Consider the following 222,224-nt stretch of genomic DNA (forward strand, 5'->3'; position numbering starts at 1 on the left):
TGGGCTGCGACTGCGCCAGCACCGGTGAGGCCAGCAGCGCCGCGCCGGCGGCCAGAAGGCCGCGTCGCATCATGGTCATGGTTTCCTCCGGTCTTGTTCTTGTCAGGCCAGGCCGAGCGCGCGCGCCGGCGCGAAGACCTCCTCCACCGCCACCGGCCGGGGCAGCAGCCCCTGCGCGAGGCAGGTCCGGATGATGTGCGCGATGGGCGCCTGCATCGCCTCCTCGCCCATCGGCAGCATGTCCGGCAGCGCCTCCGGCTTCGCCGCGCGCAGCGCCGCCATCAGCGCGGCGACTTCCCCGGTCCGCGTCTCCGCCACATCCTGCCGCACGACGAGGATGTGGTTCACGGGCACGATGCCATGCCGTGCGAACCAGGCCTGCGCCGCCTGCTCCGGCGCCGTGATCACCGGCGCGAAGATGGGATCATCCGGCAGGTCGTTGCCGAGGATCGCGGCATCGAGCTCCCCGTTCCGCAGCAGCTCCGGCAGGCTGCCCTCCGGCAGGTGCTCGACGAAATCAGGGTCCGCGTATTCCGCGACATGCGCGCCTTCCTGCGTCGCCCAGCGCATCGCCTGGGTCGGCAGCCCGGATTCCTCGGCCAGGATGGCGCGCACCCACATGCCCGTGGTCTGGGTATAGGCCCGCACGCCGACCCGCTTGCCGGCCAGCCCCGCCGGCGTGAGGTCCGGCCGGCTCGCCAGCCGGATGATGCAGCGATGCTGGAAGCGCGCGGCCAGCGTCACCGGCAGCAGCACGATGGGCTTGCCATAGGCCAGCGCCTGTAGCGCGGTGACGATCGCCATCTCGCTGGCGTCGTAGCGGCCTTCCCGCGCCATGGGGGCAAAGGCGCGGTGGATGGGCTTCACCGCCTCGAAGGCCAGGGGCGTGCCATCCGGCAGCGCGCTTGCCGCCTTCAACCCCGTGGTCAGCCTGCTATCGGCGATGGCGAGGCGGAGCGGCGTGCTCATCTCACGCCCCCTTCAGCGCGGGATAGACGCGCTGCGCGGTGCCGCCCAGGATCCGGTCGCGGTCGGCCTCCGACAGGCTCTCCAGCGCCGCCAGGCTGCGTTCCAGCAGATGCGGCAGCCCCCCCGCATGGGCCGGGAAGTTCGACCCCCACATGATCCGCCCGGCCCCGAAGCGGGCCAGCAATTCCGCCAGCAGCGCGGCGGGGGTGGAGGCGCCCTCCCCCGCCAGGTCCAGCGCCCGCGTGGTCAGCTTGAGCACGACCTGCGGATAGGCCGCCAGGTCGAACAGCGCCGCCGCCTTCGCATAGGGCGGGCCATCGGCGAGTTCCGGCCGCGCCAGGTGGTCCAGCAGCACCGTCACGCCGGGGAAGCGGTCCATCATGGCGCGCAGCGCGGGGATGCCCTTGGCCGTCATCTGCATGGCGATGGGCAGGCCCAGCCTCTCCGCCGCCGCCCAGCCGGCATGGCCGCGCGGATCGTCGATCCACCCCGCCTGGCCCGGCATGGTGGTGCCCGTCGTGAACAGCCGGAGCCCCGAGAATCCCAGCCCGTGCCAGTGATGGATGCGCTCCACCGCGTCCGGGGCGAGGATGTCCACGGAAAACACCCCCGCCAGCCGCCCGCGATGCGGCGCGATGGAATCGGCGACGCAGGAATTGTCGTGCCCATAGGCGGTGGAGGCCTGCACCACCACGGCCTTGGCGATGCCCGCCGCCTCCATGGCGGCGAGCAACCCCGCCACCTCCACCGGCCGCTCGGCCGACCAGTCGGACTGCTTGCCCCCCAGCGGCGCCGTCGGGTTAGCGCACCCGGTCGGTGGAGATGACGTGCGTGTGGGTGTCGATGATCAGGCCTGGCATGCGTTTCCCCTTTCCCCCAGCCTGCCCGCCGGCCCCCGCCCCCGCTACGCAAGATCGTCGGCCGAGGTCATAAGCTCAGGGCTATGCCCACCACCCCGCCCCGGCTCCGCGACATCGAGGCCCTGCTCGCGGCGGCCGAGGATGGCAGCCTCGGCGCCGCCGCCCGCCGCCTCGGCCTTTCCCAGCCCGCCCTCAGCCAGGCCATCACCCGGCTGGAAGCCGCGGTCGGCCAGCCTTTGCTGCTGCGCGGCCCGCGCGGCAGCTTCGCCTCGGAGGCCGGCGCGCGCTTCCTCGCGCGCTGCCGGCGCATGATGGGGCAGCTCCAGGCCGGCCTCGCCGCCTGCCGCAGCGCGGCGCGGGTCGGGCTGCTGACCGACACGGCGGCCGAGACCCATCGCGCCATCGTGCGCGCCGGCAGCTTCTCCGCCGCGGCCCGGCTGCGCGGCGTCTCCCTGCCCACGCTGGCGCGCACCGCGCGGGGGCTGGAAGGCGCGCTCGGCGTGCCGCTCTATCGCCGCGCCGCCGGCGGCATGGTGCCGCTGCCCGGCGGGGTGGAGCTCGGCCGCCGCCTCGCCCTGGCGGCGGAGGAGCTGGACCAGGGCCTGGCGGAACTCGCGGCCAGCGGCCGGGTGGAGTGGTTCCGCCTCGGCACCCTGCCCATGCTGCCGCAGGACGAACTCGCCCGCGCCATCGCCGGACTCGGCGTGGGGCCTGACGCCGGACTCGGCGTGGGGCCGGACGCCGGACTCGGCGTGGGGGCGGACGCCGGGCTCGGCGTGGGGCCGGACGCCGGGCTCGGCGTGGGGCCTGACGCCGCGCTCGGCGCCGGCCCGCGGGTGACGCTGCGCGACGGCACCCATGCCGCGCTGCTGGACCAGCTCCGCCACGGCGCGATCGACGCCATCCTGGGCGCGCTGCGGAACCCCGCCCCGGCCGATGACGTGGTGGAGGAGATGCTGTCCCCCGACCCCTTCGTCATCGCCGCCGCCGCCGGCCATCCGCTGGCCCATGGCGGCCCCGTCGCCGCCGCCGCGCTGGCCGCGCAGGACTGGGTGGTGCCGGAACCCGGCCTGCCCCGCCGCGCGACGGCCGAGGCCCTCTTCGCCACCCTGCCCCGGCACCCGCGCCTGGCGATGGAGACCAATTCCCCCCACGCCACCATCGCGCTGCTGCGCCGCACCCGGGCGTTGGCGCTGCTGTCCCGCCGCCAGGTCGCCGCGGCGCCCGGGCTGGTGGCGCTGCCGGTGCCGCCGCTCGGCCCGCCGCGTGCCATCGGCCTGACCACGCGGCGGGACTGGCTGCCCACCCCCGGCCAGCGCGCGGTGCTGGAGGCGCTGCGCCAGGCCTTCGCCGCGGTCAGCCCTGGCGCCGAAGGCTCCGCGTGAAGCGCGCGCCGGCCTCCGTGAACCCGGTCGCGGCGCAGAAGCCGCGCATCGCCTCCCCGGCCTCGGCCAGCGCCATCTCCAGCGCCCCGCAGCCGGCGCTGCGCGCGGCCTGGGACGCCGCCTTCACCAGCAGCCGCCCGAGGCCCCGCCGCCGGCTGTCCCGCCCCACCAGCAGCAGCGTCACCTGCGCCACCGGCCGGTCTTCCAGCAGGGAGGCATACCAATGCACGGCGATGACGCCGCTCGGCGGCCCCCATTCCTGCGCGATCAGCACCGCGCCCGGGCCCTGGCGCAGCGCCTCCAGCCGCGCGGCGACGACGCGGCCCGCGGCCTCCGCCCCGCCCTCCGCCAGCAATTCCGCCAGCCCCGCCGCATCGGCCGCCGTCGCGGCGCGGATCTCCAGCCCGTGGCGGGATGTCACGCGGCGCCACCCCGCCAGGCGTTGACGGCATCGCGCCCGCCATGCCACGGACTTGGGCTTGTCACAGTGAAGGCCTCCGCCGATGCGCCGCCCGTTGATGATGGCCTGCATCCTGCTCTCCGCCACCCCCGGGCTGGCGGCGGAACTCACGGTAAGCGTGACCAACATCCGCTCCGCGGAGGGCCGGATCGGCTGCCTGCTCTTCAACGCGGAGCGCGGCTTCCCCGGCGACCCCACCGCCGCCCTGCTGCTGCGCTCCCAGCCCGCCGCCACCGCCGGCGTGCGCTGCCGGTTCGAAGGCATCGCCCCCGGCACCTATGCCGTCGCCGTCTCCCACGACGCCAACGGCAATGGCCGCACGGACACCAACATGTTCGGCATCCCGACCGAGGATTGGGGCGTCTCCAACAACATCCGCCCCACCATGCGCGCCCCCCGCTTCGAGGAATCGGCCGTGACGGTGGCGGAGGGCCCGCCCCGCGGGATCGAGATCCGGCTCGGCCGCTGACCCGCCGCCCGCCATGACCGCCGCGCCACCCCTCATCCGCACCGGCGGCGACAGCGCGCCCCCCTATTCCGTCCAGGCCTCCCCGGGCTTCGCCGCCTGGCTGCACGCGGCCGGGGCCACCCTCGCCCTCACCACCTACCAGATCGGCAAGGTCTTCCTGATCGGGGCGGAGGGCGAGGCCGCGCTCTCGGTCAGCGAACGCACCTTCGAACGCTGCCTCGGCATCGCCTCGGACGGCAGCTCCGGCTTCGTCCTGGCCGGGCTCAACGCCATCTGGCGCTTCGGCAACGTCGTCCCCCCGGGGCGGGAGCTGGAGGGGCATGACGCCGTCTATGTGCCCCAGGCCGCCTGGTTCACCGGCGACGTCTTCGCCCATGATGTCGGCGTGGCGCCGGATGGCCGGCCGGTCTTCGTCAACACGCTCTTCTCCTGCATCGCCGCGGTGGACGAACGGTCGAGCTTCCGCCCGGTCTGGACGCCGCCCTTCATCTCCGCCCTCGCGCCCCAGGATCGCTGCCACCTCAACGGCCTCGCCATGGATGCCGCCGCCATGCCCCGCTACGCGACCGCGGCCGGGGAGACGGATGGCCCGCGCGGCTGGCGGGAGAACCGCGTGGGCCGCGGCGTGGTGCTGGATATCGCCACCGGCGCCGTGGTCTGCCGCGGCCTGACCATGCCCCATTCGCCACGGCTGCATGATGGCCGCCTCTACGTGCTGAATGCCGGCACGGGCGAACTCGGCCTGGTCGATGTCGCGGCGGGGCGCTTCCACCCGCTGGCCTTCCTGCCCGGCTTCACCCGCGGGCTCGTCCTGCATGGCGGCCACGCGCTGGTCGGCCTGTCCCTGCCGCGCGCGAACGAGGTCTTCGCCGGCCTGCCGCTGGATGACCGGCTGAAGGCGGAAGGCTTCCAGCCGCAATGCGCGCTGGTCGTGGTGGAGCTGTCATCCGGCAAGGCGCTGCACTGGCTGCGCCTCGGCGGGGTGGTGCGGGAACTCTACGACGTCGCGCTGCTGCCCCGCGCCCGCCGGCCCATGCTGGTCGGCATGCAGCAGGCGGGCCCGATCAACCGCCTGGTCCTGCGCGGGCCCGACCTGGCGCTGGACGCGCTGCGCCGCCCGTCCTGAGGTTCAGCCCGGCGCCGCCATCGCGCTGTCATGCGCGATCTCGCCGCGCTCGATCACATAGGTCGAATCGACCAGCGGCGTCAGCAGCGACGGGTTGCTCTCCGTCACCAGCAGCGCGACATCGGGGAAGGAGGCATGCAGCCCGCGCAGCGCCTCCGCGTAGCGCAGCGCCAGGGCGGGTGCCAGGCCCTGGAAGGGCTCGTCCAGCAGCACGGCGCGGGTGCCGACCATCAGCGCGCGGCCCAGCGCCACCATCTTGCCCTGCCCGCCCGAAAGCCCCGCGGCGCGCCGATCCGCCAAGGTCGCGAGTTCGGGCAGGAAGGTGAAGACGGCATCCAGCCGCCGCGTGATCTCCGCCTTCGGCAGGCGCAGCACCTCCGCCGGCAGCAGCAGGTTCTGCCGCACGCTGAACAGCCCGAAGAGGCGCCGTTCCTCCGGCGCATAGCCGATGCCGAGCCGCGTGCGGTGATGCGCGGGCAGCGCCGTCGCGTCCTCCCCGCCGATCATCACGCGCCCGCCGCGCAGCGGCAGCAGGCCCATCAGGGCGCGCAGCGTCGTCGTCTTGCCCGCGCCGTTGCGCCCGATCAGCGCCACGCGGCCGCCGGGCGGCAGGACGAGCGAGACGCCGCGCAGCACCGGCGCGCCGGCGATGTCGGCCACCACGGATTGCAGCTCAAGCATGGGCGCCCCCCGCGGCCGGCCGTTCGATCCCGATCACGTCGCGCTGCACGGCGGGGTCGGAGAGGATCTGCGCCGGCGGGCCCAGCGCGGCGATCCTGCCCTGCGACCAGACCGCGACGCGATCCGCGAAGCGCTCCACCACATCCATGTCGTGCTCGACGAAGACCGCCGTGACGCGGGCATCGCGCAGCACGCGCACCAGCGTCTCCACGATCCCCATCTTCTCCGCCGCCGCCACGCCGCTGGTGGGCTCGTCCATCAGCAGCAGGCGCGGCTTCAGCGCGACGGCCATGGCGATGTCGGCGAGCTTGCGCGTGCCCTCGTTCAGCGCATCCGCGCGCTGCGCCGCCACCGGCAGCAGGCCGAAGCGGTCGAGCAATCCCCGCGCCTCCTGCCGCCAGGCGGGGCGCAGCAGCGGCGCGAAGGGAGACCAGATCCCCTCCCGCGACGCGATGGCCAGCGCGGCGTTCTCCTCCACCGTGTGCTCGGAGAAGAGCTGCGGCAGCTGGAAGGACCGCGCGACGCCGCGGCGCACGATGTCGCGGGGGCGGCGGCCGGTGATCTCCGCGCCGTCATAGGTGATGGTCCCGCCCTGCGGCTTCAGGTAGCCCGTGGTCATGTTGATGAAGGTGGTCTTGCCCGCGCCGTTCGGGCCGATGATGGCGAGGAACTCGCCCTCCATCACATCCAGGTCGATGCCATCCGCGGCCTTCACGCCGCCGAAGGCGAGCTTCAGCCCGCGGGCTTCGAGCAGCGCCTTCATGCCACGCGCCCCCGCTGCAGCCGGCTCGACACCATTCCCCAGATGCCGCCCCGCGCGAACAGGATCACCAGCAGCAGCACCGCGCCCAGGATCATCTGCCACATGTCGGCGACCGTCGCCGCCGCATAGACCCGCACCAGCTCATAGGCCGCGGCGCCGAGGAAGGGCCCCAGCACGCCGCCCGCCCCGCCCAGGATGGCGATGAAGACCAGCTCCCCCGACGCCGTCCAATAGGCCAGCAGCGGCGTGACGTGGCGGGACGTCATCGCGATCAGCGCCCCCGCGCAGCCCGCCATCAGCGCGGAGAGCACATAGGCGGAGAGCAGCACGCTGCGCGACGAGACGCCCATGAAATCCAGCCGCGTCTCCCGCGTCTTGATCGCCGACAGCGCCTGCCCCATGGGAGAGGCCAGATAGACCCGCGCGAAGACCCCGAAGCCCAGCGCCAGCGCCAGCGCCAGGCCGAAGATCGTCCATTCGTAGGAGACGCGATCCAGCGGCACGCCCGCGACGGTCAGCGACGGCACGCGGATGCCATCCGTGCCGCGGGTGTAGTGGTAGAACTTCTCCAGCATGGAATGGAACACCATGCTCAGCGCCAGGTTGAGCATGCCGAAGAAGATCTCCCGGTAGCGGGAGACGAAGAGGCCGATCAACAGTCCGGCAACGGTGGTGCCGAGTGCCGCCGCCACCAGCAGCAGCACCGCATCCGGCATGGCGGGCGCGAGGAAGGCCACCGTATAGGCGCCGAGCGCCACATACAGCGCATGGCCGAAGCTCACCTGGCCTGCCCGCAGCAGCAGCATGATGCCGAGCACCGCGATGCCCTTGGCGAGCGCGATGGTGAGGACGAATTTCAGCCAGGGCGTCGCCATCGCCGCCAGCACCATCGCGGCCGCGCCCAGCAGCGCCAGCAGGAGTTCGATGCGGGGAAGGGTCATACGCGCCTCGTCTCCACCACGCCGAACAGCCCCTGCGGGCGCACCAGCAGCACGGCCACCATGATGAGGTAGGGCACCACCACCTCCAGCTCCGGCTGGAAGGTGACCGCGATGGACCGCCCGATGCCGATCATCAGCGCGGTCAGCGCCGCGCCCTCGATCTGCCCGAGCCCCGCCGTCGCCACCACGGCGAAGGACAGCACGATGGTGGAAGCGCCGATGCCCGGCACGAGGGAGGCCGTGGGCGTGGACAGCGCGCCCCCCAGCGCCGCCAGCATGGCGCCGAAGGTGAAGGTCAGCAGATAGACCTTGCGCGCGTCGATCCCCATGGCCGTCGCGGCTTCCCGGTCCGTCGTCACCGCCAGGATCACGCGCCCCGTCAGCGTCCGCCGCAGGAACAGCGCCAGGCCCAGCAGCGTCACGGCGGCCACCGCGGGCAGCAGGATCACCTGGTAGGTATTGTAGGGAATGACATCCAGGCCGAAGGGCACATCGACCGTGCCCATCAGCGATACCGGCGCGCTGAAGGAGACGGGCTGCACGCCCCAGACCAGCTTCTGCGCATCCTCCAGGATCATGAACAGCGCGAAGGTGACCAGCAGCTGCAGCACCGGCTCCTCGCTGTAGATGCGCCGCAGCAGCAGCCGCTCGATCAGCGGGCCCAGCACCAGGCCCACGATCATCGCCGCCAGCAGCAGCGCCGGCAGGGACGCCCAGGCGGGCAGCCCTGCCGAGGTGAAGAAGAGGCCGATCGAGGCCGCCGCATAGGCGCCGATCGCGAACAGGCTGCCATGCGCCACGTTCAGCACGCGCAGCACGCCGAAGACCAGGTTGAGGCCCACGGCCACCATGAAGATCAGCGCGGCGCTCGCGATGCCATCCAGCAGCGCGAGGCCGAGCAGCGCTCCGTTCTGTTCGAACCAGTCACCCATGCGATGCGGCCCTTCGCGTCAGCCGAGGCGGATCGGGTCAGGCACGCGGTTGACCATGTCGGCCGTCAGCGTCTTCAGCCAGTTGACGCTGTTCTGCCCCGCTGGCGTGGTCACCATGTCGGCCGGGAAGATCACCATGTTGTCCATCACCGCGAAGGGGAAGCGGTCGGAATGGGCGGTGGTGCCGATCAGCTGCGGCTCCAGCCCCTGGCCATCCTCGCGGATGCGCATGCGCGATGTCGGGCTTTCGAACTCCAGCCCCGGGAAGGCGGCGGCCAGCTGCGCGTCGGACGGCCAGTTGCCGCCATTCGTCGCGATCGCCTTGGCATAGGCCGCGCGCAGCGCGCTGAAGGCCTGCGCCATGTGGTAGGTCGGGTAGATCGGGTAGGCGTTGTAGCGCCGGCGGTAATTCTCCACGAAGCGCTGCAGCGCCTGCGGGTTGGCGGGGCGCGGGTGCTGGTGCCAATGGTCGCCGCGGCTGCCCACGATGTGGCCCGCCGGCAGGCTGCGGCCCACGCGCTCCAGCGAGGATTCGGCCAGCGGCAGCACGAAGGTGGAGCGTTCGAACAGCCGCCGCTCCGCCGCCTGGCGGATGAAAGTATCCAGCTCCCCGCCCCAGGAGGTGGAAAGGATCACATCCGGCCGCAGCGCCAGCAGCCGCGTGACCTCCGCCGAGAAATCCGTCGCGCCGAAGCGCGGGAACAGCTCCGCCACCACGCGCACGCCGGGCTTCAGCGCATCCATCGCGGTCTTCCAGATCTCCCAGCTGTCGCGGCCCCAGGCATAGTCCTGGTTCAGCACCGCGATGGTGCGGAAATCCGGCTTGGTCTTCAGCAGGTAGAGCAGCGGCGCCAGGATCTCCGGCGTCGCATTCGCCTGGGTGCGGAAGGCATAGCGGTAGTTCCGTTCCTCGAAGATGCGCTGCGTGCCGCAATCCCAGAGCAGCGTCACCTTGCGCAGCTCCTCGCCCAGCGGCGTGCAGGCGAGGCAGGAGCCCGACGAGATGGAGGCCAGCATCACGTCCACGCGCTCATTCTGCACCAGGCGGCGGAACTCGCCGACCAGGTGGTCGATGCCCGGCGCCTCGTCCACGAAGAACAGGCGCACCGGCACGCCGTTGATGCCGCCGGACTGGTTGATCTCCTCCGCCAGCATCTCCGCCGCGTTGCGGCCGGGCACGCCGAAGACGGAGGGCGCGCCGGAGAGGAAGGTGGTGACGCCGATCTTGATCTCGGTGGGCCGCTGCGCCGGCGCCTGGGCCGAGAGCGCGGAGGGCAGCAGGACGGAGCCGAAGCCGGCGGCCAGCGCCTGGCGCCGCGTGGGCTGGAAGGATGACGGCATGAACGATCTCCCTTGGTGTCGGCCGGCCTTTCGCGACCGGCCTTGGTGAAGGATCAGGCGGCAGCGTCCCCCGCCTGGAACTCGGCGCGGATGGCGGCGCCATGGGCATCGACCACGGGCACGGGCCGCAGCGCCACCTGCTCGCCCACGATCTCCATGGCGGGCGCGATCACTTCCACGATGCCCTCCGGCGTGTCGTAGGAAACCTTGCGGAGCTGCGGATGCGCGATCAGCCCATCGACGTCGTTGAGCCGCCCGAAGGCGACCTCCGCGCCCTTCAGCCGCGAAGCGGCCTCGGCCAGCGTCATCTGCGCGAAGCAGGCGGCGATGCGGCCATCGAGGTCCGCGCGGTTGCGCACCCGCGTCGGCCCGTCGCGGAACAGCGGGTCCGCGGCCAGCGCGGCATCGCCCATCACCTCCGCGCAGAAGCGCGCCCATTCGCGCTCATTCTGGATGGAGATCAGCACCTGCCCGTCCCGCACGCGGAAGACGCCATAGGGCGCGATGGAGGGGTGCGCGAGCCCCGGCCGCGGCGGGATCTCGCCCCCGTAGCGGCGCTGGAGGAAGGGCACGTTCATCCATTCCGCCATGCCGGAGAAGAGCGAGACCTTGATCGCCCGCCCCTCCCCCGTCCGTTCCCGCGCATAGAGCGCCTGCAGGATCGCCGCATGCGCGTTCATCCCCGCCGCGATGTCGCAGACCGAGACGCCGACGCGCGCGGGCCCGCTGGCATCGCCGGTGACGGAACAGAGCCCGCTTTCCGCCTGCACCAGCAGGTCATAGGCCTTGAGGTCGCTGAAGGGCCCGGCCTCCCCATAGCCGGAGATGTCGCAGGTGATGAGGCGCTTGTGCCGCGCCCGCAGCGTCGCGCTGTCCAACCCGAGCCGCCCCAGCGCCCCCGGCGCCAGGTTCTGGATGAACACATCCGCGCGCGCCACGATGCGCGCCAGCAGATCCCGGTCCCCCGGCGCCTTCAGGTCGAGCGCCAGCGATTCCTTGCCCCGGTTCAGCCAGACGAAATAGGTGCTCTGCCCCTGCACATGCCGGTCATAGCCGCGCGCGAAATCGCCTTCCCGCCGCTCGATCTTGATGACGCGCGCACCCGCATCCGCCAGCCGGCAGCTGCACCACGGCGCCGCCACCGCCTGTTCGACCGCCACGACCAGCAGGCCGCTGAGATCCGCCATTGGACTGTTCCTTCCCGACGCGACGCTGCCACGGGCGCGATGCGCGGCGGAAGGGGCAGAGACGCTAGCCCCCCATAGGCGCAGCCTATAGAACAGGGGAAGGATGGACCTCCGGCAGCTCGAATACCTCCAGGCGATCGCGGAACAGGGCAGCTTCTCCCGCGCCGCCCGCGCGCTCGGCCTCTCCCAGCCCTCCCTCAGCCAGCGGATGCGGGAGCTGGAGGCGGAGCTGGGCGGGGAGCTGTTCCTGCGCGGCAGCTTCGGCGTGCGGCTGACGGACCTCGGCACGCAGGTCGTGGCCCAGGGCAGCGCGGTGCTCCGCCAGGTCGAGCAGATCAGAACCGAGGCCCGGTCCCGCACCGGCGATCCGGCCGGCGATGTCGCGATCGGCCTGCCGACCTCCGTCGCGCTGCACCTGACGGTGCCCATCGTGCGGGAGGTGACCCGCCGCTTCCCCGGCATCCGGCTCCGCGTGATCGAGAGCATGAGCGGCTATCTCCAGGAATGGCTCGCCTCCGGCCGGCTCGACCTCGCGCTGCTCTACAAGGTCGATGGCGCGCCGGGGCTGCGCATCACGCCGATCCTGACGGAGGACCTCTACCTCATCGCGGCGCGGGCCGGGCATGAGGAGGATCGCGCCTCCATCCCCATGGCGGAGATCGTCCCGCTGCCGCTGGTGCTGCCGAGCCGCGAGCACGGGCTGCGCCAGAACATCGAGGCCGCGGCCACCCGCGCCGGCATGGCGCTGCATGTCGGCGTGGAGGTCGAATCCCTCGTGCACATGAAGGAACTCGTGCGGGATGGCGACCGCTTCACCATCCTGCCCTTCGCCGCGGTGCGGGAGGAGGTGCGCGCCGGCCTCCTCATCGCCCGCCGCATCGTGGACCCCGTGGTGCGCCGCCCCGTCGCGCTGGCCGTCTCCGCGGAACGTCCCCTGAGCCAGGGCGCACGGCGCGTCGCCGAAGTCGTCGAACACGCCGTGCAGCGCGCCCTCAGCGGGCGCGCAGACTCCTGACTCAGCCGAGGTTGGTGACGTTCATCGGCGAGGCGATCCAGTCATAGCCCTCGCCGGCCTTCCGCACATGGCCGAGGCCCGGCCAGGGGAAGTGGTAGGACAGCACCGCATGCCGGTCCGTCGCCAGCCGGTCCAGCATGCGCGAGCGCGTCTGCGCGGACTGCTTCGGGTCCGTGTCGAAGGAGAATTCCATCATGGGGTGCCGCAGCAGCAGCACCTGGTGATGCGCCAGGTCGCCCGTATTCACCATGGTCCGGCCGCGCGACGTGATGGCATAGCAGGTGTGCCCGACCGTGTGCCCCGGCGTGAAGATCGCGGTGACGCCCGGCACCACCTCCTGCTCGTTCCGCACCATCACCAGGCGGTCGCGATAGGCGTTGAGGTTCTTCTTCGCGCCCTCGATGAAGGCGTTCATGAAGGCCGGGCCGCGCTTGTTCCCGTCATCCGTCCAGAAGCGCACATCGGCCTCGTTGATCGCGACCTGGGCATTGGGGAAGACGCGCTGGCCGCGCGCATCCACCAGGCCCCAGACATGGTCGCAATGGGCGTGGGTCGCGACGACCAGGTCGATCTGCTCGGGCTGGATGCCGGCGGCGCGGAGGTTGGCCAGCATGCGGCCGGTGGTCGGGCCGAACATCTGGGAATCGGCCCCCATGCTCTCCCCCATGCCGGTGTCGAACAGCAGCAGCTGGCGGCCGGTGTTCAGCACCAGGATGTTCTGTTCCAGCGTCGCGGCCTCGGGGTCCAGGAACTCGGCGGCCAGCATGCCGGGGATCTGCCCGGCGCCCGGGCCCACGAAGCTGTCCTGCGGCTTGCCCAGCGGCAGGCTGCCGTCGGAGATGACGGTCGCCTCGAACTCCCCCCATTTGAAGCGGTGCCAGGCCGGCGGCAGCTCGTTGCGCATCGGCGCGGCGGCTTGCGCCCCGCCGCCCGGCAGCACCGCCGCCGCCCCCGCCGCCGCCGCAAGGCCGAACACGCCCCGCCGGGTCAGACCATTCGTCATGATTGCGCCTCCCCTAATGCCTTCTTGTTCGACGCGCTGCCCGGTGGGGGGGCGTCGCCCGGCATCCAGGGCAGGCCATGGGCGGCCCGGGTCCGCGGCGTGGCGATCCGGGCGCGGCCATGCTGCGGCTGGGCGCCTGCTCCGGCCCCGCGGCATCGCGTGTGCGAAGCCTAGGTCCACTCGCCGCGGGGTTGCAAGCGCCGATCAGGCGGCGGGCGCGGGCCGCCGGTCGCGACACGCCCCCCGCCGTATCAGACGTCCAGATTCGCGACCTTCAGCGCATTGCCCACGATGAACTCGCGCCGCGGCTCCACCACGTCGCCCATCAGGGTGGAGAAGACCTGCTCCGCATCCTCCACATCCTCCACGCGCACGCGCAGCAGCGTCCGCGCGGCGGGGTCGAGGGTGGTCTTCCAGAGCTGGTCGGGGTTCATCTCCCCCAGCCCCTTGAAGCGCTGGATGGTCAGGCCGCGGCGCCCCTGCGCGAAGATGCGCTCGAAGGCCAGCAGCGGGCCGTGCTGCGCGGTCTCCGGCCCCTCGAAGGACACCATGGCGGGCCCGGCGGCATAGTCCCGCGCGAAGACCTCGCGCCGCTCATCCAGCCAGCGCGCCTCCGCGCTGCGCAGCGCCGTCGCGTCCAGCACATGGCGCTCCGTCACGCCGCGCACCACGCGGTACAGCGAAAGCCCGTTCTCCACCGTCGCCTTCCAGCCCCGCTCATTCTCCGGCGCCAGCGCATCCAGCCGCTGCGCCAGCAGCGCGGCACCCGCCAGCGCCCGGTCGGCATCCACCGTCAGCGCGCCGGCCACCGCCGCCTGCTCCACGATGCCCGCCGGCACCTGCGTCGCGAGCCTGCGGATGCGCGCCGCCACCTGGCGCAGCCGCTCCACCTCCTCCGCCAGCTCCTCGCCCCGCAGCTCCCGCCCATCCGCGAAGCGGATCTTCGCCCCGCCCAGCGCCTTCTCCAGCAGGAAATCCTCCAGCGCCCGGTCATCCTTCAGGTAGCGCTCGTCATTGCCGCGCTTGGCGCGGTAGAGCGGCGGCTGCGCGATGTAGAGGTGCCCGCGCTCGATCAGCGACGGCATCTGCCGGAAGAAGAAGGTCAGCAGCAGCGTGCGGATATGGCTGCCGTCCACGTCGGCGTCGGTCATGATGACGATGCGGTGGTAGCGCAGCTTGTCGGCGGAGAAGCCGCCCTTCTCCTCCGGCCCCGGCCCGATCCCGGTGCCGAGCGCCGTGATCAGCGTGCCGATCTCCGCGCTGGACAGCATCTTGTCCATCCGCGCGCGCTCGACATTCAGGATCTTGCCCTTCAGCGGCAGGATCGCCTGGAAGCGCCGGTCGCGCCCCTGCTTGGCGGAGCCACCCGCGCTGTCACCCTCGACGATGAAGATTTCCGATTTTGCCGGGTCCTTCTCCTGGCAGTCGGCCAGCTTGCCGGGCAGCGTGGAGATATCCAGCGCGTTCTTGCGCCCCACCTTGTCCCGCGCCAGCTGCGCCGCCTTCCGCGCGGCGGCGGAAAGCACCACCTGCTCGATGACGAGCTTGGCTTCCTTCGGATGCGTCTCGAACCAGTGGGACAGCGCATCGGCCACCGCCATGTGCACCACCGGCTGCACCTCGGACGACACCAGCTTGTCCTTGGTCTGGGAGCTGAACTTGGGGTCCGGCACCTTCACGGAGATGACCGCGGTCAGGCCCTCCCGCATGTCGTCGCCGATCAGCTCCACCTTCTCCTTCTTCGCGAGGTCCTCGGCATACTTCATCACCACGCGCGTCAGCGCCTGGCGGAAGCCCGCCTGGTGCGTGCCGCCGTCGCGCTGCGGGATGTTGTTGGTGTAGCAGAGCGCGACTTCGTGCGGCGACGTGTTCCACCACATCGCCAGCTCGACGCGGATGCCCTCCGTCGCCTTGCTGATCAGGCTGACCGGCGGCTTGAAGATCGGCTCCTTGCTGCGGTCCAGCCATTCGACGAAGGCGACGAGCCCGCCCTTGAACTCGAAGGCCACTTCCTGCGCCGGCACATGCCGGTCGTCCTTCAGCGTGATCTTCAGGCCGGAATTGAGGAAGGCCAGCTCCCGCAGCCGCCGCTCCAGGATGGCGAAGTCGTATTCCGTCTTGGTGAAGGTCCCGGCGGAGGGCTTGAACGTCACCTCCGTGCCATGCTGGTGGTCGGAGGGGCCGACGATGCGCAGCGGCTGCACCGTGTCGCCATGCTCGAAGCGGATGAAGTGTTCTTTTCCGTCGCGCCAGATGCGGACTTCCATCCACTCCGACAGCGCGTTCACCACCGCCGCGCCCACGCCATGCAGGCCGCCCGAGACCTTGTAGCTGTTCTGGTTGAACTTGCCCCCGGCATGGAGGCGCGTCAGCACCACCTCGGCGGCGGAAACGCCCTCCTCCGGGTGGATGTCCACCGGGATGCCGCGCCCGTCATCCGTGACGGTGACGCTGCCATCCCCGTTCAGCACCACATGGCAGCTGGTGGCGAAGCCGGCCTGCGCCTCGTCCACCGCATTGTCGATGATCTCGAAGGCCATGTGGTGCAGGCCGGAGCCGTCATCGGTATCGCCGATATACATGCCCGGCCGCTTGCGCACGGCCTCCAGCCCGCGCAGCACGGTGATCGAGGCACTGTCATAGGCGTCCGCCCCCGGATTGGACCCGCCATTGGCGTTGCCGCCGGGGGTGTTCGGGTCGTTGGCGCGCGCATCGGCGTCGGACATGCCGGCGGAGGCTCCTGGAAATCGGCTTGGAAACCCGCCCAGTATAGGCTTTCAGGCGGGATTCGGCACGGGGTGATTCGGACCCGCAATCATGGGTCCCGCAGCCCTTCGGGCGTCGCCCGGAACGTCTCGGCGATGCCCTGGAGCGGGGCGAAGATATCCGGCTCCGTCCCGGTCAGGAAGACCTGGGCCGGCAGCCCGGCCAGGGCAGCGTAGAGCGCCTCCCGGCGCCCCAGGTCCAGATGGGCGGCCACCTCGTCCAGCAGCAGCAGCGGCGCGAAGCCCCGCGCCGCGCCGATCAGCGCCGCATGGGCCAGGACGGTGGAGACCAGCAGCGCCTTCTGCTCCCCGGTGGAGCACAGCTCCGCCGGCTGGCCCTTGGGCAGGTGCACCAGGGTCATGTCCGTGCGGTGCGCGCCCTGCTGCGCCCCCCCGGCGGCGGCATCCCGGCCCCGGCCGGCGGCCAGCTCGGCCCGCAGCCGGTCCTCCACCGCCAGCGCCGGCGCCGCCTCCAGCGCGGCCGCGATCGGGCAGGCCAGCTCGATCCGGGCCGCGGGGAAGGCCCCCGTCGCGGTGCCGGCTTCCAGCAGCGCGTTCAGCCGCAGGGCCAGCGCCCGCCGCGCCGCCACCGCCGCGACGGCGTGGCGGGCCATCGCATCCTCCAGCGCCGCCAGCCAGGCGGCATCCCGCCGCCCCTCCGCCAGCAGCCGGTTCCGCCCGCTCATCGCCGTGTCATGCGCCGCCACTTCCCGCGCATGGCCGGGCTCCAGCGCCCAGACCAGCCGGTCCAGGAAGCGCCGGCGGCCGGAGGCCCCATCCTGGAACAGCCGGTCCATCTGCGGCGTCAGCCACACCGCGCCCGCGCGCCGCGCCAGCTCCGCCTGGCTTTTCGCGGGCTCCCCATCCAGCGTGTATTTGCGCCGCGCCGCGTCGCCACCCTCCGCCGTGGTCCCGGTGCCGATCTCGGCGGGCCCGTCCGGCCCGTCGAAGGCGCCCCAGGCCACCCAGGGCAGCGCCGCCCCGCCCGGCGGGCGGCGCCCGATCTCGCCGGCCCGCGCGCCGCGCAGCCCGCGCCCGGGGCCGAGCAGGCTGATCGCCTCCAGCAGGTTGGTCTTGCCCACCCCGTTCGGGCCCGCGATGGCCACGATCCGCCCGCCGAAGCGCGCCTCGAAGGCCGGGTAGGACCGGAAATCGGTCAGCCGCAGCCGCAGCAGGCGCAGCGGCGGCGTCTCGAGCGGCGCGGGGCCCGGCGCGGGGCCAGGCGGGGCCGTGTCTGGCGGGGCTGCGTCTGGCTGGGCTGCGTCTGGGGGGGCGGCCAGGGGCCTGTTCCGGTGCTGGGGCGCGATCCCCGCGATTAGGGCGAACGAAGACGGAACGTCAAGAAGCGCCCCCGGGGCGTGGCGCCTGGCCCGGTTCCTGCGCCGCCGGCGGTTCGGCCGCCAGCGGGATGGCGATGTCGCATTCCAGCCCGGTGGGCGCCCAGCGCTTCTCCAGCCGCCCGCCCAGCTGGAAGCGGATGGTCTGCTCGATCACGCGGGACCCGAACCCCTTGCGCGCCGGCTCCGCCGTCACCGCCGGGCCGCCGGCCTCCCGCCAGGCCAGGTACAGCCAGGCCGCGTCCGGGCACCAGCTGATGTGCAGCCGCCCGCCCGGGCTGGACAGCGCGCCATACTTCACCGCGTTGGTCGCCAGCTCATGTACCGCCATGGCCAGCGCCTGCACGGCGCGGACGGGCAGGGAGACGGGCGGGCCGGACAGCCTGACCGCCGGCTCCCCCTCCGCCACCGGGCCGCCGCCCGGGGTGGCGGGCTGGAAGGCGCGCAGCTCCGCCTCCAGCAGCGCGCGCAGGTCGCCCTCACGCCACTGGCTTTCCGCCAGCATGCTCTGCGCCCGGGCCAGGGCGGCGACGCGGCCTTCCACGGCGCGGACATAGCTTTCGTAGTCCGGCGCCTTGGTCAGCCGCAGCGCCGCCTGCACCACGGCCAGGGTGTTCTTGGCGCGGTGCGTCACCTCGAAGGCCAGCAGCGCCGTCCGCTCCTCCGATTCCCGCCGCTGCGTGACATCCATCGCCACGCCGGACACGCGGCCGGGCAGCGCCAGGCCGGCGGGCGGCGCCGGCCCGTAGCCGGGCGAGGCCTCCCCCCGCAGCATCACCCAGCGCTGGCCGCCATCGGGCAGGCGCACCCGGTATTCCGCCGCCAGCCGCCCGCCATCCCGCGCCAGGCGCCGCCATTCCGCCCGCGCCGCCTCCTGGTCATCCGGGTGCAGGCTGGCGACCAGCGCGGCCTGGTCCAGCGCCGCGCCGGGCGGCAGGCCGAACAGCGCCCGGAGCCCGCCGGCATCCGCCACCGTGCCATCCGCCGCCATGTCGAAGGACAGCACGCCGGCCGCGTCCTGCGCCCGCTTCAGATTGCCCTCGCTGGCGCGCAGCGCCTCCGCCAGCGCCGCATTGGCATCCCCCAGCGCCTGGTTGGCCGCTTCCAGCCGGCGCTGCTGCTGCCGCTCCCGCAGGCTCAGCAGCAGCAGGGCCAGGGTGGCGGGCACGCCGAACAGCATGTGGTTGGCCATGGTGGCGCGCCATTCCGCCGCGACCGAGGCGATCGGCCGGCTCGCCACCGCCACCACCGGGAAGCCTTCGAGCTTCTGCGCCGCCAGGACCAGCCCCGCCTCATGCCGCAGCGCCTGGCCGCCGGGCGCCGCGCCCGCGGCCAGCGCGGCCAGGGCTTCGGGGCTGGCGGCGGCGGTGCTGGCCAGGGGCTGCCCATCCTCCCGCACCAGGGCCAGGCCATCGCCATCCCGCCGCAGCAGGCGCCGCATCGCGGGCTGCAGCCGGTGCGGATAGACCGAGAGGTTGACGGCGCCATCGAACTCATCCGGCGCCAGCCCGTTCGCCGTGCCGCTGCGCCGGCGGCTGACCGCGAAGAAGGGCACGCCATCGAAGCGGGAGACATAGACCTGGCTGACATGGAAGCGCGGCGGGCTGTCCGCGCGCAGCGCCAGGAAGAAGTCCCGGTCCGCCGCCGTCGGCCGGTCCCGCGGCACGGGGTAGAGATTGGCCGCCAGCAGCGCCGTGCCGGTGCGGTCGATCACATAGGCCGCCTCCGCCTCCGGCACATCCGGGATCAGCTCCGCCAGTTGGCGGTGCAGCGCCTCCTCCCGCGCCGTGATCTCGGCATCGGAAAGGCCCCGCGTCAGGTCGTTCACCCGCCCGGCGCTGACGACATAGCCCGCCAGCACGCGGGTGCCGAATTCCGCGCCGGTATCGGCGCTCTGGCGCAGGGCGGCCTCGGCCTCCGCCAGGGTGTTGCGCCAGGCCAGCAGCCCGCCGCCCAGCAGCAGCGCCAGGGGCAGCAGCAGGGCTGCCGCCGGCAGCGCCCAGCCGGAGGCCGCCCGCCCCCTCCCGGCCACCCTGCCTCCCTCGGCGCTGCCCAAGCGCTGCCCGCCCCTGCCACCCATGGTTGCGGCCAGAGCCTCGCCGCGCCGCGCCGAAGCCGCAACCACTCCCGGGCCGTGTCACGCGAGCGTGACGGCGGGCGGCGGTCAGGCGGCGGAACCCGGCCCCCGCCGCTGGACGATCCGCAGCGCCTCGGCCAGCACCTCCTCGGTGAAGCCGTGCTTGCCATAGGCGGCCCGCGCCTCCTCCATCGTCAGCCCGATGGCGGGGCGGAGCATGAGGCCGCCCTTGACGGGCTCCACCTCGACATGGGAACATGGTCCTAACGCCGCCCGCAGATCCTTCCGCAGGGTGATCTGGTTCTGCGGCGACAGCTTCAACAGCACGCGCATCCTTCAGCCCTCCGCCACCCGGCGCCCCGCGCGGAATGCGACTAAAGGCGCATAAATGGCCTAATCGGCTTAAAGGATAATATTCCTAAAATCAAGCGGAATCAACGCCCGGCCACGGCGCGCGCCGCCGGGCCGCCGCCCTCGGCGATCAGCGCCGCGACCATGCGGGCATAATCCTCCCGGCTGAGCGGCCCCTGTTCCCGGTGCCAGAGGTGGTGCCAGTTCAGCATGGCGAAGAAGCTCATGGTCAGCGGCTTCAGCAGCCGCCGGTCCTCCGCCAGTGCGGGATGGAGGTCGGCGATGATCGCGGCCGCTTCCGCCACCAGCGCGCGTTCCAGCGCGCGCAGCGCCTCCTGCTGCGGGGGGGCCAGAAGCGTCAGGCAGGTGATCTGCACGCGGTGCACCGCATCCGCGTCGCGATAGGCATCCAGCAGCAGGAAGGCCAGCGTCTCCAGCCGCGCGCGCGGCGTCGGGCCGCCGGCGCCGCGCGCGATCTCCACCAGCTGCTGCAGGTGCTGCGCCAGCACGTCGAACAGCAGCGCCGCCTTGTCCGGCCAGTAGTGATAGACCAGGGTCTTGGAGACCTTGCCCGCCGTGGCGAGCATGGCGAGCGAGGCGCGGTCATAGCCATGCGCGGCGAAAAGCTCCGCCGCCTGGCGCAGGATGGCCTGGCGCTTCTCCTCATGGTCCGCGGCGCGGGGGCGTGCCATCTCAGCGGGGCCTCCGGTCCAGCACGCGCTTCGCCTTGCCGAGGCTGCGCTCGATCGCGCCGGCGTCGCGCACCTCGATCGCGGCGGTGACGCCGATGATCGCCTTGACGTAATGCGCCAGCGTCCTGGCGGCGCGGTCGCGCTCCTCCGCCGTCGCGCCGGGCTCCGCCTCCACCGCGATGGTCATGGCGTCCAGCGGTCCCTCCCGCGTCAGGATCAGCTGGTAATGCGGCGCCAGGTCGGGCACGCGGAGGATCTGTTCCTCCACCTGGGACGGGAACAGGTTCACGCCGCGCAGGATGATCATGTCGTCGCTGCGGCCGGTGATCTTCTGCATGCGCCGGAAGGCCGGGCGCGCCGTGCCGGGCAGCAGCCGCGTCAGGTCCCGCGTGCGGTAGCGGATGATGGGCATGGCCTGCTTGGTGAGCGAGGTGAAGACCAGCTCGCCCGGCTCCCCTTCCGGCACCGGCGCGCCGGTATCGGGGTCCACCACCTCGGGGTAGAAATGATCCTCCCAGATATGGGGCCCGTCCTTCGTCTCCACGCATTCATTGGCCACGCCGGGGCCGATCACCTCCGACAGCCCGTAGATGTCCACGGCCTGGATGCCGAAGGCATCCTCGATCTGCGCGCGCATCGCCTCCGTCCAGGGTTCCGCGCCGAAGATGCCGATCCTGAGGCTGGTGCCCCGCGGATCCTTCCCCTGCCGCCGGAACTCATCCAGCAGCGCCAGCATGTAGGAGGGCGTGACCATGATGATATCCGGCTGGAAATCCTCGATGAGCTGGACCTGGCGTTCCGTCATGCCGCCGGACATGGGCACCACGGCGCAGCCCAGCGCCTCCGCCCCGTAATGCGCGCCGAGGCCCCCGGTGAACAACCCGTAGCCATAGGCGATATGCACCATCATGCCGGGCCGCCCGCCGCTGGCGCGGATGGATCGCGCCATCACCCCCGCCCACATGGCGACGTCGTCGGCGGTGTAGCCGACCACGGTCGGCTTGCCCGTGGTGCCCGATGACGCGTGGATGCGCGCCAGCTTTTCCCGCGGCACGGCGAACATGCCGAAGGGGTAGTTGTCCCGCAGATCGGCCTTGGTGGTGAAGGGGAAGCGCCGCAGATCCTCCAGCCTGCGCAGGTCATCCGGCGTCACGCCCGCGGCTTCGAAGGCGCGGCGGTAATGCGGGACCTTGTCATAGGCGAGGCGCAGCGTCGCCCGCAGCCGTTCCAGCTGCAGCGCGCGCAGGTCGCCGATCGACAGGCGCTCGCCCTCATCGAGCAGATCGTCATGCGCCATGATTCGTTTCCTCCACGAGATGGCCGTCGATGACGCGGGAGAGGCCGCGGAAGACGGCGACGGCGCGGCCCTGCTGGTCCGTCACCGTGACATCGGTGATGCCGCTGCGCCCCGCCGCCTGCACCTGCACGGCATGGGCCGTCAGCACGTCGTCGAGCTTCGCGGGGCGGAGATAGGTGATGGTGTTGGATTGCGCGACGGCGCGGCGGTTGAAGCTGTTGCAGGCGAAGGCGAAGGCGCTGTCGGCGAGGGCGAAGATGAAGCCGCCATGCGCGATGCCATGCCCGTTCACCATGCGGGGCTCGATGCGCATGGTCAGCGTGGCCTCCCCGGGGGCGATGCGCGTGATCGCCATGCCGAGCCCGGCCGAGGCCTGGTCCTCCGCCCACATGGCGCGGGCGCAGGCTTCCGCGACCTGCTGCGGCGTCATTCCGGCGCACCCTGGAAGCGGGCGGGGCGCTTCTGCTGGAAGGCGGCCACGCCCTCCGCGTAATCCGCGCTGCGGCCGAGGCCGCGCTGCACCTCGGCCTCCAGCGCCAACTGCTGTTCGAGCGTATTGCCCTCCGCCGCATCGAGCACACGCTTGGTGGCGGCCAGTGCCTCCGCCGGCAGGCGCGCGAGCCTGGCGCAGACCGATTCCGCTTCCGCCATCAGCGACGAAGCCGGCACGGCGCGATGGACGAGGCCCATCGAAGCCGCCTCCGCCCCGCTGATCGTGTCGCCCAGCATCGCCAGCGCCCGCGCCCGCGCGGGGCCGACGAGCCGCGGCAGCATCCAGGTGGCGCCACTGTCCGGGATCAGGCCGATGCGGATGAAAGCCTGGGAGAATTTCGCATCCTCCGCCGCCAGCGTGATGTCGCAGGCCAGCGCGATGGAGGCGCCCGCCCCCGCCGCCACGCCCTGCACCGCGCAGACCACGGGCTTCGGCAGCCCGCGCAGCGCCGCCACCAGCGCGTTCCAGCCGCGATCCAGCACCGCGCCGAGATCGACATCCGCGTCCGTCAGCCCCGGCTCCGCCAGATCCTGCCCCGCGCAGAAGCCGCGCCCCGCGCCGGCCAGCAGCACGACGCGGCAGGCGGGGTCGTCGCCCGCCGCGGCCAGCGCCTGGCGCAGCGCCACCTGCAGCGCCGCATCGAAGGCATTGAGCCGCTGCGGCCGGTTCAAGGTGAGCCTGCGCACCCCGTCCCGCTGCTCCACCAGCAGCACCGGCGCCGTCTCGGACATGCAGCCCTCCCCATTTCTTGCTTGACGGGAGGTCCGAAATAGGCTTATATGCCTATAGTCGCCTCCCTATTGACTGAACGCGCGTTCAGCTTATTCTCGCCGCAACGACCAAGTCAAACGGGGAGGCTCCAGCGTCATGGTGGAGTTCGCGGCGCGTCATCAGGCCCTGCTGGACCAGGCGATCGCCGCCGCGCGGAGCCGCGCGCATTTCTCCGCCTATCCGGAGGCGCCCTCCGGCAAGCTCTATGGGGAGAGCGCCAAGGCGGATGCCGAGGCCGCCTTCGCCGCGCTGCTCGGCAAGGCCTTCGAAACGGGTGAGACGCAGGTCGGCGACGAACGCTCCCCCTTCGGCCCCGCCCTCGGCATCACCTACCCCGCCGCCCCGCCCGCCACGCTGGTCGCGCGCGCCGAGGCCGCCTCGCCCGCCTGGGCCGCGGCCGACCCCGCCGCCCGCGCCGGCGTGCTGCTGGAGATCCTGCACCGGCTGAACCGCGACAGCTTCCTGATGGCGAATGCGGTGATGCACACCACCGGCCAGGCCTTCGTCATGGCCTTCCAGGCCGGCGGCCCGCATGCGCAGGATCGCGGCCTGGAAGCCGTGGCCTATGCGATGCAGGAACTGTCCCGCGTTCCCACCACCGCATCCTGGCACAAGCCCGCCGGTCGTGACGTGCTGCGCATGGACAAGCGCTTCGCCGCCGTGCCGCGCGGCATCGGCCTCGTCATCGGCTGCGCCACCTTCCCGACCTGGAACGGCTATCCCGGCCTCTTCGCCAGCCTCGCCACCGGCAATGCCGTCATCGTCAAGCCGCATCCCGCCGCCATCCTGCCCCTCGCGCTGACGGTCCGCACCGCCCGCGCCGTGATGGCGGAGGCCGGTTTGCCCGCCGACATCGTGCAGCTCGCCCCCGACACGCCGGAGGCGCCGATCGCCGAGCAGCTCGCGACCCATCCCGCCATCGGCATCGTCGATTTCACCGGCGGCCCCGCCTTCGGCGCCCGCCTCCGCGGGCTGATCGCGGGCACCAAGCCCCTGCACACGGAGGAAGCCGGCATCAACCCCGTGGTGCTGCACTCCACCGCCGATTTCGCCGGCCTCTGCCGCAACCTCGCCTTCTCTCTCGCCCTCTACAGCGGCCAGATGTGCACCGCGCCCCAGAATATTTTCGTCAGTGCCGGCGGGATGGAGACCGACCGGGGCCACAAATCCTTCGACGAGGTCGGCGCCGCCATCGTCGCCGCGCTGGACGAACTCCTCTCCGACCCCGCCCGCGCCGCCGGCGTGCTCGGCGCCATCCAGAATCCCGCGACGCTGGCACGCATCGCCGCCGCGCGCCGCCTCGGCCGCGTGCTGCGCGACAGCGCGCCGCTGCCCGGCGAGGCCCGCACCGCGACACCCCTGCTGGTCGAAGTGCTGGCCGATGCCGAGGAAGCCTGGGGCGAGGAACGCTTCGGCCCCATCGCCTTCCTCATCCGCTGCCCGGATGCGGAGACCGCGCTGCGCCTGGCCGCCGCCTCCACCAAGGCCCGCGGCGCCATCACGGCGCTGGTCCACAGCACGGACGACGCCTTCCTCGCCCGCGCGGAGGCCGCCTTCGCCAAGGCCGGCGTCGCGCTCTCCGAAAACCTGACCGGCGGCGTCTTCGTCAACCAATCCGCCGCCTTCAGCGACTACCACGTCTCCGGCGCCAACCCCGCCGGGACCTCCTGCCTCACCGACGCCGCCTTCGTCGCCAACCGTTTCCACATCGCGATGGTGCGTCGCCCCGCCGCTGCCTGACCAACGAACAACAAATTTCAAGGGAGTGTCCGCATGTCACTGGGAACGCTGCTGCGCCGGGGCGTGATCGCCGCCGGCGCGTTGCTGGTCATCGCGCCCGCCTTCGCGCAGCGCGCGCCGGAGCCGATCCGCATCGGCGCCGTGCTCTCCGTCACCGGCCCCGCCAGCTTCCTGGGCGATCCCGAGGACAAGACGCTCCGCCTCTACGTCAATCGCATCAACCAGGCCGGCGGCGTCAATGGCCGCCCGCTGCAGCTGATCATCTATGACGATGCCGGCGACGCCAACCGCGCCCGCACCTTCGCGACCCGCCTGGTGGAGGATGACCGCGTCGTCGCCATGGTCGGCGGCACCACCACCGGCACGACGCTCGCCATGCGCCCGGTCTTCGAGGATGCGCGCATCCCCTTCATCTCCCTCGCGGGGGGCATCGAGATCATCGATCCCGTCCAGCCCTACACCTTCAAGACCCCCCACACCGACCGCATGGCCTGCGAGAAGATTTTTTCGGATATTCGCGCCCGGGGGTTATCCCGGGTTGGCATGATCTCCGGCACCGATGGCTTCGGGCAGTCCATGCGCGGCCAATGCGTGCGCGTCGCGGGTGCCGCCGGCATCACCATCGTGGCGGAGGAAAGCTACGGCCCCCGCGACAGCGACATGACGCCGCAGCTCACGCGTCTGCGCAACGCGCAGGGCATCGAGGCCGTGGTGAACCCCGGCTTCGGCCAGGGCCCGGCCATCGTGACGCGCGGCTACCACCAGCTCGGCATCCGCCTGCCGCTCTACCAGTCCCACGGCGTGGCCAGCCGGGAATTCATCAACCTCGCGACCCCCGCCGCGGCCGAGGGCGTGCGCCTGCCCGCCGCGGCCCTGCTGATTGCGGAGCAGCTGCCCGCCGCCGATCCGCAGCGCCAGGTGGTGCTGGACTACAAGACGGCCTTCGAGCGGGAGTTCAACCAACCCGTCTCCACCTTCGGAGGCCATGCCTATGACGGCCTCATGATCCTGGTGGAGGCGATGCGCCGCGCCAACAGCACGGATGGCACGCGCCTGCGCGACGCCATCCGCGCCACCCGCGGCTTCGTCGGCACCGGCGGCATCGTCAACATGAGCGCCACCGACCATATGGGCCTCGACCTCTCCGCCTTCCGCATGGTCGAAATCAGGAACGGCGACTGGGTGCTGTTGGGGAATTGATCATGCCCTCAGACGCGTCGTGCCGCAGGCACGCCAGTGGCGTGACGCGCGCGCTCCGCGCGCTTGGCTTCGCCGCATAGGCGGCGGGCCGCATTCGCGGCCTCGGCATGCGAGAAGTATCGCATGCCGCCTTGTGGGAGCACCGGAGACGATGCCCGAACTGCTGCAATTCCTCGTCTCCGGCCTCACCGTCGGCGCGGTCTATGCGCTGGTGGCGCTGGGCTTCACGCTGATCCACAACGCCTCCGATGTCGTGAACTTCGCGCAGGGCGAATTCGTCATGCTGGGCGGCATGGTCACGGTCTTCGCCGCCGCCGCGGGCCTCGCCTTGCCGCTGGCGGCCCTCCTCGCCATCGCGGTCGCCGTGCTGGTCGGGCTCGCGCTGCACCGGCTCGCCATCGAGCCCGCGCGCGGCGCCTCCGCCGTCACCCTCATCATCATCACCATCGGCGCCAGCATCTTCCTGCGCGGCGTCGCGCAGATCATCTTCGACAAGCGTTTTCATCAATTGCCCGGCTTCTCCGGCAATGATCCGATCATGGTGCTCGGCGCCGCCATCCTGCCGCAGAGCTTCTGGGTGCTGGGCGGCGCGCTGCTGGTCTTCGCGGGGCTCTTCCTGTTCCTGGAGCGCACGCTGATGGGCAAGGCGGTGCTGGCCACCGCCGCCAACCGCCTGGCGGCGCGGCTCGTCGGCGTCGATACCAGCTTCGTGCTGGCGCTCTCCTTCGGCCTCTCGGCCGCCATCGGCGCCTTCGCGGGCATCCTCATCACCCCCATCACGCTGACCTCCTTCGATGTCGGCACGCTGCTGGCGCTGAAGGGCTTCGCGGCCGCCATGCTGGGCGGCATGGGCAGCCCACTCGGCGCCGTGGTCGGCGGCCTGCTGCTCGGGCTGCTGGAGGCGCTGGGCGCAGGCTACGTCTCCTCCGCCTACAAGGATGCCGTCGCCTTCCTGGTGATCCTCGCCGTGCTCTTCGCCATGCCCCAGGGCCTCTTCGGCCATCGCGGCGTGGAGCGCGTGTGATGAACCCACGCTGGGCGACCTTGCTGATCCTGGCGGCGGTCATCGCCGTCATCCCCTGGTTCTTCCCCTCCGGCTACTACTTCCGCGTGGCGGCCCTGGTCTGGGTCACGGCGCTGGGTGCGGTGGGGTTGCAGGTGCTGATGGGCCAGGCGGGGCAGGTGAGCCTCGGCCATGCCGGCTTCGTCGGCATCGGCGCCTATGCCATGGCACTCGGCCCGAAATATCTCGGCCTGCCCGTGCTGGCCTGCCTGCCGCTGGGCGCCGCCCTCGCCGGCCTCATCGCCTTCGTGGTGGGGCGGCCGATCCTGCGCCTCAAGGGCCATTACCTTGCCGTGGCCACGCTCGGCTTCAGCATCCTCGTCGCCATGGTGCTGGTCAGCGAGATCGCGGTGACCGGCGGCCCCGACGGCATCCGCATCCCCCGCCCCGAGATCTTCGGCTGGCGCCCGCGCGGCGGCGAGGCCTGGTACTGGATCAATGGCGCCGCGCTGCTCATCGGCGTCTGGCTGGCGCTCAACCTCCAGCACAGCCCCTCCGGCCGGGCGCTGGCCGCGCTGCATGACAGCGAGGTCGCGGCGCGCACCATCGGCATCGACGTCGCCCGCCACAAGCTGCGCGCCTTCGTCATCGCCGCCGTCTATGGCGCGGTGGCGGGCGGGCTGATGGCGATGATGAACGGCTTCGTCACCCCCGATGCCGCGGGCTTTCTCCAGTCCGTCGAATACGTGACGATGGTCGTCATCGGCGGCCTCGCCTCCGTCCCCGGCGCCGTCGTCGGCGCCGCGCTGCTGGTGCTGCTGCCGCAGGCGCTGACCGTCTTCCATGACTACGAACACGCCGTGCTCGGCCTGCTCATCATGCTGTTCATGATCTTTCTCCGGGTCGGCATCGTCCCCGGCCTCGCCGCCCTGCTGCGCCGGCGGCCCGCATGAGCGACATCCTGCTGTCGGCGGAAAACATCGGAATCGGCTTCGGCGGCCTGCGCGCGCTGGATGGCGTGGGGTTCCAAGCCCGGGCCGGCGAGGTGCTGGCCATCATCGGCCCGAATGGCGCGGGCAAGACCACGCTGTTCAACATCGTCTCCGGCCTCTACCGCGCCGATGCCGGCCGCGTGGTGCTGGCGGGGCAGGAGGTGACGCAGGCGCCGCCGCATCGCCTGGCCGCGCTCGGCCTCTCCCGCACCTTCCAGAACCTGCAGATCTTCTTCCGCATGACGGCGGCGGAGAACGTCATGGCCGGGCGGCATCTGCGGGAGAAATCCTCGCTTCTGTCCGACCTGCTGCGCCTGCCCGCCGCCCGCCGCGCCAACCGCGCCTCCCGCGACGCCGCCCTCGCCCTGCTGGCCGAGGTCGGCCTGGCCGATCACGCGGACCGCCCCGCGGGATCGCTGCCCTATGGCGCGCTGAAGCGCCTCGAGATCGCGCGCGCGCTCGCCACCGAACCGCGCGTGCTGCTGCTGGACGAACCCGCCGCCGGCTGCAACCCGGTGGAGACCGCGGAGATCGACCACCTCATCGCCGCCATCGCCGCGCGCGGCGTCGCGGTGGTGCTGATCGAGCACGACATGAAGATGGTCATGCGAATCAGCCGCCAGGTGGTGGTGCTGAACCAGGGAAGGCTGTTGGCCGCCGGCACGCCGGCGGAGGTGCGCAACAACCCAGAGGTCATCGCCGCCTATCTCGGCCTGCATGGCGCGAAGGAGGCCGCGCTTGCTTGACGTCGCCGACCTCCATTCCGCCTATGGCCGCATCCTGGCGCTGAAGGGCATCACGCTCCGCGTCGAGACCGGCGAGATCACCGCGCTGGTCGGCGGCAATGGCGCGGGCAAGACGACGCTGCTGCGCTGCCTGTCGGGCGTGCAGCCCGTGAAGTCCGGCCGAATCAAGTTCCATGGGGACGACATCACCGCCTGGTCCGCCCATGCCCGCGTCGCCGCCGGCATCGCGCAATCGCCGGAGGGCCGCCAGGTCTTCGGCCCGCTGACCGTGGAGGACAATCTCCGCCTCGGCGCCTTCCGCCGCGGCCGTGCGGAGACCGAGGCCGGGCTCGACCGCGTCTATGGCATGTTCGACATCCTGAAGCAGAAGCGCCACCTCCAGGCCGCCGGCCTCTCGGGCGGGCAGCAGCAGATGCTGGCGATCGGCCGCGCGCTGATGTCGCAACCGCGCCTGCTGCTGCTGGACGAGCCCTCCATGGGCCTGGCGCCGCTGCTGGTCGACCAGATCCTGGCCGCCGTGGTGGCGCTGAAGGCGCAGGGCGTCACGGTGCTGCTGGTCGAACAGAATGCCGCGGCCGCGCTGTCCATCGCCGATCGCGGCTATGTCATCGAGACAGGGCGCATCGCCCATGCGGGAACGGGGCTGGCGCTGCTGCATGATCCCGCCGTAAGGGAAGCCTATCTCGGCGTGTGACCGCGCCTTCCCCGGCACAGGATGACACTCATGGCAAAGCACTACCGCTGGCGGGATGCCGCCGGCGAGGGCGTGCAGCACCTCGTGCTGGATCGCAGCCCGGGGCAGATAGCCGCGGAGGGGATGATCGTCGCGGGTGGCGAAGCCCCCTTCGCCGCGCGTTTCCGCCTGCTGATGGACAGCCGCTGGCGCACGCGGCGGCTTTCCGTCGCGGTGCTGGGCAACCCCGCGGTGCTGGTGCTGCTGGCCGATGGCAAGGGCGGCTGGACGGATGCGGAGGGCGCCGACCTCCCGGACCTCGCCGGCGTGCAGGATGTGGACCTCAGCGCCACGCCCTTCACCAACACGCTGCCGATCCGCCGGCTGCGCACCGCGGTGGGCAAATCCGTCGACATCGACACGGCCTATGTGGACCTGCCGTCGATGACCGTGGCGCGCGACCCGCAGCGCTACACGCGGCTGGAGGAGCGTCTGTGGCGCTACGAATCCCGCGACAGCGATTTCGTTCGTGACATCACCGTCGATGAGGACGGGTTGGTGCTGAGCTATCCGGGCCTGTTCGAGCGCCTCTGAGGCCAGCGCCAAAGCCTCGCGGTCCAGGGGCCCGAGGCCCCTGGCATGGGGGTGCGGGGGAACGGCGTTCCCCCGCGCTCACCGCACCATCGCGACCAGCCCCGACTGTTCCCGCACCGCGTCGAAGCGGAGCTCGGGATACTCCTCCTCCGCCCGCTTGCGCCGCCAGTCCGATCCGAACAGGGCGACGTATTCGCCATCATGGTCTTCCGCCGTGTCGCTGCGGTTGCGCGTCGCCCAGCGCTCGATCGCCGCGCGGTCGCCGGATGGCGAGGAGATCCACCGCATGGTGGACCAGCGCGTGGCGTCGAAGCCCGCGGGCACGGTGTATTCGACCTTGAGGCGGCTCTGCAGCACATCGAGCTGCAGCTCCCCCACCACGCCGACGATCGGGGCGGAGCCGTCGAGGGGGCGGAAGATCTGCACCACCCCTTCCTCCGCCAGCTGGTCCAGCGCCGTGCGCAGCTTCTTGGCCATCATCGGGTCATCGAGCCGCACATGCCGCAGGATTTCCGGCGCGAAGCTCGGGACACCGCGGAAATTGATGTCCTCGCCCTCCGTCAGCGTGTCGCCGATGCGGAGCGTGCCGTGGTTGGCGATGCCGACCACGTCGCCCGGCCAGGCTTCCTCCGCCACCTGCCGTTCCTTCGCGAAGAAGAAGAGCGGCGCGTTCACCGGCACCTGCTTGCCCGTGCGCACCTGGCGCAGCCGCATGCCCTTGGTCAGCCGCCCGCTGCACAGCCGCACGAAGGCGACCCGGTCCCGGTGGTTCGGGTCCATATTGGCCTGCACCTTGAAGACGAAGCCGGTCAGCTTGCCTTCCTCCGGCTCCACCGGCCGGACGTCGGCGGCGCGGGCACCGGGCGGCGGCGCGTAGCGGGACATGCCGTCCAGCAGGTGGCCGACGCCGAAATCGCGCAGCGCCGAGCCGAAATAGACCGGCGTCAGCGTGCCCTGGCGGAAGGCTTCCAGGTCGAAGGGCTTCAGGCCGGCTTCCGCCAGCAGGATGTCCTCCGCCAGCTGGTTGGCCCGCTCCTCGCCGACCAGCTCCGCGATGCGCGGGTCATCGGCGCCGGAGACGGCGATGCCCTCCTCCTCCGTCGCATCCACCGGCATCAGGCGCTTCGCCAATATGTCGTAGGTGCCCCAGAAGGTGCTGGCGCGGCCGATCGGCCAGGCGACGGGGGCGGCGTCCAGCGCCAGGGTCTGCTCGATCTCGTCGATCAGCTCGAAGGGGTCGCGCGCCTCCCGGTCCATCTTGTTGACGAAGGTCACGATGGGGATGTCGCGCAGGCGGCAGACCTCGAACAGCTTGCGGGTCTGGCTCTCGATGCCCTTGGCGGCGTCGAGCACCATCACGGCGGCGTCCACGGCCGTCAGCGTCCGGTAGGTGTCCTCGCTGAAGTCTTCGTGGCCCGGCGTGTCGAGCAGGTTGAAGATGACGCCGCCGCGTTCGAAGGTCATGACGGAGGTCGCGACGGAGATGCCGCGATCCTGCTCGATCTTCATCCAGTCGGACCGCGTGCGCCGCGCATTGCCCTTGGCGCGCACCGCGCCGGCCAGCTGGATGGCGCCGCCCTTCAGCAGCAGCTTCTCCGTCAGCGTGGTCTTGCCGGCGTCGGGGTGGGCGATGATCGCGAAGGTGCGGCGGCGCGCGGCTTCGCGCGCGACCGCCTCGAGGGCCAGGGTGTCGCTCATGGGGGGGCCTATAGCCCCTTACGGGGCGGGGATCACCACCGGATCGGCGAGGGCCAGCGCCGCGATCCGCGCGGGGTCCGGCGCCAGGCCGATCCCCTGCCCCGCCGGCCCGGTCAGCCGGCCGTCCCTCACGGTCAGCACCCCCGGCGCCACGATATCCTCGGCCAGCGAGGTCACGCCGCAATCCATGGGGTGATGGGCATCGAGGCCGAGCGCCTGCGCCATCTGCCAATTGGCCGCCGTCGCCACCGCCGTCTCGTAGAAGGAGTGGAGCGACGGCGTCAGGCCGAGCCGGGCGGCCACGGCGGAGGCGTCCCGCAGCCCCGCGATGCCGCCCCAATAGAAGATGTCCCCTAGCACCACCAGGTCCGTCAGCCCCAGGCGATGGGCGGCCACCAAATCCGGCGGCTCGATCAGGCACATGTTGGAGGCCAGCCGCCCCGCCCCCGCTTCCCGCAGCCGCGCGAATCCCTCCAGCGCGTCGGTCGGGTCCTCATGGAATTCGAGGTCCAGCGCCGCGGTACCGGCCACCAGGCGCCGCGCCTCCTCCGGGCTGTAGGCGCCGTTGGGGTCGCAGCGCAGCCGGGTGCCGGGGGGCAGCGTCGCCCGCAGCGCCGTCAGCGCGGCGATGTCCCAGTCGATGCCGGTGGCGGCGGATTTGTACTTGAAGGCGCGGATGCCGTGCGCCGCCGCGATCCCCGCCGCCAGCTCCGCCACGCGCGGCGCCAGGGACAGATCGGCCATGTGCGCCGTGATCTCCGCCCGGTCCATCGCCCGGCCGGGCACAGCGGCGGGCAGCGGGCAGGCGACCTCGACGGGCCGCAGCGGCCCCGCCTGCCCGAGCAGCGCGGCCAGGGTCACGCCGAGATGCTTCGCGGCAGCGTCCCAGGCCGCGAGGTCGAGGCCCGCATAGGCCGCCAGCCCGTTCCGCCCGTGGCGGTTGTCGAAGCTGATCCGCGCGAAGCTCCGCCGCAGCGCCGCGCGGTCCCGCAGCGCATCCCGGCCCACCCAGCCCCTGGCGATCGCCACCACCCGCGCCGCGCAATCCGGCGTGCCGTTGGTCTCCCCCCAGCCTTCCGTGCCATCGGCGAGCCGGATGCAGACCAGCGTCCGGTCCTGCTTCGGCGTGCAGTACATGGAGCTGACATAGAGGTGCCGCAGCGGCAGGGCGATGCGCTGCACCGTGATGCGCTCGATCCGCGTGGCCGCGTCGCGCGGCGCGGCAGGCAGCGCGGGCAGGGGCCCCTCCGCCGCCACCGCCGCATCCAGCGCGCCGGCCAGCGCCACGGCGCGGGGCAGCCCGCCCGCCCCGGACTTTTCCCCCTGGGGCCTCACCGCCAGCGTCACGCCGAGGGCCCGGGCCAGCGCCGCCAGGTCCCGCAGCCCGGCCAGGCCGCCGGCACTCTCCGCATCCGCCACCACCAGCGTGGTGCCCCGCGCCAGGCAGGCGGCGAAGGGGTCCGGCGTCAGCCCCGCCGCCCCGATCGCGCGCGGCGCGGCGGCGATGCCGCCGAGCCAGGTGGCCTCCTCCAGGCCCAGCAGGCTCTCGGTCATCCCAGGCATGTCTCCGGATCGGGCAGGGCGATGTTCGTCCCCTCCACCACCAGGCGGAGGTCATGGCGCCGCGCCGCGCCCTCCGGCAGGCGGAGGCGGAAGGCGCAATGGCCATCGGCGAGGCCCGCCGCGGCCAGGTCCGGCCGCAGCATCTGGGCCCGGGTCGCGGCGAGCACCGCCTCCCCGGCCTTCAGCGCGACGGTGACGGGCTGCGGCGCCAGCAGGTCCAGCGCCCAGCCATGCACCACCCCATCCTCCACCCGGTCCACCCGCCCCATGATGTTGCGCGGCGCCGCGGCGGGCACGGGCGGGGCGGCGAGGAAGGCGGCCACCGCCGCATGGTCCGCGCTGACCCGGATGGCGTCCACGAAGGGGGGCAGCACGTCGTCGCCCTGGAACTCGTAGCGGTCGAAGACCTTGTCGCCCGCCCCCGCCGCCAGCGCCTGCTGGCAGCGGGCGAAGGCGGCGAAGGCGGCCTCGAAGGCCGGGCCCTCCGCCGCCACATCGGCCTCGAACCGCGCCCGCGCGGCCTCATGCAGCGCGATGTCGGTGGCGAAGAGGTCGCGCAGCGCGGCGGCCTCCGCCCGCGCCCGGTCGCGCGCCGCCGCCTGGTCCGGCGACAGGCGCGTGACGTTGCGCGCGATGTAGAGCGGCGGCGCCCAGCCCAGCCGCCGCGCCATCAGCAGCAGGGACCGGTCGAATTCCTCCGCCACCCCCGCCACCAGCACCGCATCGGCCAGGTTGGCCAGCGCCGCTTCCAGCACCGGCCGCGTGGTGCGGCCCGCGATCTGGCGCGCCTGCGCGTCGCCCCTGCCCTGGCCCGTCAGGTAGCCGATCGGCGACAGCGCGCCGCTGGTGATGGCCTCGCGCTGCGCATGGTGGGGGTAGGTGAAGGCGTAGAAGTATTCGGACAGCGCCCGTTCCACGGGATCCCGCAGCAGGGTGAAGTAGTGGCAGGGCTCCCGCAGCGCCTGGTGCAGGCCGAGGAACTGGTGCCCCGTCACCAGGCGGATGTCCCGCCCCGCCATCCCCGCCCGCACGGCCTTCGCGACCTCCGGCATCGGGCGGGGATCGCCGCTGCCGAGGTCGAAATACAGCACATGCCGCGCGCCATATTGCCGGGACAGCACGGTGCGGAGCGAGGAGCCCGCGGTCTTCGGCACATGCAGGAAGACATGGTGCGGCATCTTGCGAGACGGGCTGCCCTGATCGGTGAGATTCCCTCTGCCGCAATCGGCCGGGCGCGGCAACACTGCCACGGAACAGTTGAAAGGCCCCGAAGGCATGCCATCCCGCCGCGCGCTGCTCGCCCTGCCATTCGGCCTGGCCGCCCCGGTGGCCCACGCGCAGGGCGCCTGGCCGCAGCGGCCGGTGCGCCTGGTGGTGCCCTTCCCGCCCGGCGGCACCACGGATGTGCTGGCCCGCGCCATCGCGCAGAAATGGCAGGAAGGCTGGGGCCAGCAGGTGGTGGTGGACAACCGCGGCGGCGGCGGCGGCGTGATCGGGACGGAAGCCGTGTTCCGCGCGCCGCCCGATGGGCTGACCCTCGTGCTCGGCAACAACCAGACGCATGGCACCAATGGCGCGCTGATCCCGGGCCTGCCCTATGACCCCGCCGGCTTCGCCGCCATCACGCTGGTGGCGAAGGCGCCGCATGCGCTGGTGGTGCCGGCCTCCTCCCCCGCCCGCAGCGTGGCGGAGCTGGTGGCGCTGGGGCGGCAATCGCCGCGCGGGCTGTCCTACGCCTCCTCCTCCGCCGGATCGGCCTCCCACCTCATGAGCGAGACCTTCGCCCGGCGCAGCGGCCTGAACGCGACGCATGTGCCGTACAGGGGCGCCGCCCCGGCGGCGATGGATCTGGTGGCGGGCACCGTGGACTTCATGATGGCGACCTGGGCCAGCGTCTCCGCCCTGGCCGCCGATGGGCGGCTGCGCGTGCTGGGGGTGGGCGGCGATGCGCGCTTCCCCGACCTGCCCGCGGTGCCGACGCTCCGCGAACAGGGGTACGACTACCTCAGCGGCGACAGCTGGTTCGGCCTCTTCGCCCCCCTGAACACGCCACCGGCCGTGCTGGAGGCGGTGAACGCGGCGACCGTGGCCGCCCTGGCGGATGCCACGGTGCGCGGGCGGCTGGAGGCGGCGGGCTTCCGGGTGGAGACGATGACCGTCCCCGACTTCGCCCGCTTCCACCAGGCGGAGGTCGGCCGCTGGGCGGCGCTGGTGCGGGAAAGCGGGGTGACGCTGACGCAGTAGCGCGCCCGCATCCCCCTGTTTTCCCTGGATTTTAGGACATTCAGCCGATTTAGCCGTTTATGCCGATTATGCGCCTTTAGTCGCTGAATCGCGGCCTCAGGGACACGGCGCAAGGGGACCGGGGCGGAGAGAACATAGCCGGAACACGCCGGTTCCGCCAGCAATTTCCACCCCGGCCCCGCGGCCAGGTCAGGCGCCGAAGCCGCCATCGATGGTGTGCATGGCGCCCGTCACGAAGCCGGCCTCCGGCCCCGCCAGCCAGGCCACCATCCCCGCCACCTCCTCCGGCCGCCCATGCCGCTTGAAGGCCATGGCGGGATGGACGAGGTCCTTGAAGGGCCCCTCCGCCGGGTTCATGTCGGTGTCGATCGGCCCGGGCTGCACGACATTCACCGTGATCCCGCGCGGCCCGAAATCCCGCGCCAGCCCCCGCGCCATGCCCTGCAGCGCCGATTTGCTCATCGCATAGGCCGCGACCCCGGGGAAGGAAACGCGGTCGCCGTTGACGGAGCCGATGACGATGATCCGCCCGCCCGCCGGCATCCGCCGCGCCGCCTCCACCGCCGCGTGGTAGGGCGCCGTCACGTTGATCCGGACCAGCCGGTCCACCGCATCCGGATCCATCTCCAGCGGATCGCCATAGACGACCACCCCCGCATTCACCACCAGCACGTCGAGAGGCCCGGCATCCCGCACCCGCGCGATCACGGCGTCCCGGTCCGCGCTGTCCGTCAGCGCCGCCACGGCGCCGGTCTCCGCCGCCAGGCGCTCCGCCGCCTCCCGCGACCCGGCATAGGTGAAGGTCACCGCCGCGCCATCCGCCGCGAAGCGCCGCACGATCGCCGCCCCGATGCCGCGGCTGCCGCCCAGCACGAGCACGGATTGTCCCTGGAAACCGGCCATGGAGGCCCTCCTTGATGAGCAACGTAGTGATCGCTACATAAATCCATGGACAGCCCCGTCAAGGTATTCTGTAGCGATGAATACAAATAATCCCCCGGAAGGCGCGCGGCCGCGCGGCCGGCCCCGCCGCTTCGATGCGGACCAGGCCGTCGCCACCGCCCAGCGACTGTTCCATGCGCGCGGCTATGACGCCGTCAGCATCGCCGACCTGACGGAGGCGCTGGGCATCAACCCGCCCAGCTTCTACGCGGCCTTCGGCAGCAAGGCCGGGCTCTACGGGCGCATCCTCGGCCGCTACAGCGCGGCCGGCGCCCTGCCGCTGCAGGAGATTTTGCGCCCCGGCCGCCCGGTGGCGGAGGCGCTGGCCGCGCTGCTGGAGGACGCCGCCCGCCGCTACGCCGCCGACCCCGCGGCCGCCGGCTGCCTGGTGATCGAGGGCGCGCGCTGCAACGACCCGGAGGCGCGGCAGGCCGCCCGCGCCATCGCCGCCGCCGCCGCGGAGGCCATCCGCGATTTCGTCGCGCGGACCCACCCGCAGGCCGCCGGCCGCCTGGCCGACTACGTCATGACGGTGACCACCGGCCTCTCCGCCATGGCGCGGGACGGCCATGGCCTGGACCGGCTGCTCGCCACCGCCCGCCTGGCCGGGCTGGCGGTGGAACGGTCCCTGGCGGGCTGAGGCGCCCCGCCCCGGCTCAGCCGATCAGCGTCTGGCCATCGAGGTAGCTGAAGGTCACCACCACCGGCGCCGCATCGTTGCCGGCGGCATCCTCCGCCGTCAGCACCAGGCTGTGGGTGCCTTCCGCCACCGGGCCGAACAGCGCCTCCAGGTCCAGGGTGAAGCGGCCCTTGGCGTCGATCGCCACCTGCCGCGTGGCGCCGCCATCCAGCCGGGCCAGCACGACATCCAGCCCATCCCGGTTGTCGAAGGCGAGCCCCTCCAGCACCGGCGGGCCGGCCGCCTGCATGCCGGCCTTGGCGCCCAGCAGCACCACGGGGGCGAAGGTATCGGCTTCCGCCGACAGCCGCGCCACGCCGAATTCCGCCACCTTCCGGCCCGTCTCGATGCCGTCCACATTGGCGAAGTCGAAATGGATGCCGCCATAGATGCGGCTCTTGCCCGCTTCCAGCGCCGCATCGACGAAGTTGTCGAAATGCCGCGTCACCCCCGGCAGGCCGATGCTTTCGTTGGAGAAGGCGATCTCCCCCAGCATCATCGTCAGCGCATAGGCCGAGGCCGCGGAGCAGGTGGCGTGGCCGGAGAGGTAGTCCGGGTGGTTCGGCGTGGTCAGCAGCGAATTCCAGTTGGGGTCCGCGTCGGTCAGCGGGTTGCCATCCGTATCCGCCAGCCGGATCGCGGTGACGGGGCGCCAGGACCCGTAGGTGTATTTCGCGTCCCAGGCGGCGATGGCGCCATCGGCCTGGATGAAGTTGAGCACGCCCATCACCCAGGCATTGGTCGCGGTGGAGTAGCCGCCATCGGCCAGCACCTCCTCCGCGATCTGCGCCCAGCGGCCGGCGGGGGTGTAGGTGCCGGCCTGGTCGCGCCAGTAGAAGGCGATCTCCGTCTGCTCCGCCGTGCGGGCGGTGGAGTTGCGTTCGCCCAGCGTCTTCACCTCGTTGAAGGCGGCGGCGTATTCGGCGCTGTCCAGCGCGGGCGGGCCATCGGGGCGGAACTGGTCGCCGCGTTCCAGCGCCCAGGGCGTCACCTGCGGCCATTGCGGCTGGTGCGCGGGCAGGAAGCCGGGCGGCGTCGGGCGCCATTCGCCGGGATCGGTGCCGCCTTCATAGGTGACGACGCGGTCCGATCCATCGACGGCGCGGATCGCCAGCACCGCATCGGCGACGCTGCGGCCGAAATCGATGGCCTGTTCCTTGGCGGGGCCATCCGGCACCAGCGCCAGGTCGGCGGCCAGCTTGGCGTCGAAGGTCGCGGCCTGCGACGGGTAGAGGGAGGACAGCACCCGATGCGCGGCGGAGACGACGGCCGCGTAGCTCGAGATGCCCTCCGGCGCGTCGAGGTTCACCATCAGCGTCCGGGTGCCGTCGATGGCGGCCAGCGTGTCCAGCACCGCAGCACTTTCCATCCCCAGCACGCGCGTCGCGACGGCGGTGACGGACCCCGCGGCCTTGATGGCTTCCAGCGCCGCATGGTTCCAGGACAGCACCGGGTCCGCGATCGTCGTCGCGTCGCGCGTCACCTCGATGGTCTGGGCGGTGCTGTTGCCCGCGGCATCGGTGATGGTGAGGGCGAAGCTGTTCAGCCCGGCATCGAGCGCGACATCCGCCAGCGTGAAGCGCCCATCGGCGCCGACATCGATGCTGCGTCCCTCGAACAGGATCACGGCGCCGGCTTCCGCCGTGCCGGTCAGCGTGACGAAGGCGAAGCCCGTGGCGCCATCGCCCAGCGCGCCGGTGTCGGAGGAATTGGCAAGGCCGACCGTCGCCTCCGCCGGCGCCGTCGTGTCCACCGTCACCGCATAATCGGCGGAAGGCGCGCTTTCCTGGCCCGACCGGCCGATGGCGACGGCGGAATAGGTATGATCGCCATCGCCGGGGCCGCCGCCGCGGCGGTCCTCCAGGCTCCACTTGCCATCCTCGTCGGCGCGGGTCCTGCCGATGCTGACGCCGTCGCGGAACACCTCCACCCGCACGCCGGCCGCGGCGGTGCCGGTGAGGCGGGGCGTGGCATCCGCCGTGATGCCATCCCCCGCCACGCCGGTATCGGTGACGAGGCCGGTGATGAGGGGCGGCGGCGGCGCGCCGGCGACGACGGTGCCATCCGCGAAGGCCAGCCTTTCCACGTCCCGCAGCAGGTCCGTGCCCTCCGCCAGGCCGGCGCCGCCGATGCCGCGGACGATGAAGGTGCCGCCGCCGAGGTCGATGACCTGGTAGTCCGCCGCATTGCCGAGGTAGCGGGCGGTGTCGATCCCGCCGCCGCCCACCAGCAGGTCGTCGCCCCGGCCGCCGGCCAGCACATCGTCGCCCCCGCCGCCGAACAGGCTGTCATGCCCGCTGCCGCCGACCAGGCTGTCCCGCCCCTGCACGCCGAGGAGGAAGTCGTCCCCGGCACCGCCATCCAGGGTGTCATTCTCCCGGGCGCCGATGATGGTGTCGTCGCCCGCGAGGCCCAGCACCTCCACCGGCGAGCGCCCCCGGCGCTGATCCACGACGATGCGGTCGCCCCTTGCCGTCCCGACCACCAGCGCAGACGTCATGGTGCCCTCCCCTCCCGGCTTGCGCCGCCATCCTGCCCTGGTGGGGCGGGGCGGCCTGGTCTCCGATCACGCCACAGGCCGCGTGCCCGCGCCGCCCGCGGCGGAGGCACGCCCTGGTTGCAATCTGGGGTCATTAACGATGGCGGTTCAACCCTTGTTAGCAATGACCCGCGCCGTTTCCCCGGCCAAGGGGGCCGGCGCCTTCCCCGCAGCCCCCCCGCCGGCGCTATAAGCCTTCCGCCATGGCCCGAATCCCCCCCATTCCCGATGATGCGCTGGAGGAGCGGTTCCTGCGCGCCTCCGGCCCTGGCGGGCAGAACGTCAACAAGGTGGAGACGGCGGTCGAGCTGCGCCTCGACCTGACGCGGATGGACCTGCCGGAGGGGATGGCGCGGCGGCTGCGGACCCTGGCCGGCCGGCGCATCACCGGGGAGGGCGTGCTGGTCATCCAGGCGCAGCGCCACCGCACCCAGGACCGCAACCGGACGGAGGCGCGGGAGCGGCTGGAGGAGCTGCTGGCCAAGGCCGCCGAGCCCCCGCCCCCGCCCCGCCGCGCCACCCGGCCGACGCTGGCCTCCAAGACAAGGCGGCTGGAGGGCAAGAGCCGGCGCGGCGAGATCAAGCGGGATCGCGGGCGGCCGCGGGACGAGTAGCCCGGGTTGTGACGGGTGGGCGCGCGGGCGATGCTGCGCGCCGCATCACGGGGGCGGCGCATGGCGGGCAGCATCACCACGGTCCTGGGGCCCATCGCGCCGCAGGCGCTCGGCACCACGCTGATGCATGAACACCTGCTCTGCGACATCACGCCCCCCGCGCTGCGCGGCAGGCCGGAGCTGGCCGTGCCGATCACGCCGCGGAACCGCTACGACATCGATTACGGCCGCCGCCCGAACACCGAGAAGACGAAGCTGCTGGACCGGGAGCTGGCGGTGGCGGAGGTCGAGGCCTTCCGGGAGGATGGCGGCCAGGCGATCGTCGAACTCACCATCGGCGGCCTGGCGCCGGATCCGCTCGGGCTGGTGGAGGTCTCCCGCCGCACCGGCGTGCATGTGGTGATGGGCTGCGGCCACTACGTCCATGCCTATCACGCGCCCGGGAATGCGACGCGGAGCGTGGACGATTTCGCGCGGGAAATGGTCGCGGCGGTGCGGCAGGGCGCCTGGGGCACGGAGGTGCGCGCCGGCATCATCGGGGAGATCGGCTGCACGGAGGAGTGGACCGAGCAGGAGAAGCGCGTGATGGCCGGCGCCGTCATCGCGCAGCGGGAGACGGGCGCCGCGCTGACCATCCATCCCGGCGCCGTGCCCGATCAGCCCATGGAAATCATCGATTTCCTGAAGGCGCGGGGCGGCGACATCGGCCGCACCATCATCGACCATATCGACCGCACCATCTTCGACCATGAGAGGCGGTTCCGCCTGGCCGATACCGGCTGCGTGCTGGAATTCGACCTTTTCGGCTACGAACACGCCTACTGGTCCTTCGCGCCGATCACCATGCCGAATGACGGCGTGCGTATCGACATGATCCGCGCGCTAGTGGATCGCGGACACCTCCACCAGATCGCGATCTCCCAGGACATCTGCCGGCTGACGCGGCTGCTGGCCTATGGCGGCCACGGCTATGGCCACATCCTGCGCAACGTCGTGCCCTTCATGCGGGAGAAGGGATTCTCGCAGGCCGAGATCGACACGATCCTGGTGGAGACGCCGCGAAGGCTGCTGACGATCAGCGATTGAGCCTGTGCTGGTCGAAGAAGTCGATCATGGCGCGGGAGGCATCGGGCCCGCGCGAGTCCGTGTAGCTGCCCGCCGCATCGCCGCCGGACCAGGCATGGCCGCCGCCATGCACCAACCATTGCTCCAGCACCGCGCGGCCTGACGCATCGCATTGCCGGCGGCGCGTGAAGGCGTGGCCGCCAGGCACCTGGCCGCGTTCCTCCGACAGGCGAAGCCCCGTGGCGGCCGCTTCCTGCTGCGCCAGCACGGCATCGCCGTTGCGGGGATGCACGGTCGCGTCCTTGTCCGCATGGAAGACGATGGTCGGCACCAGGCGCTTCGCGGCGGGGGCCGCCCCGCCCTGGCGCATCGCGGCGAAGGCGGAGGGGATGTCCCGCGCCGCCCCCACCGGCAGGCCGGAATGCACGCCGACGGCCGCGACGATGTCGGGATAGGCCTGGCCCAGGATCGCCGCCGCGGCGCCGCCCGCCGAGAGCCCCGCGACGAAGACGCGCCGGGGATCGACGCTGTGGTCGCGCATCACCTGCCGCGCGATGGCGGCGAGGATCGAGGCCTCTGTCCCCTCGCGCCGCTGCTGGCCCGCATCGAACCAGTTCCAGCATTTCTGCGGATTGGCGGATGGGGGCTGCGCGGGCCAGGCGACGAGGAAGCCGCGTTCCTCCGCCAGCGCGTTCATCCGCGTGCCGGCGGCGAAATCCTCCGGCGATTGCGTGCAGCCATGCAGCATGAGGAGCAGCGACGCCGGCCCCGGCGGCGCCCGGGCGGGGATGTACAGGCGGTAGTCGCGCGCCCCGGCGGCGATGCGGCAGGTCTGCGACAGGAAGCGCCCGGGCTGCGGGATCGGGTCGCCCGTGCCGGGATCGACATCGACGATGAGGGGCTTGCGGGCGGTGAAGGATGCGGGCCCAGGGGCGGGTCGATGCGCGGGCGCAGGCGCCGCAGCGCCGGACATGGCGCGGCGCAGCAGGGCGGTGGCCTCCGCCAGGCGGCCGGCACGGGTCAGGCGGGTGGCTTCCTCGATGTCAGACATCATGGTCATCGGTACTTTCAGGATAGGGCAGAGTTGTTATCGGGAAGCGATCAGCGGATGCGGTCGGCCAGCGCCGCGCGGACCGCGGCACTGGCCTGCAGCGCGCCCATCACGGTGATCTCCGCGATGGCGGCGCTGGCGAGTTCGGGCGTGACATCGGGGGCAATGCTGGCCAGGCCGAGGACGCGGATCTCGATCATCCGGCCCGCTTCCACCACCGCCTCCAGCTCCGCCCGCGTGACATGGCGAAGGCCGAGGTCGAGGCCGCGCCGCATGATGGAATGCCGCGCGGCATCGGCATGGCGGTCGGCCAGGTTGCGGATGGCGGTGCGGATGAAGTCGGTGCGGTTGGCGTAGAAGCCGTCCCGCACCAGCAGGTCGATATGGCCGAGGTCCACATGGCCGAGGTTGATCGTGATCTTCTCGGTCTCCGCCACGCCCTTGGGTCGCTGTTCCATCCGCCTGCCATCCATGCACCATCCCTGTGGATGGTGAACGGGGCGGGTCGCGGGGGGTTCCGGATCGCGACGCGGAACATCCGGTTGCGGCCGCGCCGGATCGTTGGATATCCTACGATCCAACGGGGGGACCAGGGCGGTGCGGGCACCGGAAGGGCTGGAGGGGCAGGTCGGATTCCTGCTGCGCCTGGCGCAGGAGGCGAGCTTCGCCGCCTTCGCCCGCCGCACCGGGGAAGCCGCGCTGCGGCCCGGCCGCTACGCCATCCTGAGCCTGGTCGGCGCGCATCCCGGCATCTCCCAGACCGCGCTCGGCCAGGCGGCGGGGCGGGACAAATCGACGCTGACGCCGGCGCTGAGGGACCTCGAGAAGCGCGGCCTGCTGCGGCGGGACCGGGTGGCGGGGGACCGGCGCAGCTACGCACTGCGGCTGACGCCGGCGGGCCGCGCCATGCTGACGCGCCTCGCCGCCCATGCGGCGGCGCATGACCGGGAGCTGGATGCGCTGGTGGGGGAGGAGGCGCGGGACGCCGTCCTCGCCGCGCTGCGCCGCATCGCGGGCGGATGGGGGGAACAGGGATGAGCGGCAGGACCACGGTGCGGCAGGCGGTCTTCGACCTGCTGCGGGATCGCGGCATCGACACGGTCTTCGGCAATCCGGGTTCGACGGAGCTGCCCTTCCTCGACCGCTGGCCGGGCGACTTCCGCTACGTGCTGGGGCTGCAGGAAGCCAGCGTGATCGGCATGGCGGATGGCTATGCGCGGGCCGCCGGGCGCTGCGCCTTCGTGAATCTGCACTCCGCGGCCGGCGTCGGCCATGCGCTGGGCAATGTCTTCACGGCGTACAAGAACCAGGCGCCGATGGTGATCACGGCGGGCCAGCAGGCGCGCTCCCTGCTGCCGAACCTGCCCTTCCTGGGCGCGACCGAGGCCGCGCAGTTTCCACGCCCCTACGTCAAGTTCAGCATCGAGCCAGCGCGGGCCGAGGATGTGCCCGCCGCCATCGCGCAGGCGCACCGCATCGCACTGAGGAAACCCTGGGGGCCGACCTTCGTCTCCATCCCCTCCGATGACTGGGCCGCGCCCTGCTGGCCCGTGCCGATGCGGGAGATGGCTGAGGACTCGGCGCCCGACCCTGCCTTGCTCGACCGCGCCGCGTCGCAGATCGCGGACGCGCGCAATCCGGTGCTGGTGGTGGGGCCGGAGGTCGATCAGGAAGGCGCGGGCCCCGCGCTGGTGGCACTCGCGGAACACATCGGCGCGCGCGTGCTGACCAGCCCCTTCGCCAGCCGCATCGCCTTCCCCGAGGATCACCCCCTCTTCGGCGGCTTCCTCGCCGCCGCCCCCCAGGCGGTGTCGGAGGCGCTGGCCCCGCATGACCTGGTGCTGGTGCTGGGCGCGCCGGTCTTCACCTTCCATGTCGTGGGCGACGCCGCCATCTTCCGCGACGGCCCGCCCATCATCCACCTCACCACCGATGCGGAAGCCGCGGCATCCGCCCCCGCCGGGCTCTCCGTGCTGGGCAGCCTCCGCCTCGCCATCCCCGCGCTGCTCGCTTTGCTGCCGAAGGCCGACCGCGCGCCGCCCGCGCCGCGCATCCGCCCCGCGCCGCCGCCGCCCGCCGACCCCATCCCCGCCGCCTGGCTGCTCTCCCGCCTCCACGCCGCCATGCCGCCGGGCACGGTGCTGGTGGAGGAAGCCCCCTCCCACCGCCCCGCCATGCATGCCCAGATGCCGATGCGCGACTGGGGCGGCTTCTTCACCATGGCGAGCGGCGGGCTCGGCTACGGGCTGCCGGGCGCGGTCGGCGTCGCGCTGGCGCGGCCGGGCACGCGCGTGGCGTGCCTGATCGGCGACGGATCGATGATGTATTCGCCCCAGGCCCTCTGGACCGCGGTGCAGGAGAAGCTGCCCCTCGCCGTCATCGTCATCGACAATGCCGGCTACGGCGCCATGCGCTCCTTCAGCCAGGTGCTGCAGGTCCGCGACGTGCCGGGGATCGACCTGCCGGGGCTCGATTTCGTCTCCCTCGCCCGCGGCATGGGCTGCCCCGGCGTGCTGGTGACGAAGCACGCGGAGTTGGACGCCGCGCTGGCCACCGCGATGGCACATGAAGGCCCGATGCTCGTGCAGGTCGTTGTCGATGCGGCGGTGCCGACGCTCTATCATCGCCACTGAAGGAAGGGCCATCAGAGCCCGCAGGGAGGACCATCATGATCCGCGTGAACCGCCGTGCCTTGCTCGCCGCGCCCGCGCTGCTGGCCTTGCCGGCCCATGCCCAGACCTGGCCATCGCGCCCCATCCGCATCATCGTCCCCTTCCCGCCCGGCGGGCTGGTGGATGTGCTGGCGCGCTCCATCGCGCAGCCCCTCTCCGCGCAGCTCGGACAGCCCGTGGTGGTGGAGAACCGCGTCGGCGCCGGCGGCAATATCGGCGCCGATGTCGCGGCCAAGTCACCGCCGGATGGCCATGTCCTGCTCGCCACCTCCATGGGCCCGGTCGCGGTGAACCAGTTCATCTACCGCACCATGCCCTACGACACGCAGACCGCCTTCGCCCCCATCACCCTGCTGGCCAGCACGCCCAAGGTGATGTGCGTGACGAATGGCCGGCCCTGGCGCAGCGTGCAGGACGTGGTGGCCGCGGCGAAGGCGGAACCGGGCCGGCTGACGGCGGGATCCGCCGGCGCGGGCACCAGCCTCCACCTCGCGCTCGAACTCTTCAAGCAGGCGACGGGCACGGATATCCAGCACGTGCCCTATCGCGGCGCGGGACCGGCGCTGACGGATCTGGTCGCGGGGCAGATCGACCTGGTCATCGACAACCTGCCCAACATCCTCGGCCAGATCACCGGCAACCAGGTGCGGCCCCTGGCGGTCGCGACGCCGCAGCGCCTGCCGCAACTGCCGCAGGTTCCGACGATGGCGGAAGCGGGCATCGACTTCGTCTTCGGGACCGCCTTCGGACTCGTGGCCCCCGCCGGCACGCCGGAAGCGATCATCACCCGCGTCGCGGGCCTGGTGCGGGATGCGCTGCGGGAGCCGATGATCGGGGGGCGGCTGAGCGAGCAGGGCGCCATCGTGGGCGGTGGGGGGCCGGCGGAATTCGCGGCGCTGATTGCGCGGGAGAAGGCGCAGCTGGAACCCGTGATCAGGGCGGCCAACATTCGGGCGGAGTAGTGGTGGGGGAACGCTGTTCCCCCACACCCCCTTGCCAGGGGCGAACCGCCCCTGGACCGTCCTCGGTTACAGGCTCTGCCAGACTTCCTGGGCCACCTCGACGCAGCGGGACAGCTTGGCCCACTGCTCCTCCACCGTCAGCGTGTTGCCCTCCTCGGTGGAGGCGAAGCCGCATTGCGGGCTGATCGCCAACTGGTCGAGCGGCGCATACTTCGCCGCCTCGTCCAGCCGGCGCTTCAGCAGCTCCTTCGTCTCCAGCTCGCCGCGCTTCGACGTCACCAGGCCCAGCACCACCGTCTTGCCCTTCGGCAGGAAGCGCAGCGGCGCGAAGCTGCCCGACCGCTCGTCGTCATACTCCATGAAATAGGCATCCACATTGATGCCGTTGAACAGCACCTCCGCCACCGGGTCATAGCCGCCCGAGGCGATGTGCATGGACCGGAAATTGCCGCGGCAGAGATGCATGGACACCACCATGTCCTTCGGCCTTGCATCGATGGCGCGGTTGATCAGCGTGGCATACTTGCCGAGCAGGCCCTCCGTCTCCTCGCCCCGCGCCTTGAGGCCCGCGATCTGCTCGGGATCGCAGAGATAGGCGATGTTCACCTCATCGAGCTGGAGGTAGCGGCAGCCCACGCCGGCGAAATCCGCGACGGCGGCGGCATAGGCCTCGCCCAGATCGGCGAAGAAGCCATCCATCTCCGGATAGGTGTGGCTGTCCACCGCGCGGCGGCCACCACGGAAATGCAGCACGGAGGGCGACGGGATGGTGATCTTCGGCACCGCGCCCTGCGCATTCGCGGCCAGGAAGGCGAAATCCTGCACGAAGGGATGCGGCTTGTAGCTGATGCGGTCCGTGACCTTCAGGCCATAGGCCTTGGTCTGCCCGCCCTTGAACTGGATGCCCTGGTCGGATTCGTACATGTCCACGCCGCCGAGCTTGGCGAGGAAGTCGAAATGCCAGAAGGCGCGGCGGAACTCGCCATCCGTCACGGCCTTCAGGCCGATCGCCTTCTGCTGCGCCACCACATCGATGATGCAGCGATCCTCGATGGCGCGCAGCGCCTCCGCCGTCATCGTGCCGGCGGCACGCGCCGCGCGGGCCTCCCTCAGCTCCATCGGGCGCAGCAGGCTGCCGACATGGTCGGCGCGGAAAGGGGGAAGGGTGCCAGGCATGGCGTTTCCTTTCTGGGTCAGTGGAGAGCGAGGCCGAGGTGCCGTTCCAGCAGCGCGGAATCCGCGAGCATCTGCGGGGAGGCGCCTTCGGCGACGACGCGGCCGTGATCCAGGATCACGGCGCGATCGGTGATGGGCAGGATCTGCGTGGCATGCTGCTCGATGAGGATCGCGGCCATCCCCTCATCCCGCACCAGGCGCTGGATGGCGGCGAGCAGGCCCTGCACGATGACGGGGGCGAGCCCTTCCAGCGGCTCGTCCAGCAGCAGCAGGCGCGGATTCAGCATCAGCGCGCGGCCGATGGCGAGCATCTGCTGCTCGCCCCCCGACAACTGGCTGCCGAGGTTGCGGCGGCGTTCCGCGAGGCGCGGGAACAGCGCATAGACCGCCTTCTCATCCCACCGCCCGGGCCGCGCCACCGCGGTCAGGTTCTCCGCCACGGTCAGTGACCGGAACACCGCGCGTTCCTGCGGCACCCAGCCCAGGCCGAGCGCCGCGCGGCGTTCCGGCGCCAGGCGGTCCAGCACCGTGCCGCCCAGGCGCATGGCGCCGCCGCGCTGCCGCGCGATGCCCATCAGCGCGTTGATCAGCGTGGTCTTGCCCGCGCCGTTGCGGCCGAGGAGCGCCAGCGCCTCGCCTTCCCCGACGCGCAGCGAGACGCCTTCCAGCACCAGCCCCTCGCCCCATCCGGCGCTGAGGTTTTCGACGCTGAGCAGCGGTTCAGCCATGGGGCGTCTCCGCCGTGCCCAGATAGGCCTCCCGCACGCGGGGATCCTTCGCGATGGCCTCCGGCGCGCCCTCCGCCAGCACGGCGCCGAAGGCCAGCACGGTGATGCGCTCCGCGAAGCGGAAAACCAGGTCCATGTCGTGCTCGATCAGCAGCACGGCGACCTCGCGCGGCAGGGCGGCGATGGCCTGCATGACCTCCCGGCTCTCGGCGGGCGGCACGCCGGCGGCGGGTTCGTCCAGCAGCAGCACGCGGGGCTTCAGCGCCAGGGCAAGCGCGATCTCCAGCAGCCGCTGCCGGCCATAGGGAAGCTCCGCCGTCACGCGGCCGCGGTCGGCCTCGGGGAAATGGAGGTCATCCAGCAGCCGCGCGGCCTCCGCCCCATGCCGCGCGCCGCGCCACCAGGTGGTGCCCTGGCCTTCGCGTTCGCCGATCGCCAGCGTCACGGATTCCAGCGGCGTGAACTGGGGAAAGAGCTGGTTGACCTGGAAGGTGCGCGCCAGGCCGGCGCGCACGCGCGCGTGCTGCGGCAGCTGCGTGATGTCCTGCCCGAACAGCATCACCCGGCCCTCGGAGGGCGGCAGCGCGCCGGACAGCAGGTTCACGAAGGTGGTCTTCCCCGCGCCGTTCGGGCCGATCAGCGCGTGGCGCGCGCCGGGCATCAGCGTGAAGCTGACGGCGTCCACCGCCGTGAAGCCGCCGAAGCGCCGCGTCAGGTGGCAGGTGCCGAGCGCGGTCATCGCCGCACCAGCCGGCGCAGCGCGCCCATCAGCCCGCCGCGCCCCAGCAAGGCCAGCGCCACCAGCGCGATGCCGAGCCAGAACTGCCAGAATTGCGGGCTGGCCTCCGACAGCGCGTGATGCGCCACCGTGAAGGCCGCCGCGCCGATCAGCGCGCCATGCAGCGTGCCGAGCCCGCCGAGGACCAGCATCAGCAGCCCCTCCGCCGATCGCTGGAAGGACAGCGCATCGAGCGAGGCGAATTGCGTGGTCTGCGCCAGCAGCGCCCCCGCCACCCCCGCATAGCCCGCCGCGATCACATAGGCCGCGGCGAGGCGCCGCTTCACCGGGATGCCGATCGCCGCCGCGCGCTTCGGGTTCTCACGAATGGCGCGCAGCGACAGCCCGAAGGGCGAGCGGACGAGAAGCTGCGCCAGCAGGAACAGCAGGAACAGCACGGCCAGGCTGTAGAGATAGGCGGTGCGCCCCCACAGATCGAAGCGCCAGAGGCCGAAGACCGGCCAGATCTCCACCCCCTGCAGCCCATCCGCGCCGCCGGTCAGGAAGGCCGCCTTGTTCGCGGCCTCATACAGCATCAGGCCGAGGCCGAGCGTCACCATCAGCCCCGCCAATTCGCCGGCCCGCAGCACCAGCGGCGCCGTCACCAGCCCCAGCAGCGCCGCCACCGCCGCCGCGATCAGCAAGCCGCTGATGGGCTCCCCCCACCCCTGCTGGCCGAGGATGCCGGCGACATAGGCGCCGAGCCCGAAGAAGGCCGCATGCCCCAGCGTGACGAAGCCCGCATAGCCCACCAGCAGGTCGAGCGAGAGGGCGAAGAGCGCCGCGATGGCGATGGCCGAGAGCAGCGGCAGCTGTTCCGCAAGGGCGAAATAGGCGCCGATGGCCACGATCCACGGCAGGGCGTGCAGCGCGATCCTCATGAATCGGCCCGCTTCAGCAACCCGTGCGGGCGCGCCAGCAGCAGCACGACCATGGCGGTGTAGATGATGAAGGCCCCGACCTCCGGCACATAGTACTTGCCGAGCACATCGACGATGCCGAGCAGCAGCGCCGCGATGAAGGGCCCGATGACGGTGTTGGTGCCGCCGACGGCGACGACGATGAGGAAATAGACCATGTATTTCAGCGGGAAGGTCGGATCGAGGCCCAGTACCTCCACCCCCAGCGCACCGCCGAGGCCCGCCAGCGCGGAGCCCAGCGTGAAGGTGAGCGCGAACAGCCGCGGCACCGGCAGCCCCATGCCGCGCGCCACCACGCCGTCATCGACGGCCGCGCGCAGCTGCGCGCCGAAGCGCGTCCGCACCAGGCCGAGGTGGAGTGCCGCCACCAGCGCCCCGCAGACCGCGATCAGGAAGATGCGGTAGCGGCCGAGGCCGATGCCCCAGAACTCCACGCGGCCGGACAGCCAGGCGGGCAGCTGGATCAGCTGCTGCCGCGCCCCCATGAACCAATCGACCGCCGCCCCGAGCACGAAGACCAGGCCGATGGAAAACAGCACCTGCTCCAGATGGTCGCGGCGATAGAGCCGCGCATAGAGCGTGCGTTCCAGCACCAGCCCCAGCAGCCCCGCCGCCACCGTCGCGCCCAGCAACGCCAGCGGGAACGGCACGCCCATCCGGTTGAGCAGCACCACGCAGACATAGCCGCCGACCATGCCGAAGGCGCCATGCGCCAGGTTCACCACATTCATCAGGCCGAGCGTGACCGAAAGCCCCACCGCCAGGACGAAGAGCAGCATCCCGCTGGCGACGCCATCGAGCAGGACGGAGAGGAAGGCCGTCATCCCTCGTCGCGGACCTGCGGGATGCGGTCGAACTCGATGTTCCAGATCTGCCCGTCGCGCCGTTCCGCGCGGCGGATATAGATGTCCTGCACGATGTCGCGGCTATTGGCGTCGATCGTCACCGGCCCGCGCGGGCTGGTCCAGGACAGGCCCTTGGCGGCGGCGACCAGGCGTTCGCCGTCATCATTGCCGCTGGTGCGCTTCAGCGCCTCCGCGATCAGGTGCATGCCGTCGAAGCCGCCGACCGCCATGAAGTTCGGGCGGACATTCGGCAGCACCTGCGCGTAGCTTTCCAGGAAGGCGCGGTTCTCCGCGCTGTCATGCGCGGCGGAGTAGTGGTGGCTGGTGATGGCGCCCAGCGTGACCTCGCCCATCTCGTTCAGGATGTCGTCATCCAGCACGTCGCCCGTGCCGATGACGCGGATGCCCGCCTGCGCCAGCCCGCGCTCCGCGAACTGCTTCATCAGCGCCGCGCCCTCGCCGGAGGGCACGAAGATGAAGAGGGCTTCCGGCGCGGCATCGCGGACGCGCTGCAGGAAGGGGGCGTAGTCGGGGTTGCGCAGCGGCGTCCGCAGCTCCAGCGCCACGCGCCCGCCGGCGGCGGTGAAGCGGTTCTTGAAGGCGCGCTCGGCATCCAGGCCCGGGGCGAAATCCGTCACCAGCGTCGCGACGTTGCGGATGCCGTTCGCCGCCGCCCATTGCGCCATCGGCGCGGTGGCCTGCGGCAGGGTGAAGGAGGTGCGCAGGATGAAGGGCGATCGCTGCACGATCACGCTCGTCGCCGCGGCCATCACCACCATCGGCACCTTGGCTTCCGTCGCGATGGGCGCGGCCGCCAGGGCCAGCGGCGTCAGCCCGAAGCCCGCCAGCGCCTTCACCCTTTCGCGCACCACCAGTTCCTGCGCCAGGCGGCGCGTCACGTCGGGCTGGGTGCCGGTATCGTCGCGCAGCAGGATCTCCACCCGGCGGCCGGCGACGCTCTCCCCGTTCCGGCGCAGCCAGGCCTTGATGCCGGCTTCCACCTGGCGGCCGGTGCTGGCGAAGGGGCCGGTCATCGGCAGGATCAGGCCGATGCGGAAATTGCCGGACTGCGCGGCGGCCAGGCCTGGCGCGGCGAGCGTGGCGGTGGCGGCAAGCGCCAGGGTGCGGCGGGTGATCATTGTCGTTGTCCTCCCTTGCATGCAGGTCAGGCGGGAACGTCGTTCAAGGCGATCAGGGCGGCGAGGCCCTCGGCCTCCCCCGAATCGAGGATCAGGCGCAGGTTCCGCCGCGCATTGTCGGCATGCTCGCGCGCCAGCGCCTCCGCCCGCGTACCCTGCCCCGCCTCCAGCGCCTCCACCAGCAGGTGGTGCTGCTGGTGGGCGAAGGTCAGCAGGCGGTGGCGCTGCGGCGCGCTGCCGGGGCTGGGGACGAGGGCGGAGGCGCTGGCGAAGGGCAGCGCCTCCACCGCCGCGATGGCGCGCGACAGGGGCGCATTGCCCGCGGCCTCCGCGATCGCGGCATGCAGCGCGGTGTTCATGGCGCCATAGGCGTCGAGCGCCTCCTCATCCAGCACGCCGCGGGCCAGCGCGGCATCGCCCTGGTCCAGCGCCTCATGCAGCCGCCGCGACAGGCCGCGGGAGACGCCGTGCTCCGCCACCAGCCGCGCGGCCATGCCCTCCAGCTGCCCGCGCAGCGCGACGGCGTCGTCCACCTCCCGCACCGTGAAGGCGCGCACCGCGAAGCCGCCGCCGGGTGCCGGCACGGCGAGGCCCTCCGATTGCAGGGCCGAGAGCGCCAGGCGGATGGGGGTGCGGGACATGCCCAGCGCCTCCGCCAGCGGGATCTCCGCCAGGCGGTCCCCGGCGCGGAGCCGGCCGGTGAAGATGCGGGCGCGCAGCTCGGTCAGGGCGCGCGCGGCCTGTCCTGTCAGGGGCATGGGGCTCGTTCCGGGACGGGCTTCGGATACCACCCTCCCCGCATTGCATGCAATGGCGGCCCTGCCGCATGCAATTCCCGCCGCCGCCGCGGCAGCCTAGGCTCCGCCACCCAGCAGCCGGAGCCGCGCCATGCCCTTCACCGCACCCCCCCGCCGCCGCGGCGTGCTCACCCGCCCGGATTGCCGCATCGCCTATGAGGTGACGGGCAGCGGGCCGGCGCTGGTCTTCGCCCATGGCCTGGGCGGCGGGCTGCTCTCCTGGTGGCAGCAGGTCGCGCATTTCGCGCCGCGCTACACCTGCCTGGCGTTCAGCCATCGCGGCTTCTTCCCCTCCACCGCCCCGGAAGGCGGGCCGGACCCGAAGGATTACGCGGGCGACCTCGCGGCGCTGGTCGATGAACTCGGCCTCGGCGATATCCGCCTGGTCTGCCAGTCCATGGGCGGCTGGACCGGCGTGGAATACGCGCTGCTGCGCCCGGGCCGCGTGAAGGCCCTGGTGCTCGCCGCCACCACCGGCTCGCTCGATGCCCGCCAGGTGGATGAGGCGACGCGCGCGAAGCTGGAGGCCTGGAACGCGGAGCACGCGACGACGCGCGCCGAACTGGCATCCCGCAACATCCTGGCCGCCGGCGGCGCGGCGATGGCGGAACGGCAGCCCGCGCTGCACCACCTCTATGCCCAGATCGATGCGCTGAGCGCGGGGCTGGACAAGGAAGCGGTGCGCAAGCGGCTCTATGACCAGCGGAAGCGCCATCCGGCCGACCTGGCCGCGGCGGGCTGCCCCGTGCTGTTCCTGCCCGGCGGCGACGATGTGGTGCTGCCGCCCTTCGCCGGCGCCGCCATGGCGCCGCTGATCCCGGGCGCGCGCGTCGCCAGCATCCCCGTCGCCGGCCACTCCGCCTATTTCGAGCACGCGGCCGCCTTCAACGCCGTGGTGGAGGCCTTCCTGGCGGAGGTCGGGTAGCGCCTACAGCAGCCGCAGCCCCACGCGCAGCGCGATCGCCATCAGGCAGAGCGCGAAGACCAGCCGCAGCCGCGCCACCGGCAGCCGCGTGGCGAGCCGCGCGAAGCCCGGCGCCGCTGCCATGGCGGGCAGCGCCAGCAGCGCGGTCGCGATCCCGTCCACCTGCCCCGCGGCGGCGAAGCCCAGCGCCGCGGGCAGCGCGACCGCCAGGTTGAACACCGCCCCCGCCCCCACCGCGCGGCTGAGCGGCAGGCCGAGCAGCCCCAGCACCGGCCCGCTCAGCGTGCCCGCGCCGACGCCGAGCGCGGCGGAGAGCAGCCCGATGGCGGATGGCGGCAGCAGCCCGCGCGGCACCGCATCGCCGCGGCCCTCCGGCGGGCCGCGCAGCAGGCTCACGGCCAGCGCCAGCGCGATGGCCGCGAAGACCGAGAGCGACAGCGCCGCCGGCAGGAAGGGCGCCAGCGCCAGCCCCGCCAGCCCGCCCAGCGCCACCGCCGGCAGCCAGGCGCGCAGCAGCGCGGGATCGATGCCCCCGGCGCGGTGATGCGCCAGCGCGGCGGAGACGGAGGAGAGCAGGATCACCGCCTGCGCCGTGCCGATGGCCAGCGGCGCCGCCGCCGCCGGCGCCATCCCCCGCGCCGCCAGCACCTCCAGCAGCACGGGCACCGCGATCACCCCGCCGCCGATGCCGAGCAGCCCGCCCACCGCCCCGATCGCCGCCCCCGCCGCGAGCAGGAGCAGCGCCTCGGCGCCCGTCACGCGGCCTCCCGCCCCAGCAGCGCCAGCCCCTCCGCCACCGAGACGAATTCGCCGCCCGTGACCAGCTTCCCTTCCCCGAAGCGGTCCGCGAAAAGCCGCCGCACCGCCGGCACCAGCGATGTGCCGCCCGTCAGGAAGACGCGGTCCACCGCGCCCGGCGCCACCTTCGCATCCGCCAGCGCGGCATCCACGCTGGCCGCGATGCGCGCCAGCTCCGGCGCGATCCAGCCCTCGAAATCCGCGCGGCGGATCGGCGCGGCGATGTCGAGATCCTCATGCGCGAAGCGCAGCACCACCTCCTCCGCCGCCGAAAGCGCGGCCTTGGCGGCGGAGACGGCGCGGTACAGCGCGTAGCCGGCCTCGTCCTTCACCAGCCGCACCAGCTGTGCCAGCCGCTCCGGCTCCTCCGCCGTGCGCATCACCTGCTCGATGTCGCGCATCGTCTTCGGCGCGCGCATCAGGGACAGGAGGTGCCAGCGCGCGAAGCTGCTGAACCAGGCCGGCGGGATGGGCAGCGGCTTGCCCATCACGCGATAGGTCCCGCCCTTGCCCAGGAGGGGCGAGATGACGTTGTCGATGATGCGGTAGTCGAAGGTATCGCCCGCCACGCCGACGCCGGCATGGCCCAGCGCGGTCACGCGCTTCGGCGGGCCGGGATCGAATCGCAGCAGGGAGAAGTCGCTGGTGCCGCCGCCGAAATCCGCGACCAGCACCGTCGCGGGATGGTCGAGCCCGGCCGCGAAGCGCTGCCCCGCCGCCGCCGGTTCCAGCGCCACCTGCACCTCCGGCAGCCCGGCGGCGGCGAAGGCGGCGCGCAGCCGCTGCTCCCCCAGCGCGTCATCCGCGCTGTCGCCTACGAAGCGCACGGGCCGGCCGACCACGATGCGCGCCCCGGCCAGTTCGCGCCCGAAGGGCTCCAGCAGGTCGCGCAGGAACAGCGCGACGATGCCCTCCAGCCCATAGGCGCGGCCGAAGATGCGCGTCTCCTGGAAGCTCCTCTGCGCCAGGTAGCTCTTCATCGACATGATGAGGCGGCTGTCGAGCGGATCCTCCAGATAGGCCTCGATCCCCCGCGGCCCGGCGGCATGGCGCGTGACGCCGGCGCCATCCGACCAGAAGCAGAGGACGGAGCGGAACACGTCATCCGTCGCATGGCGCAGCACCGTGGCGCTGCCATCCGCCCGCAGCGCGGTGACGACGCTGTTGGTCGTGCCGAAGTCGATACCGATGACGGGTTGCATGCTGCGCCGCGAAATAGGTCAGCGGCGGGTTGAACAGCCTGGGGGCGGCGCTGGCAAGGCCGGGACTCGAAACCGCGCGCGGGGGCGCGCATCATCGCTGCGCGAGCGGCCGCCAAGGCCCGCCGCATGGAGGAACGCCATGACCCGATCGATGCTGCCGGCCGCCGCCGGCCTTGCCCTGCTGGCAATCGGCGGAGCCGCGCCCGCGCAGACCCCGCCCGCCCTGGACCCGGCCGGCATGGGCTTCTTCGTCACCAGCACCGGCATCGGCGGCGCGGCCGATCTCGGCGGGCTGGCCGGCGCGGATGCGCATTGCCAGTCCCTCGCCCAGGCCGCCGGCGCGGGTGCCAGGACCTGGCGCGCCTATCTCAGCACCAGCGCCACCGCGACCGCGCCGGCGGTGAATGCGCGGGACCGCATCGGCCAGGGCCCCTGGCGCAACGCGCAGGGCGTGGTGGTGGCGCGGAGCGTCGCCGAGCTGCATGGCGAGGCGAACAACCTGACCAAGCAGACCTCCGTCGATGAGCGCGGGCGCGTGGTGAACGGGCGCGGCGACAGCCCCAACACGCATGACGTGCTGACGGGATCGCGCCCCGATGGCACCGCCTTCCCCGGCAATCCCGACATGACCTGCCGCAACTGGACCTATGCCGGCGCGGAGGGCGCGGCCATGGTCGGCCACCATGACCGCATCGGCCTGCGGGACGACACGGAAAGCAGGTCCTGGAACACCTCCCACCCCTCCCGCGGCTGCGGGGCGGAGGCGCTGCGCAGCAGCGGCGGCGCGGGGCTGTTCTACTGTTTCGCGACCAACTAGCCGCGCGGCGGGAAGATCGATTCATCCTCCAGGATGACGCGGGCGGTGGCGGTGTAGTGCTGCGTCAGCAGCGCCACCGCCCCATCCGCATCCCGCGCCAGCACCGCCGCCTGGATGGCGCGGTGCTCGGCCTCCACGTCCCGCATCGGGAAGGCGCGGATGGCGGCCAGCTTGCGGTAGCGCTGGTGGCGGTCCGTCAGCTGGTCGCAGAAGCCGACCAGCCAGCGCGACCCGCAATTCCCCACCAGCGTGCGGTGGAAGTCGCGGTGCCGCGCCTCCCAGGTCGGGTCATCCGGCTCCCGCGGCGTGCGCAGCAGCCGATGGCCGGCCAGCAGCACCGCCTCCTCCCAGGCGGGGGTGGCATTGGCCATGGATTCGCGCAGGGCGCGTTCCTCCAGCCAGCAGCGCGTGCGGGTCAGTTCCAGCAATTCCTCCGCGCTGATGCCAGGCACGGTGAAGCCGCGCTGGTCCTCCGCCGCCACCAGGCCATCCGCGGCCAGGCGGTTCAGCGCCTCCCGCAAGGGCGTCTGGCCGATCTCGTAGCTCTCCATCATCGCCTTGATGGCCAGGCGCCGCCCGGGCAGCAGCCGCCCGCCGAGGATATCGGCGCGGATGCGTTCATAAACGCTGGTGGCGTGGGTCACGCCGCGCGCGGCGCTCACCGCCGCCGCTCCTGCTGGGGTGGCATATAAAGGGCTCCGTTCTGGCAAAATATATACATTGGGGTTTACATCCGGCGCAATATGCATCATCCATCCCGCAAGAAGGGTGGAAACCGGGCGCCGCAGCGCCCGGCGGATGGAGCGGCCGATGAGTGGATTCCCGGTGACGGCGCTGCGCAGCGTGGACCTGCTGGTGCCCGACCTGTCGGTGGCGGAGCGCTTCTACACCGCCACCTGGGGCCTGAAGGTCGCCGCGCGCGGCGACGGATCCCTCTGGCTGCACGCCACGGGCGACGACCACCATGTGCTGGCCCTGCATGCGGGCGAGAAGGCCGCCATCCGCTCCGTCACCTTCCGCGCGGCGGATGAGGCGGCGCTGCACCGCCTGGCCGGCATGGCGCAGGCGGCGGGCGCCACGCTGCTGGCCGCGCCCGCACCGCTGGCGGAGCCCGGCGGCGGCCTGGCCTGCACGCTGCGCGACCCCGCGGGCTCCGTCTTCCGCCTCGTCGCCGGCGATGATCGCCGCGCGCCCGATGCGCCGTCCCGCGACACGCCGGATCGCCTGGCGCATGTGAACCTGAACTGCCGCGACGTGGACGCGACGGCGCGCTTCTTCGAAGCCGGGCTCGGCTTCCGGCTGGCGGACCGATCGAAGCTGATGGCCTTCGAACGCTGCAACAGCGACCACCACGCGGTGGTGCTGGCGGAGGCGCCGGTCGATGGCCTCAACCACGTCGCCTTCAACATGCCGGGCTGGGAATGCGTCATGCGCGGGTCGGGCCGCATGATCGATGCGGGCTTCCCCATCGCCTGGGGCGTCGGGCGCCACGGGCCGGGCGACAATGTCTTCGCCTATTTCATCGACCCCTTCGGCATCGTCATCGAATACACGGCGGAGGTGGAGCAGGTGGCGGACGACCATGTCGCCCGCGGCCCCGACCATTGGACCTGGCCGCCCGGCCGCACGGACCAATGGGGCATCGCGCCGCCCAAGCCGGAGGCGACGAAGAAGGCCCAGCTCGCCATCCGCTTCGCATGAGCCGCGCCATGCATCACGAGGTCGCCGTCATCGGCTTCGGCCCTTCCGGCGCCGTCGCCACCGCGCTGCTCGGGAAGCACGGCTTCCGGACGCTCGCCATCGATCGCGCGACGGCGGTCTATGACAAGCCCCGCGCCATCGCGATCGACCATGAGATCATGCGGCTGCTGGACAATCTCGGCGTGGCCGAGGCCGTCCTGCCGCACACCGCGCCCTTCCCGGCCAGCGAGCATTTCGGCGCCGAGGGCCAGTTGATCCGCCGCATCGACATGGTGCCCGCGCCCTATCCCATGGGCTTCACCCCCACCATGGTCTTCACCCAGCCCCCGGTGGAGGCGCTGCTGCGCGACCATGCCGCGGCGCTGCCGGGCGTGACGGTGGAACTCGGCACGGAACTCGTCGCCATCACGCAGGATGCGGATCGCGTCACGCTGCGGCTGCGCGGCGCGGATGGCGATCGCGTGGTCACGGCGGACACCGTCATCGCCTGCGACGGCGCCTCCAGCTTCACGCGCAACGCGCTCGGCATCCGCTTCGAGGACCTGGTCTTCGACGAGCCCTGGCTGGTGGTGGACCTGCTGGTGGAGGAGAGCGGCCTGACGAAGCTGCCGGCGAATGCCGCGCAGTTCTGCGACCCCGCGCGCCCCATCACCTACATCGTCGGCCCCGGCCGGCACCGCCGCTTCGAGATCATGCTGAATGCCGGGGAGGACCCCAAGGCGATGCAGGAGCCGGAGGCCGTCCGCGCGCTGCTCTCCCGCTGGCTCGCCCCCGGCGACGCCACGCTGTGGCGCGCGGCGAGCTACCGCTTCCACGCGCTGGTCGCGGCGGAATGGCGGCAGGGGCGTGTGTTTCTCGCCGGCGATGCGGCGCACCAGCAGCCGCCCTTCATCGGCCAGGGCATGTGCCAGGGGCTGCGCGACGTCTCCAACCTGGTGTGGAAGCTGGCGGCGGTGCGCGATGGCGCGGCGCCGTCGCTGCTCGACAGCTACGCGGCGGAGCGCGCGCAGCATGTCCGCACCCTGACCGCGCGCATCAAGAAGATCGGCCAGCAGATCTGCGAACGCGATCCCGCCGCCGCCGCGGCGCGCGACGCGGGGCTGATCGCGCAGGGCGGCGGGCGCCCGCCCGTGGTGACGCGGCAGGAGATCGTGCCCCCGCTGGAGACCGGCTTCCTGGCCGATCCGCCGCACCCCGCCCAGGGCACGCTCTTCCCGCAGCCCTTCGTCCGATACCAGGGCGAGTGGGTGCTGATGGATCGCGTGCTCGGCCATGGCTGGCGCGTCATCTCGATCGACGAAGGGCCCGGCGCCACGCGCATCAAGGCGCCGGGCGCGGAGGGCCCGGGGCTGGAGGAGCGGGACGGCATCGTCGCCGCCTGGTTCGCGCGGCATGGCGTGCGCGCCGCCCTCATCCGCCCCGACCACTATGTCCATGGCGTCGCCGCCGATGCGGCGGCGCTGCAATCCCTGCGGGCCGCGCTGGCGGCCGTGCTGCATCCCGTGAAGGAACTCGCATGAAGCTCGCCACCTTCCGCCACCAGGGCCGCACCAGCTGGGGCGTCGTCGGCGACGGCGTCATCCATGATGTCGGCGCCGTCCTGGCGCAGTTGCCCGACCTGAGGTCGGCGATCGCCGCCGGTGCGCTGGATGCGGCGCGCGATGCGGCCGCCGGCGCGCCGCGGATCGCGCTCGATGCCATCGAATGGCTGCCCGTCATCCCGAACCCGGAGAAGATCCTCTGCATCGGGCTGAACTACGAGGAGCACCGGAAGGAGACGGGGCGCAGCGTCGTCGGCAACCCCACCATCTTCACCCGCTTCGCCAACAGCCAGGTGGGCCACCAGGCGCCGCTGGTGCGGCCGAAGGTCTCCTCGGATTTCGACTATGAGGGCGAACTCGCCGTCATCATCGGCACCTCCTGCCGCCATGTGTCGAAGGCCGACGCCTTCGCGCAGGTCGCGGGCTATGCCTGCTACAATGATGGCAGCGTGCGCGACTGGCAGCGCCACACCCACCAGTTCACCCCCGGCAAGAATTTTGTTGGCACCGGCCCCTTCGGGCCGTGGATGGTGACGCCGGACGAGGTCGGCGAGATCGGCCCGCAGCGCCTCCAGACGTGCGTGAACGGCCAGGTCGTCCAGGACGCGAAGCTGGAGGAAATGCTGTTCGATATCCCGACGCAGATCGCCTACTGCTCCACGTTCACGCGGCTCGAGCCCGGCGACGTGATCGCGACGGGCACGCCCGGCGGCGTCGGCGCCAAGCGCAACCCCCCGCTCTGGCTGAAGCCCGGCGACGTGGTGGATGTGGAGATCGACGGCGTCGGCCTGCTGACCAACACCGTCGCCGACGAAAGCTGAACCCGCCAAAGCCCAGGGAGGACCATCCAATGACGCGAAACCGCGCCACCTTCACCCGCCGCGCCCTGCTGGCGGGCCTCGCCACGCTGCCCGCGCTGCCGGCGCTGGCGCAATCCGACTGGCCGCGCCGGCCGATGCGCATCATCGTGCCGCAGCCCCCGGGCGGCAACCTCGACATCCTGGTCCGCGCCATCGCGGAAGGGCTGCGGGGCGAACTCGGCCAGCCCGTGGTGGTGGAGAACCGCGCCGGCGGCAACAGCGTCATCGGCCTCGAGGCCTGCGCCCAGGCGGCGCCGGACGGCACCACCTTCTGCGCCGTGAACATCGAGGTGATGACGACGATGCCGCATGCGGAGCCGGAGCTCTTCGCCCGCTTCGCCTCCATCGTGCCGGTCACGCAGCTCGCCACCGCGCCCTCCGTCCTCGTCTCCTCCCCCGGCGTGCCGCCGGGCACGCTGCGCGATGCCGTGGCCTGGACGCGCGGGCGGCGGGACGTGAACTACGGCTCCTCCGGCGTCGGCTCCGCGCAGCAGCTGCTCTACGAATGGCTGAAGGCGAAGGAGGGCATCCAGATGGAGCACGTGCCCTTCCGCGGCATCGGCGACGCGATCCGGGAGACGGTCGCGGACCGCGTGCAGTTCAGCTACTCCGCCCTCGCCCTCGCCATGCCGCAGATCCGCGCGGGGCGGCTGCGGCCGCTGGCCATGCTGGGCGGCGAGCGGCACCCGGAGCTGCCGGACACGCCCTCCATGCGCGAACTCGGCTACGACTACCCCTATGGCGGCGCCTGGTGGGGCCTCTCCGGCCCGCCGAACCTGCCGGCGGCGATCCAGGACGGCATGGCCCGCGCGGTGCGCAGCGTGGTGACCAACGAGGATTTCCGCGCCCGCATCCTGGCGCCCAACTTCTTCAACGGCATCGGCAACACCCCGGCCGAATTCGCGGAGATCATCACCCGCGAACGCGCCGCGGGGGTGGAGCTGGTGCGCCTGTCCGGGATCGGGCCGGAGCGCCGCTGAGCGCGGCCTGCGGGGGCTGTTGCCCCCGCGACTCGCGGTGTTTGCGAACGAATCAAGAACATGCTATGGCTTGCGCAAACCCGCAGGACAGACCCCATGGCAGCCCGCAAAGCCCGCGCGCCGCGTCCGATCGACGCGGCCCTTCAACGCCTTCTGGCCCTGGCCGGCCGCGGCGTCGCGCCCGGCCGCATGGCGCGGGAGGTGGATGCGATCATCGCCGAATGGCGCGCGCTGGCGGAGGCGGATGAGAAGTTCGACCTCGCCGCCTCCCTCGAATCGCTGCGCGAACAGCTGGATGCCGGCGTCGGCGCGGCGGAGGAGCAGGTGGCCGATGTGGATGCCAGCGAACCGGCGGCGGTGAAGCAGGCCAATGCCATGCTCTCCGCCCTGGTCGCGACCCGGGATGCGGCGCTGGCGGCCTGATTCGGGCCCTCAGTCGCCGGGCGCGCGCTCCGCGCGCTTGGCTCGCCGCATCAGCGGCGGGCGCCATTCGGCGCCTCGGACCGCGTCGCGGTCCGCCTGACTCTCGCCCCCAGTCGCCGGGCGCACGCTCCGCGCGCTTGGCTCGCCGCATCAGCGGCGGGCGCCCTTCGGCGCCCCGGACCGCCTTGCGGTCCGTGGGGGCCCGCCCCCTGCACACCCCGCGCCCGGAAGCAAGACCGTGCAATTGGAGGCACTTCCGGTGTAGAGTTGTGTCCTGGGTTCAGGACATGTCGTTGATGCCGCGCACCGCCACACCTCCGGCCGTGGGCGACCGGATCGCCGCCGCCGGCCGCCGCTTCGCCTCCCCCGCCGTCAAGGCCGTCATCCGGCGCCGGCTGGCGGAGCTGCTCGGCCTGGCGCTGGTCGTCACCGGGCTGGTCACGGGCCTGGCGCTCGGCACCTATGACCCGGCCGATCCCTCCTTCTCCACCGCCACCAGCCGGCCGGTCGGCAACCTGATGGGCGCGCCCGGCGCGCATGTCGCGGATATCCTGCTGCAGGGCTTCGGCTATGCCGCCTTCCTGCCGGTGGCCTGCATGATGACCTGGGCCTGGCGGCTCGCGGTCCATAAGGGCCTGGCGCCCTTCGCCCTGCGGCTGGCCTGCCTGCTGGCCGCCCTGCCCCTGCTGGCCGCCACGCTGACCCTGCTGCCCCTGCCGGATGGCGCGCCCGTCCATGCCGGGCCGGGCGGCGCGGCGGGGCCGGTGGTGGCGGATGGGGTGCTCGGCCTGCTGGGGGACCTGCTCGGCCCCGTCGGCGCCGGCATCGCCCATCTGGTGCTGGCGGGCTTCACCGGCCTCTTCACCTTCATCGCCCTCGCGCTGACGCTGGGCGAATGGCGCCGCGCGGGCTCCGCGGCGGGCAGCGTGGCCGCCACCGCCGCGGCCGGCGCCGGCCAGGCGACGCTCGGCGCCGCCCGCACCGCCGCCGCGGGCGCGCGCAAGGTCGGCGAACAGGTGCCGCCGGGCCTCGTCACGCGTACCCTCACCTGGCCCTTCCGCGCCATCGGCGGCGCCATCCGCCGGCGGCGGGAACGGGAGACGCCGCTGGCGGAAATGCTGCGCAAGGCGGATGAGGCCGCGGAACAGGGCGTCGCCCCCGGCACCACCATCCGCCGCCGCGAACCCGTGCTGGACACGGCGCCGCGCGCCCGCGGCTTCGAAGCGCCGGAGGCGCAGATGCTGCGCGCGCCGGAGGCCCATGCGCCCCCCGCCCCCGTGCCGCCCCCGGTGGAGCCGCCGCGCCCCAAGGCCGTGGTGCCGAAGGTCGCCGAACGCGCCCCCGCGCCCAAGCCCGCGCCGAGCGCGCTGCAGGGCAGCCTCGACCTGCCCACCGGCACCTGGCGCTTCCCGCCGCTCTCCCTGCTCGCCGCCCCGCCGACCCGCCGCGCCACCGGCCCGTCCGAGGAAGCGCTGCAGGGCAATGCCCGGATGCTGGAGACGGTGCTGGAGGATTACGGCGTCCGCGGCCAGATCAACCAGATCCGCCCCGGCCCGGTCGTCACCCTCTACGAACTCGAACCCGCCCCCGGCACCAAATCCGCCCGCGTCATCGGCCTCGCCGACGACATCGCGCGGTCCATGTCCGTCACCGCCGTGCGCATCGCGACCGTGCCCGGCCGCAACGTCATCGGCATCGAGATGCCGAACGCGAAGCGGGAGACGGTGCTGCTCTCCGAACTGCTGGGCGCGGAGGATTGGGCGCGCAACACCGGCAAGCTGAACCTGGCGCTGGGCAAGGATATCGGCGGCGCGCCGGTGATCGCCGACCTCGCCCGCATGCCGCATCTGCTGATCGCGGGCACCACCGGCTCGGGCAAGTCCGTCGCCGTCAACACCATGATCCTGTCGCTGCTCTACCGGCACAGCCCGGATGAGTGCCGCTTCATCATGATCGACCCGAAGATGCTGGAACTGTCGGTCTATGACCGCATCCCGCACCTGCTGGCCCCCGTCGTCACCGAACCGCCAAAGGCGATCGGCGCGCTCAAGTGGACGGTGCGGGAGATGGAGCGCCGCTACCGCGCCATGTCGCAGCTCGGCGTCCGCAACATCGCCGGCTACAACGAGAAGGCGCAGGCCGCCCGCGCGCGGGGCGAGGTGCTGACCCGCCGCGTGCAGGTCGGCTTCGACCCGGAGACCAACAAGCCGCTCTTCGAGGACCAGCCCCTGGCCCTCGAGCCCCTGCCCATGATCGTCGTCATCATCGACGAGGTCGCGGACCTCATGATGGTCGCGGGCAAGGATATCGAGGCCGCGGTCCAGCGCCTGGCGCAGATGGCGCGCGCGGCGGGCATCCACGTCATCATGGCGACGCAGCGGCCTTCGGTGGACGTCATCACCGGCACCATCAAGGCCAATTTCCCGACGCGCATCAGCTTCCAGGTCACGTCGAAGATCGACAGCCGCACCATCCTGGGCGAGATGGGCGCCGAACAGCTGCTGGGCCAGGGCGACATGCTCTACATGGCCGGCGGCGGCCGCATCAGCCGCGTCCACGGCCCCTTCGTCTCCGACCAGGAGGTGGAGGATGTGGTGGCCTTCCTGCGCGACCAGGGCGAGCCCTCCTACATCGACGAGGTGACGGAGGTGGAGGAGGATGGCGATGGCGATGGCCCGCCGGGGCTGCTCGGCGGCAATACCGATGCCGAGGGCTCGCTCTACGACCAGGCCGTGGCCCTGGTGACGCGGGAAGGCAAGGCCAGCACCAGCTTCGTCCAGCGCCACCTCAACATCGGCTACAACCGCGCCGCCAAGCTGATCGAGCAGATGGAGAAGCAGGGCGTGGTCGGCGCCGCCAACCATGTCGGCAAGCGGGAAGTGCTGGCGCCCGGCCCCAGGGACTAGGCCCCAGGGATTAGGCCCCAGGCATCAGGCCCTTCCCGAACGGGGGCGCGCCGCCATCTCCCCGGCGCCATGCCCTTGCGCCGCGCCCTGCCGCTCCTCCTCCTGCTGCTTCCCGCCCTGCCCGCCCGGGCGGAGGAAGCGGCCTGGCAGGCGCTGCGGGACGGCGCGATGGTGCTGTTCCGCCACGCCAATGCCCCGGGCGGCGGGGACCCGCCCGGCTTCCGCCCCGGCGATTGCGCCACGCAGCGCAACCTGGACGAGGCCGGCCGCGCGCAGGCCCGGCGCATCGGCGCCGCCTTCCGGGCGGAGGGCGTCCCCATGGGCGCGGTGCTCGCCTCCGCCTGGTGCCGCACCACGGAGACGGCCGAACTCGCCTTCCCCGGCCAGGCCCGGGTCGAGCCCGCCTTCAACTCCTTCTTCGCCGATCGCGGCAGCGCCCCCGCGCAGACCGCCGCGGCGCGGGCCATCCTGCTGGCCTGGCAGGGCCCCGGCGCGCTCTTCGTCAGCACGCACCAGGTCAACATCACCGCCCTGACCGGCATCGTGCCCGCGCCCGGGGAAGGCGTGGTGATGCGCCGCCAGGGCGATGCCGTGGTCGTGATCGGCCGCCTGCGCCCCTGACCGGCCGCGCGCCCCGCCCGTTACCGGTCCGGAAACCTTCCCGCCCCAGGACTCCGGGCCATGACCCAAGCCACCGCCCGCCCCTGGACCGACCTCGATGATGCCGCCCTCGCCGCCGTCACCGGCGGCAGCGGGACCAGCGCCCCCGCCCAGGCCGGCGGCGAGGAGGAGGAAGGCGAGCATGGCGTCACCCTCTCCGGCCCGCGCCTGGCCGGGGGCAGCGTCTCCGCCGGCAACCAGGTCTCCACCAGCCTGGTCGTCCATGGCGTGACCCTGCAGGCGGGCGCCGGCTGGGGCGCGGCGGCGGGGTTCGAGGTGACGGGGACCGGCGCCAGCGCCGGGGCCGCCGCCGGCGCCGGCATCGCCGCCAGCGGCAGCGTGACGGAAGGCCAGGTCACCACGACCGTGACGCTCGTCGCCGCCGCCGGCGCGCAGGTGGCGGCGGAGGCCGGGCCCCAGGGGATCGGCTACGGCACCGTGGCCGGCATCGGCGGCACGGTCGCGGTGCGGGTCGAGACGGCGCATGACCTCGGCCACGGGACCACCGCCACCACCACGGAGGTCGGCGTCCGGGCGATGGCGGAGGCCGGGGCATCGCTCGGCGTGAACGGCGCGCAGGCGGGGGCGGACCTCTCCGTCGGCGCCTATGCCTCCGTCACCGTGGCGGCCTCGATCGGCGGGCAGCAGGGCTCCGGCACCGTCAGCGCGGGCTATGTCGATCCGGGCTCGGCGGGCGCCGGCGCGCAGGCCGTGGCGGGCTACCAGGACGGGGCGGTGACACTCGGCGTGAATGCCGAGCTCGCGCTGGGCATCGGCGGCGTCAATCTCGGCGTCAGCGGCACGGTGGACGGGCATGCGGTGGCCGAGGCGGCGTCCGACGCCGCCATCATGGCCCAGGCCCGCGCCCTGATCGCGGCGGAGGCTGCGGTGGCGGAGGCACGGGAAGGCGTCGCCGCGGCCGAGGCCGGCCTGCGGGAGGCACGCTCCGCCGCCGCCGGGGCGAGCCGCCTGGTCGATGTGCTGGAGGACCGGCTGGAGGCGCTTCCCCGCCAGCCCGGCGGGATGGGCCGCGCCATGGCCGCCTCCCTCCGCAACGAGCTGGAACGCGCCGAGGCCGTGGCCGAACGGACGCAGGACGCGCTGGCGACGGCCGAGGCCGGCTACCGGGCCGGCCAGGCCACGCTGCGGGAGGCCGAGGCGCTGCAGCAGGGGCTGCTGCGCGGCGCCTCCGAGGCGGTGACGCAGGCGGTGCAGACGATCATCCAGGCCGAGCGCGCCGCGGCCGCCGCGGCGGCCGAGGCCGAACGCATGGCGGCCGCCGCGGCGGCCGAGGCCGAGCGCGTGGCGGCCGCCGCGGCGGCGGAGGCCGAGCGTGTGGCCGCGGCCGCGGCGGCGGAGGCCGAGCGCGTGGCGGCGGCCGCGGCGGCGGAAGCCCAGCGCGTGGCGGCCGCCGCCAGCAATGCCGCCAGCAGCGCCGCCAGCACCGTCGGCAATGCCGCGCAGGGCGCCGCGAACACGGTCGCCAATACCGCGTCCAAGGTCGGGTCCAGCATCAGCCGGGCCTTCCGGTTCTGACGCGCCCGCCGGCCGGCGGCGCGGGGTCCGCGGCGATGGTGGCGGCCAGGCGCCTTGGCGCCACCAGGCTGAAGCTGCGCCGCACCAGCGCCGCCACCTCCGCCCAATCCGCCGCGCCGCCCAGCCGCACGCCGACCCAGCCCTTGTGGCCGAGATAGGGCGGGCGGAAGAAGCGGTCCGGCGCGGCTTCCAGCAGGATCTCCTGGCTGCCCTTCGGCGCCTTCAGCCAGACGCCGTCATCCTGCACCAGGGCGAAGATCCGGCCGCGGATGCGGAAGGTCGGCGTCTCCCAGGTCTCGATCTCCTGCGCCTCGGGCAGCGCCAGGCAGATGCGTCGCAGGCGCGTGATCGGGGATGGGGCCATGGCGCGATGCTACCGCCGGCGTGGCGCCGCGCGAAACAGCCTGAAACGCCCCGCGCTTGACCCGCTGCCCCCCGGGGCCGACCGTGCCGGCCATCCGCACCGGGGAAGATGCCATGCGCCGCACGCTGATCGCCGCCCTGCTGGGCCTCGCCGCGTTGCCCGCGGGGGCGCAGGACCGGCCCGCGCTGTTCCCGACGCGCGATGTCGCCGTCACCTATCGCGTCAATGGCGTGCCGGCGCAGGGCGGCGGCATGCAGTCCCTGACCATCGCCTGGCTGGCCGCCGCGCAGACCATGCGCATGGATATGGGCCCCGCCGGCTACATGGTGGCGGACCACCACGCCCAGCGCGGCTTCATGGTGATGCGGGAGGCGCGGATGATCATGGACGTGCCGATGCAGCAGGCCATGCAGCAATACGGCCCGACCGGGAACGCCACCTATCGCCGCACCGGCACGGACACGGTGGCGGGCCTGGCCTGCACGGTCTGGAGCTTCGAGGATCGCGGCAACAGCGGCACGGCCTGCATCACCGCCGATGGCGTGATGCTGCGCGCCGCCGGCACCGGCCAGGGCCAGTCCGGCGGGATGGAGGCGACGCAGGTCGCCTATGGCCCGCAGGACCCGTCCCGCTTCCAGCGCCCGCAGGGCTACCAGAGCATGCAGATGCCCGGCGCCGCCGGTGGGCAGATGCCCGGCGCAGCCGGTGGGCAGATGCCGGGTGGCCGCCCGCCCGCCGGCGCGGTGACGAAGTAGCCATGCGGGGCCTCCTCCTCGCCGCGCTGCTCTGCGCCGGCCCCGCGCTGGCGCAGCAGGCGCCGCTGACGCTGCCAACGCGCGATGTCGCCATCACCTATCGCGGCACGGGTGGCGGCGATGCGGTGACCATCGTCATGGCCTGGTCGGCCGCGCGGCAGGCCGTGCGGATGGAGATGCCGGGCATGGGCTGGTCCGTCGCCAACCATGGCGCGACGCCGCCCAGCGGCTTCATCGTGATGGAGGAGGCGCGGCGCGTGATGGACATGCCCGCGCAGGTGTTGAACCGCCAGATCGGCGCGCCGCGCGATGCGCGCTTCGTGCGCGAGGGTTCGGACCGCGTCGCCGGCCAGGCCTGCACCATCTGGCGCTACCAGTCCGGCGGGGATGAGGGGCGTGTCTGCATGACCGCCGATGGCGTGATGCTGCGCAGCCAGGGCAGTTTCGCCGGCCAATCCGGCGGCATGGAGGCCACGCAGGTGACCTATGCCCCGCAGGACCCTTCCCGCTTCGAACCCCCGGCCGGCTACCAGCGCATGCCGTCGCGCCGGTAGAGGCGGGGTCCGGGGGGCGCCACGCCCCCCGGCGGAGCACGAGGCGGAGCCTCGTGTTTTTTCATGCCCTCAGGCGCGTCGTGCCGAAGGCACGCCTGCGGCGTGACGCGCGGCCTCCGGCCGCTTGGCTCGCCGGACTGCCGGCGGCGCCCATTCGGGCGCTCGGCCGACTGCGTCGGCCGCCGGTAGCGTCCCGCGGCCGCTGCGGTCAGACCTTCGCGCGGCTGTCGTGCTGCGCCAGGCGCCCGAGCAGGTATTCCACCTCCGCCACCGCCTTCGCGCTCAGCATGCCGCCCGGCTTGCGCTGCGCGTCGCTGGCGATGATGCCGCGGCGCTTCATCACGTATTTCCGCACCGCCAGGCCGAGGCCGAATTGCTGCTCGTAGCGGATCAGCGGCAGATGCGCGTCGAACAGATCATGCGCCGCGTCGCGCTGCCCGGCCTGCAGCTTGCCCACCACCTCCACCAGCATGTCGGGAAAGGCGTAGCCCGTCATGGCGCCATCGGCGCCGCGCTCGACCTCGAAATCGATGAAGAGCCCGCCATTGCCGCAGAGGATGGAGATCGGCCGCAGCGATCCCTCCGCCTGCCAGGCGCGGAGCGTCGAGATTTTTTCCAGTCCCGGCCAATCCTCGGCCTTGAGCATGACGCAGGAGGGATTGTCCGTCACGATCCGCTTGATGACGCCCGGCGTCATCTGCACCTGGAACAACAAGGGATAATCCTGCAGCACGAAGGGCACATCCGGGCCGATCGCCTCCACCGCCTGGCGGTAATAGGTGACGATCTGGTCGTCGGTGCGCAGCGTGTTGGGCGGCGCGATCATCACGCCCGCCGCGCCCGCCTCCATCGATCCCCGCGCCAGCGCGCGCATGGCGGCGAAGCCGGGGGCGGAGACGCCGACGACGATGGGGATGGAGGCGCGCCTGATCATCCGCGTCGCGATCGCCAGCGCCTCCGCCTGGTCGAGCTTCGGCGCCTCTCCCATCACGCCGAGCACGGTGATGCCGGTGGCGCCGGCTTCCATGAAGAAGTCCGTCATCCGGTCCGTGCTGGCCTCATCCACGCGGCCGTCATCGTGGAAGGGGGTGGGGGCGATGACGTAGACGCCGCTGGCGGTGTGGTCGAGGGCCATGGGGTGGGGTCGCTCCGTGGGTGTCAGGACAGGGCTTGTGGCACCGGGACGCCGAGCTTGCCAGCCGGGCCCTCCAGCGCGGCCAGGATATGGGGGGCGAGGCGAAGGCCCCGCGCCACGGCCTCCCGCCGATGCGCCAGACCGGATTCGCCGGGCAGGCGGACTTTCTCCACGCCCGGCCGCGGCGTCGCGGCACGGCAGGCGGCCGCCGTGTGCCTGGTCTGCCGCGTGAAGGCGTCGATCCCCGCAAAGGCATTGGGGTCGATCAGTTGCAGCAGCACGCTGGCCGTCTGGCCCTTCGGGGCGTCGGCGCGGCCGTAGCCCGACAGACCCTGGGTCAGCGCCTCGTTCATCAGCGCCCAGGCATAGCCCTTCTGGCCGTGGTCGAAGCCGCCCGCGGGCAGCAGGCTGCCGCCGGCGGACAGCACGGCGGGATCGTCGGAGGGATTGCCCTCCGCATCCTGCAGCCAGTTCGCGGGGTAGCGCTTCCCCTGGCGCGAGAGCGTGTTCGCCATGTTGATGGTGGTGATGGAGGCGCTGACATCGAGCATCACCGGATCGCCGCCGGTCGGGAACCCCGCCGCGACCGGATCGGGCGACAGCACCGCCTGCCGCGCCCCATGCGGCGCCACCGCCTTCGCGCCTGGCGCGGAGGAATGCAGCACCAGCATGCAGCCCGCATCGGTCGCGCGGGTCAGATAGGCGGCGAGGCAGCCGATATGGTGGCTGTCGCCGATCGCGATGGTGACGGTGCCGTGGCTGCGCACCCGCTCCAGCGCCAGGTCCAGCGCCTTGTGCACCAGCCAGGCGCCGGGCAGGCGGCGGCCATTCCAGGTGACGCAGGCGCCGAGGTCCCGCACCACCTCCGGCCCGCCCTCCTTCCGCATCGTCCCGGCCTCGAGGTCATCGAGATACTTGGGCAGCAGCGCGAGCCCATGCGTGACGTGGCCGAGCAGGTCCGATTCCACCAGCGTCCGCGCGACGGCACCGGCCTTGTCGTCATCGAGCCCCGCCGCGGTGCAGAGCGCGGCCGCGAAGGCGATCAGGCTGGCGGGGTCGTGGCGGGGAGAGTCGAGCATGGGCGGACAGGTTCCTCGGTCTTGTCCGCCCTCACTACCACCCGTTGTCAGAACCCGAACAGCCGCGCCGGATTCTCCACCAGGATCTTCCGCCGCGCGTCCTCCCCCGCCCAATCGCCCAGCAGGTTGAACAGCTGCACCGATCCCACGAGATGCGCGAAGGAGAGATGCGGGTAGTCGCTGCCCCAGATGATCCTGTCCGGCACCGCCTCCACCAGCGCGCGCGCCATCGGCGCCGCATCGGCGTAGTCCGGCGGCGTCGCCATGCGATAGGTGCCGGTGAACTTGGCGTAGCCCCGCACCTCGTCGCGCTTCAGCACCTCGATGAACGCGCGGAAGCCCGGCTGATCCGGGCCGTCCTTCGCGAGGAACATGCCCATATGCGCGACGCTGAAGGGCACCTTCAGGCTGGCGAGGGTCGGCAGCAGCTCCGCCGTCAGCCAGCCTGGGCCGAGGAAATCGAGGTGCCAGCCCAGCTCATGGCACCGCGCCTCCAGCCGCCGGATGCGCGGCAGCATCTGGCGGGAGAAGCCATCGATACGCGGCTTCACCGGAGAATAGTTGATCCGCACGCCGCGTACGCCCAGCGCGTCCATCTCCGCCAGCACGGCATCCGGCACATCCTCATCCACATCGACGATGCCGCGGCAGCGCGCGATGCCCACCTCCCGCATCGCGTCCAGCATGCAGGCATTGTCGCGGCCATAGGCGCTGGGCTGGACGAAGACGAAACGCTCGATGCCGAGATGCGAAGCGAGGTCGAGATAATCCGCCAGCGGCGCGTGCGGCGGCCTGTAGCGCAGCGGTTCCTCCGACGCGTAGGGGTACCGACCCTCCGCACCGAACACGTGAAAATGCGCGTCGCAGGCAAGCGGCGGCGCGCGGAAGGCCGGCGGGCCTTCCGCCTGGTGGTCGAGCGTCATGATGTTCCTATTCGGGCCTTACATTCGCGCGGGTGATCACGTCCTTCCACAGCGGCACCTCCCGCGCCAGGTGCGCCTGCATCTGCTCCGGCGTCGAATGCACCGGCGTGGCGCCGGCGGCGGCGAAGGCTTCCACCAGGCGCGGCCGGCGCAACGCCGTCGCGATCTCCGCATTCAGCCGCACGACGATCTCGGGCGGCGTGCCCTTGGGTGCGGCGATGCCCCACCAGTAGCTCATGTCGTAGCGGGGCACGCCCGCCTCGATGAAGGTCGGCACCTCCGGCAGCGCGGCGGAGCGCTGCGCGCCACTCACGCCGAGGCCGAGCAGCGTGCCCTGCCGCACATGCGCCACACCGGAGGCGAGGCTCGCGATCGCCATGTCCACGCGCCCGCCGATCACCTCCGCGATCGCGGCCGCGACGCCGCGATAGGGCACATGCAGCATCCGCGTGCCCGTCACGTTCAGCAGCAATTCCATGGCGAGATGCGCGGAGGACCCCTGCCCGCCGGAGCCGAAGGACAGCTCCCCCGGCCGCGCCCGCGCCATGGCCACCACCTCCGCCACCGTCTTCGCGCCGAGCGAGGGCTTCACCAGCAGGATGGAGGGGCTGTCCGCGATGCGGCTGACCTGCACCAGGTCCGTCAGCGGATCGTAAGGCAGGGCGGGGTAGAGGCCGACCGACATGGCCAGCGAATTATCCGTCAGCAGCAGGGTCAGCCCATCGGGGGCGGATCGCGCCGCCGCGGTGGCGCCCAGCGTCCCGCCCGCGCCGCCCCGGTTCTCCACCACCACCTGCTGGCCCAGCTGCTCCGTCAGCTCCTGCCCCAGCAGCCGGGCGGAGGCATCGGTGAAGGACCCCGGCGCGAAGGGCACGATGATGCGGATGGGGCGCCCCGGCCAGCCGGATTGCGCCCCGGATTGGGCCCGGGCGCCCCGCGGCAGGAAGGGCACCGCGAGAAGCGGCAGCAGGGTGCGGCGGTTCATGCGGTTGTTCCTCCCGGTTGGCGCCCGACGGCGTCCCGCCAGCGTGCCAGCAAGGCGGCGCGTCGGGCAGGGTCCAGCAGGCGCGGAAAATCCTCGTCCAGCGCGATCGGCGCGATCGGGCGCGGCGGCGGCTGCGTGACGGGCCAGAACCCCCCCTCCGCCAGCGCCGCCTGGCCTTCCGGGGATACGAGATGCGCCAGGAAGGCACTCGCCGCCGCCGGATTCGCCGCGCGCTTCGGGATGAAGGCCAGCCGCGCCACCGCCGGCGCCGGGGCGGCGGAGGGGGCGATCACGGGATTCCCGCCCCCTTGGCCCGCCGCCTCCGCCCGCAGCGCATAGGCGCCGAGCACATGCACCGCCAGCTGCCCGCCATGGTTCACCAGGGATGGCGCGGAGCCGCCCAGGAAGGGGGTGCAGGCCGCCAGCGCATCCAGCCCCGCCTCGAACCCCGGATCGCGCAGGGAGGCATCCAGCAGCGCCAGGAAGCCCAGCCCATTCGCCTCGATATCCGGCATGGCCACCCGGCCCGCGAAGCGTGCGGGATCGGCGCCGATCAGCGCCGCGATCTCCCCGAAGCTTCCGGCAGGGGCGACCGGCCCGCGCAGCAGGGTGAAGACGGGCTCCCGCGTCGTCGCCAGCGCCAGGCCGCGCCAGTCGCAGCCCGGGGGCAGGGCATGCGCCACGCCATGGGGCTCGGCATGCCCCTCCAGCACCAGGCCCATCAGCTGGTCCATGGCGCTGGACCAGTAGAGGTCCGGCATGGCGCCGCCGGCCGCATGCGCCGCCAGGTAGCGCTGGTGCAGGGCGGTCGAGATGCCGAAGACGAAATCGACCTCCACCCCCGGATGCCGGGCGGCGAAGCCCGCCAGCAGCGCGGCGCAATAGGGCCGTTCCGCCGCCGAGAGGATGGTCAGGCGGCCGGCCGTCATGCGGCGGAACCCCGCCCCTGCGCGGATGGGCACAGCCGCGCTATACACGCTGCGGAAATGGTCGCTTTCTCCCCCATACGAGCCGACGCTATCCAGGCCCTTTCGGATTGTCCAGCATGACGGGATTTCCTTCGGAAGACGCGCGCAGCGCCAGCAGCCTCGAGAAGATGCTGGGCCTGCTCGACGTCTTCACCACCGCCGCCCCCGCCTGGTCCACGGAGGCGCTGATCCGCCATTCCGGCACCTCGCGCTCCACCTGCTACCGCTACATCAAGGCGCTGCAGGCGGCGGGGCTGCTGACGCCGGTGGCGGGCGGGGCCTGGATGCTGGGGCCGCGGATCATCGAACTCGACCGCACCATGCGCTTCTGCGACCCCGTCACGGCCGGCGGCACCCCCGCCATGCAGCGCCTGGCGGCGGAGACGGGGCATACCGGCCTGCTCTGCCTGCTGTTCAGCGACACGGTGATGTGCGTGGGCGATGCCCCCGCCCCCGGCGCGCCGGAGGGGCTGTTCAGCCGCGGCATGCGCCGTCCGCTCTTCGCCGGCGCGGCCAGCAAGGTGATCCTGGCCCACCTGCCGCCGCACCAGCTGCGCGCCCTGTTCGGCCGCCACCGCAGCACCATCGGCGCCGCCGGGCTGGGCGCGGATTGGGAGAGTTTCCGCGCCACGCTGCGCGCCATCCGCGATGCCGGGCATTGCGTGACGCAGTCCGAATTCATGCCGGGCATCATCGGCATCGCCGCGCCGCTGTTCAACGCGGATCGCGGCGTGCTGGGCAGCATCGGCATCGCCGCCCCCATCGGCAATGCCCCCGCCACCACCCGCCCGCTGCTGGCCGAACGCGTGATGCAGGCGGCGCGGGAAGCCTGCGACGCCATCGCGGAACAGCAGACCGTGGCCGCCCTGCCCGCCCGCGCCGTCGGGTGAAGCACGATCCGGTCGAGCCGACGCAGCTTGACCGGATGTCGTGCGGAGCAGACGACGAGGCCTACACCGCCACCGGCGCGGTGATCACCAGGAACACCAGGTTGCCGAGGCCGGTGTTGTGCAGGGCATGCGGCACGGTCGGCGGGATGAAGACGTAGCTGTTCTTCCGCACCACCACCTTGCGCTCCCCGATGGTCAGCAGGCCCTCGCCCTCGATGAAGTGGTAGATCTGCTCCTTGGCCTCATGGGCGTGCAGCGCGACATGCGCGCGCGGTTCGTAGGAGGAGATGCGGTAGTCGATCACCCGCGACCCGCCCTCCCCGGCCGCGACCAGGATCTTCGAGAGTGCCCCGCCATGGTGGCCGGGGCTTTCCTCCCACAGCACTTCCGCGAGTTCGCGCAGCACCGCGTCCTTCGCCACGCTCATTCCGCCACCTCGAAGCGCACATGCCGGGCGAGGTCAGCCCAGCGGTTCAACTCGCCCTCCAGATAGGCGCGCATCTGCTCCGGCGTGCCGCCCTGCGCCTCCACCCCGATGCCGCGGAACCGCTCCGCGATGGCGGGGTCGCGCAGCGCGGCCGCGACGCCCTGCTGGATCTGGTTCACGATGGCGGGCGGCATCCCCGCGGGGCCCATCAGGCCCAGCCATTCATACAGCGCGAAGCCCGGGATCGCGGCCTCCGCGATGGTCGGCACCTGGGGCAGCGCGCCGCTGCGCGTGGCGCCCGTGACGCCGAGCGCCCGCAACTGCCCCGCCGTGATGAAGGGATGCGCCGTCGGCAGCACGGCAAACACGTAGGAAAGCCGCCCCGCGACGAGGTCCGTCATCACCTGCCCGCCGCCGCGATAGGGCACATGCACGGCCTGGATGCCGGCGGCATGGTTGAACATCTCCGACGACAGGTGATTGCCGCTGCCATTGCCGGCGGAGCCGTAGTTCATCTGCCCCTGCTGCGCCCGCGCCAGGCTGATGAACTCCGCCACGCTGCGCGCGGGCGATGACGGGTGCACCACCAGCACGGTCGGCACCAGCCCCACCAGGCTGACCGGCGTGAAATCCGTGCGCGCGTCATAGGGGATGCTGCGAAACAGCACGGGATTCGCGGCCAGCGCCGTGGTGCCCAGCACCAGCGTATGCCCATCCGGCGCGCTGCGGGCGGCGAAGCCGAAGCCGATCATCGCGGCGCCGCCCGGCCGGTTGTCCACCACCACCTGCTGGCCGAGCTCATCGCCCAGCTTCGGCGCCAGGATGCGCGCCGCGATGTCGGTGATGCCGCCGGGGCCATAGGGCACGACCAGCCGGATCGGCCGGTCCGGGAAGGCCCCCGCCGGTGAGATCATCGCCGGCACGGACAATCCCATCGCCAGCAGCGCGCCGAGAACGAGACGCCGCATCCTTCGCTTCCTCCGCCCGGCTATTGCCGGTTGGCGATGATTGGTCCCACGATACGGGAGAAAATCAAGGGGGAAGCGCGTGATCGACGAGCTGCGGATCTACACGCTGCGCCCGGGCGCCATGCCGCGCTACCTGGACCTGGCGGCCAAGGTCGCCGTGCCCATCCGCGGCGATCGCCACGGCACGCTGCTGGGCTTCTGGTCCAACGAGGCCGGCGCCGCCAACAGCGTGGTGAATCTCTGGCGGCACCGGAGCCTGGAGTCCCGGCAGGCCGTGCGGCGCACGCTGGAGGCCTTGCCCGCATGGCGGGAGCAGTACCTCGCCGGCGTGCGCCCGCTGATGCTGCGCCAAATCGTGCGCTTCCTGGACCCCGTGCTGCCGCTGGCGGCACCGACGACGCCCGGCCCACACCTCTACGAACAGCGCCTGTTCCGCGCCCGGGCCGGGGAGGCCGCGCGCCTGGCGGAGGCGCTGGCGCGGGACGGGGAGCCCGGCCAGATCGCGCTCTGGACCAGCTTCGCCGGCCCGATCAATGAGGTCGTGCAGCTGCTGGCCCATGCGGACCCCGCCGCGCGCTTCACGCGCAGCCTCTGCGGCCCGGACGGCGCGATGGTCCGCCACGCCGCGCTGGTCGAGGAGGTGGAGACCAGCCTGATGCTGCCCGCCCCCCACTCCCCGCTGCGCTAAGCCATGACCCGCTGCGCATCCCAGGCCGTGGCCTGGATGGAGGAGAGCGCCGGGCGGTGGAACTTCGCGGCCAGCCCCTCCAGCACCGCATGCGTCGGCAGCTGGGAGCAGCCGATGAAGAGGGCGTCGCAATCCCGCCCCATCGTCGTCTCCGCCAGGCCCCGCACCTGCTCCGCCGTGATGCGGCCGAGCGCGTTCACATCCGGCGCGCGGAAACTCGCCAACCGCTCCACCGCGATCCCGCCATCGGCCAGGAAATGCGTGAGCTGTTCGTTCACCGCATCCTGGTAGGGCGTGACCACCGCGATGCGCCTGGCCCCGGCGGCCTGCAGCGCCACCACCATGGCGCGCGCCGTCGTCACCACCGGCAGCCCCGTCACCCGCGCCAGCTCCGCCTGCAGCGCCGCATCCCCCTTCGGCCCGCTGATGAACCCCGCCGCGGTGCAGCCATAGGCGAGGATGTCGTGCGTGGTCCTCGAGAAATGCTGGGCGGCCAGCGCCACGGCGGCATCGCGATAGGCGGGCATCGTCTCCCGCGTCAGCAGCCCCGCGCCGCGGGGAATGCCCACGCGCGTCACCGTGGAGCCCGGCGGCAGCCAGGCCGCGAGTTCGCCCTCCATCGTCGTGTTGTTGATCGGCACCATCAGCCCGACACGAAGCGCGCGCATCATAGCGCCCCCCTCACAGCACAGGCAGCGGATCGGGCGTATTGTCCGGCAGGGCCGGGCGCGCCGTGTTCAGCACCATCGCCAGCATGGTGTAGTAGCCGCAGAGCGCCAGCAGATCGAGCACGCCTGCCCGGCCGAACCGCGCCACGGCCTGGTCGTAGAGCGCATCCGGCGGCGTGCCGTCCCTGTGCACGGCCACCGCGAAATCATGCACCAGCGCCTGGTCGTCGTTCATCCCGGCAGGCCGCTGGCCCTTCGCGATCGCCTCGATGATCGGCTCGGGCAGGCCCTCGCTGCGCGCGATGCGGGCATGGGCGAACCATTCGTACTGGCAGGTCCACTTCCGCGCCGTCACCAGGATCAGCAGCTCCACCAGGGATTGCGTGATGCCCGTGCCGAAGCGCAGATGCTCCCCCAGCGCCTGCACGCGCATGGCAAGCTGGGGGTTGTGCAGCAGCGCCAGGAAGGGCCCGCGCACGCTGCCGCGCGGCCCGCCGGCAATCGCGGCCACGACCTCCTTCTGCGCGTCGCTCATCTGCTCCGCCGGGATGGCGGGAAACCGGACCTCGTTCATGCCGCGTGCTGCCTCGCCATGGGGTGGTTGAGTTCCGCCGCGGTCTGCACCGGGCGGGTGATGGAATGGGGCTGCTGCCTGATATCATCGGGCAGGCTGCGCCACAGCAGGGCGCGGATTTCCCCGAACTGGTGCGGCAGCCTCTCCCAGCTTTCGCCGCCATCCCTGCTGCGGAAGACCTCCCCCAGATTGGTGGCGCAGAGCAGGAACATGGGGTCGGCGGCATCCGCGGCGATGCACCACACCGTGCTGTTCACCCCACCCGGCAGCCCCGCATCTTCCCATGTGCGGCCATGGTCGCGCGAGCGCAGCAGAAACCCGTCATTCCCCGGCGGGCCGTTGCCGCTGCCGAGGAACACCACGCCCGACCCATCCGCGCGCGGCGTCACGCCCCGCGTATAGGGCCAGGGCGTCGGCAAATCCTGCAGCACCCAGTTGGCGCCGTCATCCTCGCTGCGATGCAGCCCGCGATTGGTGGTGGCCAGCAGCGCCTTGCCGCCACCGGGCAGCGGGATCACCGCCAGCCCATGCACATCGCCCGAGACCAGGCCATGGCCCCGCTCCGCCCAGGTGAGGCCCCGGTCGCGGCTGACGAAGATGCTGCCGATCTCGACGGAGGCCCAGACCGTGCCGTCATCCACCGGGTCGAACAGGATCTGCGTGACGCGCGTCGGCCCCATGTTCTGCGTCGAGAAATCCGCCATGCCCGGCGCCGGCATCCGCGCCCAGCTCTGCCCCGCATCGGTGGAGCGCCAGAACCCCGCCGGCCGCGTGCCGGCCACCAGCACATCCGGGTCCTGCGGATCGATCGCGATCGCCCAGACATCCTCCATCGGCGCCGGCAGCCTCGTGAAGCGCGCCGTCGTCTCGTCCCAGCGATAGACGCCCATATCGGTGGCGGCGAACATCCGCCCGGGAGTCGCGGGATGCGCGGCGAAGCCCCAGACGCGCGCTTCCAGATACATCCCGGAATGGCTGTTGGGATGGACCCAGCGCAGGCCGAGATCCTCGCTGAACCAGGCCGAATGGCCGGCCGTGCCGGCATAGAGGTATTTGGCGGCCAAGCGTTCCTCCGCGCGGGTCGTGCTTGACCCTTGGGGCGAATCAATCCCACCATACGAAAAACAATGTCAAGGCGGCCGCCGCCTGGCGAGGAGAACGTCATGAGGATCACCCGGCGCGCCCTGCTCGGCGCCGCCCCGCTGCTGGCCATGCCCGCGCGCGCGCAGGGCAGCTTCCCCCAGCGCCCCATCCGCATCGTCATCGGCTTCCCGCCCGGCGGCGGCATCGACATCCTGGCCCGCCTCATGGCGCCCCATATGGGCGCGCGCCTCGGCCAGCCCGTGGTGGTGGAGAACCGCCCCGGCGCCAATGGCCTGGTCGCGACCCAGGCGGTGCTGGGCGCGGAGCCCGATGGCCACACCATCTTCTTCGGCACCACCGGCAACCTCGCCGTGAATGCGGGGCTCTACCCCAATGCGGGCTTCGACCTGCTGCGGGACATGGCACCGCTCTCGCTCGTGGCCTCGCTGCCCTTCGTCATGGTGGTGAACCCCGCCGTCGCGGCGCGGGACGTGGCGGAATTCATCGCGCTCGCCAAGGCGCGGCCGGGCACGCTGAACTACGCCTCCTCCGGCAATGGCGGGCTGCCGCACCTCTCCGGCGAATTGCTGAACGCGGCAGCCGGGATCAGCACGATCCATGTGCCCTATCGCGGCAGCGCGCCGGCCTTCACGGATGTCATCGCCGGGCAGTGCCAGTTCATGTTCGATGCGCTGGCCATCGCGCAGCCGCACATCGCCTCCGGCCGCGTCCGCGCGCTCGGCGTCACCGGGCCGCGGCCCATGGCATCCCTCCCCGGCGTGCCGCCCGTGGCGGCGACGGTGCCGGGGTATGAGGTGGTGAACTGGTACGGCATGACGCTCCGCGCCGGCACGCCCGCGCCCCTCGTCATGCGCCTCCAGGCGGAGATCGACGCCGCGCTGAAGGTGCCGGAAGTCGCGGAACGCTCCGCCGCCCTCGGCCTCGACCTCGTCGGCAGCACGCCGGAGGAATTCGCCACCTTCCAGCGTGCCGAGATCGCGAAATGGGGCGAGGTCGTGCGCCGCGGCAACATCAAGCCGGATTGAGGCGGCGCGCCGCGCTGCGTAGCCTGCCGGCACAGCCCGGAAGGATCATGCCGTGACCGCCATCCCCGTCGCGCAGGCCGGCTTCCGCTTCATGCCCGGCGTCTTCCAGTATTCCGGCGGCGTCGCCGCGCTGCCGGGCTTCCGGCTGGAACGCGCCCGCTTCGCGGAGCCGGTGCCGATGGCGGAGGGCTGGCGCCGCATCGCTTCCCACCTGGCCGCGCTCGGCCGGCCGCTCACCGCCTTCTGCGCCTGCGAACTCCGCTCCCCCGCCCCCTTCACGGAGGCAGGCTTCGTCACCTTCAACCGCGCCTATGCCGCGGTGCTCGGCGAATGGGGCGTGCTGGTGGACGGCCGCAACCCCGTGGCGCGCAGCAATGTCTGCCCCGAACTCGCACCCCCCGCGGAGCCCGGCTTCCACGCCTTCAGCTACACCGTTCCCGATGCCGCCGCCCCGCCCAGCTTCGTCGTCGCCGGCAGCGGGGAAGCCCCCGAAGGCCACGCCAACTACCGCGACCACATCGTGGCGCTGGACGACACCTCCGCTGGCGGCATGCGCCGCAAGGCCGATTGGGTGCTGGGCGAGATGGAGCGCCGCATGGCCGCGCTGGACGGCCGCTGGGCCATGACCACCGGCGTGCAGGCCTATACCGTGCACGACATCCACCCCTTCCTGGCGGAGGCGCTGGTCGCGCGCGGCGCGGCGCGCCACGGCGTCACCTGGCAGTTCTGCCGGCCGCCCGTCGTCGGGCTGGACTACGAGATGGATTGCCGGGCGGTAGCCGTCGAACGGGTGCTGTAGGTCGCTCGTCCATCCAAAGCATGCTTGCAGGGGGGCGCCGCCCCCCTGCACCCCCGGCCAGGGGCGAACCGCCCCTGGACCGTCTCGAATCAGTCCAGCCGCGCGCCGGTCTGCCGCACCGCCTCGCCCCAGACGCGCATCTCCTGCTCCAGGAAGCGCGCGAAATCGGCGGGCGTGCCGCCGATCGCCTCCGCGCCCAGCTCCGCCAGCCGCGCCCGCAGATCCGGCGCCTGCATCGCCAGCCCCATCTCCGCCCCCAGCCGCGCGACGATGGCGGGGTCCGTGCCCGCCGGGAACAGCGCACCCTGCCAGACCGTGACGTCGAAGCCCGGCAGCCCGCTCTCCGCGATGGTCGGCACCTCCGGCAATGCCGGCGCCCGCCGCGCGCCGCTCACCGCCAGGCCCCGCAGCTGCCCCGCCGCGATGCCGGGGGCGGAGGACAGCACATTGTCGAAGGCCACCGCGATGCGCCCGCCCATGATGTCCGTCAGCACCGCGGGGCTGCCGCGATAGGGCACATGCACCATGTCGATCCCCGCCTGGGACTTGATCATCTCCATCGCCAGGTGCCCCGCCGTGCCATTGCCGGCGGAGCCGTAGGAGAGCGCCCCCGGCCTGGCCTTCGCCGCCGCCACCAGGTCCCCCAGGCTGCGCAGCGGCAGCGCCGGATCGGCGATCAGCACATAGGGTGCCGAGGTCAGCAGCGAGACGGGCGCGAAGCCCCGGATCGGGTCGAAGGGCAGGCTGCGGAACAGATGCGCGTTGTTGACGTGGCTCGGCCCGGTGATCAGCAGCGTGTAGCCATCCGGCGCCGCCTTGGCCGCCGCATCCGTGCCGATATTCCCCGCGCCACCGGGCCGGTTGTCGATGACGAATTGCCGCCCGAGCCGTTCCTGCAGCTTCGCCGACACCGCCCGCGCGACGAGGTCCGCCCCGCCACCGGCGGCGAAGGGCACGATGACGCGCACCGGCCGCGCGGGCCAGGCCTCCTGGGCCAGGGCGGGCGCCGAGAGCGCCGCCGCCAGCATCGCCCGCCGTGTCACCATCGCCCGCACCCCTTGTATCCCAGCCCAGCCTAGGCGCCGCCGGCCCACCGTTGCAATCGCCGCCCCGCGCGGCGATGGTCCCGGCATCCAAGGGAGTCTGCATGGCCTTCGACGTCCTTCCGGGTCTCGGTTCACCGATGCGGCGGCTGGAAGACCCCCGCCTGCTGACCGGCGGCGGCCGCTACATGGCCGATGCCGCCGCACCCCACGCGCTGCACGCCGTCTTCCTCCGCTCCCCCCACGCCCACGCCCGGATCGTCGCGATCGATGCGGCGGAAGCCCGCGCCCTGCCCGGCGTCGCCGCCATCATCACGGCGGAGGACACGGCGACGCTCGGCCACAACCCCGCCGTGACGGAGATCAAGGACCCCACCGGCCGCCGCCACATCGAGCCGCCCCGCCTGCCCATCGCCCGCGACCGCGTCCGCCATGTCGGGGAGATCGTGGCCATGGTGGTCGCGGAAAGCCTCGCCCAGGCGCGCGACGCGGCGGAGGCCATCGTGGTCGACTACGATCCCCTCCCCGCCGTCATCCGCGGCGACGATGCGCTCGCGCCCGGCGCGCCGCTGGTGCATGAGGAAGCCCCCGGCAATCTGGTCTGCGACTGGCACAAGGGCGATGCCGCCGCGGTGGACGCCGCCTTCGCCGCCGCCGCGCATGTCACCCGCGTCGCCTTCCGGTCCCCCCGCATCCTGGCCGGCTATATCGAGCCGCGCGGCGCGCTGGCGCAGTGGCAGGCGGGGCGCGTCACGCTCACCACGCCCTCCCAGGGCGTGCACCTGCTCCACCGCATCCTCTGCGACCACATCCTGAAGATCCCGCGCGAGAGCCTGCGCGTGGTGACGGAGGATGTCGGCGGCGGCTTCGGCCCCAAGCTGCCGCCCTATCCCGAACAGGCGCTCGCCGTCCTCGCCGCGATGCGGCTGGAACGCGATGTCCGCTGGGTGCAGGACCGCACGGAGCATCACCTTGCCGACACCCATGCGCGGGACCTCGTCGCCGAAGCCGCGCTCGCTCTCGACGAAGACGGCCGCTTCACCGCCATCCGCGTGGAAGGGGTGGCGAATTTCGGCGCCTATGTCTCCACCGTGAATCCCACCATCCCGACCGGCGGCATGGCCAAGGTCATCACCGGCCTCTACGCCATCCCCGCCGCCCACCTTCATCTGCGCTGCGCCTTCACGCACACGGCGCCGGTCGATGCCGTGCGCGGCGCCGGCAAGCCGGAGGCGCTGGTGCTGCTCGAACGCCTGGTGGACCAGGCGGCGCGGGAGACGGGGCGCGACCCCGTCACGCTGCGCCGCCTCAACCTGGTGCCGTCCTTCCCGCATGCGACGCCGCTGGGCTACCGCTATGACAGCGGCGACTACCCGGCGCTGATGGACCAGGTGCTGACGCGGGCCGACGATGCCGGCTATGCCGCGCGCCGCGCGGCCTCCCGCGCACGCGGCCTCCGCCGCGGCCGCGGCTTCTCCTGCCACCTGCACGGCTCCGGCGGCTGGGGCACGGAGACCTCCGGCGTCAGCATCCTGCCCGATGGCACCGTCGAAGCCCGCACCGGCACGCAGAGCCAGGGCCAGGGCCATGCCACCGCCTATGCGCAGATCCTCGCCGCGCGGCTCGGCCTCGACCCGGCGCTGATCCGCATCGTGCAGGGCGACAGCGATCGCATCCCGCGCGGCGGCGGCACCGGCGGCTCCTCCTCCACCATCATCTCCGGCGCCACCATGACCCGCGCCGCCGACACCCTCATCGAGCAGGGGCGGGAGGCAGCGGCGGAGGCGCTGGAAGCCGCCGCCATCGACATCGTCTTCGAGGCCGGCGCCTACACCATCGCCGGCACCGACCGCCGCATCACGCTCCTCGATCTCGCCGCCCGCACCGGCGGCCTGAGCGCTTCCGCCGATTTCGCCGACACGGTGGAGACATGGCCGACCGGCATCGCCATCGCGGAGGTGGAGGTGGATCCCGAGACCGGCGCCGTCACGCTGGACCGCTTCGCCGCCGCCATCGATGCCGGGCTGGTCGTGAACCCGATGCTGCTCGGCGGCCAGCTGCATGGCGGCTATGCCGCCGGCATCGGCCAGGCGCTGATGGAGGATGCGCGCTATGACGAGGATGGCCAGATGCAGGCCGCGACCCTGATGGACTACGCCATGCCGCGCGCCGGGGATTTTCCCGCGCTGGACTGGGTTTCCGTCCCCACCCCCAGCCCCAACAACATCCTCGGCATCAAGGGCGTCGGCGAATTGCCGACCAACGGCGCCCCCGCCGCCCTCGCCAATGCGGTGATCGATGCGCTGGCGGCGGATGGCGTGACGCATATCGAGCTGCCCATGACCCCGGCCCGGGTCTGGGCAGCCCTGGCGGCCGCAACCTAGCGCTTCAAGCGCGACGCCACCGCGGCACCGGCCTCGGCGGTGCCGAGCTTGCCGCCGATGTCGCGCGTGCACTGGCCGGCGGCGATCGCCTCCGCCATCGCCTGCTCGATCGCCGTGCCGGCCTCGACAAACCGCGCCTCGCCCTTGCGGCGGCCATGCCAGGACAGCAGCAGCGCGGTGGAAAGGATCAGGGAGGCCGGGTTGGCGATACCCTGCCCCGCGATATCCGGCGCCGATCCATGCGCGGCCTGCGCCATCGCCGTCTCCGCCCCCGCATTCAGCGACCCGCCAAGGCCGAGGCTGCCCGACATCTCCGCCGTGAGGTCGGAGAGGATGTCGCCGAACATGTTGGTGGTGACGATGACGTCGAAGCGCGCGGGGTTGCGCACGACATGCGCCATCATCGCATCGACGATGATTTCTTCCAGCTCAATCTCAGGAAAATCCTTCTGCACCTCCCGGCAGCACGCCAGAAACATGCCGTCGCCCACGCTCAGCACATTCGCCTTGTGCACCGCCGTCACCTTGCCCCGGCGGCGCGCCGCGAGCTCGAAGGCGCTGCGCGCGATGCGCAGGCAGGCCGGGCGCGTGATCTTGCGCATGGACACCACGACATCGGGCGTGACGAGGATTTCCGCATTGCCCGCTTCCATGTTGCGGTCGGCGTAGAAGCCCTCCGTATTCTCCCGCACCACCACCAGGTCGAACTGCCCGAGCCGCGCCGGCATCCCCGCATAGGTGCGCGCGGGGCGGATATTGGCGTAGAGGTCGAGCCCCTTGCGGAAGAAGGCGGAGGGCCCGACCTGCTTCGCATCGCCCTTCTTGTAGTCGAGCGTCGAGGTCGGCCCCATCACGAAGCCATCCGCGGCCTTCACGCGGTCCAGCAGCTCCGGCTTCACCGTCGTGCCATGCAGGCGGAAGCTCTCCAGCCCGACCACGTCATGCTCCATCTCGATGCCGAGCTGGAAGGCCTCCGACGCCGCGCGCAGCACCCCGGTGGTGGCTTCCGTGATCTCGGGGCCGATGCCGTCGCCGGGCAGCACGATGATTTTCATGGGGGCCTTCCTTCTTGCCTGGCCCGGGGTCGATCACGCCGCGCGCAAGGGGTCAAGGGTGGGCGGGCGCGGGCGGCGCGCTATACTGGCGGGTAGGAACACGCCCGGGGCCCTCGCATGACCAGTGACGCCATCCTTGCCGATCTCAGCGTGGTGGAGGTCTCGGCCTTCGTCGCGGCACCGATGGGCGGCATGACGCTGGCGCAGATGGGGGCGGAGGTGATCCGCATCGACCCGATCGGCGGCAACATCGACCATGGCCGCTGGCCCTTGGCGCCCAACGGCAACAGCCTCTACTGGGCCAGCCTCAACAAGGGCAAGCGATCCGTCTGCCTGGCGCTGAACACGCCGGAGGGGCGGGAGATCGCGACCGCGCTGATCACGCAGCCCGGCGAGGGCCGAGGCATCCTGCTGACCAATTTGCCCGCCAGCGGCTGGATGAGCCATGCCGCGCTGTCGGCGAAGCGCGCCGACCTCATCATGCTGAAGCTGACCGGCAACCATGATGGGTCGGGCGCGGTGGACTACACCGTGAATTGCGCCAGCGGCTTCCCCATGGCGACCGGGGAGGGCGCCAATCCCGTCAACCATGTGCTGCCGGCCTGGGATGTCGCGGCGGGCCTCTACCTCTCGACCGGCCTGCTGGCGGCGGAGCGCGCGCGGAAGAAGGACGGCCAGGGGCGGGAGGTGACGCTGGCGCTCTCCGACGTGATGCTCGCGACCGTCGCCAATCTCGGCTATGTCGCCGATGTGCAGGTGAATGGCGCGGTGCGGCCCGCCATGGGCAACGATCTCTACGGCGCCTATGGCAAGGATTTCCCGACCAGCGACGGGCGCCGCATCATGATCGCCGCCATCTCCAACCGGCAATGGAAGGCGATCGGCAAGGCGACGGGCCTTAGCGACAAGATCGCGATGATCGGCCCCATGCTCGACGTGGACCTCGACGATGAGGGCGGGCGGTTCGAGGCGCGGCACGCCATCTCCGCCGTGCTGGCGCCCTGGTTCGCGAAGCGCACGCTGGCCGAGATCACCACGGCCTTCGAGGGCAGCGGCATCCTCTGGGGCCCCTACCAGGATTTCGGGCAGCTGGTGCGGGAGGATGCGCGATGCTCCACCGCAAACCCCCTCTTCGCGGAGATCGAGCAGCCCGGCATCGGCCGCCTGCTGGCGCCCGCCATCCCGCTGAGCTTCGGCGGCCCCGCGGTGCGCCTGCCGCCGGTGCCGGCGCCGCGGCTGGGCGAGCATACCGACATGGTGCTGGCGGAACGCCTCGGCCTCACCATGTCCGCGATCGGAAAACTGCATGATGCCGGCATCGTCGCCGGCGCCAAGGATCACTGACATGGACGCGACGGTACGGATCGAGACCCGGGACCTTCTGGCGCAATGCGCGGCGGGCCTCGTGGCGGCGGAACGGCTGGCCGATGTGGCGCGGCGCCAGGTGGCCGCGCTGGTCGCACCCGGCGGGAAGGTCGATGCGGCGGCGTTGGAGCGGCACCAGTTCGCCGCCCATGGCCTGGCCTGGTATGCGACCTATGTCGAGGCGCTGCGGGAGACGCTGCGCTGGGCGGAACGGCTGCAGGAAGCAGGCCGATTCACGCCGGTGGAGCAGGGCATCCTGCATCTCGGCTTCGCGGAGTACCTCGCGCAGCTCGCCGGCGGCATCCCGATGAGCCAGGTGGAGGTGGTGCGCCCGCGCGACCTTGGCGTGCCGGCCGAGGATGTGGCGCGCTTCCTGGCGGAACCCGCGCTGGCCGCGCTCTCCGATCCCCGCGCGCTGGAAGCGGTGCGGCATGATCTGGCGCTGTCGGCCGCCGAGGGCCTGTATGGCGCGCCGCATCTGCAGGACGAGCTGCTGGAAGCCACCTGGGACCAGTTCGTGAAGTTCGCGGCCGCCGAGGTCACGCCCTTCGCCCAGGGCTGGCACCAGCGAAACGAACTGATCCCGCTGGACCTCATCGCCAAGCTCTCGGAGATGGGCGTCTTCGGCCTGACGGTGCCGGAGGAATTCGGCGGCCTCGGCCTCGGCAAGGTCGCGATGTGCCTGGTCTCGGAGGCGCTGAGCGCGGGCTATATCGGCGTCGGCTCGCTCGGCACGCGCTCCGAGATCGCGGCGGAGCTGATCCGCCTGGCCGGCACGCCGGAGCAGCAGCAGAAGTTCCTGCCGGGGATCGCATCGGGCGAGATTCTGCCGACGGCGGTGTTCACGGAGCCCGACACGGGATCGGACCTCGGCAGCCTGCGCACCCGCGCGGTGCGGGATGGCGACCTCTATCGTGTGTATGGCGCCAAGACCTGGATCACGCATGGCTCGCGGTCGGATGTGATGACGCTGCTGGTGCGCACCGATCCGTCCTCCACGGGCTACCAGGGCCTGTCGATGTTCCTGGCCGAGAAGCCGCGTGGATCAGAGGAAAATCTGTTCCCCGCGAAGGGGATGGCGGGGACGGAGATCCATGTCCTCGGCTATCGCGGCATGCGCGAATACGAGATCACCTTCGACGGCTTCGAGGTTCCCGCCTCCGCCCTGCTCGGCGGCGTCGAGGGCCGCGGCTTCAAGCAGCTGATGGAAACCTTCGAGAGTGCCCGCATCCAGACCGCCGCGCGCGCCCTCGGCGTCGGGCAGAATGCGCTGGAACTCGCGGTGTCCTACGCGAAGGACCGTAGGCAGTTCGGCAAGGCCACGCTCCATTTCCCCCGCGTCCACGGCAAGATCGCCTGGATGATGGCGGAGACGATGATGGCGCGGCAGCTCACCTACTTCTCCGGCCGACAGAAGGATGCCGGCCGCCGCTGCGACATCGAGGCCGGCATGGCCAAGCTGCTCGCCGCCCGCGTCGCCTGGTCCAACGCCGACAACGCGCTGCAGGTGCATGGCGGCAATGGCTACGCCATCGAATACCCGATCAGCCGCGTGCTCTGCGACAGCCGCATCCTGAACATCTTCGAAGGCGCCGCCGAGATCCAGGCGCAGGTCATCGTCCGCGGCCTGCTCGGCCGCATCAATTGAGGGGATGGGCATGGAACGCGTGACGCTGGGCGGAACGGGCCTCTCCATCGCGCCGCTGATGTTCGGCGGCAACGTCTTCGGCTGGACGGCCGACGAGGCGATGTCCTTCCGCCTGCTCGACGCCTTCGTCGATGCCGGCTTCAACGCCATCGACACGGCCGATGTCTATTCCCGCTGGGTGCCCGGCCATGTCGGCGGGGAATCGGAGACGATCATCGGCGCCTGGATGAAGGCGCGCGGTGCCCGCAACCGCGTCGTCATCGCGACCAAGGTCGGCATGGAGCTCGGCCCGGACCGCACCGGCCTCTCGCCCCGCTGGATCGCGCAGTCGGTCGAGGATTCGCTGAAGCGCCTCGGCACCGACCACATCGACCTCTACCAGGCGCATCGCCCCGATCCATCGGTGCCCATCGCGGAAACGCTCGGCGCCTTCCAGCGCCTGATCGAACAGGGGAAGGTCCGCGCCATCGGCGCCTCCAACTACGATGCCACGCAGCTGGCGGAAGCGCTGGACGTGGCGGAGGCGCAGGGCCTGCCGCGCTACGCCACCTTGCAGCCCAAGTACAACCTCATGGACCGCGCGGAGTTCGAGGCCGCGCTGCAACCCCTCTGCGTCGCGCGCAACGTCGCCGTCATCCCCTTCTACGGCGTCGCCGCGGGGTTCCTGACGGGCAAGTATCGCAGCGCCGCGGATATCGAGGGCCGCCCGCGCGCCAAGGCGCTGGCGGCCTATGCGAATGATCGCGGCTGGCGCGTGATCGCGGCGCTGGACGCGGTGGCGGCGCGCCTGCACGCCGCGCCGGTGGAGGTCGCCATCGCCTGGCTGCGCACGCGCCCGGCGCTGGCCGCGCCCATCGCCTCCGCGACCTCGCCGGAGCAGCTCGCGGCGCTGCTGCGCGGCGCGACGCTGGCGCTGGATGCGGAGGCGCTGGCCACGCTGGAGGCCGCCAGCGCCGAATGACCGCCGCCGCGATCATCGCGCTGCTGGTCCTGCTGCTCGGCGGCGGCTGGCTCTACACGCCCGACAAGCCGCGCGCGGAGCTGGAAGCGCAATATGCGCGGCCCGGCGACTTCCAGCCCGTGGCGGGGCTGCGCCTGCATGTGCGGGACAGCGGCCCGCGCACGGCGCCACCCGTCATCTTCCTGCACGGCTTCGCCTCCAGCCTCCATACCTGGGAGGATTGGGCGCGGTCCCTGGAAGGCGAATTCCGTGTCATCCGCTTCGACCTGCCAGGCTTCGGCCTGACCGGTCCCGACCCCAGCGGCGACTACACCGATGCGCGCAGCATGGCGGTGATCCTCTCGCTCATGGACCGCCTGGAACTGCCGCGCGCGAGCCTGGTCGGCAGTTCCATGGGCGGGCGCATCGCCTGGACCTTCGCGGCGACGCATCCCGCGCGCGTCGATCGCCTGGTGCTGATGGCGCCCGATGGCTTCGCGAGCCCGGGCCGCAGCTACGGCACCACGCCCTCCGTGCCCCTGCTCGCGCGCGTGCTGCCCTACACGCTGCCGGACAGCCTGCTGCGATCCAGCCTCGCCCCCGCCTATGCCAACCCCGCGGTGCTGACGGAGGCGACGCTCGCGCGCTACCGCGACATGCTGCTGGTGCCCGGCAACCGCCAGGCGATCCTGGACCGCATGGCGCAGGGCGCGCTGGTCGATCCCGTGCCGCTGCTCCGCCGCATCGAGGCACCGACCCTGCTGCTGTGGGGCCAGGCGGATGCGATGGTGCCCGTCGCCAACGCCGCCGACTACACCGCGGCCTTGCGCGACAGCCGCGTCGTGACACTCCCCGGCATCGGCCATGTGCCGATGGAGGAAGCGCCGGCGGAGACCGTCATCCCGTTGCGGGATTTCCTGCGCCGCTGATACGCTCCCGCACCCCCAGCCGGAGCCGCGCATGACCGAGACGCTGATCATCGAGCCGCGCTGGATCTGGGACGCCGCGGGCGGGCTGCGCGGGGACCATTACGTCGTCGTCCAGGGCAACCGCATCGCCGACGTCACGCGCGAACGCCCGACGATGGAGGCGCGGCGCCTCACGCTGCCGGACGGGCTGCTGATCCCGGGCTTCGTCAACCTGCACAACCACGCCTTCTCCGCGCCGCTCTTCCGCGGCCTGGCCGACGACATCGCCGATGGCGACCTGCCCGGCGACATCGTCTATTCCTTGCTCATGCCGATGGGCGACATCGCGGCGGAAACGCTCTCCCCTGACGAGATCGGCGACGTCGCGGAGATGGCGCTGCTGGAGACGCTGAAGGGCGGCTCCACCACGATCATGGATGTGTGGCGGCTGCAGCAGGCACCCTTCATCGAGCGGGGCCGCCGGCTGGGGCTGCGCACCTATTCCTGCCCCTACCTCTTCTCCACGCCGAAGATGGACATGACGCCGGATGGCAAGCCCATCACGGCCCCGCCCGCCGCCGATACCGGCTTCGACACCGTGCTGTCCCTGTTCCGCCAATACGACGAAGGCCCCATGGGCCGCACGCGCGTGGGCTATGGCCCGCATGGCCTCGATACCTGCACGCCCGAACTCCTGACGCAGATCGGTCGCACCGCCGAGGAGATCGGCTGCCCGCTGACGATCCACGCCGCGCAGAGCCAGGTGGAGCTCGACATCGTCCGCGCGCGCTACGGCAAGTCGCCCATCGAGCACCTCCGCGACCTCGGCCTGCTGAAGCCCGGCACGGTGCTGGCGCATTGCGTGATGGCGACGGATGAGGAGCTTGCCATCATCAGGGAATACGGCGCCGCCGTCGCCTCCTGCCCCTATGCCTTCGCGCGCAGCGGATTGGGCGTTCCCTTCGCGCGCTTCCTCGACAGCGGCATCCGCCTCGGCGTCGGCACGGATGGCGTGGGGCTCGACATGGTCGCGGAACTGCGCGCGGCGCAGATGCTGGCGAAGGTGCAGGCCGGCCGTGCGGGCATCGCCTCCGCGGAGCGGATGCTGCGGGCCGCGACGGCGGATGGCGCGGCGGCGATCGGGCGGCACGACCTCGGCACGCTGGCACCCGGCGCCACCGCCGACCTGCTGCTCTTCGACCTCGCGGGCGCGCGCTACCAGCCCGTCTGGAACCCCTTGCAGGCGCTGCTGACCAATGGCGTGGCCGCCGACCTGCACAGCCTCTTCGTCGATGGCGTGGCGCTGCTCAGCGACCATCGCGTGGTGGTGGCGGACGAAGCCGCGGTGGTGAAGCGCGGCGCCGCCGCCATCCGGCGCGTCTGGGACACGGCCCGCAGCATGGGCCGTATCCCCAAGGGCGTCGCCGAACGCGGCGCGGTTTGAAGCCAAACCGCGGCGCTATATGATCCTGCGATCCGCCGGCAGGAACCGATCCGTGTAGGTGAAGTCCATCGCCGGGCGGATCGGGATGCCGAAGGCTTCCGCCACCTGCGCGGCGGAGGCCTCGAACCGCGCGCGATCCACGGTGGAGACGCCATTCGCGCGCACATTCGGCGTCAGCAGCGCGACCTCGTTGATCAGCTCGTTGCGGCTGATCTCCAGCGCCTCATCCACCAGCGCCTCCCGCCGCTTGAGGGACGCCATCGCCGCCGCCGGCTCCGCCAGCATGGCGCGCAGCCCGCGGATGGTGGCGGCGATGAAGGCGGAGACGGCCTCCGGATTGCGCTCAGCGAAATCCTTCCGCACGACGAGGCCCGAGGAATACAGCGCCACCCCCCAGCTGTTGTACTGCAACCAGCCGATATCGCCGCGCGGCACGCCGGCGCCCACCATGTTCAACGCCGTCGTCGTCAGGAAGCCGAGCGTCGCATCGGCGCGCCGCTGCACCACCATCGTGTCGCGCAGCTGCGCCGTCACCGACAGCAGCTCGATCTTCGCCATGTCGAGCTGGTTCGCCCGCGCGAAGATCGGGAAGAGAAGCCGCGTCCCCTCCCCATCCGTCACGCTGATCTTGCGGCCCTCCAGATCCTTCGGCTTGGTGATGCCGCTCGACTTCAGGAAGATCGCCGCATTGGGCGAGGCGTCGTAGAGGATGAAGACGGAGGTGAGCTGCGCCGTCGGGTTCTCGTGGTTGAACTTCAGCAGCAGGTTGGTGTCGGCGAAGCCGATGTCGTAGGTGCCCGCGGCCACCTTCGTCATGGTATCGCCGGAGCCGAAGCCGCGGTCGATCTGCACGTCGAGCCCGGCCTCGGCGAAGAAGTTGCGGTCCGCCGCCAGCGTCCAGGCGGAATGCGCGCTCTGCCAGGTCCAGTCGAGGCAGAAGCGCACGCGCCGCCGCGCGGCCTGGGCGCGGACGCCAGGCGCGGCGAGCAGCCCCGCCGCCAGGCCCGTGGAGAGCACGCTACGCCGTGTCGGTGCACGCATCATGGGCATCCTCCTGCTGTATACGCCGAAGCCGCGACCCTGCGGCACGGAAGCGTGCCGTTGCGATCGCGTTCGGAGCAAGAGGTTTGCAATCCGCATGCCGCGGTCGGCATGCCGCATGCCGCGGTCGGCATGCCGCATGCCGCGGTCGGCATGCCGCATGCCGCGGTCGGCATGCCGCGTGCCGCGGTCGGCATGCCGCGTGCCGCGTTCAATCCGCCGTCGCGCCCGTCGCGCGCACCACCTCGCCCCAGACGCGCACCTCCTCCTCGATGAAGGCGGCGTACTGCGCGGGCGACATGTCCGGCGCATCGGCGGTGAGTTCGTTGTAGCGCTGCCGCACCGCGGGCAGTTGCAGGATGGCGCGGATTTCCGTGTTCAGCCGCTCCACCACCGCCGGCGCCATGCCCTTCGGCCCCGACACGCCGAACCAGGAATAGGACGTCATGTTGGGCAGCCCCTGCTCCCCCAGCGTCGGCACATTGGGCAGATGCCGGTTGCGCTGCGCATCCGCCACCGCGATGGCCTTCAGCGTGCCGTCGCGCAGATGCGGGATGGAGGAAGGCAGCCCATCGACGAACAGCCCGACCGTGCCGGCGATGACATCGATCAGCGCCGGCCCCGCGCCGCGATAGAGGATCGGGTTCATCCTGATCCCCGTCGCCAGCCCGATGCGCATGCCCAGCAGATGCGTCGTCGTGCCATGGCCGGAAATCGCGAAGTCCAGCCCATCCGGCCTGGCGCGCCCGATGCGGATCAGGTCCGCGATCGACTGCGCCTCATACCGCGGATTGACGACGACGGCGGTGGAGGTGGTCGCCGCCAGCGCGATATGCGTGAAATCCGCCATGGAATCGTAGCGCACGTTGCGGAACAGCGTCGGCGAGATGCCGTGCGACGCGCTGTTGGAGATCACCAGCGTATAGCCATCCGGCGCCGCCTGCGCGACCTGCGCGGAAGCCAGCGTCGCGCCCGCGCCGGGCCGGTTCTCCGATACCACCGGCTGGCCGAGCCGTTCCTGGAGGTTGGCCGCCAGAATGCGCGCCACGATGTCCGTGGTGCCGCCGGGCGCGAAGGGCACCACCAGGCGGATGGGCCGCGCCGGCCAGGCCCCCTGCGCCAGCGCCGGCAGGGGCAGCAGCGCGCTCGCCGCCAGAAGGGTGCGGCGCTTCATCACCGTCATGATTCCTCTCCTTGTGAAGCCTGTGTCGAAGCGTGGCGCGCGGCGAGCCAGCCGAAGGTGACGCCGCGCATCAGCGAGACGCCGGCCTGGTAGCCCGCGCCGGATTCCGTCGGCGCCGCGGCATTGCCGCAGGCATAGAGGCCCGGGATCGGGCGGCCGCGCACATGCTGCACGCGCGCCTGCTCATCCGTCAGCAGCCCCGCGGCGGAGATACCGCCGAGCCGGATGCGCACCGCGCAGAAGGGCGCCCGCGACAGCGTGCCGAGGTTGGGATGCGCGGCATTGGGATCGCCGGCGGTGGATCGCGCAAAGGCCGAGGAACCGCGGCCATGTTCGGGATCCTCGCCCCGCGCCGCCCCCTCGTTGAAGCGCGCGACCGTCGCCTCCAGCGCCGCGCCATCCAGCCCGATCTTCGCCGCCAATTCGCGCAGCGTCGGCGCCTGGACCACCCAATCCGGGATCGCCGCCCCCGGTGGCCGTCTCGCAAAACTGTATCTCGAGAAATACTGGGCATCGAAGAGCATCCAGGCCGGCAGGTTGGGGTGCCGATGCTGGCCGAGGTCGAAGCGCGTCAGCCCCGCCACCACATGCTGGAACTGGCTCTCGTCGCAGAAGCGCGCTCCGGCATCGTTGACCACGATGCTGTGGGGGTAGGACAGGCCGCGTAGCCCCGCGCTGAAGAAGACCTCGCCCTCCATCGGCGCCGGCGCCGGGATCGCGTAGCCCACCAGCATCGCGAGGTTGTTCGGCACGCGCCAGGTGGCGGCGCCGATCTCGCTGCCCATCACCAGCCCGTCGCCCTCGATGCTGCGCGGGAAGATGTTCATCCAGTCCGGCAGGCCCTCGAAGCGATTGACCAGCGCGTCATTGCCCTCATAGCCGCCGGTCGCGAGCACCACGCCGCGCCGCGCGGTGATGCGCGTGCCCGCGCCCTCCACGCCCGTCACGCGCCCGCCTTCCACCAGCAGGCGCTCCGCGCGGAAGCCCGCCAGCACCGGCACGCCGGCCGCCATCAGCCGCGCGAGAAACTGCCCGACCAGCGCCGGCCCCGCCGCCAGCAGCCGCCCCGCGCGCCGCGCTTCCAGCTCCTGCTCCGGCCAGGTGTTGCGCGCGCCAAGCCCGCCCCAGGCGATGGCATCGCCCCAGCTCACGCCGGCCTCGTTATAGACGCCTTCCTCCAGCCGATCGCCCCATGCGCCGAGCGCCGCGCGCGTGATGGGCTTGGCCTCCACCATGCGCCCGTCGCGGGACGATCCCTCGGCGCTCGGGAAGTAGTGATCGGGCAGGCCGCGCAGCAGCCGCAATGCCACGCCGGCATCGGCGAATTCGCGCAACGCGATGCGTGACGCGCCCAGATAGGCTTCCGTCATCGGCGCCAGCGCATAGCCACCCGACAGGAAGCGCATGTAGCGCCGCGCCTCCTCCAGCGTGTCGGACAGCCCGGCCTCGGCCATCAGGTGGTTGTCTGGCACCCAGAGCCCGCCCAGCGACGATGCCGTGGCGCCACCCAACCGATCCGATTTCTCGATGACGGCGACGCGCATCCCGCGCATCACGCCCGCCAGCGCGGCGCCCATGCCCGCGGCACCCGTGCCCGCGACCACCCAATCGACGTCGAGTTCCGCCACGCCGCCGTTCCTGTCGTTTCCGGCAACAGTCTTGACGCGCCTCCGCGCGCTGGCAAGGCTCAAGGCAACCCGGAAAGCGGAACGCCATGAACGCCACGCCCTACCCGACGCTGTTCAGCCCCATGCGCATCGGCCCGAAGGTGGCGCGGAACCGGACCTGGATGAGCGCGCATGCGACGCTGCTGGTGAAGGACCACGTCTTCACCGACGAACACGTCGCGTACTATGCGGAGCGCGCGAAGCACGGCGTCGCCGTCATCACCATGGAAGCGATGGCGGTGCATGAGACCTCGCTCCCCTATCGCGGCAAGGCGCTGTCCTTCGACCCGCGCATGGTGCCGCAATACCGCAAGATCGCGGATGCCGTGCATGAACATGGCGCGCTGCTGCTGGCGCAGCCCTGGCATCGGGGGCGGGAGACGAATTCCGTCGCCTCCGGCCATCCCGTCTGGGCGCCCTCCGCCGTGCCCTGCGCGGTGTACCGGGAGATGCCCCATGTCATGACGGTGCAGGACATCGACGCGATCCGCGAAGGCTATCGCCTCTCCGCCCGCCATGCGCGGGATGGCGGCCTCGATGGCGTCGAGGTGCATTCGATGTCGCATGGCTACCTGCTCAACCAGTTCCTCTCCCCCGCCACCAACCATCGCGACGATGCCTTCGGCGGCAGCCTGGAGAATCGCCTGCGCCTGGTGATGGAGATCATCCAGGCGACGCGGGAGGAGGTGGGCGCGGAGATGATCGTCGGCGTCCGCATCAACAGCGATGACGGGCATGAGGGCGGGCTGCGCCCCGACGATTGGGCGGAGATCGCGTCGCGCATGACGGCGTCGGGCCTGATCGACTACGTCTCCTGCAGCCACGGCACCTATCTGAACCGGATGCTGATCTACCCGACCTCGCCGGAAAGCCACGGCTTCCAGATGGCGGCGACGCGCAGGGTGAAGCAGGCGGTGGACAAGCCCGTCGTCGGGGTGGGGCGCATCGTGACGCCCGCCGAGGCGGAGAAGCACCTCGCCAACGGCGATTGCGACTTCGTCGCCATGGCGCGCGCGCTGATCGCCGATCCCGAATGGGTCGCCAAGGCGCAGCGCGGGGAGGCCGAGGACATCCGCCCCTGCGTCGGCGCGAATTGGTGCATGTCCTCCATCTTCGCCCAGGCCCCCATCGCCTGCATCCACAACCCCGCCGCGGGGCAGGAGAAGGAGCTGGGCGCGGGCACGCTGAGGCGCGCGGAGCGCCCGAAGAAGGTCGCCGTGGTCGGCGGTGGCCCCGGCGGCATGCGCGCGGCGCTGACGGCGCGGCAGCGCGGCCATGAGGTGACGCTGTTCGAGCGCGGGCAGGAACTCGGCGGGCAGGTGCGGCTCTGGTCCCGCGCGCCCTCGCGCACCGAACTCGCCGGCGTCGCGGATTGGCTGGAGCGGCAGGTGGTGAAGGCCGGCGTGCAGATCCGCACCCAGACCATCGCGACGGAGGACATGCTGCTGGCTGATGGCTACGATTCCATCGTCGTCGCGACGGGATCGAAGGGCCTCCGCCATGGCTGGACGCCGCTGCGCCCCGAACGCTGGAACGGCGCCCCCGTCCCCGGCACCGACCAGCCGCATGTCATCTCCTACATGGAGGCACTGCGGGATCGCATCGCGCCCGGCCAGCGCGCGCTGATCTATGATGGCCTCGGCGGCCGCCAGGCGGTCGTCACAGCGGAGTATCTCGCCAGCCAGGGCGCGCAGGTCGAATTCGTCACCTGGCTCGGCCAGCCGGCGCCGGACCTCGCCGCCAGCCGGGACTGGGGCAAGACCTATGGGATGCTGAAGCGCATGGGCATGCGCTTCGCCACCGACCTCGAGCTCGTCGCGATCGAGGGCCCGGTCGTCCGCCTCCGCGACGTCTATACGAAGGAGGAGGTGGTGCGGGAGGCCATCGACACGGTGGTGCTGGCGCTGGGGGCGGAGGCGCAGGACGGCCTCTTCCACGCCCTGGCCCCCCGCCGCGCCGCCGGGCTCGACCTGCGGCTGATCGGCGATGCGCTGGCCCCCCGCCGGGCCGACAGCGCGATCCGGGAGGGGGAGGCCGCGGGGCGGGCGATCTGAACATTACCGGGCGGCAATTTTTGGCCCATCTTTTGCATACCGGGCGCGGCACCAACCCCAAAGGACCCGCCCCATGGCCCTTTCCCGTCGCACCCTGCTGGCCGCCGCCCCGGCCAGCCTGCTGGCCGCACCCCTGGCCGCCCCCGCCCTCGCCCAGGCGCTGACGCCCATCCGCTTCACGCTGGACTGGCGATTCCAGGGCATCCATTCCTGGTACTACCTGGCGCGGGAGCGTGGCTGGTTCCGGGAGGCCGGCCTCGACGTGACCATCGACCAGGGCGACGGCTCGGCCAACACCATCACCCGCATCATGTCGAATGCCTATGAAGCGGGCTTCGGCGACATGAACGCGATCATCCAGCAGGCAGCCAACCGGCCCGGGGAGGCGCCGGTGATGGTCTACCAGATCTACAACAAGGCCCCCTTCGCCCTGCTGGTGAAGAATTCGTCGGGCATCCGCAGCATCCAGGATTTGCAGGGAAGGCGCATCGGCGGCTCCACCGGTTCGCCGGCGCTCCGCCTCATCCCCATCTTCGCGCGGCTCAACAACCTCGACATGGCGCGGAACGAGGTGATGAACATCGCCCCCGCGATGCAGGAGCCGATGCTGCTGCGCGACCAGTTCGATATCGGCGCCGTCTTCACCGTCACCGCCTATATCAACCTGCTGGCGCTGGGGCAGAACCCGGACCGGGACTACCGCTTCTTCCTCTTCGCCGACCACGGCATCGACATCTATTCGAACGGCGTCATGGTCTCCCAGCGCATGATCCGCGACCGGCCGCAGCAGGTGCGCGGCATGGTCGCCGCCATCAACCGCGCGATGCTGGAGACGGTGCGCAACCCCGCCGTCGGCGTGCAGGCCATGCAGCGCGTCGATCCCACCTTCAACCAGGAGATGGAGCGCCAGCGCATCGAATTCGCCTGGCGCACCATCATCGCGACGGAGGAAGCGGCCCGCGTCGGCGCCGGGGACCTCGACGATGCGCGCCTGGCCCGCGCCATCGCGCAGGTGGTGGAGGTCTTCGAACTGCCGCGCACCCCGCGGCCGGACGAGGTCTTCAACCGGACCTTCCTGCCGCCGGCGGCGGAGCGCGTGGTGACGCCCGTGCGCGCCTGACGCGGCGCACGGCTTGCAGGGCCGCCCGGCCTGACTGGAGGGAGGCCCCGCCATGCCCATCGCCCCCGCGCTGCTGATCCGGGGCGCGCGCGCCTTCACGCCGGGCTGCGACCCGCATCGCCCGGCGGTGCGGGACGTGCTGGTGGTGGCGGACCGCATCGCCGCCATCGGCGACCCCGATGGCCCGCCCCTGGTCCCGCCGCCGGGCGCGGAGATCATCGATGCGCGCGACAGGCTGCTGATGCCCGGCCTCGTCAGCGCGCATTACCATTCCTACGACGCGCTGCTGAAGGGCCGTTTCGAGGACATGCCCTTCGATGTCTGGGCGCTGCATTCGCAGCCCGCCTATTGGGGCCGGCGCAGCAAGGCGGAGATCCGGGCGCGCACCCTGCTCGGCGCGATGGAATGCCTGCGCAACGGCATCACCACCATCCAGGACATGAACAGCCTGGTGCCGCAGGATGAGGAGACGCTGGATACGATCCTCTCCGCCTATGCGGAGATCGGCATCCGCGTCGTCTTCTCCATCGCGCTGCGGGACCTGCCGGACCTCGACATCGCGCCCTTCATGGCCCCGGATCTGTCCGCGGAAGCGGCCGCCATCATCGGCGGCAAGCCCGGCGATCCCGCCGCCGACCTTGCCTTCGTGGAAGCGCAATTGCGCCGCCTCCGCCCGCTGCCGCCGCTTCTGCACTGGGCGCTGAGCCCCTCGGGCCCGCAGCGATCCTCGACGGCGCTGCTGGAGGGCATCGCGGATCTGTCGGAACGCTACGGCCTGCCCGTCTTCACCCATGTCTATGAAACCCGCGCGCAGCTCGCCAAGGCACGGCGCGTCTATGGCGCGCAGGGCGGATCGATGGTGCGGCACATGGCCGCGGTCGGCCTGCTGACGCCGCGCACCACCCTCGCCCATGCCGTCCACATCACGGCGGAGGAGATCGCGCTGGTCGCGGAATCCGGTGCCGGCGTCGTGCACAACCCGCTGGCGAATCTCAAGCTGAAGAACGGCGTCGCCCCCATCGCCGCCATGAAGCGCGCCGGCGTGCGCGTGGCGCTGGGCTGCGACAACAATTCCTGCAGCGACTGCCAGAACCTGTTCCAGGCCATGAAGATGATGAGCCTGCTCGCCGCCGGCAGCGATGCCGAACCCGCCGGCGTGCTCGCCTGCGATGCGGTGGAGGCCGCGACCACCGGCGGCGCGAAGGCTGTCGGGCTGGAGGCCGAGATCGGCGCCATCGCCCCCGGCATGAAGGCCGACCTGCTGCTGCTGGACCTGCACGACCCCGCCTGGCTGCCCTTCACCAGCGCCACGCGCCAGCTCGTCTTCAGCGAGACCGGTCGCGGCGTGGACACCGTGCTGGTCGATGGCCGCGTCGTCGTCCGCCACGGTCGCCTCACCACCCTGGACGAGGCCAGCTACCGCGCCGAACTGGCGGAGGTGATGGAGCAGGTGGAGGCCGACTACGCCCGCCTGCTGCCCCGCCAGGCCCCCGCCATCGCGCCGCTGCTCGACGCTAATGCGCGCCTCGCCGCCCAGGACCTGGGGCTCGATCGCCTGGCCGGCGGCGCATTGCGCGGGCGCCGCTGAGCCAGCATTCTCCAGCCCACCAAACGGGCAGGAAGCATCTGATGAATTATCGCAAGCTTGGCCGCAGCGGCCTGAAGGTCTCGCCCCTCTGCCTTGGCGCCATGATGTTCGGCGACGCCACCAGCGAGGCCGACAGCCACGCCATCATCGCCCGCGCGAAGGAGCAGGGCGTGAACTTCATCGACACCGCCGACACCTACAATGGCGGCAAGTCGGAGGAAGTCGTCGGCCGCGCCATCGCGCAGGATCGCGGCTGGTGGGTGCTGGCCACCAAGATGGCCAATCCGATGGAGCCCGGCCCGAATGGCCGCGGCCTGTCCCGCTACCACGCCATGCGCGCCGTCGATGCCAGCCTGAAGCGCCTCAACACCGACGTCATCGACATCCTCTACCTGCACAAGGAGGATCACGACACACCGCTGGAGGAGACGGTCCGCGCGCTGGCCGACATGATCCGCGCCGGCAAGATCCGCTACTTCGGCGTCTCCAACCACCGCGCCTGGCGCGTGGCGGAAATCTGCCGCCTCTGCGACGAGGCCGGCATCGATCGCCCCGTGGTCAGCCAGCCCCTCTACAACGCGCTGAACCGCATGGTGGAGGTGGAGCACCTGCCCGCCTGCGCGCATTTCGGCCTCGGCGTCTTCCCCTACTCGCCGCTGGCGCGCGGCGTGCTGACGGGCAAGTACCGCGCGAATGTCGCGCCGCCGGAGGGCACGCGCGCCGCGCGGCGCGACAAGCGCATGATGGAGACGGAATGGCGGCCGGAAAGCCTGAACATCGCCGCCGACATCGCCGCCCATGCCGCGACTCGCGGCGTCTCCGCCGCGCAATTCGCCCTCGCCTGGGTGCTGAACAACAAACTCATCACCGGCGTCATCGGCGGCCCGCGCACGATGGAGCAGTGGGAGGAATATGTCGGCGCCCTCTCCTACCGCTTCACGGCGGAGGATGAGGCCCTGGTCGATGGCCTGGTGACGGCCGGGCATCCCTCCACGCCGGGCTACAACGACCCGGCCTATCCGCTGGAAGGCCGCGTGGCGCGGTAGGCGGCCGGGCGGAGCGAGGGGAGGGTGGGGCCGCGTTTGCCCCCCTTCAGCGGGGTGCCGGCCATGCTGGGGGGGGCGGGATTCTGGCGGAGAGGGTGGGATTCGAACCCACGGTAGGCTTGCACCTACTTCGGTTTTCGAGACCGACGCGATCGACCACTCCGCCACCTCTCCGCAGGCGGTGGCGCCGTATAGTCACGCGGGGCGCGGCGCGCAACCTCCCGCCGCGGCGTTCCCGTTGACTCCTCCCTCGCGCCGCCGCTATAGGCTGCGCCCTCCGGCGTTCCAGGCTCAACCCCAGGGCCGCCGGCGGCCAGACATGGCCGCAGCGTCACCACCTCTCCGGGCGTACCCGCCCAGAAGCACCGGACCCCGAAAGCCCGAGCGCGAACATGACCTATGCAGTGATCCGCACCGGCGGCAAGCAGTACCGCGTCACCCCTGACGCCGTCCTGACCGTCGAGAAGCTCGAGGCCGAGCCGGGCGCCACCATCACCTTCCACGACGTCCTGGCGCTGGGCACCGATGCCGGCCTGACCGTCGGCGCGCCGACCGTCCCGGGCGCCACCGTCACCGCGGTGGTCGAAGCCCAGACCCGCGGCGACAAGGTGATCATCTTCAAGAAGCGCCGCCGGAAGAACAGCCGGCGGAAGAACGGCCACCGCCAGATGCAGACCGTGCTCCGCATCTCCGCGATCGCCGCGGCCTGAGCAAGAGACAGGAAGCACCCTCATGGCACACAAGAAGGCAGGCGGTTCGTCCCGCAACGGCCGCGACTCCGCCGGCAAGCGCCTCGGCGTGAAGCGGGGCGACGGTCAGCTGGTCCAGGCCGGCAACATCCTCGTGACCCAGCGCGGCACGAAGATGCTGGCCGGCACCAACGTCATCGTCGGCCGCACGCATTCGCTGCACTCGGTCGTCGATGGCCATGTGAAGTTCGAGCGCAAGGCCGAAGGCCGCGTGCAGGTCTCCGTCACGCCGCTCGCGGTCGCCGCCGAGTAATCACGCCCGCCATCCCGGCGAGGTTCTGGACGGGGGCCCCAAGGCCCCCGTTCGCATGTCCGGGGGATGGCGGCCGCACGGCACCGGCTGATGCCAGGGGCCGCCTGCGGCGCCCCGCTGGCATCGCCTGTCGCGGCCTCGGCCGATTTCGTCGGCCGCAGGCCACTCCATCGTGCCGCTGGCCTGACGCCAGGCGCCGGGAAGAACCGCCATGAAGTTCCTCGACGAAGCCAAGGTCCATGTGAAGGCCGGCGATGGCGGCGATGGCGTCATCGCCTTCCGGCGCGAGAAATACATCGAATTCGGCGGCCCCGACGGCGGCAATGGCGGCAAGGGCGGCGACGTGATCATCGAGGCCGTGGACGGCCTCAACACGCTGATCGACTACCGCTACGCCCAGCACTTCAAGGCGCGCAAGGGCGGCAACGGCGCGGGCAGCGACCGCACCGGCGCGGGCTCCGACGACGTCATCATGAAGGTCCCCGTCGGCACCCAGATCCTGGACGAGGACAAGGAGACGCTGCTGGCGGACCTGACGGAGGTCGGCCAGCGCGTGGTCATCGCCCGCGGCGGCGATGGCGGGCACGGCAACGCCATGTTCAAGACCTCCACCAACCGCGCCCCCCGCCGCGCCGACAAGGGCTGGCCGGGGGAGGAACGGTCGATCTGGCTGCGCCTCAAGCTCATCGCCGATGCCGGCCTGGTCGGCCTGCCCAATGCCGGCAAATCCACCTTCCTCTCCGTCGTCTCCGCCGCCAGGCCGAAGATCGCCGACTACCCCTTCACCACGCTGCACCCGCAGCTCGGCGTGGTGCGGCTGCAGCCGGATGGGCGGCCGACGCCGGACGGCTCGCTGGAATTCGTCCTGGCCGACATCCCCGGCCTGATCGAAGGCGCGCATGAGGGGGCGGGCCTCGGCGACCGCTTCCTCGGCCATGTGGAGCGCTGCGCGGTGCTCCTGCACCTGGTGGACGGCACCGCCGCCGACCCCGCCCGCGCCTACCGCATCATCCGCGAGGAGCTGGCCGGCTATGGCGGCGGCCTGGCGGAGAAGCCGGAAGTGGTGGCGCTGAACAAATGCGATGCGATGACGCCGCAGGCCACGGCGTCCCGCCTCAAGGCGCTGTCGCGCGCCGCGGGGCGGCCGGCGCTGCTGGTCTCCGGTGCAACCGGGGATGGTGTGGCCGCCGTGCTGAAGGCGCTGCAGGCCGCGATCGAGGCCCGTCGCCAAGGCTGATCCAGGCCGGCGAAAGCCCCCGCCACCCGCCCCGGAACGCCGCGCGGAGCCCCGCCGCTGCCGCTTTCGCTGCCGTTTTCGATGCAACAGGGCCGGTTTGATACCTTAACGGCGCCGCGCAACCTGTTGGTTTATCGGGCAAACTTAGATTGCATACTTTTATACTAGACACACTACCGTGAGTTGTGGCCTCACACTCCCGCGAGCGCATCACGGCGCCGTGATGGAACGAGGACACGACCCCCATGGGCACGACCACCGACACCAATCCGACGCCGCTCGACATGACGGGCTGGAACACCGTCTTCTTCGATGGCTTCAACGGCTCGCAGCTCGACTGGCAGAAATGGCCGATCACCTATAGCGGCTCCACCTACTGGAACGGCGCCTTCTACTGGGATGCCAGCCAGCTCACGGTCGGCAATGGCGAACTCACCATCGGCATGGACAAGCAGTCCAACGGCCTGTGGTCCGTGGGCGGCCTCAGCAGCGCGCCCTATGCCGGCGCCCCCGATGGCCATGGCAACGGCTTCCTCTATGGCCGCGTCGAGATCCGCGCCAAGACCAGCGCGGAGGTGACGGGCGCCGGCCCCTGCTTCCTGCTCTGGCCGACCTCCAACGACCATTGGCCGCCGGAGGTCGATATCCTGGAGACGCCGGCCAGCGGCAACGGCATGTTCACCAACCACTGGCAGGGGCCCGGCGGCAACAACGACGACTGGTACGCCAGCTACGAATTCCCGCTCGACCACAGCCAGTGGCACACCTATGCGCTGGACTGGTTCCCCGATCGCATGACGCTCTATGTCGATGGCAAGGCGATCTACACCACCACGCAGAACATCCCGCATGAGAAGATGTCGGTCGGCCTCCAGGGCCATGTCGGCACCGCCTATGATGGCTGGTACGGCTCGCCCAACGCGTCGGGCGTCAACAGCGTGGACATCAGCGTCGATTGGGTGCGCGTCTCCCAGTACACCGGCACCACCACCCCCACCACGCCCACCCCCGCGGTCACCAACCAGACGCTCACCGGCACGGCCGGGGATGATGCGCTGGCGGGCGGCGCGGGCGCGGACACCATCACCGGCGGCGCGGGCCATGACGACCTGCAGGGCGCCGCGGGCAATGACCGGATGGAGGGCGGCCGCGGCGATGATGGCCTGACCCTCGGCAGCGGCGCGGATACCGTCGTCTTCACCAAGGGCGATGGCGTGGACTGGGTGGTCGATTTCACCCCGGGCACGGACAGGCTGGAACTGCACGGCTTCACCGCCGCGCAGGTCACCACCAAGGCGGCCAGCTACTGGGGCATGGCCGGGCTCGACGTGCTGCTGCCGAACGGGGAGAAGCTGTTCCTGCAGGGCGTCACCGCGCTCGGCGCCAATGACCTGGTGCTGAAGGACGTGCCGGTGGCCGCACCCTCGGGCCTGGTGCTGGCGGGCACCGCGGCCGATGACACGCTGCGCGGCGGCAGCCTGGCGGACAGCCTCTCCGGCGGCGCCGGCAATGACTACCTGCAGGGCGGCACGGGCGACGACACGCTGGCCGGCGGCGCGGGCAATGACCTGCTCTATGGCGGGGTGGGGAATGACGTGCTGATCGGCGGCGATGGCGACGACCAGCTGCGCGGCCAGGCGGGCAATGACGTCATGACCAGCGGCGCGGGGGCGGACCGCATCTATGTCGTGCGGGGCGAGGGCCAGGACCGCGTCACGGATTTCACGCCGGGCGTGGACAAGGTGGTGCTGTCCGGCATCACGACGGCGGAGATCACGGCGAAGCTGGCGGTGGTCTCCGGCGTCTCCGGCCTGCTGCTCTCGGTGGCGGACGGCACCTCCCTGTTCCTGGATGGCGTGGGCGCGGTGACGCCGAAGCAGCTCGGCCTCTCCGGCAGCTTCGCGGCCGGAAGCGTGGTGGCGGTGGCGCTGCCGGCGACGACGGCGACGGTGGCGGGCACGGCGGGGGATGACTGGCTGAAGGGCGGCAGCGGCGCGGACTACCTGCAGGGGGGCGCGGGCTCGGACGACCTCCAGGGCCTGGGCGGCAATGACGTGCTGCGCGGCGGCCTCGGCGATGATGGGCTGACGGGCGGCGCTGGGGCGGATGTCTTCGTCTTCGCCAAGGGGGACGGGCATGACTGGGTAGTGGATTTCACCCGCGGCACGGACCGGCTCTGGCTGGAAGGCTATGGCGCCGCGGAGGTGACCCAGGCGGTCGAGACGCGCTGGGGCATGGCCGGGCTCGCGGTGCATCTGGGCACGGCGGGGGAGGAGCTGTTCCTCCAGGGCGTCACCACGGCGCTGGGCGCGGCGGATATGGTCTTCGCGTGAAGCCGCAGCGGGGCGGCGGAAGGCCCTGAAAACCGGGATGAAGGGCCCTCCCCCGCCCTTCCCCGGGCCAGGGCGCCCCGCCCCCATTGCCACTGCCGGGGTTGCCAAGCCCCCCGATCCGAGTCTTTGGTGGGGGCATGACGACATCGATCCTCGGGTTCCGGCTCCTGCCGGCGGCCCTGGCCCTCGCATGTTTCGTCCCCCTCAACGCCCAGGCCTTCGAGCCTCAGCGCGGGGACGCGGCAGTTTATTCAACGCGCTTCCAGGGCCGACCCATGGCCAATGGCGCCCGATTCGATACCCAGGCCGCCACGGCCGCGCATCTGCACCTCCCGCTCGGCACCCGCGCGCAGGTGACGAACCTGCGCACCGGGGCGACCACCACCGTGACCATCACCGACCGCGGCCCGCATACGCGCGGCCGGATCATCGACCTGTCCCCCCGCGCGGCGCGGGAAATCGGCTTCCAGACCGGCGTGGTGCCGGTGGAGATCCGCCCCGCCGGCAATACGCGGGTGGCGCAGCGCTGACCCCGGCCCGGGCGGGCCTCCCCGGTCCCGCCCGCCCATGCTACGCCCGCCCGCACCATGCAGCCTGCCCCCCCCAGCCCCGACCTCCGCGCGGCGCGCCGCGTCGTCGTCAAGATCGGCTCCGCGCTCGTCGTCGATGACCGCACGGCCGCGCCCCGCGCGGCCTGGCTCGCCGGCGTCGCGCAGGATGTGGCCGCGCTGCGCGCCAGGGGGGTGGAGGTCATCCTCGTCTCCTCCGGCGCCATCGCGCTGGCGCGCCGCGCGCTCGGCCTCACGCGCAAGAAGCTGCGGCTGGAGGAGAAGCAGGCCGCCGCCGCGGTCGGGCAGATCCGCCTGGCCGGCGCCTGGGCGGAGGCGCTGGGCGGCGTCGGCCTCAACGCCGCGCAGCTCCTCCTCACGCTGGAGGACAGCGAGGATCGCCGCCGCTACCTGAACGCCCGCGCCACCCTCGGCACGCTGCTCTCGCTGGGCTGCATCCCCGTGATCAACGAGAACGACACGGTGGCGACGGCGGAGATCCGCTTCGGCGACAATGACCGCCTGGCCGCCCGCGTGGCGGAGATGGTGGAGGCCGATGCGCTGGTGCTGCTGTCCGACATCGACGGCCTCTACACCGCCGACCCGCGCAGCAACCCCGATGCCGCGCACCTGCCCGTGGTGCCCCACATCACGGAGGAGATCATGGCCATGGGCGGCGAACCGCCCCCCGGCTATTCCTCCGGCGGCATGCGCACCAAGCTGATCGCGGCGAAGATCGCCACCGGCGCGGGCTGCGCCATGGCCATCGCGCTCGGCAAGCAGGACCGGCCGCTGGCCGCCATGGAACAGGGCGCCCGCTGCACCTGGTTCCTGCCGGAAGGCGAAGGCCGCTCCGCCCGCAAGCGCTGGATCGCGGGCAGCCTGGCGCCGCTCGGCGTGCTCACCGTGGATGCCGGCGCCGCCCGCGCGCTCGCGCGCGGCTCCTCCCTGCTGCCGGCCGGCGTCCGCGCCGTGGAAGGCAGCTTCGGCCGCGGCGACCCCGTCTCCGTCCGCGACGAGGCGGGCCACGAACTCGCCCGCGGCCTCTCCGCCTATGATGTCGATGCCGCGAAGCTGATCGCCGGCCACCGCAGCGAGGAGCTCGAGGCGATCCTGGGCTGGCGCGGGCGGGACGAGATCATCCACCGCGACGACCTGGTCGTGCTGCCCCAGGCGGGCGGCGCGCGGGGTTGAGGGCCGCCGTTCACAATTCCCTCAGCGGTTAATCAATTCTTTACACCTTCGATCCGTTCGGCGGATCATGGACTCGCCCACCGGGAGTCCCCCATGACCATCCTCTCCAGCAGCACGCCCGTCTCCCAGGTGCCGCTGACGGACAACAGCCTCATCAACGCCCTGATCGTCGGCAGCAAATGGGGCGGCGGCATGGGCAGCGGCGTGAGCCTGACCTACAGCTTCATCACCGCCGGCAGCCTCTTCGACACCACCTACGGCAACACCGTCTACCCGAACTCCGCACCCTTCTTCGGCGCCGGCTTCTTCACCACGCAGATGCAGACGGCGACGCGCGCCATCCTCACGGACCTGTCGCGCGCCGTCGGCATCCGCTTCACGGAGGTGCTGGATTCCGGCAACAGCGCCGGGGAGATGCGCTTCGGCCTGACCCGCTACATCGATGCCGGCGCCGCCGCCTATGCCTACTACCCCAATGCCAACGAGGCCGGCGGCGATGTCTGGGTCGCCAACCGCAGCAGCCAGATCACCGGCGTCACGCCCGGCAGCTATAACTACCTGACCCTGGTGCATGAGATCGGGCACGCGCTCGGCCTCAAGCATTCCTTCGAGGCGCCGGTGCGCCTGCCGACCGCGCTCGACAATCGCGGCGTCACGGTCATGTCCTACACCGCCGCCCCCGGCGGGATCGAGGCCGCGACCTTCCTGCCGCTCGACCTCATCACGCTGCAGGTCATGTACGGCCGCAACATGACCACGGCGACGGGCAACGACCTCTATCTGCCGACCGGCTTCGGCGGCGGCATCCGCACCATCTGGGATGCCGGCGGCACCGATACCTTCGACTTCTCCGCCAGCAGCGCCAGCCTCTCCATCAGCCTGGAGCCCGGGGTGGTGCGCACGGGCAGCGTGCCCTACGCCATCGCCTACGACACCTGGATCGAGATCGCGATCACCGGCCGCGGCCATGATTCGCTGGAAGGCAATGCGGCGGACAACCGCCTCTACGCCAACAACGGCAATGATTCGCTGCGCGGCTTCGACGGCAACGACGTGCTGGATGGCGGCTTCGGCAACGACACGCTGCGCGGCGATGCGGGGGATGACTTCATCCTGGCCGGCTTCGGGCGCGATTCCGTGGCCTATGGCCGCCGCGCCGCCGATGTCGAATGGCGGCGCAACGCCGATGGCGCCGTCACCGTCGATGCCGGGCAGGACGGCGTCGATGTCCTCTACGGCGTCGAGTTCCTGCAATTCACCGACCGCCGCGTCACGCTGGCGCAGCCGCTGCGGCGCGACCTCGATGGCGATGCGCGCGCCGACCTCATCACCCAGCGCGGCAGCGACGGCGCGCTCACCGCCCTCGTCTTCGGGACCGGCGGCGCCACCGCGGGCAGCGTCGCCTCGCCCGCCTCCGGCGCCGTGCTGCTTGCCACCGCCGATGTCTCCGGCGACGGGGCGGCGGAGCTGCTGTGGCGCCTGCCCGGCGGCGCGGGGCTGCGCTTCGGCACCATGGGCAGCGCCAGCGGCACCACGCTGTTCGACCCCGGCAGCGGCTGGACCGTGCGCGCGACCGGCGACCTCGATGGCGACACGCGCGCCGACATCGTCTGGGGCAATGCCAGCGGGCAGACCTATCTCTGGCTGATGGACGGCACCAGCGGCTCCTCGCGCCACCAATGGCTCGACACCCCCGGCGCGGGCTGGACCGTCCAGGGCATCGCGGATGCCGATGGCGACGGCAAGGGCGACATCTTCTGGCGCCATTCCAGCGGCCTGTTCTGGACCTGGCTGATGGACGGCACCGGCATCATCGGCAATGGCGGCCAGCCGAGCCCCGGGGCCGGCTGGCAGGTGAAGGGCTTCGGCGACCTCGATGGCGATGGGCGGGCCGACGTGATCTGGCAGCACAGCGACGGCATGGTCTGGGCCTGGCTGATGGACGGGCCGATCGCCGCCCGCAACGCCCCGATCGGCAATCCCGGCGCGGCCTGGAGCATCGTCGCCGTCTCCGACGTCACCGGCGACGGGCTGGCGGACATCGTCTTCCGCAACAGCAACGGCATGTCCTGGTACTGGGCCATGCAGTCCACCACCATCGCCGCCAATGGCTATGTGGCGAACCAGGGCACCGACTGGAACTTCATGGCGGGCTGAGCGAGCCCTGGCCCGGGGCGGGCTCCCGCAGCCGCTCCGCCAGCGCCAGCAGCGCATCGCGCAGCGCCGCGGCATCCGGCCCGGCGCGGCAGGCCAGCGCGGGGAAGATGGCGGCCGCCTCCGCCTCCATCGCGCGGCCCCGCGGCGTCAGCGCGATCCGCACCTGCCGCTCATCCGCCGCATCCCGCGCCCGCTTCAGCAGCCCCGCCGCCTCCATCCGCTTCAGCAGCGGCGTCAGCGTGCCGGAATCGAGGCCGAGCCGCCCGCCGATCTCCTTCACCGCCAGGCCATCGGCCTCCCACAGCAGCAGCATCACGAGATACTGCGGATAGGTCAGGCCCAGCGGCTCCAGCAGCGGGCGATAGGCCGCGGTGAAGGCGTGGTTCGCCTGGTAGACGGCGAAGCAGAGGTTGTCCTCCAGGCTCCGGCAGCGGGCGGGATCGGTCATCGCCCATCCTCTAGCACCGCCACCCCATCGCGTCCAATTGAGTTGTGCGCAATTGAATCGCCTGCTACTGATTAGCCCTCAGCAAGGAGGCTCCCATGCCCGTCGATGTGAAGTACCGCACCCAGGCCACCGCCAATGGCGGCCGCGATGGCCGTTCCCGCACCGCCGATGGCGCGCTGGACGTGACGCTCGCCACGCCGAAGGAACTCGGCGGCGCCGGCGGCCCCGGCAACAACCCGGAACAGCTCTTCGCCGCCGGCTACGCCGCCTGCTTCCTGGGCGCCATGAAGTTCGTCGCCGCGCAGGACCGCCGGAAGGTGCCGGATGATGCGACGGTGACGGCGCAGGTCGGCATCGGCCCGCGCAGCGAAGGCGGCTTCGGCATCACCGCCGACCTGACCGTCAGCATCCCGGGCTGGGACCGTGCGGAGGCCGAGGCCCTGGTCGCCCGCGCCCACCAGGTCTGCCCCTATTCCAACGCCACCCGCGGCAATGTCGATGTCGGCCTGACCGTCGCCTGACTTCATCCCCCCGGGTGCCTCCCCTACAAGGGAGGCAACCAAGGGGAGTGAACGACCATGCCGCGCCTCACGCGCCGTGCCCTGCTTGCCGCCAGCCTGCCGCTGGCGGCGCCCGCCCTGGCGCAGGACGGCTTCCCGAACCGCCCCATCCGCATCGTCGTCGGCTTCACGCCCGGCGGCGCCACGGATATCGCCGTGCGCGCCTTCGGCCCCCGCATGGGGGAGATCCTCGGCCAGTCCATCGTGGTGGAGAACCGGCCCGGCGCCGGCGGCAACATCGCGATGGAGGCGGTGGCCCGGTCGCCCGCCGATGGCCACACGCTGCTGCTCGGCACCATCGGCACGCTGGTGATCAACCCGATGGTCATGCGCATGCCGGTCGATCCCCTGCGGGACCTGGTGCCGGTCTCCATCGCCGTCGATCTCTTCAACATCCTCGCCGTGCCGGTGGACCGGCCCTGGCGCGGTGTCGCGGACCTCGTCGCCGCGGCGAAGGCGGCGCCGGGCACGCTCTCCTGGGGCCATAGCGGCATCGGCGGCTCGCCGCATCTCTCCGGCCTGATGCTCGACCGCCTGGCGGGGATCGAGACCATCGGCGTCTCCTACCGCGGCGGCGCGCAGGTGGCGACGGACCTGCTCTCCGGCCGCATCGACTACTCCTTCGCCACCGCGCCATCCGTGATGCAGTATGTGGAGACGGGACGGCTGCGCGCCCTCGCCGTGCCGACCGCGCAGCGGTCCCGCCTGCTGCCCGCCGTGCCGACCGTGGCCGAAGGCGGCGTGCCGGGCTTCGACGTCGCCTCCTGGTACGCCATCACCGCGCCGCGCGGCACGCCCGACCCCATCGTCAACCGGCTGTCGGAGGCGATGCGCCAGGCGCTGGGCGATGCGGAGGTGATCGCGACGCTGAACCGCAACGGGCTGGAACCCATGCCGACCACCCCCGCGCAATTCGCGGCCGCCTGGCAGGCGGAACGCGTGAAGTGGGAACCCGTGATCCGATCGGGCAACATCCGCGTGGAATAGCGCCTCATCCCGGCGGATTATGCGCCCTGATCCGGTCGCGCAGCCAGCGATGCGCCGGCGATGCGCTGTCCCGCCGGTGCCAGAGCAGGGAGATGTCGAAGCGCCGCGCCGGCACCGGCAGCGGACTCACCGTCAGCGAGGAGGCATTGGCGCAGGCGAGGCAGAGCCGGCGCGGCAGGCTGGAGATCGCCGCCGCGCGCTTCAGCATCAGCGGGATCGAGAGGAAATGCGCGGTGGCGAGGATGCTGCGCCGCGCCAGGCCACGCGCCGCCAGTTCCTCATCCACGAAGGTCGGGAAATCCGCGTGGAGGGAGGGGATGAGATGCGGCAGCGCGCAGAATTGCGGCAGGGAGATCGGCGCCTCGATGCCGAGCCGCATGCCGTCGAAGACGCAGGACTGGATCTCCTCGAACAGCACGGCGGATTCATGCCAGCGCCGCTGCTGCGGCAGCAGGCCGAGCGCCAGGTCGATGCGCCCTGAATCCAGCATGTCCGGCGCCGTCTGGCGATCGACCGGCAGCACCGCCAGGCGGATGCCCCAGCGCGCCGACGCCATCTCCGCCACCAGCCCGGCCAGCAGCACCGTCGCCGCATAGTCGCCCGCGCCCAGCGTGAAGACGCGATCGCTGGCCATGGGGTCGAAGCTCTCCTCCCCCTCCGGCGACAGGGCGCGCGCCGCCTGCACCAGCGCGTCATGCATGGGCGCCGCCAGGCGCTGCGCGCGCGCCGTCGGCTCCATCCGCCCGGCGGTGCGGATGAACAGCGGGTCTCCCGTCACCTCCCGCAGCCGGGCCAGGGCGTGGCTGACGGCGGATTGGCTGATGCCGAGCAGGGCCGCGGCGCGCGACGCGCTGCGCGCCTGCATCACCGCGTCGAAGACCTTCAGGAGGTTGAGGTCGAGCGCCGCACTATGAATGCGCTTCATGACGATATCAGCCCCTCGCGCGTTGTTCATCGCCACTAGCAGACAGACATCCGCTGCGGTCGAGGGAATTCGAAGGGGCCACCCCATGGATGAACACACCGCCCGCTGCGCCGTCGTCGGCTTCGGCCCGGGGCTTGGCGCGGCCATCGCGCGGCGCTTCGCGGCCGGGGGCTACCAGGTGCTGGGCCTGGCGCGCGATCCGGCGCGCCACGCCGCGCTGGCGGCGCCCGGCGTCACCCTTTCGGCCGCCGATGCCGGCGTGCCGGAAAGCCTGGCGCGGGCGCTGGCGGGCGGGGCGGATGTGCTGGTCTACAACGCCTATCGCGCCACCATCGCCATGCCCGGCCCCTCCGCGCTCGACCCCGCCGATCTGGCGCGGGATTTCGCGGTGAACGTCACGGGTGCGCTGGCGGCCTTGCGCGCGGTGCTGCCGGGCATGCGCGCCGCGGGCCGCGGCACCATCCTGCTGACCGGCGGCGGCCTGGCGCTCAACCCGCTGAACTGGCTGCCGGCGGCATCGCTGGCGGTGGGGAAGGCCGGGCTGCGCAGCCTGGCGCTGACGCTGCACGCGGAACTGGCGCCGGAGGGCATCCACGCCGCGACCGTCACCGTCGATGGCCCCGTCGCCCCCGGCACCGCCTTCGACCCTGACCGGGTGGCGGAGGCCTTCTGGGCGCTGCATGGCGACCCGCCCGGCGCCTTCCGCGCCGAAACGATCTTCCGCGGCTGACCGCCGCCCTGCCCAGGAGAAACCGCCATGCTCAACCGCCGCGGCCTCGGCCTTGCCACCGCGTCCCTCGCCTTCGCCCCGGCCGCGCGCGCGCAGCCCGCGCCCGAGATCCTGGCCCGCTACCCGAACGGCACCTTCCTGGAGAACCTGGCCATCCGCCCGGATGGCAGCGTGCTGTTCACCAGCTACTTCGCCCGCGCGGTCGAGGCCTGGTCGCCCGCCGGCGGCGCGACGCGCTTCGCGACCCTCGACGTGCATCCGGTCAGCCTGGCCGCGACCGGCGATGGCGGGCACGCGCTCGCGGTGCACGGCACCTCCTTCCTGGCCGGGCCCGGCGCGATGCGCGGGCAGGCCGCGGTGCTGCTGCTGGACGCCGCCGGCGCGGTGACGCGCCGCATCCCCCTGCCGGAGGCGATCTTCCCCAATGGCGGCCTGCTGCTTGCGCCCGGCCGCCTGCTGCTGGCCGACAGCGCGCTCGGCCGGGTGTGGGAGGTGGACCTCGCGGCCGGCAGCGCGCGCGCCTGGCTCGACCATCCCCTCCTCGCGCCCGACCCCGCGCTGCCCTATCCCGGCGTCAACGGCATCAAGCGCCAGGGCGATACGCTGATCCTGTCCAATTCCGCCACGCGCCAGCTGCTCCGGCTGCGCCTTGCCGGCACGGCGCCGCAGGGCGTGCCGGAGACGATGGCGCGCATGACCGGCGGCGTGGACGATTTCGACATCGCGCCCGACGGCACGATCTACGCCGCGACCCATGCCGAGGGCCTGGCGCGGCTTCCCCCCGGCGCCGCGACGCCTGTCATGTTTCCCGCGCCCGGGCTCGATGGCAGCACGGCGGTGCTGCTGGCGCCCGGCCAGCCCGCGCTCTACGTGCTCGGCACCGGCGGGTTGTCGGCTGGCGGCAGGGGCGAGGCCGCGCTGGGACGCGTCGCGCTGCCGCCGGGCTGAAAGACCGTTTGAGAATGCCGGCGGCTGAGGATTCGCGAGGAATTTTTCGTGCGGGGAAGGCGCCGGGCGCGGCCGATGCTGGTTGCATCGGCAAGCCCGGCGTCACGCCGCAGGCGTGCCTACGGCACGACCCCGGCGCGGAAAAGCCCAGCGAAGCCGACCCGCCGGTGTTCTCAAACGGTCTCTGAGGCAGGGTTCCGTCCCGCCTGGTCCTGCGGCAGGCTCGGCGGCCCCAGGCAGGAGCCACCGCATGCGCCCCCTTCACCTCGCCGCCGCGCTGGCCCTGTTGGCCGCGCCCGCCTCGGCGCAGACCACGCTGCGCATCGGCATCGGCGCCGATCCGAACGTGCTGGACCCCGCGCAGAGCGGCAGCTTCGTGGAGCGCGTGGTCTTCTCCGCGCTCTGCGACAAGCTCGTCGATGTGGCGCCGGACCTTTCCTTCCGCGCGGAACTCGCGACCGGCTGGCAATGGTCGCCGGACGGGATGGCGCTGACGCTGACCTTGCGGGACGGCGCGCGCTTCCATGACGGCAGCGCGATCGATGCCGCGGCGGTGAAGGCCAATCTCGACCGCTACCGCACCGCGCGCGAAAGCCGCCGCCGCACCGAACTCCGCCAGGTGAGCGAGGTCGTCGTCGTCGATCCCCGCACCCTGCGCCTCATGCTCAGCGAGCCCTTCGCGCCGCTGCTCTCCGTGCTGTCCGACCGCGCGGGCATGATGCTGTCCCCCGCCGTGCTGCCTCTGGCGGAGCGAATTGGGGAAAATCCCGTCTGCTCCGGCCCCTATCGCCTGACGCGGCGCGTGGCGCAGGACCGCATCGAGATGGAGAAGCATGCTGGGCACTGGAACGCGGCCAACATGCACGCCGATCGCCTGGTCTTCCTGCCCATCCCCGACAACAATGTCCGCCTGCTGAATCTGCGCGGCGGGCAGCTCGACCTCATCGAGCGCGTGGCACCCTCCGACCTTCCGGCCGCGGAGCGCGACCGGCGCATCCGCATCGTCGCCGGCCCCTCCATCGCCTACCAGACCATCAGCTTCAACATCGCCGGCGGGCCGCTGGCGCAGCGGCCCCTCGGCGCCGATCCGCGCGTGCGGGAAGCCTTCGAACTCTCCATCGACCGCGCCATCATCAACCAGGTCGCAATGGAAGGGCGCTTCACGCCGAACAACCAGCCGGAAGCGCCCGGCACGCCCTACCACTTCGCGGATCTCGCCGCACCGGCGCGCGACCCCGCCCGCGCCCGCGCGCTGCTGCGCGCCGCGGGGCATGACCGCGTTTCCTTCACGCTGAAGGTCGCGAACCAGCCGATGGAAACGCAGATCGCCACCATCATCCAGTCCATGGCGGCGGAAGGCGGCTTCGACATCCGCATCGAAACGCTGGAGGCCAGCACGATGGTCGCCAGCACGGTGCGCGGCGACTACGAAGCCGCGATGGCGATCTGGTCAGGCCGCCCCGACCCCGATGGCAATATCAGCTTCTGGCTCGCCTCCGACGGCTTCCTCAACTGGGGCAAGTACGCCAACCCGCGCCTCGACGACCTCTTCGCCCGCGCGCGCGCCGTCACGGCCACGCCACAACGCCAGGCGCTGTACCGCGAAGCCGCCACCCTCTGGATGGCGGAACGGCCGCACATGATGCTGTTCCACTACCGCTGGTTCTGGGCCATGCGCGCGGGCATGGAAGGCTTCGAACCCAGCCCGGACGGCATCATCCGGCTGGCGGGGCTGCGGCTGCCGCGGTAGCGCGGGTGGCCCGGGGAAGGGACGCCGTCCCTTCCCCGTACCCCAACCCTGCCAAGGGCCAGCGGGCCCTTGGGAACCCATGAGATTGGGCGGTGAAGGGAGGGGCACCGAGCGCGTTCCGAACCATCGGTCGCGCCGTGCCCCTCCCTTCACCGCCCAATAACCTCGCGGTCCAGGGTCCCGCTGGACCCTGGCGCGGGTGAGGTCTGGAGAGGGGCGCGCAGCCCCTCTCCAGGGACGACCCGCGTCAGCCGCGAGCGCCGAAGGCCTGCAGCCGGGTCGTGTAGGCGTTGCCCGTGGACGGCACCCACACCGTCTCCGAGTTCTCGCCCGTGCCGACCTGCACCGGCACCTGGCCCGGGCGCGGCGCCTGGGCGAGGTTCTGGTCGAGGTAGTTCACGGTCGCCTCGCCGCGGCTGTTGTACTGCACGGCCACGCGGCCGCCGCCGACGATGTTGCTGCTGCCCGCGGGCCCGTATTCGACCGAGGAGTTCTCGCCCGTGCCCACGCTGCGCGGGTAGGACGCGTCCTGCGCCAGCACGGGGGAGGCGGCGACGACGCCGGCGGCGATCACGGCGGCGGCGATGCGGTTGATGGTGCTCATGATACTCTTCCTTACTCTCTGGCGACGAAGCGGGGCGGATCGATGGGTCCGTCATCCAGGGCTTCGTTGTTGGACCCAGGATGGTTCCGGCGCGCCGTTCACGCCAATCGCGCATCCGCATCGCCGATATTCGCTTCCCTGATGGCACGCTTCCGTGCGCTTCCCTTGGCGGTGGCGAGGCGCTACCCATACGCGCGGAGGATGACCCCGCATGAACGTGATCGCTGACGATGTTGCCCAGCTGCTCGATACCGCTGCCCGCGCCGCGCGCGAGGCCTCGGCCGTGCTGGCGACCGCGCCGCGACCGCAGCGGGATGCGGCGCTGATGGCGGCGGCGGCGGCGCTGCGGGCGCGCGCCGATGTGGTGATCGCCGCCAATGCCGCGGATGTCGAGGGTGCGCCGGGTCTCTCCGCCGCCTTCCGTGACCGCCTGCTGCTGAATCCCGCGCGGGTGGAGGCGATGGCGCGCGCGGTGGAGGAGGTGGCCGCGCTGCCCGATCCCGTGGGCCGCGTGCTGGCGGAATGGACGCGGCCGAACGGCCTGGTGATAAGGCGCGTGACGCAGCCGCTCGGCGTCATCGGCATGATCTATGAAAGCCGACCGAATGTCGGCGCGGATGCCGCCGCGCTCTGCCTCAAGGCCGGCAGCGCCGTGATCCTGCGCGGCGGCAGCGAAAGCACGCGGAGTGCGGCTGCCATCCATGGCTGCATGGCGGAGGGGCTTCGCGCCGCGGGGCTGCCGGAGGCCGCGGTGCAGATCGCGCCGACGGCGGATCGCGCCTTCGTCGCGGCGATGCTGCGCGCGGCGGGTCTCATCGACCTCATCATCCCGCGCGGCGGCAAGGGGCTGGTGACGCGCGTGCAGCAGGAAGCGCGCGTGCCGGTGCTGGCCCATGCGGAGGGGCTCTGCCACACCTACATCCATGCGGCCGCCGATCCCGCCATGGCGCGCACGATCCTGGCGAATGCGAAGATGCGCCGCACCGGCGTCTGCGGCGCGACGGAGACGCTGCTGATCGACGCCGCCATCGCGCCATCCCTGCTGCCGCTGCTGGTCGCCGATCTTCGCGCGCTGGGCTGCGATTTCCGCGCCGATGACCGCGCGCGCGCCATCGTGCCGGACCTTCCCGCCGCGACCGAGGAGGATTTCCGCACGGAATGGCTGGATGCGATCCTCTCGGTGAAGGTGGTGGAGGGCGTCGGGCAGGCGCTCGACCACATCCGCCGCTTCGGCAGCGAGCATACGGAGGCGATCGTCACGCAGGATGAAGCCGTGGCCACGCAGTTCCTGAACGGCCTCGCCTCCGCCGTCGGCCTGTGGAACGCCTCCACGCAGTTCTGCGACGGCGGCGAATTCGGCTTCGGCGCGGAGATCGGCATCGCCACCGGCCGCCTGCATGCGCGCGGTCCCGTGGGGCCGGAACAGCTCTGCACCTGGCGCTACCAGGTGATCGGCACGGGCCAGACGCGACCGTAACGGCGCCGACAGTCTCGCTGTCGATTAGAACCTTGCTGGCGCCACGGTCTTTCCCCCTGACACACAGGGGGGAAGCCCGCATGACCGACGAACAGAAGAACTTCGCGCGCCGCCTGGTGCTCGGCGCCGCGGGCGCGGCGGTCCCGCTCACCCTGGCGCAGGCCCAGGCCCAGGCACAGCCCGCCACGCCCGCCCAGCCCGGCCCCGCGCTGCTGGCGGATCCGCGGGAGAAGTTCCCCCGCCCGCCCTTCCCGCGGCAGGAACAGCCCTGGCCGGGCCTCGCCTCCCGCATGGATCCGAAGCCCGACCACGGGGAGACCAGCTACCGCGGCAGCAACCGCCTGGCCGGCCGCCGCGCGCTGATCACCGGCGGCGACAGCGGCATCGGCCGCGCCGCCGCCATCGCCTATGCGCGGGAGGGTGCCGACGTCGCCATCAACTACCTGGACGCCGAGGAGGAGGATGCGCGCGACGTCGTGCGCCTGATCCGCGAGGCCGGGCGCAAGGCCGTCGCCATCCCCGGCGATCTGCGGCAGGAGGATTTCTGCACGCGGCTGGTGGAGCAGGCGGCGCGCGAATTGGGCGGGCTCGACATCCTGGTGAACAACGCGGCGCGGCAGACGGCGCAGACCTCGATCGCCGACATCACGACCGAGCAGTTCGACAGCACGATGAAGACGAACCTCTACGCGCTGTTCTGGCTGACGAAGGCGGCGCTGCCGCATCTCAGGCCGGGATCGGCGATCATCAACACCGCCTCCGTCGTCGCCTATGACCCGCCGGCCGCGCTGTTAGACTATTCCGGCACCAAGGCCGCCATCATCGCCTTCACGCGCTCGCTCGCGAAGCAGCTGGCGGCGCAGGGCATCCGCGTGAACGCCGTGGCGCCGGGCCCCTTCTGGACACCGCTCCAGCCCTCCGGCGGCCAGCAGCCGGACGCGCTGCCGCAATTCGGCGCGGAGGCCCCGATGGGCCGCCCGGGCCAGCCGGTGGAGCTGGCGGCCACCTATGTGCTGCTGGCCTCGGCGGAGGCGAGCTACACGACCGGCGACGTGCAGGGCGCCACCGGCGGGCGGCCGAACAGCTAGCAGGCTGCATCGCGCGCGGATTCCCGGCTAGGATGGCGCCAACCATCCTGTCGGGGAGAGACACGCGATGTTCCGCAGCCTGGCTGCACTGGCCCTTGCCCTGCTGCCGGGCGCGGCCCTGGCCGCCTGCCCGGACGTGCCCTCCGTGGCGCGGCTCGCCTCCGCCATCCTCGACCGCCGGCCCGCACCCCTGCCGGAGGCCCCGCTCAGCATGGCCGATGCCCTCTGCGCGCGGGACCGGCTGGTGGCGGTGCTGGCGCAGCCCTGGGGCGACCAGGTCGGCTGGAAGGTCGGCCTGACCAACCCCGCCGCCCAGGCCCGCTTCGGCGTGCCGCATCCCGTGGCCGGCGCCATCTTCCACGGCACGCTGCGCGCCCGCTCCGGCGCCGAGTTTCCCGCGAATTTCGGCATCGTCCCCGCGGTGGAAAGCGACCTGCTGGTGCGCGTCAGGGATGAGGGGGTGAACGAGGCCGGCGAGGATCCCGTCGCGCTGCTCCGCCACCTCGACGCCGTGATCCCCTTCATCGAGCTGCCGGACCTGGTCCATGGCGGCAACGTGCCCTGGTCCGGGCCGCTGCTGGTCTCCATCAATGTCGGCGCCCGCTTCGGCGTGGTGGGGGAGGAGATCGCGGCCCAGGCGACGCCCGAATTCGCCGCGGCGCTGGCCTCCATGACCGTGACGCTGGCGGATGACACGCGCGAATTGTCCCGCGCCCCGGGCAGCGCGCTGCTCGGCCATCCGCTGAACGCGCTGGCCTGGCTGGTGAAGGATCTGCGGGAACAGGGCCGCCGGCTGCGGGCGGGGGACATCGTCTCGCTCGGCGGCTTCTCCCCCGCGCTGCCGGTGCAGGCGGGGCGGACCTACACGGCCACCTATGCGGGGCTGGCCGGGCAGCCGGTCAGCGTGACGGTGCGCATCCATTGACCATCAATTCCTGGGGGGACCGGCGGCGCCGGCGGATCGGGCTGCTGGGCGGCAGCTTCAACCCGGCGCATGAGGGGCACGCCCATGTCGCCCGGGTGGTGCGCCGGGCGCTCCGGCTGGATGAGGTCTGGCTGCTGGTCTCCCCGGGCAATCCGCTGAAGCCCCGCGCCGGCATGGCGCCCTTCGCGCAGCGCCTGGCCAGCGCGCGGCGCATCGCCGATGGCCGGCGGATCGTGGCCGCGGACATCGAGGCGCGGCTCGGCACCCGCTACAGCATCGCGACGCTGGCGGCGCTGCGCCGGCGCTTCCCGCGGGCGCGCTTCGTCTTCGTCATCGGGGCGGACAACCTGGCGCAGCTGCCGCGCTGGCGGGGGTGGGAGGCGCTGGTGGCGCGCACGCCGATCGCCGTGCTGCCGCGCCCGGGCTGGACAAGAGTGGCGCTGGCGGGCAAGGCGGCGCATCGGATGGCGCGCCACCGTCGGCGGCCCGCCGCGTTGCTCTCGGGCCCCCGCCCGGCGCATGCCCCCTGGTCCTTCGTGCCGGCGACCGAGCACGCTGCCTCCGCCACCGCGATCCGGGCGGCGATGCGCGCGGCGTGACGGTGGCCGTTGTGCTAGGTCGTGTTGAACCCTGTTCTGGAGAGGAGGCGGCCATCGCCCGCACGCCCAAGACCCCCGCGGCGCCCGCCGAGGAGGATGTGAAGCCGAAGCGCGCTGCCAAGGCGGCCGCGACGACGAAGGCGCCCGCCGCCAAGGCGGCCGCGAAGCCCAAGGCGACGGCCGCCAAGGCCCCGGCCAAGCCCGCCGCGAAGCCCAAGGCAGCGGCTGAGAAGGCGCCCGCCAAACCCGCCGCCAAGCCCAAGGCAGCGGCCGCCAAGGCCCCCGCCAAGCCCGCCGCGAAGCCCAAGGCAGCGGCTGAGAAGGCGCCCGCCAAGCCCGCCGCCAAGCCCAAGGCGACGGCCGCCAAGGCCCCGGCCAAAGCCGCCGCGAAGCCCAAGGCAGCGGCTGAGAAGGCGCCCGCGAAGCCCAAGGCCACCGCCACCAAGGCCCCGGCCAAGGCTGCCGCGAAGCCCAAGGCCGCCGCGGAGAAGGCGCCCGCCAAGGCCCCCGCCAAGCCCAAGGCCGCCGCCGCCAAGGCCACCGCCACCAAGGCCCCCCGCCCCACCCGCGCCAAGGCCGCGAAGCGGGAGAAGGTGCCCCTCGCCCTGCTCGACCGCCTGGTGGAAGCCGCCCGCAAATCCCTCGACGAGGACAAGGCCGAGGACATCGCCATCCTCGACGTCACCGGCCGCGCGGACTACGCCGACCGCCTGGTGATCGCGACCGGCCTGTCGGACCGCCAGATCCAGGCGATGGCCAGCCACCTCGAGGATGCCTTCGAGAAGGAGGGCCTGAAGCTCCGCCGCGACGCCACCCAGGCCTCCCCGGACTGGGTGCTGATCGATGCGGGCGACCTCGTCATCCACCTCTTCAAGCCCGAAGCCCGCCAGCTCTACGCGCTGGAACGGATGTGGGGCCCGGACAGCCCCGGCGCCTCCACGCTCGACCGCACGCCCCTGCCCGATGACGGCAGCGTGCCGGAACCCGGCATCGAGGACGACGACGAGGCGTGACCCGCGGCGGCGCCGCTTCCAGCTCGCGCGGCGGGGCCGCTCCCCGCTCCCGCGGGCTCGGCCTCCTCGCCATCGGGCGCATCAAGCCCGGGCCGGAGAAGGCGCTGTTCGACCAGCACGCGGCGCGTCTCCGCCCGGCCCTGGCCGTGACGGAGCTGCCCGAAGGCCAGGGCGCCAGCGCGGCGGAGATCCGGCGGCGGGAAGGCCAGGCCCTCCTCGCCGCCCTGCCGCCCCAGGCCTTCGCGGTGGCGCTCGACCTCGGCGGCCAGGCCCCGACCAGCGAGGCCCTGGCCGCGCTGGTCGAGAAATGGGAAGGCCTCGCCCGCCCCATCACCTTCCTGGTCGGCGGCGCGGAGGGGCTCGACCCCGCCGTGCTGGACCGCGCCGACCACCGCCTGTCCCTAGGCCCCCTGACCTGGCCGCATTTCCTGGTCCGCGGCCTGCTGGCGGAGCAGCTGTTCCGGGCGCAGGCGATCCGGACGAACCATCCCTACCACCGCGCCTGGCGGCCCTGAACCGTCAGTCCAGCGCCTGCGCCAGCATCAGCCGGTGCCCCTCCGGGAAGGCCACCACCATCTCCCGCATCCCGTGCGGCCGGTCGCTCGGCGGGTTCAGGACCAGCGCGCCCCGGGCGGCGAACTCGGCATGCAGCGCGTCGATGTCATCGACCTCGAGGTAGCCGAACCAGCTGTGGTCGCCGGTCTCCGCGGCCGGCAGCGCCTCCGGGCAATGGCCCATCATCAGCCGCACCGCGCCCCGCGTCAGCAGCCGCCAGCCGCGCATCTCCGCCCAGCCCAGCTCGAAGCCCAGCGCATCCCTCGCATAGGCGGCGCTGGCCTCCAGGTCCTTCACCGCCAGCACGAAGGCGAAGGGGCGCATCGTCTCGTCATCCATGGCTTCCGGTCCCGCTGTTGCGGATGAACCTGCCCGCGGCGCCGCGCTTCGGCTACCCTGCCCGGCGACACCGCGCCGGAGCCTGCCGCATGTTCGTCCTGTTGATCCTGCTCGCCATCGCCTGGGTCGGCGTCCATGTCGGCGTCTCCGGCACCGCGCTGCGCGGCCGCCTGGTGGCCGCGGTCGGGGAGAAGCGGTTCCTGCTGGGCTATTCCATCCTCTCCTTCGTGCTGATCTTCGCCATGGTCATGGCCTGGCGGCGGTCGGAGACGGTCTTCCTCTGGTCCGCGCCCGCGGAGCTGCGCTGGGTGCTGGCCTTCCTGATGCTGCCGGTCTTCATCCTGTTCATGGCCAGCCACAAGCGGAACCCGACCGCCTTCGGCAACAAGGGGCTGGGGGAGGAAGCGCGGGGCATCCAGCGCGTCACGCGCCACCCCATGCTGTGGTCCTTCGGCGGCTGGGCGGTGATCCACATGATCGCCAATGGCGATACCGCGGCCCTGGTCTTCTTCGGCGCCTTCGCGGTGACGGCCTTCCTCGGCATGCCCTCGATCGACGCCAAGCTGGCGGCCCGCCACCCGGAAGCCTGGCCGCGCTTCGCGGCCCAGACCTCCATCCTGCCCTTCGGCGCCATCGCCGCGGGCCGCAACCGCCTGGCGCTGAAGGAAATCGGCCTGATGCCGCCGCTGGTGGGGCTGCTGGTCTGGGCGGCGCTGCTGCATTTCCACCGCGGCATCTTCGGCGTGCCGGCCCTCCTCCTCGGCGGCTGATCACGATGCCTTGAAATCGCCCCGGCCTGCCGCCATTCCCTGCGGCAACCGGGGGTGATCGATTCGATGCAGGAAGTCCTGACGGCGGCGGACGCCGATGCCTCGCCGCGCGCACGCCTGGCGCGCCTGATCCTGTCCAAGCGGTTCCAGCACGGCGTCACCGCGCTGATCCTGCTGAACGCCGTGACGCTGGGGCTCGAGACCTCGGACAGCATCATGGCCGCCTGGGGCGGGCCGCTGGTGGCGCTGGACCACCTCCTGCTCTGGATCTTCACGGCGGAACTGGCGCTGCGCATCTACGCCTTCCGCGGCCGCTTCTTCCGCGACCCCTGGGGCATCTTCGACCTGATCGTGGTCGGCATCGCCTGGGCGCCGGCCAGCGGCCCGCTGGCCGTGCTGCGCGCGCTGCGCGTGCTGCGGGTGCTGCGCCTGGTCAGCGTGGTGCCGAGCCTGCGCAACGTGGTGGAGGCGATGCTGGCCGCCCTGCCCGGCATGGGCAGCATCGTGCTGCTGATGGCGCTGATCTTCTACGTCTTCGGCGTGATGGCGACGAAGCTGTTCGGCGACGTGATGCCGGAGCAGTTCGGCGACCTGGGCACCGCGCTGTTCACGCTGTTCCAGCTGATGGCGATGGATGATTTCGGCAATGTCGTGCGCCAGGCGATGGAGCATGTGCCGCTGGCCTGGCTGTTCTTCTTCCCCTTCACCATCCTGGCCACCTTCGTGGTGCTCAACCTCTTCATCGGCGTGATCGTGGAAAGCATCCAGACGCTGCGCGAGCAGCGCGAAAGCGCCGATGCCCGCGCCGCCCAGGTGGCGACGGAGGCGGCGCGGAGCGAGGCGCATCTCGACACCCGGATGCTGCTGCAGGAAATCCGGGCCCTGCGCGCGGAAGTGGCGGCGCTGCGCGGCGCCGCGCCCCCCGTCAGGGAGTGATCCGGAAGCCGCGCTCGGCCGGGACGTAGTGGCGCCAGTCCATGATGTCCCCGGGGATGCCGGCCAGCACCGCCTGCACGTCATTCGTCACCGGCGGGCTCAGCCGGTAGTAGCTGTGCCCGCTGCCGCCGCCGGAGACCTGGGTGCAATCCACCAGCGTGACCTTGCGCGGCAGGTCCGTCAGCGTCCGCGGCCCGGCGACGCCCAGGCGATCCGGGTTGGACTTGGTGATGTCGCTGACCTGCAGCACGCGGTCGTTGTTGGCGTAGTAGACATGCACGGCGGAAGCCAGCTCCGGCAGGCGCTGGAACTTGTGCGCCAGCTCGAAGGCGTCGTTGTCCTCATCCGCCGCCATCAGGAAGATGTTGTCGAAGATGCGCGGCATGCCGCCCGGCTTGTAGTCCCGCCCGAAGGCCTGGATGGCGTGGCGCAGCGCGAAATGGCCCATGGAATGCACGACCAGGTGGATGCGCTGGCCGCACATCTCGTCCTGCGCCATCTCCTTCACGAAATCGACCAGCTTCTTCAGCACCCGCGCCATGGCGCTGGCGGAGGCCTCGGCATCCGTCCGGTCGTTGAAATAGGCGAGGCGCAGCCGGGAGGATTCGGCCGAGACGTCCGGCACCACCGTGCGGCCATCGGAAGGCCAGGAGAAGACCGCCACCTCCAGCGGCCGCTTCGCCGTCGCATAGACCTGGCGGAGCTGCGCCGCATTCTCCAGCGCATCGGTGAAGCTGCAGTTGAAGCCGTGGATGAAGACCAGCAGGTCCGCCTTGTTCGCCCGCATCCGGTCGCGCAGCGCCGGCAGCGCGATGTCGGACCCGTAGGTGGGCGGGCGCTTCGTGGCGGGGTCGCCGGCATCGATGACATCGGCGATCACCTCCACCGTCTTCACGGCGTAGGATTTCGGGTCGTGCGGCTTCTTCCCCTTCACCGTCACATCGGCATAGCCGTAGCGGACGCAGAAGGGGCCATCGGGGTTGTAGTTCTTCCCGAAGGGCTCGGCCGGATCGGCGGTGTGGTTGCGGTTGGTGGCGAAATAGACCCTGGTTTCCATGGGACGTTCCTCGCGGCAGCGGAGGAACGAAACCATATCGTTATGAGATGGGGAAGCCGTTTCCGGCGCCCGGGCGGGTTTTGCGCCGGCGCCCGGCCGGGTTAAAGCGGGCCCGCCAGCCCCGCCGGAGACCGCGCCCATGCCCGCACCCGCCCGCCGCCCCGTGATGCTCGCCATCCTCGATGGCTGGGGCTGGAGGGAGGAGGTGGCGGACAACGCCGTGCGCCAGGCCGCCACCCCCTGCTTCGACGCGCTGTGGCAGGCCGGGCCGCGCAACTTCCTGCACACCTCGGGCCTCGATGTCGGGCTGCCCAAGGGGCAGATGGGCAATTCGGAGGTCGGGCACCTCAACATCGGCGCCGGCCGCGTGGTGATGCAGGATCTGGTCCGCATCGACGCCGCCTGCGCCGATGGCTCCATCGCGACCTTGCCGGCGCTGGTGGCGCTGCTGGCGAAGCTGAAGGCCAGCGGCGGGCGGCTGCATCTGATGGGCCTGCTCTCCACCGGCGGCGTGCACAGCCACCAGGACCATGCGGTGGCGCTGGCCCGCGCCGCGACCGCGCAGGGCATCACCGTGCTGGTGCATGCCTGGACCGATGGCCGCGACACCGCGCCCGACAGCGCCGCGGGCTTCGTGCGGGACTTCGAGGCCGCGCTGCCGGCGGGTGCGACCATCGCGACCGTCTGCGGCCGCTACTTCGCGATGGATCGCGACAATCGCTGGGAACGCGTCTCCCAGGCCTATGACGTGATGGCCACGGGCAAGGGCGCCCGCCACCCCACCGCCCAGGCCGCCATCGCCGCGGCGCATGCCGCCGGCAAGACCGATGAATTCATCCCCGCCACCGCCATCGGCGATTACGGCCTGCGCGCGGATGGCGACCGGGATGGCATGCGCCACGGCGATGCCGTGCTCTGCTTCAACTTCCGCGCCGACCGGGTGCGGGAGATCATGACGGCGCTGCTCGATCCCTCCTTCACCGGCTTCGCGCCGGACCCCACGGTGCACTTCGTGGCGGCGGCGGGCCTCACGGAATACAGCAACGCGCTGGCGCCCTTCATGGCCGCGCTGTTCCCGCCGCAATCGATGGAGGACATCCTGGCCGCCGTCGTCAGCCGCGCCGGCCTGAAGCAGCTGCACATGGCGGAGACGGAGAAGTATCCGCACGTCACCTACTTCCTGAATGGCGGGGAGGAAGCGGCCTATCCCGGGGAGGATCGTGTCATGGTCGCCTCCCCCAAGGTCGCGACCTATGACCTCCAGCCGCAGATGTCGGCGCCGGAGCTGGCGGAGAAGGCGGTGACGGCGATCGAATCCGGCGCCTATGACCTCATCGTGCTGAACTTCGCCAATGCCGACATGGTGGGCCATACCGGCAGCCTGGAGGCCGCGATCAAGGCCTGCGAGGCGGTGGATGCGGGCCTGGCGCGCATCGCCGGCGCGGTGCGGGAGGCCGGCGGCTGCCTGCTGGTCACCGCCGACCACGGCAATGCGGAGATGATGCGCGACCCCGTCACGGGCGGCCCCCACACGGCGCACACCACCAACGTGGTCCCCGTGCTGCTGATGGGCGCGCCCGAGGGTGCCACGCTGGCCGAGGGCCGCCTGGCCGACCTGGCGCCGACGCTCCTGGCCCTGCTCGGCCTCCCCCAGCCCGCCGCCATGACCGGCACGTCGCTGCTGCGCTAAGGCCTCCCGGTCCAGGGGGCGGTTGCCCCCTGGCATGGGGGGCGCGGGGGGAACAGAGTTCCCCCCGCATCACGCGCAGGACCTCATGCCCCCGACCCGTCGCCTCGGCCCCCACCGCATCATCGACCTCCCCGCCGCCGCCGGCGCGCATCTCCCCCGCATGCCCTGGTCGCATCGCGTGCTGCTGGAGAACCTGCTCCGCACCGCCGATGCGGAGACCGCGCGCGCCGGCCAGGCCGCCCTCCTCGCCTGGCTGGAGACCGGCCGCAGCGCCGCCGAAATCCCCTTCGCCCCCGGCCGCATCCTGATGCATGACACCACCTGCGGCCCCGCCTTGGTGGACATCGCCGCGATGCGCGACGTGCTGGCGCAGGCGGGCGGCGATCCCGCGCGGCTCAACCCCGCCGTCCCCGTCGCGACCTCCGTCGATCATTCCGTCGCGGTGGACCTCGCCGGCACGCGCGCGGGCCTCGCCCACAACATGGCGCGGGAGATGGAGCGGAACGCGGAGCGCTATCGCTTCATGAAATGGGCCGCGCAGGCCGTGCACGGCTTCCGCGTCTTCCCGCCCGGCACGGGCATCATGCACACCATCAACCTGGAGCGCCTGGCCACCGTCGTCACGACGGAGCGGCGGCATGGCGAATCCTGGGCCGTGCCGGACACGCTGGTCGGCACGGACAGCCACACGCCCATGGTGAACGCCATCGGCGTGCTGGGCTGGGGTGTCGGCGGGATCGAGGCCGAGGGCGTGATGTTCGGCGTGCCCGTCGCGCTGCGCATCCCCGATGTGGTCGGCGTGCGCCTCACCGGCGCGCTGCCCGCCGGCGTGCTGGCCACCGACCTCGCGCTGGTGGTGACGGAACGGCTGCGCCGCGCCGGCGTCTCGGGCGAGTTCGTGGAGTTCTTCGGCCCGGGCGCGGCGACGCTGACGGCGATGCAGCGTGCGGTGGTCGCCAACATGGCCCCCGAATACGGCGCAAGCACCGGCTGCTTCGCGATCGATGCCGCGACGCTCGACTTCCTTCGCGCCACCGGCCGCGACGCAGCGCAGGTCGCGCTGGCGGAAGCCTATGCGCGGGCCAATGCCCTCTGGGCCGATCCCGCCGCCGATCCGCGCGTGACCGCGTTGGTCGAGATCGACCTCGCCGCGCTGCGCCCCTCCCTGGCCGGCCCGCGCCGGCCGCAGGACCGGCTGGACACCGCCGCCGTCCCCGCCGCGCTCGCCCCGCTGCGCGGCCAGGCGACGGCGACCATCCCCGCCGATGCCGTCGCCATCGCCGCCATCACCTCCTGCACCAACACCAGCGACACGGGGCTGCTGGTCGCGGCCGGGCTGCTGGCGCGGAACGCCCGCGCGCTCGGCCTCTCCACCCCGCCCTGGGTGAAGGCATCCCTCACCCCCGGCTCGCCGGCGGCCGAGCGGCGGCTGCGCCGCGCGGGCGTGCTGGAAGAGCTGGAGGCGCTGGGCTTCGCCATCGTCGGCCATGGCTGCGCCACCTGCATCGGCAATGCCGGCCCCCTGCTGCCGGAGGTCGCGCGGGCGGTGGAGGCGGAGGGGCTGAAGCCCATCGCCGTGCTGTCCGGCAACCGCAATTTCCCGGGCCGCGTGCATGCGCAGATCGATGCCGCGCTGCTGGCCTCGCCCCCGCTCGTCGTCGCGCATGCCATCGCCGGGCGCGCCGCCCTCGACATCGCGCGCGACCCGATCGGCCACCGCGCGGATGGCCGCGCCGTGACGCTGGCCGATCTCTGGCCCGGGGAGGCCGAGGTCGCCGCCCTGCTCGCCACCGCGACCGATCCCGGGGATGTGGCGGCCGCGGCGGCGGAGGCCGAGGCCGCGGGCCCCTGGGCGGCGCTGCAGGCCCCCGCCACGCCGCGCTTCCCCTGGGACGGCGCCAGCACCTATCTCCGCCCGCCGCCCTTCGTCACGCTGTCGCCGCCCCCCGCCGCCGCCTTCACCGCGCATCCGCTGCTGGTGCTGGGCGACGACATCACCACCGACCACATCTCCCCCGCCGGCGCGATCCCCGCCACCAGCGACGCCGCCGCCTGGCTGGTGGAACGCGGCGAGGATCCCCTCGACCTCAACGTCTATGCCGCCCGGCGCGGGAACTGGGAGGTGATGCTGCGCGGCCTCTTCACCAACCGCACCGTGGTGAACCACCTGGCGCCCCCCGGCCTGCCCCCCGGCCACACCATCCATGCGCCGAGCGGCGAGGCGCTGCCCGCCTGGCGCGCCGCGGCGCGCTATGCCGCGGATGGCCTGCCCGTCGTCATCATCGCCGGCGAACGCTACGGCACGGGCTCGTCGCGCGACTGGGCGGCGAAGGGCGCGCAGCTGCTCGGCGCGCGGGCGGTGCTGGCGAACAGCTTCGAACGCATCCACCTCGCCAACCTCATCGGCATGGGCGTGCTGCCGCTGCGCCTGCCCGAGGGCTGGCGGCCGGCCGCGCTCGGCCTCCGCCCCGGCGACACCATCGCGGTGGCGCTGGATCCCGCCGCCCTGGCGCCCCGCGCGCCCATCGCCGTCACGATCCGCCGCGCCGATGGCCGGACGGAGCAGGGCATCGCCACCGCGCTGCTGGACACGGCGCGGGACGTGGCGCTGATCCGCGGCGGTGGCATGATCCCCGCCATCCTGCGCCGCGCGCGGGAGGGGGAAACACCATGAGCGACGATCTTCTGCCCGGCTGGTCCGACCAGGTCGTGGAGACACCGGGCGGCGCCCGCATCCGCGCCCGCCGCGCGGGCTCCGGCCCGCCCCTGCTGCTGATGCACGGCAACCCGCAATCCCACGTCATCTGGCACCGCATGGCGCCGGAACTGGTGAAGCACTTCGACTGCGTGGCGATCGACCTGCGCGGCTATGGCGACAGCACCGGCCCGGGCGACCTGTCGCTGCCCTACTACGACCCCGCCGACTACACCTTCCGCGCCATGGCGCAGGACGCGATCGCCGTCATGGCCCATTTCGGCCATGCGCGCTTCAATGTCTGCGGGCATGACCGCGGCGGGCGCGTGACGCATCGCCTGGGCCTCGACCACCCCGAGGCGGTGATCCGCGCCGCCATCCTCGACATCCTGCCCCAGCGCCACGTCTATGCGAATGTCACCAGGGACTGGGCGATGAAGTCCTGGCACTGGGTCTTCATGCCGCAGGAGGAAGGGCTGCCGGAACGGATGATGGAATCCGTCCCCGCCGACTGGTTCATGGCCCGCAAGATCGGCAAGAAGGGCATGGGCATGTCGATCTTCGACCCGCGCGCGGTCGCCGAATATGTGCGCTGCTTCACGCCCAAGACCATCCGCGCCTCCTGCGCCGACTACCGCGCCTGCGCCACGCTCGACCTCGCCATGGACAATGCGGATTACGAGGCGGGAAGGCGCCTGGCCTGCCCGGTGCACGTGCTCTGGGGCCGCCTCTCCCACACCCAGGCCGTGTTCGACGACGTGCTGCCGGTGTGGCGGGACTACGTCACGGGCCCGCTTTCCGGCCGCGCCGTGCGCAGCGGCCACTACCTCGCGGAACACGCGCCGGAGGAGGTGCTGGCCGAGATCCTGCCCTTCTTCGCACCCTGACCGGTTGCATCACGCCCGGGTGAGGCGCGGGCTTTCGTTGCGCCCGGGGCCGGGGCGCGCTTGCCCCCCCCGGGGCGGCGGGGCATGGAGGCGCCGGTGTTCGCGACCCCAACCGTTGGCGGGACCTGGCCGTGACGACATCGTTGCCCCTGCGCCCGAAGCCCCCAAGGGAACCCCCAAGGGAACCCCCAAGGGAAACTCCAAGGGAACCACCGGCGGCAGCCCGGGCGGAACCGCCCGGGCGGCCGGTGCAATGGCACCTCGCCCTCTTCGCCGCGGTGCTGGCGCTGCCCATCCTGGTCTTCGTCGCGGCGCTGCTGTGGCGCGTCGGCAATGTCGAACGCGCGCGGCTGGAGCAGGAGGCCCTGGCCGCCGCCCGCGGCGCCGCCGTGGCGGTGGACCGCGAGCTGGCGGGGCTTTCCGCCATGCTCAACCTGCTCAGCCTCTCCCAGCCCCTGCGGGCGGGGGACCTGCCGGCCTTCCACGCCCAGGTGGTGGAGCTGCAGGAACGCCTCGGCGTCACCGCCGTGCTGCGCGATGCGGCGGGGCGGCGCCTGGTCAATGCCCGCGTGCCCTTCGGCTCCCCCCAGCTGATGACCACGCTGCCCGCGCCCGCGGCCACGCGGCCCCGGCCCACCATGATCTCCGGCCTCTTCCAGGGCGCCGCGGCCGGGGAGGCGCTGTTCGCCATCGAGATCCAGATCCCGCCCCTGCGGCCGGGGGAAGGCCCGGCCTTCCTCAGCCTCAGCCTGCCCGTGACGCGCATCCGCGACGTGCTGGCCAGCGAACGCATCCCCCGCGAATGGACCGTGGCGGTGGTGGATGATGGCGGCACCATCCTGGCCCGCAACGCGCGGCACGAGGAATTCGTGGGCCGCCCCGCCACGCAGGATCTGCGCGACAACACAAGGGGGCGGGAGGGGACGTGGCGCGGCACCACCGCGGATGGCCGCCCGGTGCTCGGCACCTATGCGCGCTCGGCGCTCGCGGATTGGCGGGTCGCGGTCGGCGTGCCGGACCACACGCTGGCGGAACCGCTGCGCCGGTCCCTGCTGCTGCTGGTGGCCACGGGCGCGCTGCTGGCGCTGATCTCCCTGCTGCTGGCGCTGGCCTTCGGCCGCCGCATCGCCGCCCCCCTGCAGGCGGTGGCGGCCAGCGCGCGCGCCATGGGGGATGGCGCGGTGGTCCCGGCGGTGCCCAGCGGCATCCGGGAAGTCGCGCAGATCGGCGATGCGCTGGCCACCGCCTCCGCCACCCTGCATGCGCGGGAGGAGGAGCTGAAGCGCCTGAACGAGGCGCTGGAGATCCGCGTGATGGAGCGCACGCGCGACCTGGCGGAGACCAATGCCCGCCTGATCGCCGCCGCCACCGGGCGCGACCGGGCGGAGGAACAGCTGCGCCAGGCGCAGAAGATGGAGGCCGTGGGCCGCCTGACCGGCGGCGTGGCGCATGACTTCAACAACCTGCTGACCGTGGTGCTGGGCAACCTGACCCTGGTGAAGCGCCGCCTGGATGAGGGGGTGGAGGAGCGCGTCCGGCGGGGGATCGAGGGCGCGATCGAGGGCGCGCAGCGCGCCGCCAGCCTCACCGCGCGCCTCCTCGCCTTCTCCCGCCAGCAGCCCCTGGCGCCGGAGGCGGTGGATGTGAACCGCCTGGTGGCCGGCATGTCGGACCTGCTGCGGCGCACGCTGGGGGAGGATGTGGCGGTGGAGACGGTGCTGGCCGGCGGCCTCTGGCGCGCCCATGCCGATCCGAACCAGCTCGAATCCTCCCTGCTGAACCTGGCGGTGAATGCGCGGGACGCCATGCCGGGCGGCGGCAAGCTGACCATCGAGACCGCCAACGCCTATCTGGACGAGGCCTATGCGGCGGGGCGGGACGAGGTGAAGCCCGGCCAGTATGTGGCGATCTGCGTCTCCGACACCGGCGCGGGCATGCCCCCCGACGTGGTCGGCCGCGCCTTCGAACCCTTCTTCACCACCAAGCCCGTGGGCAAGGGCACGGGGCTCGGGCTCAGCCAGGTCTATGGCTTCGCCAAGCAGTCCGGCGGCCATGCCGCCATCTACAGCGAACCCGGCCATGGCACGGCCGTGAAGCTCTACCTGCCCCGGCTGCGGGATGGCGAGCTGCCCGCCGATGCGCCGACCGTGGTCGCGCTGCCGGAGATGCCGCGCGACGGCGCCGGCCGCCTGGTGCTGCTGGTGGAGGACGACCCGATGGTGCGGGACTTCGCCGTGACGGCGCTGGAGGAAGGCGGCTGCCGCGTGGTGGCCGCCGCCGATGGCCCGGCGGCGCTGGCGGCGCTGGACGCCCATCCCGGCATCGCCATCCTCTTCACCGACGTGGTGCTGACCGGGCCGATGAACGGCAGGCAGCTGGCCAATGCCGTGCTGGAACGCCGCCCCGGCCTGCCGGTGCTGTTCACCACCGGCTATACCCGCAACGCCATCATCCACCATGGCCGGCTGGATGAGGGGGTGCAGCTGCTGGGCAAGCCCTATTCAGCGGCCGGGCTGGTGGCCAAGGTGCTGTCCCTGCTGGATGGGCCCGACGGGCCCCCGCCGCCGCCTTCGCCATCGGATGCCGCATGACCATCGACTGGTATTTCGACCTCGTCTCCCCCTTCGCGCATCTGGCGCTGCCGCGCGTGCTGGCGCTGGAACAGCGGCTCGGCCGGAAGGTGACGCTGAAGCCCATCGTGCTGGGCGCGGTGCTGGCGCATTGGGGGCAGCTGGGCCCGGCGGAGATCGCGCCGAAGCGCCGGCAGACCTATCGCCAGGTGCAGTTCCAGGGCGGCGCCGCGCTGCGCTTCCCGCCCGCCCATCCCTTCCGGTCGCTGGAGGCGCTGCGCCTGGTGACGGCGCTGGGCGCGACGGCGCCGGTCGTCTCCGCCGCCTTCGCCTTCATCTGGGCGGAAGGCCGCGACCCGGTGGTGGAGGCGACCGGCTTCGCCGCGCAACTCGGCGTGGATGACGCCGCCGCGCTGGTGGCGGGCAGCGGCGCCCGGGAAAGGCTGCGGGAGGCGACGGCGGAGGCGATCGGCCGCGGCGTCTTCGGCGTGCCGACGCTGGCGGTGGGGGAGGAGCTGTTCTGGGGCGCCGACGCCATGCCCATGGCGGAAGCCTACCTGGCCGATCCCGGCCTGTTCGACACGCCGGCGATGCGCCGGCTGGATTCCCTGCCCATGGGCGTGGAGCGGAGGGGCCTATGAACCCGGTATCGCGTGCGGAAGCCTTCTGCGCCCGCTTCGGCCTGCGCATCCCGATCCTGCTGGCGCCCATGGCCGGCGCCTGCCCGCCCGGCCTGTCCATCGCCGTGGCGCAGGCCGGCGGCATGGGGGCCTGCGGCGCGCTGCTGATGGGCCCGGACGCCATCCTGGACTGGGCGCGCACGGTGCGGTCCGCCACCAACGGCGCCTTCCAGATGAACCTCTGGATCCCCGACCCGCCGCCGGCGCGCGACGCGGCGCGGGAAGCGGCGCTGCGCGGCTTCCTCCAGGGCTGGGGCCCGGCGGTGCCGCCGGAGGCCGGCGATGCCGCGCCGCCCGATTTCGGCGCGCAATGCGAGGCGCTGCTGCAGGCCGCCCCCGCCGTCGTGAGTTCGATCATGGGGGTCTATCCCGCGGATTTCGTGGCGCGGCTGAAGCAGCGCGGCATCGCCTGGTGGGCCACCGCCAGCACGGTGGCGGAAGCCCGCGCGGCGGAGGAGGCGGGCGCCGACGTCATCGTCGCCCAGGGCATGGAGGCCGGCGGCCATCGCGGCGCCTTCGAGGCCGGGCGCGCGGAAGCCGCCATGGTCGGCCTGCTCGCCCTGCTGCCCGCGGTGGTCGATGCGGTGCGCCTGCCCGTCGTGGCCACCGGCGGCATCGCGGATGGGCGGGGCGTGGCCGCCGCGCTGGCGCTGGGCGCTTCCGCCGCCCAGATCGGCACCGGCTTCCTGCGCTGCCCGGAAGCCCGCATCCCCGCCCCCTGGGCCGATGCCCTGGCCGCGACGCCGCCGGAGGGCACGGCCGTGACCCGCGCCTTCAGCGGCCGGGCGGGGCGCGGCATCGCCACCGCCTATGTGAAGGCCGCCGCCGCCCCCGACGCGCCGCCCCCCGCCCCCTACCCGGTGCAGCGCGGCCTGACCCAGCCGATGCGCGACGCCGCGGCGAAGGCCGGCGACATCGACCGCATGCAGGCCTGGGCCGGCCAATCCGCCATGCTGGCCCGCGCGGAGCCCGCCGAGGCCGTGGCCCGCACCCTGTGGGAGGATGCGCGCCGCCTGCTGGCGTAGCGGGCCGGGGGGGCCGCCGGGTCAGGCGGTGGAAGCCGTCACGGCCCTGTCCGGCCGCAAGCGCCCGCGCCTGCCCAGGCGATGCCCGCCGCCCCGCCCGCCGGGTCCTGGAAGCAGCCCGCGGCCCAGAGGCCGCTATAGGCCACGCCCCCCAGCACGGCCCGGCCATAGCCATGCGGCCGGTCCTCCTGCCAGCCGCCCTCGAAGCGGTCGCCATTGGCGAAGACCTGGGTGCCCGGCCCGGCGCGCCGGCCTTCCTGCCAGGCGCCCTCGAAATGGTCGCCATTGGCGGCGGTGAAGATGCCGAAGCCATGCGGCAGGCCCTGGCGCCATTCGCCGGCATAGCCATCGCCCGCCGCGTTGCGCGCCTGGCCCATGCCATCCGGCCGGCCATCCCGCATCACGCCGATGTAGCGCGTGGCCTGGCCCTCCGCCGCCACGCGGAACTCGGCGCTGCCCGGCCCTTCCGCCGGCCCGGCGGGGCAGGCGCCGAACCAGCTGGCCGTCTCGCCCGCCCGCGGCGCGGGGTTCCACAGCCAGCAGCCCCGCAGCCCATCCACCATCCAGCCCGGCCGCCCGGGCGCCGCCAGCGCCTCCGCCGGCGGCGGGCCGGGCCGGGCCCCGTCCGCCGGCTGGGCCGCCGCGGGCAGCGCGACAAGGCCGGCCAGCAGCGCCGCCCCAAGCAGTGGCCGCATCGTCATCGCGCCCTCATCCCGCCCCGCGGGGCCTATTGCGGCTGCAGGCCGGCAAGGCGCACCGCCTCCGCGTATTGCGCGCGCTCGCCGCGCAGGAAGGCGGCGAAGTCGCCGGCGCCCTGGCCCGTCGGCTCGATCCACAGCTCCCCGAAGCGCGCCCGGATGGCGGGCTCGGCCAGCGGCGCGCGCACCGCCGCCTCCAGCCGCGCGCGGGTCGCCTCCGGCACCGCCGCGTTGGTGAAGAAGCCGAACCAGGAATTGGAGGCGAAATCGGGCATGCCGAGTTCCGCGAAGCTGGGCACGCCCGGCGCCGCGGCCAGGCGCTGCCCATGCGCCAGCGCGATCGGCGTCAGCCGCCCCTCCCGCACCGGCGGCACCACCTCCGCCAGGATGCCGAGCACCATGTGCACCCGCCCCTCCAGCAGGTCCGGCAGCCACTGGCCCGATCCGCGATAGGGCACATGGGTGAAGTCGCCCCCCGTGCGCGCCTTCAGCAATTCGGTGCTGAGGTGGTTGGAGGTGCCGGTCCCGTAGCTGGCGTAGCTCAGCCCGCCCGGCCGGCTGCGCGACAGGGCCACCAGCCCCGCCAGGTCCCGCACGCCGAGCGAGGGGTGCACCACCAGCATGTGCGGCAGCACCGCCACATGCGCGAGCGGCGCGAAGTCGCGTTCCCCGTCATAGGGCAGGTTGCGCTGGATGAAGGGGTTGATGGTGAAGGAGTTGGAGGCCATCAGCAGCGTCGTGCCATCCGGCGCCGCGCGCGCGGCTTCCTGCGTCGCGATCACCGTGCCGCCGCCCGGCCGGTTGTCGATGACCATGGGCGCGCCGAGCAGCTGGCCGATGGTGGGCGCGAAGAGCCGCGCGACCAGGTCCATCGTGCCGCCGCCGGGGAAGGGCACCAGGATGCGCACCGGCCGCGCCGCGCCCTGCGCCAGCGCCGCCCCGGGCAGGCTTGCCGCCATCATGCCAAGGCTTCGCCGCCCGATCATTGCCCGCGCTCCCTCATGCCATCGGCGCAATGATGGAAGCGGCGCCTGCGGCCGGCAAGCGCGCGCTTCAGGCCTCGCTGACGCGCCCCAGGCAGGGCGCCAGCTCGGGGAAGCGCTGGCCGGCGGCGTCGAACAGCAGGCTGGCGATGCGGCGATAGCCGAAATGGGTGAAGTGCACCCCATCCTCCGCCCGCATGGTCTGGGTGGAGCGTTCCAGCGCCACCGCCGGCATGTAGCGCCCCTGCGCGTCGCTGGTGGCTTCCCAGGTCGGCAGGAACACCGCCCCCGCCCCTTCCGCCGCCGCCTGCTGGATCGCGTTCAGCTGCCGCGCCGCGCCGGCGAACTGGCTCTCCCGCATGTTGGGCAGGCCGAGCCACACGGCCCGCGCGCCGCCCTGCACCGCGTTCCCCGCCATCTCCGCCACGCGCTGGCCATACAGCTCCGCGAAGGCCGCCGTGCCGAAGGGGTAGCGCGCCCGCATCGATCGCAGGACCATCGGCCGGAAGTCGTTGGCGCCGATCCAGAACACCACCAGGTGCGGCCGGTGCCGCTGCACCAGGTCCCGCGACACCGCGGTCCAGTCGTATTCATCCCCGCGGGTCACGCCGGTGGCGTGCAGCGTGCCGTTGATGATGCGCAGCGTCTCCCGCCGCCGCATCGCGGGCTGCAGCGACAGGAACATCCCCTGCGCCAGGCTGTCCCCGCAGAACAACAGGTCCACCCGCTGCGGCGCCCCGCGCTCCGTCGCCCCGGCCGCCGGCGCCGCGGCCTCCGCGGCGGAAGGCGTCGCCGCCCCCGCCATCCGCGGCAGGGAGAACAGCCCCGCGGCCGCGCCCAGCAGCGCGCCACGACGCGACAAGGACACCCGGCACCGACCAGCCCGCATCCAGGCACTCCGAATTCGCAGGACAACGATCCGGGTATATCATGCAGAGGGTTAACCGGTAAGGACCAGCCAGCCTCAATGTTCGCCCGACGGCGCCTGATGACGACGATCGGCCTCGGCGCGCTGCTGGCCGCCTGCGGCCGCGAAAGCGGCGACCGTCCCGCCAGCCCGGCCGAGGCCGCGCGCTGGGCGGAGGGCCTCGCCCTGCCCCCCGACCCCAGCTTCGAGGCGCTTCTCCCCCCCGCCGCCGGCCCCGATCCCTACCAGCCCCTCGGCCATGCGCTCCGCGCCCTCGAGGCGGGGCAGGAGGGCCGCGCCCTCATCCTCCTGCTGGGCGACAGCCACGCCGCCGGCCCCATCCTCGCCGAACGGCTGAGGGAGCTGTTCCAGGCCCGCTACGGCGCCCTCGGCCCCGGCCGCCTGCCCCCCGCCCGCGCGCAGCGCTTCTGGAACCCCTCCGGCCTCTTCATCGCCCAGAACGGCGAATGGGAGGCCCGCAACGCGCTCCGCAGCACCAGCCCCGGCCCCTTCGGCCTGACCGGCTACCGCCTGACCGGCGCCCGCGCCGGCGATACGCTGACGCTCCGCACCACCGACCCCCGCGGCTTCGACCGCATCGGCCTGACCTTCGCCACCGGCCCCGCCTCCGGCAGCTTCCGCCTCCGCGCCGCCGGCACGCCCGATACCCCCCACGCCACCGCCACCCCCGCCCCCGACCTCCGCCAGATGCGCTACGACGTCTCCCCCGGCACCAAGGAGATGGCGCTGGAGCTCGTCGGCGACGGCCCCATCGACCTGCTGGGCTGGGGCATCGACCGCCGCGGCCGCGGCGTGCTGGTGGAGGCCTTCGGCATCAACGGCGCCACCCTCTCCACCCTCGACAACCGCGACCCCTCCATCCTCGCCCGCGAACTGGCGCTGACGCCCCCCGCCCTCGTCATCCTGGAATACGGGACGAACGAGGCGACGGACCGCGACCTCGACGCCGATGCCTATGCCGCGGCCCTCTCCCGCCGCATCCGCACGCTGCGCGCCGCCCTGCCGAGGAGCGGCATCATGCTCATGGGCGCCCCCGATGCCGGCCGCCCCGTCCGCGCCGCCCCCCCCCGCCGCGGCCAGCCCGCGCGACCCGCGACCGGCTGCGCCGCCGTCACGCCCCTCCCCTCCCTGGCCACCGTCAAGGCCGCGCAGCGCCGCGCCGTGGCCGACACCCGCGCGGGCTTCTTCGACTGGTCGGCGGAGGTCACGCAGGACCCCTGCCGCCTGCCCGGCCTGGCCGCCGGCGCCCAGCCCCTCATGCAGCGGGACCTCGTGCACTTCACCGCCGAGGGCTACCGCCTGACGGCGGAGCGCCTGCACGCCGCCATCCTCCGCGGCGCGGGCCTGGCCGGCGCCGCACCACGGCCCACCGGAGCCTGACCACCCCCCATGCTCTTCCCGACAGGCATCTTCGCCCTGTTCTTCGCCGTGGTCTTCGCGACCCACTGGCTGCTGGTGCGCTTCGCCCCCGCGCTCACCAGGCCCTTCCTGCTGCTGGCGAGCCTGGCCTTCTACGGCTTCTGGAGCATCCCCTTCTGCGCGGCGCTCCTCGCCGTCGGCCTCTTCGCCTGGGCCATCGGCCTGAAGGTGCGGGACGACGAGAACTGGCTCATCCTCGGCGTCGGCGGCACGCTCGGCTGGCTCGCCTACTTCAAATACACGGGCTTCCTGCTGCGGGAGGCAACGCCGATCGCCGTCTCCCTCGGCCTGCCGCCCCTGCCGGCGCCGGAGATCCTGCTGCCCGTCGGCATCAGCTTCTACTGCTTCCAGGCCATCTCCTACATGGTGGACGTGAAGCGCGGCGACGCCGCCATCGAACGCTCGCCGCTCAACGTCCTCGTCTACCTCACCTTCTTCCCGCACCTCGCCGCCGGCCCCATCGTCCGCGCGGCCCACTTCCTGCCGCAGGTCGCCGCCCTGCCGGATCGGCTCCGCGTGCCGCTCGCCATGGGCGGCCTCCTCATCCTCGGCGGCCTCTTCAAGAAGATGGTGCTGGCGAATGAGATCGCGACGGGCATCGTGGACCCGGTCTTCCGCGACCCATCCTCCTACGGCGCGCTCGACATCGCGCTGGCCGCCTATGGCTACACCATCCAGATCTGGTGCGACTTCTCCGGCTACTCCGACATGGCGATCGGCCTCGCCGCGCTGCTCGGCTACCACTTCCCCAAGAACTTCGACCAGCCCTTCCGCGCCCTGTCGCTGTCCGAGTTCTGGCGCCGCTGGCACATCTCCCTCTCCACCTGGCTGCGCGACTACCTCTACAAGCCGCTCGGCGGCAGCCGCGGCACGGAGGGCCGCACCGCCCGCAACCTGATGCTCACCATGGTGCTCGGCGGCATCTGGCACGGCGCCGCCTGGACCTTCGTCGCCTGGGGCGCGCTGCACGGCGCGGCCCTCGTCATCGAACGCGCCCTCGGCCTGCGCGCGGCACCTTCCGGCTGGGCCGGCCGCATCCTGCGCTGGGCCATCACCTTCCACATCGTCGTCGCCGCCTTCGTGCTGTTCCGCGCCCCGGACCTCGCCACCGTCGGCGCCATGGCGAGCGGGTTGTTCGACGCGGACATGCCGAGCGAGGCCTGGACCTGGCGCCTGCTCGCCTTCGTGGCGCTGGGCCTCGCGCTCCACTTCCTCCCCGCCGACCTCCGCCAGCGCAGCGAAGCGGTATTGGCGCCCCTGCACCCTGTCGTGCTCGGCCTGGTCTTCGGCGCGGCTCTGCTGGGCATCCTGCTGGCGGCGCCGGAAGGCGTGGCGCCGTTCATCTATTTCCAGTTCTGATGGTTGTTTCGCAGAAGCAGGGGGGCGCCGCCCCCCTGACCCCCCGCCAGGGTCCAACGGGACCCTGGACCGCGAGGCTTTGGAGCTGACCGAGGACACGATGCGCCAACCCTGGCTCCATACCGCCGACACCCCCGCCCCAAGCGGCGTGCCGGACGACTTCTCCCCCCGCAGCGCCACTCGCACGGCAGGCGGCGCCGCCGTGGCCGTGGGCATCGCGCTGGTGGTGATGGCGGCGGGACGATCCCCCGAAATCCTCGACGCCGCCTACGGACTGCCCGTGGTGGCGGGGACGGAAACGATCATCGCAGCAGCGGAAGCCTGGGACGGCGCGATGCAGGCGATCGGCGTGCCGGGAGTGGTGGAGGCGGTGCGGCGTGTGCTGTCGGCAGGAAGGGCCTAACGGCTGGCGGCTGGTTCCGAGCTACACGAGTTAGGCCCTATAGCGCAGCACGCCAACGAAAATGTGGAAGCAGGCGCCGCCTAACCTTTATAAGACCCAGCACAATAACTCGTCCCGCAGTATACCGCGAGATGTCGTTATCATCGCCTCCAGATATTTCGAATAGAGCGCGGGCACATCACCTGCGCACAACATGGAGGCGCCATTAGATCGACGCCATCCTCATCGCAGATAGATAATCCAACGGAGCCGATTTTTGCCCTCCACACAAGTTAACCAAGTCGGGTTTCAGCCCGGAGTGTTTTGTAAAGCTCCGCCGCACCAGAGGAGCCGGGAACGAATCGCTGCGGGTTAAAGTCGGAATCACTCAAAGAGCTCTTCCTCAAAATACCAAGGAAATCGTCCGTTGAGACCATTTCTCCCGGCGTCGCCAGATATCTATATGCGAGTCGAAAAAATCTCATCAAAGCATCGAAGCCAGTAGTCCGATTCAAGATGTATCCCGCAGCATTTTTCGACCAAGCATCTGGCCATCTAGCCTGAACCGCGTCGAAATAATTCCAGATCAAATTAGTCAACTCAATATCTCGGCCTGCAATGAAAAACGGGCGAAGAACGAGTTTGTCCACGTCTTGCGCCTGAACTGGTTCAAATCTCCCGCCACGGCGACCAGCCTGCCGATCTCTTATGATTTGGAGTTTATCTCGGCAAATATACTGTAATATACCAGCCACCACAGTAGCCTGCGACAACGTCTCAGTTAGCCTACCTGGAGTCGCCTTGCCCAGACGCTTAATCTTCCTGTGTAAAGGACTTCCAACTGTCGACTCTAGCGCGACCACTACGCTGTGGCATGTTTTCTCTGGACTCCGGCTTCTACTGTATTCAAAAAGATCGTAAACGAGACTTTTGTTGACCTTAGTCTGCGCCAAATTCACCGTAGCGAAGATACTCGCCTGGTCCGCAATATCGGCGTCAACAAATATAGAAACATTGACGTCAAAGTCGTCCCCCTCATATCCTTCAAGGCCCTTAATCCGATGCTGCCCATCAATTACTCGCGCGATGTGACGGTAAAGAACGGGATCTCCTTCATCGTCAGTGGACGGCTGAAAATTTGAAAGCGTGAGAAGCGTGAAGCGATCGTCTGCACCAGGGCAAGCGGGCTCAACGGTCACACACCGCTCGGCGACCGCCAAAACAACTGCAGTCGGAAACGTCGCATCTGCCCCCTTAACATACTGACGAATCTCTGCGACTCGCTTGTTATCGATCTCTCTCTGAATACCAAGATAAGAATCGATGCCGGGTTCATCAATCAGTTGACGGATGTCGAAGTCCGTTATCTCAACCAAAACCCTTGCAGAAATGCTGCCAACGTAGATATCGCCAATCGGCTGTCGAATGCGTACAGCCGGAACGGGAACAAACTTGCGATCTTCTTTCATTGACGCAGGCCTCTACTTTGCTGCACCGCCATTGCCAACCTAGCGTCTTCATCAGCGATAGCACCGCCAACATCCGGCTTCGCTTGCGTGATTACGGTGATAAGAACATACAGTATCATGGCCACCACAAACAAAACCGACGACAAAATTCCGACATTATCGGCATTGAACGTCGCGGCATTTGGGTCAAGCCCGATCATCAGAGCCGCCACGAGCAATATCACAACAACCGCCAACTGAAATATGTTACGCCATGGCCTGAAGCCCTTCAAATCCGAGCTGGCGAGCCAATAGACCGTCGCACCCAGGCCGACAGCATAGAAGACTAACTGCCCACTGAAATACGCCCGCTGAAGTGAGCCGAGCAGGCTGAAGGGTGGATCCTTCGCCAGAAAATCTCGCCCTATACTCAATAGAAGAGGCGCAAGAGATAGTCCTACAATAACAGCGATTTCCTGAAGAGCTAGCAGCCAAATTCGGCGTCCAGCATTAAGTAGAATGTAGATATAGCCCTTATCCTCCATGGCAGGTCACCACTAGCTCGGTAGTAGCAACCCTAAAATCGGAAGAAGCCGAGATCACGCTAGATCGCGGCACACTATATGAAGTCCAGCCGTCTTCATACAGCGATCTAACGCACGTCGAATCTGCGTTTGACAGCACGATATGAGCTCCACGACCACGCGCTTCAGTAAGACAGTCCCTCAATCGAATCTGGTCACGCCACGAAAACACGTTGCGGTTATATTTCAGAAATCCTCGATTATCGTCTCTCTTGCAATATGGCGGATCCACATATATTAGATCACCAGCACCCGCATGACTTATCGATGCTTCAAAGTCGCAGCAAGATATCTCCGCCTTCTTTAATTGCTCTGACAACTCACAAAAATCATCGTCATCGAAGATGACCGCCGACTTTGTCCCAATTGGAACATTGAATTCATTTTTCTTGTTGACGCGATACAGCCCGTTCCAGCAAGTTCGGTTGAGGTAGATGAATCTTGCCGCTCGCTCGTTAGGGTCGCCTGGAACGGTAGCGCGAATTTTGTAGTAAAGCTCCTTATCATGCAACATATGCAAAACCTGTAGCTGTTGATAAATCTTTTCTGGATTTTCCCTTATAGCTTGGTACATTTCGATTAATGCAGCATTCGCGTCGCTAATGATGGCCGCTTCCGGACGATATTCGAAAAATACCGCCCCGCTACCAAAGAACGGCTCTATATATCGGCTTATCTTGTCCGGAAATTGGCAAACAAGTTTCTTAGCCAGCCAACGTTTGCCTCCTGCCCATTTGAGTAAAGGCTTCAACTAATCACCTCATTGCTGCCGTGCCGCCAGCCATGCCGGACGAACTCTGTACGTTTGACCGCGCGTTCGTTCTGATGCAGGCACGGTCACGCAGTATGTCCAGCGGGTTGTGGAATTAGCAAGACTTCACACCAACGCCACCACCCGCCCCGGCCCCCCGGTCCCCCCCGCGATCTTCGGCGCCCCCGCCACCAGCGTCGCGCCCGCCACCGGCAGCTCCCGAAGCCCCGCCACGCACTCCACCCCCCAGCGCCCCGCGCCGAGCCACCCCGTATGGAACGCGAAGGTCGAGGACCCTCCATGGTCCAGTGACAGCGTATCCACCGCCACCCCCGCCACGCCGCGTTCCAGCAGCAGCGGCACCAAATCCGGCCGGAAGCCCGGAAACCGCATCGCGCCCCCCGCGCCCGCGTTGCGGAACATCGGCCCCGCCACATGCGCGTCCCAGCCGGATCGCAGCGCCAGGCACGCCCCCGCCGGCAGGCGGCCCACTGAAGCCTCCAAGGCCGAAAGATCCTCCGGCGTCGCCTGGTAGTCCGGGTCGGCGGCGGCCTTCGCCGTCACGTCCAGCACGAACAGCGGGCACACCAGCGACGCCACCGGCAGCGCATCCACCGTCGCCCCCGCGGCGCTGAAATGGATCGGCGCGTCGAAATGCGTGCCGACATGCTCCGTGTAGGTCAGCTTGTTGACGTTGTAGCCGTCCCGCGCGAAGGCCATCACCTGCTCGATCTCGATCGCCGGCGTGCCGCCGAAGGTCGGGAAGGCCGGGTGCAGCGTGTGCGTCAGGTCCACGACGCGGGTGACGGGCGCGCTCCGCACCGCCTGCGCCCCCGCTTGGTTGGCGGAAAGGCCCAGCGTCGCCATCCCCGCCGCCACCGCCGCCATCACGCCCCGCCGGCCGAGCCGCCGGGACACGCCCTCCATCACGCAGGCATCGCACATCGCGCCAACCCTCCTGGTCTGTGGCCGCTTGAGAACACTGGCGGCTGAGGGTTCGCGAGGGATTTTTCGTCCCTGGCAGGGCCGCGGCACTGCCGCGGCGGACGCGGCCGATGCTGGTTGCATCGGCAAGTCCGGTGATGAACCAGGGGCGGAAAAGCCCAGCGAAACCGACCCGCCAGTGTTCTCAGGCGGCCACTGTGGCCCTGAGCCTGCCAAAGACCAGCGCCGCAGCGCCAGCACGATCAGCGCAGCACCGCCCCCCGCAGCCAGAGCGTCAGCGCCACCAGCCCCGCCGAGGCCACCAGCAGGCTCACGGAAAAACCGGCCCAGACGATCAGCGTCCCGAAGATCACCGATCCGATCGATTGGCCCAGGAACAGCGACATCGCGAAGGCGGCGACGGCGGTGCCGCGCGCTTCCGGCAGCGCCTCCGTCGCGCGCGCCTGCAGCGATCCGTGCAGCATGAAGAACAGCAGCCCGACGCAGGCCTGCGCCACCGCCACCGCCTGCCACCAGGGCGACAGCGCGAAGACCAGCAGCGCCGCCGCGACGCCGAGCCCCCCCACCATCACCATCCCCCGCTCGCCGAGCCACCCCAGCAGCCGCCCCGCCGATTGCGTATAGGCCAGCGAACCAAGCCCGAAGCTCGCCACCACCAGCCCCGCCTCCGCGGCGCTCATCCCGAAGCGCTCGATGAGCAGCGAGGCGAGGAACGGAAACGCGCCGCCGAACATCAGCAGCCCATCGAGCCCCGTCCCGATCAGCAGCCGCCGCCCCGCCGGCTTGCGCAGCATCCGGAGGAAACCCGCCAGCCCCGCCCCGCGCCCGCCCTCCGCCGGCGCCCGCCACAGCGGCGCCCCGAGCCTCACGATGAAGAAACCCGTGATCAGCACGGCGACGATCCCAAGCCCGAGGAACGCCCACCGCCACCCCGCATATTCGCCGACGATGCCCGAAAGCGGCCCCGCCAGCAGCTGCGACAGCACCATCCCGTTGAGGAATTTCCCGAGTACCGCCTGGCGCTGCCCGTAGGGCACGCTGTCCCCGATATGCGCCATGAACAGCGGCACGACGGCCGCGGCGGCCAGCCCCATCAGCACCCGGAAGACCAGCAGCGTGGAAAGCCCCTCCGCCAGCCCCGCCCCGATCAGCATCCCCGCATAGAGCGCGAGAGAGATGGCGACGACGCGGATCTTCCCGAACCGGTCCCCCATCGGCCCGATCGCGAACTGCCCGACCCCATAGGCCAGCGCGAAGCCCCCGATCAGCGGCGCGACACCGCCGAGGCCCACGCCGAAATCCCGCGCCATCATCGGCAGCAGCGGCTCGATCATCCGCATCCCGCAGCCCACCGTGAAGGCCGCGGTCGCCATCAGCCAGACGGGAGGGTTCATCCCCCTACCCGCGCGGCACGCAGATCACGCCGCGTCGGCCTTGGCCGAGGCCTTGCGCGCCCGCTCGCTCGCCGTCTTCAGCTGCCCGCAGGCCGCCAGGATGTCCCGCCCGCGCGGCCGCCGCACCGGGCTGGAATACCCCCCCTCCTCCATGATCGCCGCGAAGGCGCGCACCGCCTCCGGCGTCGAGGTCTTGTACGGCGACCCCGGCCAGGGATTGAACGGAATGAGGTTCACCTTCGCCGGCAGCCCCTTCAGCAGCCGCACGAATTCCCGCGCCTCCGCCGGGCTGTCATTCACCCCCCGCAGCATCACGTATTCGAAGGTGATGCGCCGCGCATTCGACGCCCCCGGATACCGCCGGCACGCCGCCATCAGCTCCTCGATCGGATATTTGCGGTTCAGCGGCACGATCTCGTTCCGCAGCTCATTCGTCACCGCGTGCAGGGACACCGCCAGGTTCACGTTCAGCTCCGCCCCGCAGCGGTCCATCATCGGCACCACGCCGCTCGTGCTCAGCGTGATCCGCCGGCGCGACAGCGCGATCCCCTCATGGTCCATCACGATCCGCAGCGCCTTGGCGGTGTTCTCGTAATTGTAGAGCGGCTCCCCCATCCCCATCACGACGATGTTCGACAGGTGCCGCGCCGTCCCGTCCTTCGGGCTGGGCCATTCGCCATAGCTGTCCCGCGCCGCCATGAACTGCCCCACGATCTCGGCAGCCCCCAGGTTCCGCACCAGCTTCTGCGTCCCCGTATGGCAGAAGGTGCAGGACAGCGTGCACCCCACCTGCGTCGAGATGCAGACCGCCCCCCGATCCTCATCCGGCGAGGGGATATAGACCGTCTCCACCTCCTGCCCGTCCCGCCACCGGAACAGCCATTTCCGCGTCCCGTCCTGGCTGGTCTGCTCCGTCGCCACAGCCGGCCGCCCCACCACGAACCGCTCGGCGAGCTTCGCCTGCATCGGCTTCGCGATCGACGGCATCCGCGCGAAATCCGTCACACCCTGGTGGTAGATCCAGTGCCACAGCTGCTTCGCCCGGAACGGCTTTTCTCCAATGGCGACCATCTCCGCCGCCAATTCTTCCCGGGACAAGCCGACCAGGTCCCGCCGCCCATCCGCCAGCGTCGCCGGCGGCGGGGAGAACAGCGCCGCCTTCGCCAGGATCCGGTCCCGCTCCGCGCTGGTCAGGTCAGCGCTCACCGCCTTGCCGCCGGATTGGCCGGGCATTCCCGGTTGATCGCCTCATACGCCGCCGAGAACCCCGCCAGCGGGAAGGTATCCGTCACCGTCGGCCGCCCCGGCGGCCCCGGGCTCCGCACCACCGCATCCCGCCCGCCCCGGAACGCGCTCACCAGGCTCTGCCCGTTCTGGAAGAAGGCGCTGGACTGCACGACGCCGTAGCTGCGGAACTCCGTCGTCCCCACGCTCAGCACCGCCTCCCCCTGCCGCGGATAGGGATACCCCACCGAGATCGCGACCTGGTCCCGCCCCCCCGGCCGGTGCGTGATCGTCAGCGTCACCGTCTGCCGGTTCGCCGGCGCATTCTCGCTCCGCGCCGCCCGCGCGAAGGCGTAGCACACCTTCTGCCCGTTCTCCTGATGCGTCGCCGCGATCCAGGATTGATGGGTGCCGAGGCGCTGGGGCTGGGCCGGCGCGGCCCGCTGCTGCGCGACGGCAGCCAGCGGCACGGCCAGTGCGGCAAGGGTCAGGGCTGTGCGGAGCATGGCTGCCTAGATACGTCCGCCCCCGCCCCCCGGCAACCGCGCATCCCCCGCTTCTTCCGCGCCCGCGCCAACCCCCTTATGCATGCACGCCATGCCCCCCCGCGACACCGCCGACGCCCAGCTCGCCGCCCAGTACGAGGCCTTCCCCTACCCCGCCCGCGACCCGCGGGAGGAGGCGAAGCGCCTCATCATCGGCAGCCCGTCACACCTGCGCGAGATCGACCACTGGGTCTTCGGCGCCCGCCGCCCCGCCGCCCAGCCCCTCAACGCCCTCATGGCCGGCGGCGGCTCCGGCGACGGCACCATCATGCTCGCCCAGCAACTGGCGAGCGCGAACCGCCCCGGCCGCGTCACCTGGCTCGACCGCTCCGCCCAGGCGAAGCGCGTCGCGCAGGCCCGCGCCGCCGCCCGCGGCCTGGCCAACATCACCTTCGAGGAAGGCTCCCTGCTGGACCTCCCCCGCTCCGGCCTCGGCCCCTTCGACTACATCGATTGCTGCGGCGTCCTGCACCACCTGCCCGACCCCGACGAAGGCCTGGCGGCGCTGGCCTCCGTCCTCGCCCCCGGCGGCGGCATGGGCATCATGGTCTATGCCCCCCACGGCCGCACCGGCGTCTACATGCTGCAGGAGGCGCTGCGCCTCCTCGCCCCCGCCGACGAACCCCCCGCCGCCCGGGTCGAGACCGGCAGGCGCGTCTGGAAGCAGCTGCCCGAGACCGCCTGGCTCCGCCGGAACCCCTGGATCGATGACCACCTCAAGGGCGGCGACGCCGGCTTCTACGACCTGCTGCTGAACCCCCGGGACCGCGCCTACACCATCCCCCAGCTCGCGGCGCTGGTCGCCGGCGCCGGGCTGCGCATCGCCTGCCTGGTGGAGCCCCTGCGCTACAACCCCGACACCTGGCTGACCGACCCCAAGCTCCGCGCCCGCACCGCGACCCTCGACCCCATCGCCCGCGCCGCCCTGGCGGAGGCGCTCTGCGGCAACATGGGCATCCACATCGCCTACCTGACGCGCGACGAAGCCCCGAAGCCCGACTGGACCAGCGACGCCGCCATCCCCCTGCTGCGCGAACTCGACGGCCCCGCCATGGCCCGCGCGCTCCGCCCGGACGGCCTGCTGCCCGTCACCTTCGACAGCCTCCGCGTCCAGATCCCCCTCCCCCGCCTGGCCGCCGCCCTCCTCTCCCGCATCGACGGCCGCACCCCCTGGTCCGAGATTTGCTCAACTATCCCCGCCCCAAGTGACCAGATCGCCCGCGACCGCCATGGCCTGGTCGCCGCCCTCGAACCCCTCAACCGCCTTCTGCTGGCGGCGCCGTAGAGAACACGACCAGCCCCCGCCATCGGAGGCTCCCTCCCCCGCGCTTGAGGGGGGTCGCGGCACTGCCGCGACGCCGAAGGCTGGCGGGGTGGGGGTACTCCCGGCCGTCTCAACTCAAGGAACACCCCGCCCCATAACGACACACCCCCCCGCCATCATCATCCTCGGCGCCGCCGTCCGCCCCGACGGCACCCCGAGCCGCGCGCTGCGCGAACGGGTCCAGGCCGCCCGCGCCTGGGGCGAACGCCAATCCCCGCCCGCCCACTACCTCCCGACCGGCGGCATCGGCCGCCACGGCCCCGCCGAATCCGAGGTCATGGCCCGCCTGCTGCGGGACGCCGGCATCCCCGACACCCGCATCACCCAGGACCCCACCGCCACCGACACTTTTTCCAGTGTCCTCGCCTGCCTGAAGCTGTTGAAGGCGATGAACCATGCGGGCGAAATCCGCATCGCCACCCACCGCTACCACCTGCCCCGATCCCTCACCCTCTTCCGCCTCGCCGGCGTGAAGGCCCGCCCCGTCCCCCCACCCGCCGGCCCCGCCGCGACCGGGAAACAACGCCGCTGGTTCTGGCGCCTGCGAGAGGTGCCCGCCCTGCCGTACGACGCGGCGTTGGTGTTGTGGGAACGGGTGAGGCGGCGGCTGTAGGGCAGCCGATCCCCCAGCCCCACCCCGCGCAACGCAACTCCCTCTCCCCCCTCCATGGGGGAGAGGGTCGGGGTGACGGGGGCGTCGCAGAACGAAGCACAACAGCAGCCAAACGCCCCTTGAGAGGGCTTCGCCCCCTCAAACTCCCCCAGCAAGGGGCAGCGGCCCCTTGCAACCCAATTCAAAACATGAGGCGGTCACCGCAACGTTGTCGTCAAAACTTGCATACCGACCTGCAGGATCAACATATCAAGCTTAGACCATTCCCACAAATATCCGCTCTCGATTTATTCAGCTGTCGCGCGCAAGCCCTCTCATGGAGGGACGCGCCTTGACATAGGCACAAAACAGCGAATCCTTAAAGCGATAATAACGCTCCCTCACCCGCTCTATTTCGGCGCCAAATTCTTCAGTTACAAGCTGCCCAACATACTGACTTGAATTATCGACTCCTTTTTCTAAAGCTTCCTTGTACGCATTCGTCGTCCATATTTCACCCCGATCGTCTTGGTTCGCTGCCAAGGCCTTAAGCACAATTTCTCTCTGGCGAGATGAAGCAACAGCTTTTCGGTAACGCCCCTCCAAAACCGGATCTGACCCATTTTCAGCAATTGATTGGAGAACCAAATCAATATCTTGGGACTCAATAATATGCTTGTTGTTTCTGTAGGCGTCCCGAAATGCGAATTTGCCTACGAGATGGACCAGATACGGATGACCCTGCGCCAATTCCACAAGTCGAGTTTGCGCAGCGTCGGAGAACTTGATGTAATTATGAATTTTCTCTTCGGCGAGCTTAATAATTTCCGATAGCTCGTTCCCTGACATCGGATCCAACGCGATAATCGTTCCCGCAAAAAGCCTATCTGCGGATTCGTGCTCTCTCATAAGTTCTTGGATATCGGCGGCAACCCCAATAATACAAAACTTCACATTTTCCGTATTTGTGGCCATAGCTTTCAGGAAGGGGCCTATTCCCGCCGGATCCTTAATTTGATCGAACTCGTCAATTACTATTAGTACACCGTCACGCGTTAGTCGTTGCTCAACCAAATTTCTCACAACATTTTCGAATATTCCCTCGATGACTTGGGGCACCACAACGAGTTCGCGTGTTTCATCAATGGTTTGAGACGTGCCGACCTCTGCTCCAACGCCAAATATCTTTGCACTGAGCTTTGGCGATAGTGCATTTATGAGCCGGCGATTTTTTGGAACATCGTACAACCAAGGACCAAGACAGTTATCAGATGTCAGCAGCCGCGCCAGCAACGCGTCTCGGTCGTCTACGCCTGTACCGCAAGCAAAATACATCACGTTGAAGTCGTGTACGTGATCCAGGCCGATAGCCAGTTTCTGAATAAGGCCATTATCGCCACGGCCGAAATTTTGGATTTGGCGCGCGAGCGATGTTTTGCCAATGCCTCGATTTCCGACTATCGCCAAATTCGCTCCCGACGCAAGCAGGGCGAGGAACGCTTCCGTGACCGGCTTCGCTCGCCCTGCAAATCGCTCAATATCGCTTATTTCTTTTGCTGGCTGAAATGCATTTTCGATTTCGTGGAGAGTAGGGGTTGTACTTGACATTCCGTTCTACCCTCTTGAGAAATAGCCAAGATTGCCCGAAAAAAACTTAAATTCAGCCGATGATTTTCCGAGCGGCTACTAGCCTCGGGGTACAGTCAGTCTGACGGTACGGGCGATATGGTTACGACAGATCGTATAATGGGCGCAACGGTCTGCCCGGCACGCAGACGTGCTGCTTTTCGTTGATTATCAGACTATTTTCCTATACGCTCCCTCGCTCCCTCCCCCCGCGAGGCCCTGCCCATGCCCCCGCTCCCCTCCCCCCTCCACCGCACCACCCCCCACCCCTTCCGCCCCCTCACCGACGCCGAATGGGCCGCCCTCGCCCCCCTCATCGCCCGCGCCGACCCCCGCGGCAGGCCAGCGCGGAACACCCGCCGCACCATGGATGCCATCTTCTGGGTCGCCTGTTCCGCCGGCCCCTGGCGCGCCCTCCCGCCGGAATATGGCCCCGCCAATTCCGCCCATCGCCTGCTGGCCCGCCTGGCGCATAGCGGCGCGCTGGATCGGCTGCTGGTCGCCGCCTCCCGCCACCCCATGGCCTTCGCATCCGCCAGAAGCCTGGAATGGCGGATCGTCCGCGCCTGGCGCCGCGCCGCGCGCATCCTGCCCGTCACCAGCATGGCGCTGGTCCGTCGCCTCGGCATGCTCTCCGCCATGCCGGCGCCCCCCTGGTGCCTCCCCTATCCGGAGCTGGAGCCAGGCCTCATGGAGCTTGTTAGGAAGATCTTCCGGACGCGCCGCGTGCCCACCCAGCCGGAGATCACGCTCCTCGCCCGCCTCCACCGCCTCATCGCCGGAAGGCCGGGGCTGTTCAGAACGACAGAACCCCCGGGCCTCGCGGCGCCGGGGGTTCGGTAGATGCTGAAGCCGGGGAATTTGTCCAAAAGGGCCGCGTTTCCGGCCCTCAAGGTCCTAAAACCCCTAAAATCCGGGGAAGCCTTACGGCTCCTCCTCGCGGTCGGTCTCGACCTCGATCTCCTCGCCCAGCGCCTCGGCGTCGTCCTCCAGCTCGTCCGCGTCCTCGATCGCCTCCGCGTCGTCGTCCGCCTCGACCTCGACCCCCTCCTCGGCATCGACCTCCGCCGCCACGGCCCGCTTCTTCAGCCGCTCATCCGCCGCCGCCGCCGCGCGCTTCAGCCGCGGCTGTTCCGCCGGCTGCTCCGTGCCGCATTTCGGGCAGATCGCCGGCGCCCGGGTCAGGTCGTAGAACTTCGTGCCGCAGGCGACGCAGACGCGCTTCAATCCGAGTTCAGGCTTCGCCATGGGGAACATCAGCCTCGTGTCAGGCCCGGGCATACCCCCTTCATCAGGGCGCGGCCGGGGCGGAGGGGTGGTAGGGCGGGGTGCGCGCGATTGCCACTTCACGCCCTGCATGTCAAACGCCGCGTCATGCAGGAACCCGCGCCCCACCACCACCAGGCCGCCCGGCCGCTCAAGGCGGCGGCGCCTTCCAGCCCGCTCCGGGGCACCATCACCGTGCCCGGCGACAAATCCATCAGCCACCGCGCCCTGATGTTCGGCGCGCTGGCCATCGGCACCACCGACATCACCGGCCTGCTGGAGGGTGAGGACGTGCTCCGCACCGCCGCCGCCATGCGCGCGCTCGGCGCCACGGTGGACAATCTGGGCCAGGGCCATTGGCGCGTCGCCGGCCGCGGCATCGGCGGCCTGGTGGAGCCCGCCGATGTGCTGGACATGGGCAATAGCGGCACCGCCGCCCGCCTGCTCTGCGGCCTGCTCGCCGGCCACCCCATCTTCGCGGTGATGACGGGCGATGCCTCGCTGCGGAAGCGCCCCATGAAGAGGGTGACGGACCCCCTCTCCGCCACCGGCGCCCGCTTCGCGACGCGCGCCGGCGGCCGCCTGCCGCTGGCGGTGGAGGGCGCGGCCGATCCCCTGCCCCTCGACTACGCCGTGCCCGTCCCCTCCGCCCAGGTGAAGTCCGCCTGCCTCCTCGCCGGCCTCTGCGCCCGCGGCGTGACCCGCGTGACGGAGGTCGAGGCCACGCGCGACCACACGGAAAACATGCTCCGCCACTTCGGCGCCGTGGTCGATGTGCAGGAAGAAGGCCATGGCCGCATCATCGAACTCCGCGGCCAGCCGGAACTCGTCGCCGCCCCGGTCGTGGTGCCCGGTGATCCCTCCTCCGCCGCCTTCCCCGCCATCGCCGCCCTGCTGGTCCCGGGGTCGGAGGTCACGATCCGGGGCGTCGGCATGAACCCGCTCCGCGCCGGCATCTTCCTCACGCTGCGGGAGATGGGCGCCGACATCACGGAGGCGAACCGCCGGGTGGAGGGGGGCGAGCCCGTGGCCGACCTCGTCATCCGCGCCTCCGCGCTCCGCGCCGTCGATGTGCCGGCCAGCCGCGCCCCCTCGATGATCGATGAATACCCCGTCCTCTCCGTCGCCGCCGCCATCGCCTCCGGCACCACCCGCATGCGCGGGCTGAAGGAGCTGCGGGTGAAGGAAAGCGATCGCCTGGCCGCCACCGCCGCCATGCTGGTCGCCAATGGCGCGCGGGTGGAGATCGAGGGCGATGACCTCATCGTCCACGGCACCGGCGGCCCGGTCGAGGGCGGCGGCCTGGTGGAGACCCACATGGACCACCGCATCGCCATGTCCGCCCTCGTCATGGGCCTGGCGTCGAGGCGCCCCGTCACCGCCGACGACGCCGCCTTCATCGAGACGTCCTTCCCCGGTTTCGCCAGCCTTATCAATGGCCTGGCCGGCAACGGCGCCCCCGGCGGCCCGCTCTCCGCGCCATGACCGCGCGGCCCCTCGTCATCGCCCCCCTTGTTGTTGCCGTGGATGGGCCCGCCGCCGCCGGCAAGGGCACGCTGGCGCGGCGGCTGGCGGCGGAGCTGGGGCTGCCCTACCTCGATACCGGCCTGCTCTACCGCGCCACCGGCCGCCGCGTGCTGGACCGGGGGCTCGACCCGCGTGACGCCGTGGCGGCGGAGGCCGAGGCCCGCGCCATGACGGCCGAGGACCTCTCCCGCACCGATCTCCGCGGCCCCGCCGCCGACATGGCCGCCAGCGCCGTCGCCGCCATCCCCGCGGTGCGCGCCGCGCTGCTCGACTGGCAGCGCCAGTTCGGCCGCCGCCATGGCGCGGTGATGGATGGGCGGGACATCGGCACCGTCGTCTTCCCCGACGCCCCCATCAAGCTCTTCGTCACGGCAGGGGCGGAGGAGCGTGCCCGCCGCCGCTGGGCCGAACTCCACGCCCGCGGCGTGGCGGCGGATCTCGACCAGGTGGCGGCCGAGTTGCGGGCGCGGGACGCGCAGGATGCCGGCCGCAGCGTGGCGCCCATGAAGCCGGCCGAGGATGCGGCGGTGCTGGACACCACCGCGCTGGATGCCGAGGCCGCCTTCGCCGCCGCCCTGCTGCTGGTCCGCGCCCGGATGGCCGCGGCCTGATGCGGCGCTGCACAAGGGATTCACCCTTGACTCTCGTAAGCCCCGGGGCGTAGGCGAGGGTCGAACCGCGCTGCCCCTCCGGGGACCCCGCGGTGCCCATGCCATCGCGGAAGGGGAGCCAGGGGGGCGCGCTCAGCGTCCCGCTGTTCACCGCATTGGCCGGGGCCGGCATCGGCGGACCGTTATCCCGTCATCAGACTGTGGGCCGCGCGGATCCAGGGGACCGATGCCGGCCAGGTCGTGCCCGTGGCGGCTCGCCGCGGGGGCGCATACCCCATGCCCCGCCCCGCGGGGCATCGACCGGGAAACATCTGCTACATGGCAACCGCCAACACCCTCGCCACCGATGCCGGCGAGGACTTCGCCGCCCTCCTCGACGCGACGCTGGGCGAGAACTCTTCCTTCCACGGCTCCGTCATCACCGGGAAGGTCATCCGCGTCGACGATGACTTCGCCGTGGTCGATGTCGGCCTGAAGTCGGAAGGCCGCGTCCCCCTCAAGGAGTTCGCGCCCCAGGGTGCGAAGCCCGAGGTCAAGGTCGGCGACGTCATCGAGCTCTTCGTCGAGCGCTACGAGGACCGCGACGGCTCCATCATCCTGTCGCGTGAGAAGGCGCGGCGCGAGGAAGCCTGGACGAACCTCGAGAAGTCCTTCACCGCCCAGCAGCGCGTGAACGGCGTGATCTTCGGCCGCGTGAAGGGTGGCTTCACCGTCGACCTCGGCGGCGCCGTGGCCTTCCTGCCCGGCTCCCAGGTCGACATCCGCCCCGTCCGCGACGTGACCCCCCTGATGGGCAGCCCGCAGCCGTTTCAGATCCTCAAGATGGACCGCGCCCGCGGCAACATCGTCGTCAGCCGCCGCGCGGTGCTGGAGGAGACGCGCGCCGAGCAGCGCAGCGAGCTCATCCAGGGCCTCAAGGAAGGCATGGTGCTCGACGGCGTGGTCAAGAACATCACCGACTACGGTGCGTTCGTGGACCTCGGCGGCGTGGACGGCCTGCTGCACGTCACGGACATCGCCTGGCGCCGCATCAACCACCCGAGCGAGGCCCTCACCATCGGCCAGCAGGTCAAGGTGCAGGTCATCCGCTTCAACCCGGAGACGCAGCGCATCAGCCTCGGCATGAAGCAGCTGATGGCCGATCCCTGGGATGGCGTGGCGATCAAGTACCCGGTCAACGGCAAGTTCTCCGGCCGCGTCACGAACATCACGGACTACGGCGCCTTCGTGGAGCTGGAGCCGGGTGTCGAGGGCCTCGTGCACGTCAGCGAGATGTCCTGGACCAAGAAGAACGTGCACCCCGGCAAGATCGTCGCCACCTCGCAGGAGGTGGACGTCATGATCCTGGACGTGGACGGCCCGAAGCGCCGCATCTCGCTCGGCCTGAAGCAGGCCCAGGGCAACCCGTGGGAGCTGTTCGCCGAGGCCAACCCGCCCGGCACGGTGATCGAGGGCGAGATCCGCAACATCACCGAGTTCGGCCTCTTCGTCGGCCTCGGCCCGGACCTGGACGGCATGGTGCACATGTCCGACCTGAGCTGGGACGTCCCCGGCGAGCAGGCGATGACCGCCTACCGCAAGGGCGACAACGTCAAGGCCAAGGTCCTCGACGTGGATGTGGAGAAGGAGCGCATCTCGCTCGGCGTCAAGCAGCTCCAGGCCGACCCGGCCGCCGAGGTGCTGGACCGCATCCGCAAGGGCGACGTCGTCACCTGCATCGTCACCAAGATCGAGCCGAACGGCATCGAGGTGAAGGTCGATGAGGTGCTGACGGGCTTCATCCGCCGCGCCGAACTGGCCCGCGACCGTGGCGACCAGCGCCCCGACCGTTTCGCCGTGGGCGAGAAGGTCGATGCGAAGATCACCGCCGTCGACCGCGCCGGCCGCCGCCTGGCCCTGACCATCAAGGGCAAGGAAGTGGAGGAGGAGCGCGAGGCGATGAAGGAGTTCGGCTCCACCGACAGCGGTGCCTCGCTGGGCGACATCCTGGGCGCGGCCATCCGCCGCCGCAACCAGAGCGCCTCCGACGAGTAAGGCGTGCGTGCACGAGGCGGGCGAAGTCGCCCGCCTCGGCGATCCGGGCGAGGTCGCCCGGATCGAGCGTGACCACTGCCTGGACCATCCGGCAGAAGCGGCCGACCTGGCCATCGTCTTCGGCAACCGCATCGCGGTGGCCGGGATGGCCCAGGCGGCCGCTTCGCTGTTTCTCGAGCGCCACGTCCCGCGCCTGCTGGTGACGGGGGGCGCCACCCCCGGTGGCCCGGCCACGGAGGCCGGCGTGATCGCCGACGCCATCGTCGCGCTCGGCGTGCCGCGGGACGCGCTGATCCTGGAACACCAGGCCACCCACACCGGGGAGAACGTGACCCTCTCCCTCCCCCTGCTCGCCGCAGCCGGGCTGCTCGCCGCGCGGCGCGTCTTCTGCATCGGCCTCTTCTGCACCGGCCGCCGCTACGCCATGACCTTGCACCGCCACTGGCCGGCGCCCGCGAAGCGCTGCCGCGCGGTGGAGTACGGCCCCGTCCGCCGCGGCGCCTGGCACCTCGACCCGCGGGCGCGCGCGCGCGTGCTGGGGGAGGTCGCGAAAGTCCCGCGCTATCTGGCCGCGGGCCACATTGCGGAGTGGCCGCCGCCGCCGCCTGCGCCTATCTGAGGGCCATGCCCCTCGATGCCGATCTCCTCCTCGACCGCCGTCGCCTGAAGCGGCGCCTCTCCCTCTGGCGCGCGCTCGCGGTGGTCGCCATCGCGGCCGTGGCCGTCGCCGCCACCTGGCAGCCGGATCTGCGCGCGGCCATCACCGGCTCCACCGGCCCGCACCTCGCCCGCCTCACCCTGCAGGGCTTCATCGGCGATGACCGCAAGCTGCTGGAGGGGCTGGACCGCGCGCGGCGCGACGCCTCCGTCCGCGGCGTCATCGTCGCGATCGACAGCCCCGGCGGCAGCGTGGCGGGGGGCGAGGGCCTCTACCGCGCCCTCACCCGCATCGCCGCCGACAAGCCCGTGGTCGCCGTCATGGGCGGTACCGCGGCCTCCGCCGGCTACATGGTGGCCCTCCCCGCCGCCCGGATCTTCGCGCGGGAGGCGACGGTCACCGGCTCGATCGGCGTCATCCTGCAGAACTTCGAGGCGACGGAGCTGATGGCGCGCCTCGGCGTGCGGGCGGAGACCGTCGCCTCCGGCGTCTTCAAGGACCAGCCGAGCCCCTTCCGCCCGCTGACGGAGGAAGGCCGCGCCGAACTCAACCGCGTGGTGCTCGACCTCTACGAGCAGTTCGTCGGCATGGTCGTGGCTGGAAGGCGGCTGGAGCCGATGCATGTCCGCGCGCTCGCCGATGGCCGCATCTTCACCGGCCGCCAGGCCCTCAGCCTCGGCCTGATCGACGCCATCGGCGGCGAGCCCGAGGCGCGGGAATGGCTGGCGGCGGAGCGGGAGATCCCGGCCAACCTCCCCGTCCGGGAGATCGAGACGCGGTCCTTCACGGAAAGGACCTTCGGGGCGGTTGTCGGGGCCTTCACGAAAGGCCTTGTGAATGAATGGCTTGGCGTTGACCGCGTGCGCGCGCTTTGGCAGCCTTGAGCGCAACGAGGGAGAAGGCTGCAGGGTTGCCATGACCCGGTCCGAACTGATCACCCAGCTGGCCGCGGCCAACCCGCATCTGCGCCAGCCCGATGTCGAGCTGATCGTCACCACGATCTTCGACGAGATCATCACCGCGCTCGCGCGCGGCGATCGCGTGGAACTGCGCGGCTTCGGCGCCTTCTCCACCAAGCGCCGGGACCCCCGCACCGGCCGCAACCCCCGCACCGGCACCGCCGTGGCGGTGGACGGCAAGGCCGTGCCCTACTTCAAGCCGGGGAAGGAGCTGCGGGAGCGCGTGAATGGCGGCCCGCTGCAGGAACCCCCGCGCAAGACCCGCGCCGCCCCCGCCACCGCCAAGGCCTGACCGCGCAGCCCCGCGCCGCAACGAATCGCCTGGATTTTGTTCTTGAAATGTTCGCGGAATTAGGATTAGTTTCCCGGCACACCGCCGGGAGATTCCGGAATGTTGTTTTTTCCGTCCGATCCGCGAGGATTCGATTGTTTCGGTTGCACGCCCCCCTCTAGCCTCCCCTCCCGCGTGTGGGGAGGAACCTCCATGGGGATTGGCAGCTCGGGCTCCGTCCGGATCCTGGGATGGGTCGCAGCGGCCGCGATGGCGCTGCCCCCGGTCGCCCTGGCGCAGGCGCCGCCATCCCCGGCCGATACCCCGGCCCCGGCCACCACGGGGGGCGCGGCGCTCGGCGTCGTCTTCGTCCTCGTCCTCTTCCTCATCGGCGCCTGGGTCATGCTGCGCCGCCTGGCGGAGGAGATGCAGGCCAAGGCCGCCGCCGCGCCGGAAGCCGACCAGCCGCGGCTCGCCACCCGGCTGATGGAGCTGCCGCTCGGCGTGCCGGAGGGGTCGATCCGCGCCCTGCTGTCGATCTTCATCATCGTGCTGGGCTTCCTCCTCCTCGCCCTGCAGGGCCCGCTCGGCCTCGGGTCGGGGGAGGCGCTGACGGGCTTCATCGGCGCCGTCATCTCCTTCTACTTCGCGGCGCGGACCGGGGAGCAGGCGCGCCAGGTGGCGGAAACCGCCGCCGATGCGGCGCGCCAGGCCGCGGGGGCGGCGGACCGCGCGACCACGGCCGCGACGGATGCCGGCACCGCCGCCAACACGGCCGCCACGGCCTCCACCACCCTTGCCAACAGCGTGCAGGCCGGCGCCGTCGCGCCCGCCGCCACGCCGGAACAGCAGGGCATCCAGTCCCGGCTGCGGGAGGCGCAGGGCCAGTTGCAGTCGCTGCGCGGGCTGATCTCGGTGGTCGGCACGCTCGGCGTCGGCACCGGGGCGCTGGCGGGGGCGGACCGGGCGCTGGCCCGGGTGGACGGGCTGCTCGACCGCATCGCGCCGGTGGTGGGCGGCCAGGCGGATCTCGGCAGCATCGGCCGGCTGGCGGAGGAGGCCAGCACGGCGATCCGGGAACTCGGCGACCTCGGCCCGGTCGGCACCGCCGTGGCGGATGCGATGGCGACGGTCGGGCGCGTGGCCTCGGACAGCCTGCCCATCGCGGGGCTGCTCGGCCGGCTGGTCGGCAGCGGCGGCATCGCGGGCGCCGGCGCGCTCGCGGGGCCCGCCGGGCTGGTCGCCGCGGTGGTGGTGGGCGGCATCGGGCTGGTGCGGGACCGCGAGAAGTTCGACCGCTGGAAGGCCGCCATGCTGGACACGCCGCTCGACCTCGGCCTGCTGCCGCCGGTGGTGGATGCCAGCCTGGCCGCCGCGGCGCTGCTGCGGTCCCCGCCGCTGGCGGCGCTGACGCGGCAGGGCGCGGTGGAGCCGGCGCTGGCGCTGTCGGTCTGGGAAGCGGTGCAGGGCACGCCGCCGGAGCCCGCCGCCAGCCTGGCTGTGCGCATCCTGCAGGGGGTGGTGGCGGGCCCCGGCGCCCAGGCGCTGCGCGACAATTTCGCCGGCCACCCCGACGCGCTGGCCGATGCCATCGAGGATTTCCGCGCCGCCATGACGGGTGCCGCGGCGCTGGCCGGGCTCGACCTGCCGCAGGTGACGGTGGCGGGCGCCAGCATCCCGACCGCTTCCCTGGCCACGGCGGTGCGCGCCGCGCGCCAGGACAGCCGCGTGGCCGCGGAGATCGAGCGCCTGGTCTACATGGTGCAGGCGCTGGGCAAGGCGGATCCCGCCATGCTCGCCACCGTCGCGGGCCAGCTCGGCGATGCCGGGTTCCTCGCCAGGGCGGCGCAGGAGGCGGCGGCCAAGGCGCAGGCGGCGCAGGCGGCCTCCACGCCCCTGTCGAGCCCCGAGGGAGGGAGCGGCTGAGATGCGCCTCGCCCTCATCCCCCTGCTGCTGCTGGTCGCGGCCTGCGGCACGGAACCGTCGCGGGAGGCGGTGGAGCTGGCCGGTGCCGTGCGGCGGGACCCGGCGGTGGCCCGCACCATGGCCGACCGGCCCTTCGACTGCACGGTGCGGGACCGCGCCTGCGCCACGCTCTGGCTGGCGCGCGGCGCCGCCTGCCAGGACCAGGGGCGCGCGGATTGCGCCATCGCCGCCTTCCGCCAGGCGGAGGCGCTGACACCCGCCGAGGCCCCGGCGGCGGAGCGGGCGGAACCCGCCTTCCGCCTGGCCGATGCGCTGGAACGCCGCCGCGACCGCGCCGTGGCGGAGGCCCGCCGGGCGGATAACGAGGCGATCCTGGCGGCGATCCCGGCGCTGCCCGCCGGGGCCGCCGCGCATTACCGGGCCGGCGTCGGGCTCAACCGCGTGCTGGCGGGCGATGTGCCGCCGGCGGCGCGCTGCGCCGCGCTCGGCGTGGTGGCGGCCGATGTCGCCGCCGCCGCCTCCGCCCTCGGGCTGCCGCCGATCGACGACCGCATCGCCCAGCGCCGCGCCGCCCTTGCCACCGCCCGCGCGGCCCAGGACCCGAGGTGCCCCTGATGTCCCAGACCATCGATCCCGCCCCGGCCCCGGCGGCGGCCCCCTTGGCGGCCCCCTTGGCCCGCAGCTGGTGGTTCACCCAGCCCATGATGCGCGGGGACGACGTGTTCCGCGCGCAACGCCTGCTGAATGACCGGGCCGGCGCCGCCCTGAAGCCGGACGGGCTGTTCGGCGCCGCGACGCGGGATGCGCTGAAGGCCTTCCAGCGCCGCCGCGGCCTGGTGGAGGACGGCGTGCTCGGCCCCGCCACCTGGGCCGCGCTGAACGGGGAGGTCCGCGTCGCCTCCGCCCTGGCGACGGGGGTGCAGGCGGTGCTGGATGCGGCGACGCTGGCCGCGCTGCGCACCCCGCATACCCGCTTCCCCGGCGGCGTCCCCTGGCGCCTGGTGCCGGGGGGGATCGAGGTGGAGGGCGCGCTGGCCGCCCCCTCCGCCGCCGAGGCCGCGCTGGCGGCGCGGGTGCTGCACGACTACGGCGATGCCATCGCCACCGCCTCCCTGCGCTTCCCCGTGCCGGCGGAGCTGGTGGTGGCGACCATCTGCACGGAATCCGGCGGCCTGCCCGCCGCGCGGCGGCTGGAGCCGGGCTGCGACCCGGTCGATCCCTCGCTGACGCCGCGCCGCGTCTCCGTCGGGCTGACGCAGACCCTGCTCTCCACGGCGCGGGAGGTGCTGGGCGATGAGGGGGTGACGCTGGCGGCGCTGGAGAACCCCTCCGTCTCCATCCGCGCCGGCATGGCGATGATGTGGCGACAGGCGGCGCAGACGCGCTTCGACCCGCCCCTGGTGGCGGCCGCCTACAATGCGGGCTCGCTGCGCTTCGAAGGCTCGGCCGGCAATCGCTGGAAGCTCTGCCAGTACCCCATCGGCACGGGCAAGCATGTGGACCGCTTCTGCCGCTTCTTCGCCGGTGCCTGCGCGGCCATGGCCGCGCAGCCCGGGGCGCTGCCGCCGCCCGGGGTCAGCTTCGCCGGCCTGCCCTGATCAGGGCGCGGCGAAGTGGCGGAGCCGGCCGGCGATGATGCCGCCCACCGCCTCCACCGCCGCGCGGCGCGGGTAGCTGGCGCGGTGGACGATGCGGATGGTCCGCCCCGCCGGCGTCGCCAGCGGTCGCAGCACCAGCCCCGCATCCTGCGCGACGCCGGCCGCCAGGCCCGGGATCAGCGTGGTGCCGTAGCCCGCCGCCACCATGTTCAGCAGGGTGGAGAGGCTGGCCGCGCGCAGCGTGCCGCCCAGCGCACCGCCCTGGGTGCCGCAGGCCGCCAGCACCTGGTCGCGCAGGCAATGCCCGTCCGACAGCACGAGCATGTCCCCGGCCAGCTCCGCCTCCGCCACCGCCTCCCGCGCCGCCAGGCGGTGGTCGGGCGGCAGGGCGGCCAGGAAGGGTTCGGCGAACAGGGCCTGCCCGGCCAGGTCCGGCCCCTCGGCCTCCGTCGCCAGCAGGGCGGCGTCCAGGTCATGGGCGCGAAGCCGGTCGAGCAGCGCCGCGGTCTGGTCCTCCCACGGCTCGATCTCCAGCGCGGGCAGCGCCTCCCGCAGCGGGCCGAAGACCAGGGGCAGCAGGTAGGGGGCCAGCGTCGGGATGATGCCCAGCCGGAACCGCCCCGCCATCGGGTCCCGCAGGCTGCGCGCGACGTCGAGGATGGTATCGGCCTCCGCCACCGCGCTGCGGACATGGCCGATCAGCCGCTCGCAGGCCGCGGTCGGGACCACGGATTTGGGCCCGCGCTCGAAGAGGGTGACGCCCAGCAGCTCCTCCAGCTTGCGCAGCTGGACGGAGAGCGTGGGCTGGCTGATGCCGCAGGCCTCCGCCGCGCGGCCGAAATGGCCATGCTCGGCGACGGCGAGGAGGTAGCGGAGGTCACGCAGGTTCATGGGGAGGCGGCACGGCGATCCGGTCAGGTCGGCTTACATTATAGTCACGATCTATCGAACCGGTAGAACCAATTCGCTTCCGCCTATCCTCCACCTGCCGCTAGCCTGGGCGCAGGACCGGGTGCCCCCAGGGGCGCGCGGCGTGGCACGGCCAGCAACGGAGAGAGAAGAATGGACGGACATGGTGGGACGGGCGTGGGCAAGTGCCCGGTCATGCACGGCGCCGCGCATGGCGTGGCGAAGCATGCGACCTTCGGCGGCCGGTCGAACCGCGACTGGTGGCCGAACCAGCTGAACCTCAAGATCCTCCACCAGCACTCCAGCAAGGTCAGCCCGATGGGCCCGGCCTTCAACTACGCGGAGGAGTTCAAGAAGCTCGACATCGAGGCGCTGAAGCAGGACATCTTCGCGCTGATGAAGGTCTCCCAGCCCTGGTGGCCGGCCGATTACGGGCATTACGGCCCCTTCTTCATCCGCATGGCCTGGCACAGCGCGGGCACCTACCGCACCGGTGACGGCCGTGGCGGCGCCGGCAATGGCGCGCACCGCTTCGCGCCCGAGAACAGCTGGCCGGACAACGGCAACCTCGACAAGGCGCGGCGCCTGCTGTGGCCGGTCAAGCAGAAGTACGGCAACCGCATCTCCTGGGCCGACCTGTTCATCTTCGCGGGCAATTGCGCGATCGAGTCCATGGGCCTGAAGCCCTTCGGCTTCGCCGGCGGCCGCGCCGACATCTGGGAGCCGGAGGAGGACATCTACTGGGGCGCCGAGGACACCTGGCTGGGTGACAAGCGCTACTCCGGCGACCGGGAGCTCGCGAGCCCGCTGGCCGCGGTGCAGATGGGCCTGATCTACGTGAACCCGGAAGGCCCGAACGGCAACCCGGACCCGATCGCCTCCGGCCGCGACATCCGCGAGACCTTCGCGCGCATGGCGATGAACGACGAGGAGACGGTGGCGCTGGTGGCCGGCGGCCACACCTTCGGCAAGGCGCATGGCGCGGGCCCGGCCGAGCATGTGGGGCGGGAGCCCGAGGGCGCGCCGATCGAGGCGATGGGCCTCGGCTGGCTCAGCACCTGGAAGTCGGGCGTGGGCGGCGATGCCATCACCTCCGGCATCGAGGGCGCCTGGAAGCCCAACCCCACGACCTGGGACATGGGCTATTTCGACATGCTGCTGGGCCATGAGTGGGAGCTGCACAAGTCCCCGGCCGGCGCCCACCAGTGGCACCCGAAGGACCGCGCCGCCTGGACGCTGGTGGAGGACGCGCATGACCCGTCCAAGCGCCACCCGCCGATGATGACGACGGCCGACATGGCGATGAAGATGGACCCGATCTACGGGCCGATCTCCAAGCGCTTCCATGAGAACCCGGAGCAGTTCGCCGATGCCTTCGCGCGGGCCTGGTTCAAGCTGACGCATCGCGACATGGGGCCGAAGGTCCGCTACCTCGGCCCGCTCGTCCCCGCCGAGGACCTGATCTGGCAGGACCCGGTGCCGCCGGTGACGCATGCGCTGGTGGATGCCGGCGACATCGCGACGCTGAAGGCGCAGATCCTGGCCTCCGGCCTCTCCATCTCCCAGCTCGTCTCCACGGCCTGGGCCTCCGCCAGCACCTTCCGCGGGTCGGACAAGCGGGGCGGCGCCAATGGCGCGCGCATCCGCCTCGCGCCGCAGAAGGACTGGGCGGTGAACCAGCCGGCGGAGCTCAGCGTGGTGCTGGGCAAGCTGGAGGGCATCCAGAAGGCCTTCAACGCGGCGGCCGGCGGCGGCAAGCAGGTCTCGCTGGCCGACCTGATCGTGCTGGGCGGCGGCGCGGCGATCGAGGAAGCGGCGCGGCGCGCCGGCCTCGGCATCACGGTGCCCTTCGCGCCGGGCCGGACGGATGCGACGCAGGAGCAGACGGATGTCGAGAGCTTCGCGGTGCTGGAGCCGGAGGCGGATGGCTTCCGCAACTACCTGAAGACCCAGTTCGCCCTGCCGGCGGAGGAGCTTCTGGTGGACCGCGCGCAGCTCCTCGGCCTCACGGCGCCGGAGATGACGGTGCTGGTCGGCGGCCTGCGCGTGCTCGGCACCAATGTCGGGCCGAACAGCCACGGCGTCTTCACCCGGCGGGCGGGGACGCTGACGAACGACTTCTTCGTCAACCTGCTCGACATGGGCACGGCCTGGACGCCGACCTCGGAGGCCGCGCAGACCTTCGAGGGGCGTGACCGCGCCACCGGCCAGGTGAAGTGGACGGCGACGCGCGTCGATCTCGTCTTCGGCTCCAACTCCCAGCTGCGGGCGATCGCGGAGGTCTATGGCCAGGCCGATGGCCAGCAGCGCTTCGCGGAGGACTTCGTGGCCGCCTGGACGAAGGTGATGAACGCGGACCGCTTCGACCTGGCGTAAGCGGGGGGCGCAAGCCTTGACCAGGGGGGGCGGCAACCCGGCGGGGGATGCCGCCCCCCATCTTTCAAGCCGACAAGGCGATACCGGGGAGGAGGCGATGGCGCAGGCGGCGGAGGCCGTGGCGCGCGGGGAGCTGCGCCGCGCGGGATTGCCGGCGCAGGGCAAGCTGGCCCGGCTGCTGGTCGCGCTGCGCGCGGCGCCGGAGACGCATCTGACCAGGGGCGAGATCGACCGGCTGGCGGGGGCCGCGGGGCTCGGCCTGGCGCCGGCGGAGCTGGCCTCGCAGCTGGAGACGCTGGAGCGGCACGGCCTGCTGGCCCGCCTGCCCAGCACGGGCACGGAGCCGGTCTTCGACACCGTGCCCGCGCCGCATTCCCACCTGCTCTATGAGGAGACGGCGCAGGTCGTGGACCTCGACGTCTCGCCGGAGACGCTGATCGCCATCCTGCGCCAGGCGCTGGCCGAGCGGCCGGGGGAGGTCGATATCCTGGTGCGGTTCCGGCGGCCGGGCGGGTAGCAAAGCCGCAGGGGCTTGCACCGCGCCCCCATCCCGCCCTACCTCCCCCGCCAAGGACTGGCGGCGCGCCGACGGCGCGCCGAGCGCCCGACCGGGCGCCGCCGGCAGTCCGGCGAGCCAAGTGCGCCCCAGGGGACCTGGTTTGCGCGCCCGGCGCTTGAGGGCATGAACGAAGTGAACTGGATCAGCGACTGGGCCCTGCCCAAGGTGAAGGCGATCTTCGGGGGAACCCGGGAAGTGCCGGACAACCTCTGGCACAAATGCCCTTCCTGCGAGCAGATGATCTTCCACCGCGACCTCGAGCGGAACCTGCATGTCTGCACCCATTGCGGGCACCACATGCGGCTTTCCGCCAATGCGCGGGTGAAGGCGACACTGGATGAGGGCTGGTCCCGCATCGAGCTGCCGAAGGCGCCGGCGGACCCGCTGCGCTTCCGCGACCAGCGGCGCTACGGCGACCGGCTGAAGGAAGCCCAGCAGAAGAACGCGATGGATGACGCGGTGCTGGTCGCGCAGGGCAGCATCGAGGGCCGCAAGGCCGTGGTCGCCGCCTTCGAATTCGCCTTCATGGGCGGGTCGATGGGCGCCGGCGTGGGTGAGGCGCTGGTCACGGCCGCCAAGCTCGCCGTGCTGCAGGATGCGCCGCTGATCGTCTTCACCGCCTCCGGCGGCGCGCGCATGCAGGAAGGCACGGTCAGCCTGATGCAGATGCCGCGCACCGTGATCGCGACGCGCATGGTGAAGGAAGCGGGCCTGCCCTTCATCGTCGTGATGTGCGACCCGACGACCGGCGGCGTCACCGCCAGCTTCGCCATGCTGGGCGACATCCACATCGCGGAGCCCGGCGCGCTGATCGGCTTCGCCGGCGCGCGCGTCATCGAGCAGACGGTGCGGGAGAAGCTGCCGGAGGGCTTCCAGCGCGCCGAGTACCTGCTGCAGCACGGCATCCTCGACATGGTGGTGAAGCGGCACGACATGCGCGCCACCCTGGCTCGCGTCATCTCCCTGCTGCGGGAGCCGATGCCGCTGGTGGCGCCGGCGGCGGAACTGCCGGCCCTGCCCGCGCCCGATGCCCCGGCCGAGGTCGCCAAGCCGGCGTGAGCACCCTTCCCGCCTCCCGCAGCGAGGCCATCATCAACCGGCTGCACAGCCTTCACCCCGTGCTGATCGACCTCAGCCTGGGGCGCATGCGGGAGTGCCTCGCGAAGCTCGGCCATCCGGAGCGGCGGCTGCCGCCGGTGATCCATGTCGCCGGCACCAACGGCAAGGGCAGCACGAGCGCCTTCCTGCGCGCCATCGCGGAAGCGGCGGGGCTGCGCGTGCATGTCTATACCTCGCCCCACCTGGTGCGGTTCCATGAGCGCATCCGCCTGGCCGGCGCGCTGGTGAGCGAGGCGGCGCTGACCGAGGCGCTGGAGCATGTGGAGCGCGTGAATGCCGGCGCGCCGATCACGGTGTTCGAGGTCACGACGGCCGTCGCGCTCCATCTGTTCGCGAGTGTCCCGGCCGACCTGCTGGTGCTGGAAGTGGGCCTCGGCGGGCGCTTCGACGCGACCAACGTGATCGATCCCGTGGCGACCGCGATCACCAGCATCTCCATGGACCACATGGATTTCCTGGGCGACACGCTGGAGAAGATCGCCTTCGAGAAGGCGGGGATCATCAAGCCCGGCGTGCCCTGCGCGACGGGGGCGCAGGCGCCCGGCGCGGCCGCCGTGCTGCGCCAGGTCGCGGCCGACCAGGGCGCGGCCCTGCTGGCGCGGGGCGAGGCCTGGGAGGTGGCGCCCCAGCCGGACGGGCGGCTGCGCTGGCGGGATGCGGCGGGCGTGCTGGACCTGCCGCCGCCGGCCCTGGCCGGGCCGCACCAGGCGGACAATGCGGGCATCGCCATCGCGACGCTCCGCGCCTGGAACCCGGCCTGGCTGACGGAGGATGCGATCGCCCGCGGCCTCGCCAGCGCCAGCTGGCCGGCGCGGATGCAGCGGCTGGGCGGACACCTGGCCGCGCTGCTGCCGGCGGGCTGGGAGTTGTGGCTGGATGGCGGGCACAATGCGGGCGCCGGCGTGGTGCTGGGCCAGCATCTCCGCAGCGCCTTCGCCGACCGCCCCTGCCACCTGCTGGTCGGCATGAAGGGGTCGAAGCAGGCGGCGGAGTTCCTGGCGCCGCTGATCCCCGTCGCGACCTCCATCCAGGCGATCGCGGAGCCCGGCCAGCACCTGGCGATGCCGGTCGAGGCCATCATCGCCGCCAGCGGCGGCGCGGCCACGGCGGGCGGCACGGCGGCGCAGGCGCTGGCCGCCATCCCGAAGGACGGCCCGCCCGCCCGCGTGCTGATCTGCGGCAGCCTCTATCTGGCGGGCGAGATCCTGAAGCTGGACGGTTCCCTGCCCGCCTGAGGGCCTCAGGCCGGGCTGAGGCGCAGGATCCGCCCGCGCGCCTCATCCGTCAGCACCAGCAGCGCGCCATCGGCGGCCACCACCACCTGGCGCATGCGGATGCGGCGGTCGAAGAGCAGGCGTTCCTCCGCCACCACCCGGTCGCCCTCCGTCTCCAGCCGCACCAGGCCGGGCGGGTTCAGCGCCGCGACGAAGAGGCTGCGGGACCAGCCGGGGAAGGCGCCGCCGGTGTAGAAGCCGATGCCCGACGGGCTGACCGAGGGCGTCCAGAAATGCAGCGGCGCCTCGATCCCCTCGGCGGTCTTCTGGCCGGTGCCGATCGGGCTGCCATTGTAGTCCACGCCATGGCTGACGACGGGCCAGCCATAGTTGAGACCGGGGCGAACGATGTTGATCTCATCCCCGCCGCGGGCGCCGAATTCCGCCTGCCACAGCCCGCCGGTCCAGGGGTTGAAGGCCAGGCCCTGCGGGTTGCGGTGGCCGTAGGAGAAGATCTCCGGGCGGGCGTCGCCGCGGCCTGCGAAGGGGTTGCCGGCCGCGGCGCGGCCATCCCGTTCCAGCCGCAGGATCTTGCCCGCCAGATCGTCCAGCCGCTGGGACCGCATCTTGTCGTTCTGCCGGTCCCCGGTGGAGAGGTAGAGCCGCCCATCGGGGCCGAAGGCGATGCGGCTGCCATAGTGGTTGCGGCCGCTCGGCTGGGCGGGGGTGGCATCCAGGACCGGCGTGACCGCTTCCAGCGCGGTCGCATCCGCCGACAGCCGCGCGCGGGTCAGCCGCGTCAGCGCGCCGCCCTGCACCAGCATGGCGTGGGAGAGGTAGAGTTCCCGCGTCCGGGCGAAATCGGGGGCGAGCGCCACGTCCAGCATCCCGCCCTGGGCGCGGGCCTCCACCTCCGGCACGCCGGAAAGCGGGTTGGAGAGCTGGCCGGACGGCGTCACCACGCGCAGGCGGCCCGGCCGCTCCGTCACCAGCAGCCGGCCATCGGGCAGCAGGCTAGCGCCCCAGGGATGTTCCAGCCCGGTGGCGAGGGTGGTCAGCCGGAAGGCGGCGCGGTCCGACCGCACGGCATCGCCGGATTGGGCGAGGGCCGGCAGCGGCAGCAGCGAGGTGGCGAGGAGGGTGCGGCGATGGATCATCGCCCGCATGTAGTCAGGCGCGGGGCGCCGGGAAGCGCCCCGCGGCCGGAATCGGATCAGCCGGGCTTGCCGGGATGCCTCATCCCAGCTTGCTGGCGACCCATTCCTTCATGGCGCCGCGCGGCAGGGCGCCCACCTTGGTGTCCACCGGCTTGCCGTCCTTGAACAGGATCATGGTCGGGATGCCGCGCACCGCGTAGTCGTTCGGCGTCATCGGGTTGTCGTCGATGTTGACCTTCGCGATGGTCAGCTTGCCTTCGTATTCCTTGGCGATCTCGTCGAGGATGGGCGCGACCATGCGGCAGGGGCCGCACCACTCGGCCCAGAAATCCACCAGCACGGGGCCGGGGGCCTCCAGCACGTCCTGCCGGAAGCTGTCGTCGGTCACGGCCTTGGTGAGTTCACTCATGGGGGGTCGTCTCCAGCGCCGGGCGGGGGCCCGGCTGTTATGTGGCAAGATCGTGGCGGGCCCGGCCCGGGTCAAGCAAGCGCCGCGTGAGGGCGGCGCGGGCCGTCATGCGCCCGGCGCATGCCGATCCAGCAACTCGCCCGGAAGCGGCATGAGCCGCGCGCCATAGGTCCAGACCAGCACGCAGTCCACGGCGCGGCCCGGAAAGGCGCGGGACAGCACGGCGCGGTAGGCCGCCATCTGGCGCAGGTAGAGGCGGGGCACGCCCTCCACCGTGGCCGGCGGCGGGCGGTTGGTCTTGTAGTCCAGCACCAGCACGCGGCCGGGCGTGACCAGCAGCCGGTCCACCTGGCCGCTGACCAGCAGCTCGCCCACCTGGCCCGCGATCGGCGCCTCCGCCAGGCTGCCCGGGCCGAAGGCGGGGCCGATGCCCGGCGCGTCGAGCAGCGCCAGCACCTCCGCCAGCGTCTCCGCCTGCTCGGCGGGATCGAGCCCATGGCCGGGGCGCGCGAGGAAGGCGCGCCCGGCCTCGGCGCGCCGGCCGGCGGGCTGGTCGGGCAGGTGCTGCAGCAGGGCGTGGACGATGCGGCCGCGGCGGAAGCGCTGTCCTGTCGGGTCCGCGGCGCCATGCGGGGCGGCGGCGGGGCCACCCTCATTCTCCCCGGGCACGGCGGAGGGGGCGAGGGCGTCCACGACGCCTTCCGGCGGCGCCGGGCTTCGCGCCCAGGCCGGCAGGTCCGCCGCCGCGGGGGGCGGGGCATCCCGCCCATCCGGCACGGGCGCGGCTTCCTGCGGCGTGGAGAGCACCAGGGCCTCCCCGCTCGCGAAGCGGCATTCGGCGGGGGCGCCAAACTGTTCGGGGTCAAACGCCTCCGCGACCGCCGTGTCCATCCGGGAAAAACCGCGGGCGACCAGGTCGTACCAGGTGCCTTCCTTCCAGGGCGCGTCCTTGGGGCGCTTCTTCTGCCAGCCGCAGACCAGCAACCGGTCCTCCGCCCGCGTCAGCGCGACATAGAGCAGCCGGTGCTCCTCCTCCGCCCGCGCCTTCTTCTCCGCGGCCAGCAGGGCGGTATAGGCGGGGGCGTGGTGGTCCTTGTTGGGGGCCCAGAGCGGCAGGGGCACGCCCTCCTCCGGCGCATGCCAGCGGACATCGGCATTGTCCCGCCCGCCGCCCATCGTGTCCGGCAGGATGACCACGGGCGCCTGCAGCCCCTTGGCGCCATGCACCGTCATGATGCGGACGGCATCGCCCGCGCCTTCCTGTTCCCGCTTCACCTCCGCGCCGCCGCGCCGCAGCCAGCCCACGAAATGCTGCAGGCTGGGCGGGTGGCGGCTGCCATGGTCCAGCGCGGCGTTGAGGAACTCATCGATGGGGTCGGCGGCATCGGGGCCGAGCCGCTCCAGCAGCCTCTCCCGCCCCCGATGCTCCCCCAGCACTTCGGCGAGGAGGGCGTGGGGCGTGACCAGGTCGGCCCGCGCCATCAGCCCGGCGATCCAGTCGGCCGCCCTGCCCTCCGGCGTCTCCGCCCCGCGCGCCTTCTGCAGCACGGCCCAGAGGCTGGTGGTGCGGCCATGGGCGAGGGCGAAGAGCTGGTCCTCATCGAGGCCGATGAGCGGCGACTTCAGCAGGGCGGCGAGCTGGAGGTCGTCATCCGGCAGCAGCAGGACATCGGCCAGGGCCAGCAGGTCCTGCACCGCGATCTGCTCGACCAGGCGGATGCGGTCGGCGCCGCCCACCGGCACGCCGCGTTCCTTCAGCGCGCGCACCAGGCGCGGCAGCAGCCCGCCGGATCGCTTGCGCAGCAGCACCAGGATGTCACCCGCGCGGATCGGCCGGCCCCGGCTTTCGAGCGGGGTGCGGGACCTGATCCACTGCGCGATGCGCGCCGCGATCGCCTCCGCCAGCAGCGCATCGGCGCCGGTCGTGGCGGCAGGGGTTTCAGGCACCTCCCAGGGCGGCGGCGGCTCCGTCGGCGCGGCTTCCAGCATGGGCCACAGCTCGACCCGCCCGGCATGGCCGGCGCGGTCGGGGCGGTGCAGCAGCTCCTCGCCGGGGTTCACCACGCCGTCGCGCGCCTCGCCCTCCGCGAAGACGGCATCGACCAGGGCCAGCACCGGCGCGGTGGAGCGGAAGGAAACCTTGAGCTGCACGTCGCGCAGCGCATCGCCCAGCGCCGCGATGCGCCGGCCGAAATGCCCCTTCCAGCGGGAGAAGCCGGCGGCATCCGCGCCCTGGAAGCCGTAGATGGACTGCTTGATGTCGCCTACCGCGAAGATGGTACGGGGCGTGGGCGGCTCATCACGGCGGGATTCGCGCCCGGCGCCGGCGAAGAATTCCTCCGTCAGCGCGGCGGCGATGCCCCATTGCGCGGGGTTGCTGTCCTGCGCCTCGTCCAGCAGGACGTGGTCGAGCCCGCCATCCAGCTTGAACAGCACCCAGGCGCTGCCGGGGTCCTGCAGCACGCGCTGGGCGGAGAGGATCAGGTCGTCATAATCCATCAGCCCGCGCGCCTGCTTGCGGGCGGCATAGCCGGCAAGGACGGGCGCGCCGAGCGCCAGCAGCGCGCGGGTCGCGGCCAGCAGGCGGCAGGCGCGGCGGCTGCCCTCCAGCGCCGCGATCCGCTCGGCCTCCCGCGCCAGCACGGCGGCGCATTCGCCCTGGCGGGGGCCGACCTGCTTCGTCGCCATGGATTTCCGGGGCGTGCCTTCCTTGGTCAGGAAGATCTCCGCCCATTCCCCCCAGCGCGCGGTGCGATGGGCCGGGTGCAGTTCCAGCCAGGTGAGGATGCGGAGCCCCCGCGCCTGGTCGTTCTCGTTCCGGCTGGCCTGGAGGAGGCGCGCGGCCATCACCGCGTCGCGGTCCACCTGCTCCGCGGCGGTCGCGATCAGCGTCGCCTCATGCGCGCCATCGGGCAGGCCGAGATGGCCGGCGATGGCGGCGCAGAGCCCCTCCAGCGACCCGGTGCCGCGCAGCGCGGCCGAGAGGCGTTCGCGGTCCCCATCGAGGGCCTGCACGAGGCGGGCGAAGGCATCGGGGGGCACCAGGCTGGCCAGGGCCTCCAGCGCCTCCCGCGGCGTCATCGGCCCGGCGAGCACGGCCTCCCGCGCCTCGGCCAGCAGGGTGCGGGCATCGGCATCCTCGACGACGCCGAACTGGGGGGCGAGGCCGGCTTCCAGCGGGAAGGCGCGCAGCAGGGACTGGCAGAAGGCGTGGATGGTGCTGATGCGCATGCCGCCCGGCAGTTCCAGCACGCGGCAGAACAGGGCGCGGGCGGTGTCGAGGTCATCGCGCGTCGGCGCGCGGCCGAGCAGGCGCGCCAGCCGGTCCGCCAGGCGCGATTCGGGATCGACCGCCCAGCGGCCGAGTTCGCGGGCGAGACGCGTCGCCATCTCCGCCGCCGCGGCCTTGGTGAAGGTCAGGCAGAGGATGCTGGCCGGCCGCGTGCCCGGCGCCAGCAGCAGCCGCAGCACGCGGTCCGTCAGCACCTTGGTCTTGCCGGAACCCGCGGAGGCGCCGACCCAGGCGGAGGAGAGTGGGTCGGAGGCCCGGCCCTGCTCGAATTCGGCTTCCTGGCGGGGGGTGAGGGGAAGGTTCATTCCTCCCCCTCCGCATCCGCCCATTCCGCGACGCGAGAGAGGTGGTCGTAGTCATCCCCCTTGGCGCTGCGTGCCGGATGCGGCCGCGCGGTGAAGGGGGCGTCGCCGAGCAGGAAGCGATCGACCAGCAGGCCGAGGCGGTCCAGCGCATCCTCGGCGGCGCTCTCCACCTCCTCCGGCTCGGTGATCATCGCCTTCACCTCGCCCGCCGTCTCCCCGCCCGAGAGCTTCCAGTAGGTCAGCGCCCGCACCGGGCTGTCCGGCACGCCCTGGATGGCGCCGCGCCAGGCCATGGCGGCTTCCAGCGGCAATTGGGGGGCGGTGCCGTCCACCAGGTCCTCGGTGCTGGGCAGGGTGCCGGTCTTGTAGTCCAGCACCGCCAGCGTGCCGTCGCCGAGCTGGTCGATGCGGTCGGCACGGGCCTTCAGCGTGACCTTGCCGCGGGGGCGCGGCAGGTCGAGCCGCCCGTCGCGCTCCACCCAGCTCTGCCGGATATGGCCGTCGCGGCGCATCTCCCGCTCCAGCTCGATCACGAAGGCGCCGATGCGCAACAGGCGTGGCCGCCAGAAGGCGGCGAGCGCGGGGCGCGGGCCCTGTTCGGCCAGCGCCTGCTCCGCCGCCTCCGCCCAGATCGCGCGGGCGGCGTCGTCCCCCGGCCAGCCGGCGCGGGCGGTGGAGACATCCCGCACGAAGCGGGCCAGCGCGGCATGGACGATGATGCCGTAGTCCAGCGCGCCGACATCCGCATCCAGCGGATCGAGTTTCCTCAAATCCAGCACGCGGCGGGCGTAGAAGGCGTAGGGGTCGGCCAGCAGGGTCGCGACCTCCGTCACGCTGATCTCGCGCGGCCGTTGCGCGGCGGGGGGGCAGGGCGAGGGGCGGCGCAGCGGCGTGACCGCCGCCGGCTGGTCCAGCGCCGCGGCCAGGCGGGCGGCTTGGCTCCGCGGCAATTCCAGCCCCTGGCCGGAGAGGAAGGTTTCCAGCCGCGTGATCCAGCGTGCGGGCACCGTCGGCGCACCGCCGCGGCGTGCCGCCCGCGAGAGCACGGCGTCCGGCGCCGCGCAGGCGAACAGGAAAAAATCCATGCAGACGCGGCCGATGCGGGCCTCGGGCTCGGGCAGGCCGAACTGGGTGCGCATGGGGCGGCTCATCCAGGGGCCGGGATCGGTCGCCAGCGGCCAGACCGTCTCGTCCAGCGCGCCCAGCACCACGCGGTCGAAGGCCAGCAGCCGCGCCTCCAGCAGGCCGAGGATTTCCACCCGTGGATGCGCCCCCGCATCGCGCCCCGCCTGGGCGCGGACGGATCGCGCGGCGATGCCCTCGATCGCCGCGTCGAACAAGGCGGGCCAGGCGCCGGGGTCGAGCGGCGGGAGCATCGCCATGGCCGGCGCCAGGTCAGCGAGGTGGGAGGCCAGCACCTCCCCCTCCTCCGCCGCATAGAGCCGCAGCCCGCCCGGTGCCTCCGGGGTGGTGGCCAGCGCCTCCGCCGCCGCCAGATGCGCGGCCAGCAGGTCCGCGGGCGGGCGCGGCGTGCCGTGCAGGGACGCGAAGTCACCCAGCGCGGCTTCCAGCGCGGCGTGCAGCGCGACCAGCCGGGGCTTGGACGCGCCCTCCGGCAGCGCCGCGATGGCCGCGCGCAGCCCGGCCAGGCCGCCCTGCGGCCGCGGCCCGCGCAGCACGCGGCGTTCCAGCAGCCGCACCGCATCCAGGAAATCCGCCCGCGCCATGCCCGCCGCCGCGATCGGGTGCTTCAGCAGCGCCAGGAGGGGCACCGGCGCCAAATCCTCCGCCACCGCGCGGGCCAGCATCCGAAGAAAGGCGCCGGTCGGCGTCTGGCCCAGCGGCTCGCCGGCGCTGTCATCGGCGATGATGCCGTGGCGGATCAGCTCCGCCGAGACGCGGCGCGCCAGGTCGCGGTCCGGCGTGACGAGGGCGGCGCGGGCGCCGGGCTTCTCCAGGGCTTCGCGCAGCAGCAGCGCGATGGCGGCGGCTTCCGTCTGGGCATCGGGGGCGGCCAGCACCTGCAGCCCCGTGAGGCCCGGCGCCCAGGCATCGGCGGCGGGAACGGTCCAGGGGGCCATGCCCTCCGGCGGCCGCAGCGCCATCTCCAGCAGGGCGGGGCGGGCTTCCGGCACGGCGCGGGGCTGGTGCAGCCCGCAGCCGGGCCAGCGCTTCACCTGCCGGGCTTCCGCGCCCATCGCCGCCAGCAGCCTTGCCTGGCTGCAGAAGGGGTGGGTGGGCGCCTGCGACACCGCGTCCCACACCTGGCCGAGCGCGGCGCGGTCCAGCCCATGCAGCACCACGGCGCCGCGCGGCAGGGCGGCGACCACCTTCAGCAGTTCCACCGCCGCCGGGATGGTGCCGCCGACACCGATGCCGGCCGCGATGATCGGCGCATCCGGCGGGGCCTCGCGCCAGGCCTCCGCCTGGGCGCGCAGGGCGAGGACGCGGCGCAGCCCGATATCCAGCAGCTCCCGCTCCTCCAGCCACCCCGCCCAGGCGGTGGCGACGCCGCGCAGGAAGGTGGTGGTGATCTGCCAATGGGTCGCCTGCTCCCCGGGCACGAGCGCTTCGAGCCGCGCGAGCCAGGCCTCCGCATAGGCCAGCGGGTTGCCCTGGCGGAGCAGGTCCGGGTCCTTCTCCTCCAGCGCCACCTCGTCGAAGAGCCGCGCCATCTCGGCGGCCAGGCCCCAGGCCTGTTCAGGGGTGGCGGGGCCGCCATGGCGGGGGGGCAGGCGCATCACCATGCCGGTCAGCACCGCCTGGCGCGTCAGGGGCGCCACGGCCGGGGGCAGGTCCAGCAGCGCGGGCAGCGCCAACTCGTCGGCATCCTCGGTCGAGAGCCCCGCCAGGGCCCGCATGCGCGGCAGCAGCAGCGCCCGGCCCTCCGCCGCCGCCAGGAAGGCATCGCGCAGCCCGCGGGCGGAACGGCGCGTCGGCAGCAGGATGGTGGCGCGGGCCAGGGCTTCCGGCGGCGCCTCCTTCAGCTTCAGCGCCTCCAGCACCCCCGCGGCCAGGCAGTCCAGGAAGGGCAGCTCGGCGGGGATGTCGTAGAGGTGCATCAGAACAAGGCGGTCAGCATCCCGGCGCGCAGCATCGTCTCCGCCCGCTGCAGGTCGCGCGGCGTGGAGAGGTGGAACCAGGCGCCGTCATGCACCAGGCCGAACATCCGCCCTTCCTCGATCGCGCGGTCGAACAGGAGGTTGAGCGAGAAGGGGCCGGGCGGCGCATCGCGGAACAGCTCGGGGGAGAGGATCTGCACGCCGGCGAAGAGGTAGGGGGAGATCTCCCGCTCCTTCGGCCGGCGCACGCGGCCGAGGGGGTCCAGCAGGAAGTCGCCGCGCCCGACCTCCCCATCCACCTGCGACGTCCGCACCAGCAGCAGCAGCGCGTCCATCTGGTCCGGGTCGAAGGCGGCGGCCAGGCGGTCCAGCGCCGGCGTCGGGCCATCCAGCCAGAAGGCATCGCCATTGATGACGGCGAAGGGGCCGTCGCCCAGATGCGGCAGCGCGTTGGTGATGCCGCCGCCGGTCTCCAGCAGCACCTCCTCCCGCAGCACCGTCCGGTCCGGCGCGTCATGCGCGGCGACGGCCTCCGCCACCTGGTCGGCGAAGTAGTGGGCGTTCACCACGTGATGCGCGACGCCCGCGGCGGCCAGGCGATCCAGCGCATGGTGCAGCAGGCTGCGGCCTTCGAGCGGCAGCAGCGGCTTCGGCCGGTCATCCGTCAGCGGCCGCATGCGGGTGCCGAGGCCGGCGGCGAGCACCATGGCGTGGGAAAGGGTGATCATGCCGTGGCGTCCTGAAGAACGGGGGGATTCTGTCGCATGGAAGGCGGCACATGCGCATCCAGGAAGTCGCGCAGCGGTGTCGTGGCGGGGTGTTCCAGCGCGCGGCCCAGCTGCGCCCAGCAGCGCGGCCCGTGCACGAGGTAATGCGGCTTGCCGTCCCGCCGCGCCAGCCGCACCCAGAGCGCGGCCACGCGCAGATGCCGCTGCGCCGCGCAGGCGGCCATGGCGGCGCGGAAATCACCGGCATCGAGGTCCGGCCGCAGCGCCAGGTAGCGCGCGATGCATTCCTCCCGCAGGGCCGGGTCCACATCCCGCCGCGCATCCTCGGTGAGGGAGACGAGGTCATAGGCGGGATGGCCGATGGCGGCGTCCTGGAAATCCAGGATGCCGACATCGCGCGGCGCTTCGCGATCCGGCAGGGGCATGAGGTTGGCCGGGAAGTAGTCGCGATGGACGAAGCCGGTTCCCTGGAACGGCGCGAGCATGGCGCGCATCGCCGCTTCGAAGGCCGCGGTCACCGCGGCCGAGGGCGCCGCACCGAAAGCCGCCGGCCACCACCACTGGAGAAAGGTGGCGCCCGCGGTTTCCGTCATGCGGTCCACGCCCCAGGCGGGCAGGCCTTCGGGCGGCGGCACCGCGTGCAGCCGGGCCAGCGCGGCGGTGGCGGCCAGGTAGTGGGCCGCGGGGTCGTCGCCCGCATCCAGCAGCTGCGCCACGGTGGAGGCGCCGAAATCCTCGACCAGGCAGAAACCCCGGGAAACGTCGGCCGCGATGACCTCCGGCGCCGACAGCCCAGCAGCGCGCAGATGCGCCGCGATGGCGAGGAAGGGGCGCAGATCCTCCTGCGGCGGCGGCGCATCCATCAGCAGCACGGGACGCGGCCCACCCCGCAGCCGGGCATAGCTGCGGAAGGAGGCATCGGCCGGCAGCGGCGCGTAATCCGCCGCGCCATAGCCATGCTCCGCCAGGAAGGAAGCCGCCTCCGCCGCGCGCATCATGCCGCCAGTTCCTTCAGCCGCGCGCCCCAGCCCGAGAGCGTCGCCACGCGCTGCTCCTCCGTCTCGCCCGGCGCCAGCGCGATGACCAGGGCATCGGCGGGCTGCCAATCGCCCAGCCGGTCCGGCCATTCGACCAGCACGATTCCCTCCCGCGCCTCCTCCCACCCCAGCTCCCGCAGCCCGTCCGGCCCATCCAGCCGCCAGAGGTCGAAGTGGAAGGCGGGACCAGCGGGCAGGTCATAGGCCTGCACCAGCGTGAAGGTCGGCGATGGTACCTCCAGCGCCGGATCGCCGCTGGCGGCGCGCAGGAAGGCGCGGGCGAAGGCGGATTTGCCGGCGCCGAGCGGGCCTTCCAGCAGCACCGCATCCCCCGCCCGCGCATGCCGCGCGACACGCGCCGCCAGCGCGGCGGTGGCGGCTTCATCGGGGAGGAGCAGCGTGAGCGACATGAGGGCCCAATCTGCCCTTCCCCACCCCCCTGGCACAAGCGCACCCGTTCCCAATTTGATCCCGCAGGCTTGATCGGCCCCGGCGCTTCCGCCAAGGGGTGGCGCGACGATCGGCGTGGGGACAAGGCGTATGACCGCAGTGGTCGAGACGGATGTGGCGATCATCGGCGCGGGCCCCGTGGGGCTCTTCGCGGTGTTCGAATGCGGGATGCTGCGGATGAAGACCGTGGTGATCGACGCGCTGGAAGCGATCGGCGGACAATGCGCCGCACTCTACCCGGAAAAGCCGATCTTCGACATCCCCGCCCATCCCGAGATCGCGGGCGCGGACCTCATCGCCTCCCTCCACAAGCAATGCGCGCCCTTCAATCCCCTGCTGATGCTGGGCCGCCGCGTCGATGCGCTGCGGCAGGAAGGGGATGGCTTCGTCCTCGCCACCAGCACCGGCGACACCATCCGCTGCAAGGCCGTGGTGGTCGCCGCCGGCGCCGGCGCCTTCGGCCCGAACCGCCCGCCGCTCGATCGCCTGGCGGAATTCGAGGCCTCGGGCGGCGTGCGCTACATGGTCAGCCGCCGCGAAGACTTCCGCGGCAAGCAGGTGGTGATCGCGGGCGGCGGCGACAGCGCGGTGGACTGGGCGCTCAGCCTCAAGCAGATCGCCGCCAAGGTCACGGTGGTGCACCGCCGCGACAAGTTCCGCTGCGCCCCCGAAAGCGCCGCGCAACTGAAGCAGGCCGCCGAACGCGGCGAGATCGAACTCGCCATCCCCTACCAGCTGCACGGCCTCGACGGCACGAACGGTCAACTCACCGGCGTCTCGCTCGCGACCCTCAAGGGGGAGGTGAAGACCGTGCCGGCGGACCACCTGCTGGCCTTCTTCGGCCTGTCCATGGAACTCGGCCCGATCGCGGACTGGGGGCTCGGCCTGGAACGCAGCCACATCGCCGTCACCCCCGCGACCTGCGAAACCACCATCCCCGGCATCCACGCCATCGGCGACATCGCCACCTACCCGGGCAAGCTGAAACTGATCCTGCAAGGCTTCTCCGAAGCCGCCATGGCCGCCCACGCCATCCACCCCCGCATCTTCCCCGGCGAAGCGCTGCACTTCGAGTACAGCACCAGCAAAGGCGTGCCCGTGGCGGGGTGAGGGGCGCGCGGGTGGCCGCGCAGGGGGACGCTGTCCCCCTGCACCCCCTGCCAGGGTCCAGCGGGACCCTGGACCGCGAGGTTATTGGTCGATGGAGGGAGGGGCGCCGCGCGACCGCCTGTCCGGAGCGCGCGCCGTGCCCCTCCCTCCATCGACCAATCTCATGGGTTCAAAGGGCCGCCGGGCCCTTTGCATGGGGGGTACGGGGGGAACGGCGTTCCCCCCGGGCCATCACGCCGCGACCTTCCTCGCCGCGCGCACGGCCTCGGCCAGGCTGCTGACCTGGGCCAGCACTTTCGTCACGGTGTCGGGCGTGGCGCGGCCTTCGGCGTCGAGGCTCGCGGCCAGCGTGTCCACGAGCGCGGTGCCGACCACGGCGCCGTCCGCGGCCTTGGCGGCTTCCGCGGCCTGGGCCGGGCTGCGGATGCCGAAGCCGATGGCGACGGGCAGGTCCGTGTGGCGCTTGAGCTTGGCGATGGTCGGCGCCATGGAGGCGTAGTCGGCGCTGCGCGTGCCGGTGATGCCGGTGATCGCGACGTAGTAGATGAAGCCCGTGGTGGCGGCGAGCACGCGGGGCAGCCGCGCCTCGTCGGTGGTGGGCGCGATCAGGCGGATCAGGTCGAGGCCGTTCGCGGTGGCGTGCGGCTCCACCTCATCCGCTTCCTCCGGCGGCACGTCGACGATGATGAGGCCGTCGGCGCCGGCGGTGGCGGCGTCAGCGCAGAACTTCTCCACGCCGTAGGTGAGGATCGGGTTGTAGTAGCCCATCAGCACCACGGGGGTGGTGTCGTCCAGCTTGCGCAGGCCGCGCACCAGGTCGAGCACGCCGGCGGCGGTGGCGCCGGCCTTCAGCGCGCGCTGCCCAGCCTTCTGGATGGAGGGGCCATCCGCCATGGGGTCGGTGAAGGGCACGCCGACCTCGATGATGTCGGCGCCGGCTTCGGGCAGGCCGTGCAGGATGGCGCGATACGTCTCCCGGTCCGGATCGAAGGCCTGGAGGTAGGTGACGAGGGCGCCGCGACCTTCCTGGCGGAGCGCGGCGAATTTGGCGGCGATGCGGCTCATCTCAGATGTTCTCGCCCAGGTGCTTCGCGACGGTGAAGATGTCCTTGTCCCCGCGGCCGCAGAGATTCATCAGGATGATGCTCTCCGCCGGCATGGTCGGCGCGGCCTTGATGACGTGGGCCAGGGCGTGGGCGGGCTCCAGCGCCGGGATGATGCCTTCCTGGCGGGAGCAGAGCTGGAAGGCGGCCAGCGCCTCCTCATCCGTGGCGCCGACATATTGCACGCGGCCGATCTCGTGCAGCCAGGAATGTTCGGGGCCGACGCCGGGATAGTCCAGGCCGGCGGAGATGCTGTGCGCTTCCGTGATCTGGCCGTCGCCATCCTGCAGCAGGTAGGTGCGGTTGCCATGCAGCACGCCAGGCCGGCCGCGGGACAGCGCCGCGGCGTGTTCATGCGTGTCGAGGCCACGGCCCGCGGCCTCCACGCCGACCATCGCGACATCCTTGTCGTCGAGGAAGGGGAAGAACAGGCCCATGGCGTTGGAGCCACCGCCGACGGCGGCGACCAGCACATCCGGCAGGCGGCCTTCCGCTTCCAGCATCTGGGCGCGGGCTTCGGTGCCGATCACGGACTGGAAGTCGCGCACCATGGCGGGATAGGGGTGCGGGCCGGCGACGGTGCCGATGCAGTAGTAGGTGTCGTGCACATTCGCGACCCAGTCGCGAAGGCCTTCGTTCATCGCATCCTTCAGCGTCGCGGCGCCGGAGGTGACGGGCACGACCTCCGCCCCCAGCAGCTTCATGCGGAAGACGTTGGGCTGCTGACGCTCCACATCGGTGGCGCCCATATAGACGACGCAGGGCAGGTCCATCAGCGCGCAGGCGGTGGCGGTGGCGACGCCGTGCTGGCCCGCGCCGGTTTCCGCGATGATGCGCGTCTTGCCCATCTTCTTGGCCAGCAGGATCTGGCCGAGCACGGCGTTGATCTTGTGCGCGCCGGTGTGGTTCAGCTCATCCCGCTTGAAATAGACCTTGGCGCCCTTGCCGGGTTCGGCGGTCTTGCGGAGATGGGTGGTCAGCCGTTCCGCGTACCACAGCGGGCTCGGGCGGCCGACATAGTGGGTCAGCAGCCGGCGCCATTCCGCCTGGAAGGCCGCGTCCTTCTTGGAGGCCTCGTAGGCGGCCTCGACCTCGAGGATCAGGGGCATCAGGGTCTCGGCGACGAAACGGCCGCCGAAATCGCCGAAGCGGCCGCGGGCGTCGGGGCCCTGGCGGAGGGAGTTCGGAAGGGGCTTGTTCACGGGGCAATATTCCTGGGCGTTCCGCGGTGTTTAGCGCAGGGGCGCGGGCGGGTCACGGGCAGGTGGGATGCAAGACAGATCGCGCCAGACATAGGCGATCTCGGAAACGGCGATCCGGCCGTGATAGCCGGTCTGGCTGACGCCCGGCACGGCGCCCGTCGCGGCGTAGAAGGCGCGGGCCGGGTGGTTGGCGTCGAGCACCCAGGCCGCGGCATCGGCCAGGCCCTCGGCACGCAGGCGTGCCGCCCCCGCGGCCAGCAGGGCCCCGCCGAGGCCCCTTCGTTGCGCGCGCCGCAGCAGGTAGAGGCCCGAGACTTCACCCCCCGTGCCCAGCGCCGCGTCCCGCGCCCGGCAGACGCTGATGAAGCCGAGGATGGCGCCGGCCTCCTCCGCCACGAAGGTGCCACCCTCCAGCAGCGGTTCCGCCAGGTTGCGCGCCCAGGCGGCGCGGCGGCGGGCGGGGTCCGTCATCTCCTCGAACAGGGCCGGCGGCACCAGGCCTGGATAGGTCTCGACCCAGGCCGCCGCATGCATCTCCCCGATCGCGGGGGCGTCGGCGCGGGTCGCGGGGCGGATCACGCCGCCCGGGCGGCGGCGATGAAGGCCGCGATGCGGGCGGGGTCCTTCACGCCGCGGGAGGCCTCGACACCGGAGGAGACATCGACGCCGGGCGCGCCGGCAACGCGGATGGCCTCCGCCACATTGCCGGGCGTCAGGCCACCCGCCAGCAACCAGGGGCGCGGGATGGCGCGGCCGGCGGTCAGCGTCCAGTCGAAGGGCGCGGCATTGCCGCCGGGCAGCGGCGCGCCGGGGGGCGCCTTGGCGTCCAGCAGGAAGCGATCGACATGCGGCGCATAGGCGGCCAGCCCGTCGAGATCGGCCGCGGAGGCGATGCCGAGCGCCTTCATCACCGGCCGCCCGAAGCGGGCGCGCACCGCGGCGCAGCGATCGGGCGTCTCCTCCCCATGCAGTTGCAGGACATCCAGCGGCACGGCGGCCAGCGTCTCCGCCAGCTGGTCGTCCGTTGCGTCCACGAACAGCCCGACACGCTGCGGGCCACCCGCGAGGGTGGCGGACAGCGCCGCCGCCCGCGCGGGCGTCACCGCCCGGGGCGAGGGCGGGAAGAAGACAAAGCCGAGAAAATCCGCGCCCGCGGCGGCCTGCATGGCGGCGGCATCGTTGATGCCGCAGATCTTCACCAGCATGGGGTGCCTACCAGCCGAGCGAGGCGGCGATCCGCTCCGCCGCGGCGCCGGGATCCCCTGCCTTGGTGATGGGACGGCCGACCACGACCCAGGTCGCGCCGGCTGCCGCCATCGCCTCCGGCGTCGCGGTGCGGGCCTGGTCGTCGGCGGCGCTGCCGGCGGGGCGGATGCCGGGGACGACGAGGGCAGGCCCCTCCCCCAGCGCGTCGCGCAGGGCGGAGACCTCCCGCGGGGAGCAGACCAGGCCATCCGCGCCGGCGGCGACCGCCAGGCGGCCCAGGCGCAGCACCTGCTGCATGGTGCCGCCCGCGACGCCGATCTCGCTCAGCGTCGCCGCATCGATGCTGGTCAGCACGGTCACGGCCAGGATCTTCGGGCGGGTGGCACCGCCGGCCTTCTCCGCCGCCTCCCGCGCCGCGGCGACCATGGCGGCGCCGCCGGCGGCGTGGATGGTGATCCAGTCGGCGCCAAGAGGCGCGAGGGACCGGATGGCGCCGGCCACCGTGTTCGGGATGTCATGCAGCTTGAGGTCGAGGAAGACGGGGCGATGCGCCGCGATCCGCCGGACCGCGGGCGCCCCCTCCGCCGAGAACAGCTCCAGCCCCACCTTCAGCAGCCCGGCCGAGGGCGCCACGGCCTGCGCCCAGGCCTCCGCCGTCGCCAGGTCCGGCGCATCCAGCGCGACGCAGAGGCCGCAGGGCGCGTTGCGGATCGCGGCGGTCACGGCGCGGGCAGGCGGCCGAGATCGGCGTCCCGCTTCGCCTGCTCCTCCCGCGCCTTGTAGCCGGCCAGCTCGGCCTCCATCAGGCGGGCGGCGTTCTGCAGCTCCCGCGCCCGCCGCCGCGCCGGCAGCGCCGCCGCCCAGGCGATGGAGGCGCCCAGCAGGAAGCCCACCGCCGACAGCAGCAGCACCGCGATGCCGAGCGGCGAGGCCCAGCCGATATCGAAGGGCCAGAGCCGCAGCTCCACCTCCTGCGTGTTCGACAGGGCGAAAAGCGCGATCAGGATCAGCAGGGGCAGGAACAGGACCCAGCGCATGGCCATTCATTCTCCAGGCACGGGGCGTTCCTACGCGTCCCGGGGGCGGACGGGAAGCGCCCCCCGCCGCCGGGCCCTGTCACACGGACATCAGCATGTCCTCGACCCGCCCGGCATCGGCACGGGCGACCGTGAGGCGCAGCTCCAGCCCCTCGATCGCCGTGCAGTGGCGGTCCAGCGGGACGGCGCGGACCAGGTTCTCCAGCGCCAGCTTGGCGGATTCGGCATCCGGGAAGTGGCGGGCCAGCGTCACGGCATCGGCTTCGGGGGCGGCGGCGCTGCCCATCATCGCCGCCGGCGGCACGGCGCGGGCGCCCTGGGTGGCGGTGCCGGCGGGGGCGTCGCTGGCGGGGAAGCTGTCCACCACGCCCTTCTCGATGTTGCGGTCCGGCGTGTTCTCCGGCCGTTCGTTCGGGCTGGTCGGGTTCGGCATGGCGTGGTCCTCCGGGCTCGGGCCGCCGGAGAGGCTTCCCGGCGGCGATGCCTGGGGCGAACGCGGCCGGGGCGCGCGGGGTTGCCGGGGACCGTAACGGCTACAGCCGCGCTTCCCGGTACAGGCCGAGCTTCTGCTGCGCCGCCGCATCCGAATAGCCGAACAGCACCAGGTCACTCTCCGCCGAGAGGGTGACGCTGGACCAGGAGGGGACGACCAGCAGGTCGCGCTCCGCGAGCGCGAAATCCTGTTCCCCGACCCGGGCGCTGCCCTGGCCCTCCACCACCACCAGCACCATCGCGTCGGTGGACCGGCGCGGCCGCGTGGCGAAGCCGGCCGGCAGCAGGCGGACATGGGCGGCGATGGTCGGCATCACCGGCCCGCCATCGGCCGGATTCACGAATTCCAGCGCATGGCCGAGATGCGGGTCCGGGTCGCCGGACCGCGCCATGGCCGCCAGGCTGTCCCGCCATTCGGCATAGGGGTAGTGGAACATCGGCTGGTGCGCCGGGCGCCGGGCCGCGGCCGTCCCCGCGAAGGGCCGGAGGTTGCGGCCGTAGCGCGCCGCCGTATCCCCCGCCGGCGCGGTTTCCGCATGCGCCATGGCGCCATCCGGCAGGCGTTCGGCGAAGCTGGCGGCGAAGTGGCGCACGGTCGGGATATCCAGCCCGTCCAGCCAGATCATCGGCGCGCCGCTGGTATTGCCGTGGTCATGCCACTGCCAGTTCGGCGTCAGCACCAGGTCGAAGGGGCGCATCACCGCCTTCTCCCCATCCAGGGCCGTGAAGGCGCCGTCGCCTTCCATCACGAAGCGGAGCGCGCATTGGGTGTGGCGGTGGCAGGGCGCGACCTCCCCCGGCAGGATCAGCTGCAACCCGGCATAAAGGCTGGTGGTGACGGAGGAGGTCCCCGGCAGGCCCGGATTCTCCAGGATCAGCACCCGGCGTTCCGCCTGCTCGGCGGAGATCAGGTCACCCGCCCGCAGCAGGTGGTCCCGCGCTTCCCCGTAGTGCCAGAGATGCGGCCGGACCGGGGAGGTGGGGGTGGGCGTGACCAGGGCGGACAGCACTTCCCACAGCGGAAACAGGTGCCTGGGCGCCATTTCGGCATAGAGCGCCTGGAGCAGCGCCTTCGGGTCATTCGTGCCGGTGGGCAGCGCGTCTGTCATGGGCCGGGCCCCTCCCCTTCATTGGCGGCAAGGGTAGCCGAGGAGGGGGCTGCGGTGAAATGCCGGTGCGTGACGCTGCCGGGGCTTCCGTCGCGCCCCGGCATTGGCTATGGAGGGGGTGCGGGACCCGTAGCTCAGCTGGATAGAGCGTTGCCCTCCGAAGGCAAAGGTCGTACGTTCGAATCGTATCGGGTCCGCCAATCTTTTCAGAGGCTTGGGGTGATGTCGTCCCCGCCAGGTGGCCGGCCCGGCGGGGTCGGGCCGCCTTCGCCGCGCGGGAAGCACGGCCGGCTGGCCGCGCCCCCTCCCCTCCGCGACGTCAGCAGCCCGGGCGTGGGCGGGACATGCCGCCGAGGAAGCTCCGCAGGTAGCGGCCAAGGGAGGGGCTGAGATAGCCGCCCTCCTGCACCAGCAGCGTGGGGCAGCCCAGCGCCGCGATCCGTGCCGCCGCCGCCGCGAAGCCCGCCTCGGTGATCCGGAAGGTCGCGACGGGATCGTGCTCCGCGGCGTCGAAGCCCAGCGCGATGACGATCGCGCCCGGCGCGAAGCGCCGGATGCGGGCCAGGGCACCATCCAGGGCCGCCAGCCAGGGCCCGTCGCCGGTGCCGCGCGGCAGCGGCTGGTTGTCGTTGCAGCCGCGCGCGGCATCGCCCCCGACCTCATCCGCATGGCCGGCATAGAGCGGCGCGCCGTCATTCGGATCGACATGGATGGAGCAGGTCAGCACATCCGCGCGGTCCCAGAAGATGGCCTGCGTGCCATTGCCGTGATGCACGTCGATGTCGAGGATGCCGATGCGCCCGAACCGCCGGCTGAGAAGCTGCGCGGCGATCGCCGTGTTGTTCAGGTAGCAGCCGCCGCTCATCAGGTCGGGATAGGCGTGGTGCCCGGGCGGCCGGCACATCGCATAGACGGGCGCATCGGCGGCGGCCAGGCGCTCCGCGCCATGGATCGCGACCTGCGCGCTGGCCAGGACCGAGGTCCAGGTATCGGCGGTGATCGGGCAGGTCGTCGAATTGCTGTACCAGCCGAGCTCGCCGACCAGGTCGGTGGGCCTGCGATGCATGCGGTGCGTGGGATGGACGCTCGGCACCGCGATGGGGCCGAATTCCGGCCGCCGCATCCAGCGCGCATGCACCCCCTTCAGGAAATCGACATAGGCGGGATCGTGCACGGCGGTGATCGCCTCCAGCCCCCCGGCCGGCGCCTGTACCACCTGATGCCCCTGGCCCGTCACCGCCTCCAGGAACACCCGGTATCGCTCGGCCCGGTCGAAATGCGGGATGAACTTGCCGGTGCGGAACACGCTTTCCACATCGTGCCTGGCCTGGTCGGGATGGTGAATGACGAGCATCGCGCATGTCCCTGATGACCTCGAGCATCCGGTGATACGCCGCCCCTGCCCGGCTGCCCATCGCGGCGCCCAGACCGATCGCGATCCTCCGCATAAGGCGGCCTTATGAAAGGCGGCGCGGATTGTCTTGGAGCGCCGCGCGCCTTCGGATGAGGATGCGCCCGGGAAGGCGGGACAGCGGCGGCGCGGCCCGGCGGCCTTCCCGGCGATGCGCGAAGGAGCAGGCAATGGCGTTCCGGCTCACATCCCCCCGGCGCCGGCGTGCGGCGGCGGGCATCACCCGCGGCGCCGGCGGCCGCGACACCGGGACGCGATGATGAGGAAGGTCTTCACCGCCAGCCCCCCCGAGGTACCGGCGGGGGAGAGCTACGAACAGGCCTCGCGCGCCGGCGACTTCATCTTCCTCTCCGGCCAGGTCGCGAAGGATGAGAACGGGCGCTGGGTCGGCGGCGATGCCGCCAACCAGGCGCGGCAGATCTGGCGCAACATCGACCGCGTGCTGGCGCATATGGGCGCGACGAAGGACGACATCGCCAAGGTCACGACGATCCTGACCGATGTCGCGGACCGGGAAGCGGTCACGGCCGTGCGCCTCGCCTACCTCGGCGACCATCGCCCGCCGCATACGGGCCTCTACGTGCCGGTGCTCGGCCGGCCGCAGATCACCATGGAGGTCGAGGTGATCGCCTATGCGCCGAAGGCCGGCGCCCCCGCCGCATGATCCCTGTCTATGACCGGCGGAAGCTCTACCTCGACGACAAGGACGCCATCGATGCCGCGGTGGCGCGCGTGCTGGCCAGCGGCCGCTACGATTGGGGCGACGAGGTGCCGGCCTTCGAGGCCGAGCTCGCGGCATGGCTCGGCGCTGGTCATTTCGTCGCCACGGGCTCCGGCACCGCCGCGCTGAAGGCCGCGCTGCGCGCGCTGCGGATCGGGCCAGGCGATGAGGTGATCACCGTCGCCAACACCGACATGGCGAACAGCACCGCGATCCATTCGGTCGGCGCCACGGTGGTGTGGGTGGACATCGATCCGCTGACGCGCTGCATGGACCCCGGCGCCTGCGCTTCCGCCATCACGCCGCGGACCGCCGCCATCCTGCCCGTCGATCTCTACGGCCATCCCTGCGACATCCGCGCCTTGCGCCGGCTGGCGGACCGGCACGGGCTGACGCTGATCGAGGATGCCTGCCTGGCGCTGGGCGCGGAGATCGAGGGCCAGCTCGTCGGCCGCCTGGCCGACATCACCTGCTTCAGCTTCTCCTCCGGCAAGCATCTCGGCGCCATGGGCAATGCCGGCGGCTGCGCGACGGAGGATGCCGGCCTCGCGCAACGGCTCCGGCTGGTCTCGGGCGATGGGCAGGACCGCGCGCGGCATCGCCTGCAGCCCCGCCCGCTCGACCTGCGGCATGAGGAGGAGAGCCACAACGACCGCATGGACGAGATCCAGGCCGCGGTGCTGCGGGCCAGGCTGCCCTCCCTCCACCGCACCCTCGCCCAGCGGCGCGCGCAGGCCGCACGCTATTCGGACGCCCTCGCGGGCCTCGTGCAGATCCCGGCGGAGCAGCCCGGCATGCGCCACGCCTGGCGCAACTACGTCATCGAGACGGAGGACCGGGAAGCGCTGGCGCGGCACCTGGCGGCCCAGGGCATCCAGTGCAACGCGCTCTACAACCCGCCCATGCACCTCCAGCCCGTCTATGCGCGGCTCGGCGTCACGCGCGGCCGGCTGCCGGGGACGGAAGCCTCCGCCGACCGGCTGCTGGGCCTGCCGGTCGGGCCGCATCTGGGGATGGCGGAGATCGAGACGGTGATCGCGGCCATCCGCCAGTGGAACGGGGCGGGCGGAAGAAAGGCATCCGCCTGAAGGCCGCGCTTCCGCCGCGCCGCCCCGGTCACCGCCGCCTCACGGCAGCGGCGTGAACTGCAGCTGGGAGAAGGGCGTCACCCGGTCCGTCCGCACCATGCGGAATTCGGTATCGGGGCCGAGCCACCGGTTCCAGATCGCGGTCAGCTCGCCCTCGTTCTCCATCGCGACCAGCGTCTCGTTCACCCGCGCCAGCAGCGCCGCCTCGTCCCGCTTCATGCCGATGCCGATCGGCTGGAACGCCATCGGTTCCTCGATCATGCGCATCGGGATCCCCGCGGTCTGGGAATCGTTCACCAGCTTCGTGATGGTCATGGTGTTGGCCACGATGCCGAAGGCGCGGTTCTGCTGCACCGCCATGAAGGCGGAACCGGTATCGGCGAAGGTCAGCGGCTCCGACCCGTTCATGCGGATCGCGAGTTCCGAGGTGGAGCCGCGGGTGGAGGCGAGCCGCCGGCCGGCATAATCCGCCCGCGCGCGGCCCGGATCATTGGCGCGGACGGCCAGCATCTCCTTCGCCAGGTAGTAGGGATCGCTGAACTGGATCTGCTCCGCGCGGCTCAGCGTATAGGCGAGGTTCGCGATGGTGAGATCGACGCGGCCCAGCCGCACCTCCGGCACGCGGGCCTCGACCGAGACCGGCGTGATGCGGGCCTGCACGCCCCAGCGCCGTGCGATGGCGCGACAGAGATCGACGTCATGGCCCACCATCTCCCGCGTCCGCGGGTCCGGCGCGGCGAAGGGCGGCACATCCGCGAAGGTCGCGCAGCGCAGCTCCCGGCGCTGCATGATGTCCGCCAGCTGGTCGGCCTGGGCCACGGGCGCCGCCGCAAGGCCCAGGGCCACCAGGCCCAGGGACAGCAGTGATCTCCGCATCGTCATTCTCGATCTCCTCGACCTGTTGCAGTTCTTGTTCACCGCCCGCGCAGCTCCGACAGGAAGCGTTGCGCGCGGGGATGCCGGGCGCGGCCGAAGAAATCCTCCGGCGGCGCGGTCTCGACGATGCGGCCCGCATCCATGAACCAGACGCGGTCCGCCACGTCGCGCGCGAAGCCCATCTCATGGGTCACGCACATCATGGTCATGCCGTCGCGGGCGAGCGCGCGCATCACGCTCAGCACCTCCGCCACCATCTCGGGATCGAGCGCGCTGGTCGGCTCGTCGAACAGCATGGCCGGCGGTTCCATCGCGAGCGCGCGGGCGATCGCCACGCGCTGCTGCTGGCCACCCGAAAGCTGCCCGGGGAAGGCATCGCGCCTGGCGGAAAGGCCCACGCGGTCCAGCAGCGCCAGCGCCTTCTCCCGCGCCTCCGCCCGCGGCGTGCCGTTCACCTTCACGGGCGACAGCATCACGTTCTCCAGCGCGGAGAGGTGGGGGAAGAGGTTGAAGCTCTGGAACACGAAGCCGATGCGGCTGCGCAGCCGGTTGAGCTGCGCGCTGCTCATCGGCGCATGCACGTCCTGGCCATCGAAGGTGATGGAGCCCGACTGGATCTCCTCCAGCCGGTTGGCCGTGCGGATCAGCGTGGATTTGCCGGACCCCGAGGGGCCGCAGACCACCACCACCTCGCCGCGCGCCACCGCCTCGTTGATATCGATCAGCGCCGCGAGGGGCCCGTAGGATTTGTTGACCGCCTTGAAGCCGATCATCGCCGGGCGGGGTTCGCTCATCGGTCAGGCCTCCCCGGGGCGGGGCGAGAGGAAGGTGGGGGCGGCGGGCTGGCTCGTGCGGCTCGCCGCGATCCGCGCCTCCAGCGACTGCGCGATCCGCGTCAGCGTCCAGCAGACGATGAAGTAGGTGATGGCGAGGATCGCATAGACCTCGAAGGGCTTGATCATCAGCCGGTTGTTGATCTGCCCCGCCGCGAAGGTCAGTTCCGGCACGTTGATGACGTAGCCCAGCGTCGTCTCCTTGATGGTGGAGACGAACTGGCTGAGGATGCTCGGGATGGTGTTGAACAGCGCCTGCGGCAGGATCACCCAGCGCATGGCGCCAAGGTGGCTGTGGCCGAGCGACCGTGCCGCCTCCATCTGCCCCTTCGGCAGGGCCTGGATGCCGCTGCGCACGATCTCGCTGATGAAGGCGGCCTCGTAGATCGTCAGCGTGACCAGCATGGCCAGGAAGCCGGGCACGCTGCGCCCGATCAGGATCGGCAGCAGGAAATAGACCCAGAGGATGATGAGCAGCAGCGGCACGCCGCGCGCCACGTAGATCAGCACGAAGACCGGCCACCGCAGCAGCCGCCAGGGCGACAGGCTGGCCAGCGCCATCAGCACCCCCAGCGGAAAGGCCAGCGCGATGCCGAGTGCCGAAAGGATCAGCGTGGCGACGATGCCGCCGACCGGCCCGTTCGGATACTGCCCGATCAGCAGCAGCAGCCAGTTGTCGCGGACGATGTCGATGATGGTGCCGATCATCGTCATGCCACCGGCCTCATGTGCCGGTTGCGCCGCTCCAGCCAGGCGCCGAAGGCCATCAGCAGCAGCGTGCAGGCCAGGTAGATGACCGTGCCCAGCAGGTAGGATTCGAAGGCGCGGAAGGTGCGGCTCTCGATCTCCTTGATCACATGCGTCACTTCCGACACGCCGATCGCCATGGCCAGGCTGCTGTTCTTGAACAGCGAGACGGTGTGGTTGACGATGGAAGGCCCGGCATTGCGCAGCGCCTGCGGCAGCAGCACCCAGCGCATGGCGCCGATGAAGGAATGGCCCAGCGCGCGCGATGCCTCCCACTGCCCCTTCGGCACGGCGCGGAGGCCGGAGCGGAGGTCCTCGCTGAAATAGGCGGCCTGGCAGAGGCCGAGCGCGATGATGGCGAAGACCGCTTCGCTGTTGTGGTCGGCCAGCCAGAACTGGACATCCGGCGGCAGCAGGCTGGCGATGCCGAAATACCAGAACATCAGCTGCACCAGCGTCGGCACGTTGCGGTGATAGGCGATGTAGGCCGCCACCACGCCTTCCGCGATGCGCGACGGCAGCATGCGGACCGAGAGCAGCAGCGCCGCCAGCCCCATGGCGAGGGTCCAGGACCCGGCGAAGACGACCACCGTCATCAGCAAGCCGTGCAGCAGCATCCGGCTGAATTCGGGGTTGGCGAGGATCGCCATGACGTCGAAGCCGGACATCCGCGCCTCAGCCGCCGGGGGCGGATGGCGGCCTGGCGGTGGAAAGCCCGCCCGGCACCTGCAGCGTCGGCGTGATCTCGATATGCCCGATATTCACCGCGACGGGCGCCGCGATGGCGAAGGCGATGGCGTCCGCCACGTCCTTCGCCTCCGGCAATTCGAAGCCATCCAGGAAGCGCGCCCGCGTCTCCGGCGTGTCGCCATGGACATGGGCGAAGATGTCGGTCGCGATGCGGCCCGGGCAGATCTCCGTCACCCGCACGCGCTTGCCGAAGGCGTCGATGCGCAGCTGGCTGGACAGCATGCTGACCGCCGCCTTGGTGGCGTGGTAGGTGGAATTGCCGCCGAAATTATAAGCCGCCGCGATGGAACTGATGTTGACCACATGGCCGCGATCCCGCGCGACCATGCCCGGCACGACGAGGCGGCAGAGGTGCAGCACCGCCCGCAGGTTCACATCCACCAGCAGGTCGATATCCCCGGCCTCGGCCTCCAGGAACTTGCGCGGGCGATCGACGCCGGCGTTGTTCACCAGGATATCGACCTGCAGGGAAGCCAGCAGCCGCGCGATGGCGTCCCGGTCGCAGACATCGATGGCATGCGCGATGCAGCCGGTTTCCGCGGCCAGCGCGGCCAGCGCGTCGCCGCTCCGCGCCACCGCATGCACCTCCAGCCCCTCCTGCCGGAAGCGGCGGACGACGGCGGCGCCGATGCCGGAGGATGCGCCGGTGACAAGGGCTGTCCGGTAGTCGGGGAATGGCATCGGCCTGCTCCTTCCGGGCTCACGCTAGCCGAGGCGCGATCGGGCCGGCCAAGAGGGTTTCGGTTTGGGGAGATAAGGAACTCTTATCCTCGGCGCGGGAGAGCGGCGCCACCTCTCCCCCTTCCGCCAGGATCGCCCCGCGGATCGCCCGCGCCAGCTCCACCGCGCCGGCGGTATCGCCATGCACCAGGATGGATCGCGCCCGGGCCGGCAGCCGCGCGCCACTGGCGGTGACCACGCAGCCCTCCCGCAGCAGCCGCAGGACGCGGTCCAGCACCTGCGCGCGGTCATGGATCACGGCGCCGGGCAGCCGGCGCGGCACCAGCAGCCCGTCATCGCCATAGGCGCGGTCGGCAAGGAAGCTGATGGCGGCGGGAAGGCCGAGCGTGGCGGCCGCGCCCTCGATCGCGGGGCTGGCGGAGGTGAGGATGGTGAGCCGCGGGTCGAAGGCGGCCACCGCCTCCAGCAGCGGCAGCGCCAGCTCCCGGTCGGCGGCGGCCATGTTGCCCAGCGCGCCGTGGAAACTCATATGCGTCATGCGCGCGCCGAGCGACCGCGCGATGCCGTCCAGCGCGCCCAGCTGGTAGATCACCATCGCCGCCAGCTCCGGGATCTCCACCTGCATCGGCCGGCGGCCGAAGCCCTGGCGATCGGGGAAGCCGACATGCGCGCCGATATCGACGCCGCGCGCCTTCGCCACCGCCACGGTGCGGCGCATGATCGGCGGATCGCCCGCATGGAAGCCGCAGGCCAGGTTGCCGGAGGTGACGACCTCCAGCAGCGCCGCATCGTCGCCCATGGTCCAGGGGCCGAAGCCCTCGCCGAGATCGGCGTTGATGTCGATCCTCATGGCGCATTCCCCGTCATGGCGCATCGCCGGGCGGCAGGGGCCGCAGGCGGAACAGCGTGTCCCCGTAGCCCACCAGCGTGCCGGGCGCGCAGGGGCGGGCGGCCACCAGGCCCGCCTGCGGCGCGCGCACGGGCAGCAGCAGCGCGCCGACCCGCAGGCAGCCGAGATCGTCGCCCGCGGCGACCTCCTCCCCCGTCTCCACCAGGGGCCGGCCCGAAAGGGGATGGCGGTCGAGGAAGAGGCCCGGCGACGCGGCCCGCACCTCGACCAGCGCGGGCCCGGCCGCCGGGGGCGCGGCCCCGCCGCCCGCGCGGCGCAGCAGCAGGGACACGGATGGCCCGGTGAGTTCCAGCTGGTCGATATCCGTCGCCTCCAGCCAGCGGCGAAGGGTGGCGACGAAGGCGTCGTCCGGCGTCATGCGCCGTGCTCCTGCAGGCGCCGCAGCGCCACCAGGCGGCGCGCCTCCGCCAGCCAGCCCCGCGCCTCCTCCAGCGCCGCCACCGCCTCCGCCCAGCTGGTGCGCAGGAAGCGGATGCGGCCGCCGATCGGCGCCTGGCCGAGCCGCCAGAGATCGGCCTCGATCACCGTCGCGATCTTGGGATAGCCGCCGGAGGGCTGGGCATCGCGCATCTGCACGATGGGCTGGCCGCCATGCGGCACCTGCACCACGCCCGGGACGATGCCGTGGGACCGCAATTCCATCGGCGCCAGCGGCTCCAGCGCCGTGCCGGCCAGGCGGAAGCCGTAGCGGTCGCTCTGCGGCGTGACCTTCCAGGGCTGGTTCCAGAAGGCATCCAGCGCGGCGGGCGTGAAGCGGTCATGCTCCGCCGCCGGCAGCGCGCGCATGGCGGGGATGCCATCCACCTCCAGCGGCAGGGCCTGCGCCGGCGGGATCAGGCCGGCATCGATCCCCGCCAGGGCAGTGGCGCCGATGGGCAGCCGGTCCCCCGCCCGCAGCGGCCGCCCCTCATGCCCGCCAAAGGCGCCGCGCAGCTGCGTGGAGCGGGAGCCGAGCACGGCGGGCACGTCGATCCCGCCGGCCACGCAGAGATAGGCGCGGCTCGCCCGCCAGGGGCCGGGCTCCGGCGCGCCGATCTCCAGCACATCCCCGGCCGCCGCCGCCAGCGCCCACCAGGGCATCACCGTCCGCCCGTTCAGCGTGAGCGCGGCATGCGCGCCCGTCACGGCGAAGCGCGCCGCGGCATCGAAGCGCAGGCGCACCGGGAAGACCGGCATCTCGATCGCCGCCGCATCCTCCGCATTGCCCAGCAGGATGTTGCCCGCCGCCAGCGCCATGCCATCCATGGCGCCGGAGACGCCGACACCCCAGCCGAGCGCGCCGTGGCGGCCCGGATCCTGCACGGTGGCCAGCGCGCCGGGCGCCAGGATCTCGATCATCGCAGCACCCGCGCGATGCGGAAGCGGATGCTGTCGCCGGGCTGCAGCAGCGTGGGCGGCATGCGGCCCAGATCGAAGAAGACCATGCCGGTGGACCCGATGGTGTTCCAGCCGCTCGGCCCCGGAGAGGCCGAGACGCCGGTCTGCGCGCCGCCGATGGACACCGCGCCGCCCGGGATGCGCAGCACCGGCGTGCGGCGGCGCGGCGTCGCGATGCGCGGATCCATGCCGCCGAGGTAGCAGTAGCCGGGATGGCTGCCGACGGCGAAGACGGGGTAGGTGGGCGCGGCGTGGATCTCCGCGATCTGCTCCGGCGTCAGCGCGGTATGGGCGACGACATCGGCCATGTGCGGCCCGCCCTCGCCGCCATAGACCACGGGCAGTTCCACGCAGCGCCCTTCCAGCGGCAGCGGTTCGATGGCCTGCCAGGCCTGGCGCAGCCGCGCGGCCAGCGGCGCCCAGTCCCGCGGCGGGCGCGCGAAGGTGACCATGACGTTGTTCATGCCGGGCACGGCCTCCCCCACCTCCGGCCAGGCGGCGGCTTCCCGCGCCAGCGCCCAGATGCGGCGCTGCGCCTCCAGCGTCGTCTCGCCCGGCGCCTCGAACAGCAGCGCGGTGGTGCCGAGGAGGCTGAGCTGCGGATCGTCGCTCATCCCGCCGCCATCAGCCGTTCGAGGTGGTGGATATCGACGCCGCCGGCGATGAAGGCCGGGTCGGCGACGATGCGCCGGTGCAGATCCAGATTGGTGCTGATGCCGCCGACCCGCATCTCCGCCAGCGCGACGCGCAGCCGCGCCAGCGCCTCCGCCCGGCTGTCGCCATGCACGACCAGCTTGGCGAGCAGCGAGTCGTAATGCGCCGGCATCCGGTAGCCCGCGGCGACATGGGTATCCACGCGGATGCCCGGCCCGCCCGGGGCGGACCAGGCGGTGACCAGCCCGGGCGAGGGCGCGAAGCTCACGGGATCCTCCGCATTGATGCGGCATTCGATGGCGTGGCCGCGGCAGGCGATGTCGCCCTGCCCGATCGGCAGGCTATCCCCCATCGCGACGCGCAGCTGCAGCTGCACCAGGTCGAGGCCCGCCGTCATCTCCGTCACGGGATGCTCCACCTGCAGCCGCGTGTTCATCTCGATGAAGTGGAAGGCGCCATCCTCGACCAGGAATTCGAAGGTGCCGACGCCGCGATAGCCGATGCGGCGGCAGGCCTCCACGCAGGCCGCGCCGATGCGGGCGACGAGGTCCGGGGCCAGCCCCGGCGCCGGCGCCTCCTCCACCACCTTCTGGTGGCGGCGCTGCAGCGAACAGTCCCGGCTGCCGAGCCAGAGCGCGCCGCCCTGCGCATCCGCGATCACCTGGATCTCGACATGCCTGGGCCCGCCGAGGAACTTCTCGACATAGACGGTGCCGTCGCCGAAGGCGCGGCGCGCTTCCTCCCGCGTCACCGCCAGCGCATCGGCAAGGCCGGCCTCGCCGGTGACGACGCGCATGCCGCGCCCGCCCCCGCCGCCCGCGGCCTTCAGGATGACGGGATAGCCGATCGCCGCGGCCGCCCGCCGCGCTTCCGCCGCATCGCCGGACAGCGCCTCCTCCCCGCCCGGCACGCAGGGCACGCCGGCCTCCCGCATCGCGCGCTTGGCGGCGATCTTGTCGCCCATCAGGCGGATGCTGCCGGGGCGCGGGCCGATGAAGACGAGGCCCGCCTCCTCCACCCGCGCCGCGAAGCCGGCATTCTCCGACAGGAAGCCGTAGCCCGGATGGATCGCGCCCGCCCCGCTGGCCCGCGCGGCGAACAGGATCGCCGCCTGGTCGAGGTAGCTGCGCGAAGCGGGCGCCGGGCCGATGCAGACCGCGGCATCGGCCAGCGCGACATGCGGCAGGTCCCTGTCCGCCTCGGAGAAGACGGCGACGGTCCTCAGCCCCAGCGCCTTGCAGGCGCGCTGCACGCGCAGCGCGATCTCCCCGCGATTGGCGATCAGGACCGTGTCGAACATCCCGCTCACCCGAGGCGCATGAGCGGCTGGCCGAGCTCGACCTCCTCGCCGGAGGCGACGAGGATGGCGGCGATGGTGCCGCCGCGCTCGGCGCGGACCTGCAGGAAGGTCTTCATCGCCTCCACCACGCAGATCACCGCGCCGGCGGCGATGGTGGAACCCGGGGCCACGAAATCGGCCTCGCCGGGCGAGGGGCGGAGATAGACGATCCCCGCCATGGGCGAACGGATCTCGGCCGGGGCCGCGGCGCGCGGCCGGGTGCGCGGCGCGGCCGGGGCGGGCGCCGCCGCCCCTGGCGAAGCCCCGTCGCGCAGCAGGCGCAGCGTCCAGCCATCCTTGCCGGCCACCATCTCCGAGAGGTCGGACGCCGCCATGGCATCGATGAAGGTCTTGATCTGGAGGAGGTCCATGCGCCGCCGGTCAGCCATCGGGGCGGCAGGCTATCGTCGCCCCGCCGCGGCTGGCCAAGACGGTTTGGGTTTAGCGCAATAAGACCTGCTTATGGTGCGGGCCAGGCCTCGCCCATCGCGCCCTGGGCGCGGGCCTCGATCAGCTCCTGCACGATCAGCTTCACGGTCTGCGCGGGCTCCGACAGCGGAAGATGGTCGGACAGGCAGAGCGCGAGCGGCGCCTCGATCACCGGCTTCACCAGCCGGCGCTGCCAGGCGGCGCAGGAGGCCACGACCTGCCGCGCCATCGATTCCGGCAGGATGGTCGCGCCCAGCCCCTCCGCGATCACCTGCTTCAGCGTGCTGTCGGATTCGATCTCCGCCACCACGCGGGGCGTCATGCCATGGGCGGCGAAGGCCTCGTCCACCATGCGCCGGACCACGTTGTAGGGACGGGCGAGGAAGAGATCGACCTCCGCCAGCTCCGGCACCGGCACGTCGCCGGCCGGGGCGGGCATGCTGTCCGGCGCGACGACGCAGAGCCTCTCCTTCAGCAGCGGCTCGAAGCTCAGCCCGTGCACCGAAGCCTTGCCGCCATACAGCATGGCGAAATCCATGCGCCCGTTCATGACCAGTTCCGACAGCGTGCTGCCATAGGTCTCGTTCAGGTAGAGCACGATGCCGGGATGCCGGGCGCGCACCGTGCGCAGCAGCGGCAGCGCGAAGCCCGCCGCCGCCGTGCCGGGCGCCAGGCCGACGGAGACCGCGCCGGACAGCCCCTGCACCGCCGCCCGCATGTCCACCCGCGCCTGGTCGCATTGCCGCAGGATGATCTGCGCGTGGCGATACAGCACGCGCCCGGCCTCGGTCGGCACCACGCCGCGCTTGGTGCGCGTCAGCAGCGTCTGCCGCGCCTCGCTCTCCAGCGTCGCGAGCTGCTGGCTGAGCGCGGGCTGGGCGATGTGCAGCACATTGGCGGCGCGGGTCAGGCTGCCGGTATCGACGATCTTCACGAAATACTGCAGCCGCCGCAGGTTCACGCCGCCACCCGCATCTCGAACGCCATAAGATTCCGCTATAAGGCCAGCGTGAAGTCCTTTTGGCCAGGGGTTTCCGCCGGGGCTAGCGTCCGGCCCCCATGCCCTGAGGAGCGCCCCACCCCGATGTCCGCCGCCGAGCCCCGCATCGCCGACCGGGTGCGCCGCATCAAGCCATCGCCGAGTTCCGCCGCGGCCGACCGCGCGGGCGCGCTGCGGCGCGAAGGCCGCAGCATCGTCAGCCTGGTGGTGGGGGAGCCCGATTTCGACACGCCCGCGCCCATCCGCCGCGCGGCGGCCGAGGCGATGGAGCGCGGCGCGACGCGCTACACCATGCTCGCCGGCACGCCCGAGCTGCGCCAGGCCATCGCCGCCAAGCTGAAGCGGGAGAACGGGCTGGACTACGACCCTCGCGACATCGTCGTCACCAATGGCTGCAAGAGCGCGATCTACAGCGCCTGGGAAGCGACGCTGGAGCCGGGCGACGAGGTCATCATCCCCGCGCCCTACTGGGTGTCCTACCCCGACATGGCGCTGGCCTGCGGCGGCACGCCCATCTGCCTTCCCTGCCCCGAAGGCCAGGGCTTCAAGCTGGCGCCGGCGCAGCTGGCCGCGGCGATCACGCCGCGCACGCGCTGGCTCGTCCTCAATTCCCCCGGCAACCCGACCGGCGCGACCTATTCGCCGGCCGAATGGCGCGCGCTGGCCGATGTGCTGCGCGGCCATCCGCGCGTGCTGGTGATGACGGACGACATCTACGAACACATCCGCTTCGGGGCCGAGGGCCCGGCGCCGCACCTGCTGGCCGCCGCGCCGGAACTGCGCGACCGCACGCTGGCCATCAACGGCGTCTCCAAGACCTATGCGATGACGGGCTGGCGCATCGGCTGGGCGGCCGGCCCGCGCGACATCGTGGATGCGCTGGCCACCCTGCTCTCCCAGGCCGCCGGCAATGCCTGCTCCGTCAGCCAGGCGGCGGCGGTGGAGGCGCTGAACGGCGACCAGTCCTTCGTCGCCGCCAGCGTCGCCACCTATCGCGCGCGGCGGGACCGCATGGCGGCGCGCATCAACGCCATCCCCGGCCTGCGCTGCACGCCGCCGGAGGGTGCCTTCTACCTCTACGTCGATTGCGCCGGCCTGATCGGGCGGCAGACGCCGGAAGGCCGGGTGCTCACCAGCGACCACGACGTGGTCATGCACCTGCTGGAGAGCGTCGGCGTCGCGCTGGTGCCCGGCGCCGCCTACGGGCTCTCGCCCTATTTCCGGCTGTCGATCGCGGCGTCGGCCGACATCCTCGACGAAGGCGCGGACCGCATCGCCCGCGCCGTCGCCGCGCTGCGCTGAGGCGCCTCAGAAGGCCAGCTGCACCTTCATCGCGCGGGCGCGGTCGCCCGCCAGGTCGAAGGCGCGCCGCGCCTCCGCCACCGGCACCACCTCCGTCAGCAGGGGCGCGACATCGATGCGCCCCGCGCCCAGCGCCTCCACCGCCCAGCGGAATTCCTCGTGGAAGCGGAAGGTGCCGCGCAGCGTGATCTCCTTCGCCACCAGCGCGTTCACGGGCAGCGGCACCTCGCCGCCCAGGCCGAGCTGCACGATGGTGGCGCCCGGCCGGGCCGCGGCGATGGCGCCCGCCAGCGCGGCGCCGGCGCCCGATGCCTCGAACACCACGTCGAAATACCCCTTGTCGGCGCCGTAGCGATCGAGCGCCGCCGGATCGGCGCGCAGGTCCAGCGCCGCATCCGCGCCCAGCCGCCGCGCGATGACGAGCGGCGCGGGCGACAGGTCCGTGCACACCACCTCCCGCGCCCCGGCATGGCGGGCGACGAGGATCGCGAGCGCGCCGATCGGCCCCGTGCCCGTCACCAGCACGCGGCTTCCCATCAGCGGCCCCGCCTGGCGCGCGGCATGCAGGCAGACCGCCAGCGGTTCCGCGAAGGCGGCGCGGGCCAGGTCCATGCCGGGCGGCAGCGCCACGGCCTGCGCCTCCTCGCAGACCAGCACCTCCCGGAACGCGCCCTGCACATGCGGGAAGCGCATCGCCGATCCGTAGAAGCGCATGTCGAGGCAGTGGTTCGGCTTGCCTTCCAGGCAGTAGCGGCAGGCGCCGCAGGGCAGGGAGGGGCTGACCGCCACGCGGTCGCCCGGCTTCACCGTGGTGACGTCGCGCCCGGTCTCCAGCACCTCGCCCGCCACCTCATGCCCCAGCACCATCGGCTCCCGCAGCCGCACCGTGCCGAAGCCGCCATGGTGGTAGTAGTGCAGGTCGGACCCGCAGATGCCGCCGGCGCGGATGCGCACCGCCACCTGGCGCGGCCCCGGCGCGGCGGGCGGCGCCGCTTCCTCCACCCGCAGATCGTGCGGACCATGGATGATGACGGCCTTCATGCTCTCTCTCCCTCGGGCCACCGGCACCGGCGGCGCCCGGGCGGAGACATGCGCCAGCCGCGTCGCCCGCGCCAGGGTGCCGGCCGTTCAGTCACGCCAGGGCTTGCGGGCCCACAGCGCGCGCAGCGCCGCATCCTGTTCCAGGAACAGCGCCTGCTGCGCCGCCGCCGTCATCGGGCGCAGCGGCAGGTTCACCCGCTCCGCCGCCGCGATCCAGTCGGGGTCCGCATTGGCGGCGGCGACGGCGGCGCGCAGCGTGTCGCGGATCTCGGCCGGCAGGTTCGGCGGCGCCACCAGGCCGCGCGTCGATCCCTGTTCCACCGCGAAGCCCTGCTCATGCATCGTCGGCACATCGGCCGTGCCGGACCAGCGCTGCGGCCCGCCCTGCGCCAGCGCGCGCAGCGACCCGTCCCGCAGCAGGGACTGCCCCTCGCTCATGTTGAAGGAGCCGACATCGATGCTGCGCGACAGCAGGTTGGTGATGATGGGCGGCGTGCCGTTGAACGGCACATGGGAGAATTCGACGCCGGCCACCCCCTGCAGCCCCAGCATGATCAGGTGGTCGTCGCTGCCCGCCCCGGCGGTGCCGACCGTGACCTGCCCCGGCCGCTGCCGCGCCGCCGCCACCAGGTCCGCCACGCTCCGGATCGCGCTGTCCGCCCGCACCCAGAGGCCGCAGGGATCCTCGATGACGTTGCCGAGGAAGGTGAAGTCCTGCACGCGGTAGCGCACCGCGCGTTCGATCGGCAGCACGATGGAATTGGGCGCCTGCGCGGCGCCGATGGTGAAGCCATCCGGCGCCGCCTGGGCCACGCCCTCGAAGGCCAGCTGCCCGCCCGCGGCGGGGCGGTTGATGATGACGAAGCTGGCCCCCGGCAGGCGGCGCGCCACGAAGGGCAGCACCGTGCGCGCCAGCATGTCCATGCCGCCGCCCGGCGGGCCGGAGACGAGGACCTGGATCGGCCGCTCCGCCGGCCAGGCGGCATGCGCGACGCGGGGCGCCGCGAGCGCGACAAGGGTCGCGGCCAGGATGGGCCTGCGCTTCATGGGCACTTCCTCCTCCGGCCTTGTGGTCGGCCCGGTGCCCGCATCCTGGAGCAATATGCGTTCAGATGGAATCATCTGAACGCATTTCTTGCTCTGGATTCAATGACTACTGGAGCACGAGCTGCGTTCATTCGAACGCAGCGTGCTCCAGGGTCTGTCAGGCGCGGGTAGAAGCGCCTGACGGACCCCGGCCTTCCGTCTTGTCGCGCGGTTCACGCCCTTCGGCGATTCCGCCTCGGGCGATCGCACCCCAGGCACCGGGCGCCAGCCGCCGCAACGCCGCGGGGTGCCCCCGCCTCACGCGCCCGGGTCGTAGTCCAGCGCCGGCGCGTCCTGCCAGCCCGCGGGGGCCGCGGCCCAGTCGGCCGGCGCTTCCTCCGCGAACATCGCCGCGGCATCGGCGGCGGAGACCCCCTCGGCCTCCCCCGCTTCCAGCAGGAAGGCATGGCCCCTGGCCGCGCCCGCCGGCGCCACGAACAGGATGCCACCCTCGGCCAGCGCATCGGCCAGCACCGCGCGCAGCTCCTCCGGCGCCAGGCTCGCCACCCCATCGGCGATGCCGATCGCGACGGCGCCATCCTCCTGCCCCACCAGCAGGGCGCTGCCCTGGCCGATCCCGGCCAGGTGGCCGGCGATGGCGGCCAGCAGCGCCTCCTTCACCGGCGGGTCCTCCCCGTCCTGCTCCTCCTCGTCCTCGTCCTCCTGCCCGTCATCCGGGATGGCGAGCTTGGCGCGGCGCAACAGGTCCAGCGCCCGAGCCAGCGGCACGGGCAGCGATGCCTCCCCGCCGCCCGCGGCCTCCGCCACCAGCGCCTCCCAGCGATCGAGGCGCGCGACCGCCTCCTCATCCGCCGGCGGTTCCTCATCGGACAGGAAGGGCAGGTTCAGGCCCACCAGGCAGACATCGCGGTCGAGCGGCGTGGCGGGGGGCAGGGAGGGTTCGACGCCATTCGCCAGCGCCTCCGCCAGGTCGCGCAGGTCGGAGGGGCGGAGCCGCGCCATGGTCGCGGTCGCGATGAAGCGCGGCGCCAGGACCAGATGCGCGAAGGCCGGGTCGATCGCCACCGCCATCAGCGCCTCCGCCAGCGTCGCGGGCACCGCGGAATCGCGCGGATCCTCGCCGCTGCGCATCACCGGGCTGACGAAGACCGGCGCCAGCCCTTCCTCCCCCGCCTCGCCCATCAGGGCCATCGCGGCCGCGAAGTCGATCTCCCGGCGCGCATGGGCGAAATCCTCGGGCTCCAGCATGCCCTCCAGCGGGCCGAGCGCGCCGTCCAGGCGCTGGGCCAGCAGCTCCTCCGTCAGCTCCTCGATCTCGTCCTCCGGCGCCTCCGGGTCGGTCGCCCAGCGCGCGATGCGCGCGGCCAGCGTCCGGCCGGTGGCCGGCTTGCGCGGCGCCTGGCGCAGATCCGCGGCCCGCAGGCCGAGCGCGCGCAGCGCCGCATCGCCGTGCAGGCGGTCGGCGGGCTCCCCGGGATATTCGGACAGGTCCGCCCCCTCCCCCCGCGCCGCCAGCCAGGCGCGCATCGGCTCCGCCCGCAGCCGGTGCACGGCGATGTCGAAGCCGTGCCGGTGCGCCGCGCGCGCCAGGGTGCGGGCGATGCGCGCATGCCCGGCATTGTCGGTGCGGTGGGCCGCGGGATGCGCCAGGCGGAAGGCCTCCTCATCCGCGTAGAGGATGACGGGCAGCTCGTCCCGCCCCGCCTGGTAGGCCAGGTCGAGCGTGGCCGTCACGGCGGCGACGATCGCCTCCGCCTTCTCGATCTCGGAGCTGGACATGGAGGGCGCGGTTCCTCGGTTGCGGCCGCGCAAGCGCGCGGCGTCTGTGCTGGGGCGCGCGCGGCGCCCGCGGCACGGTGTGCCCCGGCCCCGGCCCGTGCGCAGCGATTACGGCAGATGGCGCGGGGCGGATAGGGGCGCGGGCCCCTCAGCGCATGCCGGCGACCTGGGTGCGCTCCATCGACCGCACCAGCGCGGACCACCAGTTGCGGTACCACTCCCCGGTCGGGTGCACGCCGTCATGGGATTCGTAGGTGCAGCGCGCTTCCCGCCCGCGGTTGATGGCGGGCAGGTGGCGCAGCGCGTCATCCGCCTGGTTCACGCGGCGCGCCAGCACGCGGTCCAGCGCCGTGCTGCCCTGTTCCAGCTGGGCGTCGCGGTTGAAGCAGCCCGGCGTCGCCCAGATGATGCGCGCGGCCGGCCAGCGTTCCATCACCGCGCTGATCTGGCGAAGGTACTGGTCCGCCTCCTCGTTCCGCATGCCGCGCAGGTCATTGGTGCCGAAGACCAGCACCAGGCGGCGGGCGCAGCGGGGTTCCTGCTGGCGCAGCCAGGTGATGCCGGCGCCGTTGCGGGCGATCACCTCGAACCCCTGGGCCTGGGCGAAGGGGGCCATGCCGACGGCCAGGCTGTCGCCCAGCAGCACGTCGGGGCAGCCATTCTGCGCGGCGGCAGGCGCGGGGGCGGCCATCAGCCAGCCCAGCAGCGGCAGCAGCAGGGCCCAGCGGCCGCGGGGAACACGGCCCCGCGCGATTCTGCCGTCCAGCCCAGGGCGCGTCCGCATGCGCATGCTTCGCCATCACCTCCTGCGATCGCCGGCGCATGTGGCGCCGGGGTTGCTACCATGGCGTTAACCCGATGGGGTCGTGCCGTTGGGGCCAGGGCCCCGCCCGCGTGCCGGCGGGGCCGGGGCGCGGAACCCCTGCGGGCCCTGTTGGCGCGCGGCAGGGGGGAACCCGCCGGAAGGCGGGGGCGGGGGCATAACCCGGCCGGCGCAGCGCGCCAACCCCCGAAAGGGTTTCGTCAGGAATCACGAAAATGATGGCGCCGGGGCACCTGTTCGCGGTATGTTCGGTCTGCCACCCCCGCGGGCTGCGCGCCCCGCCACCACCCCAAAGCCACCCCAAGCGTCGGGCAGGCACGCGAAAAACGGTGCTAAAGGCGTCTAATCGGCATAATCGGGCTAAAGGGGTTAGCGACTTTATTGTCACACCCGGCCGCGCCCGCCGCCCGCTTGCGCCGCGCCCGGCCCCGCGCCCATATCCCATGCATGGACCTCGACTTCACGGATGCGGAGCTTCGCCGCTACTCCCGGCACATCCTGCTGGAGGAAGTGGGCGCCATCGGCCAGTCGCGGCTGCGATCGGCCCGCGTGCTGCTGGTGGGCGCGGGCGGGCTCGGCTCGCCGCTCGCGCTCTACCTGGCCGCGGCCGGGGTCGGCACCCTCGGCATCATCGATGATGACCGGCTGGAACTGTCGAACCTCCAGCGCCAGGTCGCCCACGTCACCGCCCGGATCGGCCGCAACAAGGCCGACAGCGCGGCGGAGACGATCGGCGCCCTGAACCCGGAGGTGAAGGTGGAGGTCCATGCCCGGCGGCTGGATGCCGCCTGGGCGTGGGAGAATGTGCCGAAATACGACCTAGTCTGCGACGGCACCGACAATTTCGCCACCCGCTTCCTGCTGGGCGATGCCTGCCACCTGCTCGGCCGGCCGCTGGTCTCCGCCGCCGTGCTGCGGTTCGAGGGCCAGCTCTCCGTCTTCAAGTCCCATCTCGGCGCGCCGCACCCCTGCCACCGCTGCCTGCACCCGGAACCGCCGCCGGAGGGGCTGGTGCCCACCTGTTCGGAGGCCGGCGTGCTCGGCGCCGTCACCGGCGTGATGGGCACCTTGCAGGCGACGGAGGCGCTGAAGCTCATCCTCGGCATCGGGGAGGATCTGTCGGGCCGGCTGCTGCTGTGGGATGCGCTGGATGCGCGCTTCCGCACCGTGAAGCTGCGGCGCGACCCCGCCTGCGCCCTGTGCGGGGACGCCGCGACCATCCACGACCTCTCGGCCCATGCCGAGACCACAGCCCCGGCCTGCGCGATTTGACCCAGCCCCTCGGCATCCTGCTGCGGCACGGCGACCATGAGGCCGCGCATTACGCGCTGGTGCTGGCGACGGGCGCCGCGGCGGTGGGGCGAGAGGTGACGCTCTTCGCCACCAATGGCGGCTGCCGCCTGTTCCTGGCCACCGCGCCTTTGGTGGAGGAGGCGCGGGAGGCCCTGCTGGCATCCCGCGGCGTCGCGGGCATCGCGCCGCTGATGGAGGCCGCGCGGGACCTCGGCATCCGCCTCATCGCCTGCGAGGCCGGATTGAAGGCGGAAGGGTTGGCCGCCGCCTCCCTGGCGCCGGGGGTGGAGGTGGAGGGCGTCGTCACCTTCCTGGCCGCGGTCGGGCCGGGGCAGATCGTCAGCCTTTAGTCGCCTTGACCCCCATCCCGCGCCGGGCGAAGCCTGTGCGCCTGGGAAACGGGGGGTTCGGCATGGTCCGCATCGGCATCTGTGGCATCGCCGGCCGCATGGGGCGGCTGCTGGCGGAGGAAGCCGTGCTGGCCGGCGCGACGCTCGCCGGCGGCATCGACCGACCCGGCGCCGATCCCGCCGGCCTGCCCGCGCCCCTGCTGCCGGATGCCGGCGCGCTGTTCGCCGCCAGCGACGTGGTGATCGACTTCACCCATGCCTCCGCCGCCGCCGGCCATGCCGCCGCCGCCGCCGCCGCGGGCCGCGCCTATGTGCTGGGCACCACCGGCCTGACCCTGGAGGAGGAGGCCGCCGTCGCCGCCGCCGCCCGCTCCGCACCCGTCTGCTACGCCGCCAACTACTCCACCGGCGTGAACCTGGTGCTGGCCATCGCGGAACGCATGGGGGCCACCCTGCCGCCGGAGCAGTACGACGCCGAGATCCTGGAGATGCACCACCGCCAGAAGGTGGACGCCCCGTCGGGCACCGCCATCGCCATGGGCCGCGCCGTCGCCAAGGGCCGGGGAAAGACGCTGGAGGAGGTGGGGATCGACTCCGGCCGGGATGGCCATACCGGCGCCCGCAAGACCGGCCCGATCGGCTTCGCCGCGCTGCGCGGCGGCCAGGTGGTGGGGGAGCATACCCTGCTGTTCGCCAGCGGGACGGAGCAGATCGCCCTGACCCATCGCAGCTTCGACCGGCGTTCCTACGCCACGGGCGCGATCCGCGCGGCGCTCTGGCTGCATGGCAGGCCGAACGGCCTCTATTCCATGATGGACGTGCTCGGCATCCGGTGACGGCCCGGCGCTGGGACGCCGCCGCGCTGGTCGCGCGGGGCGGCGGCGTCGCCTGGCACCTGACGAGCCCGGCCGCCCTGCCCCTGATCCGCCGCCACGGCCTGCTGAGCGCCGAGGCGCTGGTCGCGCTGTTCGAGGTGCCGGCGCCCGAGGCGGCCCTGCTGCTGGAAGCCAACCGCGCCGGCTTCGCCACGCTGCGCCACCCCCTGCATGGGGTGGTAGAACTCCGCCGCCAGAAGATGCCGGATGGCGCCCTGGCGGGCGCGCTGGCGGGCAGCGGGACCAGCCCGGCGGCGTGGCGCCGCCACGTCAACGGCCATGTCTTCTTCTGGCTGGACCGGCGGCGGGTGGAGGGGCTGCGCGCCGCGGACCCCGCCCGCCCGCAGCTGGCGCTGCGGATCGACCTCCGCCTGCTGCTGGCCCGCCATGGCGACGCGGCCCGGTTGACGCCGATGAACACCGGCGCCGTCCGCCACCCCGGCCACCGGCGCAGCCTGGCGGATTGGCACGCGGTCGGGGCCTATGCGGACCCGCGCGGCAGGCCGCCCGTGGAGCTCGCCATCCCCGGCGCCGTGCCGGATGTGGAGGGCCTGCTGCTGGACCCCTGGCCTCAACCCTGACGCGATCGAAACCCAACGCGAGGGCCCTCCTGCCTTGACCCCGCCATCTTGCACTGCGATACGCGCCCGTCCCGGATCCGCCGGGCCAATCTTGCCAGGCCGGGGCGATCCGGCTCTCCCGCGACAAGAGGCCGAACCAAGCCATGCGCGATAAGGGCGAATACCTTTTCACGTCTGAAAGCGTCTCCGAAGGCCATCCGGACAAGGTGGCGGACCGCATCTCGGACACCGTGCTCGACGCCTACCTCTCGGCCGATCCCTATTCCCGCGTGGCCTGCGAGACGCTCTGCACCACCAACCGGGTGGTCCTGGCGGGCGAGACGCGCGGCCCCGGCAGCGTGACGCCGGAGCTGCTGATCCACCTGGCCCGCATGGCGATCCATGACATCGGCTACGAGCAGGACGGCTTCCACTGGAAGAACGCCCAGATCGAATGCCACCTGCATGCCCAGTCCGCGCATATCGCGCAGGGCGTGGACGCCGCCGGCAACAAGGACGAAGGCGCCGGCGACCAGGGCATCATGTTCGGCTATGCGTGCCGCGAGACGCCGGAGCTGATGCCCGCGCCGCTCTACTACGCGCACCTGATCCTGCGCCGCGTGAGCGAGCTGCGCCGCGCCGGCGACGTCTCCGTCAAGGGCCTGCTGCCGGACGCCAAGTCCCAGGTCACGCTGCGCTACGTCGATGGCAAGCCGGTGGGCGCCACCTCCATCGTCGTCTCGACGCAGCATGAGGAGCATCTGGACCAGGCCGAGATCAAGCGCATCCTGCGCCCGATCGTCGAGAGCAGCCTGCCCAAGGGCTGGATGTGCCCGGACAACGAGTTCTACGTGAACCCGACCGGCACCTTCGTCATCGGCGGGCCGGATGGCGACTGCGGCCTGACGGGCCGCAAGATCATCGTGGACACCTATGGCGGCGCGGCGCCCCATGGCGGCGGCGCCTTCTCGGGCAAGGACCCGACCAAGGTGGACCGCTCGGCCGCCTATGCGGCGCGCTATGTCGCGAAGAACGTCGTGGCCTCGGGCCTCGCGGATCGCTGCACCATCCAGGTCTCCTACGCCATCGGCGTGTCCAAGCCGCTCTCGGTCTATTTCGACCTGCACGGCACGGGCAAGGATGTGGACGAGACGAAGCTGGCCAAGGTGATCGACGGCATGGTGAACCTCTCCCCGCGCGGGATCCGGGAGCACCTGCACCTGAACCGCCCGATCTACGTCCCGACCTCGGCCTATGGCCATTTCGGCCGTACGCCGGATGCGGAGAAGGGCACCTTCACCTGGGAGAAGACGGACCTCGCCGACGAGATCCGCCGCGCCTTCGGCCGCTGATTCCAGGCTTTGCTTGACTTGGGGGCGGTGGGCGCAGGCCCGCCGCCCCCTTTTTCGTTCCGGGAAGATCGATGACCGCCGACCGTCCGCCCCTCGCCGAGGGCGTGCCCGACCGCCTCTATGGCCGCCGCCGCGGCCACCCGCTGCGGCCGCGCCAGCAGCGCCTGCTGGACGTGACCCTGCCGCGGCTGCGCCTTTCCGCCGAGCAGGCGCGGGACCCGCTCTCGGCCTTCGGCATGCCGGGCGCGAAGCTCTGGCTGGAAGTGGGCTTCGGCGGCGGGGAGCACGCGCTGGAACAGGTCGCCGCCCATCCCGAGGTCGCCTACATCGCCTCCGAGGTGTTCGAGAACGGCCTCTGCTCCCTGCTGACGCGGCTGGTGGCGGAGGGGGAGGAGGCGACCGGCGCGCTGCCCGCCAATCTCCGCCTCTGGCCGACCGATGCCCGGCACCTGGTGCAGGCGCTGCCGGAGGGGTCGCTCGACAGGCTGATGCTGATGTTCCCGGACCCCTGGCCCAAGTCGCGCCACGCCAAGCGCCGCTTCGTGCACCCGGAGCTGCTGGCTCTCGTCGCCCGCGCGCTGCGGCCCGGCGGCGAATGGCGCATCGCCAGCGACGACCCGACCTACCAGGCCTGGGTGGAGGAAGTCTTCGCGAATACCACCCTCTTCACCCAGGCCGAGCGGCATGCGGCGGAGCGCCCGGCGGGCTGGCCCGGCACGCGGTACGAGGCGAAGGCAAGGCGGGAAGGCCGGCAACCCATCTGGTGGATCTTCCGCAAGGCCTGATCCCGCCCAGCGCGCCAGATCGCGATTGTGTGATTGTATATTTCACGCTATCGTGAGGTCCTCGATGTTCGGGGCCCCACGCCATGCTGCCGCTGCCCGCCAATGACCTGCGCCCGCGCCGCCTGCGCCGCCCGGAGGATTTCGCCGGCGAGCGCGGCGGCTATGCCCCCTGGTGCGGCCCGACCGCCGTCGCGACCGCCGCGGGCCTCGACTATGCCAGCGCCTGCGCGCTGCTCGCCCGCGTGGCGCCGGACCGCTACCCGCCGGGGCGGGAGGTGGTGACGGCCTGGTGGCGCGACCTGGTCGGCGCGCTGGACCTGGCAGGCGTGCCCGCCGAGCCGCGCCCGGTGGAGGGCCGCAAGACCCTGACCCGCGCGGTGCGGGAGGGCCTGCCCGAGGGCTGGTGGCTGGCCCGCGTCACCGGGCATTTCTGCCTGGTCGAGGTCGCCCGCGGCGGCGCCCGCGTCTTCGACAACCGCCTGCATGGGGAGAAGCTCTCCCCCCGCGCCCATGGCCGCCGGCGCGTGACCCACCTGGCCCGGGTGCCGACGCCGCCCGGCGCGGAGTAGGGCGCGCCCCAGCCGATGGTTCCGATCCAGCACCGGATGTCGTAGGGAGTCGTCGGCAGACACGGGCGGAGGGTGCATGTCTCGGCTGATGGCGATGGTGATCCTGGCTGACCGGGCCGCCCGCATTCCGGCCGATCGCCTCCTCGCCACGCTGGGCCCGGCCCGGGCCAGCCTGCTGGGCGATGGGGCGCAGGCGGCCGGCGAGCGGATGCTGCTGCGGCTGGATGGCCGGATCTTCGTCATCATGAGGATTGATCGCCCGGTGCCGGACGGCTCCATTGAGGCCGCGGCGGCGCAGGCCTATTGGTGGCCGGAAGCGGGCCAGGCGATCCGGCGCCAGGCCGCGCACCTCATCGTCGCGCCGATGGCCTCGGCCGACGCCACGGCGGTCGCCGAATCGGTCGCCATGGCCCGATCGCTGACGGCTCTGCTCGCCACGCTGGTCGCGACGATGCCCAGCGCGATCGCGGTGCACTGGTCGGCCTCCGAGGTCCTGCAACCTGCTTCTGGCATGGCGGAGTTGGCGCGGGAGACGCTGCCCCTCTCGCTCTGGCTCGATGTCCGGCTGGTGCCTGGGACGGGCCAGGCCGTGGGCATCGCGGTGCGGGGGCTGGATGCCTTCGTCGGGCGGGACCTGGTGATGGAGCCGACCGTGGCGCTGCCGCCGGCCACGCTCGCGCGGCGCGCGATCGACATCGCGGCCTATCTCCTCAATGCCGGCCCGGTGTTCCAGGACGGGGACACGGCGGGGATCAGCCCGACGGAGCGCATCCGCGTGCGCTTCGGCACCTGGCCCGGCCTGCCGGCGCCGGTCTATCGGCTGACGCTGGAACAGGCGGATGCGGGCAGGCCGGGCGCGGGGCGGCGGTGAGCGGAACGCCGTCCTCGGCCGCCCGCGCCGTCCTGCGCGCGCTTCTGGCCATCGCACCGGCATTCACGGCGGGGGCGCAGGCGCAATCCGCGGTCGAGCCGCAACGGGCCGAAGAGCGGCGCGATATGAGCGACGCCGCCGCCATCACGGCCTGTGGCGGCCGGGCGGAACGGCGCGGCCGGACCCTCGCGATCCGGACCGACCAGCCACATTTGCCGCCGGAGGCGCGCTGGAAGGAGTTCGTCGATCTGGTGGACCAGGATGGCGAGCCCCTCATCGCGCCGCGACTGGTGCTATGCGAGGTCGCCCGGCGATACGCGCTGGTCCGGGTGTTCCAGCCTGAGCTGGATGAACTGTTCCTGGTGGACTGGCTGAGCGGCCGGCATTTCGCCGTGAACAACGCGAATTTCTTCTTCCGCCACGGCGACCGGGCCTTCATCGTCGTGGAGCGCCCCGTCGATGGGGGGCCGGCCGCCGGCATCCAGTATATCCAGCACAGCCCAGGCCATGGATGGCAGCCGGTGTGGCGCTTCGTCTCCGGCGCGCAGGCGCAGGAATTTCTTGGCTGGGTGAATGACGAGGCGTTCCGCATGCGCTTCGTCTGGTCAGAGACGGGCCACGGCCCGGGCGGAGGGAACACCCTCCTGTTCCGCATCCAGCCGATCGGCTTCAGCGCCGTCATCGACTGACGCTGGCGGTCGGCATGCCGCCGCGCTTGCAGCCGCCACGGCCCGGGTCTATATGGCAATCGAGAGATCGCTTTCCGACGAGACCGGGAGGTGGCCCCGAAACGGGCCGCCTTTTTTGTTGGCCGCTTCCTGTGGCCCCGGGCGCGTCGGCCTGGAACGCGCAATGGACGACGACCTTCCGCATCATGAGGGCCTGGAGGCCCGGATCGCCACGGCGATCCTGCCGACGCTGGGGCAGCTCGGCTATGAACTCGTGCGGGTTCAGGTCAGCGGCAAGGAACGGCCGGTGGTGCAGATCATGGCCGACCGGGCCGACCAGGCGCCCTTCACCGTCGATGACTGCGAGACGATCAGCCATTCCGTCGGCGCCGTGCTGGACGTGGAAGACCCGATCAAGGGCGAATGGATGCTGGAAGTGTCCTCCGCCGGCATCGACCGCCCGCTGACCCGCGCCAAGGACTGGAACCGCTTCGCCGGCCACCTGGCGACCGTCGAGCTGGTCGTGCCGCAGGACGGCCGCAAGCGCTTCCGCGGCATCGCGCTGGGCGCGGATGCGGACAGCGCGCGGCTGCGGCTGGAGGATGGCACGCAGCTCGACCTGCCGCGCGGCAATATCCGCCGCGCCAAGCTGGTGCTGACCGACGAACTGATCGCGGCCACCGCCGTGCCGGCCGATGACGCCGGCGCGGAGGAGGCCACTGACGAGGCCGCCGGGGCGCCCCCCCGCGGCCGCAAACCCAAGAGGAACTGACGCCATGGCGATGGATGTCGCGATCGCGCGCCCGGAACTCCTGCAGGTGGCCGATGCGGTCGCGCGGGAGAAGATGATCGAGCGCGACGAGGTGCTCGAGGCGATGGAGCAGGCCATCCAGAAGGCCGGCCGCGCCAAATACGGGCATGAGAAGGACATCCGCGCCACCATCGACCGCAAGAGCGGGGAGGTCCGCCTCTCCCGCTGGACGGAGGTGGTGGAAGCCGAGCCCGTGGAGAACGAGGCGACGCAGCTCTCCTTCCGCATCGCCCAGAAGATCAAGCCCGGCATCCAGGTCGGCGAATTCATCGTCGATCCGCTGCCGCCGATCGATTTCGGCCGCATCGCCGCGCAGACCGCCAAGCAGGTGATCGTGCAGCGCGTGCGCGAGGTGGAGCGCAGCAAGCAATACCACGAGTACAAGGACCGCGTCGGCGAGATCATCAACGGCGTCGTCAAGCGCACCGAATACGGGAACCTGATGGTCGATCTCGGCCGCGCGGAGGCCCTGCTGCGCCGCGACGAGACCATCCCGCGCGAAGCCTTCCGGAACGGCGACCGCGTCCGCGCCTATATCTACGACGTGCGGGAGGAACCGCGCGGCCCGCAGATCTTCCTCAGCCGCACCCATCCCGGCTTCCTCGCAAAACTCTTCGCCCAGGAAGTGCCGGAAATCTATGACGGCATCATCGAGATCAAGGCGGTGGCGCGCGACCCGGGCTCCCGCGCCAAGATGGCCGTGATCTCCCGCGACAGCTCCATCGACCCCGTCGGCGCCTGCGTCGGCATGCGGGGCTCCCGCGTGCAGGCCGTGGTGCAGGAGCTGCAGGGCGAGAAGATCGACATCATCCCCTGGTCGCAGGACCAGGCGACCTTCATCGTCAACGCCCTCGCCCCCGCCGAGGTCACCAAGGTGGTGCTGGACGACGATGCGCGGCGCGTGGAAGTCGTGGTGCCGGACGACCAGCTCAGCCTGGCCATCGGCCGCCGCGGCCAGAATGTCCGCCTCGCCTCCCAGCTCACGCGCTATGACGTGGACATCCTGACGGAGGCCGAGGAGAGCGAGCGCCGGCAGGAGGATTTCCGCAAGCGCTCCGGCCTCTTCGTCGAAGGCCTCGACGTGGACGATGTGATCGCCGGCCTGCTGGTGACCGAGGGCTTCGGCTCCATCGAGGACATCATCAACGTCGATGACGAGGAACTCGCGGGCATCGAGGGCTTCGACGAGAATGTCGCGGCGGAGCTGAAGCGCCGCGCGCAGGCCTTCCTCGACAAGCGCGACCTTGAACTGGACGAGAAGCGTCGCGAGATGGGGGTGGAGGACGCGGTCGCCGAGGTCGGCGGCTTCTCCCCCGCCATGCTGGTGGCGCTGGGCGAGAAGGGCGTGAAGTCGCTCGATGACCTGGCCGATTTGGCGGGCGACGAGCTGATCGAGATCCTGGGCGCGGATGCGGTGGATGAGGAGACGGCGAATGCCGTGATCCTCGCCGCGCGGCAATCCGCGGGCTGGTTCGGCGATGAGGATGTGGTCGGCGCGCTTGCCGCCCAGGCGGAAGCCGAGGGGGCCGAGGGCGATGACCAGGGCACGGAAGAAGGCGCCGGCGAGGACGCCGCGGATGGGGAGCAGGGCGACGAGCGCAACGCCTGACACGCCGCGGCACCCGGCCGGAACCGGCGCCCCGGCGATGCTGGCCGAGGACCAGGCCGCCTTCCCGGCGGCCGGGCCCGGCGATCCGGGCGATGACATGGAGGAGCCCGAGAAGGGCCCTCTGCGCCGTTGCCTGGTGACGCGGGAGCGTCTGGCGAAGGAGGCGATGCTGCGCTTCGTGCTCTCGCCCGACCGCCTGGTGGTCTGCGACCTGGCCGGGCGCCTGCCGGGCCGGGGAATGTGGTTGAGCGCGAAGGCCGATGTGATAGAACGTGCCGCGACCCGTGGGGCCTTTGCCAAGGCATCGCGCGGTTCGGTGCACGTGCCCCCTGACCTTCGCGCGCGGATCGAGGACGGCCTACGGGGGCGCGTCCGCGACCTCATCGGCTTCGCCCGTCGCGCCGGGCAGGCTGTCAGTGGCTGGCAGGCGGCGCGGGAATGGTTGCAGGCCGGACATGCCGGCCTGGTGGTCCAGGCTTCCGATGGCAGCCTGGCGGAGCGGGAACGGCTCCTCGGCCTGCGGCGCGTCGCTTCGGTGGCGCCGCTGACGGCGGCGGAGCTGGGGGCGCTGTTCGGACGGGACCGGGCAGTGCATGTTGTGATCGCGCCAGGGAAGCTGGCGGACGGAATCGCGGTGGAAGCCGCACGGCTCGCGGGCGTTGCCGCCGCGGGGCCAAGACAGGGGGACGCGCCGGGCGCGCCGCCCGAGGCAACGGACCCCCCGGCCGAGGCCGGGGACTGAATACCGCGCCCCGGTTCGCCGGGGCGGGGACCGACTTCACCCGCGCTTGCGCGGACTGCACAGGGTGCCGCGTTCAACACGCGGCGAGACATGACGGACGAGAGATCGGGTTCGGATCGGCGGATGAGCGACCAGAACGACCAGGATGCGGCAAAGGGCCGGCTTTCCCTCCGGCCCGGCGGCCGCCTGGAGCTGGGCAAGACGGTGGACGCTGGCAGCGTGCGCCAGTCCTTCAGCCATGGCCGCAGCAAGGTGGTGCAGGTGGAGGTGCTGAAGAAGCGCGCCCCCACCCCAACCGTGGCCCCGGCGAAGCCGGGTGCTTCCCCGGCGGCCGCAGCGCCGGCCGGCGCCCAGCCCAGCGGGCCTCGCCCCGCCGTGGGCGGGCCGCCGCGCCCGGGCAATGCCGCCCCGGCCGGCAAGCCGCCCGCCGCGGCCGGCCGCCCGCTGACGCAGGCGGAAGTCGCCATGCGCCAGCGCGTGCTGGAGGAGCAGCGCCGCGTCGAGGCGCAGCGCCAGCGGGAGGAGCGGGAGCGCCAGGCGCTCCAGCTGCGCTCCGCCGCCGAGGAAGCGGCCCGCCGCGCCGAGGAGGAGCGTCGCCGCGCCGAGGATGAGGAGCGCCTGGCCGCCGAGGAGGCGCGCCGCGCCGCCGAGGAAGCGCGCCGTGCGCCGCCGCCCGCCCCGGTCGAGGAAAGCGCCCCCGTGGCCGCCGCCCCCGCCGCCCCCACCCCGGCGCCGGCCCAGCCCGTGGCCCCGCCCCGCCCGCAGGCCCCGCCCGCGCCGATGGCGCGCCGGCCGGAACCCGCCGGCCCGGCGCCCCGCCGCGATGGCCCGCCGCCCCGCCAGGGCGATGGCCCGTCCCGCGATGCCGGCCCGCGCCCGGGCTTCGGCGCGCGCCCCGGCTATGGCGATCGGGCCGGCGGCCCGCCGCGCCCGATGGCGCCGCCGCTGCGCACCGGCCGCCCCGGCCCGGTGCCGAGCTCGATCGGCCCGCGCCGCCCGGCCGGCCCGCCCGGCGCGCCGCCCAACGTGGCCCCGAACGTGCCGCCGCCGGATGCGCCCGCCGCGAAGCTGACGCTGAAGGCCCGCGCGCCGCGGGAGGATGACGAGGATGCACGCCCCGTCCGCCGCCCCGGCATGGTGGGCCCGCCCGGCGCCAAGAAGCCGGTCGCGCCGCCGCCCAAGAAGACGCTGACGCCCTCCGACCGCCGCCGCGAAGGCCGCATCGACGTCAACGCCGCGATCGAGGGCGAGGATGAGCGCACGCGCTCCATCGCCTCCGTCCGCCGCGCGCGGGAGCGGGAGCGGCGGCAGCAGGAGCTGGCGCGCCTGCGCTCCGGCGCCGAGCGCGTGGTCCGCGACGTGGTGGTGCCGGAAACCATCACCGTGCAGGAACTGGCGAACCGCATGGCCGCCCGTGGCGGCGAGGTGGTGAAGGCCCTGTTCCGCATGGGCGTGATGGCGACGCTGACGCAGTCCATCGACGCCGACACGGCGGAGCTGATCGTCCAGGAATTCGGCCACCGCGTGAAGCGCGTGGCGGAAGGCGATGTCGAGATCGGCATCGAGGGCGACGAGGACACGGATGTCGACCTGGAGCCCCGCGCGCCGGTCGTCACCATCATGGGCCATGTCGACCACGGCAAGACCAGCCTGCTGGACGCGCTGCGCAAGGCGGACGTCGCCGCGCACGAGGCCGGCGGCATCACCCAGCACATCGGCGCCTACCAGGTGACGATCCCGTCGGGCGAGAAGGTCACCTTCATCGACACGCCGGGCCACGCGGCCTTCACCGCCATGCGCGCCCGCGGCGCCAGCGTGACCGACATGGTCGTGCTGGTCGTGGCGGCGGATGACGGCGTGATGCCGCAGACGATCGAGGCGATCAGCCACGCCAAGGCGGCGAACGTCCCGATCATCGTGGCCATCAACAAGATCGACAAGCCGGGCGTGCGCCCCGAACGCGTGAAGCAGGAACTGCTGCAGCACGAGATCGTGGTGGAAAGCCTGGGCGGCGAGACGCAGGAGATCGAGGTCTCCGCCACGCAGAAGCTGAACCTCGACAAGCTGCTCGAGGCCATCACGCTGCAGGCGGAAATCCTGGACCTGCGCGCCAATCCGGACCGCGCGGCGGAAGGCACGGTGATCGAAAGCCGCCTCGACCGCGGGCGCGGCCCCGTCGCGACGGTGCTGGTCCAGAAGGGCACGCTGCGGACGGGCGACATCGTCGTGGCCGGCGCCGAATGGGGCCGGGTGCGCGCGATGCTGGACGACAAGGCGCGCCAGCTGAAGGAAGCCGGCCCGTCCCTGCCGGTCGAGATCCTGGGCCTGTCGGGCGTTCCCACCGCCGGCGAGAACTTCGTCGCGGTGAAGGACGAGACGCAGGCGCGCGAGATCTCCGAATTCCGCACGCGCAAGCTGCGGGAGAAGCAGGTGGCGGCGATCAGCGCCGGCCGCGGCAGCCTGACCGACATGCTGGCGCGCATCCAGGCGGGCCAGCAGAAGGAAGTGGCCGTCGTCTGCAAGGCGGATGTGCAGGGCAGCGCGGAAGCCATCGGCGTCACGCTCGGCAAGCTGGGCAACGACGAGGTGCGGGTCCGTGTCCTGCACAGCGCCGTCGGCCAGATCACCGAAAGCGACATCCAGCTGGCCAAGGCGTCCAACGCCGTCATCGTCGCCTTCAACGTCCGCGCCACCACCCAGGCGCGGGAACTGGCGCAGCGCGACGGCGTGGAGATCCGCTACTACTCCATCATCTACGAGGTGGCGGACGACATCGAGGAGCTGGTGCGCGGCAAGCTGGCGCCGGTGCAGCGGGAGAAGTTCCTGGGCTACGCCCAGATCCTGCAGGTCTTCGAGGTCAAGCGCATCGGCAACGTGGCGGGCTGCCGCATCACCGAAGGCGTGGTCAAGCGCGGCTGCGGCGTCCGCCTGCTGCGCGACGGCACCGTCATCCACCAGGGCGAGCTCAGCACGCTGCGCCGCTTCAAGGATGACGTGAAGGAAGTGACCAACGGCTACGAATGCGGCATGTCCTTCGCCAACTACAACGACATCCGCGTCGGCGACCAGATCGAGTGCTACGAGACCGAGACGGTCGCCGGCACGCTCTGACGCCACAGGCCTGGGCCATCAGGGGGGCGCGGCGGACACGCCGCGCCCCTTTGCTTTGCCCGTTCGATTGTTGAGGAACACCAGCATGGCCCGCCGAACCGGGAATGCGACCACCACGGACAAGGACCGCGGCGCCGGGCGCCGCGACGCCAGGCCCGCCACGAAGCGCGACGCGCCGCAGGGCCCGTCCCAGCGCCAGCTCCGCGTGGCGGAGGAGGTGCGCCACGCGCTCTCCGCCATTTTCGCGCGGGAGGAATTCCGCGACCCCGACCTGGCCGGGCTGCACGTGACCGTGACGGAGGTCCGCGCCTCCCCGGACCTGCGGCACATGACGGCCTTCGTCAGCGGGCTGGGGAAGGACCTGACGGCCGCGCAGCATGCCGGGCTGAAGCGGGTGGCGCCCTACCTGCGGACGCTGGTCAGCAAGGCGGTGCGGCTGCGCTTCGCGCCGGAACTGCATTTCCAGCCCGACACCGCGCTCGACTACGCCATGCACATCAACAAGGTCATGCAGCGGCCGGAAGTGCAGCAGGACCTGGCGCCGAAGCCCGCCACCAAGGACGAAGACGAATCGTGAGCCCGCCCAACCGCCACCGTCCCCCCAAGAAGCCGAAGGGCCGCGCGCTCGATGGCTGGCTGATCGTGGACAAGCCGTCGGGCATCGGCTCCACGGATGTGGTCAACAAGGTGAAGCGCGCCTTCCAGGCGCAGAAGGCGGGCCATGGCGGCACGCTGGACCCGCTGGCCACCGGCCTGCTGCCCGTCGCCTTCGGCGCCGCGACCAAGACCGTGCCCTACGTCATGGACGGCACCAAGAGCTACCACTTCACGCTGCGGTTCGGGGAGGCGCGGGACACCGACGATGCCGATGGCAAGGTGACCGCCACCAGCGACATCCGCCCCACGGATGCCGAGATCGAGGCCGTGCTGCCCCGCTTCCGCGGCGACATCATGCAGGTTCCCCCCGCCTATTCCGCCATCAAGATCGGCGGCGAGCGCGCCTATGACCTGGCGCGCGAGGGCCAGGCGGTGGAGATCGCGCCCCGCCCCGCGCGGATCGACCGCTTCGACCTGATCGCGCGGCCGGACATCGACACCGCCATCTTCCATGTCGAAAGCGGCAAGGGCGTCTATATGCGCTCCCTCGCGCGCGATGTGGCGAAGGCGGTGGGCTCCGTCGGCCACATCACCGCGCTACGCCGCCTGCGCGTGGGACCCTTCCGGGAATCGCATGCGATTTCCCTGGACAGCCTGCTCGGAACCGGCGATACGCCGTCCCCTTCCCCGGACCTTCTTCTTCCCGTGACGACCGCGCTGGCCGACATCCCGGCACTGGCCGTCAATGGAGAGGAGGCCACCCGCCTCATGCAGGGCCAGGCCATCAGCCTGGTGGACCTCATGGGCAGGATTCCCCGCGACGCGGACCCCGAAGGGGGCCTGCTGCGCGCGATGGCGGGGGAGCGTCTCCTCGGCCTGTGCCGGCTGGATGGCGGTTGGATGCAGCCCGAGCGGCTGATCCAGCTCGGCCATCCCGACGGCCCTTGGATCCAGGTCAGGGACGAGGCTTAACCCGCACCTGGAAGGATCGATGATGTCGACCATGACGGCAGAGGCCCGCGCGGCCCTGATCAAGGAATACGCCACCAAGCCGGGCGACACCGGCAGCCCGGAGGTCCAGGTCGCCCTGATCTCCGCGCGCGTCGCCATGCTGACGGAGCACCTGAAGGCCCACCCGAAGGACTTCCACAGCCGGCGCGGCCTGCTGGTGCTGGTCGGCCAGCGCCGCGGCCTGCTGGACTACGTGAAGAAGAAGGACGTGAAGCGCTACGAGAGCCTGATCGGGCGCCTCGGCCTGCGCCGCTGAGTCGTGCCGTAAGGCGCGCGAACAGCAATTTCCGCCGCGAGGCGGGCATGAAGAAGGCCCCGGGAGGGAACTCCCGGGGCCTTTTTCGTGGGCGGGAGCCGGGGAAGGCGCTGCCTTCCCCGGACCCCATCCGCCAGGCCCGAGACGGGCCTGGACCGTCGTCAGGTCAGACGCGGTCCTTGCCGTCCACGGCGTCACGCGCCGCGTCCTTGGCACCACCGACGGCGCTCTGCGCCTTGCCCTTCGCCTTGTCGGCCATGCCCTCGGCCTGCAGCTTCGCGTCGCCGGTCAGCTCACCGACGCCCTGCTTGATGCTGCCCTTCACCTGGTTGCCGGCGCCGGCGATACGGTCCTTGTCCATGGTCGCGTTCTCCTCTTGCCCGGCCACGATGGCCGGTTCGAGGGCAAAAACGCGCGTTCAAGCGGGGGGTTCCCCCGTTACACTTCAACCACTTGGCGGAAGTCCGGCGATGGCGGCATCAACCGCATCGCCGAAGCGGGCCACGATCGCCTCGATATCCGCGGCATTCGCGATGTAGGGGGGCGAGAGGATGACATGGTCGCCGCGCTTGCCGTCGATCGTGCCGGCCATGGGGTAGCAGGCCAGGCCCCGCTCATAGGCCTCCCGCTTGATGCGCTCGTTGAGCTTGAGCGCGGGGTCGAAGACCGCCTTGCTGGCGCGGTCGGCGACGAACTCCGCGCACCAGAACAGCCCGCGGCCGCGGATGTCGCCGACATGGCGATGGTTGCCGAGCCGCTCCACCAGGCGCTGTTCCAGCAGCGCGCCCATGGCGCGGACGTTGTCGAGCAGCCCCTCCTCCCGGATCACCTGCTGCACGGCCAGCGCGGCGGCGCTGGCGATCGGATGCGCCTGGTAGGTATGGCCATGCATGAAGCCGCCGGAGCCATCCCGCAGCGCCTCGATGATCCGGCCGCCGATCATGATGCCGCCGATCGGCTGGTAGCCCCCGCCGAGACCCTTGGCGACGACCTGGATATCGGGGGGCACGCCCTCCTGCTCCCACGCATGCATGGTGCCGGTGCGGCCCATGCCGGACATCACCTCGTCCAGGATGAGCAGCGCGCCGTGGCGGTCGCAGATGGCGCGGACGGCCTGGAAATAGCCGGGGAGTGCGGCGACGCAGCCGAGCGTCGCGCCCACCACAGGCTCCGCAATGAAGGCCGCGACGGTATCGGGGCCGAGCGCCTGGAACTCCGCCTCCAGCTCCGCCGCCAGGCGCGCGACGTAGTCGGCATCCGATTCATCCGCCGCCCGGTCGCGATAGGCGTAGCAGGGCGAGACGTGGTGGAAGGCGTCCGACAGGATCGGCTGGTAGATGGCGCGCCGCATCATGTTCCCGCCGGCGGCCAGCGCGCCGAGGGTATTGCCGTGGTAGCTCTGCCGCCGCGCGATGAATTTTCGGCGGTTTGGCTGGCCGATCTCGACGAAGTATTGCCGCGCCAGTTTCAGCGCGGCCTCCACGCCCTCGGAGCCGGAGGAGCAGAGATACAGGTGGGTCAGCCCGCCCGGCTCGCCCTCCAGCACCAGGTCGGCGAGTTGTTCAGCGGGCTCGCAGGAATAGAGCGCGGTGTGCGCGTAGCTGAGGCGATCCATCTGCGCGCGCATCGCCTCCAGCACGCGGGGATGGCCATGGCCGAGGCAGGCGACGGCGGCGCCGCCGGAGCCGTCGATGACCGCCTTGCCGTTGGAATCGTGGATGAACATGCCCTGCCCCGTCAGGGCCAGCGGCGGATCGACGCGCAGGTTGCGCTGGAGAAGGCGGGAACGCATGGCGTGATCAGTCTCCAACGAGCGCGATGCAGGAGAAGGCGACGCGCGCCTCGGTCGGCACGCCGAAGCGGGCCGTGTGGCGGGCGGGCAGGCCGTTCGGGAAGTGCTTCACGTATTCGGCGTTGAGTGCGGCGTAGTCGGCGGGATCGGTGATCAGCATCGTCACCTGCACCACGCGCTCCAGGCTCGACCCGGCCTCCGCCAGGATGCGCGCCACCTCGGCCAGCGCGTTCCGCACCTCCTCCGCCGGCGTCGCGCCGCGATGCACCCCGCGGGCGGGGTCATGCGGCGCGGAATGGCCGGAGACGAAGACGAGGCCGCCGGCGCGCGCGGCGCGGCTGAAGGGGCGGGCGCTGCCGGGTTCGGGCTGGTCGATGAAGGAGATCATGCCGGGGCATCCTGGCGCGATCGAGCGGCCTCGTCACGCCTTGGCCCATCGAGCGCCACGAGCAGCGCGGCCTCGGCCGCCGCGGCATCGGGCAGGGCGCGC

General features: G+C 72.0%; 215 protein-coding genes and 2 tRNA genes (2 of these 217 only partly in view). 110 read left to right on the top strand and 107 right to left on the bottom strand.

Features of this window, described 5'->3' with window-relative positions:
• The 3 genes in view from JJI54_RS01055 to JJI54_RS01065 are tightly spaced (at most 29 nt apart) and all read right to left on the bottom strand, a layout consistent with a single transcriptional unit that may run on beyond the window.
• A protein-coding gene (locus tag JJI54_RS01055; protein ID WP_203070082.1) for a Bug family tripartite tricarboxylate transporter substrate binding protein crosses the window boundary here: on the bottom strand, positions 1-73 show its 5' end (the start). It extends 887 nt beyond the left edge of the window; the window shows 73 of its 960 coding nt (coding positions 1-73); it begins with the start codon at positions 71-73; its stop codon lies off the left edge, out of view.
• 29 nt (positions 74-102) lie between these two features.
• Positions 103-969, bottom strand: coding sequence for a substrate-binding domain-containing protein (locus tag JJI54_RS01060; protein WP_203070084.1), 867 nt, complete (start codon positions 967-969; stop codon positions 103-105).
• A gap of 1 nt (position 970) precedes the next feature.
• Positions 971-1,717, bottom strand: coding sequence for an amidohydrolase family protein (locus tag JJI54_RS01065; RefSeq protein ID WP_318987421.1), 747 nt, complete (start codon positions 1,715-1,717; stop codon positions 971-973).
• Positions 1,718-1,912: 195 nt separating this feature from the next.
• Here JJI54_RS01065 and JJI54_RS01070 point away from each other — a divergent pair, with 195 nt between their 5' ends.
• Positions 1,913-3,214: a LysR family transcriptional regulator gene (locus JJI54_RS01070; protein WP_203070088.1), complete on the top strand. Its 1,302-nt coding sequence runs from the start codon at positions 1,913-1,915 to the stop codon at positions 3,212-3,214.
• Here JJI54_RS01070 and JJI54_RS01075 read toward each other — a convergent pair.
• On the bottom strand, positions 3,186-3,635 hold the full coding sequence (locus JJI54_RS01075) for a GNAT family N-acetyltransferase (RefSeq protein WP_203070090.1): 450 nt from the start codon (positions 3,633-3,635) through the stop codon (positions 3,186-3,188). The two genes, JJI54_RS01070 and JJI54_RS01075, sit on opposite strands and share 29 nt — an antisense overlap.
• Positions 3,636-3,717: 82 nt before the next feature.
• On the opposite strand from JJI54_RS01075, the gene JJI54_RS01080 reads away from it, so the two are divergent.
• Entirely contained in the window at positions 3,718-4,143 is a 426-nt protein-coding gene (locus JJI54_RS01080; protein ID WP_203070092.1) for a DUF2141 domain-containing protein, read from the top strand.
• A gap of 13 nt (positions 4,144-4,156) precedes the next feature.
• Positions 4,157-5,269, top strand: a complete 1,113-nt coding sequence (locus JJI54_RS01085) for a TIGR03032 family protein (RefSeq protein ID WP_203070094.1) — start codon at positions 4,157-4,159, stop codon at positions 5,267-5,269.
• Between the two features lie 3 nt (positions 5,270-5,272).
• Here JJI54_RS01085 and JJI54_RS01090 read toward each other — a convergent pair whose 3' ends face one another.
• From JJI54_RS01090 to JJI54_RS01115, 6 genes are read right to left on the bottom strand one after another with little or no spacing between them, the layout of a single operon-like run.
• Positions 5,273-5,950 (bottom strand): ABC transporter ATP-binding protein, encoded by a 678-nt coding sequence (locus JJI54_RS01090; protein ID WP_203070096.1) that lies wholly within the window; start codon positions 5,948-5,950, stop codon positions 5,273-5,275.
• Entirely contained in the window at positions 5,943-6,713 is a 771-nt protein-coding gene (locus tag JJI54_RS01095; RefSeq protein ID WP_203070098.1) for an ABC transporter ATP-binding protein, read from the bottom strand. The genes JJI54_RS01090 and JJI54_RS01095 overlap by 8 nt, the downstream gene beginning before the upstream one ends.
• Complete coding sequence (locus JJI54_RS01100) at positions 6,710-7,654, bottom strand: branched-chain amino acid ABC transporter permease (RefSeq protein WP_203070100.1); 945 nt, start codon at positions 7,652-7,654, stop codon at positions 6,710-6,712. Before JJI54_RS01100 ends, JJI54_RS01095 begins: the two co-directional genes overlap by 4 nt.
• Positions 7,651-8,586: a branched-chain amino acid ABC transporter permease gene (locus JJI54_RS01105; RefSeq protein WP_203070102.1), complete on the bottom strand. Its 936-nt coding sequence runs from the start codon at positions 8,584-8,586 to the stop codon at positions 7,651-7,653. The genes JJI54_RS01100 and JJI54_RS01105 overlap by 4 nt, the downstream gene beginning before the upstream one ends.
• Positions 8,587-8,604: 18 nt before the next feature.
• Positions 8,605-9,927 (bottom strand): ABC transporter substrate-binding protein, encoded by a 1,323-nt coding sequence (locus tag JJI54_RS01110; protein ID WP_203070104.1) that lies wholly within the window; start codon positions 9,925-9,927, stop codon positions 8,605-8,607.
• A 53-nt stretch (positions 9,928-9,980) separates the two neighbouring features.
• A complete protein-coding gene (locus JJI54_RS01115; RefSeq protein ID WP_203070107.1) occupies positions 9,981-11,114 on the bottom strand; it encodes a CaiB/BaiF CoA transferase family protein in 1,134 nt (377 codons plus the stop codon).
• A gap of 103 nt (positions 11,115-11,217) precedes the next feature.
• On the opposite strand from JJI54_RS01115, the gene JJI54_RS01120 reads away from it, so the two are divergent.
• Entirely contained in the window at positions 11,218-12,129 is a 912-nt protein-coding gene (locus JJI54_RS01120) for a LysR family transcriptional regulator (RefSeq protein ID WP_203070109.1), read from the top strand.
• Between the two features lies 1 nt (position 12,130).
• Here the strand turns inward: JJI54_RS01120 and JJI54_RS01125 are convergent, their stop codons facing one another.
• The 9 genes from JJI54_RS01125 to JJI54_RS01165 form a co-directional block, all read right to left on the bottom strand.
• Positions 12,131-13,132: an MBL fold metallo-hydrolase gene (locus tag JJI54_RS01125; protein ID WP_203070111.1), complete on the bottom strand. Its 1,002-nt coding sequence runs from the start codon at positions 13,130-13,132 to the stop codon at positions 12,131-12,133.
• Between the two features lie 251 nt (positions 13,133-13,383).
• Positions 13,384-15,858 carry a DNA topoisomerase (ATP-hydrolyzing) subunit B gene (gene gyrB, locus JJI54_RS01130; protein WP_203070113.1) on the bottom strand — a complete coding sequence of 825 codons (2,475 nt, stop codon included), beginning with the start codon at positions 15,856-15,858 and terminating at the stop codon, positions 13,384-13,386.
• An 89-nt stretch (positions 15,859-15,947) separates the two neighbouring features.
• Positions 15,948-17,078, bottom strand: a complete 1,131-nt coding sequence (gene recF / locus JJI54_RS01135) for a DNA replication/repair protein RecF (protein WP_203072277.1) — start codon at positions 17,076-17,078, stop codon at positions 15,948-15,950.
• Between the two features lie 157 nt (positions 17,079-17,235).
• Positions 17,236-19,266, bottom strand: coding sequence for a sensor histidine kinase (locus tag JJI54_RS32895; RefSeq protein WP_203070122.1), 2,031 nt, complete (start codon positions 19,264-19,266; stop codon positions 17,236-17,238).
• Positions 19,267-19,398: 132 nt separating this feature from the next.
• Positions 19,399-19,644 (bottom strand): hypothetical protein, encoded by a 246-nt coding sequence (locus tag JJI54_RS01145; RefSeq protein WP_203070124.1) that lies wholly within the window; start codon positions 19,642-19,644, stop codon positions 19,399-19,401.
• A gap of 101 nt (positions 19,645-19,745) precedes the next feature.
• A complete protein-coding gene (locus JJI54_RS01150; RefSeq protein WP_203070126.1) occupies positions 19,746-20,354 on the bottom strand; it encodes a TetR/AcrR family transcriptional regulator in 609 nt (202 codons plus the stop codon).
• Between the two features lies 1 nt (position 20,355).
• A complete protein-coding gene (gene paaK / locus JJI54_RS01155; RefSeq protein WP_203070128.1) occupies positions 20,356-21,651 on the bottom strand; it encodes a phenylacetate--CoA ligase PaaK in 1,296 nt (431 codons plus the stop codon).
• Positions 21,641-22,081: a hydroxyphenylacetyl-CoA thioesterase PaaI gene (gene paaI / locus JJI54_RS01160; RefSeq protein WP_203070130.1), complete on the bottom strand. Its 441-nt coding sequence runs from the start codon at positions 22,079-22,081 to the stop codon at positions 21,641-21,643. The genes paaK and paaI overlap by 11 nt, the downstream gene beginning before the upstream one ends.
• Positions 22,078-22,875 carry an enoyl-CoA hydratase-related protein gene (locus JJI54_RS01165; protein ID WP_203070132.1) on the bottom strand — a complete coding sequence of 266 codons (798 nt, stop codon included), beginning with the start codon at positions 22,873-22,875 and terminating at the stop codon, positions 22,078-22,080. Before JJI54_RS01165 ends, paaI begins: the two co-directional genes overlap by 4 nt.
• A gap of 136 nt (positions 22,876-23,011) precedes the next feature.
• Between JJI54_RS01165 and paaN the strand changes: the two genes are divergently transcribed.
• From paaN to JJI54_RS01200, 7 genes are all read left to right on the top strand, one after another.
• Positions 23,012-24,655 carry a phenylacetic acid degradation protein PaaN gene (gene paaN / locus JJI54_RS01170; protein WP_203070134.1) on the top strand — a complete coding sequence of 548 codons (1,644 nt, stop codon included), beginning with the start codon at positions 23,012-23,014 and terminating at the stop codon, positions 24,653-24,655.
• 33 nt (positions 24,656-24,688) lie between these two features.
• A complete protein-coding gene (locus JJI54_RS01175) occupies positions 24,689-25,855 on the top strand; it encodes an ABC transporter substrate-binding protein (protein ID WP_203070136.1) in 1,167 nt (388 codons plus the stop codon).
• 151 nt (positions 25,856-26,006) lie between these two features.
• Entirely contained in the window at positions 26,007-26,879 is an 873-nt protein-coding gene (locus JJI54_RS01180) for a branched-chain amino acid ABC transporter permease (RefSeq protein ID WP_203070138.1), read from the top strand.
• On the top strand, positions 26,879-27,811 hold the full coding sequence (locus tag JJI54_RS01185) for a branched-chain amino acid ABC transporter permease (RefSeq protein ID WP_203070140.1): 933 nt from the start codon (positions 26,879-26,881) through the stop codon (positions 27,809-27,811). The genes JJI54_RS01180 and JJI54_RS01185 overlap by 1 nt, the downstream gene beginning before the upstream one ends.
• A complete protein-coding gene (locus tag JJI54_RS01190; protein ID WP_203070142.1) occupies positions 27,808-28,596 on the top strand; it encodes an ABC transporter ATP-binding protein in 789 nt (262 codons plus the stop codon). Before JJI54_RS01185 ends, JJI54_RS01190 begins: the two co-directional genes overlap by 4 nt.
• On the top strand, positions 28,589-29,290 hold the full coding sequence (locus tag JJI54_RS01195; protein ID WP_164694762.1) for an ABC transporter ATP-binding protein: 702 nt from the start codon (positions 28,589-28,591) through the stop codon (positions 29,288-29,290). Before JJI54_RS01190 ends, JJI54_RS01195 begins: the two co-directional genes overlap by 8 nt.
• A 30-nt stretch (positions 29,291-29,320) precedes the next feature.
• Positions 29,321-29,863 (top strand): putative glycolipid-binding domain-containing protein, encoded by a 543-nt coding sequence (locus JJI54_RS01200; protein WP_203070145.1) that lies wholly within the window; start codon positions 29,321-29,323, stop codon positions 29,861-29,863.
• A gap of 78 nt (positions 29,864-29,941) precedes the next feature.
• Here the strand turns inward: JJI54_RS01200 and JJI54_RS01205 are convergent, their stop codons facing one another.
• The 3 genes from JJI54_RS01205 to JJI54_RS01215 are packed head-to-tail and all read right to left on the bottom strand — an operon-like array spanning position 29,942 to position 34,302.
• Complete coding sequence (locus JJI54_RS01205; RefSeq protein ID WP_203070147.1) at positions 29,942-31,561, bottom strand: peptide chain release factor 3; 1,620 nt, start codon at positions 31,559-31,561, stop codon at positions 29,942-29,944.
• An 18-nt stretch (positions 31,562-31,579) separates the two neighbouring features.
• The gene (locus JJI54_RS01210) at positions 31,580-33,115 is read right to left on the bottom strand and encodes a mandelate racemase/muconate lactonizing enzyme family protein (protein WP_203070149.1); all 1,536 of its coding nucleotides are present in this window, start codon (positions 33,113-33,115) and stop codon (positions 31,580-31,582) included.
• Positions 33,112-34,302: a sulfotransferase family protein gene (locus JJI54_RS01215; RefSeq protein ID WP_203070151.1), complete on the bottom strand. Its 1,191-nt coding sequence runs from the start codon at positions 34,300-34,302 to the stop codon at positions 33,112-33,114. The genes JJI54_RS01210 and JJI54_RS01215 overlap by 4 nt, the downstream gene beginning before the upstream one ends.
• 97 nt (positions 34,303-34,399) lie before the next feature.
• Here JJI54_RS01215 and JJI54_RS01220 point away from each other — a divergent pair, with 97 nt between their 5' ends.
• Positions 34,400-35,368, top strand: a complete 969-nt coding sequence (locus JJI54_RS01220; protein ID WP_203070153.1) for a Bug family tripartite tricarboxylate transporter substrate binding protein — start codon at positions 34,400-34,402, stop codon at positions 35,366-35,368.
• A 189-nt stretch (positions 35,369-35,557) separates the two neighbouring features.
• Here the strand turns inward: JJI54_RS01220 and bdcA are convergent, their stop codons facing one another.
• Positions 35,558-36,271, bottom strand: coding sequence for an SDR family oxidoreductase (gene bdcA / locus JJI54_RS01225; RefSeq protein ID WP_203070155.1), 714 nt, complete (start codon positions 36,269-36,271; stop codon positions 35,558-35,560).
• A gap of 76 nt (positions 36,272-36,347) precedes the next feature.
• On the opposite strand from bdcA, the gene JJI54_RS01230 reads away from it, so the two are divergent.
• Positions 36,348-36,950, top strand: coding sequence for a TetR/AcrR family transcriptional regulator (locus tag JJI54_RS01230; protein ID WP_203070157.1), 603 nt, complete (start codon positions 36,348-36,350; stop codon positions 36,948-36,950).
• A 16-nt stretch (positions 36,951-36,966) separates the two neighbouring features.
• On the opposite strand, the gene JJI54_RS01235 is transcribed toward JJI54_RS01230, so the two are convergent.
• The gene (locus tag JJI54_RS01235; protein ID WP_203070159.1) at positions 36,967-39,489 is read right to left on the bottom strand and encodes an Ig-like domain-containing protein; all 2,523 of its coding nucleotides are present in this window, start codon (positions 39,487-39,489) and stop codon (positions 36,967-36,969) included.
• A 242-nt stretch (positions 39,490-39,731) separates the two neighbouring features.
• On the opposite strand from JJI54_RS01235, the gene arfB reads away from it, so the two are divergent.
• Positions 39,732-40,142 carry an alternative ribosome rescue aminoacyl-tRNA hydrolase ArfB gene (gene arfB / locus JJI54_RS01240; protein WP_203070161.1) on the top strand — a complete coding sequence of 137 codons (411 nt, stop codon included), beginning with the start codon at positions 39,732-39,734 and terminating at the stop codon, positions 40,140-40,142.
• 60 nt (positions 40,143-40,202) lie between these two features.
• Positions 40,203-41,228, top strand: coding sequence for a phosphotriesterase family protein (locus tag JJI54_RS01245; RefSeq protein ID WP_203070163.1), 1,026 nt, complete (start codon positions 40,203-40,205; stop codon positions 41,226-41,228).
• Here the strand turns inward: JJI54_RS01245 and JJI54_RS01250 are convergent.
• Positions 41,218-42,267 carry an extracellular catalytic domain type 1 short-chain-length polyhydroxyalkanoate depolymerase gene (locus JJI54_RS01250; protein WP_203070165.1) on the bottom strand — a complete coding sequence of 350 codons (1,050 nt, stop codon included), beginning with the start codon at positions 42,265-42,267 and terminating at the stop codon, positions 41,218-41,220. The two genes, JJI54_RS01245 and JJI54_RS01250, sit on opposite strands and share 11 nt — an antisense overlap.
• A gap of 41 nt (positions 42,268-42,308) precedes the next feature.
• On the bottom strand, positions 42,309-42,716 hold the full coding sequence (locus JJI54_RS01255; RefSeq protein WP_226381332.1) for a CopG family transcriptional regulator: 408 nt from the start codon (positions 42,714-42,716) through the stop codon (positions 42,309-42,311).
• Between the two features lie 139 nt (positions 42,717-42,855).
• On the opposite strand from JJI54_RS01255, the gene JJI54_RS01260 reads away from it, so the two are divergent.
• The 3 genes from JJI54_RS01260 to JJI54_RS01270 are packed head-to-tail and all read left to right on the top strand — an operon-like array spanning position 42,856 to position 45,892.
• On the top strand, positions 42,856-43,296 hold the full coding sequence (locus JJI54_RS01260) for a MarR family winged helix-turn-helix transcriptional regulator (protein WP_318987422.1): 441 nt from the start codon (positions 42,856-42,858) through the stop codon (positions 43,294-43,296).
• Positions 43,293-44,891: a benzoylformate decarboxylase gene (gene mdlC, locus JJI54_RS01265; protein ID WP_203070171.1), complete on the top strand. Its 1,599-nt coding sequence runs from the start codon at positions 43,293-43,295 to the stop codon at positions 44,889-44,891. The genes JJI54_RS01260 and mdlC overlap by 4 nt, the downstream gene beginning before the upstream one ends.
• Positions 44,892-44,926: 35 nt before the next feature.
• Complete coding sequence (locus tag JJI54_RS01270; protein ID WP_203070173.1) at positions 44,927-45,892, top strand: Bug family tripartite tricarboxylate transporter substrate binding protein; 966 nt, start codon at positions 44,927-44,929, stop codon at positions 45,890-45,892.
• A gap of 66 nt (positions 45,893-45,958) precedes the next feature.
• Here the strand turns inward: JJI54_RS01270 and JJI54_RS01275 are convergent, their stop codons facing one another.
• Genes JJI54_RS01275 through JJI54_RS01305 form a run of 7 tightly spaced genes read right to left on the bottom strand, consistent with a single transcriptional unit; the run spans position 45,959 to position 52,236 of the window.
• Complete coding sequence (locus JJI54_RS01275; protein ID WP_203070175.1) at positions 45,959-47,068, bottom strand: 5-methyltetrahydropteroyltriglutamate--homocysteine S-methyltransferase; 1,110 nt, start codon at positions 47,066-47,068, stop codon at positions 45,959-45,961.
• A 17-nt stretch (positions 47,069-47,085) separates the two neighbouring features.
• On the bottom strand, positions 47,086-47,796 hold the full coding sequence (locus JJI54_RS01280) for an ABC transporter ATP-binding protein (protein WP_203070177.1): 711 nt from the start codon (positions 47,794-47,796) through the stop codon (positions 47,086-47,088).
• The gene (locus tag JJI54_RS01285) at positions 47,789-48,535 is read right to left on the bottom strand and encodes an ABC transporter ATP-binding protein (RefSeq protein WP_203070179.1); all 747 of its coding nucleotides are present in this window, start codon (positions 48,533-48,535) and stop codon (positions 47,789-47,791) included. Before JJI54_RS01285 ends, JJI54_RS01280 begins: the two co-directional genes overlap by 8 nt.
• Positions 48,532-49,455 carry a branched-chain amino acid ABC transporter permease gene (locus JJI54_RS01290; protein ID WP_203070181.1) on the bottom strand — a complete coding sequence of 308 codons (924 nt, stop codon included), beginning with the start codon at positions 49,453-49,455 and terminating at the stop codon, positions 48,532-48,534. The genes JJI54_RS01285 and JJI54_RS01290 overlap by 4 nt, the downstream gene beginning before the upstream one ends.
• Positions 49,452-50,318 carry a branched-chain amino acid ABC transporter permease gene (locus JJI54_RS01295; RefSeq protein WP_203070183.1) on the bottom strand — a complete coding sequence of 289 codons (867 nt, stop codon included), beginning with the start codon at positions 50,316-50,318 and terminating at the stop codon, positions 49,452-49,454. The genes JJI54_RS01290 and JJI54_RS01295 overlap by 4 nt, the downstream gene beginning before the upstream one ends.
• Positions 50,315-51,478: an ABC transporter substrate-binding protein gene (locus tag JJI54_RS01300; RefSeq protein ID WP_203070184.1), complete on the bottom strand. Its 1,164-nt coding sequence runs from the start codon at positions 51,476-51,478 to the stop codon at positions 50,315-50,317. The genes JJI54_RS01295 and JJI54_RS01300 overlap by 4 nt, the downstream gene beginning before the upstream one ends.
• A 26-nt stretch (positions 51,479-51,504) precedes the next feature.
• A complete protein-coding gene (locus JJI54_RS01305) occupies positions 51,505-52,236 on the bottom strand; it encodes a GntR family transcriptional regulator (protein WP_203070186.1) in 732 nt (243 codons plus the stop codon).
• A gap of 130 nt (positions 52,237-52,366) precedes the next feature.
• On the opposite strand from JJI54_RS01305, the gene JJI54_RS01310 reads away from it, so the two are divergent.
• Positions 52,367-53,200 (top strand): alpha/beta fold hydrolase, encoded by an 834-nt coding sequence (locus JJI54_RS01310; RefSeq protein ID WP_203070188.1) that lies wholly within the window; start codon positions 52,367-52,369, stop codon positions 53,198-53,200.
• Positions 53,201-53,203: 3 nt separating this feature from the next.
• On the opposite strand, the gene JJI54_RS01315 is transcribed toward JJI54_RS01310, so the two are convergent.
• Positions 53,204-53,959, bottom strand: a complete 756-nt coding sequence (locus tag JJI54_RS01315; protein WP_203070190.1) for a sulfite exporter TauE/SafE family protein — start codon at positions 53,957-53,959, stop codon at positions 53,204-53,206.
• Positions 53,956-55,200 carry an Hsp70 family protein gene (locus JJI54_RS01320; RefSeq protein ID WP_203070192.1) on the bottom strand — a complete coding sequence of 415 codons (1,245 nt, stop codon included), beginning with the start codon at positions 55,198-55,200 and terminating at the stop codon, positions 53,956-53,958. Before JJI54_RS01320 ends, JJI54_RS01315 begins: the two co-directional genes overlap by 4 nt.
• Positions 55,201-55,339: 139 nt before the next feature.
• Here JJI54_RS01320 and JJI54_RS01325 point away from each other — a divergent pair, with 139 nt between their 5' ends.
• Entirely contained in the window at positions 55,340-56,017 is a 678-nt protein-coding gene (locus tag JJI54_RS01325) for a hypothetical protein (RefSeq protein ID WP_203070194.1), read from the top strand.
• Here JJI54_RS01325 and JJI54_RS01330 read toward each other — a convergent pair.
• Positions 56,014-56,679, bottom strand: a complete 666-nt coding sequence (locus tag JJI54_RS01330) for a GntR family transcriptional regulator (protein WP_318987423.1) — start codon at positions 56,677-56,679, stop codon at positions 56,014-56,016. The two genes, JJI54_RS01325 and JJI54_RS01330, sit on opposite strands and share 4 nt — an antisense overlap.
• Before the next feature lie 148 nt (positions 56,680-56,827).
• Between JJI54_RS01330 and JJI54_RS01335 the strand changes: the two genes are divergently transcribed.
• From JJI54_RS01335 to JJI54_RS01370, 8 genes are all read left to right on the top strand, one after another.
• Positions 56,828-57,718, top strand: a complete 891-nt coding sequence (locus JJI54_RS01335; protein WP_203070198.1) for a VOC family protein — start codon at positions 56,828-56,830, stop codon at positions 57,716-57,718.
• 8 nt (positions 57,719-57,726) lie between these two features.
• On the top strand, positions 57,727-59,238 hold the full coding sequence (locus tag JJI54_RS01340) for a bifunctional 3-(3-hydroxy-phenyl)propionate/3-hydroxycinnamic acid hydroxylase (protein WP_226381333.1): 1,512 nt from the start codon (positions 57,727-57,729) through the stop codon (positions 59,236-59,238).
• On the top strand, positions 59,235-60,080 hold the full coding sequence (locus JJI54_RS01345; RefSeq protein WP_203070202.1) for a fumarylacetoacetate hydrolase family protein: 846 nt from the start codon (positions 59,235-59,237) through the stop codon (positions 60,078-60,080). Before JJI54_RS01340 ends, JJI54_RS01345 begins: the two co-directional genes overlap by 4 nt.
• 29 nt (positions 60,081-60,109) lie before the next feature.
• Entirely contained in the window at positions 60,110-61,099 is a 990-nt protein-coding gene (locus tag JJI54_RS01350; RefSeq protein ID WP_203070204.1) for a Bug family tripartite tricarboxylate transporter substrate binding protein, read from the top strand.
• A 96-nt stretch (positions 61,100-61,195) separates the two neighbouring features.
• Positions 61,196-61,522: a hypothetical protein gene (locus tag JJI54_RS01355; protein ID WP_203070206.1), complete on the top strand. Its 327-nt coding sequence runs from the start codon at positions 61,196-61,198 to the stop codon at positions 61,520-61,522.
• A gap of 296 nt (positions 61,523-61,818) precedes the next feature.
• Positions 61,819-64,428 (top strand): DNA translocase FtsK, encoded by a 2,610-nt coding sequence (locus JJI54_RS01360; protein WP_203070208.1) that lies wholly within the window; start codon positions 61,819-61,821, stop codon positions 64,426-64,428.
• 69 nt (positions 64,429-64,497) lie between these two features.
• The gene (locus JJI54_RS01365) at positions 64,498-65,049 is read left to right on the top strand and encodes a histidine phosphatase family protein (protein ID WP_203070210.1); all 552 of its coding nucleotides are present in this window, start codon (positions 64,498-64,500) and stop codon (positions 65,047-65,049) included.
• A gap of 60 nt (positions 65,050-65,109) precedes the next feature.
• On the top strand, positions 65,110-66,624 hold the full coding sequence (locus JJI54_RS01370; protein WP_203070212.1) for a hypothetical protein: 1,515 nt from the start codon (positions 65,110-65,112) through the stop codon (positions 66,622-66,624).
• Here JJI54_RS01370 and JJI54_RS01375 read toward each other — a convergent pair.
• Positions 66,602-66,988: an MmcQ/YjbR family DNA-binding protein gene (locus tag JJI54_RS01375; RefSeq protein ID WP_203070214.1), complete on the bottom strand. Its 387-nt coding sequence runs from the start codon at positions 66,986-66,988 to the stop codon at positions 66,602-66,604. The genes JJI54_RS01370 and JJI54_RS01375 overlap by 23 nt on opposite strands.
• A 113-nt stretch (positions 66,989-67,101) precedes the next feature.
• Between JJI54_RS01375 and JJI54_RS01380 the strand changes: the two genes are divergently transcribed.
• Together JJI54_RS01380 and JJI54_RS01385 are read left to right on the top strand one after the other, a co-directional pair.
• Complete coding sequence (locus JJI54_RS01380) at positions 67,102-67,743, top strand: DUF4412 domain-containing protein (RefSeq protein ID WP_203070216.1); 642 nt, start codon at positions 67,102-67,104, stop codon at positions 67,741-67,743.
• 2 nt (positions 67,744-67,745) lie between these two features.
• Positions 67,746-68,297, top strand: a complete 552-nt coding sequence (locus tag JJI54_RS01385) for a hypothetical protein (RefSeq protein ID WP_203070218.1) — start codon at positions 67,746-67,748, stop codon at positions 68,295-68,297.
• Between the two features lie 208 nt (positions 68,298-68,505).
• Here JJI54_RS01385 and JJI54_RS01390 read toward each other — a convergent pair whose 3' ends face one another.
• Genes JJI54_RS01390 through JJI54_RS01410 form a run of 5 tightly spaced genes read right to left on the bottom strand, consistent with a single transcriptional unit; the run spans position 68,506 to position 73,348 of the window.
• Positions 68,506-69,432, bottom strand: coding sequence for a dihydrodipicolinate synthase family protein (locus tag JJI54_RS01390; protein ID WP_203070220.1), 927 nt, complete (start codon positions 69,430-69,432; stop codon positions 68,506-68,508).
• 23 nt (positions 69,433-69,455) lie between these two features.
• Positions 69,456-70,511 carry an Ldh family oxidoreductase gene (locus tag JJI54_RS01395; protein WP_203070222.1) on the bottom strand — a complete coding sequence of 352 codons (1,056 nt, stop codon included), beginning with the start codon at positions 70,509-70,511 and terminating at the stop codon, positions 69,456-69,458.
• A 47-nt stretch (positions 70,512-70,558) separates the two neighbouring features.
• Positions 70,559-71,434 (bottom strand): amidohydrolase family protein, encoded by an 876-nt coding sequence (locus JJI54_RS01400; protein WP_203070224.1) that lies wholly within the window; start codon positions 71,432-71,434, stop codon positions 70,559-70,561.
• A 7-nt stretch (positions 71,435-71,441) separates the two neighbouring features.
• The gene (locus tag JJI54_RS01405) at positions 71,442-72,419 is read right to left on the bottom strand and encodes a tripartite tricarboxylate transporter substrate-binding protein (protein ID WP_203070226.1); all 978 of its coding nucleotides are present in this window, start codon (positions 72,417-72,419) and stop codon (positions 71,442-71,444) included.
• Positions 72,416-73,348: a substrate-binding domain-containing protein gene (locus JJI54_RS01410; protein WP_203070228.1), complete on the bottom strand. Its 933-nt coding sequence runs from the start codon at positions 73,346-73,348 to the stop codon at positions 72,416-72,418. The genes JJI54_RS01405 and JJI54_RS01410 overlap by 4 nt, the downstream gene beginning before the upstream one ends.
• Positions 73,349-73,464: 116 nt before the next feature.
• Between JJI54_RS01410 and JJI54_RS01415 the strand changes: the two genes are divergently transcribed.
• Positions 73,465-74,277, top strand: coding sequence for an IclR family transcriptional regulator (locus JJI54_RS01415; protein WP_203070231.1), 813 nt, complete (start codon positions 73,465-73,467; stop codon positions 74,275-74,277).
• Positions 74,278-74,338: 61 nt separating this feature from the next.
• Here JJI54_RS01415 and JJI54_RS01420 read toward each other — a convergent pair whose 3' ends face one another.
• A complete protein-coding gene (locus JJI54_RS01420) occupies positions 74,339-74,704 on the bottom strand; it encodes a cupin domain-containing protein (protein WP_203070233.1) in 366 nt (121 codons plus the stop codon).
• A complete protein-coding gene (locus JJI54_RS01425) occupies positions 74,701-75,672 on the bottom strand; it encodes a tripartite tricarboxylate transporter substrate binding protein (RefSeq protein WP_203070235.1) in 972 nt (323 codons plus the stop codon). Before JJI54_RS01425 ends, JJI54_RS01420 begins: the two co-directional genes overlap by 4 nt.
• A gap of 79 nt (positions 75,673-75,751) precedes the next feature.
• On the opposite strand from JJI54_RS01425, the gene JJI54_RS01430 reads away from it, so the two are divergent.
• A complete protein-coding gene (locus tag JJI54_RS01430) occupies positions 75,752-76,360 on the top strand; it encodes an NIPSNAP family protein (RefSeq protein ID WP_203070237.1) in 609 nt (202 codons plus the stop codon).
• Here JJI54_RS01430 and JJI54_RS01435 read toward each other — a convergent pair.
• Genes JJI54_RS01435 through JJI54_RS01445 form a run of 3 tightly spaced genes read right to left on the bottom strand, consistent with a single transcriptional unit; the run spans position 76,357 to position 78,666 of the window.
• On the bottom strand, positions 76,357-77,028 hold the full coding sequence (locus JJI54_RS01435) for a maleate cis-trans isomerase family protein (protein WP_203070239.1): 672 nt from the start codon (positions 77,026-77,028) through the stop codon (positions 76,357-76,359). The two genes, JJI54_RS01430 and JJI54_RS01435, sit on opposite strands and share 4 nt — an antisense overlap.
• 13 nt (positions 77,029-77,041) lie before the next feature.
• Positions 77,042-77,602 carry a carboxymuconolactone decarboxylase family protein gene (locus JJI54_RS01440; protein ID WP_203070241.1) on the bottom strand — a complete coding sequence of 187 codons (561 nt, stop codon included), beginning with the start codon at positions 77,600-77,602 and terminating at the stop codon, positions 77,042-77,044.
• Positions 77,599-78,666 (bottom strand): WD40/YVTN/BNR-like repeat-containing protein, encoded by a 1,068-nt coding sequence (locus JJI54_RS01445; RefSeq protein ID WP_203070243.1) that lies wholly within the window; start codon positions 78,664-78,666, stop codon positions 77,599-77,601. The genes JJI54_RS01440 and JJI54_RS01445 overlap by 4 nt, the downstream gene beginning before the upstream one ends.
• A 99-nt stretch (positions 78,667-78,765) precedes the next feature.
• On the opposite strand from JJI54_RS01445, the gene JJI54_RS01450 reads away from it, so the two are divergent.
• Both JJI54_RS01450 and cnbZ read left to right on the top strand, forming a co-directional pair.
• Positions 78,766-79,731 (top strand): Bug family tripartite tricarboxylate transporter substrate binding protein, encoded by a 966-nt coding sequence (locus JJI54_RS01450; RefSeq protein WP_226381335.1) that lies wholly within the window; start codon positions 78,766-78,768, stop codon positions 79,729-79,731.
• A gap of 52 nt (positions 79,732-79,783) precedes the next feature.
• Positions 79,784-80,530 (top strand): 2-amino-5-chloromuconate deaminase CnbZ, encoded by a 747-nt coding sequence (cnbZ, locus tag JJI54_RS01455; RefSeq protein ID WP_318987424.1) that lies wholly within the window; start codon positions 79,784-79,786, stop codon positions 80,528-80,530.
• 89 nt (positions 80,531-80,619) lie between these two features.
• Here cnbZ and JJI54_RS01460 read toward each other — a convergent pair whose 3' ends face one another.
• Positions 80,620-81,576 (bottom strand): tripartite tricarboxylate transporter substrate binding protein, encoded by a 957-nt coding sequence (locus JJI54_RS01460; RefSeq protein WP_226381435.1) that lies wholly within the window; start codon positions 81,574-81,576, stop codon positions 80,620-80,622.
• Positions 81,577-81,677: 101 nt separating this feature from the next.
• Between JJI54_RS01460 and JJI54_RS01465 the strand changes: the two genes are divergently transcribed.
• Positions 81,678-83,957: a xanthine dehydrogenase family protein molybdopterin-binding subunit gene (locus JJI54_RS01465; protein ID WP_226381336.1), complete on the top strand. Its 2,280-nt coding sequence runs from the start codon at positions 81,678-81,680 to the stop codon at positions 83,955-83,957.
• Here the strand turns inward: JJI54_RS01465 and JJI54_RS01470 are convergent.
• Positions 83,954-85,012: an isocitrate/isopropylmalate dehydrogenase family protein gene (locus JJI54_RS01470; RefSeq protein WP_203070247.1), complete on the bottom strand. Its 1,059-nt coding sequence runs from the start codon at positions 85,010-85,012 to the stop codon at positions 83,954-83,956. The genes JJI54_RS01465 and JJI54_RS01470 overlap by 4 nt on opposite strands.
• Before the next feature lie 117 nt (positions 85,013-85,129).
• On the opposite strand from JJI54_RS01470, the gene JJI54_RS01475 reads away from it, so the two are divergent.
• From JJI54_RS01475 to JJI54_RS01495, 5 genes are read left to right on the top strand one after another with little or no spacing between them, the layout of a single operon-like run.
• A complete protein-coding gene (locus tag JJI54_RS01475) occupies positions 85,130-86,356 on the top strand; it encodes a CoA transferase (RefSeq protein WP_203070249.1) in 1,227 nt (408 codons plus the stop codon).
• Position 86,357: 1 nt separating this feature from the next.
• Positions 86,358-88,025, top strand: a complete 1,668-nt coding sequence (locus JJI54_RS01480; RefSeq protein ID WP_203070251.1) for an acyl-CoA dehydrogenase family protein — start codon at positions 86,358-86,360, stop codon at positions 88,023-88,025.
• A gap of 10 nt (positions 88,026-88,035) precedes the next feature.
• Positions 88,036-88,986 carry an aldo/keto reductase gene (locus tag JJI54_RS01485; RefSeq protein ID WP_203070253.1) on the top strand — a complete coding sequence of 317 codons (951 nt, stop codon included), beginning with the start codon at positions 88,036-88,038 and terminating at the stop codon, positions 88,984-88,986.
• On the top strand, positions 88,983-89,894 hold the full coding sequence (locus tag JJI54_RS01490; RefSeq protein ID WP_203070255.1) for an alpha/beta fold hydrolase: 912 nt from the start codon (positions 88,983-88,985) through the stop codon (positions 89,892-89,894). The genes JJI54_RS01485 and JJI54_RS01490 overlap by 4 nt, the downstream gene beginning before the upstream one ends.
• A 31-nt stretch (positions 89,895-89,925) precedes the next feature.
• Positions 89,926-91,317 carry an amidohydrolase family protein gene (locus JJI54_RS01495; protein ID WP_203070257.1) on the top strand — a complete coding sequence of 464 codons (1,392 nt, stop codon included), beginning with the start codon at positions 89,926-89,928 and terminating at the stop codon, positions 91,315-91,317.
• 15 nt (positions 91,318-91,332) lie between these two features.
• On the opposite strand, the gene JJI54_RS01500 is transcribed toward JJI54_RS01495, so the two are convergent.
• From JJI54_RS01500 to JJI54_RS01510, 3 genes are all read right to left on the bottom strand, one after another.
• Complete coding sequence (locus JJI54_RS01500) at positions 91,333-92,361, bottom strand: ABC transporter substrate-binding protein (RefSeq protein ID WP_203070259.1); 1,029 nt, start codon at positions 92,359-92,361, stop codon at positions 91,333-91,335.
• A gap of 208 nt (positions 92,362-92,569) precedes the next feature.
• Positions 92,570-93,541 (bottom strand): Bug family tripartite tricarboxylate transporter substrate binding protein, encoded by a 972-nt coding sequence (locus tag JJI54_RS01505; protein WP_203070261.1) that lies wholly within the window; start codon positions 93,539-93,541, stop codon positions 92,570-92,572.
• Entirely contained in the window at positions 93,538-95,169 is a 1,632-nt protein-coding gene (locus JJI54_RS01510; RefSeq protein ID WP_203070263.1) for an FAD-dependent oxidoreductase, read from the bottom strand. The genes JJI54_RS01505 and JJI54_RS01510 overlap by 4 nt, the downstream gene beginning before the upstream one ends.
• Positions 95,170-95,255: 86 nt before the next feature.
• On the opposite strand from JJI54_RS01510, the gene JJI54_RS01515 reads away from it, so the two are divergent.
• The 4 genes from JJI54_RS01515 to JJI54_RS01530 all read left to right on the top strand — a co-directional run bounded on the left by JJI54_RS01515 (position 95,256) and on the right by JJI54_RS01530 (position 101,016).
• On the top strand, positions 95,256-97,262 hold the full coding sequence (locus JJI54_RS01515) for an oxidoreductase (RefSeq protein WP_203070265.1): 2,007 nt from the start codon (positions 95,256-95,258) through the stop codon (positions 97,260-97,262).
• A 73-nt stretch (positions 97,263-97,335) separates the two neighbouring features.
• Positions 97,336-98,382: an ABC transporter substrate-binding protein gene (locus tag JJI54_RS01520; protein ID WP_203070267.1), complete on the top strand. Its 1,047-nt coding sequence runs from the start codon at positions 97,336-97,338 to the stop codon at positions 98,380-98,382.
• A 52-nt stretch (positions 98,383-98,434) separates the two neighbouring features.
• Positions 98,435-99,970: an amidohydrolase family protein gene (locus tag JJI54_RS01525; RefSeq protein ID WP_203070269.1), complete on the top strand. Its 1,536-nt coding sequence runs from the start codon at positions 98,435-98,437 to the stop codon at positions 99,968-99,970.
• A gap of 41 nt (positions 99,971-100,011) precedes the next feature.
• Positions 100,012-101,016: an aldo/keto reductase gene (locus JJI54_RS01530; RefSeq protein ID WP_203070271.1), complete on the top strand. Its 1,005-nt coding sequence runs from the start codon at positions 100,012-100,014 to the stop codon at positions 101,014-101,016.
• Between the two features lie 84 nt (positions 101,017-101,100).
• Here the strand turns inward: JJI54_RS01530 and JJI54_RS01535 are convergent.
• Positions 101,101-101,190, bottom strand: a tRNA-Ser gene (locus JJI54_RS01535).
• Between the two features lie 218 nt (positions 101,191-101,408).
• On the opposite strand from JJI54_RS01535, the gene rplU reads away from it, so the two are divergent.
• The 7 genes from rplU (at position 101,409) to JJI54_RS01570 (ending at position 109,487) form a co-directional block, all read left to right on the top strand.
• Positions 101,409-101,726, top strand: coding sequence for a 50S ribosomal protein L21 (rplU, locus tag JJI54_RS01540; RefSeq protein WP_092963191.1), 318 nt, complete (start codon positions 101,409-101,411; stop codon positions 101,724-101,726).
• Positions 101,727-101,748: 22 nt separating this feature from the next.
• Positions 101,749-102,018 carry a 50S ribosomal protein L27 gene (rpmA, locus tag JJI54_RS01545; protein ID WP_203070273.1) on the top strand — a complete coding sequence of 90 codons (270 nt, stop codon included), beginning with the start codon at positions 101,749-101,751 and terminating at the stop codon, positions 102,016-102,018.
• A 211-nt stretch (positions 102,019-102,229) separates the two neighbouring features.
• On the top strand, positions 102,230-103,255 hold the full coding sequence (obgE, locus tag JJI54_RS01550; RefSeq protein ID WP_203070275.1) for a GTPase ObgE: 1,026 nt from the start codon (positions 102,230-102,232) through the stop codon (positions 103,253-103,255).
• A 245-nt stretch (positions 103,256-103,500) separates the two neighbouring features.
• The gene (locus JJI54_RS01555) at positions 103,501-105,588 is read left to right on the top strand and encodes a family 16 glycosylhydrolase (RefSeq protein ID WP_203070277.1); all 2,088 of its coding nucleotides are present in this window, start codon (positions 103,501-103,503) and stop codon (positions 105,586-105,588) included.
• 179 nt (positions 105,589-105,767) lie between these two features.
• A complete protein-coding gene (locus JJI54_RS01560) occupies positions 105,768-106,118 on the top strand; it encodes a septal ring lytic transglycosylase RlpA family protein (RefSeq protein WP_226381436.1) in 351 nt (116 codons plus the stop codon).
• 57 nt (positions 106,119-106,175) lie between these two features.
• On the top strand, positions 106,176-107,330 hold the full coding sequence (gene proB, locus JJI54_RS01565) for a glutamate 5-kinase (RefSeq protein WP_203070281.1): 1,155 nt from the start codon (positions 106,176-106,178) through the stop codon (positions 107,328-107,330).
• Between the two features lie 93 nt (positions 107,331-107,423).
• Positions 107,424-109,487: an FG-GAP-like repeat-containing protein gene (locus JJI54_RS01570; protein WP_203070283.1), complete on the top strand. Its 2,064-nt coding sequence runs from the start codon at positions 107,424-107,426 to the stop codon at positions 109,485-109,487.
• Here the strand turns inward: JJI54_RS01570 and JJI54_RS01575 are convergent.
• Positions 109,474-109,935, bottom strand: coding sequence for a MarR family winged helix-turn-helix transcriptional regulator (locus JJI54_RS01575; protein ID WP_203070285.1), 462 nt, complete (start codon positions 109,933-109,935; stop codon positions 109,474-109,476). The two genes, JJI54_RS01570 and JJI54_RS01575, sit on opposite strands and share 14 nt — an antisense overlap.
• A 95-nt stretch (positions 109,936-110,030) precedes the next feature.
• Between JJI54_RS01575 and JJI54_RS01580 the strand changes: the two genes are divergently transcribed.
• Both JJI54_RS01580 and JJI54_RS01585 read left to right on the top strand, forming a co-directional pair.
• Entirely contained in the window at positions 110,031-110,456 is a 426-nt protein-coding gene (locus JJI54_RS01580) for an organic hydroperoxide resistance protein (protein ID WP_203070287.1), read from the top strand.
• Positions 110,457-110,513: 57 nt separating this feature from the next.
• Positions 110,514-111,482, top strand: coding sequence for a Bug family tripartite tricarboxylate transporter substrate binding protein (locus tag JJI54_RS01585; RefSeq protein ID WP_203070290.1), 969 nt, complete (start codon positions 110,514-110,516; stop codon positions 111,480-111,482).
• A 4-nt stretch (positions 111,483-111,486) separates the two neighbouring features.
• Here JJI54_RS01585 and JJI54_RS01590 read toward each other — a convergent pair whose 3' ends face one another.
• The gene (locus JJI54_RS01590; RefSeq protein WP_203070292.1) at positions 111,487-112,407 is read right to left on the bottom strand and encodes a LysR substrate-binding domain-containing protein; all 921 of its coding nucleotides are present in this window, start codon (positions 112,405-112,407) and stop codon (positions 111,487-111,489) included.
• Positions 112,408-112,492: 85 nt separating this feature from the next.
• On the opposite strand from JJI54_RS01590, the gene JJI54_RS01595 reads away from it, so the two are divergent.
• The 3 genes from JJI54_RS01595 to JJI54_RS01605 all read left to right on the top strand — a co-directional run bounded on the left by JJI54_RS01595 (position 112,493) and on the right by JJI54_RS01605 (position 115,835).
• Positions 112,493-113,137: an SDR family oxidoreductase gene (locus tag JJI54_RS01595; protein ID WP_203070295.1), complete on the top strand. Its 645-nt coding sequence runs from the start codon at positions 112,493-112,495 to the stop codon at positions 113,135-113,137.
• Positions 113,138-113,164: 27 nt separating this feature from the next.
• A complete protein-coding gene (locus tag JJI54_RS01600) occupies positions 113,165-114,085 on the top strand; it encodes an SMP-30/gluconolactonase/LRE family protein (protein ID WP_203070297.1) in 921 nt (306 codons plus the stop codon).
• Between the two features lie 250 nt (positions 114,086-114,335).
• The gene (locus tag JJI54_RS01605) at positions 114,336-115,835 is read left to right on the top strand and encodes an ABC transporter substrate-binding protein (RefSeq protein ID WP_203070299.1); all 1,500 of its coding nucleotides are present in this window, start codon (positions 114,336-114,338) and stop codon (positions 115,833-115,835) included.
• Positions 115,836-116,082: 247 nt separating this feature from the next.
• Here the strand turns inward: JJI54_RS01605 and JJI54_RS01610 are convergent, their stop codons facing one another.
• Complete coding sequence (locus tag JJI54_RS01610; protein ID WP_203070300.1) at positions 116,083-116,439, bottom strand: hypothetical protein; 357 nt, start codon at positions 116,437-116,439, stop codon at positions 116,083-116,085.
• 211 nt (positions 116,440-116,650) lie between these two features.
• Here JJI54_RS01610 and JJI54_RS01615 point away from each other — a divergent pair, with 211 nt between their 5' ends.
• The 6 genes from JJI54_RS01615 to JJI54_RS01640 all read left to right on the top strand — a co-directional run bounded on the left by JJI54_RS01615 (position 116,651) and on the right by JJI54_RS01640 (position 122,056).
• Positions 116,651-117,916 carry a glutamate-5-semialdehyde dehydrogenase gene (locus tag JJI54_RS01615; RefSeq protein ID WP_203070301.1) on the top strand — a complete coding sequence of 422 codons (1,266 nt, stop codon included), beginning with the start codon at positions 116,651-116,653 and terminating at the stop codon, positions 117,914-117,916.
• Positions 117,917-117,996: 80 nt separating this feature from the next.
• Positions 117,997-119,004, top strand: coding sequence for an SDR family oxidoreductase (locus JJI54_RS01620; protein WP_203070302.1), 1,008 nt, complete (start codon positions 117,997-117,999; stop codon positions 119,002-119,004).
• Between the two features lie 67 nt (positions 119,005-119,071).
• Positions 119,072-119,929, top strand: coding sequence for a 2-keto-4-pentenoate hydratase (locus JJI54_RS01625; RefSeq protein WP_203070303.1), 858 nt, complete (start codon positions 119,072-119,074; stop codon positions 119,927-119,929).
• On the top strand, positions 119,926-120,528 hold the full coding sequence (locus JJI54_RS01630) for a nicotinate-nucleotide adenylyltransferase (protein WP_203070304.1): 603 nt from the start codon (positions 119,926-119,928) through the stop codon (positions 120,526-120,528). Before JJI54_RS01625 ends, JJI54_RS01630 begins: the two co-directional genes overlap by 4 nt.
• Complete coding sequence (rsfS, locus tag JJI54_RS32900) at positions 120,525-121,541, top strand: ribosome silencing factor (protein WP_318987425.1); 1,017 nt, start codon at positions 120,525-120,527, stop codon at positions 121,539-121,541. Before JJI54_RS01630 ends, rsfS begins: the two co-directional genes overlap by 4 nt.
• A 71-nt stretch (positions 121,542-121,612) precedes the next feature.
• Positions 121,613-122,056: a 23S rRNA (pseudouridine(1915)-N(3))-methyltransferase RlmH gene (locus JJI54_RS01640; RefSeq protein WP_203072282.1), complete on the top strand. Its 444-nt coding sequence runs from the start codon at positions 121,613-121,615 to the stop codon at positions 122,054-122,056.
• Between the two features lie 4 nt (positions 122,057-122,060).
• On the opposite strand, the gene JJI54_RS01645 is transcribed toward JJI54_RS01640, so the two are convergent.
• Entirely contained in the window at positions 122,061-122,435 is a 375-nt protein-coding gene (locus JJI54_RS01645; protein ID WP_203070305.1) for a VOC family protein, read from the bottom strand.
• Positions 122,436-122,524: 89 nt separating this feature from the next.
• On the opposite strand from JJI54_RS01645, the gene JJI54_RS01650 reads away from it, so the two are divergent.
• Both JJI54_RS01650 and JJI54_RS01655 read left to right on the top strand, forming a co-directional pair.
• The gene (locus JJI54_RS01650; RefSeq protein ID WP_203070306.1) at positions 122,525-123,205 is read left to right on the top strand and encodes an NnrU family protein; all 681 of its coding nucleotides are present in this window, start codon (positions 122,525-122,527) and stop codon (positions 123,203-123,205) included.
• Between the two features lie 54 nt (positions 123,206-123,259).
• A complete protein-coding gene (locus JJI54_RS01655) occupies positions 123,260-124,141 on the top strand; it encodes an ion transporter (protein ID WP_318987426.1) in 882 nt (293 codons plus the stop codon).
• Here the strand turns inward: JJI54_RS01655 and JJI54_RS01660 are convergent.
• Complete coding sequence (locus JJI54_RS01660; RefSeq protein ID WP_203070307.1) at positions 124,131-125,198, bottom strand: alpha/beta hydrolase; 1,068 nt, start codon at positions 125,196-125,198, stop codon at positions 124,131-124,133. The two genes, JJI54_RS01655 and JJI54_RS01660, sit on opposite strands and share 11 nt — an antisense overlap.
• 139 nt (positions 125,199-125,337) lie before the next feature.
• Here JJI54_RS01660 and gpmI point away from each other — a divergent pair, with 139 nt between their 5' ends.
• The 6 genes from gpmI to JJI54_RS01690 all read left to right on the top strand — a co-directional run bounded on the left by gpmI (position 125,338) and on the right by JJI54_RS01690 (position 134,745).
• On the top strand, positions 125,338-126,888 hold the full coding sequence (gpmI, locus tag JJI54_RS01665) for a 2,3-bisphosphoglycerate-independent phosphoglycerate mutase (RefSeq protein ID WP_226381338.1): 1,551 nt from the start codon (positions 125,338-125,340) through the stop codon (positions 126,886-126,888).
• 85 nt (positions 126,889-126,973) lie between these two features.
• On the top strand, positions 126,974-129,562 hold the full coding sequence (gene acnA / locus JJI54_RS01670) for an aconitate hydratase AcnA (RefSeq protein ID WP_203070308.1): 2,589 nt from the start codon (positions 126,974-126,976) through the stop codon (positions 129,560-129,562).
• Entirely contained in the window at positions 129,559-130,470 is a 912-nt protein-coding gene (locus JJI54_RS01675; protein ID WP_203070310.1) for an alpha/beta fold hydrolase, read from the top strand. The genes acnA and JJI54_RS01675 overlap by 4 nt, the downstream gene beginning before the upstream one ends.
• 248 nt (positions 130,471-130,718) lie before the next feature.
• Positions 130,719-133,061: an ATP-binding protein gene (locus JJI54_RS32905; protein WP_203070312.1), complete on the top strand. Its 2,343-nt coding sequence runs from the start codon at positions 130,719-130,721 to the stop codon at positions 133,059-133,061.
• Positions 133,058-133,681 carry a 2-hydroxychromene-2-carboxylate isomerase gene (locus JJI54_RS01685; protein WP_203070314.1) on the top strand — a complete coding sequence of 208 codons (624 nt, stop codon included), beginning with the start codon at positions 133,058-133,060 and terminating at the stop codon, positions 133,679-133,681. Before JJI54_RS32905 ends, JJI54_RS01685 begins: the two co-directional genes overlap by 4 nt.
• Entirely contained in the window at positions 133,678-134,745 is a 1,068-nt protein-coding gene (locus JJI54_RS01690; RefSeq protein ID WP_203070316.1) for an NAD(P)H-dependent flavin oxidoreductase, read from the top strand. The genes JJI54_RS01685 and JJI54_RS01690 overlap by 4 nt, the downstream gene beginning before the upstream one ends.
• Before the next feature lie 38 nt (positions 134,746-134,783).
• On the opposite strand, the gene JJI54_RS01695 is transcribed toward JJI54_RS01690, so the two are convergent.
• From JJI54_RS01695 to JJI54_RS01705, 3 genes are all read right to left on the bottom strand, one after another.
• Complete coding sequence (locus tag JJI54_RS01695) at positions 134,784-135,440, bottom strand: MORN repeat-containing protein (RefSeq protein ID WP_203070318.1); 657 nt, start codon at positions 135,438-135,440, stop codon at positions 134,784-134,786.
• 32 nt (positions 135,441-135,472) lie between these two features.
• A complete protein-coding gene (locus JJI54_RS01700; RefSeq protein WP_203070320.1) occupies positions 135,473-136,405 on the bottom strand; it encodes a Bug family tripartite tricarboxylate transporter substrate binding protein in 933 nt (310 codons plus the stop codon).
• 91 nt (positions 136,406-136,496) lie between these two features.
• Positions 136,497-137,288 (bottom strand): DUF459 domain-containing protein, encoded by a 792-nt coding sequence (locus JJI54_RS01705; RefSeq protein ID WP_203070322.1) that lies wholly within the window; start codon positions 137,286-137,288, stop codon positions 136,497-136,499.
• A gap of 126 nt (positions 137,289-137,414) precedes the next feature.
• On the opposite strand from JJI54_RS01705, the gene JJI54_RS32545 reads away from it, so the two are divergent.
• The 3 genes from JJI54_RS32545 to JJI54_RS01720 all read left to right on the top strand — a co-directional run bounded on the left by JJI54_RS32545 (position 137,415) and on the right by JJI54_RS01720 (position 140,535).
• Entirely contained in the window at positions 137,415-138,734 is a 1,320-nt protein-coding gene (locus tag JJI54_RS32545) for a GDSL-type esterase/lipase family protein (RefSeq protein ID WP_203070324.1), read from the top strand.
• Positions 138,735-138,743: 9 nt separating this feature from the next.
• Positions 138,744-140,132, top strand: coding sequence for an MBOAT family O-acyltransferase (locus JJI54_RS01715; RefSeq protein WP_203070326.1), 1,389 nt, complete (start codon positions 138,744-138,746; stop codon positions 140,130-140,132).
• A 79-nt stretch (positions 140,133-140,211) separates the two neighbouring features.
• Positions 140,212-140,535, top strand: a complete 324-nt coding sequence (locus JJI54_RS01720) for a hypothetical protein (protein WP_203070328.1) — start codon at positions 140,212-140,214, stop codon at positions 140,533-140,535.
• A gap of 272 nt (positions 140,536-140,807) precedes the next feature.
• Here the strand turns inward: JJI54_RS01720 and JJI54_RS01725 are convergent, their stop codons facing one another.
• From JJI54_RS01725 to JJI54_RS01755, 7 genes are all read right to left on the bottom strand, one after another.
• Positions 140,808-141,983: a DGQHR domain-containing protein gene (locus JJI54_RS01725; protein ID WP_203070330.1), complete on the bottom strand. Its 1,176-nt coding sequence runs from the start codon at positions 141,981-141,983 to the stop codon at positions 140,808-140,810.
• On the bottom strand, positions 141,980-142,507 hold the full coding sequence (locus JJI54_RS01730) for a hypothetical protein (RefSeq protein ID WP_203070332.1): 528 nt from the start codon (positions 142,505-142,507) through the stop codon (positions 141,980-141,982). Before JJI54_RS01730 ends, JJI54_RS01725 begins: the two co-directional genes overlap by 4 nt.
• Entirely contained in the window at positions 142,497-143,297 is an 801-nt protein-coding gene (locus JJI54_RS01735; RefSeq protein WP_203070334.1) for a DNA adenine methylase, read from the bottom strand. The genes JJI54_RS01730 and JJI54_RS01735 overlap by 11 nt, the downstream gene beginning before the upstream one ends.
• 126 nt (positions 143,298-143,423) lie before the next feature.
• Positions 143,424-144,242, bottom strand: coding sequence for a cyclase family protein (locus tag JJI54_RS01740; protein ID WP_203070336.1), 819 nt, complete (start codon positions 144,240-144,242; stop codon positions 143,424-143,426).
• Between the two features lie 242 nt (positions 144,243-144,484).
• Positions 144,485-145,636, bottom strand: a complete 1,152-nt coding sequence (locus tag JJI54_RS01745; RefSeq protein ID WP_203070338.1) for an MFS transporter — start codon at positions 145,634-145,636, stop codon at positions 144,485-144,487.
• Between the two features lie 24 nt (positions 145,637-145,660).
• Positions 145,661-146,869, bottom strand: a complete 1,209-nt coding sequence (gene rlmN, locus JJI54_RS01750) for a 23S rRNA (adenine(2503)-C(2))-methyltransferase RlmN (RefSeq protein WP_203070340.1) — start codon at positions 146,867-146,869, stop codon at positions 145,661-145,663.
• Complete coding sequence (locus JJI54_RS01755) at positions 146,839-147,366, bottom strand: invasion associated locus B family protein (protein ID WP_203070341.1); 528 nt, start codon at positions 147,364-147,366, stop codon at positions 146,839-146,841. The genes rlmN and JJI54_RS01755 overlap by 31 nt, the downstream gene beginning before the upstream one ends.
• A gap of 82 nt (positions 147,367-147,448) precedes the next feature.
• On the opposite strand from JJI54_RS01755, the gene JJI54_RS01760 reads away from it, so the two are divergent.
• A complete protein-coding gene (locus JJI54_RS01760) occupies positions 147,449-148,690 on the top strand; it encodes a class I SAM-dependent methyltransferase (protein WP_404817589.1) in 1,242 nt (413 codons plus the stop codon).
• Positions 148,691-148,778: 88 nt separating this feature from the next.
• Positions 148,779-149,342: a YdcF family protein gene (locus JJI54_RS32550; protein WP_318987427.1), complete on the top strand. Its 564-nt coding sequence runs from the start codon at positions 148,779-148,781 to the stop codon at positions 149,340-149,342.
• 291 nt (positions 149,343-149,633) lie between these two features.
• Here the strand turns inward: JJI54_RS32550 and JJI54_RS01770 are convergent, their stop codons facing one another.
• Positions 149,634-150,929 (bottom strand): nSTAND1 domain-containing NTPase, encoded by a 1,296-nt coding sequence (locus JJI54_RS01770; protein ID WP_203070347.1) that lies wholly within the window; start codon positions 150,927-150,929, stop codon positions 149,634-149,636.
• Between the two features lie 243 nt (positions 150,930-151,172).
• On the opposite strand from JJI54_RS01770, the gene JJI54_RS01775 reads away from it, so the two are divergent.
• Complete coding sequence (locus JJI54_RS01775; RefSeq protein WP_203070349.1) at positions 151,173-151,790, top strand: transposase; 618 nt, start codon at positions 151,173-151,175, stop codon at positions 151,788-151,790.
• Between the two features lie 81 nt (positions 151,791-151,871).
• On the opposite strand, the gene JJI54_RS01780 is transcribed toward JJI54_RS01775, so the two are convergent.
• Entirely contained in the window at positions 151,872-152,195 is a 324-nt protein-coding gene (locus tag JJI54_RS01780) for a TIGR02300 family protein (protein WP_203070351.1), read from the bottom strand.
• Positions 152,196-152,321: 126 nt separating this feature from the next.
• On the opposite strand from JJI54_RS01780, the gene aroA reads away from it, so the two are divergent.
• The 9 genes from aroA (at position 152,322) to JJI54_RS01825 (ending at position 161,798) form a co-directional block, all read left to right on the top strand.
• Entirely contained in the window at positions 152,322-153,698 is a 1,377-nt protein-coding gene (aroA, locus tag JJI54_RS01785) for a 3-phosphoshikimate 1-carboxyvinyltransferase (RefSeq protein ID WP_203070354.1), read from the top strand.
• Complete coding sequence (gene cmk, locus JJI54_RS01790) at positions 153,695-154,351, top strand: (d)CMP kinase (protein ID WP_203070356.1); 657 nt, start codon at positions 153,695-153,697, stop codon at positions 154,349-154,351. Before aroA ends, cmk begins: the two co-directional genes overlap by 4 nt.
• Before the next feature lie 318 nt (positions 154,352-154,669).
• Positions 154,670-156,385: a 30S ribosomal protein S1 gene (gene rpsA / locus JJI54_RS01795; RefSeq protein WP_203070358.1), complete on the top strand. Its 1,716-nt coding sequence runs from the start codon at positions 154,670-154,672 to the stop codon at positions 156,383-156,385.
• A gap of 7 nt (positions 156,386-156,392) precedes the next feature.
• Positions 156,393-157,004 (top strand): YdcF family protein, encoded by a 612-nt coding sequence (locus tag JJI54_RS01800; protein WP_203070360.1) that lies wholly within the window; start codon positions 156,393-156,395, stop codon positions 157,002-157,004.
• 5 nt (positions 157,005-157,009) lie between these two features.
• On the top strand, positions 157,010-157,927 hold the full coding sequence (gene sppA, locus JJI54_RS01805; protein WP_203070362.1) for a signal peptide peptidase SppA: 918 nt from the start codon (positions 157,010-157,012) through the stop codon (positions 157,925-157,927).
• A gap of 31 nt (positions 157,928-157,958) precedes the next feature.
• Positions 157,959-158,294 carry an integration host factor subunit beta gene (gene ihfB, locus JJI54_RS01810; RefSeq protein ID WP_203070364.1) on the top strand — a complete coding sequence of 112 codons (336 nt, stop codon included), beginning with the start codon at positions 157,959-157,961 and terminating at the stop codon, positions 158,292-158,294.
• A 192-nt stretch (positions 158,295-158,486) separates the two neighbouring features.
• Positions 158,487-160,199, top strand: coding sequence for a hypothetical protein (locus tag JJI54_RS01815; RefSeq protein WP_203070366.1), 1,713 nt, complete (start codon positions 158,487-158,489; stop codon positions 160,197-160,199).
• Position 160,200: 1 nt separating this feature from the next.
• Positions 160,201-160,815, top strand: coding sequence for a hypothetical protein (locus JJI54_RS01820; RefSeq protein ID WP_203070368.1), 615 nt, complete (start codon positions 160,201-160,203; stop codon positions 160,813-160,815).
• Complete coding sequence (locus tag JJI54_RS01825) at positions 160,815-161,798, top strand: peptidoglycan-binding protein (protein ID WP_203070370.1); 984 nt, start codon at positions 160,815-160,817, stop codon at positions 161,796-161,798. Before JJI54_RS01820 ends, JJI54_RS01825 begins: the two co-directional genes overlap by 1 nt.
• Here the strand turns inward: JJI54_RS01825 and JJI54_RS01830 are convergent, their stop codons facing one another.
• Positions 161,799-162,689, bottom strand: coding sequence for a LysR substrate-binding domain-containing protein (locus tag JJI54_RS01830; RefSeq protein ID WP_203070372.1), 891 nt, complete (start codon positions 162,687-162,689; stop codon positions 161,799-161,801). It lies immediately after the preceding gene.
• 171 nt (positions 162,690-162,860) lie between these two features.
• Between JJI54_RS01830 and katG the strand changes: the two genes are divergently transcribed.
• The 4 genes from katG (at position 162,861) to JJI54_RS01850 (ending at position 167,996) form a co-directional block, all read left to right on the top strand.
• A complete protein-coding gene (gene katG, locus JJI54_RS01835; RefSeq protein WP_203070374.1) occupies positions 162,861-165,083 on the top strand; it encodes a catalase/peroxidase HPI in 2,223 nt (740 codons plus the stop codon).
• Positions 165,084-165,180: 97 nt separating this feature from the next.
• Complete coding sequence (locus JJI54_RS01840) at positions 165,181-165,600, top strand: hypothetical protein (protein ID WP_203070376.1); 420 nt, start codon at positions 165,181-165,183, stop codon at positions 165,598-165,600.
• Positions 165,601-165,774: 174 nt separating this feature from the next.
• Entirely contained in the window at positions 165,775-166,701 is a 927-nt protein-coding gene (gene accD / locus JJI54_RS01845; protein WP_203072285.1) for an acetyl-CoA carboxylase, carboxyltransferase subunit beta, read from the top strand.
• Entirely contained in the window at positions 166,698-167,996 is a 1,299-nt protein-coding gene (locus tag JJI54_RS01850) for a bifunctional folylpolyglutamate synthase/dihydrofolate synthase (RefSeq protein ID WP_318987428.1), read from the top strand. Before accD ends, JJI54_RS01850 begins: the two co-directional genes overlap by 4 nt.
• Positions 167,997-168,001: 5 nt before the next feature.
• Here JJI54_RS01850 and JJI54_RS01855 read toward each other — a convergent pair whose 3' ends face one another.
• From JJI54_RS01855 to tsaE, 7 genes are all read right to left on the bottom strand, one after another.
• The gene (locus tag JJI54_RS01855) at positions 168,002-169,132 is read right to left on the bottom strand and encodes a PQQ-dependent sugar dehydrogenase (RefSeq protein WP_203070378.1); all 1,131 of its coding nucleotides are present in this window, start codon (positions 169,130-169,132) and stop codon (positions 168,002-168,004) included.
• 79 nt (positions 169,133-169,211) lie between these two features.
• Positions 169,212-169,541, bottom strand: a complete 330-nt coding sequence (trxA, locus tag JJI54_RS01860; RefSeq protein WP_203070380.1) for a thioredoxin TrxA — start codon at positions 169,539-169,541, stop codon at positions 169,212-169,214.
• A gap of 105 nt (positions 169,542-169,646) precedes the next feature.
• Positions 169,647-173,138 carry a double-strand break repair helicase AddA gene (gene addA, locus JJI54_RS01865; RefSeq protein ID WP_203070382.1) on the bottom strand — a complete coding sequence of 1,164 codons (3,492 nt, stop codon included), beginning with the start codon at positions 173,136-173,138 and terminating at the stop codon, positions 169,647-169,649.
• On the bottom strand, positions 173,135-176,200 hold the full coding sequence (gene addB, locus JJI54_RS01870) for a double-strand break repair protein AddB (RefSeq protein WP_203070384.1): 3,066 nt from the start codon (positions 176,198-176,200) through the stop codon (positions 173,135-173,137). The genes addA and addB overlap by 4 nt, the downstream gene beginning before the upstream one ends.
• Positions 176,200-176,928, bottom strand: a complete 729-nt coding sequence (locus tag JJI54_RS01875; protein WP_203070386.1) for a nucleotidyltransferase family protein — start codon at positions 176,926-176,928, stop codon at positions 176,200-176,202. The genes addB and JJI54_RS01875 overlap by 1 nt, the downstream gene beginning before the upstream one ends.
• Positions 176,925-177,926: an aminoglycoside phosphotransferase family protein gene (locus tag JJI54_RS01880; RefSeq protein ID WP_226381340.1), complete on the bottom strand. Its 1,002-nt coding sequence runs from the start codon at positions 177,924-177,926 to the stop codon at positions 176,925-176,927. The genes JJI54_RS01875 and JJI54_RS01880 overlap by 4 nt, the downstream gene beginning before the upstream one ends.
• Entirely contained in the window at positions 177,923-178,375 is a 453-nt protein-coding gene (gene tsaE, locus JJI54_RS01885) for a tRNA (adenosine(37)-N6)-threonylcarbamoyltransferase complex ATPase subunit type 1 TsaE (protein ID WP_203070395.1), read from the bottom strand. Before tsaE ends, JJI54_RS01880 begins: the two co-directional genes overlap by 4 nt.
• Before the next feature lie 130 nt (positions 178,376-178,505).
• Here tsaE and JJI54_RS01890 point away from each other — a divergent pair, with 130 nt between their 5' ends.
• Positions 178,506-179,525 carry an NAD(P)/FAD-dependent oxidoreductase gene (locus JJI54_RS01890; RefSeq protein WP_203070397.1) on the top strand — a complete coding sequence of 340 codons (1,020 nt, stop codon included), beginning with the start codon at positions 178,506-178,508 and terminating at the stop codon, positions 179,523-179,525.
• Between the two features lie 231 nt (positions 179,526-179,756).
• Here the strand turns inward: JJI54_RS01890 and trpA are convergent, their stop codons facing one another.
• From trpA to gtdA, 8 genes are all read right to left on the bottom strand, one after another.
• Positions 179,757-180,590 carry a tryptophan synthase subunit alpha gene (trpA, locus tag JJI54_RS01895; protein ID WP_203070399.1) on the bottom strand — a complete coding sequence of 278 codons (834 nt, stop codon included), beginning with the start codon at positions 180,588-180,590 and terminating at the stop codon, positions 179,757-179,759.
• Position 180,591: 1 nt separating this feature from the next.
• Positions 180,592-181,830 carry a tryptophan synthase subunit beta gene (gene trpB / locus JJI54_RS01900; protein WP_203070401.1) on the bottom strand — a complete coding sequence of 413 codons (1,239 nt, stop codon included), beginning with the start codon at positions 181,828-181,830 and terminating at the stop codon, positions 180,592-180,594.
• 30 nt (positions 181,831-181,860) lie between these two features.
• Complete coding sequence (locus tag JJI54_RS01905; RefSeq protein WP_203070403.1) at positions 181,861-182,409, bottom strand: GNAT family N-acetyltransferase; 549 nt, start codon at positions 182,407-182,409, stop codon at positions 181,861-181,863.
• Positions 182,406-183,035 (bottom strand): phosphoribosylanthranilate isomerase, encoded by a 630-nt coding sequence (locus JJI54_RS01910; protein ID WP_203070405.1) that lies wholly within the window; start codon positions 183,033-183,035, stop codon positions 182,406-182,408. The genes JJI54_RS01905 and JJI54_RS01910 overlap by 4 nt, the downstream gene beginning before the upstream one ends.
• 7 nt (positions 183,036-183,042) lie before the next feature.
• Complete coding sequence (gene pyrF / locus JJI54_RS01915; RefSeq protein WP_318987429.1) at positions 183,043-183,759, bottom strand: orotidine-5'-phosphate decarboxylase; 717 nt, start codon at positions 183,757-183,759, stop codon at positions 183,043-183,045.
• Entirely contained in the window at positions 183,756-184,073 is a 318-nt protein-coding gene (locus JJI54_RS01920) for a lipopolysaccharide assembly protein LapA domain-containing protein (protein ID WP_203070408.1), read from the bottom strand. The genes pyrF and JJI54_RS01920 overlap by 4 nt, the downstream gene beginning before the upstream one ends.
• Positions 184,074-184,152: 79 nt before the next feature.
• On the bottom strand, positions 184,153-184,506 hold the full coding sequence (locus JJI54_RS01925) for a hypothetical protein (protein ID WP_203070410.1): 354 nt from the start codon (positions 184,504-184,506) through the stop codon (positions 184,153-184,155).
• Between the two features lie 100 nt (positions 184,507-184,606).
• On the bottom strand, positions 184,607-185,674 hold the full coding sequence (gene gtdA, locus JJI54_RS01930; RefSeq protein WP_203070411.1) for a gentisate 1,2-dioxygenase: 1,068 nt from the start codon (positions 185,672-185,674) through the stop codon (positions 184,607-184,609).
• A 123-nt stretch (positions 185,675-185,797) separates the two neighbouring features.
• On the opposite strand from gtdA, the gene JJI54_RS01935 reads away from it, so the two are divergent.
• Positions 185,798-185,874: transfer RNA gene (locus JJI54_RS01935), tRNA-Arg, on the top strand.
• A 119-nt stretch (positions 185,875-185,993) separates the two neighbouring features.
• On the opposite strand, the gene JJI54_RS01940 is transcribed toward JJI54_RS01935, so the two are convergent.
• Positions 185,994-187,028 (bottom strand): histone deacetylase family protein, encoded by a 1,035-nt coding sequence (locus JJI54_RS01940; RefSeq protein ID WP_203070413.1) that lies wholly within the window; start codon positions 187,026-187,028, stop codon positions 185,994-185,996.
• A 316-nt stretch (positions 187,029-187,344) separates the two neighbouring features.
• On the opposite strand from JJI54_RS01940, the gene JJI54_RS01945 reads away from it, so the two are divergent.
• Both JJI54_RS01945 and JJI54_RS01950 read left to right on the top strand, forming a co-directional pair.
• The gene (locus JJI54_RS01945; RefSeq protein WP_203070415.1) at positions 187,345-187,749 is read left to right on the top strand and encodes a RidA family protein; all 405 of its coding nucleotides are present in this window, start codon (positions 187,345-187,347) and stop codon (positions 187,747-187,749) included.
• Positions 187,746-188,894 carry a DegT/DnrJ/EryC1/StrS family aminotransferase gene (locus JJI54_RS01950; protein WP_203070416.1) on the top strand — a complete coding sequence of 383 codons (1,149 nt, stop codon included), beginning with the start codon at positions 187,746-187,748 and terminating at the stop codon, positions 188,892-188,894. Before JJI54_RS01945 ends, JJI54_RS01950 begins: the two co-directional genes overlap by 4 nt.
• 39 nt (positions 188,895-188,933) lie before the next feature.
• Here JJI54_RS01950 and JJI54_RS01955 read toward each other — a convergent pair whose 3' ends face one another.
• The 12 genes from JJI54_RS01955 to nac all read right to left on the bottom strand — a co-directional run bounded on the left by JJI54_RS01955 (position 188,934) and on the right by nac (position 198,451).
• Positions 188,934-189,776 carry an ABC transporter substrate-binding protein gene (locus JJI54_RS01955; RefSeq protein ID WP_203070418.1) on the bottom strand — a complete coding sequence of 281 codons (843 nt, stop codon included), beginning with the start codon at positions 189,774-189,776 and terminating at the stop codon, positions 188,934-188,936.
• A gap of 32 nt (positions 189,777-189,808) precedes the next feature.
• Positions 189,809-190,564, bottom strand: coding sequence for an amino acid ABC transporter ATP-binding protein (locus JJI54_RS01960; RefSeq protein ID WP_318987430.1), 756 nt, complete (start codon positions 190,562-190,564; stop codon positions 189,809-189,811).
• 3 nt (positions 190,565-190,567) lie between these two features.
• Positions 190,568-191,317 carry an amino acid ABC transporter permease gene (locus tag JJI54_RS01965; RefSeq protein ID WP_203070420.1) on the bottom strand — a complete coding sequence of 250 codons (750 nt, stop codon included), beginning with the start codon at positions 191,315-191,317 and terminating at the stop codon, positions 190,568-190,570.
• A complete protein-coding gene (locus JJI54_RS01970) occupies positions 191,314-192,018 on the bottom strand; it encodes an amino acid ABC transporter permease (protein WP_203070422.1) in 705 nt (234 codons plus the stop codon). Before JJI54_RS01970 ends, JJI54_RS01965 begins: the two co-directional genes overlap by 4 nt.
• Positions 192,019-192,025: 7 nt before the next feature.
• Positions 192,026-192,781 (bottom strand): SDR family oxidoreductase, encoded by a 756-nt coding sequence (locus tag JJI54_RS01975; protein ID WP_203070424.1) that lies wholly within the window; start codon positions 192,779-192,781, stop codon positions 192,026-192,028.
• Between the two features lie 19 nt (positions 192,782-192,800).
• Positions 192,801-193,631: a LamB/YcsF family protein gene (locus JJI54_RS01980; RefSeq protein WP_203070426.1), complete on the bottom strand. Its 831-nt coding sequence runs from the start codon at positions 193,629-193,631 to the stop codon at positions 192,801-192,803.
• Between the two features lie 13 nt (positions 193,632-193,644).
• On the bottom strand, positions 193,645-194,049 hold the full coding sequence (locus JJI54_RS01985) for an acetyl-CoA carboxylase biotin carboxyl carrier protein subunit (protein WP_203070428.1): 405 nt from the start codon (positions 194,047-194,049) through the stop codon (positions 193,645-193,647).
• Complete coding sequence (locus tag JJI54_RS01990; protein ID WP_203070431.1) at positions 194,046-195,029, bottom strand: 5-oxoprolinase subunit C family protein; 984 nt, start codon at positions 195,027-195,029, stop codon at positions 194,046-194,048. Before JJI54_RS01990 ends, JJI54_RS01985 begins: the two co-directional genes overlap by 4 nt.
• Positions 195,026-195,682 carry a 5-oxoprolinase subunit PxpB gene (gene pxpB / locus JJI54_RS01995; protein WP_203070432.1) on the bottom strand — a complete coding sequence of 219 codons (657 nt, stop codon included), beginning with the start codon at positions 195,680-195,682 and terminating at the stop codon, positions 195,026-195,028. The genes JJI54_RS01990 and pxpB overlap by 4 nt, the downstream gene beginning before the upstream one ends.
• Positions 195,679-197,022 (bottom strand): acetyl-CoA carboxylase biotin carboxylase subunit, encoded by a 1,344-nt coding sequence (gene accC, locus JJI54_RS02000; RefSeq protein ID WP_203070433.1) that lies wholly within the window; start codon positions 197,020-197,022, stop codon positions 195,679-195,681. Before accC ends, pxpB begins: the two co-directional genes overlap by 4 nt.
• A gap of 5 nt (positions 197,023-197,027) precedes the next feature.
• Positions 197,028-197,432 (bottom strand): acetyl-CoA carboxylase biotin carboxyl carrier protein, encoded by a 405-nt coding sequence (locus tag JJI54_RS02005; RefSeq protein ID WP_203070434.1) that lies wholly within the window; start codon positions 197,430-197,432, stop codon positions 197,028-197,030.
• An 89-nt stretch (positions 197,433-197,521) separates the two neighbouring features.
• Positions 197,522-198,451: a nitrogen assimilation transcriptional regulator NAC gene (nac, locus tag JJI54_RS02010; RefSeq protein WP_203070436.1), complete on the bottom strand. Its 930-nt coding sequence runs from the start codon at positions 198,449-198,451 to the stop codon at positions 197,522-197,524.
• A gap of 123 nt (positions 198,452-198,574) precedes the next feature.
• Here nac and JJI54_RS02015 point away from each other — a divergent pair, with 123 nt between their 5' ends.
• Positions 198,575-199,792 (top strand): aspartate transaminase, encoded by a 1,218-nt coding sequence (locus JJI54_RS02015; RefSeq protein ID WP_203070438.1) that lies wholly within the window; start codon positions 198,575-198,577, stop codon positions 199,790-199,792.
• 6 nt (positions 199,793-199,798) lie between these two features.
• Here the strand turns inward: JJI54_RS02015 and JJI54_RS02020 are convergent, their stop codons facing one another.
• The 4 genes from JJI54_RS02020 to JJI54_RS02035 form a co-directional block, all read right to left on the bottom strand.
• Positions 199,799-200,833, bottom strand: a complete 1,035-nt coding sequence (locus tag JJI54_RS02020; RefSeq protein WP_203070440.1) for an L-idonate 5-dehydrogenase — start codon at positions 200,831-200,833, stop codon at positions 199,799-199,801.
• An 87-nt stretch (positions 200,834-200,920) separates the two neighbouring features.
• Positions 200,921-201,880 (bottom strand): tripartite tricarboxylate transporter substrate binding protein, encoded by a 960-nt coding sequence (locus JJI54_RS02025; protein ID WP_203070442.1) that lies wholly within the window; start codon positions 201,878-201,880, stop codon positions 200,921-200,923.
• A 297-nt stretch (positions 201,881-202,177) separates the two neighbouring features.
• Positions 202,178-203,659, bottom strand: a complete 1,482-nt coding sequence (locus JJI54_RS02030; protein ID WP_203070444.1) for a hypothetical protein — start codon at positions 203,657-203,659, stop codon at positions 202,178-202,180.
• Positions 203,660-203,807: 148 nt separating this feature from the next.
• On the bottom strand, positions 203,808-204,443 hold the full coding sequence (locus JJI54_RS02035) for an SGNH/GDSL hydrolase family protein (protein ID WP_203070446.1): 636 nt from the start codon (positions 204,441-204,443) through the stop codon (positions 203,808-203,810).
• A gap of 486 nt (positions 204,444-204,929) precedes the next feature.
• Here JJI54_RS02035 and JJI54_RS02040 point away from each other — a divergent pair, with 486 nt between their 5' ends.
• The 16 genes from JJI54_RS02040 to rpsO all read left to right on the top strand — a co-directional run bounded on the left by JJI54_RS02040 (position 204,930) and on the right by rpsO (position 219,942).
• Complete coding sequence (locus JJI54_RS02040) at positions 204,930-205,754, top strand: HesA/MoeB/ThiF family protein (protein WP_203070448.1); 825 nt, start codon at positions 204,930-204,932, stop codon at positions 205,752-205,754.
• Positions 205,751-206,125 (top strand): DsrE family protein, encoded by a 375-nt coding sequence (locus JJI54_RS02045; RefSeq protein ID WP_203070450.1) that lies wholly within the window; start codon positions 205,751-205,753, stop codon positions 206,123-206,125. Before JJI54_RS02040 ends, JJI54_RS02045 begins: the two co-directional genes overlap by 4 nt.
• Before the next feature lie 62 nt (positions 206,126-206,187).
• A complete protein-coding gene (dapB, locus tag JJI54_RS02050) occupies positions 206,188-206,961 on the top strand; it encodes a 4-hydroxy-tetrahydrodipicolinate reductase (protein WP_203070452.1) in 774 nt (257 codons plus the stop codon).
• Entirely contained in the window at positions 206,958-207,581 is a 624-nt protein-coding gene (locus JJI54_RS02055) for a DUF7002 family protein (protein ID WP_203070454.1), read from the top strand. Before dapB ends, JJI54_RS02055 begins: the two co-directional genes overlap by 4 nt.
• Positions 207,582-207,724: 143 nt before the next feature.
• The gene (metK, locus tag JJI54_RS02060; RefSeq protein ID WP_203070456.1) at positions 207,725-208,912 is read left to right on the top strand and encodes a methionine adenosyltransferase; all 1,188 of its coding nucleotides are present in this window, start codon (positions 207,725-207,727) and stop codon (positions 208,910-208,912) included.
• A 71-nt stretch (positions 208,913-208,983) separates the two neighbouring features.
• The gene (trmB, locus tag JJI54_RS02065; protein ID WP_203070458.1) at positions 208,984-209,697 is read left to right on the top strand and encodes a tRNA (guanine(46)-N(7))-methyltransferase TrmB; all 714 of its coding nucleotides are present in this window, start codon (positions 208,984-208,986) and stop codon (positions 209,695-209,697) included.
• Positions 209,698-209,780: 83 nt separating this feature from the next.
• Entirely contained in the window at positions 209,781-210,266 is a 486-nt protein-coding gene (locus tag JJI54_RS02070) for a hypothetical protein (protein ID WP_203070461.1), read from the top strand.
• A gap of 76 nt (positions 210,267-210,342) precedes the next feature.
• Positions 210,343-211,137: a DUF4261 domain-containing protein gene (locus tag JJI54_RS02075; RefSeq protein ID WP_203070463.1), complete on the top strand. Its 795-nt coding sequence runs from the start codon at positions 210,343-210,345 to the stop codon at positions 211,135-211,137.
• Between the two features lie 125 nt (positions 211,138-211,262).
• Positions 211,263-211,826, top strand: coding sequence for a hypothetical protein (locus JJI54_RS02080; RefSeq protein WP_203070465.1), 564 nt, complete (start codon positions 211,263-211,265; stop codon positions 211,824-211,826).
• Positions 211,827-211,989: 163 nt separating this feature from the next.
• Positions 211,990-212,577: a ribosome maturation factor RimP gene (rimP, locus tag JJI54_RS02085; protein WP_203070467.1), complete on the top strand. Its 588-nt coding sequence runs from the start codon at positions 211,990-211,992 to the stop codon at positions 212,575-212,577.
• 10 nt (positions 212,578-212,587) lie between these two features.
• Complete coding sequence (nusA, locus tag JJI54_RS02090; RefSeq protein WP_203072290.1) at positions 212,588-214,225, top strand: transcription termination factor NusA; 1,638 nt, start codon at positions 212,588-212,590, stop codon at positions 214,223-214,225.
• A 37-nt stretch (positions 214,226-214,262) separates the two neighbouring features.
• Positions 214,263-214,967, top strand: coding sequence for an RNA-binding protein (locus JJI54_RS02095; RefSeq protein WP_226381341.1), 705 nt, complete (start codon positions 214,263-214,265; stop codon positions 214,965-214,967).
• Between the two features lie 123 nt (positions 214,968-215,090).
• Positions 215,091-218,078 (top strand): translation initiation factor IF-2, encoded by a 2,988-nt coding sequence (gene infB / locus JJI54_RS02100; RefSeq protein WP_203070469.1) that lies wholly within the window; start codon positions 215,091-215,093, stop codon positions 218,076-218,078.
• Between the two features lie 85 nt (positions 218,079-218,163).
• On the top strand, positions 218,164-218,655 hold the full coding sequence (rbfA, locus tag JJI54_RS02105; RefSeq protein ID WP_203070470.1) for a 30S ribosome-binding factor RbfA: 492 nt from the start codon (positions 218,164-218,166) through the stop codon (positions 218,653-218,655).
• Positions 218,652-219,647 carry a tRNA pseudouridine(55) synthase TruB gene (truB, locus tag JJI54_RS02110; protein ID WP_203070471.1) on the top strand — a complete coding sequence of 332 codons (996 nt, stop codon included), beginning with the start codon at positions 218,652-218,654 and terminating at the stop codon, positions 219,645-219,647. The genes rbfA and truB overlap by 4 nt, the downstream gene beginning before the upstream one ends.
• Positions 219,648-219,669: 22 nt before the next feature.
• Positions 219,670-219,942 carry a 30S ribosomal protein S15 gene (gene rpsO / locus JJI54_RS02115; protein ID WP_203072292.1) on the top strand — a complete coding sequence of 91 codons (273 nt, stop codon included), beginning with the start codon at positions 219,670-219,672 and terminating at the stop codon, positions 219,940-219,942.
• Positions 219,943-220,108: 166 nt separating this feature from the next.
• Here the strand turns inward: rpsO and JJI54_RS02120 are convergent, their stop codons facing one another.
• The 4 genes from JJI54_RS02120 to JJI54_RS02135 form a co-directional block, all read right to left on the bottom strand.
• Entirely contained in the window at positions 220,109-220,303 is a 195-nt protein-coding gene (locus JJI54_RS02120; protein WP_164694878.1) for a CsbD family protein, read from the bottom strand.
• Between the two features lie 84 nt (positions 220,304-220,387).
• Positions 220,388-221,734: an aspartate aminotransferase family protein gene (locus tag JJI54_RS02125; protein WP_203070472.1), complete on the bottom strand. Its 1,347-nt coding sequence runs from the start codon at positions 221,732-221,734 to the stop codon at positions 220,388-220,390.
• Positions 221,735-221,741: 7 nt separating this feature from the next.
• Positions 221,742-222,122 carry a RidA family protein gene (locus JJI54_RS02130; RefSeq protein ID WP_203070473.1) on the bottom strand — a complete coding sequence of 127 codons (381 nt, stop codon included), beginning with the start codon at positions 222,120-222,122 and terminating at the stop codon, positions 221,742-221,744.
• A protein-coding gene (locus JJI54_RS02135) for a hypothetical protein (protein ID WP_203070474.1) crosses the window boundary here: on the bottom strand, positions 222,119-222,224 show its final stretch. It continues 1,016 nt past the right edge of the window; the window shows 106 of its 1,122 coding nt (coding positions 1,017-1,122); the start codon falls outside the window, past its right edge; its stop codon occupies positions 222,119-222,121. The genes JJI54_RS02130 and JJI54_RS02135 overlap by 4 nt, the downstream gene beginning before the upstream one ends.

Source organism: Falsiroseomonas ponticola (assembly GCF_016805305.1).
Lineage (GTDB): Bacteria > Pseudomonadota > Alphaproteobacteria > Acetobacterales > Acetobacteraceae > Falsiroseomonas > Falsiroseomonas ponticola.

What these genes read in the sequence shown, in the direction of transcription:
- JJI54_RS01060 (WP_203070084.1), bottom strand. Translation starts at nt 969, where the DNA reads ATGAGCACGCCGCTCCGCCTCGCCATCGCCGATAGCAGGCTGACCACG.
- JJI54_RS01070 (WP_203070088.1), top strand. Translation starts at nt 1,913, where the DNA reads ATGCCCACCACCCCGCCCCGGCTCCGCGACATCGAGGCCCTGCTCGCG.
- JJI54_RS01080 (WP_203070092.1), top strand. Translation starts at nt 3,718, where the DNA reads ATGCGCCGCCCGTTGATGATGGCCTGCATCCTGCTCTCCGCCACCCCC.
- JJI54_RS01085 (WP_203070094.1), top strand. Translation starts at nt 4,157, where the DNA reads ATGACCGCCGCGCCACCCCTCATCCGCACCGGCGGCGACAGCGCGCCC.
- JJI54_RS01090 (WP_203070096.1), bottom strand. Translation starts at nt 5,950, where the DNA reads ATGCTTGAGCTGCAATCCGTGGTGGCCGACATCGCCGGCGCGCCGGTG.
- JJI54_RS01095 (WP_203070098.1), bottom strand. Translation starts at nt 6,713, where the DNA reads ATGAAGGCGCTGCTCGAAGCCCGCGGGCTGAAGCTCGCCTTCGGCGGC.
- JJI54_RS01100 (WP_203070100.1), bottom strand. Translation starts at nt 7,654, where the DNA reads ATGACCCTTCCCCGCATCGAACTCCTGCTGGCGCTGCTGGGCGCGGCC.
- JJI54_RS01105 (WP_203070102.1), bottom strand. Translation starts at nt 8,586, where the DNA reads ATGGGTGACTGGTTCGAACAGAACGGAGCGCTGCTCGGCCTCGCGCTG.
- JJI54_RS01110 (WP_203070104.1), bottom strand. Translation starts at nt 9,927, where the DNA reads ATGCCGTCATCCTTCCAGCCCACGCGGCGCCAGGCGCTGGCCGCCGGC.
- JJI54_RS01115 (WP_203070107.1), bottom strand. Translation starts at nt 11,114, where the DNA reads ATGGCGGATCTCAGCGGCCTGCTGGTCGTGGCGGTCGAACAGGCGGTG.
- JJI54_RS01120 (WP_203070109.1), top strand. Translation starts at nt 11,218, where the DNA reads ATGGACCTCCGGCAGCTCGAATACCTCCAGGCGATCGCGGAACAGGGC.
- JJI54_RS01125 (WP_203070111.1), bottom strand. Translation starts at nt 13,132, where the DNA reads ATGACGAATGGTCTGACCCGGCGGGGCGTGTTCGGCCTTGCGGCGGCG.
- gyrB (WP_203070113.1), bottom strand. Translation starts at nt 15,858, where the DNA reads ATGTCCGACGCCGATGCGCGCGCCAACGACCCGAACACCCCCGGCGGC.
- JJI54_RS01145 (WP_203070124.1), bottom strand. Translation starts at nt 19,644, where the DNA reads ATGCGCGTGCTGTTGAAGCTGTCGCCGCAGAACCAGATCACCCTGCGG.
- JJI54_RS01150 (WP_203070126.1), bottom strand. Translation starts at nt 20,354, where the DNA reads ATGGCACGCCCCCGCGCCGCGGACCATGAGGAGAAGCGCCAGGCCATC.
- paaK (WP_203070128.1), bottom strand. Translation starts at nt 21,651, where the DNA reads ATGGCGCATGACGATCTGCTCGATGAGGGCGAGCGCCTGTCGATCGGC.
- paaI (WP_203070130.1), bottom strand. Translation starts at nt 22,081, where the DNA reads ATGACGCCGCAGCAGGTCGCGGAAGCCTGCGCCCGCGCCATGTGGGCG.
- JJI54_RS01165 (WP_203070132.1), bottom strand. Translation starts at nt 22,875, where the DNA reads ATGTCCGAGACGGCGCCGGTGCTGCTGGTGGAGCAGCGGGACGGGGTG.
- paaN (WP_203070134.1), top strand. Translation starts at nt 23,012, where the DNA reads ATGGTGGAGTTCGCGGCGCGTCATCAGGCCCTGCTGGACCAGGCGATC.
- JJI54_RS01175 (WP_203070136.1), top strand. Translation starts at nt 24,689, where the DNA reads ATGTCACTGGGAACGCTGCTGCGCCGGGGCGTGATCGCCGCCGGCGCG.
- JJI54_RS01180 (WP_203070138.1), top strand. Translation starts at nt 26,007, where the DNA reads ATGCCCGAACTGCTGCAATTCCTCGTCTCCGGCCTCACCGTCGGCGCG.
- JJI54_RS01185 (WP_203070140.1), top strand. Translation starts at nt 26,879, where the DNA reads ATGAACCCACGCTGGGCGACCTTGCTGATCCTGGCGGCGGTCATCGCC.
- JJI54_RS01190 (WP_203070142.1), top strand. Translation starts at nt 27,808, where the DNA reads ATGAGCGACATCCTGCTGTCGGCGGAAAACATCGGAATCGGCTTCGGC.
- JJI54_RS01200 (WP_203070145.1), top strand. Translation starts at nt 29,321, where the DNA reads ATGGCAAAGCACTACCGCTGGCGGGATGCCGCCGGCGAGGGCGTGCAG.
- JJI54_RS01205 (WP_203070147.1), bottom strand. Translation starts at nt 31,561, where the DNA reads ATGAGCGACACCCTGGCCCTCGAGGCGGTCGCGCGCGAAGCCGCGCGC.
- JJI54_RS01210 (WP_203070149.1), bottom strand. Translation starts at nt 33,115, where the DNA reads ATGACCGAGAGCCTGCTGGGCCTGGAGGAGGCCACCTGGCTCGGCGGC.
- JJI54_RS01215 (WP_203070151.1), bottom strand. Translation starts at nt 34,302, where the DNA reads ATGCCGCACCATGTCTTCCTGCATGTGCCGAAGACCGCGGGCTCCTCG.
- JJI54_RS01220 (WP_203070153.1), top strand. Translation starts at nt 34,400, where the DNA reads ATGCCATCCCGCCGCGCGCTGCTCGCCCTGCCATTCGGCCTGGCCGCC.
- bdcA (WP_203070155.1), bottom strand. Translation starts at nt 36,271, where the DNA reads ATGGCCGGTTTCCAGGGACAATCCGTGCTCGTGCTGGGCGGCAGCCGC.
- JJI54_RS01230 (WP_203070157.1), top strand. Translation starts at nt 36,348, where the DNA reads ATGAATACAAATAATCCCCCGGAAGGCGCGCGGCCGCGCGGCCGGCCC.
- JJI54_RS01235 (WP_203070159.1), bottom strand. Translation starts at nt 39,489, where the DNA reads ATGACGTCTGCGCTGGTGGTCGGGACGGCAAGGGGCGACCGCATCGTC.
- arfB (WP_203070161.1), top strand. Translation starts at nt 39,732, where the DNA reads ATGGCCCGAATCCCCCCCATTCCCGATGATGCGCTGGAGGAGCGGTTC.
- JJI54_RS01245 (WP_203070163.1), top strand. Translation starts at nt 40,203, where the DNA reads ATGGCGGGCAGCATCACCACGGTCCTGGGGCCCATCGCGCCGCAGGCG.
- JJI54_RS01250 (WP_203070165.1), bottom strand. Translation starts at nt 42,267, where the DNA reads ATGACCATGATGTCTGACATCGAGGAAGCCACCCGCCTGACCCGTGCC.
- JJI54_RS01255 (WP_226381332.1), bottom strand. Translation starts at nt 42,716, where the DNA reads ATGGAACAGCGACCCAAGGGCGTGGCGGAGACCGAGAAGATCACGATC.
- mdlC (WP_203070171.1), top strand. Translation starts at nt 43,293, where the DNA reads ATGAGCGGCAGGACCACGGTGCGGCAGGCGGTCTTCGACCTGCTGCGG.
- JJI54_RS01270 (WP_203070173.1), top strand. Translation starts at nt 44,927, where the DNA reads ATGATCCGCGTGAACCGCCGTGCCTTGCTCGCCGCGCCCGCGCTGCTG.
- JJI54_RS01275 (WP_203070175.1), bottom strand. Translation starts at nt 47,068, where the DNA reads ATGCCTGGCACCCTTCCCCCTTTCCGCGCCGACCATGTCGGCAGCCTG.
- JJI54_RS01280 (WP_203070177.1), bottom strand. Translation starts at nt 47,796, where the DNA reads ATGGCTGAACCGCTGCTCAGCGTCGAAAACCTCAGCGCCGGATGGGGC.
- JJI54_RS01285 (WP_203070179.1), bottom strand. Translation starts at nt 48,535, where the DNA reads ATGACCGCGCTCGGCACCTGCCACCTGACGCGGCGCTTCGGCGGCTTC.
- JJI54_RS01290 (WP_203070181.1), bottom strand. Translation starts at nt 49,455, where the DNA reads ATGAGGATCGCGCTGCACGCCCTGCCGTGGATCGTGGCCATCGGCGCC.
- JJI54_RS01295 (WP_203070183.1), bottom strand. Translation starts at nt 50,318, where the DNA reads ATGACGGCCTTCCTCTCCGTCCTGCTCGATGGCGTCGCCAGCGGGATG.
- JJI54_RS01300 (WP_203070184.1), bottom strand. Translation starts at nt 51,478, where the DNA reads ATGATCACCCGCCGCACCCTGGCGCTTGCCGCCACCGCCACGCTCGCC.
- JJI54_RS01305 (WP_203070186.1), bottom strand. Translation starts at nt 52,236, where the DNA reads ATGCCCCTGACAGGACAGGCCGCGCGCGCCCTGACCGAGCTGCGCGCC.
- JJI54_RS01310 (WP_203070188.1), top strand. Translation starts at nt 52,367, where the DNA reads ATGCCCTTCACCGCACCCCCCCGCCGCCGCGGCGTGCTCACCCGCCCG.
- JJI54_RS01320 (WP_203070192.1), bottom strand. Translation starts at nt 55,200, where the DNA reads ATGCAACCCGTCATCGGTATCGACTTCGGCACGACCAACAGCGTCGTC.
- JJI54_RS01325 (WP_203070194.1), top strand. Translation starts at nt 55,340, where the DNA reads ATGACCCGATCGATGCTGCCGGCCGCCGCCGGCCTTGCCCTGCTGGCA.
- JJI54_RS01335 (WP_203070198.1), top strand. Translation starts at nt 56,828, where the DNA reads ATGAGTGGATTCCCGGTGACGGCGCTGCGCAGCGTGGACCTGCTGGTG.
- JJI54_RS01340 (WP_226381333.1), top strand. Translation starts at nt 57,727, where the DNA reads ATGCATCACGAGGTCGCCGTCATCGGCTTCGGCCCTTCCGGCGCCGTC.
- JJI54_RS01345 (WP_203070202.1), top strand. Translation starts at nt 59,235, where the DNA reads ATGAAGCTCGCCACCTTCCGCCACCAGGGCCGCACCAGCTGGGGCGTC.
- JJI54_RS01350 (WP_203070204.1), top strand. Translation starts at nt 60,110, where the DNA reads ATGACGCGAAACCGCGCCACCTTCACCCGCCGCGCCCTGCTGGCGGGC.
- JJI54_RS01355 (WP_203070206.1), top strand. Translation starts at nt 61,196, where the DNA reads ATGGCAGCCCGCAAAGCCCGCGCGCCGCGTCCGATCGACGCGGCCCTT.
- JJI54_RS01360 (WP_203070208.1), top strand. Translation starts at nt 61,819, where the DNA reads ATGCCGCGCACCGCCACACCTCCGGCCGTGGGCGACCGGATCGCCGCC.
- JJI54_RS01365 (WP_203070210.1), top strand. Translation starts at nt 64,498, where the DNA reads ATGCCCTTGCGCCGCGCCCTGCCGCTCCTCCTCCTGCTGCTTCCCGCC.
- JJI54_RS01370 (WP_203070212.1), top strand. Translation starts at nt 65,110, where the DNA reads ATGACCCAAGCCACCGCCCGCCCCTGGACCGACCTCGATGATGCCGCC.
- JJI54_RS01375 (WP_203070214.1), bottom strand. Translation starts at nt 66,988, where the DNA reads ATGGCCCCATCCCCGATCACGCGCCTGCGACGCATCTGCCTGGCGCTG.
- JJI54_RS01380 (WP_203070216.1), top strand. Translation starts at nt 67,102, where the DNA reads ATGCGCCGCACGCTGATCGCCGCCCTGCTGGGCCTCGCCGCGTTGCCC.
- JJI54_RS01385 (WP_203070218.1), top strand. Translation starts at nt 67,746, where the DNA reads ATGCGGGGCCTCCTCCTCGCCGCGCTGCTCTGCGCCGGCCCCGCGCTG.
- JJI54_RS01390 (WP_203070220.1), bottom strand. Translation starts at nt 69,432, where the DNA reads ATGGCCCTCGACCACACCGCCAGCGGCGTCTACGTCATCGCCCCCACC.
- JJI54_RS01395 (WP_203070222.1), bottom strand. Translation starts at nt 70,511, where the DNA reads ATGCTCGACTCTCCCCGCCACGACCCCGCCAGCCTGATCGCCTTCGCG.
- JJI54_RS01400 (WP_203070224.1), bottom strand. Translation starts at nt 71,434, where the DNA reads ATGACGCTCGACCACCAGGCGGAAGGCCCGCCGGCCTTCCGCGCGCCG.
- JJI54_RS01405 (WP_203070226.1), bottom strand. Translation starts at nt 72,419, where the DNA reads ATGAACCGCCGCACCCTGCTGCCGCTTCTCGCGGTGCCCTTCCTGCCG.
- JJI54_RS01410 (WP_203070228.1), bottom strand. Translation starts at nt 73,348, where the DNA reads ATGACGGCCGGCCGCCTGACCATCCTCTCGGCGGCGGAACGGCCCTAT.
- JJI54_RS01415 (WP_203070231.1), top strand. Translation starts at nt 73,465, where the DNA reads ATGACGGGATTTCCTTCGGAAGACGCGCGCAGCGCCAGCAGCCTCGAG.
- JJI54_RS01420 (WP_203070233.1), bottom strand. Translation starts at nt 74,704, where the DNA reads ATGAGCGTGGCGAAGGACGCGGTGCTGCGCGAACTCGCGGAAGTGCTG.
- JJI54_RS01425 (WP_203070235.1), bottom strand. Translation starts at nt 75,672, where the DNA reads ATGCGGCGTCTCGTTCTCGGCGCGCTGCTGGCGATGGGATTGTCCGTG.
- JJI54_RS01435 (WP_203070239.1), bottom strand. Translation starts at nt 77,028, where the DNA reads ATGCGCGCGCTTCGTGTCGGGCTGATGGTGCCGATCAACAACACGACG.
- JJI54_RS01440 (WP_203070241.1), bottom strand. Translation starts at nt 77,602, where the DNA reads ATGAACGAGGTCCGGTTTCCCGCCATCCCGGCGGAGCAGATGAGCGAC.
- JJI54_RS01450 (WP_226381335.1), top strand. Translation starts at nt 78,766, where the DNA reads ATGAGGATCACCCGGCGCGCCCTGCTCGGCGCCGCCCCGCTGCTGGCC.
- JJI54_RS01460 (WP_226381435.1), bottom strand. Translation starts at nt 81,576, where the DNA reads ATGGTGACACGGCGGGCGATGCTGGCGGCGGCGCTCTCGGCGCCCGCC.
- JJI54_RS01465 (WP_226381336.1), top strand. Translation starts at nt 81,678, where the DNA reads ATGGCCTTCGACGTCCTTCCGGGTCTCGGTTCACCGATGCGGCGGCTG.
- JJI54_RS01470 (WP_203070247.1), bottom strand. Translation starts at nt 85,012, where the DNA reads ATGAAAATCATCGTGCTGCCCGGCGACGGCATCGGCCCCGAGATCACG.
- JJI54_RS01475 (WP_203070249.1), top strand. Translation starts at nt 85,130, where the DNA reads ATGACCAGTGACGCCATCCTTGCCGATCTCAGCGTGGTGGAGGTCTCG.
- JJI54_RS01480 (WP_203070251.1), top strand. Translation starts at nt 86,358, where the DNA reads ATGGACGCGACGGTACGGATCGAGACCCGGGACCTTCTGGCGCAATGC.
- JJI54_RS01485 (WP_203070253.1), top strand. Translation starts at nt 88,036, where the DNA reads ATGGAACGCGTGACGCTGGGCGGAACGGGCCTCTCCATCGCGCCGCTG.
- JJI54_RS01490 (WP_203070255.1), top strand. Translation starts at nt 88,983, where the DNA reads ATGACCGCCGCCGCGATCATCGCGCTGCTGGTCCTGCTGCTCGGCGGC.
- JJI54_RS01495 (WP_203070257.1), top strand. Translation starts at nt 89,926, where the DNA reads ATGACCGAGACGCTGATCATCGAGCCGCGCTGGATCTGGGACGCCGCG.
- JJI54_RS01500 (WP_203070259.1), bottom strand. Translation starts at nt 92,361, where the DNA reads ATGATGCGTGCACCGACACGGCGTAGCGTGCTCTCCACGGGCCTGGCG.
- JJI54_RS01505 (WP_203070261.1), bottom strand. Translation starts at nt 93,541, where the DNA reads ATGACGGTGATGAAGCGCCGCACCCTTCTGGCGGCGAGCGCGCTGCTG.
- JJI54_RS01515 (WP_203070265.1), top strand. Translation starts at nt 95,256, where the DNA reads ATGAACGCCACGCCCTACCCGACGCTGTTCAGCCCCATGCGCATCGGC.
- JJI54_RS01520 (WP_203070267.1), top strand. Translation starts at nt 97,336, where the DNA reads ATGGCCCTTTCCCGTCGCACCCTGCTGGCCGCCGCCCCGGCCAGCCTG.
- JJI54_RS01525 (WP_203070269.1), top strand. Translation starts at nt 98,435, where the DNA reads ATGCCCATCGCCCCCGCGCTGCTGATCCGGGGCGCGCGCGCCTTCACG.
- JJI54_RS01530 (WP_203070271.1), top strand. Translation starts at nt 100,012, where the DNA reads ATGAATTATCGCAAGCTTGGCCGCAGCGGCCTGAAGGTCTCGCCCCTC.
- rplU (WP_092963191.1), top strand. Translation starts at nt 101,409, where the DNA reads ATGACCTATGCAGTGATCCGCACCGGCGGCAAGCAGTACCGCGTCACC.
- rpmA (WP_203070273.1), top strand. Translation starts at nt 101,749, where the DNA reads ATGGCACACAAGAAGGCAGGCGGTTCGTCCCGCAACGGCCGCGACTCC.
- obgE (WP_203070275.1), top strand. Translation starts at nt 102,230, where the DNA reads ATGAAGTTCCTCGACGAAGCCAAGGTCCATGTGAAGGCCGGCGATGGC.
- JJI54_RS01555 (WP_203070277.1), top strand. Translation starts at nt 103,501, where the DNA reads ATGGGCACGACCACCGACACCAATCCGACGCCGCTCGACATGACGGGC.
- proB (WP_203070281.1), top strand. Translation starts at nt 106,176, where the DNA reads ATGCAGCCTGCCCCCCCCAGCCCCGACCTCCGCGCGGCGCGCCGCGTC.
- JJI54_RS01570 (WP_203070283.1), top strand. Translation starts at nt 107,424, where the DNA reads ATGACCATCCTCTCCAGCAGCACGCCCGTCTCCCAGGTGCCGCTGACG.
- JJI54_RS01575 (WP_203070285.1), bottom strand. Translation starts at nt 109,935, where the DNA reads ATGACCGATCCCGCCCGCTGCCGGAGCCTGGAGGACAACCTCTGCTTC.
- JJI54_RS01580 (WP_203070287.1), top strand. Translation starts at nt 110,031, where the DNA reads ATGCCCGTCGATGTGAAGTACCGCACCCAGGCCACCGCCAATGGCGGC.
- JJI54_RS01585 (WP_203070290.1), top strand. Translation starts at nt 110,514, where the DNA reads ATGCCGCGCCTCACGCGCCGTGCCCTGCTTGCCGCCAGCCTGCCGCTG.
- JJI54_RS01590 (WP_203070292.1), bottom strand. Translation starts at nt 112,407, where the DNA reads ATGAAGCGCATTCATAGTGCGGCGCTCGACCTCAACCTCCTGAAGGTC.
- JJI54_RS01595 (WP_203070295.1), top strand. Translation starts at nt 112,493, where the DNA reads ATGGATGAACACACCGCCCGCTGCGCCGTCGTCGGCTTCGGCCCGGGG.
- JJI54_RS01600 (WP_203070297.1), top strand. Translation starts at nt 113,165, where the DNA reads ATGCTCAACCGCCGCGGCCTCGGCCTTGCCACCGCGTCCCTCGCCTTC.
- JJI54_RS01605 (WP_203070299.1), top strand. Translation starts at nt 114,336, where the DNA reads ATGCGCCCCCTTCACCTCGCCGCCGCGCTGGCCCTGTTGGCCGCGCCC.
- JJI54_RS01610 (WP_203070300.1), bottom strand. Translation starts at nt 116,439, where the DNA reads ATGAGCACCATCAACCGCATCGCCGCCGCCGTGATCGCCGCCGGCGTC.
- JJI54_RS01615 (WP_203070301.1), top strand. Translation starts at nt 116,651, where the DNA reads ATGAACGTGATCGCTGACGATGTTGCCCAGCTGCTCGATACCGCTGCC.
- JJI54_RS01620 (WP_203070302.1), top strand. Translation starts at nt 117,997, where the DNA reads ATGACCGACGAACAGAAGAACTTCGCGCGCCGCCTGGTGCTCGGCGCC.
- JJI54_RS01625 (WP_203070303.1), top strand. Translation starts at nt 119,072, where the DNA reads ATGTTCCGCAGCCTGGCTGCACTGGCCCTTGCCCTGCTGCCGGGCGCG.
- JJI54_RS01645 (WP_203070305.1), bottom strand. Translation starts at nt 122,435, where the DNA reads ATGGATGACGAGACGATGCGCCCCTTCGCCTTCGTGCTGGCGGTGAAG.
- JJI54_RS01650 (WP_203070306.1), top strand. Translation starts at nt 122,525, where the DNA reads ATGTTCGTCCTGTTGATCCTGCTCGCCATCGCCTGGGTCGGCGTCCAT.
- JJI54_RS01660 (WP_203070307.1), bottom strand. Translation starts at nt 125,198, where the DNA reads ATGGAAACCAGGGTCTATTTCGCCACCAACCGCAACCACACCGCCGAT.
- gpmI (WP_226381338.1), top strand. Translation starts at nt 125,338, where the DNA reads ATGCCCGCACCCGCCCGCCGCCCCGTGATGCTCGCCATCCTCGATGGC.
- acnA (WP_203070308.1), top strand. Translation starts at nt 126,974, where the DNA reads ATGCCCCCGACCCGTCGCCTCGGCCCCCACCGCATCATCGACCTCCCC.
- JJI54_RS01675 (WP_203070310.1), top strand. Translation starts at nt 129,559, where the DNA reads ATGAGCGACGATCTTCTGCCCGGCTGGTCCGACCAGGTCGTGGAGACA.
- JJI54_RS01685 (WP_203070314.1), top strand. Translation starts at nt 133,058, where the DNA reads ATGACCATCGACTGGTATTTCGACCTCGTCTCCCCCTTCGCGCATCTG.
- JJI54_RS01690 (WP_203070316.1), top strand. Translation starts at nt 133,678, where the DNA reads ATGAACCCGGTATCGCGTGCGGAAGCCTTCTGCGCCCGCTTCGGCCTG.
- JJI54_RS01695 (WP_203070318.1), bottom strand. Translation starts at nt 135,440, where the DNA reads ATGCGGCCACTGCTTGGGGCGGCGCTGCTGGCCGGCCTTGTCGCGCTG.
- JJI54_RS01700 (WP_203070320.1), bottom strand. Translation starts at nt 136,405, where the DNA reads ATGATGGCGGCAAGCCTGCCCGGGGCGGCGCTGGCGCAGGGCGCGGCG.
- JJI54_RS32545 (WP_203070324.1), top strand. Translation starts at nt 137,415, where the DNA reads ATGACGACGATCGGCCTCGGCGCGCTGCTGGCCGCCTGCGGCCGCGAA.
- JJI54_RS01715 (WP_203070326.1), top strand. Translation starts at nt 138,744, where the DNA reads ATGCTCTTCCCGACAGGCATCTTCGCCCTGTTCTTCGCCGTGGTCTTC.
- JJI54_RS01725 (WP_203070330.1), bottom strand. Translation starts at nt 141,983, where the DNA reads ATGAAAGAAGATCGCAAGTTTGTTCCCGTTCCGGCTGTACGCATTCGA.
- JJI54_RS01730 (WP_203070332.1), bottom strand. Translation starts at nt 142,507, where the DNA reads ATGGAGGATAAGGGCTATATCTACATTCTACTTAATGCTGGACGCCGA.
- JJI54_RS01740 (WP_203070336.1), bottom strand. Translation starts at nt 144,242, where the DNA reads ATGTGCGATGCCTGCGTGATGGAGGGCGTGTCCCGGCGGCTCGGCCGG.
- JJI54_RS01745 (WP_203070338.1), bottom strand. Translation starts at nt 145,636, where the DNA reads ATGAACCCTCCCGTCTGGCTGATGGCGACCGCGGCCTTCACGGTGGGC.
- rlmN (WP_203070340.1), bottom strand. Translation starts at nt 146,869, where the DNA reads ATGCCCGGCCAATCCGGCGGCAAGGCGGTGAGCGCTGACCTGACCAGC.
- JJI54_RS01755 (WP_203070341.1), bottom strand. Translation starts at nt 147,366, where the DNA reads ATGCTCCGCACAGCCCTGACCCTTGCCGCACTGGCCGTGCCGCTGGCT.
- JJI54_RS01760 (WP_404817589.1), top strand. Translation starts at nt 147,449, where the DNA reads ATGCACGCCATGCCCCCCCGCGACACCGCCGACGCCCAGCTCGCCGCC.
- JJI54_RS01770 (WP_203070347.1), bottom strand. Translation starts at nt 150,929, where the DNA reads ATGTCAAGTACAACCCCTACTCTCCACGAAATCGAAAATGCATTTCAG.
- JJI54_RS01775 (WP_203070349.1), top strand. Translation starts at nt 151,173, where the DNA reads ATGCCCCCGCTCCCCTCCCCCCTCCACCGCACCACCCCCCACCCCTTC.
- JJI54_RS01780 (WP_203070351.1), bottom strand. Translation starts at nt 152,195, where the DNA reads ATGGCGAAGCCTGAACTCGGATTGAAGCGCGTCTGCGTCGCCTGCGGC.
- aroA (WP_203070354.1), top strand. Translation starts at nt 152,322, where the DNA reads ATGCAGGAACCCGCGCCCCACCACCACCAGGCCGCCCGGCCGCTCAAG.
- cmk (WP_203070356.1), top strand. Translation starts at nt 153,695, where the DNA reads ATGACCGCGCGGCCCCTCGTCATCGCCCCCCTTGTTGTTGCCGTGGAT.
- rpsA (WP_203070358.1), top strand. Translation starts at nt 154,670, where the DNA reads ATGGCAACCGCCAACACCCTCGCCACCGATGCCGGCGAGGACTTCGCC.
- sppA (WP_203070362.1), top strand. Translation starts at nt 157,010, where the DNA reads ATGCCCCTCGATGCCGATCTCCTCCTCGACCGCCGTCGCCTGAAGCGG.
- ihfB (WP_203070364.1), top strand. Translation starts at nt 157,959, where the DNA reads ATGACCCGGTCCGAACTGATCACCCAGCTGGCCGCGGCCAACCCGCAT.
- JJI54_RS01815 (WP_203070366.1), top strand. Translation starts at nt 158,487, where the DNA reads ATGGGGATTGGCAGCTCGGGCTCCGTCCGGATCCTGGGATGGGTCGCA.
- JJI54_RS01820 (WP_203070368.1), top strand. Translation starts at nt 160,201, where the DNA reads ATGCGCCTCGCCCTCATCCCCCTGCTGCTGCTGGTCGCGGCCTGCGGC.
- JJI54_RS01825 (WP_203070370.1), top strand. Translation starts at nt 160,815, where the DNA reads ATGTCCCAGACCATCGATCCCGCCCCGGCCCCGGCGGCGGCCCCCTTG.
- JJI54_RS01830 (WP_203070372.1), bottom strand. Translation starts at nt 162,689, where the DNA reads ATGAACCTGCGTGACCTCCGCTACCTCCTCGCCGTCGCCGAGCATGGC.
- katG (WP_203070374.1), top strand. Translation starts at nt 162,861, where the DNA reads ATGGACGGACATGGTGGGACGGGCGTGGGCAAGTGCCCGGTCATGCAC.
- JJI54_RS01840 (WP_203070376.1), top strand. Translation starts at nt 165,181, where the DNA reads ATGGCGCAGGCGGCGGAGGCCGTGGCGCGCGGGGAGCTGCGCCGCGCG.
- JJI54_RS01855 (WP_203070378.1), bottom strand. Translation starts at nt 169,132, where the DNA reads ATGATCCATCGCCGCACCCTCCTCGCCACCTCGCTGCTGCCGCTGCCG.
- trxA (WP_203070380.1), bottom strand. Translation starts at nt 169,541, where the DNA reads ATGAGTGAACTCACCAAGGCCGTGACCGACGACAGCTTCCGGCAGGAC.
- addA (WP_203070382.1), bottom strand. Translation starts at nt 173,138, where the DNA reads ATGAACCTTCCCCTCACCCCCCGCCAGGAAGCCGAATTCGAGCAGGGC.
- addB (WP_203070384.1), bottom strand. Translation starts at nt 176,200, where the DNA reads ATGCACCTCTACGACATCCCCGCCGAGCTGCCCTTCCTGGACTGCCTG.
- JJI54_RS01875 (WP_203070386.1), bottom strand. Translation starts at nt 176,928, where the DNA reads ATGATCACCCTTTCCCACGCCATGGTGCTCGCCGCCGGCCTCGGCACC.
- JJI54_RS01880 (WP_226381340.1), bottom strand. Translation starts at nt 177,926, where the DNA reads ATGATGCGCGCGGCGGAGGCGGCTTCCTTCCTGGCGGAGCATGGCTAT.
- tsaE (WP_203070395.1), bottom strand. Translation starts at nt 178,375, where the DNA reads ATGTCGCTCACGCTGCTCCTCCCCGATGAAGCCGCCACCGCCGCGCTG.
- JJI54_RS01890 (WP_203070397.1), top strand. Translation starts at nt 178,506, where the DNA reads ATGACCGCAGTGGTCGAGACGGATGTGGCGATCATCGGCGCGGGCCCC.
- trpA (WP_203070399.1), bottom strand. Translation starts at nt 180,590, where the DNA reads ATGAGCCGCATCGCCGCCAAATTCGCCGCGCTCCGCCAGGAAGGTCGC.
- JJI54_RS01910 (WP_203070405.1), bottom strand. Translation starts at nt 183,035, where the DNA reads ATGCTGGTGAAGATCTGCGGCATCAACGATGCCGCCGCCATGCAGGCC.
- JJI54_RS01920 (WP_203070408.1), bottom strand. Translation starts at nt 184,073, where the DNA reads ATGCGCTGGGTCCTGTTCCTGCCCCTGCTGATCCTGATCGCGCTTTTC.
- JJI54_RS01925 (WP_203070410.1), bottom strand. Translation starts at nt 184,506, where the DNA reads ATGCCGAACCCGACCAGCCCGAACGAACGGCCGGAGAACACGCCGGAC.
- gtdA (WP_203070411.1), bottom strand. Translation starts at nt 185,674, where the DNA reads ATGACAGACGCGCTGCCCACCGGCACGAATGACCCGAAGGCGCTGCTC.
- JJI54_RS01940 (WP_203070413.1), bottom strand. Translation starts at nt 187,028, where the DNA reads ATGCTCGTCATTCACCATCCCGACCAGGCCAGGCACGATGTGGAAAGC.
- JJI54_RS01945 (WP_203070415.1), top strand. Translation starts at nt 187,345, where the DNA reads ATGAGGAAGGTCTTCACCGCCAGCCCCCCCGAGGTACCGGCGGGGGAG.
- JJI54_RS01950 (WP_203070416.1), top strand. Translation starts at nt 187,746, where the DNA reads ATGATCCCTGTCTATGACCGGCGGAAGCTCTACCTCGACGACAAGGAC.
- JJI54_RS01955 (WP_203070418.1), bottom strand. Translation starts at nt 189,776, where the DNA reads ATGACGATGCGGAGATCACTGCTGTCCCTGGGCCTGGTGGCCCTGGGC.
- JJI54_RS01960 (WP_318987430.1), bottom strand. Translation starts at nt 190,564, where the DNA reads ATGAGCGAACCCCGCCCGGCGATGATCGGCTTCAAGGCGGTCAACAAA.
- JJI54_RS01965 (WP_203070420.1), bottom strand. Translation starts at nt 191,317, where the DNA reads ATGACGATGATCGGCACCATCATCGACATCGTCCGCGACAACTGGCTG.
- JJI54_RS01970 (WP_203070422.1), bottom strand. Translation starts at nt 192,018, where the DNA reads ATGTCCGGCTTCGACGTCATGGCGATCCTCGCCAACCCCGAATTCAGC.
- JJI54_RS01975 (WP_203070424.1), bottom strand. Translation starts at nt 192,781, where the DNA reads ATGCCATTCCCCGACTACCGGACAGCCCTTGTCACCGGCGCATCCTCC.
- JJI54_RS01980 (WP_203070426.1), bottom strand. Translation starts at nt 193,631, where the DNA reads ATGAGGATCGACATCAACGCCGATCTCGGCGAGGGCTTCGGCCCCTGG.
- JJI54_RS01985 (WP_203070428.1), bottom strand. Translation starts at nt 194,049, where the DNA reads ATGACGCCGGACGACGCCTTCGTCGCCACCCTTCGCCGCTGGCTGGAG.
- JJI54_RS01990 (WP_203070431.1), bottom strand. Translation starts at nt 195,029, where the DNA reads ATGATCGAGATCCTGGCGCCCGGCGCGCTGGCCACCGTGCAGGATCCG.
- pxpB (WP_203070432.1), bottom strand. Translation starts at nt 195,682, where the DNA reads ATGAGCGACGATCCGCAGCTCAGCCTCCTCGGCACCACCGCGCTGCTG.
- accC (WP_203070433.1), bottom strand. Translation starts at nt 197,022, where the DNA reads ATGTTCGACACGGTCCTGATCGCCAATCGCGGGGAGATCGCGCTGCGC.
- JJI54_RS02005 (WP_203070434.1), bottom strand. Translation starts at nt 197,432, where the DNA reads ATGGACCTCCTCCAGATCAAGACCTTCATCGATGCCATGGCGGCGTCC.
- JJI54_RS02015 (WP_203070438.1), top strand. Translation starts at nt 198,575, where the DNA reads ATGTCCGCCGCCGAGCCCCGCATCGCCGACCGGGTGCGCCGCATCAAG.
- JJI54_RS02020 (WP_203070440.1), bottom strand. Translation starts at nt 200,833, where the DNA reads ATGAAGGCCGTCATCATCCATGGTCCGCACGATCTGCGGGTGGAGGAA.
- JJI54_RS02025 (WP_203070442.1), bottom strand. Translation starts at nt 201,880, where the DNA reads ATGAAGCGCAGGCCCATCCTGGCCGCGACCCTTGTCGCGCTCGCGGCG.
- JJI54_RS02030 (WP_203070444.1), bottom strand. Translation starts at nt 203,659, where the DNA reads ATGTCCAGCTCCGAGATCGAGAAGGCGGAGGCGATCGTCGCCGCCGTG.
- JJI54_RS02035 (WP_203070446.1), bottom strand. Translation starts at nt 204,443, where the DNA reads ATGCGGACGCGCCCTGGGCTGGACGGCAGAATCGCGCGGGGCCGTGTT.
- JJI54_RS02040 (WP_203070448.1), top strand. Translation starts at nt 204,930, where the DNA reads ATGGACCTCGACTTCACGGATGCGGAGCTTCGCCGCTACTCCCGGCAC.
- dapB (WP_203070452.1), top strand. Translation starts at nt 206,188, where the DNA reads ATGGTCCGCATCGGCATCTGTGGCATCGCCGGCCGCATGGGGCGGCTG.
- metK (WP_203070456.1), top strand. Translation starts at nt 207,725, where the DNA reads ATGCGCGATAAGGGCGAATACCTTTTCACGTCTGAAAGCGTCTCCGAA.
- trmB (WP_203070458.1), top strand. Translation starts at nt 208,984, where the DNA reads ATGACCGCCGACCGTCCGCCCCTCGCCGAGGGCGTGCCCGACCGCCTC.
- JJI54_RS02070 (WP_203070461.1), top strand. Translation starts at nt 209,781, where the DNA reads ATGCTGCCGCTGCCCGCCAATGACCTGCGCCCGCGCCGCCTGCGCCGC.
- JJI54_RS02075 (WP_203070463.1), top strand. Translation starts at nt 210,343, where the DNA reads ATGTCTCGGCTGATGGCGATGGTGATCCTGGCTGACCGGGCCGCCCGC.
- JJI54_RS02080 (WP_203070465.1), top strand. Translation starts at nt 211,263, where the DNA reads ATGAGCGACGCCGCCGCCATCACGGCCTGTGGCGGCCGGGCGGAACGG.
- rimP (WP_203070467.1), top strand. Translation starts at nt 211,990, where the DNA reads ATGGACGACGACCTTCCGCATCATGAGGGCCTGGAGGCCCGGATCGCC.
- nusA (WP_203072290.1), top strand. Translation starts at nt 212,588, where the DNA reads ATGGATGTCGCGATCGCGCGCCCGGAACTCCTGCAGGTGGCCGATGCG.
- JJI54_RS02095 (WP_226381341.1), top strand. Translation starts at nt 214,263, where the DNA reads ATGCTGGCCGAGGACCAGGCCGCCTTCCCGGCGGCCGGGCCCGGCGAT.
- infB (WP_203070469.1), top strand. Translation starts at nt 215,091, where the DNA reads ATGAGCGACCAGAACGACCAGGATGCGGCAAAGGGCCGGCTTTCCCTC.
- rbfA (WP_203070470.1), top strand. Translation starts at nt 218,164, where the DNA reads ATGGCCCGCCGAACCGGGAATGCGACCACCACGGACAAGGACCGCGGC.
- rpsO (WP_203072292.1), top strand. Translation starts at nt 219,670, where the DNA reads ATGTCGACCATGACGGCAGAGGCCCGCGCGGCCCTGATCAAGGAATAC.
- JJI54_RS02120 (WP_164694878.1), bottom strand. Translation starts at nt 220,303, where the DNA reads ATGGACAAGGACCGTATCGCCGGCGCCGGCAACCAGGTGAAGGGCAGC.
- JJI54_RS02125 (WP_203070472.1), bottom strand. Translation starts at nt 221,734, where the DNA reads ATGCGTTCCCGCCTTCTCCAGCGCAACCTGCGCGTCGATCCGCCGCTG.
- JJI54_RS02130 (WP_203070473.1), bottom strand. Translation starts at nt 222,122, where the DNA reads ATGATCTCCTTCATCGACCAGCCCGAACCCGGCAGCGCCCGCCCCTTC.